The 225206-nt window shown below is 71.3% G+C and carries 206 protein-coding genes, 7 tRNA genes and 4 pseudogenes (1 of these 217 running past the window's edge); 67 read left to right on the top strand and 150 right to left on the bottom strand.

Annotated elements, in window-relative coordinates; translation table 11 throughout:
• The 4 genes from ABTX60_RS06875 to ABTX60_RS06860 all read right to left on the bottom strand — a co-directional run.
• Positions 1-912 carry the 5' portion of a conjugal transfer protein gene (locus ABTX60_RS06875; protein WP_352095997.1) on the bottom strand. It extends 357 nt beyond the left edge of the window, so the window shows 912 of its 1269 coding nt (coding positions 1-912); it begins with the start codon at positions 910-912; the stop codon falls past the left edge of the window.
• Between the two features lie 104 nt (positions 913-1016).
• Positions 1017-1460 carry a hypothetical protein gene (locus tag ABTX60_RS06870; RefSeq protein WP_352095996.1) on the bottom strand — a complete coding sequence of 148 codons (444 nt, stop codon included), beginning with the start codon at positions 1458-1460 and terminating at the stop codon, positions 1017-1019.
• 47 nt (positions 1461-1507) lie between these two features.
• Positions 1508-1741 (bottom strand): hypothetical protein, encoded by a 234-nt coding sequence (locus ABTX60_RS06865; RefSeq protein ID WP_352095995.1) that lies wholly within the window; start codon positions 1739-1741, stop codon positions 1508-1510.
• On the bottom strand, positions 1738-1935 hold the full coding sequence (locus ABTX60_RS06860; protein ID WP_352095994.1) for a hypothetical protein: 198 nt from the start codon (positions 1933-1935) through the stop codon (positions 1738-1740). The genes ABTX60_RS06865 and ABTX60_RS06860 overlap by 4 nt, the downstream gene beginning before the upstream one ends.
• A 389-nt stretch (positions 1936-2324) precedes the next feature.
• Here ABTX60_RS06860 and ABTX60_RS06855 point away from each other — a divergent pair, with 389 nt between their 5' ends.
• Complete coding sequence (locus ABTX60_RS06855) at positions 2325-2651, top strand: hypothetical protein (RefSeq protein ID WP_352095993.1); 327 nt, start codon at positions 2325-2327, stop codon at positions 2649-2651.
• Between the two features lie 230 nt (positions 2652-2881).
• Positions 2882-3421: a hypothetical protein gene (locus ABTX60_RS06850; RefSeq protein ID WP_352095992.1), complete on the top strand. Its 540-nt coding sequence runs from the start codon at positions 2882-2884 to the stop codon at positions 3419-3421.
• Positions 3422-3511: 90 nt separating this feature from the next.
• Here the strand turns inward: ABTX60_RS06850 and ABTX60_RS06845 are convergent, their stop codons facing one another.
• From ABTX60_RS06845 to ABTX60_RS06800, 10 genes are read right to left on the bottom strand one after another with little or no spacing between them, the layout of a single operon-like run.
• Complete coding sequence (locus ABTX60_RS06845) at positions 3512-3697, bottom strand: hypothetical protein (RefSeq protein WP_352095991.1); 186 nt, start codon at positions 3695-3697, stop codon at positions 3512-3514.
• Complete coding sequence (locus tag ABTX60_RS06840; protein ID WP_352095990.1) at positions 3694-4077, bottom strand: hypothetical protein; 384 nt, start codon at positions 4075-4077, stop codon at positions 3694-3696. The genes ABTX60_RS06845 and ABTX60_RS06840 overlap by 4 nt, the downstream gene beginning before the upstream one ends.
• Positions 4074-4310 (bottom strand): hypothetical protein, encoded by a 237-nt coding sequence (locus ABTX60_RS06835; protein ID WP_352095989.1) that lies wholly within the window; start codon positions 4308-4310, stop codon positions 4074-4076. Before ABTX60_RS06835 ends, ABTX60_RS06840 begins: the two co-directional genes overlap by 4 nt.
• Positions 4311-4319: 9 nt before the next feature.
• Entirely contained in the window at positions 4320-4730 is a 411-nt protein-coding gene (locus ABTX60_RS06830; RefSeq protein WP_352095988.1) for a hypothetical protein, read from the bottom strand.
• On the bottom strand, positions 4727-5065 hold the full coding sequence (locus tag ABTX60_RS06825; protein ID WP_352095987.1) for a hypothetical protein: 339 nt from the start codon (positions 5063-5065) through the stop codon (positions 4727-4729). Before ABTX60_RS06825 ends, ABTX60_RS06830 begins: the two co-directional genes overlap by 4 nt.
• Positions 5050-5355, bottom strand: coding sequence for a hypothetical protein (locus tag ABTX60_RS06820; RefSeq protein ID WP_352095986.1), 306 nt, complete (start codon positions 5353-5355; stop codon positions 5050-5052). Before ABTX60_RS06820 ends, ABTX60_RS06825 begins: the two co-directional genes overlap by 16 nt.
• Positions 5352-5525 (bottom strand): hypothetical protein, encoded by a 174-nt coding sequence (locus ABTX60_RS06815; RefSeq protein ID WP_352095985.1) that lies wholly within the window; start codon positions 5523-5525, stop codon positions 5352-5354. Before ABTX60_RS06815 ends, ABTX60_RS06820 begins: the two co-directional genes overlap by 4 nt.
• Positions 5526-5541: 16 nt before the next feature.
• Complete coding sequence (locus ABTX60_RS06810; protein WP_352095984.1) at positions 5542-6678, bottom strand: hypothetical protein; 1137 nt, start codon at positions 6676-6678, stop codon at positions 5542-5544.
• A gap of 23 nt (positions 6679-6701) precedes the next feature.
• Positions 6702-8027, bottom strand: a complete 1326-nt coding sequence (locus ABTX60_RS06805; protein ID WP_352095983.1) for a hypothetical protein — start codon at positions 8025-8027, stop codon at positions 6702-6704.
• Positions 8028-8065: 38 nt separating this feature from the next.
• Positions 8066-8662 (bottom strand): GIY-YIG nuclease family protein, encoded by a 597-nt coding sequence (locus ABTX60_RS06800; RefSeq protein ID WP_352095982.1) that lies wholly within the window; start codon positions 8660-8662, stop codon positions 8066-8068.
• Between the two features lie 66 nt (positions 8663-8728).
• Here ABTX60_RS06800 and ABTX60_RS06795 point away from each other — a divergent pair, with 66 nt between their 5' ends.
• Positions 8729-8926 (top strand): type II toxin-antitoxin system prevent-host-death family antitoxin, encoded by a 198-nt coding sequence (locus tag ABTX60_RS06795; RefSeq protein WP_352095981.1) that lies wholly within the window; start codon positions 8729-8731, stop codon positions 8924-8926.
• 29 nt (positions 8927-8955) lie between these two features.
• On the opposite strand, the gene ABTX60_RS06790 is transcribed toward ABTX60_RS06795, so the two are convergent.
• The 15 genes from ABTX60_RS06790 to ABTX60_RS06720 all read right to left on the bottom strand — a co-directional run bounded on the left by ABTX60_RS06790 (position 8956) and on the right by ABTX60_RS06720 (position 16300).
• Positions 8956-9183, bottom strand: coding sequence for a hypothetical protein (locus tag ABTX60_RS06790; RefSeq protein ID WP_352095980.1), 228 nt, complete (start codon positions 9181-9183; stop codon positions 8956-8958).
• 181 nt (positions 9184-9364) lie between these two features.
• Positions 9365-9961 (bottom strand): hypothetical protein, encoded by a 597-nt coding sequence (locus tag ABTX60_RS06785; RefSeq protein WP_352095979.1) that lies wholly within the window; start codon positions 9959-9961, stop codon positions 9365-9367.
• On the bottom strand, positions 9958-10260 hold the full coding sequence (locus ABTX60_RS06780; protein ID WP_352095978.1) for a hypothetical protein: 303 nt from the start codon (positions 10258-10260) through the stop codon (positions 9958-9960). Before ABTX60_RS06780 ends, ABTX60_RS06785 begins: the two co-directional genes overlap by 4 nt.
• Positions 10260-10589, bottom strand: a complete 330-nt coding sequence (locus ABTX60_RS06775; RefSeq protein WP_352095977.1) for a helix-turn-helix domain-containing protein — start codon at positions 10587-10589, stop codon at positions 10260-10262. Before ABTX60_RS06775 ends, ABTX60_RS06780 begins: the two co-directional genes overlap by 1 nt.
• A 67-nt stretch (positions 10590-10656) precedes the next feature.
• Positions 10657-10791 carry a hypothetical protein gene (locus tag ABTX60_RS06770; RefSeq protein ID WP_352095976.1) on the bottom strand — a complete coding sequence of 45 codons (135 nt, stop codon included), beginning with the start codon at positions 10789-10791 and terminating at the stop codon, positions 10657-10659.
• An 80-nt stretch (positions 10792-10871) separates the two neighbouring features.
• Positions 10872-11222, bottom strand: coding sequence for a WhiB family transcriptional regulator (locus ABTX60_RS06765; protein ID WP_352095975.1), 351 nt, complete (start codon positions 11220-11222; stop codon positions 10872-10874).
• Positions 11222-11461 carry a hypothetical protein gene (locus tag ABTX60_RS06760; protein ID WP_352095974.1) on the bottom strand — a complete coding sequence of 80 codons (240 nt, stop codon included), beginning with the start codon at positions 11459-11461 and terminating at the stop codon, positions 11222-11224. The genes ABTX60_RS06765 and ABTX60_RS06760 overlap by 1 nt, the downstream gene beginning before the upstream one ends.
• Positions 11458-11670, bottom strand: a complete 213-nt coding sequence (locus ABTX60_RS06755) for a hypothetical protein (protein WP_352095973.1) — start codon at positions 11668-11670, stop codon at positions 11458-11460. Before ABTX60_RS06755 ends, ABTX60_RS06760 begins: the two co-directional genes overlap by 4 nt.
• Positions 11667-12113, bottom strand: coding sequence for a hypothetical protein (locus ABTX60_RS06750; RefSeq protein WP_352095972.1), 447 nt, complete (start codon positions 12111-12113; stop codon positions 11667-11669). Before ABTX60_RS06750 ends, ABTX60_RS06755 begins: the two co-directional genes overlap by 4 nt.
• Positions 12110-12667 carry a Holliday junction endonuclease gene (locus ABTX60_RS06745; RefSeq protein WP_352095971.1) on the bottom strand — a complete coding sequence of 186 codons (558 nt, stop codon included), beginning with the start codon at positions 12665-12667 and terminating at the stop codon, positions 12110-12112. The genes ABTX60_RS06750 and ABTX60_RS06745 overlap by 4 nt, the downstream gene beginning before the upstream one ends.
• On the bottom strand, positions 12664-12999 hold the full coding sequence (locus ABTX60_RS06740) for a hypothetical protein (RefSeq protein ID WP_352095970.1): 336 nt from the start codon (positions 12997-12999) through the stop codon (positions 12664-12666). Before ABTX60_RS06740 ends, ABTX60_RS06745 begins: the two co-directional genes overlap by 4 nt.
• Positions 12996-13613 carry a hypothetical protein gene (locus tag ABTX60_RS06735; protein WP_352095969.1) on the bottom strand — a complete coding sequence of 206 codons (618 nt, stop codon included), beginning with the start codon at positions 13611-13613 and terminating at the stop codon, positions 12996-12998. The genes ABTX60_RS06740 and ABTX60_RS06735 overlap by 4 nt, the downstream gene beginning before the upstream one ends.
• 265 nt (positions 13614-13878) lie before the next feature.
• Positions 13879-14823: a recombinase RecT gene (locus ABTX60_RS06730; protein ID WP_352095967.1), complete on the bottom strand. Its 945-nt coding sequence runs from the start codon at positions 14821-14823 to the stop codon at positions 13879-13881.
• Positions 14823-15923: a YqaJ viral recombinase family nuclease gene (locus ABTX60_RS06725; protein ID WP_352095966.1), complete on the bottom strand. Its 1101-nt coding sequence runs from the start codon at positions 15921-15923 to the stop codon at positions 14823-14825. The genes ABTX60_RS06730 and ABTX60_RS06725 overlap by 1 nt, the downstream gene beginning before the upstream one ends.
• 83 nt (positions 15924-16006) lie before the next feature.
• A complete protein-coding gene (locus tag ABTX60_RS06720; RefSeq protein WP_352095965.1) occupies positions 16007-16300 on the bottom strand; it encodes a helix-turn-helix domain-containing protein in 294 nt (97 codons plus the stop codon).
• A gap of 309 nt (positions 16301-16609) precedes the next feature.
• Between ABTX60_RS06720 and ABTX60_RS06715 the strand changes: the two genes are divergently transcribed.
• Together ABTX60_RS06715 and ABTX60_RS06710 are read left to right on the top strand one after the other, a co-directional pair.
• Positions 16610-16909: a hypothetical protein gene (locus ABTX60_RS06715; RefSeq protein WP_352095964.1), complete on the top strand. Its 300-nt coding sequence runs from the start codon at positions 16610-16612 to the stop codon at positions 16907-16909.
• A gap of 837 nt (positions 16910-17746) precedes the next feature.
• On the top strand, positions 17747-18769 hold the full coding sequence (locus ABTX60_RS06710) for a hypothetical protein (protein WP_352095963.1): 1023 nt from the start codon (positions 17747-17749) through the stop codon (positions 18767-18769).
• A gap of 179 nt (positions 18770-18948) precedes the next feature.
• Here ABTX60_RS06710 and ABTX60_RS06705 read toward each other — a convergent pair.
• From ABTX60_RS06705 to ABTX60_RS06695, 3 genes are all read right to left on the bottom strand, one after another.
• Positions 18949-19025, bottom strand: a tRNA-Ile gene (locus tag ABTX60_RS06705).
• Positions 19026-19216: 191 nt separating this feature from the next.
• Positions 19217-19289, bottom strand: a tRNA-Asn gene (locus ABTX60_RS06700).
• A gap of 5 nt (positions 19290-19294) precedes the next feature.
• Positions 19295-19367, bottom strand: a tRNA-Asn gene (locus tag ABTX60_RS06695).
• Positions 19368-19526: 159 nt separating this feature from the next.
• Between ABTX60_RS06695 and ABTX60_RS06690 the strand changes: the two genes are divergently transcribed.
• The 4 genes from ABTX60_RS06690 to ABTX60_RS06675 all read left to right on the top strand — a co-directional run bounded on the left by ABTX60_RS06690 (position 19527) and on the right by ABTX60_RS06675 (position 25201).
• Positions 19527-19832: a YtxH domain-containing protein gene (locus ABTX60_RS06690; protein WP_104780832.1), complete on the top strand. Its 306-nt coding sequence runs from the start codon at positions 19527-19529 to the stop codon at positions 19830-19832.
• Positions 19833-19979: 147 nt separating this feature from the next.
• Positions 19980-21428 carry a xylulokinase gene (locus tag ABTX60_RS06685; RefSeq protein ID WP_352095962.1) on the top strand — a complete coding sequence of 483 codons (1449 nt, stop codon included), beginning with the start codon at positions 19980-19982 and terminating at the stop codon, positions 21426-21428.
• Between the two features lie 111 nt (positions 21429-21539).
• Entirely contained in the window at positions 21540-23273 is a 1734-nt protein-coding gene (locus ABTX60_RS06680) for an ABC transporter ATP-binding protein (protein ID WP_352095961.1), read from the top strand.
• Positions 23273-25201: an ABC transporter ATP-binding protein gene (locus tag ABTX60_RS06675; RefSeq protein WP_352095960.1), complete on the top strand. Its 1929-nt coding sequence runs from the start codon at positions 23273-23275 to the stop codon at positions 25199-25201. The genes ABTX60_RS06680 and ABTX60_RS06675 overlap by 1 nt, the downstream gene beginning before the upstream one ends.
• A 156-nt stretch (positions 25202-25357) precedes the next feature.
• Here ABTX60_RS06675 and ABTX60_RS06670 read toward each other — a convergent pair whose 3' ends face one another.
• Positions 25358-26662: an RNA polymerase sigma factor gene (locus ABTX60_RS06670; RefSeq protein WP_352095959.1), complete on the bottom strand. Its 1305-nt coding sequence runs from the start codon at positions 26660-26662 to the stop codon at positions 25358-25360.
• 139 nt (positions 26663-26801) lie between these two features.
• On the opposite strand from ABTX60_RS06670, the gene ABTX60_RS06665 reads away from it, so the two are divergent.
• Both ABTX60_RS06665 and ABTX60_RS06660 read left to right on the top strand, forming a co-directional pair.
• On the top strand, positions 26802-27419 hold the full coding sequence (locus tag ABTX60_RS06665) for a hypothetical protein (protein ID WP_352095958.1): 618 nt from the start codon (positions 26802-26804) through the stop codon (positions 27417-27419).
• Positions 27416-28411, top strand: a complete 996-nt coding sequence (locus tag ABTX60_RS06660) for a nucleotidyl transferase AbiEii/AbiGii toxin family protein (protein WP_352095957.1) — start codon at positions 27416-27418, stop codon at positions 28409-28411. Before ABTX60_RS06665 ends, ABTX60_RS06660 begins: the two co-directional genes overlap by 4 nt.
• A gap of 6 nt (positions 28412-28417) precedes the next feature.
• Here the strand turns inward: ABTX60_RS06660 and dnaG are convergent, their stop codons facing one another.
• The 4 genes from dnaG to ABTX60_RS06640 all read right to left on the bottom strand — a co-directional run bounded on the left by dnaG (position 28418) and on the right by ABTX60_RS06640 (position 33947).
• Complete coding sequence (gene dnaG, locus ABTX60_RS06655) at positions 28418-30337, bottom strand: DNA primase (protein ID WP_352095956.1); 1920 nt, start codon at positions 30335-30337, stop codon at positions 28418-28420.
• Positions 30338-30384: 47 nt separating this feature from the next.
• The gene (locus tag ABTX60_RS06650) at positions 30385-31650 is read right to left on the bottom strand and encodes an NAD(P)/FAD-dependent oxidoreductase (protein ID WP_352095955.1); all 1266 of its coding nucleotides are present in this window, start codon (positions 31648-31650) and stop codon (positions 30385-30387) included.
• A gap of 134 nt (positions 31651-31784) precedes the next feature.
• The gene (locus ABTX60_RS06645) at positions 31785-33062 is read right to left on the bottom strand and encodes a deoxyguanosinetriphosphate triphosphohydrolase (protein WP_352095954.1); all 1278 of its coding nucleotides are present in this window, start codon (positions 33060-33062) and stop codon (positions 31785-31787) included.
• Positions 33063-33179: 117 nt separating this feature from the next.
• Positions 33180-33947, bottom strand: a complete 768-nt coding sequence (locus tag ABTX60_RS06640) for a sirohydrochlorin chelatase (RefSeq protein ID WP_352095953.1) — start codon at positions 33945-33947, stop codon at positions 33180-33182.
• Between the two features lie 214 nt (positions 33948-34161).
• Between ABTX60_RS06640 and ABTX60_RS06635 the strand changes: the two genes are divergently transcribed.
• On the top strand, positions 34162-34860 hold the full coding sequence (locus tag ABTX60_RS06635) for a SanA/YdcF family protein (RefSeq protein WP_352095952.1): 699 nt from the start codon (positions 34162-34164) through the stop codon (positions 34858-34860).
• Positions 34861-34923: 63 nt separating this feature from the next.
• On the opposite strand, the gene ABTX60_RS06630 is transcribed toward ABTX60_RS06635, so the two are convergent.
• From ABTX60_RS06630 to ABTX60_RS06620, 3 genes are read right to left on the bottom strand one after another with little or no spacing between them, the layout of a single operon-like run.
• Entirely contained in the window at positions 34924-35691 is a 768-nt protein-coding gene (locus ABTX60_RS06630) for an enoyl-CoA hydratase-related protein (RefSeq protein ID WP_352096170.1), read from the bottom strand.
• 33 nt (positions 35692-35724) lie between these two features.
• A complete protein-coding gene (locus ABTX60_RS06625; protein WP_352095951.1) occupies positions 35725-36981 on the bottom strand; it encodes an FNR domain-containing protein in 1257 nt (418 codons plus the stop codon).
• Entirely contained in the window at positions 36978-38498 is a 1521-nt protein-coding gene (locus ABTX60_RS06620; protein ID WP_352095950.1) for an amino acid adenylation domain-containing protein, read from the bottom strand. Before ABTX60_RS06620 ends, ABTX60_RS06625 begins: the two co-directional genes overlap by 4 nt.
• Positions 38499-38891: 393 nt before the next feature.
• On the opposite strand from ABTX60_RS06620, the gene ABTX60_RS06615 reads away from it, so the two are divergent.
• Complete coding sequence (locus ABTX60_RS06615) at positions 38892-41015, top strand: molybdopterin oxidoreductase family protein (RefSeq protein WP_352095949.1); 2124 nt, start codon at positions 38892-38894, stop codon at positions 41013-41015.
• Positions 41016-41018: 3 nt separating this feature from the next.
• On the opposite strand, the gene ABTX60_RS06610 is transcribed toward ABTX60_RS06615, so the two are convergent.
• Positions 41019-42665, bottom strand: a complete 1647-nt coding sequence (locus ABTX60_RS06610; RefSeq protein WP_352095948.1) for a M4 family metallopeptidase — start codon at positions 42663-42665, stop codon at positions 41019-41021.
• Between the two features lie 139 nt (positions 42666-42804).
• Between ABTX60_RS06610 and ABTX60_RS06605 the strand changes: the two genes are divergently transcribed.
• Positions 42805-43221 (top strand): gamma-glutamylcyclotransferase family protein, encoded by a 417-nt coding sequence (locus ABTX60_RS06605; protein ID WP_352095947.1) that lies wholly within the window; start codon positions 42805-42807, stop codon positions 43219-43221.
• Between the two features lie 31 nt (positions 43222-43252).
• Here the strand turns inward: ABTX60_RS06605 and ABTX60_RS06600 are convergent, their stop codons facing one another.
• On the bottom strand, positions 43253-43861 hold the full coding sequence (locus ABTX60_RS06600; protein ID WP_352095946.1) for an NADPH-dependent FMN reductase: 609 nt from the start codon (positions 43859-43861) through the stop codon (positions 43253-43255).
• Positions 43862-44128: 267 nt separating this feature from the next.
• On the opposite strand from ABTX60_RS06600, the gene ABTX60_RS06595 reads away from it, so the two are divergent.
• Positions 44129-44650: a GVDTG sorting domain-containing protein gene (locus ABTX60_RS06595; protein WP_352095945.1), complete on the top strand. Its 522-nt coding sequence runs from the start codon at positions 44129-44131 to the stop codon at positions 44648-44650.
• Between the two features lie 112 nt (positions 44651-44762).
• Positions 44763-45422 carry a class F sortase gene (locus ABTX60_RS06590; RefSeq protein ID WP_352095944.1) on the top strand — a complete coding sequence of 220 codons (660 nt, stop codon included), beginning with the start codon at positions 44763-44765 and terminating at the stop codon, positions 45420-45422.
• On the opposite strand, the gene ABTX60_RS06585 is transcribed toward ABTX60_RS06590, so the two are convergent.
• Positions 45360-45698 carry a winged helix-turn-helix transcriptional regulator gene (locus tag ABTX60_RS06585; protein WP_352096169.1) on the bottom strand — a complete coding sequence of 113 codons (339 nt, stop codon included), beginning with the start codon at positions 45696-45698 and terminating at the stop codon, positions 45360-45362. The genes ABTX60_RS06590 and ABTX60_RS06585 overlap by 63 nt on opposite strands.
• A 159-nt stretch (positions 45699-45857) precedes the next feature.
• Between ABTX60_RS06585 and ABTX60_RS06580 the strand changes: the two genes are divergently transcribed.
• Entirely contained in the window at positions 45858-46751 is an 894-nt protein-coding gene (locus tag ABTX60_RS06580; protein ID WP_352095943.1) for an NAD(P)-dependent oxidoreductase, read from the top strand.
• Here the strand turns inward: ABTX60_RS06580 and ABTX60_RS06575 are convergent.
• Complete coding sequence (locus tag ABTX60_RS06575) at positions 46748-47530, bottom strand: sulfite exporter TauE/SafE family protein (RefSeq protein ID WP_352095942.1); 783 nt, start codon at positions 47528-47530, stop codon at positions 46748-46750. The two genes, ABTX60_RS06580 and ABTX60_RS06575, sit on opposite strands and share 4 nt — an antisense overlap.
• A 173-nt stretch (positions 47531-47703) precedes the next feature.
• On the opposite strand from ABTX60_RS06575, the gene ABTX60_RS06570 reads away from it, so the two are divergent.
• From ABTX60_RS06570 to ABTX60_RS06550, 5 genes are all read left to right on the top strand, one after another.
• Entirely contained in the window at positions 47704-48921 is a 1218-nt protein-coding gene (locus ABTX60_RS06570; protein ID WP_352095941.1) for an NAD(P)/FAD-dependent oxidoreductase, read from the top strand.
• Positions 48921-51530, top strand: a complete 2610-nt coding sequence (gene nirB / locus ABTX60_RS06565) for a nitrite reductase large subunit NirB (RefSeq protein WP_352095940.1) — start codon at positions 48921-48923, stop codon at positions 51528-51530. The genes ABTX60_RS06570 and nirB overlap by 1 nt, the downstream gene beginning before the upstream one ends.
• A complete protein-coding gene (gene nirD / locus ABTX60_RS06560; protein WP_352095939.1) occupies positions 51527-51877 on the top strand; it encodes a nitrite reductase small subunit NirD in 351 nt (116 codons plus the stop codon). Before nirB ends, nirD begins: the two co-directional genes overlap by 4 nt.
• 45 nt (positions 51878-51922) lie before the next feature.
• Positions 51923-52507, top strand: coding sequence for a TetR/AcrR family transcriptional regulator (locus ABTX60_RS06555; RefSeq protein WP_352095938.1), 585 nt, complete (start codon positions 51923-51925; stop codon positions 52505-52507).
• Between the two features lie 78 nt (positions 52508-52585).
• Positions 52586-53353, top strand: a complete 768-nt coding sequence (locus ABTX60_RS06550; RefSeq protein WP_352095937.1) for an SDR family NAD(P)-dependent oxidoreductase — start codon at positions 52586-52588, stop codon at positions 53351-53353.
• 6 nt (positions 53354-53359) lie between these two features.
• On the opposite strand, the gene ABTX60_RS06545 is transcribed toward ABTX60_RS06550, so the two are convergent.
• Positions 53360-54574 (bottom strand): helix-turn-helix domain-containing protein, encoded by a 1215-nt coding sequence (locus ABTX60_RS06545; RefSeq protein ID WP_352095936.1) that lies wholly within the window; start codon positions 54572-54574, stop codon positions 53360-53362.
• Positions 54575-54806: 232 nt separating this feature from the next.
• Between ABTX60_RS06545 and ABTX60_RS06540 the strand changes: the two genes are divergently transcribed.
• On the top strand, positions 54807-55235 hold the full coding sequence (locus ABTX60_RS06540) for a peptidase inhibitor family I36 protein (protein WP_352095935.1): 429 nt from the start codon (positions 54807-54809) through the stop codon (positions 55233-55235).
• 81 nt (positions 55236-55316) lie between these two features.
• Here the strand turns inward: ABTX60_RS06540 and ABTX60_RS06535 are convergent, their stop codons facing one another.
• Together ABTX60_RS06535 and ABTX60_RS06530 are read right to left on the bottom strand one after the other, a co-directional pair.
• Complete coding sequence (locus tag ABTX60_RS06535) at positions 55317-57035, bottom strand: SulP family inorganic anion transporter (RefSeq protein WP_352095934.1); 1719 nt, start codon at positions 57033-57035, stop codon at positions 55317-55319.
• Between the two features lie 410 nt (positions 57036-57445).
• A complete protein-coding gene (locus ABTX60_RS06530) occupies positions 57446-58051 on the bottom strand; it encodes a carbonic anhydrase (protein ID WP_352095933.1) in 606 nt (201 codons plus the stop codon).
• A 217-nt stretch (positions 58052-58268) separates the two neighbouring features.
• Between ABTX60_RS06530 and ABTX60_RS06525 the strand changes: the two genes are divergently transcribed.
• From ABTX60_RS06525 to ABTX60_RS06510, 4 genes are all read left to right on the top strand, one after another.
• On the top strand, positions 58269-59105 hold the full coding sequence (locus ABTX60_RS06525) for a response regulator transcription factor (protein ID WP_352095932.1): 837 nt from the start codon (positions 58269-58271) through the stop codon (positions 59103-59105).
• Entirely contained in the window at positions 59102-60589 is a 1488-nt protein-coding gene (locus ABTX60_RS06520; protein WP_352095931.1) for a sensor histidine kinase, read from the top strand. Before ABTX60_RS06525 ends, ABTX60_RS06520 begins: the two co-directional genes overlap by 4 nt.
• Positions 60590-60753: 164 nt before the next feature.
• Entirely contained in the window at positions 60754-61911 is a 1158-nt protein-coding gene (locus ABTX60_RS06515) for an alkaline phosphatase PhoX (protein ID WP_352095930.1), read from the top strand.
• Positions 61912-62026: 115 nt separating this feature from the next.
• A complete protein-coding gene (locus tag ABTX60_RS06510) occupies positions 62027-62545 on the top strand; it encodes an NUDIX hydrolase (RefSeq protein WP_352095929.1) in 519 nt (172 codons plus the stop codon).
• A 136-nt stretch (positions 62546-62681) separates the two neighbouring features.
• Here ABTX60_RS06510 and ppdK read toward each other — a convergent pair whose 3' ends face one another.
• Together ppdK and ABTX60_RS06500 are read right to left on the bottom strand one after the other, a co-directional pair.
• A complete protein-coding gene (ppdK, locus tag ABTX60_RS06505) occupies positions 62682-65429 on the bottom strand; it encodes a pyruvate, phosphate dikinase (RefSeq protein WP_502992285.1) in 2748 nt (915 codons plus the stop codon).
• Between the two features lie 406 nt (positions 65430-65835).
• The gene (locus ABTX60_RS06500; protein WP_352095928.1) at positions 65836-67062 is read right to left on the bottom strand and encodes an ROK family transcriptional regulator; all 1227 of its coding nucleotides are present in this window, start codon (positions 67060-67062) and stop codon (positions 65836-65838) included.
• 121 nt (positions 67063-67183) lie between these two features.
• Here ABTX60_RS06500 and ABTX60_RS06495 point away from each other — a divergent pair, with 121 nt between their 5' ends.
• From ABTX60_RS06495 to ABTX60_RS06485, 3 genes are all read left to right on the top strand, one after another.
• The gene (locus ABTX60_RS06495) at positions 67184-68596 is read left to right on the top strand and encodes an MGH1-like glycoside hydrolase domain-containing protein (protein ID WP_352096167.1); all 1413 of its coding nucleotides are present in this window, start codon (positions 67184-67186) and stop codon (positions 68594-68596) included.
• A complete protein-coding gene (locus tag ABTX60_RS06490; RefSeq protein WP_352095927.1) occupies positions 68593-70530 on the top strand; it encodes an amylo-alpha-1,6-glucosidase in 1938 nt (645 codons plus the stop codon). The genes ABTX60_RS06495 and ABTX60_RS06490 overlap by 4 nt, the downstream gene beginning before the upstream one ends.
• 516 nt (positions 70531-71046) lie before the next feature.
• On the top strand, positions 71047-72756 hold the full coding sequence (locus tag ABTX60_RS06485) for a sulfatase-like hydrolase/transferase (RefSeq protein ID WP_502992289.1): 1710 nt from the start codon (positions 71047-71049) through the stop codon (positions 72754-72756).
• Here ABTX60_RS06485 and dusB read toward each other — a convergent pair whose 3' ends face one another.
• A complete protein-coding gene (dusB, locus tag ABTX60_RS06480) occupies positions 72757-73890 on the bottom strand; it encodes a tRNA dihydrouridine synthase DusB (RefSeq protein WP_352095926.1) in 1134 nt (377 codons plus the stop codon). It abuts the gene before it with no gap.
• A 78-nt stretch (positions 73891-73968) separates the two neighbouring features.
• Between dusB and ABTX60_RS06475 the strand changes: the two genes are divergently transcribed.
• Positions 73969-75414, top strand: coding sequence for an MFS transporter (locus ABTX60_RS06475; RefSeq protein WP_352095925.1), 1446 nt, complete (start codon positions 73969-73971; stop codon positions 75412-75414).
• A gap of 121 nt (positions 75415-75535) precedes the next feature.
• On the opposite strand, the pseudogene ABTX60_RS06470 reads toward ABTX60_RS06475, so the two are convergent.
• A pseudogene (locus ABTX60_RS06470) lies at positions 75536-76009 on the bottom strand (MmyB family transcriptional regulator); the annotation flags it as partial.
• A 108-nt stretch (positions 76010-76117) separates the two neighbouring features.
• Here ABTX60_RS06470 and ABTX60_RS06465 point away from each other — a divergent pair.
• Positions 76118-76324, top strand: coding sequence for a hypothetical protein (locus ABTX60_RS06465; RefSeq protein ID WP_352095924.1), 207 nt, complete (start codon positions 76118-76120; stop codon positions 76322-76324).
• 44 nt (positions 76325-76368) lie between these two features.
• Here ABTX60_RS06465 and ABTX60_RS06460 read toward each other — a convergent pair whose 3' ends face one another.
• The 3 genes from ABTX60_RS06460 to ABTX60_RS06450 form a co-directional block, all read right to left on the bottom strand.
• Positions 76369-76962, bottom strand: a complete 594-nt coding sequence (locus ABTX60_RS06460; RefSeq protein ID WP_351632135.1) for a TetR/AcrR family transcriptional regulator — start codon at positions 76960-76962, stop codon at positions 76369-76371.
• A 25-nt stretch (positions 76963-76987) separates the two neighbouring features.
• Positions 76988-77986 (bottom strand): aldo/keto reductase, encoded by a 999-nt coding sequence (locus ABTX60_RS06455; RefSeq protein WP_502992288.1) that lies wholly within the window; start codon positions 77984-77986, stop codon positions 76988-76990.
• A 184-nt stretch (positions 77987-78170) separates the two neighbouring features.
• A complete protein-coding gene (locus ABTX60_RS06450; RefSeq protein WP_352095922.1) occupies positions 78171-79553 on the bottom strand; it encodes a glycine--tRNA ligase in 1383 nt (460 codons plus the stop codon).
• 171 nt (positions 79554-79724) lie between these two features.
• Between ABTX60_RS06450 and ABTX60_RS06445 the strand changes: the two genes are divergently transcribed.
• Genes ABTX60_RS06445 through ABTX60_RS06430 form a run of 4 tightly spaced genes read left to right on the top strand, consistent with a single transcriptional unit; the run spans position 79725 to position 82852 of the window.
• On the top strand, positions 79725-80684 hold the full coding sequence (locus tag ABTX60_RS06445) for a metal ABC transporter substrate-binding protein (RefSeq protein WP_352095921.1): 960 nt from the start codon (positions 79725-79727) through the stop codon (positions 80682-80684).
• Positions 80685-80704: 20 nt separating this feature from the next.
• Positions 80705-81472: a metal ABC transporter ATP-binding protein gene (locus ABTX60_RS06440; protein ID WP_352095920.1), complete on the top strand. Its 768-nt coding sequence runs from the start codon at positions 80705-80707 to the stop codon at positions 81470-81472.
• Positions 81472-82374 carry a metal ABC transporter permease gene (locus ABTX60_RS06435; protein ID WP_352095919.1) on the top strand — a complete coding sequence of 301 codons (903 nt, stop codon included), beginning with the start codon at positions 81472-81474 and terminating at the stop codon, positions 82372-82374. The genes ABTX60_RS06440 and ABTX60_RS06435 overlap by 1 nt, the downstream gene beginning before the upstream one ends.
• Positions 82375-82432: 58 nt before the next feature.
• Complete coding sequence (locus ABTX60_RS06430) at positions 82433-82852, top strand: Fur family transcriptional regulator (protein ID WP_352095918.1); 420 nt, start codon at positions 82433-82435, stop codon at positions 82850-82852.
• A 101-nt stretch (positions 82853-82953) separates the two neighbouring features.
• Here the strand turns inward: ABTX60_RS06430 and ABTX60_RS06425 are convergent, their stop codons facing one another.
• Genes ABTX60_RS06425 through ABTX60_RS06410 form a run of 4 tightly spaced genes read right to left on the bottom strand, consistent with a single transcriptional unit; the run spans position 82954 to position 85334 of the window.
• A complete protein-coding gene (locus ABTX60_RS06425; protein WP_352095917.1) occupies positions 82954-83412 on the bottom strand; it encodes an MFS transporter in 459 nt (152 codons plus the stop codon).
• Between the two features lie 48 nt (positions 83413-83460).
• A complete protein-coding gene (locus ABTX60_RS06420) occupies positions 83461-84294 on the bottom strand; it encodes an isoprenyl transferase (RefSeq protein WP_352095916.1) in 834 nt (277 codons plus the stop codon).
• Between the two features lie 51 nt (positions 84295-84345).
• Positions 84346-85092: a DNA repair protein RecO gene (gene recO / locus ABTX60_RS06415; protein WP_003990109.1), complete on the bottom strand. Its 747-nt coding sequence runs from the start codon at positions 85090-85092 to the stop codon at positions 84346-84348.
• A 26-nt stretch (positions 85093-85118) separates the two neighbouring features.
• Positions 85119-85334, bottom strand: a complete 216-nt coding sequence (locus tag ABTX60_RS06410; RefSeq protein WP_030836519.1) for a hypothetical protein — start codon at positions 85332-85334, stop codon at positions 85119-85121.
• 400 nt (positions 85335-85734) lie between these two features.
• Between ABTX60_RS06410 and ABTX60_RS06400 the strand changes: the two genes are divergently transcribed.
• The gene (locus ABTX60_RS06400; RefSeq protein ID WP_352096165.1) at positions 85735-86217 is read left to right on the top strand and encodes a GNAT family N-acetyltransferase; all 483 of its coding nucleotides are present in this window, start codon (positions 85735-85737) and stop codon (positions 86215-86217) included.
• Here the strand turns inward: ABTX60_RS06400 and ABTX60_RS06395 are convergent.
• Positions 86160-86378: pseudogene (locus ABTX60_RS06395) on the bottom strand (nuclear transport factor 2 family protein); the annotation flags it as partial. The gene ABTX60_RS06400 and the pseudogene ABTX60_RS06395 overlap by 58 nt on opposite strands.
• A 118-nt stretch (positions 86379-86496) precedes the next feature.
• On the opposite strand from ABTX60_RS06395, the gene ABTX60_RS06390 reads away from it, so the two are divergent.
• Both ABTX60_RS06390 and ABTX60_RS06385 read left to right on the top strand, forming a co-directional pair.
• Positions 86497-87009, top strand: a complete 513-nt coding sequence (locus ABTX60_RS06390) for a cupin domain-containing protein (protein WP_352095914.1) — start codon at positions 86497-86499, stop codon at positions 87007-87009.
• 76 nt (positions 87010-87085) lie between these two features.
• Complete coding sequence (locus tag ABTX60_RS06385) at positions 87086-88561, top strand: alpha/beta hydrolase (RefSeq protein ID WP_352095913.1); 1476 nt, start codon at positions 87086-87088, stop codon at positions 88559-88561.
• 41 nt (positions 88562-88602) lie between these two features.
• Here ABTX60_RS06385 and ABTX60_RS06380 read toward each other — a convergent pair.
• Together ABTX60_RS06380 and ABTX60_RS06375 are read right to left on the bottom strand one after the other, a co-directional pair.
• A pseudogene (locus tag ABTX60_RS06380) lies at positions 88603-89210 on the bottom strand (abortive phage infection protein); the annotation flags it as partial.
• 137 nt (positions 89211-89347) lie between these two features.
• Entirely contained in the window at positions 89348-89785 is a 438-nt protein-coding gene (locus tag ABTX60_RS06375; RefSeq protein ID WP_352095912.1) for a phosphatase domain-containing protein, read from the bottom strand.
• Between the two features lie 263 nt (positions 89786-90048).
• Here ABTX60_RS06375 and ABTX60_RS06370 point away from each other — a divergent pair, with 263 nt between their 5' ends.
• Genes ABTX60_RS06370 through ABTX60_RS06350 form a run of 5 tightly spaced genes read left to right on the top strand, consistent with a single transcriptional unit; the run spans position 90049 to position 96559 of the window.
• A complete protein-coding gene (locus ABTX60_RS06370) occupies positions 90049-91677 on the top strand; it encodes an ABC transporter substrate-binding protein (protein WP_352095911.1) in 1629 nt (542 codons plus the stop codon).
• A gap of 4 nt (positions 91678-91681) precedes the next feature.
• Positions 91682-92644 carry an ABC transporter permease gene (locus ABTX60_RS06365; RefSeq protein ID WP_352095910.1) on the top strand — a complete coding sequence of 321 codons (963 nt, stop codon included), beginning with the start codon at positions 91682-91684 and terminating at the stop codon, positions 92642-92644.
• Positions 92641-94614: a dipeptide/oligopeptide/nickel ABC transporter permease/ATP-binding protein gene (locus ABTX60_RS06360; RefSeq protein ID WP_352095909.1), complete on the top strand. Its 1974-nt coding sequence runs from the start codon at positions 92641-92643 to the stop codon at positions 94612-94614. Before ABTX60_RS06365 ends, ABTX60_RS06360 begins: the two co-directional genes overlap by 4 nt.
• Positions 94611-95630, top strand: coding sequence for an oligopeptide/dipeptide ABC transporter ATP-binding protein (locus ABTX60_RS06355; protein ID WP_352095908.1), 1020 nt, complete (start codon positions 94611-94613; stop codon positions 95628-95630). The genes ABTX60_RS06360 and ABTX60_RS06355 overlap by 4 nt, the downstream gene beginning before the upstream one ends.
• On the top strand, positions 95627-96559 hold the full coding sequence (locus ABTX60_RS06350) for a dihydrodipicolinate synthase family protein (RefSeq protein ID WP_352095907.1): 933 nt from the start codon (positions 95627-95629) through the stop codon (positions 96557-96559). Before ABTX60_RS06355 ends, ABTX60_RS06350 begins: the two co-directional genes overlap by 4 nt.
• Before the next feature lie 15 nt (positions 96560-96574).
• Here the strand turns inward: ABTX60_RS06350 and ABTX60_RS06345 are convergent, their stop codons facing one another.
• The 5 genes from ABTX60_RS06345 to leuA form a co-directional block, all read right to left on the bottom strand.
• Positions 96575-97237, bottom strand: coding sequence for a response regulator transcription factor (locus ABTX60_RS06345; protein ID WP_352095906.1), 663 nt, complete (start codon positions 97235-97237; stop codon positions 96575-96577).
• Complete coding sequence (locus tag ABTX60_RS06340) at positions 97234-98475, bottom strand: sensor histidine kinase (protein ID WP_502992284.1); 1242 nt, start codon at positions 98473-98475, stop codon at positions 97234-97236. The genes ABTX60_RS06345 and ABTX60_RS06340 overlap by 4 nt, the downstream gene beginning before the upstream one ends.
• 45 nt (positions 98476-98520) lie before the next feature.
• On the bottom strand, positions 98521-100614 hold the full coding sequence (locus ABTX60_RS06335; protein WP_352095905.1) for an MMPL family transporter: 2094 nt from the start codon (positions 100612-100614) through the stop codon (positions 98521-98523).
• A gap of 166 nt (positions 100615-100780) precedes the next feature.
• Positions 100781-101476 carry a TerB family tellurite resistance protein gene (locus ABTX60_RS06330; RefSeq protein WP_352095904.1) on the bottom strand — a complete coding sequence of 232 codons (696 nt, stop codon included), beginning with the start codon at positions 101474-101476 and terminating at the stop codon, positions 100781-100783.
• A 211-nt stretch (positions 101477-101687) separates the two neighbouring features.
• Positions 101688-103409, bottom strand: a complete 1722-nt coding sequence (gene leuA, locus ABTX60_RS06325) for a 2-isopropylmalate synthase (protein ID WP_352095903.1) — start codon at positions 103407-103409, stop codon at positions 101688-101690.
• Positions 103410-103743: 334 nt separating this feature from the next.
• On the opposite strand from leuA, the gene ABTX60_RS06320 reads away from it, so the two are divergent.
• The 3 genes from ABTX60_RS06320 (at position 103744) to ABTX60_RS06310 (ending at position 106499) form a co-directional block, all read left to right on the top strand.
• The gene (locus ABTX60_RS06320) at positions 103744-104805 is read left to right on the top strand and encodes a M4 family metallopeptidase (RefSeq protein WP_352095902.1); all 1062 of its coding nucleotides are present in this window, start codon (positions 103744-103746) and stop codon (positions 104803-104805) included.
• A gap of 20 nt (positions 104806-104825) precedes the next feature.
• Positions 104826-105092, top strand: a complete 267-nt coding sequence (locus ABTX60_RS06315) for a protealysin inhibitor emfourin (protein ID WP_352095901.1) — start codon at positions 104826-104828, stop codon at positions 105090-105092.
• A 72-nt stretch (positions 105093-105164) separates the two neighbouring features.
• Positions 105165-106499: a GH1 family beta-glucosidase gene (locus ABTX60_RS06310; RefSeq protein ID WP_502992283.1), complete on the top strand. Its 1335-nt coding sequence runs from the start codon at positions 105165-105167 to the stop codon at positions 106497-106499.
• On the opposite strand, the gene ABTX60_RS06305 is transcribed toward ABTX60_RS06310, so the two are convergent.
• From ABTX60_RS06305 to ABTX60_RS06295, 3 genes are read right to left on the bottom strand one after another with little or no spacing between them, the layout of a single operon-like run.
• The gene (locus ABTX60_RS06305) at positions 106489-107301 is read right to left on the bottom strand and encodes an SAM-dependent methyltransferase (protein ID WP_352095899.1); all 813 of its coding nucleotides are present in this window, start codon (positions 107299-107301) and stop codon (positions 106489-106491) included. The genes ABTX60_RS06310 and ABTX60_RS06305 overlap by 11 nt on opposite strands.
• A 50-nt stretch (positions 107302-107351) precedes the next feature.
• Positions 107352-107603: a DUF397 domain-containing protein gene (locus ABTX60_RS06300; RefSeq protein WP_352095898.1), complete on the bottom strand. Its 252-nt coding sequence runs from the start codon at positions 107601-107603 to the stop codon at positions 107352-107354.
• Positions 107600-108442 carry a Sco1979 family transcriptional regulator gene (locus ABTX60_RS06295; RefSeq protein ID WP_502992287.1) on the bottom strand — a complete coding sequence of 281 codons (843 nt, stop codon included), beginning with the start codon at positions 108440-108442 and terminating at the stop codon, positions 107600-107602. Before ABTX60_RS06295 ends, ABTX60_RS06300 begins: the two co-directional genes overlap by 4 nt.
• A gap of 151 nt (positions 108443-108593) precedes the next feature.
• On the opposite strand from ABTX60_RS06295, the gene ABTX60_RS06290 reads away from it, so the two are divergent.
• Entirely contained in the window at positions 108594-109040 is a 447-nt protein-coding gene (locus ABTX60_RS06290; RefSeq protein WP_352095897.1) for an ATP-binding protein, read from the top strand.
• A 53-nt stretch (positions 109041-109093) separates the two neighbouring features.
• Here the strand turns inward: ABTX60_RS06290 and era are convergent, their stop codons facing one another.
• Positions 109094-110056, bottom strand: coding sequence for a GTPase Era (gene era, locus ABTX60_RS06285; RefSeq protein WP_352095896.1), 963 nt, complete (start codon positions 110054-110056; stop codon positions 109094-109096).
• Positions 110057-110229: 173 nt separating this feature from the next.
• Between era and ABTX60_RS06280 the strand changes: the two genes are divergently transcribed.
• The gene (locus ABTX60_RS06280; RefSeq protein ID WP_352095895.1) at positions 110230-111540 is read left to right on the top strand and encodes an ammonium transporter; all 1311 of its coding nucleotides are present in this window, start codon (positions 110230-110232) and stop codon (positions 111538-111540) included.
• Positions 111537-111875: a P-II family nitrogen regulator gene (locus ABTX60_RS06275; protein WP_053669183.1), complete on the top strand. Its 339-nt coding sequence runs from the start codon at positions 111537-111539 to the stop codon at positions 111873-111875. Before ABTX60_RS06280 ends, ABTX60_RS06275 begins: the two co-directional genes overlap by 4 nt.
• A gap of 25 nt (positions 111876-111900) precedes the next feature.
• Here the strand turns inward: ABTX60_RS06275 and ABTX60_RS06270 are convergent, their stop codons facing one another.
• From ABTX60_RS06270 to ABTX60_RS06235, 8 genes are all read right to left on the bottom strand, one after another.
• The gene (locus tag ABTX60_RS06270) at positions 111901-112377 is read right to left on the bottom strand and encodes a hypothetical protein (RefSeq protein WP_352095894.1); all 477 of its coding nucleotides are present in this window, start codon (positions 112375-112377) and stop codon (positions 111901-111903) included.
• Positions 112378-112560: 183 nt separating this feature from the next.
• Positions 112561-112914: a cytidine deaminase-like protein gene (locus tag ABTX60_RS06265; RefSeq protein ID WP_352095893.1), complete on the bottom strand. Its 354-nt coding sequence runs from the start codon at positions 112912-112914 to the stop codon at positions 112561-112563.
• Between the two features lie 20 nt (positions 112915-112934).
• On the bottom strand, positions 112935-113294 hold the full coding sequence (locus tag ABTX60_RS06260) for an MmcQ/YjbR family DNA-binding protein (RefSeq protein WP_352095892.1): 360 nt from the start codon (positions 113292-113294) through the stop codon (positions 112935-112937).
• Positions 113291-114598: a hemolysin family protein gene (locus ABTX60_RS06255; RefSeq protein WP_352095891.1), complete on the bottom strand. Its 1308-nt coding sequence runs from the start codon at positions 114596-114598 to the stop codon at positions 113291-113293. Before ABTX60_RS06255 ends, ABTX60_RS06260 begins: the two co-directional genes overlap by 4 nt.
• 9 nt (positions 114599-114607) lie before the next feature.
• A complete protein-coding gene (ybeY, locus tag ABTX60_RS06250; protein WP_352095890.1) occupies positions 114608-115105 on the bottom strand; it encodes an rRNA maturation RNase YbeY in 498 nt (165 codons plus the stop codon).
• Between the two features lie 14 nt (positions 115106-115119).
• Positions 115120-116187 carry a PhoH family protein gene (locus ABTX60_RS06245; protein ID WP_352095889.1) on the bottom strand — a complete coding sequence of 356 codons (1068 nt, stop codon included), beginning with the start codon at positions 116185-116187 and terminating at the stop codon, positions 115120-115122.
• 246 nt (positions 116188-116433) lie between these two features.
• Positions 116434-117570 (bottom strand): carbohydrate kinase family protein, encoded by a 1137-nt coding sequence (locus tag ABTX60_RS06240; protein ID WP_352095888.1) that lies wholly within the window; start codon positions 117568-117570, stop codon positions 116434-116436.
• Positions 117571-117707: 137 nt separating this feature from the next.
• Positions 117708-118997 (bottom strand): glucarate dehydratase family protein, encoded by a 1290-nt coding sequence (locus ABTX60_RS06235; protein ID WP_352095887.1) that lies wholly within the window; start codon positions 118995-118997, stop codon positions 117708-117710.
• A gap of 95 nt (positions 118998-119092) precedes the next feature.
• Here ABTX60_RS06235 and ABTX60_RS06230 point away from each other — a divergent pair, with 95 nt between their 5' ends.
• Positions 119093-119875: an IclR family transcriptional regulator gene (locus ABTX60_RS06230; RefSeq protein WP_352095886.1), complete on the top strand. Its 783-nt coding sequence runs from the start codon at positions 119093-119095 to the stop codon at positions 119873-119875.
• Positions 119876-120100: 225 nt separating this feature from the next.
• Positions 120101-121417: an MFS transporter gene (locus ABTX60_RS06225; RefSeq protein ID WP_352095885.1), complete on the top strand. Its 1317-nt coding sequence runs from the start codon at positions 120101-120103 to the stop codon at positions 121415-121417.
• A gap of 10 nt (positions 121418-121427) precedes the next feature.
• On the opposite strand, the gene ABTX60_RS06220 is transcribed toward ABTX60_RS06225, so the two are convergent.
• The 10 genes from ABTX60_RS06220 to hrcA form a co-directional block, all read right to left on the bottom strand.
• The gene (locus tag ABTX60_RS06220) at positions 121428-122420 is read right to left on the bottom strand and encodes an adenosine deaminase (RefSeq protein WP_352095884.1); all 993 of its coding nucleotides are present in this window, start codon (positions 122418-122420) and stop codon (positions 121428-121430) included.
• 20 nt (positions 122421-122440) lie between these two features.
• On the bottom strand, positions 122441-123382 hold the full coding sequence (locus tag ABTX60_RS06215) for a ribonuclease Z (protein ID WP_352095883.1): 942 nt from the start codon (positions 123380-123382) through the stop codon (positions 122441-122443).
• 6 nt (positions 123383-123388) lie between these two features.
• Entirely contained in the window at positions 123389-123742 is a 354-nt protein-coding gene (locus tag ABTX60_RS06210; RefSeq protein ID WP_352095882.1) for a histidine triad nucleotide-binding protein, read from the bottom strand.
• Between the two features lie 99 nt (positions 123743-123841).
• Entirely contained in the window at positions 123842-127033 is a 3192-nt protein-coding gene (locus ABTX60_RS06205; protein WP_352095881.1) for a S41 family peptidase, read from the bottom strand.
• 45 nt (positions 127034-127078) lie between these two features.
• Complete coding sequence (locus ABTX60_RS06200) at positions 127079-127624, bottom strand: hypothetical protein (RefSeq protein WP_352095880.1); 546 nt, start codon at positions 127622-127624, stop codon at positions 127079-127081.
• A gap of 49 nt (positions 127625-127673) precedes the next feature.
• Positions 127674-128066, bottom strand: a complete 393-nt coding sequence (locus ABTX60_RS06195; RefSeq protein ID WP_352095879.1) for a VOC family protein — start codon at positions 128064-128066, stop codon at positions 127674-127676.
• A 14-nt stretch (positions 128067-128080) separates the two neighbouring features.
• Positions 128081-128821: a 16S rRNA (uracil(1498)-N(3))-methyltransferase gene (locus ABTX60_RS06190; RefSeq protein WP_352095878.1), complete on the bottom strand. Its 741-nt coding sequence runs from the start codon at positions 128819-128821 to the stop codon at positions 128081-128083.
• Positions 128818-129891: a nitronate monooxygenase gene (locus ABTX60_RS06185; protein WP_352095877.1), complete on the bottom strand. Its 1074-nt coding sequence runs from the start codon at positions 129889-129891 to the stop codon at positions 128818-128820. The genes ABTX60_RS06190 and ABTX60_RS06185 overlap by 4 nt, the downstream gene beginning before the upstream one ends.
• A 215-nt stretch (positions 129892-130106) precedes the next feature.
• Positions 130107-131243: a molecular chaperone DnaJ gene (gene dnaJ / locus ABTX60_RS06180; protein WP_142164010.1), complete on the bottom strand. Its 1137-nt coding sequence runs from the start codon at positions 131241-131243 to the stop codon at positions 130107-130109.
• Complete coding sequence (gene hrcA / locus ABTX60_RS06175; protein WP_033306349.1) at positions 131243-132259, bottom strand: heat-inducible transcriptional repressor HrcA; 1017 nt, start codon at positions 132257-132259, stop codon at positions 131243-131245. Before hrcA ends, dnaJ begins: the two co-directional genes overlap by 1 nt.
• A 170-nt stretch (positions 132260-132429) precedes the next feature.
• Here hrcA and ABTX60_RS06170 point away from each other — a divergent pair, with 170 nt between their 5' ends.
• Complete coding sequence (locus ABTX60_RS06170) at positions 132430-133161, top strand: MBL fold metallo-hydrolase (protein ID WP_352095876.1); 732 nt, start codon at positions 132430-132432, stop codon at positions 133159-133161.
• Positions 133162-133192: 31 nt separating this feature from the next.
• Positions 133193-133996: a DUF3097 domain-containing protein gene (locus ABTX60_RS06165; protein WP_352095875.1), complete on the top strand. Its 804-nt coding sequence runs from the start codon at positions 133193-133195 to the stop codon at positions 133994-133996.
• 121 nt (positions 133997-134117) lie between these two features.
• Here ABTX60_RS06165 and hemW read toward each other — a convergent pair whose 3' ends face one another.
• A complete protein-coding gene (gene hemW, locus ABTX60_RS06160; RefSeq protein WP_352095874.1) occupies positions 134118-135350 on the bottom strand; it encodes a radical SAM family heme chaperone HemW in 1233 nt (410 codons plus the stop codon).
• A gap of 27 nt (positions 135351-135377) precedes the next feature.
• A complete protein-coding gene (locus ABTX60_RS06155) occupies positions 135378-137810 on the bottom strand; it encodes a SpoIIE family protein phosphatase (protein WP_502992282.1) in 2433 nt (810 codons plus the stop codon).
• 192 nt (positions 137811-138002) lie between these two features.
• Between ABTX60_RS06155 and ABTX60_RS06150 the strand changes: the two are divergent.
• Positions 138003-141987 (top strand): annotated as a pseudogene (locus ABTX60_RS06150) (HAMP domain-containing protein).
• Positions 141984-142454, top strand: a complete 471-nt coding sequence (locus ABTX60_RS06145) for a response regulator (protein WP_352095873.1) — start codon at positions 141984-141986, stop codon at positions 142452-142454. The pseudogene ABTX60_RS06150 and the gene ABTX60_RS06145 overlap by 4 nt, the downstream one beginning before the upstream one ends.
• Positions 142455-142519: 65 nt before the next feature.
• Here ABTX60_RS06145 and ABTX60_RS06140 read toward each other — a convergent pair whose 3' ends face one another.
• On the bottom strand, positions 142520-144391 hold the full coding sequence (locus tag ABTX60_RS06140; RefSeq protein WP_352095872.1) for an AMP-dependent synthetase/ligase: 1872 nt from the start codon (positions 144389-144391) through the stop codon (positions 142520-142522).
• A 247-nt stretch (positions 144392-144638) separates the two neighbouring features.
• On the bottom strand, positions 144639-146507 hold the full coding sequence (gene lepA, locus ABTX60_RS06135; protein ID WP_352095871.1) for a translation elongation factor 4: 1869 nt from the start codon (positions 146505-146507) through the stop codon (positions 144639-144641).
• A 240-nt stretch (positions 146508-146747) separates the two neighbouring features.
• Between lepA and rpsT the strand changes: the two genes are divergently transcribed.
• Positions 146748-147014, top strand: a complete 267-nt coding sequence (gene rpsT, locus ABTX60_RS06130; protein WP_053669127.1) for a 30S ribosomal protein S20 — start codon at positions 146748-146750, stop codon at positions 147012-147014.
• Between the two features lie 219 nt (positions 147015-147233).
• Here the strand turns inward: rpsT and ABTX60_RS06125 are convergent, their stop codons facing one another.
• Entirely contained in the window at positions 147234-147629 is a 396-nt protein-coding gene (locus ABTX60_RS06125) for a nuclear transport factor 2 family protein (RefSeq protein ID WP_352095870.1), read from the bottom strand.
• Between the two features lie 100 nt (positions 147630-147729).
• Between ABTX60_RS06125 and ABTX60_RS06120 the strand changes: the two genes are divergently transcribed.
• Positions 147730-148155: a VOC family protein gene (locus ABTX60_RS06120; protein WP_352095869.1), complete on the top strand. Its 426-nt coding sequence runs from the start codon at positions 147730-147732 to the stop codon at positions 148153-148155.
• 267 nt (positions 148156-148422) lie between these two features.
• On the opposite strand, the gene holA is transcribed toward ABTX60_RS06120, so the two are convergent.
• The 9 genes from holA to leuS form a co-directional block, all read right to left on the bottom strand.
• Positions 148423-149412 carry a DNA polymerase III subunit delta gene (gene holA / locus ABTX60_RS06115; RefSeq protein WP_352095868.1) on the bottom strand — a complete coding sequence of 330 codons (990 nt, stop codon included), beginning with the start codon at positions 149410-149412 and terminating at the stop codon, positions 148423-148425.
• 52 nt (positions 149413-149464) lie between these two features.
• Entirely contained in the window at positions 149465-149710 is a 246-nt protein-coding gene (locus tag ABTX60_RS06110; RefSeq protein WP_248500542.1) for a hypothetical protein, read from the bottom strand.
• A 38-nt stretch (positions 149711-149748) separates the two neighbouring features.
• Complete coding sequence (locus ABTX60_RS06105; protein ID WP_352095867.1) at positions 149749-150630, bottom strand: YceI family protein; 882 nt, start codon at positions 150628-150630, stop codon at positions 149749-149751.
• Positions 150631-150803: 173 nt separating this feature from the next.
• Positions 150804-151634 (bottom strand): arylamine N-acetyltransferase family protein, encoded by an 831-nt coding sequence (locus ABTX60_RS06100; protein WP_352095866.1) that lies wholly within the window; start codon positions 151632-151634, stop codon positions 150804-150806.
• A 4-nt stretch (positions 151635-151638) separates the two neighbouring features.
• Positions 151639-154245: a ComEC/Rec2 family competence protein gene (locus ABTX60_RS06095; RefSeq protein WP_352095865.1), complete on the bottom strand. Its 2607-nt coding sequence runs from the start codon at positions 154243-154245 to the stop codon at positions 151639-151641.
• Complete coding sequence (locus ABTX60_RS06090) at positions 154242-155399, bottom strand: ComEA family DNA-binding protein (RefSeq protein ID WP_352095864.1); 1158 nt, start codon at positions 155397-155399, stop codon at positions 154242-154244. Before ABTX60_RS06090 ends, ABTX60_RS06095 begins: the two co-directional genes overlap by 4 nt.
• A 119-nt stretch (positions 155400-155518) precedes the next feature.
• Positions 155519-156364, bottom strand: coding sequence for a DegV family protein (locus ABTX60_RS06085; RefSeq protein ID WP_352095863.1), 846 nt, complete (start codon positions 156362-156364; stop codon positions 155519-155521).
• A gap of 72 nt (positions 156365-156436) precedes the next feature.
• Positions 156437-157225, bottom strand: coding sequence for a hypothetical protein (locus tag ABTX60_RS06080; protein ID WP_352095862.1), 789 nt, complete (start codon positions 157223-157225; stop codon positions 156437-156439).
• Positions 157226-157452: 227 nt separating this feature from the next.
• Positions 157453-160332 (bottom strand): leucine--tRNA ligase, encoded by a 2880-nt coding sequence (leuS, locus tag ABTX60_RS06075; RefSeq protein ID WP_352095861.1) that lies wholly within the window; start codon positions 160330-160332, stop codon positions 157453-157455.
• Positions 160333-160801: 469 nt separating this feature from the next.
• Here leuS and ABTX60_RS06070 point away from each other — a divergent pair, with 469 nt between their 5' ends.
• Together ABTX60_RS06070 and ABTX60_RS06065 are read left to right on the top strand one after the other, a co-directional pair.
• Entirely contained in the window at positions 160802-162067 is a 1266-nt protein-coding gene (locus ABTX60_RS06070) for a ferric reductase-like transmembrane domain-containing protein (RefSeq protein ID WP_352095860.1), read from the top strand.
• Positions 162064-163674 (top strand): NADH-ubiquinone oxidoreductase-F iron-sulfur binding region domain-containing protein, encoded by a 1611-nt coding sequence (locus ABTX60_RS06065; RefSeq protein WP_352095859.1) that lies wholly within the window; start codon positions 162064-162066, stop codon positions 163672-163674. The genes ABTX60_RS06070 and ABTX60_RS06065 overlap by 4 nt, the downstream gene beginning before the upstream one ends.
• 124 nt (positions 163675-163798) lie before the next feature.
• Here the strand turns inward: ABTX60_RS06065 and ABTX60_RS06060 are convergent.
• The 10 genes from ABTX60_RS06060 to ABTX60_RS06015 all read right to left on the bottom strand — a co-directional run bounded on the left by ABTX60_RS06060 (position 163799) and on the right by ABTX60_RS06015 (position 169036).
• A tRNA-Ala gene (locus tag ABTX60_RS06060) sits at positions 163799-163871 on the bottom strand.
• A 122-nt stretch (positions 163872-163993) separates the two neighbouring features.
• Positions 163994-164227: a hypothetical protein gene (locus ABTX60_RS06055; protein ID WP_019523121.1), complete on the bottom strand. Its 234-nt coding sequence runs from the start codon at positions 164225-164227 to the stop codon at positions 163994-163996.
• A gap of 3 nt (positions 164228-164230) precedes the next feature.
• Complete coding sequence (locus ABTX60_RS06050) at positions 164231-164404, bottom strand: hypothetical protein (RefSeq protein WP_352095858.1); 174 nt, start codon at positions 164402-164404, stop codon at positions 164231-164233.
• 200 nt (positions 164405-164604) lie between these two features.
• Positions 164605-164677, bottom strand: a tRNA-Ala gene (locus ABTX60_RS06045).
• A 97-nt stretch (positions 164678-164774) separates the two neighbouring features.
• Positions 164775-165443, bottom strand: a complete 669-nt coding sequence (locus ABTX60_RS06040; RefSeq protein WP_352095857.1) for a histidine phosphatase family protein — start codon at positions 165441-165443, stop codon at positions 164775-164777.
• Positions 165440-165886, bottom strand: a complete 447-nt coding sequence (gene rsfS / locus ABTX60_RS06035) for a ribosome silencing factor (protein WP_352095856.1) — start codon at positions 165884-165886, stop codon at positions 165440-165442. The genes ABTX60_RS06040 and rsfS overlap by 4 nt, the downstream gene beginning before the upstream one ends.
• A gap of 105 nt (positions 165887-165991) precedes the next feature.
• Positions 165992-167713, bottom strand: coding sequence for an LCP family protein (locus tag ABTX60_RS06030; RefSeq protein WP_352095855.1), 1722 nt, complete (start codon positions 167711-167713; stop codon positions 165992-165994).
• A gap of 16 nt (positions 167714-167729) precedes the next feature.
• Positions 167730-168464: a nicotinate-nucleotide adenylyltransferase gene (gene nadD, locus ABTX60_RS06025; protein WP_352095854.1), complete on the bottom strand. Its 735-nt coding sequence runs from the start codon at positions 168462-168464 to the stop codon at positions 167730-167732.
• Between the two features lie 85 nt (positions 168465-168549).
• Positions 168550-168714 carry a hypothetical protein gene (locus ABTX60_RS06020; RefSeq protein ID WP_003990192.1) on the bottom strand — a complete coding sequence of 55 codons (165 nt, stop codon included), beginning with the start codon at positions 168712-168714 and terminating at the stop codon, positions 168550-168552.
• 163 nt (positions 168715-168877) lie between these two features.
• Positions 168878-169036 carry a hypothetical protein gene (locus ABTX60_RS06015; protein ID WP_352095853.1) on the bottom strand — a complete coding sequence of 53 codons (159 nt, stop codon included), beginning with the start codon at positions 169034-169036 and terminating at the stop codon, positions 168878-168880.
• A gap of 124 nt (positions 169037-169160) precedes the next feature.
• Here ABTX60_RS06015 and ABTX60_RS06010 point away from each other — a divergent pair, with 124 nt between their 5' ends.
• Positions 169161-170300 carry a M48 family metalloprotease gene (locus ABTX60_RS06010; protein ID WP_352096161.1) on the top strand — a complete coding sequence of 380 codons (1140 nt, stop codon included), beginning with the start codon at positions 169161-169163 and terminating at the stop codon, positions 170298-170300.
• A 173-nt stretch (positions 170301-170473) separates the two neighbouring features.
• On the opposite strand, the gene ABTX60_RS06005 is transcribed toward ABTX60_RS06010, so the two are convergent.
• The 5 genes from ABTX60_RS06005 to proB all read right to left on the bottom strand — a co-directional run bounded on the left by ABTX60_RS06005 (position 170474) and on the right by proB (position 175462).
• Positions 170474-171544, bottom strand: coding sequence for an SCO2583 family membrane protein (locus ABTX60_RS06005; RefSeq protein ID WP_352095852.1), 1071 nt, complete (start codon positions 171542-171544; stop codon positions 170474-170476).
• Positions 171545-171633: 89 nt separating this feature from the next.
• Positions 171634-172209: an SCO2584 family spore wall biosynthesis protein gene (locus tag ABTX60_RS06000; protein ID WP_502992281.1), complete on the bottom strand. Its 576-nt coding sequence runs from the start codon at positions 172207-172209 to the stop codon at positions 171634-171636.
• Between the two features lie 194 nt (positions 172210-172403).
• The gene (locus ABTX60_RS05995) at positions 172404-173690 is read right to left on the bottom strand and encodes a glutamate-5-semialdehyde dehydrogenase (RefSeq protein ID WP_352095850.1); all 1287 of its coding nucleotides are present in this window, start codon (positions 173688-173690) and stop codon (positions 172404-172406) included.
• A 72-nt stretch (positions 173691-173762) separates the two neighbouring features.
• A complete protein-coding gene (locus tag ABTX60_RS05990) occupies positions 173763-174221 on the bottom strand; it encodes a DUF8830 family protein (RefSeq protein ID WP_352096160.1) in 459 nt (152 codons plus the stop codon).
• Positions 174222-174355: 134 nt separating this feature from the next.
• The gene (gene proB, locus ABTX60_RS05985; RefSeq protein WP_352096159.1) at positions 174356-175462 is read right to left on the bottom strand and encodes a glutamate 5-kinase; all 1107 of its coding nucleotides are present in this window, start codon (positions 175460-175462) and stop codon (positions 174356-174358) included.
• Positions 175463-175830: 368 nt separating this feature from the next.
• On the opposite strand from proB, the gene ABTX60_RS05980 reads away from it, so the two are divergent.
• Positions 175831-177864 (top strand): CDP-glycerol glycerophosphotransferase family protein, encoded by a 2034-nt coding sequence (locus ABTX60_RS05980; protein WP_352095849.1) that lies wholly within the window; start codon positions 175831-175833, stop codon positions 177862-177864.
• A 133-nt stretch (positions 177865-177997) separates the two neighbouring features.
• On the opposite strand, the gene ABTX60_RS05975 is transcribed toward ABTX60_RS05980, so the two are convergent.
• From ABTX60_RS05975 to ABTX60_RS05915, 13 genes are all read right to left on the bottom strand, one after another.
• A complete protein-coding gene (locus ABTX60_RS05975) occupies positions 177998-179200 on the bottom strand; it encodes a glycosyltransferase family 2 protein (protein WP_502992280.1) in 1203 nt (400 codons plus the stop codon).
• A gap of 208 nt (positions 179201-179408) precedes the next feature.
• Positions 179409-181487: a CDP-glycerol glycerophosphotransferase family protein gene (locus tag ABTX60_RS05970; protein WP_352096158.1), complete on the bottom strand. Its 2079-nt coding sequence runs from the start codon at positions 181485-181487 to the stop codon at positions 179409-179411.
• A 204-nt stretch (positions 181488-181691) separates the two neighbouring features.
• Positions 181692-183188, bottom strand: a complete 1497-nt coding sequence (locus ABTX60_RS05965) for a bifunctional cytidylyltransferase/SDR family oxidoreductase (RefSeq protein ID WP_189588927.1) — start codon at positions 183186-183188, stop codon at positions 181692-181694.
• 570 nt (positions 183189-183758) lie between these two features.
• Positions 183759-185309, bottom strand: coding sequence for an alkaline phosphatase D family protein (locus ABTX60_RS05960; RefSeq protein ID WP_352095847.1), 1551 nt, complete (start codon positions 185307-185309; stop codon positions 183759-183761).
• Positions 185310-185477: 168 nt separating this feature from the next.
• Positions 185478-186983 carry an FG-GAP-like repeat-containing protein gene (locus ABTX60_RS05955; RefSeq protein ID WP_352095846.1) on the bottom strand — a complete coding sequence of 502 codons (1506 nt, stop codon included), beginning with the start codon at positions 186981-186983 and terminating at the stop codon, positions 185478-185480.
• A gap of 175 nt (positions 186984-187158) precedes the next feature.
• Positions 187159-188595, bottom strand: a complete 1437-nt coding sequence (gene obgE, locus ABTX60_RS05950; RefSeq protein WP_352095845.1) for a GTPase ObgE — start codon at positions 188593-188595, stop codon at positions 187159-187161.
• 124 nt (positions 188596-188719) lie between these two features.
• A complete protein-coding gene (gene rpmA, locus ABTX60_RS05945; protein WP_031130899.1) occupies positions 188720-188974 on the bottom strand; it encodes a 50S ribosomal protein L27 in 255 nt (84 codons plus the stop codon).
• A 14-nt stretch (positions 188975-188988) separates the two neighbouring features.
• On the bottom strand, positions 188989-189309 hold the full coding sequence (rplU, locus tag ABTX60_RS05940) for a 50S ribosomal protein L21 (RefSeq protein WP_030836278.1): 321 nt from the start codon (positions 189307-189309) through the stop codon (positions 188989-188991).
• Positions 189310-189576: 267 nt separating this feature from the next.
• Complete coding sequence (locus ABTX60_RS05935) at positions 189577-193812, bottom strand: Rne/Rng family ribonuclease (protein WP_352095844.1); 4236 nt, start codon at positions 193810-193812, stop codon at positions 189577-189579.
• Between the two features lie 260 nt (positions 193813-194072).
• Positions 194073-194855: a TIGR03936 family radical SAM-associated protein gene (locus ABTX60_RS05930; protein ID WP_352095843.1), complete on the bottom strand. Its 783-nt coding sequence runs from the start codon at positions 194853-194855 to the stop codon at positions 194073-194075.
• 48 nt (positions 194856-194903) lie between these two features.
• Positions 194904-196133, bottom strand: a complete 1230-nt coding sequence (locus ABTX60_RS05925; RefSeq protein ID WP_352095842.1) for a hypothetical protein — start codon at positions 196131-196133, stop codon at positions 194904-194906.
• Positions 196134-196270: 137 nt separating this feature from the next.
• Positions 196271-196501: a helix-turn-helix domain-containing protein gene (locus ABTX60_RS05920; RefSeq protein ID WP_352095841.1), complete on the bottom strand. Its 231-nt coding sequence runs from the start codon at positions 196499-196501 to the stop codon at positions 196271-196273.
• Entirely contained in the window at positions 196501-196998 is a 498-nt protein-coding gene (locus ABTX60_RS05915; protein ID WP_352095840.1) for a DUF2975 domain-containing protein, read from the bottom strand. Before ABTX60_RS05915 ends, ABTX60_RS05920 begins: the two co-directional genes overlap by 1 nt.
• A gap of 138 nt (positions 196999-197136) precedes the next feature.
• Between ABTX60_RS05915 and ABTX60_RS05910 the strand changes: the two genes are divergently transcribed.
• Together ABTX60_RS05910 and ABTX60_RS05905 are read left to right on the top strand one after the other, a co-directional pair.
• Positions 197137-197856 (top strand): GAF and ANTAR domain-containing protein, encoded by a 720-nt coding sequence (locus tag ABTX60_RS05910; protein ID WP_352095839.1) that lies wholly within the window; start codon positions 197137-197139, stop codon positions 197854-197856.
• A 454-nt stretch (positions 197857-198310) separates the two neighbouring features.
• The gene (locus ABTX60_RS05905; RefSeq protein WP_352095838.1) at positions 198311-199168 is read left to right on the top strand and encodes a helix-turn-helix domain-containing protein; all 858 of its coding nucleotides are present in this window, start codon (positions 198311-198313) and stop codon (positions 199166-199168) included.
• On the opposite strand, the gene ABTX60_RS05900 is transcribed toward ABTX60_RS05905, so the two are convergent.
• On the bottom strand, positions 199165-199347 hold the full coding sequence (locus ABTX60_RS05900) for a DUF397 domain-containing protein (RefSeq protein ID WP_352095837.1): 183 nt from the start codon (positions 199345-199347) through the stop codon (positions 199165-199167). The genes ABTX60_RS05905 and ABTX60_RS05900 overlap by 4 nt on opposite strands.
• Before the next feature lie 394 nt (positions 199348-199741).
• On the opposite strand from ABTX60_RS05900, the gene ABTX60_RS05895 reads away from it, so the two are divergent.
• Complete coding sequence (locus ABTX60_RS05895; protein WP_352095836.1) at positions 199742-199954, top strand: hypothetical protein; 213 nt, start codon at positions 199742-199744, stop codon at positions 199952-199954.
• A gap of 61 nt (positions 199955-200015) precedes the next feature.
• Here the strand turns inward: ABTX60_RS05895 and ABTX60_RS05890 are convergent, their stop codons facing one another.
• The 12 genes from ABTX60_RS05890 to ABTX60_RS05835 all read right to left on the bottom strand — a co-directional run bounded on the left by ABTX60_RS05890 (position 200016) and on the right by ABTX60_RS05835 (position 216072).
• Positions 200016-201980 (bottom strand): TIGR03960 family B12-binding radical SAM protein, encoded by a 1965-nt coding sequence (locus ABTX60_RS05890; protein ID WP_352095835.1) that lies wholly within the window; start codon positions 201978-201980, stop codon positions 200016-200018.
• Positions 201981-202067: 87 nt separating this feature from the next.
• Positions 202068-203573: a CYTH and CHAD domain-containing protein gene (locus ABTX60_RS05885; protein ID WP_352095834.1), complete on the bottom strand. Its 1506-nt coding sequence runs from the start codon at positions 203571-203573 to the stop codon at positions 202068-202070.
• 67 nt (positions 203574-203640) lie between these two features.
• Positions 203641-204249, bottom strand: coding sequence for a hypothetical protein (locus ABTX60_RS05880; protein ID WP_352095833.1), 609 nt, complete (start codon positions 204247-204249; stop codon positions 203641-203643).
• 20 nt (positions 204250-204269) lie between these two features.
• Positions 204270-205472 (bottom strand): rod shape-determining protein RodA, encoded by a 1203-nt coding sequence (gene rodA, locus ABTX60_RS05875; protein WP_352095832.1) that lies wholly within the window; start codon positions 205470-205472, stop codon positions 204270-204272.
• On the bottom strand, positions 205469-207712 hold the full coding sequence (gene mrdA, locus ABTX60_RS05870; protein WP_352095831.1) for a penicillin-binding protein 2: 2244 nt from the start codon (positions 207710-207712) through the stop codon (positions 205469-205471). The genes rodA and mrdA overlap by 4 nt, the downstream gene beginning before the upstream one ends.
• A gap of 115 nt (positions 207713-207827) precedes the next feature.
• Positions 207828-208499 (bottom strand): rod shape-determining protein MreD, encoded by a 672-nt coding sequence (mreD, locus tag ABTX60_RS05865; protein ID WP_352095830.1) that lies wholly within the window; start codon positions 208497-208499, stop codon positions 207828-207830.
• Between the two features lie 13 nt (positions 208500-208512).
• Positions 208513-209460 (bottom strand): rod shape-determining protein MreC, encoded by a 948-nt coding sequence (mreC, locus tag ABTX60_RS05860; protein ID WP_352095829.1) that lies wholly within the window; start codon positions 209458-209460, stop codon positions 208513-208515.
• Positions 209461-209604: 144 nt separating this feature from the next.
• Positions 209605-210624 carry a rod shape-determining protein gene (locus ABTX60_RS05855; protein WP_004001297.1) on the bottom strand — a complete coding sequence of 340 codons (1020 nt, stop codon included), beginning with the start codon at positions 210622-210624 and terminating at the stop codon, positions 209605-209607.
• A gap of 274 nt (positions 210625-210898) precedes the next feature.
• Positions 210899-211312, bottom strand: coding sequence for a nucleoside-diphosphate kinase (gene ndk, locus ABTX60_RS05850; RefSeq protein WP_352095828.1), 414 nt, complete (start codon positions 211310-211312; stop codon positions 210899-210901).
• A 65-nt stretch (positions 211313-211377) separates the two neighbouring features.
• On the bottom strand, positions 211378-211734 hold the full coding sequence (locus ABTX60_RS05845; RefSeq protein ID WP_352095827.1) for a DUF4233 domain-containing protein: 357 nt from the start codon (positions 211732-211734) through the stop codon (positions 211378-211380).
• Positions 211735-211739: 5 nt separating this feature from the next.
• A complete protein-coding gene (folC, locus tag ABTX60_RS05840; protein ID WP_352095826.1) occupies positions 211740-213263 on the bottom strand; it encodes a bifunctional tetrahydrofolate synthase/dihydrofolate synthase in 1524 nt (507 codons plus the stop codon).
• A 184-nt stretch (positions 213264-213447) separates the two neighbouring features.
• Positions 213448-216072, bottom strand: coding sequence for a valine--tRNA ligase (locus ABTX60_RS05835; RefSeq protein ID WP_352095825.1), 2625 nt, complete (start codon positions 216070-216072; stop codon positions 213448-213450).
• A gap of 138 nt (positions 216073-216210) precedes the next feature.
• Between ABTX60_RS05835 and ABTX60_RS05830 the strand changes: the two genes are divergently transcribed.
• Positions 216211-217179 (top strand): hypothetical protein, encoded by a 969-nt coding sequence (locus ABTX60_RS05830; RefSeq protein ID WP_352095824.1) that lies wholly within the window; start codon positions 216211-216213, stop codon positions 217177-217179.
• Positions 217180-217245: 66 nt separating this feature from the next.
• Here the strand turns inward: ABTX60_RS05830 and clpX are convergent, their stop codons facing one another.
• The 5 genes from clpX to ABTX60_RS05805 form a co-directional block, all read right to left on the bottom strand.
• The gene (gene clpX, locus ABTX60_RS05825) at positions 217246-218532 is read right to left on the bottom strand and encodes an ATP-dependent Clp protease ATP-binding subunit ClpX (protein ID WP_031114127.1); all 1287 of its coding nucleotides are present in this window, start codon (positions 218530-218532) and stop codon (positions 217246-217248) included.
• A gap of 181 nt (positions 218533-218713) precedes the next feature.
• Positions 218714-219421, bottom strand: a complete 708-nt coding sequence (locus ABTX60_RS05820; RefSeq protein ID WP_352095823.1) for an ATP-dependent Clp protease proteolytic subunit — start codon at positions 219419-219421, stop codon at positions 218714-218716.
• Positions 219422-219530: 109 nt separating this feature from the next.
• Positions 219531-220136 (bottom strand): ATP-dependent Clp protease proteolytic subunit, encoded by a 606-nt coding sequence (locus ABTX60_RS05815; protein WP_167526581.1) that lies wholly within the window; start codon positions 220134-220136, stop codon positions 219531-219533.
• 334 nt (positions 220137-220470) lie between these two features.
• Entirely contained in the window at positions 220471-221859 is a 1389-nt protein-coding gene (gene tig / locus ABTX60_RS05810; protein WP_352095822.1) for a trigger factor, read from the bottom strand.
• 194 nt (positions 221860-222053) lie between these two features.
• Positions 222054-222130 (bottom strand) — tRNA-Pro (locus tag ABTX60_RS05805).
• Between the two features lie 164 nt (positions 222131-222294).
• Between ABTX60_RS05805 and ABTX60_RS05800 the strand changes: the two genes are divergently transcribed.
• Positions 222295-222368 (top strand) — tRNA-Gly (locus tag ABTX60_RS05800).
• A 157-nt stretch (positions 222369-222525) separates the two neighbouring features.
• Here the strand turns inward: ABTX60_RS05800 and ABTX60_RS05795 are convergent.
• A complete protein-coding gene (locus ABTX60_RS05795; RefSeq protein ID WP_352095821.1) occupies positions 222526-223170 on the bottom strand; it encodes a LysE family translocator in 645 nt (214 codons plus the stop codon).
• 209 nt (positions 223171-223379) lie between these two features.
• A complete protein-coding gene (locus ABTX60_RS05790; RefSeq protein WP_352095820.1) occupies positions 223380-224975 on the bottom strand; it encodes an outer membrane protein assembly factor BamB family protein in 1596 nt (531 codons plus the stop codon).
• Positions 224976-225206: the final 231 nt, after the last annotated feature.

The raw sequence follows: 225206 nt of genomic DNA, 5'->3' as shown, positions 1-225206 counted from the left end.
GGCGCCTCCGGCCGACCGCTCCCCAGAGGGCGGGGGCTTCGTCAGCGACAGGCCCGCCGGGTTCGTCGTCTCGCCGCGCTGCTGCTCGGGCTCGGGCTCACGCTCGTGTTCAGGCTCAGGCTCAGGCGCGGGCTCAGGCTCAGGCTCACGCGTGGGCTCAGGCTCACGTGTGGGCTCAGGCACGGGCTCAGGCTCAGGCTCAGGCTCATGAACGGGCGCGGGCTCAGCCGCGGGTGGCAGTGCGGGGAGCGACGAGCCACCGGCGAGCATGTCGCCGAGCGCCAGGCCCGCGCCCTCGGTGAGCTTGACCCGCTGCACGCCGATCAGTTCGACGCCGAGCTCGACGTCGCCCTCGCCCGCACGGCGCAGCAGCCCCCAGGCTGCGAGCGCCGACCAGCGCCGCACCCACACCCACGGGTGCGGGTCGGGGCCATTTGAGCGCGCACGGTGGTAGGCGATCCGCCGCAGGGTCTGTGCGTTGCGGCGCTGCGCTTCGACGTCGACGTTCGTCCGGTAGACGACGAGCCGCCGGGTGACCAGGCCGAGGCCTTCTGCCGCCACGCACATGGCCATCGGGGTGATGCCGTAGACGACGGCCTCGGTGAGGCTGTCGGCCAGGATCACTCCGGTGACCGATGCGGCAGCGGGCATCGCCCACAGACCGGCTCGGACAGGCCAGGGCGCGGCCTGTCCGAACATGGTGAGCAGCAGCATGACGAGCGCGAGGACGAGCGTCGCACCTTCGCCGGCCGCGACGACGCCGAACGCCGTCGCCTGCCGGTCGGGGCCGAACTCGCTCAGGACGTTCGTGAACGTGCCCCATCCGCCGAGTCCGCCGAAGCCCACCATGGGCACGGTCGCGGCGATCAGGACGGCGCGCTGCCCTCCGGTGAGCTTGCGCGTCTCGGTCATGGGTCTGCCCTTCTCGGTTCGTGTGGGTCATGGGGCCGGGCCTGGCGTCGGCGGAGGTGCCCTGGCGCGTCCGGCCGGTCGGCGGAATCGCATCGGGGCTTCCCCTACCGCTCGGTCTGGACGGGCAGCACCGTTACTTGCCACGGGATGTCGGCCTCGGGCGGCAGCGGCGTACCAGGGGCGACCGACGTCCACCCGCCGGGAGACGCACCGTCGGCGGCAGCTGCGGCCTGCGCAGCCTTCCGCGTTGCGTGGGCGCTGACGAGCGCTCCGCGCCGGAAGAGGACGGCGACCTCGTGTCGGTCGGCCGTCTCACTGCGGGCCGTGCGCAAGAGCTTGCGCAGGACGATCCGGTCCTCGTTGTCCAGGTGCGTCTGTGTGCGCAGCACGGCCAGTTCACCGTGAGCGCGGGCCAGATCGGTGCGGAGCTTTTCCACTTCCGTGTCGGCAGCGGACGCGTCCTGCATGCGCCGGTCGGCCTCTGCGCGTGCGGCGTCGACGTCGGCCTGGAGCGTCTTCAGGGCGGCGGTTCGGATGATGCGGAACATCAGAAGCCTTTCCGCCGGGCCCCGCTGGTGGCGGGGCCCGGCCGGTCTCAGCGACGGCGCCAGCCGCGCTTCTCCTCGAACGCGAACTTCGTGCCGTCGCCCCCGCGGTTCCTCACCACGGATTCGCGGTGCCCGCGACGACGGGCGGCGGCCTGGTCGGCCTCGCGAGCGCGCTTCCGCTCGTTCTTCTCGCGGGCCTTGGTCGAGGCACTCGCCGGGAGCGGCCGGGTGTACGTCGGGCCGCCGGTCAGCGCTTCGCGGATGCGGCTGAGGGCGCTCATGCGGTCCGCCTCCCGCCACAGCTCTCGGCGCTCGCCTTCGCGTGGAACTTCGCCGACTCGCTCTGTCCGAGGGCCTCTTCGGCTCGGGCGGCCTGGTCCTGCGGTGTGCCCTGGTCCCGCTGGCAGGCGGTCACCGTCGCCGGCTGGGCGACGGTCTGGTTCGGCGTCTTGGTGCTGATCCGGCGGGCGGTCATCGGCGTCCGCCGGAGTTGTTCTGGGCGGGGATGCCGCGGGTCTGCTCCGACGCCGGTTCCTTCCGGCCGCGAAGCACCACGGACTGGTAGGCCGATCCGGCACTGCTGCCGGACTGTCCCGACCCGCTTCCGCTGGCCCTGCTCGTCTGCTCATCCGCGCAGTCCGGGCGATTACCCGGGCGCGCGTTAGTACCCTGTGGCATGCGTCAGCTCCATCTGACGTGGCCCCCGGTCGGCGTTTCTGAGGCCCCGACCGGGGGCCGACTTGTAGGCGCGAGACCGGTGGGAGTGGCCCCGCAGACACAAACCCTAGGGCTTGGCTTTGAGGAGGGCAAGCCCTAGGGTTTGTATCGCGGGGTCACGCCCTGGCAGCAGGAAGGAGCAGGGCGTTGACCGACGAGCCAAGGGAGGTGCCCGAACAGGTGACGAAACTGCGTGACGCGATCAAGGCGTTCGCGAAGATGGAAGACGACGCCGAATGCACAGCGGCCGTCTCGGAGGCCTTGCGCCTCTGGCCGGACTTGGGTGCCGAGCTGCGACAGCTGCGAGAGGTTCGAGTCAACGCCCTTCGCGATAAGCACCGGAAGACGTGGCCGGAGATCGCGGCGATCATCGGCAAGGTCACGCCGGAGCGCGCCCAGCAGATCAGCAAGGGTCTGAGCGGGGCGCAGCGAAAGAAGAACAAGGCGGCGCAGGAGCAGGCCGCCGAGGAGTAGGCCGGCCGAGCGCCGCGGAGCGGCGGGAGCGGGTGCAGCGATTCCTTCGAGAATGACTCTTTGGCCAACCGTGCCGGTCCGGACGATCGCCGCACGGCTGGCGTTATCCAGGACCTCCTGCGCGGTCACAGCGGGGCCTGGAAGGATCGGCCGCGCGCCCAGAAGAAGACCGAGGGCGATGCCCCGCGTGACCGAGCCGTTTAGTCATCGTTTACCGGAGAGTGAACTCCATGAAGAAGATCCGCCTGTCCGTGGCCGCTGCCGCTGTGGTCCTGGCGACTGGTGTCCTCGCTGCGTGCGGTGGCGCTGAGGACTCGCCGAAGTCGACGAGCGGCAACGGCTCGAAGGCGTCTGCGACGGCTGAGGGGAGCCAGTCGGACCCGGCGACGGCGCGGGAGGTGCTGGAGGACCTGTCGGGCCGGGTGTCTGCGGCGAAGCTGAACACGGTCGTCACGGCTGAGAACGACCCGAACAAGCTGCTCGGGCGGCCGCAGCAGTACACGTCGAAGGTCACGTTCACGGACTCGCGGATCGCGGCGGCCGACGTGGAGGGCCTGGACAAGGACGACTCGCTGCGCGGTGGGGCGGTCGAGGTGTTCGGGTCGGAGGGGGACGCGAAGGCGCGCTCCGAGTACATCCAGTCGGTGACGAAGAAGCTGCCGTCGTTGGCCGAGTACCACTACCAGGACGGGCCGGTGCTGGTGCGGGTCTCGCACTACCTGACGCCGAAGCAGGCGGCGGACTACAAGGCGGCTCTGGGGAGTCGGTGACCCTTCGCATGGGTGGGCGGGCAGTAGGCTGATATCGCGCGTCCACGCACCAGAGCCCCCGGCCGTCTCACGCCGGGGGTTTTGCGTTGCTCAGTCGGGGGCGGGCGGGTCATCGTCCGGCCGGGTCTCGCGCTCGAGGATGTCGAACGCCTCGGCGATGGCTACGCCGAGGAGATGTCGGGGCACGGTCGCCCGGTACTCGATGCGGACACCCTCCCGGGGCGGAGGGTCTTCGTCGGGGTTCGGCCGGGCAGGCTGGCTGGGGCGGTCGCTCATGGGGCGGCTTCCTCTCCGGCGCGGGCTGCGCCGCAGCATGCGCAGTGGCCGGTCGCTTCGGTCGCTGGTGCCGCGGGGGCGTCGGGGTCGTCGACCGTTTTGATCGTGACCCGCTGCACGAGCTGGAATTCGCTGTTGGGGTGCTCTCTACGGCGGCGCCGGTACAGCTCGATGGCGCGGTCTCTCTCGGTGAGATCGCGGAGGAGCGTGCCCCAGCGGCCGTTCACCCGGCCTTCGACCTGCCACCGTCTGGCCGGTGGTGCCGCCTCCGGGCCGGTGATGCCGAGCCGTTCGGCTCGGGCGCGGAGCCGGTCCAGCTCGTCGTAGAGGGCGTCGAGCTGGGAGCTGGTGAGGTCGCCCAGGCGGATGCGGGCGCTCATCGGATTCCCTTCGGGGCGGGCCCGTACGGGCTGGCCCAGGCCGGCCGGTCCCGGCGGGGCGGGCACGAGGTGCGCAGTCGTTCCGCGAGCGGGACCAGGTGGCGGGCAGCCTCGATCAGGTGCCGGGCGAGGGTGACGAGCTGCTCGCGCATGCGGCTGAACCAGGCGCTGACGCCGTCGAGCACGTCGCGGCACAGGCGGGCCTGCTCGGGGGTCAGAAGGGTGATGCGCATGGGCTGCTCCTACGAGTGGGATGTCGTTGGCATGGGCCGGGTGGTCACGAACGGCACGCAGTCGAGGTGGCCGTCACCGGCGGGCTTCACGCACAGCCAGTCCCCGGTGGGGCCGAAGCAGGGCGGCCCGCCGTGAGTGGGGCCGACGGCCACGGCGTGGCCGTGCCGGAGGCCGGCCGCGAAACCCTCGGCGGCAGCCCGGCCCGCCCGCTTACGTGCGGCGCGGCGTCCGGCTGCCCGTTCCCGCTTCGACGCCCACGCGAGGACGGCACTGACGTACAGGAACGCCAGCACGGGCAGCAGGTAGCCGTCGTCGAGGCCGAAGGTCACGGTGGACCAGGCGGCGACGGCAATGCCCGCGATGGCGGAGCAGAGTGCGCCCGTGGCGAGGGCGCGGGAGTAGCGGTAGTGACTGTTCACAGGTCTATCCGGATCTCCTGCGGCGGGACACCGGCGGCCAGTTCCCGGTGAAGGATCTGGACGCGGGCGGTGGCCAGGTCGTCGCGGATGCTGAGGGCTCGGCGGGTCGGGGCCGGCAGAGCGTCCCAGCAGTCCCAGCACAGGTACTGGCCGGTCCTGCGCTGAGCGTTGCAGTCGGGGCTGGGGCAGTTCAGTGCGCTCACGGGACTACGTTCTCTGTGCGTGCGGAGTCGGAGGACGGCGGCTCGGGCGGACCAGGCAGCCGCGACGGCCACCGCCGCGGCGAGCAGGGTGATCACCCGGATGACGATCTCGACGGTCACTGCCTGGCCCATCCGCCCACGGCGTTCTGGACGCTGTTGATCAGCCACACCAGGGCGACCTGTTCGGCGGCCTGCGGGGACCATTCACGCCGCACCAGGTCGGCGCGGATGCCGTCGGCGTGGTCGAAGATCGGCCCCATCAGCTCGGAGAACGCCATCAGGCTGCTGGTGAGCTGGTTGCGGGTGCGGTCGATCTCCTCGCGGCTGATCTCCTTCGGCTTGTCCTCGCCGGCGGGCTCGTCGGACTGGTGGCCCGTCATGAGGCCGAGGAGGCGGTCGAATCCGTTGGGGCGTTCGGTCATCGGGGGTTCCTCCGGGGGTGTTCGGGGTGGCGGGCCCAGATGCGGGCCACGGCGTTCCACTGGCGGATGCGGTGCCACGTCGGGCGGGGCGCGTAGTTGAAGGCGAAGACCTCCATGCGGCGCCAGGTGCGGGCGTGCCGCCGCCGCTTCAGGCGGCGGCGGACACGCATCGGGAGCAGGTGCACGTCACTTGCCGGCCGGGTGCAGGGCGGCAGCCTTGTCCGGCCAGTGCGGCTCGGGTTCGACGACCGAGGCCAAGTTGTCGGCGCAGTCGGCGCACCTGCGGTACTTCACCCACATGCCTTGGTCGTTGCGGTGCTCGCCGGTGACCTCCCAGGAGACGTGCGCGCAGTCGGGTTCGAGGGCGTCCAGGGCGGCCTTCTGCCCGGCGGGGCACATCTCGGCCAGGCGCATGTTGGTGTGGCAGATGCCGCACCGCTCGGCGTGCTCGCTGGTCGCCTTGAAGGTGGCGGCCACGGCCTCCAGCAGCGGCATTGAACGGCGCGCGGCCGGGGTCGGCTTGGGCTCGTCGACCCGGGGGGCGGTCAGCTCGTCCCGCACCCGGCGGCAGTGCTCCTCGGTCGCGTTGTCCACGACCAGGCGGTGCTCCTGCCAGTCGTACAGGGTCGCGAAGACGCCGTTCCGGCCGATGACGTACCGCTCGCCCTGGAACTGGTCACAGGTGCACTCGCCGAGGCTGCACCGGCCCTTGCCGTTGTGCCAGTTGAAGGTGTGTCGGCAGTCGAAGCACTTGCTGGCGAGGGACACGGGGTCGGGGTTCGGCGGGATCGGCGGCAGCCGGTACTCGGTGACCGGGCGGCCTTCCAGCCGCTCCGTGAGGGCGTCGATCCGGGCCAGCAGCTCGCCGTTCCGCTCGGGCAGCTTCCGGGCCTCCTCGATGGCCGACTCCCACGAGCGGTGGGAGACCTGCGCCGCTTCGTTGGCGACCTGCACGTACTCGTGGACCCGCTTGTTCTCGCGTTCCAGGTGGAAGATCAGCCCCTCACGCTCGTGCGGCTCCCTGCGCTTGGCGCGGCGCTTGGCCGAGGCGAGCGCGAGGTTCAGCCGGCCAGCCCGCGCGATGAGGTCCACGAGCTGCCAGGAGGCGCCGAGGCACCCGGCGACAACGAGCTCCACGGACGCGTCGCTCGGGAATTCGATGACGGCACCGCCGGCTTCGGTGAGGCTGGAGTCGCCACTGTCGTTGCCCACGCCCCAGACAGCGTCACCGTGACGGAGCAGCCCGAGCGGGTTCTCCTCGTCGCCGATCCAGCCGAACTCTTCGAGCGCCTCAACGACGTCGAGCCGCGGGTTCCAAGTCACTTCGGTTTCTCCTTCGTGGTGGATCAGAACGGCGGGGGGCCGTCGTGCTGGGTGGTCTGGGGGTTGGCGGCGCGCTGCTCCCGCCGCCGGGCGGCTTCGGCGTAGAGGGCTTCCGTCTCCGCGCGGGCGGCGTCCTCGGCGGCCCAACGGGCCTTGAGCGCCGCGAGAGCCTCGACGGGTGCCTGGCGGCACCTGCGGCACATCCCGTCCTCGAGGACGTCTCCGACGAGCGGGCGACCGCAGTCGACGCACTCGGGGCGCGGGGCGGCAGCGCCACCGGCCCGACGCGGGTCCTCGCCGCGGTTGTAGGCCGCGCGCCGATTCGCCCGCCGCTCCACGCACGCCCGGCACTCGGCGCCCGTGTCGACCATGACGCCGTCCTCGCACGACGGGTCCGGGCAATACGGCGTCGGGCCGAGCAGCGCCATGGCGGCGCCGATCGGGTTGCGGATCTGGCCGTCGTGGAACGCAGGCTCGAAGCCCCAGCCGACCCACCGGCGTTCGATCCGCCCGGCGATCTGCTCAGGCGTACGGGCGTCCAGGGCGGCGAGCACCGCGCGGTGGTTGTTGCCGGGGATGCGCTGGCCGGGAAGCTGCGCCAGCAGCGGGCGGGGCAGCGCCGCCTCCACCGCACGCAGGGCCGTGCGCTGTTCCTTGGTCAGGCGCAGCTTCCTGCTCGGCGCGGCAGAGCCGCCGTTCGCTCGCGCGCTACTACCTGCACCAGTCCTACGGACGTCAGCGGCGCTACGCGCCGAAGGCGCATCTTCTTGGTTCTTCTGGTTCTGGTTGAGGTGGTTATTAGTTACCACCCCCTCGGCGGGGTGTACGTCCTCCCCATCAGCGGGTGGGACGTACACCCCGTCAGCGGGTGGGACGTACACCCCCTTGAGAGGGGGTACCTCGTCACCCGCTATCTCTTCAGAGCCCCTGGCGCGGTCCGCCATGGTCGTCTTGCCCGGCTTGCCTGCACGGTTGGCGTCGTACCAGTCGCTCGTCTGGAGCGGGCCGGTGAAGCCAGCGGGCGGGTGCACCTTGAGCGTGACGATGTACCGGCGGCCCTTGCCGCCCGTCTTGGTCACGGTCTCCACGGAGATAGCGCCGCCGTGCTCCAGCTCGCGCATGTACGGCGTGACCTTGTCGCCCCGCGACAGACCCATCATCTTCGCCAGCTCGTCGAGGGTCGGCCACACCACTAGGTCGCCCCGACCTCGGTCGACGTGCGCGTTGTAGAGGTCGTAGAGCCGGTTCGCGGGGGTGGAGAACCCGAACGTCACCCAGTGCGGCTTCATGCCGTACGGGGGCAGCTCGGAACGAACCGCCTGCGGGATGCCAGGCGCCCATTCGTCCATTGGTGACCTCCTCTCTGGTCCGGGGGTTGCGGGAACGGCTACGCCTCGTCGGCGAAACGGGCGGGAGGCGGCGGCTCAGGCCGCGGGAACCGCGCGGGCGACGCGAGGAGTTCCGCGAGCTCGGCGAGGAAGACCGGTGACGCATCGCGGAAGAGGAGTGCGGCGGCCTCCTCGGCTGGGCCGTCAACGTGGAGCCGGACGTACGCTGGGCCCCGCCTGTCCCGCTTGTTGCATCGCGGCTGCTCGTGCCGGATGGCGGCACGCTCGGCCGCCTGGACGGACAGATAGCTCGGGTAGACCGAGACCGCGATGAATTCGGCCATGGGCCACCACTCGGCGCCCTTGCGGTGCGCTTCGAGGCGCGTCGCGTTCGTCGAGGTGATGCCGAAGTAGAGAGGGCGCCGGCCAGCGTCGTAGAAGCGGTAGAGGAACGGCCACTCCGTGCCCGTGAACCTGTCGGGCCGCCGCTCTCCCTCCTTCAGGAGGTCCGCTTTGGGCGCCTCGCGGTCGAGCCTCCGGAGCGGCAGGTGTGCGGGCTTTCCGCCCTGGATGCAGTTCCAAGGGTCCACCCACTCGCCCGCTTCGGGAGGGGAATCGGCATGCGCCGAGCACGGCGCGATCTTGGTCTTGATCACAGATCCAGTGTAGCCACTTGTGTACACATGAGGCCACAAGAGGTCAGCGGTGGGTACCATGTGGCCATGCCGGAGGAAACGAGCACTGAGATGGGCATCCGCGAACTGCGGTCCTCCCTCAGCGAAGTCATGAACGCGACCGCCGTACGAGGCCAGATCACCTACGTGACCAGCCATGGCCGCCGAGTGGCGGCGATCGTCCCGGTTCCCGATGCGGAAGCGATCGAAGCCCGGCGAGAGCCAGAGGGAACGCCCCCCGCCTGACCCGCAGCCAGGCACATGCGACCGCCGCATCACAGGTCACCCCGCAGCCACGTCAGCAGGTCCTCGTCCGACCCGTGCGTGAACGCCTGGTCGAAGTCGATGAACCCGCCCCGCTCTTCGGTGACCGTCGCTGACTCGTGACAGCGTCCGCACAGGTTCCGCACCAGCCCGTCTCGCGTCGACTTGTGCGGGAACAGGTGCTTCCTGGTGCGGCACAGCTGGCAGTCGCCGAGCGGCGGGGTCGTCGCCGGCGTCATCGCGGGCCCCCCTTCCGTACCCACGACGGGACCGGCCGCAGGGGCGCCCTGTGGCGGCCGTGAGCAGCCCACTGGAGGGCCCAGACGACCGCGCGGTGGGTCATGGAGGCCAGGACCGGCGGGTGCCCGAGGAGGCCCGTCGAGAGGGATAGGACGACGAACAGGTACAGGCCGACGAGCCTCATGCGGCGGCCCCTGCGTACGGCGGGAAACCGGGCTCTGGCGGGGCGATGGTCGTCTCGGCGAGGATGAGCTGCGTGCCGCGATTCAGCGGCTGCGGGTTGGGCAGCGGGGCGGGGCTGGGCCACGTGTAGCGGTCGACGGGCAGGCAGTCGCCCAGGGCGTAGGTGTGGTGGTCGGGGAGGCCTTTGAGGGGCCACTGGTCGGTGTCCGATCGGTGCCGCCACCAGGGGACGAGGGTGTACCACCAGGTGCCGGGCCCGGCTTCGGCCCAGGTCTCGACTGCGGCGCCGGTGCGGCGCCTCTGCCAGATGCCCTGTGCGATGGCGCCGATGCCGCGGTGCTGCTGGTGCTCCTCGGTGGCGACCAGGGCGCCGATGTGGCGCCGCCGCATGTAGTCCAGGCAGACACCCACCTCCGGGGATCGTGTGAACGACGGCAGGCACTCCTCGATGCCGATGCCGACCAGAACCGGCTCGTCCAGGCGGTACGTCATGGCCCACTGGTGGTCCGGGTGGCCGTCCGCGCGCAGCGGGGTGACCCGCACAACGGTCACGGCGGTGTGCTGGGCGCCGGTGATCTCCTCGTCGCCGTTCACTGGTCACGCTCCCGCGCGGGCGCGTCGTCGAGGCGGATGATGCCGAGGCAGCGGGTCATCGGCTCGTCGTCCTGCCGCCCCGTGCAGGTGGCCACGTGGGGCTTGTGGAGCTTCTCCCAGGGGGCGATGGGCAGTTCGGTCGTCGGGCGGCGTGAGAGCGATGTTCCGCGCCCGTCCCGGTAGACGGCCGTGTTGCCGTCCGGGTGCGGCTCGGCGTCGACCGCGAGGCGCTTCCCGCCCTCGGTGATGGTCCACCGGATCGGGGCACCGCATGCCTGGCAGTGCGCGGGGCTGGGCATCAGGCCACCGCCTTGCGGGGCCGTCCCTGCGGGTCGCGCAGTTCGACGCCGGCCGCGTGGAGACGCGTCCGTATGAACCCGTAGCTGTAGCCGGTGCGCTGCTGGATGGCGCGGATGCTCATGCCGTTCCCGAACTGGCCGCCGCGGTACAGGCCGGCGAGGTACTCGGCGACCGGATCGGCCTCCAGGGGACGGCCGCCGCTGGGGCGGAGCTTCACCCCGGCGGCCAGCAACTGCCGCCGGGCAGTCGAATAGCTGCGGCCGATCTCGTCGGCGACGCTGCGGATACCCAGGCCCTCGTCGTAGAGGGCCGCGACGTCCACGGACACGGGCGAACCTTTCTGCACGGGTGGATCGGGGCCGGGGCCGTCGTGACGGTCCCGGCGAGAGAAGAGGTCAGGCCCAGAGGACGAGGGCCACGGCCAGACCGAGCACGGGCGCCCACGGGCCGACGACCGGTATGAACGCGGTCCCAGCCCAGGTGACGACGCCGGCCGACAGGCCGAGCATGAACTTGCGGAACGCCTTCACAGGCCCGCCTTTCACGTGCGTAGAAACAGCGGTCAGTCGTCGCAGCCGTCCCAGTCGTCGGCGTGGCCGTGACCGTGTAGTCATCCGGTGCCGGTCGCCGCCGCCGGGGCATGGCTGCCTTCCTGCTTGCGGGCGTTGCGGCGGCGGCGTCTCTGCTGCCGCCGCTTCAACGCCCTCCGCTCGTCCTTGTCCAAGCCGCCCCAGACGCCGCTCGGTTCCGAGCGGGCGAGCGCCGCATCAAGGCACGTCTTGATCACCGGGCAGCGCTGGCACACGGCCTTCGCGGTCATGGCGATGAGGGGCACCTCGGACCGGGGGAAGTCCTCGGGGAAGAAGATCGAGGTGTCTTCCTCCGCGCGGCACGCAGCCCCGTCGACCCAGTGGAAGGGTCGGGCGAGCGTGTCGGGCGCGTGACGGCTTGGACGAGGCATCAGCGGCCGTCCTCCCCGACCGGCTGCACGCCTTGCTGGGCCGAGAGCGTGCCCGGGGCGCGGGCGGGCGCGGCTACCTGGGCGGACTGATCGGACCGTGCCGGGCGCGGACGGCGGTGCTTACCCGTCGGCCGCAGCTCCAGCCACAGCCGCGCGGCCACGCACGGGGCCAGGACCAGCAGCCACCACCAGTTGAGGTTCTCGGCGATCCAGATCAGAACGTCCAGGGGCAGGCTCATGCGCCGGCCTCCCGCCAGTTCATGACGGTCTTCTCCGTGACGCCGAGGAGCTTGGCGACGCTGCGCGCCGAGCCCTTCGCGTGCCGCGCCGCGTACCGCACCTCTTCCGGCTGCAACTTCTCGTGCGGCAACGTCCCCTTCAGGACCCGCTCAACGGCCACCACATCGACGCCCCGGTCCCAGGTGTCGAACTCGCGCAGGCTGTTCACTCCGCCTCACCGGCCTTCAGCGCCTCGCGGATCAGCCGGTCCTGCTGGTGCTCACCGGCGACGCAGCCCGGGATCTCACACGACTGCGACACCTTGCCCTGCGGCTCACGGCCGTGGTGCAGCCGGAACGCCACCCGGTACGCCGTCTGGATGCTCGTCCGGTGCCGCACCACAGATGTCCCGCACTTCTCCCGCGTGCCGGTCCACCTCCGATGACCGCCCTCGACGGGCTCGGACTGGGCGGTGAACGCCTCCAGCCACGAGCCGTAGATCGGGCGCCGACCGCGCACGTAGGAGGGCAACCCGACCCGCTTACGCACCTCATCGACCCGCCGGTCATCGACACCGAGCGCCAGGCCCACGGCCCGGTTCGACACGTCCTCCTCCGCGAGCAGCGCGCGAAGTATCTGCTCGTCACTGACCTCGACGATCGTTTCCGTCATCGCTGCACCTCCGGCCATGTGGCCTTCTTCAAGGCGGCCCGCTGCACAGGGGGCAGGGACAACTCCGGGCAGCCGAGCCAGTCCAGGCCGGCCCAGCGCAGCCACGCGGCGTCGCACTGGTTGTCGTCCTCGAACTCCAGACCGGCCCGCTTGTACGCGGCCAGTGCCATCGGCACCTTGTCGCCCGAGCCCTTGCCGGTCGCGTAGAACTTCAGCGACGCAGCCACGACGAGGGCGTACGGGATGCCCTGCTTGTTCAGCAGGTTCCGGACCACGCCGTGAACCATGGCGATCGGCTTCGCCGCGTGACTGTTCTGCGGGATGTCCTCCATCACCACCAGATCGACCGCGGGGCCGAGGTTGAGGTGCTCGCCGCCGACGGCGATCTGCACGGCCTCTTCGATCTGCGTCAGCCGGTGATCGCCGTCCTTCTGCTTCGTCTTCACCGTGCTGGTCGACCCGTCGCGGTAGGCGATGCCCGTGCCCGTGACGGACAGGTCGAGGCCGACCACGGTGAACTTCCGCTGCTGGTCGCTCACGTTGGGGGCGCTCACTGGGTGCCTCCTTGGGTGCCGTCGAGCCACTCGGCGGGGATGGGCGGGGCCAGCTGGAGTTCGGGCCACTCCAACCGCTCGCCGTTGGTGTCCTCGTTGCCGGGCGGGTTGTCGAGGTCGAGCCGTGAGGTGAAGTGCACGCCGGCGAGGTCGGCGGCCTTCTTGCCGGACGCGGCGACGAACGGGGCCGCGCCGGTGAGGAACGCCCGCCGCGGTGACCAGCCGAGGACGGTCACCCACACGTGCGCGGTGTCCTCGTCGCAGCAGTCGAGGCGGCCGCCCTCCTCGACGGCGATGACCGACACGACGGTCGGCAGCCACTTCTTCGTCATCGGGCACCGCCCTTGGCGACCCACAGCGGGCGCACCGCCGCCACGTACTGCTCGGTGATCGGGGCGGGCACCTGGGTACGGGTAAGCACCAGGTCGTCCGGGTCGGTCGCGCGGAGGTTGACCTTCGCCTCCAGGTAGCGGCCCGGCAGCTCGTCCAGCTTCAATTCGGCCGCCTGGGCGAGCTGGTCGGCGAGCACGGTCACTTCCCGTTCCATGTGCCAGCCGAGGACCACGACCTTCGCCGTCCGCGTCTCCTGGTCGACCGAGTTCACGTGGACCGCGCTGGTGTAGCGGGGCTCGTAGAGAGCCGCCAGGTAGCGACGGCCGAGCAGCGTGATCCGCCACAGCCCCTCCGCCGGCTCCCCGTCGACGTAGCGGCGGGCGCGCAGGCCGCGCAGCTCGTCGGTGGGGTCCTGGAACGCCTCGTGGCCGGCGAGGGCACGGAGCACGTGCTCCGCGCGCTTCGGCAGCGGGTGTTGCGTCGCGTGCTTCACCACGCGGATCTGCGCGAGCCGCCACGCGTGGGTGCCGCGCGTCGTCTCCGCCGAGCAGGGGCACGCCGAAACGGAGGCGACCGTCGCCGAGTCCTGCACGTGGCCGTGGCACTGCATCACGCTGTTCCGACCCCTCTCGCACAGGCGGGCCGAGCAGCACGGGCAGTGGAGGCAAGGAGGAGGGGCCGGGCGCACGTACTCGGGCCCGAACGGCTCCTGGTAGGCGAGTGTCATGAGTCCTGTCCTGGGGTCTCGTGTCCGCAGTGGAAGTCGGCGAGAGCGGCGCTGCCGTGCGCCCTCTGGGCGGGCGGCGCCGGTGCCGGGGGGCCGGGGGCCGGGCCCGCGAACAGTTCGCGGGCCCGACTCCGGAAGGCGGCCAGCACGGCTAGCGCCTCTTGTTCCTGTCGCGGTTGCGGTGCCTGGGCTTCGCCCGGCCTCGGGGCTTCTTCACCGCGAGGCGGGGCGCCGGGACGTCCTGCGACGCCTCGGCCGCCTGCGCGGCCTGCCGCGCCTCCGCCTCCAGCGCGGCCGTTTCCGGGTGGATCGCCGCGAGGATCTGCGGCTTGCCGTCCTCGGCGGCCTGCTCAACCTCGATCAGCGCCCGCAGCTCAGCCGACTTCGGCACGAGCTTCGCCATGCGCCGGATCGCGCTCTTCAGGTGCATGTCGGGGAACCGGGTGTGCCACAGCGAGTCCTTCTTGCCGTTCGCCTCCGCACGCTGGTAGGCCCGGCTGAACTCGTCGCGGATCTCCTCCGCTTCCTCGACGGTGACGATGGCGACCGCCGACCGGGCACCGCCCTCCAGCCACGCGAACGCGTACGCGAACAGCACCGGCCGGTCCTTCTTCGACGCCAGCAGGTTCGGCTTGTGCACGAAGTCCTCACCGACCCGGGCCGTGGGCACGAAGTCCCACTCGTCACCCTCGTAGACCAGGCCGGCCACCACCGACCGCACCAGGCCCGACCGGTACATCAGCTCGATGTAGCCGTGGTAGGTGGCGATGAACGTCGCGATCCGGTCGTCAGCGGTGATGACGGCCTGGTGGCCGTCCGGGATCAGCCCGAACCGGGCGCACGTGATGACGCTCTGGAGGACGCTCGCCGGGGTGCACTTGCGCAGCTTCGGCAGGACCGGCCGCAGCGCCGCGAGGAACAGGTCCACGCTGACGTGCTTCGGCAACGCCGCCTCGATGTCGGCCCGGAACTGCTCGACGTCGTGGTCCCGACCGGCGGGCGTCTCATCCTCGGCACGGTCATGCCGAATGTCCTCGGTGCTGGCGACGGTCGCGGTCCGCTGCTGGACGCGTTCCTTCAGGGTGGTCAGGGCCATCACAGCTCCTTCTTGGGCACGCGCAGCACCCGGGCGCAGCAGTCGGCGTACTCGGTCGGGTACTTCTCCTTGATCAGGTCCAGGTCGAGGACCTCTTTCGTCGTCCGGCACAGCGAGGCGATCACCGGGTAGTGCTCCTCGAACCGCTTGGGCGAGAACGTGCCGTTGGCGACGTACGACCAGGCCTTCTTGCCCTCGACCTCCGCGACGCTGGCCTTGCCGCCGCAGAGCAGGCGCATCTCGTTCTCGACCGCGGTCTTCTGCTCGCCCAGCTCCTCGATCTGGGCGATCAGCGCCGCGCGCCGCTTGCGGAGCTTCTCCGCCTTCGTGCGGGACACCTCGACGACATCGGTCGGCTTGACCCGCCACAGCTGGCCGAGGAGTTCCTTCGTGGCCTCCAGCCCGTCAGCGGGCGGCGGGTAGCCCCGGATGACGTGCCGCTCGAACCACTTCCCGCAGACGTCGATGAGGGTCTCGACCAGCTCCTGGTCCCGCTCGATGCGGTGGAACCTGAGCGTGTTCCCGCCGACGAGTGCGACGGCCCAGCCGTACGACCAGCCGCCGACCGCCATGTTCCAGTGGACCTGGAGGGCGGGCGCGTCGGGCACGCCGTCCTCCCAGTCGCCCAGCTGGTAGGCGCTGCGGTTCTTCAGCTCGACCGGGGCGTCGACCGCCCCGGTCTCCGGGTCGAGCGCGTACCGGTCGACGTTCGATCGCATCCACGGCCGGTCGATGTTCGCGAGCGTTCCCGGGGTCGGCACGGCCGGGATGCCGGTTCGCTTCGTGAACATGTACGAGATGAAGTCCTCGATCTCCTGACCGACTTCGGCGTACTCACTCAGCTGGGCGTCCATCGGCACGGAACGGCCGTGCTTCTCCTCGAACACGTGGCGGGCGCCCGCGTACTTGTTGAGGCCGAGGATCTTCGCGACCTCTGACCCGCCGATGCCGCCGCGGCGGACCTCGTCCCACCGGGCCTTGTACTCGGGGTCGTCCAGGTCACCGGCGGGCAGGATCAGCCGCGCAGTCGGCGCCCCGTATGCCAGGACATCCGGCGGGGTCCCCTGCTGGGCCCACGGTTGGGTAGCCTGTTCAGGCAACGTTCCTTCTCCTTTGGATCGTGCGAGGAATTGAGGCCGTCGAGCCGTGCAGGGCTCGGCGGCCTCGTCGTATGCGGGGGTCGTCACGACGCCTGCCGCGCCATGGCCGCAGGCGGCTCGTCGTCGAGGCGGGTCACGCCGTTGCTGGGTTGCAGGTCCGACACTGCGCAGCCCAGGACGCGCGCCATCGCGCGGAGCTTGTCGGGGGTCGCGTTACGACGACCGGCCTCGATGTCGCAGAGCAGCTGGAAGCTGAATTCGCAGCTCGCTGCCAGCTCCTTTTGGGTCAGTCCCGCGTTCTCGCGTGCGCGCGTCACCGCCTCGGGCGAGTGGTGAAAAGGCGCGCCTTTTCGGCGTCGCATGCTCGGCTTGGTCATGTACGCAGTCTATGCGTAGTGACGCGTAGTGTGAACATTGCGCGCGCAGTTTGCATTGAGTGTGACCTCTGTCACAGCAGGGTGTACTAGCGGGCCCGATCCTGTAGCGAAGTAGTGCGTAGTTATGCGAAGCTGCGTCCTATGGACGCGCAGACACCACAGCCCCCTCCGGAGGCTGTCCTCATCAAGGAGGCTCTCCGCCGAGCCCGCCTATCCGGGCGGGAAGCGGCGCGAAGAGCGGGGAAAAGCGAGACCCGGTGGCGGCAAATCGTCAACGGCTACCAGGACGTCGGAGGGGTGCGCATCCCAGTGATCGCGCCCGACGAAACACTCGTCGACATGGCGCAAGTCGTCGGCGTGACCTCGGACCAGCTCCGCGAGGCCGGCCGCGAAACCGCCGCCGACCTCCTCGATGAACTCGCAGCACCGCCGACGCATGCGAGCACATCGGGAGAGCCAGCGAGCAATCCTCAGGTCGAGGCCATCGCCGCACTTCTGGCAACCCTCCCCCCGGAGGCGCAGGACGAGGTGCTGCGACGCATTGGCCGCGCCACCCCGCCCCCCGCACAGGAGGAGGCGCCCGCTCGACGGCACCGCCGGGCTGGCTGACGACACCGCAGCCGCGTCAAGAACTGGCACCGAATGCCCACCAGGCCGCAACTGGGGGGGCATGCACGGCTGACACACCCAGATTCAGCCCCCTCGGCGCGGCGGCCCTCGCGATCGTCCAGCGAGACTCGCCCCACAGAGCACAGCTCCGCGCCGAGGCCGCACCCCGGAAAGCTGGCACGCGCCCCAGCAGCGCAGCCCGCTCGCGTCGACGAGGGCAGCGCTCCCGACCCCGCGCTGCGGATCGGTAACGGCGCCACCGCCTCGCCGATTACGGCACCCTCCACCGCGCCGCCATCGCCCCTCGAAGGCCCGCGGTGCACGCCGGCCTGCCTCCGCCCCCGACAGCCCCGGCGCTGACCGCCATCACAGGCCCAGCCGCAACGCCCCGCCGCACGGGAGTTCCTCGCCGGGTACAACCGAGATTCCGGCCGAATGGGTCGTCACCTCCCGTAAGGGAGACGCGGACCGCTACACCATCAGCGCCAACCTCCGCTACAGGAACGCCGGTTCGGGTGCCCCAGGCGATGAACTTGCGGCGGTAGCGGGGGTGAACAGAGGGCTGCGACCAACGCCCCGTTCACGCAGACCTACCGCTCTTCGACGACCTGCTCGCTTGCATCCACTGCAACTAACCGGTCGCTTGGTGGGTTTTCGACCGGGAATCCCTGACGCAATCTTCAGTAATACCGTCGGTAACCCCCCATTGCTGGGCGGCAGTCGATCAACTTCTGTCACTTTGCGCTCACGGACGGTTGACGAACAGGCTTTCTAGCCTGAAAGAATCTTGGCCGGATCGGCTCATCTGAGCATGTGTCAGCTGCATGGGGGTCTGGCGTGGACGACGCCGTCATAGCAATCATTTTGGTCCTCGTGGCCATGGCGATCGGGGCCGTCCTGCTCGCCGTGGCCCTTCTCCACCGACAAGGGAAGAAGAACCGTGCGGAGATCGCAAAGCTTCACGCCGAGGTGACAGCCGCCAAGATCGCCGCCCTGACCTCTTCAGCGCTCCCCCCTGCCTCCACCACATCAGCGCCCCCGCCGCTTGCAGCCGTTGCCGACCCGGACGACGAGTGGCCCGATGGCGAGCAGCCGGATGACCAACCAGTCCGCCGCAGGCGGCACCTGTCCCTCTATCTGGGCGGCGGCATCGCCGCCTTTTTTCTCCCCCTCATAGAAAGCGCTCGCCGTGCACACAGGACAGTAGCGCTCGCGGCGACAGCCGCCGTCGCAACTGTGGGCGGAGCCGCCTACATCACTCCGTTCGAGATGACACCGCCTCGCGCCGACTCGAAGCACCCTGCGGTGACGTCTCCTGCCCCCGCCCCGTTCGGCAGCGAACTCACGCCTGCACGGAGCAGTGACGGGGCGAGCGACACCGTTGAGAACGTCGGCACACTCGGGGGCGCAATGCCGGAGTCGACAGCGAGTAGCCCACCCCCCGACCGTGCAGCGGCCGACGAGACCAGCCGGCCCGCAGAGCAACCGTCGGCGAGTGGTTCCCCGGAGCCCAATCCCACGGGGCAGCCGACCACTCCCCCGGCGACGCCAGGCAAGACCACACCGGGACAAGCCGACAGGCCCGGCAACGGCAACGGCAACGCGAAGCGTCACGGGCACGGGGAGCGTCACGGGCACAGCCTCCGCCAGGGCGACGAGAGGAGCCCCGGGCACGACAGGGCGAAGGGCCGCGGTCAGGACGATGAGAAGTACCGCGGGAACGACAAGGGGAAGAACCGCGGCCAAGACGAGCGGAAGGCCCGGGGTCGCGGCCCAGCAAATACCTATGGCGGCCAGGACGACTGGGGGAGCCGGGCACGGCCCGGCGGTGACTGCCACGACGCCGGCATGTGCCCGTGACCGGCGAGCGCTGAAACGACGAGAGGCCCCCTCGGGGGCCTCTTTTCGCTTCTCGGTGCCGTTCTGCACTTCGGGCGAGCAGCGGGCGAGCAAGCGATCTTGGGTGGGGCTGCAACCCGCTCGCCCGGACGCAGGGCCCAAGGTTGATGCAGGTCAACCGGTTCTGCGCGGGTAGCGCATGGTGGGGCGGGTGGGACTCGAACCCACGGCCGACGGATTATGAGTCCGCTGCTCTAACCGGCTGAGCTACCGCCCCATAGCGGCGTGTCGCGTACATGTGTGCGCGCCGTCTGCCGCAGCATAGCCGCTCATACGATCTCCTGCTTCGGCTGGGCGGCTTCGCACGGCCTGCGTGACCTTGAGGACTGCGCCGGGTGCCGCGCGGTTCCCGGGACAGCGGAACGGACATGAAAAAGGACCCCTGCGAGGGGTCCCTTTTCCGACCTGCTCCCCCGACTGGACTCGAACCAGTAACCTGCCGGTTAACAGCCGGCTGCTCTGCCAATTGAGCTACGGAGGACCGAGCTCCCCGGACTGGACTCGAACCAGTAACCTGCCGGTTAACAGCCGGCTGCTCTGCCAATTGAGCTACCGAGGAAGGTCTCGTTTGCATCGAACGCACCTACCTGGGTATCCGCCAGGGGGCGCGCGTTCGCTGCGACACATACATTAGCGCAAGCAGGGGGGTGCTTCGCCAATCGGTACTCCCCGGCGTCGACGCCGCACCGGAAACCTATGCAAGAGAAGGGTGGCCGCCATGCGTTACCGGCTCACGTTCGTCGCGGGAGTCGTCCTGGGTTACGTGCTGGGCACGAGGGCCGGACGCGAGCGCTACGAGCAGTTGAAGAAATCAGCCCGGCAGTTCGCGCAGAACCCCGCCGTGCGCAACACCGCGGAGACGGCGGCCCATCAGGGCCGCGAGTTCGCGGGCAAGGCGTACCACGTGGTGAGCGACAAGGTCGGCGACCGGGTCCCCGACTCGGTGGCGGACCGCGTCCGCCACCTCCGCGACCGAGCCACCCACAACGGCGGCGAGGACGACTGGGGCACGAGCAACACGTGATCTCTTGATGCCGAGCATGTCAGCGCCCCGAGAGGGGCGCGGGGAACGGCGCGATCAACCACGACGGAGCCCGCACCCGAAACCCGGCGACACCCCCCGCGGCGCCCACGGCCCAACCTCAGCGGCGCGTGCGGCAGAATTTTGGCCATGGGGATAGTCGCCGGGTTGGACAGTTCACCCGATTTCACTCGTATCGTCGTCTGTGACACGGACTCCGGAGCCGTGCTCAGGCAGGGATATGCGCCGCATCCGGTGGAGAGCCCCGAGGGCGGCGGCCGGCCGTCGGACGTCGACCCGCAGGCCTGGCTGCTCTCGCTGGGCGAGGCCGCGGGCGGCGGGCTGCTGGAGGGCGTGCAGGCGATCGGCGTCTCCGCGCAGCAGAACGCCGTCGTGCCGCTGGACGCGCAGGGCAACACCGTGCGGCCGGCGATGGTCGGCGGCGACAAGCGGACACAGGTCGCCGCGGCCGATCTGATCGACGCGCTCGGCGGGCGCGAGGCGTGGGCACAGGCGGTGGGCTGTGTGCCGCAGGCCGCCCAGCCGATCACCAAGCTGCGCTGGCTGGCCCGGACCGAGCCGGAGAACGCGCAGCGCACCGCGATCCTCCTGCAGGCGCACGACTGGCTGGTGTGGCAGCTGCTGGGCCGGCCGGTCCGGAGAACCACCGACCGGGGCGGGGCGTCCGGCACCGGCTACTGGTCGGCGGCGACCGGCGGCTACCGGCCCGACCTCGTGGAGCTGGCGCTCGGGCACCAGGTGATGCTGCCGGAGGTGATCGGTCCGGCGGACGCGGCCGGTACGACACCGGAGGGGCTGCTGATCTCCGTGGGGACCGGCGAGACCATGGCGGCGGCGTTCGGTCTCGGCATCGGCCTCGGCGACGCGGTCGTGTCGCTCGGCGCGTCCGGGTCGGTGATGGCCGTGCACCCCGAGGCACTGGTCGACGGGTCCGGCATGATCACCGCGCTCGCGGACGCGACCGGCATGCACCTGCCCGTCGTCACCACGCTGAACGCCGTGCGGACGCTGCGCGGGGCCGCCGAGCTGCTGGGGCTGCCGGATCTGGAGAGCCTGTCCGACCTGGCGATGAAGTCGACGCCGGGGTCGCACGGGCTGGTCCTGCTGCCCTACCTGGAGGGCGAGCGGACACCGAACCTCCCCCACACCGCCGGGACCCTGGCCGGGCTCAGGCGCGAGTCGATGAAGGCGGAGCACCTGGCGCGGGCGGCGTTCGAGGGGATGCTGTGCGGGCTCGCGGACGCGCTGGACGTGCTGCGCGGCCGGGGTGTGGAGGTGCGGCGGGTGTTCCTGCTCGGGCCGGCCGCCGAACTGCCCGCCGTGCAGGCGGCGGCACCGGCGCTGTTCGGGACGCAGGTCGTTGTGCCGCAGCCCGCCGACTACGCGGCGATCGGCGCCGCCCGCCAGGCGGCCTGGGCGCTGGGCGCCTCGCAGGGCACGCTCGACATGCGCAACCCGCCGGCCTGGCAGGGCCCGGTGGCCCAGGTACTGGAGCCCGGGGACGAGCTGGCCGTGGGGCAGGCGGTGCGGCAGCAGTTCGTGGCGGTGCGCGAGCAGACACATCCCGGAGCCCTCTGAAGGGTTTGACCGCCTGTTGGGTTAATTCGGTTGAGGTAACGCGGGTGGAGTGTTCGACGATAGGGGCCAGGGGCAACCACTCGCCCCGTCGTCCACTCCGAGAGAAGCAGCGTGCTCATACGACTCCTGCGGACCTATCTCAGGCCCTACAAGAGACCCATCGCTCTCCTGGTGCTGCTGCAGTTCCTGCAGACCTGCGCCACGCTCTACCTGCCCACGCTGAACGCGGACATCATCGACCAGGGTGTCGTGAACGGCGACACGGGCTACATCCTGGGCTACGGCGGCCTGATGATCGGCATCTCGCTGGTCCAGGTCGTGTGCAACATCGGCGCCGTGTACTACGGGGCCCGTACGGCCTCGGCGCTGGGGCGGGACCTGCGGGCGACCGTGTTCGACCGGGTGCAGTCGTTCTCCGCGCGTGAGGTGGGTCACTTCGGCGCGCCGTCGCTGATCACCCGGACGACGAACGACGTGCAGCAGGTGCAGATGCTGGCGCTGATGACGTTCACGCTGCTGGTGTCGGCGCCGATCATGTGTGTGGGCGGCATCGTGCTGGCACTCGGTCTCGACGTACCGCTGTCCGGGGTGCTGGTGGCGGTCGTGCCGGTGCTGGGCATCTGCGTGACGCTGATCGTGCGCCGGCTGCGGCCGCTGTTCCGGGCGATGCAGACGCGGCTGGACTCGGTGAACCAGGTGCTGCGCGAGCAGATCACCGGCAACCGTGTGATCCGGGCCTTCGTGCGGGACGAATACGAGCAGCAGCGCTTCCGCAAGGCCAACACCGATCTCACCGACTTCGCGCTCGGCACCGGCAACCTGCTCGCGCTGATGTTCCCGATCGTCATGACGGTGGTCAACCTGTCGTCGATCGCCGTGGTGTGGTTCGGAGCGCACCGGATCGACAGCGGCGGGATGCAGATCGGCGACCTGACGGCGTTCCTGGCCTATCTGATGCAGATCGTCATGGCCGTGATGATGGCCACCTTCATGTTCATGATGGTGCCGCGCGCCGAGGTGTGCGCCGAGCGCATCAGCGAGGTGCTGGACACCTCCTCCAGCGTGGTGCCGCCGTCGGCGCCGGTGCGGGAGCTGCGCCGGCACGGGCATCTGGAGATCCGCGGGGCGGGCTTCCGCTATCCGGGCGCCGAGGAGCCGGTGCTGCGGGCGGTGGACCTCGTGGCCCGGCCGGGCGAGACGACCGCCGTCATCGGCTCGACCGGCAGCGGCAAGTCCACCCTGCTCGGGCTGGTGCCGCGACTGTTCGACGCGACCGAGGGGCAGGTGCTCGTCGACGGGGTCGAGGTGGCGGAGATCGACCCGCAGCTGCTCGCGAAGACCGTCGGGATGGTGCCGCAGAAGCCGTATCTGTTCGCGGGGACGGTGGCGACCAACCTGCGCTACGGCAATCCGGACGCCACCGACGAGGAGCTGTGGCACGCACTGGAGGTGGCGCAGGCCAAGGACTTCGTGGAGCGGCTGGAGCACGGTCTCGACTCGCCGATCTCGCAGGGCGGGACGAACGTCTCCGGTGGTCAGCGCCAGCGGCTCGCGATCGCCCGGACGCTGGTGCAGCGGCCCGAGATCTACCTCTTCGACGACTCCTTCTCCGCGCTCGACTACGCCACGGACGCCGCGCTGCGGGCCGCACTCACGCAGGAGACCGCCGAGGCGACCGTGGTGATCGTCGCGCAGCGGGTGGCGACCATCCGGGACGCCGACCGGATCGTCGTCCTCGACGAGGGCCGGGTCGTCGGCACCGGCCGGCACCACGAGCTGATGGCGGACAACGAGACCTACCGGGAGATCGTGCTCTCCCAGCTCACGGAAGCGGAGGCTGCCTGATGGCGGGGCCCATGGGGCGGATGATGGCCGGGGGCGGCCCCGACCAGCGCTCGCTCGACTTCAAGGGGTCGGGCAAACGGCTCGTCGCGCGGTTCCGGCCGGAGCGGGTCACCATCTACGTGCTGCTGCTGTGCGTGGTGCTCAGCGTCGGCCTGAACGTCGTCGGGCCGAAGATCCTCGGCAAGGCGACCGACCTGGTCTTCGCGGGCATCGTCGGGCGGGGCATGCCGGAGGGGGCGAGCAAGGAGCAGGTCCTCGACTCCATGCGGCAGCGCGGGGACGGAGACGCCGCCGACATGCTGCGCAGCACCGACTTCACCCCGGGCGAGGGCATCGACTTCACGGCCGTCGGGCATGTGCTGCTGCTCGCACTGGGCGTGTTCACGGTGGCCGGGCTGCTGATGGCGGTGGCGACGCGGCTGGTGAACCGGGCCGTGAACCGGACCATGTTCCGGATGCGGGAGGACGTGCAGACGAAGCTGTCGCGGCTGCCGCTTTCGTACTTCGACCAGCGCCAGCGCGGTGAGGTGCTGTCCCGCGCGACGAACGACATCGACAACATCGGGCAGACCCTCCAGCAGTCGATGGGGCAGCTCATCAACTCGGTGCTGACCATCATCGGCGTGCTCGCGATGATGTTCTACGTCTCCTGGATCCTGGCGCTGGTCGCGCTGGTGACCGTGCCGCTGTCGTTCGTCGTGGCCACGCGCGTGGGCAAGCGGTCGCAGCCGCACTTCGTGCAGCAGTGGCGCTCGACGGGCAAGCTCAACGCGCACATCGAGGAGATGTACACCGGGCACGCCCTGGTGAAGGTGTTCGGGCGGCAGGAGGAGTCGGCGCAGCAGTTCGCCGAGCAGAACGACGCGCTGTACGAGGCGGGGTTCAAGGCGCAGTTCAACAGCGGGGTCATGCAGCCGCTGATGATGTTCGTGTCGAACCTCAACTACGTGCTGGTGGCGGTGGTCGGCGGACTGCGGGTCGCCTCCGGCTCGCTGTCGATCGGTGACGTGCAGGCGTTCATCCAGTACTCGCGGCAGTTCTCCATGCCGCTGACGCAGGTCGCGTCCATGGCGAACCTGGTGCAGTCGGGTGTCGCGTCGGCGGAGCGGGTCTTCGAACTGCTCGACGCGGAGGAGCAGGAGGCGGACCCGGTGCCGGGTGTGCGCCCCGAGGAGCTGCGCGGGCAGGTGGCGCTGGAGCACGTGTCGTTCCGCTACGACCCCGACAAGCCGCTCATCGAGGACCTGTCGCTGAAGGTCGAGCCCGGGCACACGGTCGCCATCGTCGGCCCGACCGGCGCCGGCAAGACGACGCTGGTGAATCTGCTGATGCGGTTCTACGACGTCACCGGCGGGCGCATCACCCTCGACGGGGTCGACATCGCGCGGATGTCCCGGGACGAACTGCGGGCCGGTATCGGCATGGTGCTGCAGGACACCTGGCTGTTCGGCGGCACGATCGCGGAGAACATCGCGTACGGCGCCTCCCGGGAGGTCACCCGCGGGGAGATCGAGGAGGCGGCCCGGGCGGCGCACGCGGACCGGTTCGTCCGGACGCTGCCGGACGGGTACGACACCGTGATCGACGACGAGGGCACCGGGGTCAGTGCCGGTGAGAAGCAGCTGATCACCATCGCCCGGGCGTTCCTGTCCGACCCGGTGATCCTGGTGCTGGACGAGGCGACGAGCTCGGTCGACACGCGTACCGAGGTGCTCATTCAGAAGGCCATGGCGAAACTGGCGCACGGGCGTACGTCGTTCGTCATCGCCCACCGGCTGTCGACGATCCGGGACGCGGACACGATCCTGGTGATGGAGAACGGGTCGATCGTCGAGCAGGGCACGCACGAGGAGCTGCTCGCGGCGGGTGGTGCCTATGCGCGGCTGTACAAGGCGCAGTTCGCGCAGGCGGTGGCCGAGGTGGACTGAGTCGCGTCCGGGGGTGCCGAGTGGTGTCGTGGGGCGGCTGCGGGCCCGTCGTGGCTGGTCGCGCAGTTCCCCGCGCCCCTTGGGGACGTGCAGTCGGCGCCCCGTCAGGGGCGCGGGGAACTGCGCGAACCGCCCCCACCGGACCCGCGCTCGGCATCAGTCCAGATAGCCCCTCAGCTGGTCCGCAAAGGCGTGGTCCCTCAGCTTGTTGAGGGTCTTCGACTCGATCTGCCTTATGCGCTCCCTGGTCACACCGAAGATCCTGCCTATCTCCTCCAGCGTGCGGGGGCGACCGTCCGCCAGCCCGTAGCGGAGTTGGACCACCTTCCGCTCCCGCTCCCCCAGGGTCGACAGAACCGCCTCCAGGTGCTCCCTGAGCAGCAGGAACGCCGCCGACTCCACCGGTGACGCCGCGTCGCCGTCCTCGATGAGGTCGCCGAGGGCGACGTCGTCCTCCTCGCCGACGGGCGCGTGCAGCGACACCGGCTCCTGGGCGAGGCGCAGGACCTCGCTGACCCGCTCCGGCTGCAGGTCCAGGTGAGCCGCGACCTCCTCGGGCGTCGGCTCGTAGCCCCGCTCCTGGAGCATGCGGCGCTGGACGCGGACGACCCGGTTGATGAGCTCCACGACGTGGACCGGGACCCGTATCGTGCGGGCCTGGTCGGCCAGGGCGCGGGACATGGCCTGGCGGATCCACCACGTGGCGTACGTGGAGAACTTGTAGCCGCGGGCGTAGTCGAACTTCTCGACCGCCCTGATCAGGCCGAGGTTGCCCTCCTGGACGAGGTCGAGCATCGTCAGGCCGCGGCCGACGTAGCGCTTGGCGACCGAGACGACCAGGCGCAGGTTCGCCTCGATCAGGCGGCGCTTGGCCATGCGGCCCATGACGACGAGCCGGTCCAGGTCGAGGGCGAGCTGGCTGTCCAGGTCGGGGGTGAGCCGCAGCTTCTCCTCCGCGAACAGGCCGGCCTCCACGCGGCGGGCGAGTTCGACCTCCTCGGCGGCGGTGAGCAGGGGGATGCGGCCGATCTCCCGCAGGTACTGGCGGAACAGGTCCGAGGAAGGGCTGCCGGACTCGGCGCGGGCCGGGGTCGGTACGACGACTTCGGCAGGCTCGGCCGCCTCGACGGCCTCGGCGGGCGGCTCCTCCGGCTCCTCCGGCTCCGGATCCGACTCGGGGTGGTGCACGGCGCGGCTCTGCGCCGGGACCCCTGACAGGGCGTCGGCCTCCGCGTCCGGCGCGGCACCGTCGGCGCCGGGGGCGGCACCGGCGTCGGTCTGGGCGAGGGTCTGGGTCTGCACGGGGGCGACCTCCAGGATGATCGCTGCCAAGGAGTACGGCAGCGGTACTTCGGGGGCGGAGTCGGCCTCGCCGCTTTCCGTCCCGCACGCGATGAGCGGAACCGCGGGGGTCTGGGACCCGTGGGTGACGGATCGGCCGCGCTCCGAGGACTCAGGCACCGGAACCCAGTGTGGGGTAAGACACATCGTCGCCACGAGGGGCGTGCGATGACTTTTTGTTTCCGGTCCGTGACCACGCGATCGCGCCTCGTGGGAAACCCGGATGCCTCGCGCGCCACTGGTCTGCGACGATCACCCGATGTCCGCTTCCCTGTACGAGTCGCATGTGACGGTCCGCTCCGCCGGCCCCGACGAGCTCGCCCGGCTGCGCCGCTGGGCGGCGGCGGGCGGGTTCAAGCTCACGCACATCGTGCTGGCCAGGGGCCGGATGCGCGACCAGCCGATGCTCACCCTGTCCGGTTCGCCGTCGTACGCCTGCGAATCGGCGCGCGTGCGGGACGTGGCCGCGCGTCTGCGGGCGGACGGTTTCGATCCGGTGCGCGTGAAGGTCGAGTCGTCGCCCTGGGCGCCGGAGGTGCCGCGCCGGCCATGCGACGACGGGCGCTACTTCGAGCACCATGTGAAGCTGCGGCTCACCGCGGGCGCGGACCTGGCTTCTCTCGCGGCGCGCGTGGTGCCGCACGGCGCCCATCTGTCGTGGAACGCCCGGCGGGTGCGGGGCGAGCACCACGAGCGGTTCGTGACCCAGCGCTGCCACGCGGTGGACGCCGAGGGCGCGGGCCGGGCCCTGGAGCGGCTGCTGACCGAGCTGCGCGGCTGTGAAGTGCTGGGCGTGGAGCGGGAGTTCGTGCTGCACGACAGTGATGTGTCGGTGGACGACGGATGGCTCGGTGAGCCGGTGGGGGTATCGGAATGAAACAGTCGTGGGAGGGCTTCGGATGGGCGAGCACGGAGATTCCCCGGGAGCCGCTGGACGACGCCACCCGCAGGGCGGAACACCTTCCGAGGACGCTGCGTCCGGTGCCGGGGGACGACGTGGTGCAGCGCCCGGTGTTCGAGCCGGCACTGAAGCACCTCCACAACGCCTACCGCGCCACCGACCCGAGCTTCGCCGACCCGGAGCGGGGCGAGGCCTGGCGGGCGGCCCGCCGGCGGGCGCTGCACTTGGTGCTGGCCGCGATCAGCGGCTCGGAGTGGGTGGACTCACTGGTGCTGCGGGGCAGCGTGCTGATGTCGGCGTGGTTCGGGGAGGCCGCGCGCGAGCCCGGTGACCTGGACTTCGTCGTCGTGCCGCACACCTGGCGGATGGAGGACGGCCGGACGGACCGGATGCTGTCCGGGATCGCGGCGGCGGCGCAGGAGCTGGCCGAGGTGCGGGGGCCGGAGGTCGGGATCTCGGCGCGCGGCGCGGTGGTCGAGGACATCTGGACCTACGACCGCGTGCCCGGCCGGCGCATGGTGCTCCCCTGGGGCGCGCCCGGCCTGCCCGGCGGCCACGTCCAGCTGGACTTCGTCTTCAACGAGCGGCTGCCCGAGGAACCCGAGCCGGTCGAGCTGCCGGGCGGTGCGCTCGTCCAGGCGGCGACGCCGCAGCTGTCGCTGGCGTGGAAGCTGATGTGGGTGATCAACGACGCGCACGTCCAGGGCAAGGACCTGTACGACGCGGTCCTGCTGGCCGAGCGGTACCCGCTGCGCCGCGAGCTGCTGCACGACGTGTTCCGGCTGTCGGGCGAGTGGCCCTATCCCTACCAGGAGGAGATCCTGCTGGAGCACGTGGTGCAGGCGGTCGGGTACGTGGAGTGGAACCACTTCGTCACCGAGTACCCGCGGTTCAGGGACGAGGAGGGGGAGTTCGCCGAGCGGCTGGTGCGCGCGGTCACGCCGGCCTTCGAGGGGGCCGGGAGCTGACCCGGGTCAGAGCGCGGCGGCGCCGTGTTGCCGGAGGGTCTGGTCGTACTGCTGGAGGACCCACAGTTCGTTCTGCACGGCGGCGAGCTCGGCCGGGTCGCCGTGGGTTCCCAGGCGGGTGAGCCGGCTCGTGATGTCGCGGATGCGGCGCTCCACGGCCCGGCGGCGGACCGTCACCAACTGGGCTCCCGCGTACACCTCGTCGGCCCCCTTCACGCCCTTGTGCAGCAAGATCGCCTCGACGGCGAGCTCCGTCACCATCGCGCGGACCGCGTCGTCCGGGGCGGCCTCGCGAACCCTGACCAGGTAGTCCTGGGGGTCTGCGACGCCCTGTTCGGCGCCGCCCGCGTCCTGGATGGCCAGGCGGACGGCGGCGTAGGGCGGGGCGGTGAACTCGTCCACCCCGTACGCGTCGAAGGCCGGGGAGACCAGCTCGGGGCGCTGCAGGGCGAGTTTGAGAAGCTCCCGCTCGGTGGCGAAGACGGGGTTGCGGAGGTTCAGGGCGGGGCCGCGGGGGGCGGCGGGCCCGGGCGGGCCGGCGTACTGCTGACCCTGGTGGTGCCGCTCCGGGGCCGGGCCCTTGCCGCCGCGGTCGCGGGCCCAGCGGGCCAGCTGGGCCACGCGCTTGACCACGAACTGGGTGTCGAGGATGCCGAGCATGCCGGCGAGCTGGACGGCGACCTCGTGCTGGGCGCCGCTGTTCTTGATGCGGGCGACGATCGGGGCGGCCTCGTCCAGCGCGGAGGCGCGGCCCGCCGGGGTGTCGAGGTCGTAGCGGCTCACGATCTGGCGCAGCGCGAACTCGAAGAGGGGGGTGCGGGGCTCGACGAGGTCGGCGACGGCCTCGTCGCCCTTGACCAGGCGCAGGTCGCAGGGGTCCATGCCGTCCGGGGCGATGGCGATGTACGTCTCGGCGGCGAACTTCTGGTCGTCCTCGAAGGCACGCAGGGCGGCCTTCTGGCCGGCGGCGTCGCCGTCGAAGGTGAAGATGACCCGGGCCGAGCCGTTGTCCATGAGCAGCCGGCGGAGGATCTTGATGTGCTCGCCGCCGAAGGCGGTGCCGCAGGTGGCGATGGCGGTCGTCACACCGGCGAGGTGGCAGGCCATGACGTCGGTGTAGCCCTCGACGACGACCGCGCGGGACGCCTTGGCGATGTCCTTCTTCGCCAGGTCGATGCCGTAGAGGACCTGGGACTTCTTGTAGATCGCCGTGTCGGGCGTGTTCAGGTACTTCGGGCCGTTGTCCGCCTCGTAGAGCTTGCGGGCGCCGAAGCCGACGACGTCGCCGCCGATGTCGCGGATGGGCCACATCAGGCGTCCGCGGAAGCGGTCGATGGGGCCGCGGCGGCCCTCCTGGGAGAGGCCGGAGAGGATCAGCTCCTTGTCGGTGAAGCCCTTGCCGCGCAGGAAGCGCGTGAGGTGGTCCCAGCCCTGGGGGCTGTAGCCGACGGAGAAGTGCTGGGCGGCGGCCTGGTCGAAGCCGCGATCGGCGAGGAACTGGCGGCCGGCGTCGGCCTCCGGGCTGGTGGCGAGCTGTTCCACGTACCAGTCGGCGGCGATCTTGTGGGCCTCCACCAGGCGGATCCGCTCGCCGCGCTGGTGGGAGGGGTTGTAGCCGCCCTCCTCGTAGCGCAGGGTGATGCCCGCCTGGCCGGCCAGGCGTTCGACCGCCTCCGAGAAGGAGAGGTGGTCGATCTTCATCACGAACGTGATGGTGTCGCCGCCCTCCTGGCAGCCGAAGCAGTGGAAGAACCCCTTGCTCGGGCTGACCTGGAAGGACGGGGACTTCTCGTCGTGGAACGGGCACAGACCCTTGAGGTTCCCACCGCCCGCGTTGCGCAGCTGGAGGTACTCGGACACCACGGCGTCGATCGGGACCGCGTCCCGTACCGCCTTCACGTCCTCGTCGTTGATCCGTCCTGCCACGCGTGAAGTCTACGGTGGCGGACCGACACCCCTGACAGCCCCGGCGGCTATGAGGCGAGGCTGTCCAGCGGCACGTGCGGGTCCGCCAGGGACTCCGTGTTCACCCTCGCCTTGGAGCGGATCAGGCGCTGGATCTTGTCCGTGACGTCCCACACGTTCACGTTCATCCCGGCCAGCACCCGGCCGTCCTTCACCCAGAACGCGATGAACTCGCGCTTGCCGGCGTCCCCGCGGATCACCACCTGGTCGTAAGAGCCCGCGGGCGCCCAGCCGGAGTACTCCATCCCCAGGTCGTACTGGTCGGAGAAGAAGTAGGGCACCCGGTCGTACGTCACTTCCCTGCCCAGCATGGAGCGCGCGGCCGCCGGGCCGCCGTTGAGCGCGTTGGCCCAGTGCTCCACCCGCAGGCTCGTGGCGAACAGGGCGTGGTGGAAGGAGGCCGCGTCGCCGGCCGCGTAGATGTCGGGGTCGGAGGTGCGCAGCCGCTCGTCGACCACGATGCCGCCGCCCCGCGCCCGGTCGGCGATCTCCAGCCCGGCCGCCTCCGCGAGAGCGACCCGGGGGGCCGCGCCGATCGCCGCCAGCACGTCGTGCGCCGGGTGCTCCTCGCCGTCGTCGGTGCGGGCCGCGAGGACCATGCCGTCCTGGCCGACGATCTCCGTCAGCCGCCGGCCGAAGTGGAAACGCACCCCGTGCTCGCGGTGCAGCTCGGCGAAGAGCCCCCCGAGCTCCGGTCCCAGCACGCCGTGCAGCGGGGTCGGCCCGTGCTCGACGACCGTGACCTCGGCGCCGTACTCGCGGGCCGCCGCCGCGACCTCCAGGCCGATCCAGCCGGCACCGGCGATGACAAGGTGTCCGTTGTCCCGGCCGAGGTTGGTCAGGACCTGTTTGAGGCGCTCGGAGTGGGCGAGGCGGCGCAGATGGTGCACGCCGGCCAGGTCCGTGCCCGGGACGTCCAGGCGGCGGGGCTCGGCGCCGGTCGCCAGGAGCAGCTTGTCGTAGCGGACGACGGTGCCGTCCTCGCCGAAGCGGACCGTCTTGGCCGTGCGGTCGATCGCGTCGACGGTCTGGCCGAGGTGGAGCTCGATGTCGTGGGCCGCGTACCAGGCCGGTTCGTGCACGAAGACGCTGTCCCGTTCCTCCTTGCCGAGGAGGTAGCCCTTGGACAGGGGCGGACGCTCGTAGGGGTGGTCGCGTTCGTCGCAGATCAGTATCACGCGGCCGGTGAAGCCCTCCGCCCGGAGCGTCTCGGCCGCCTTCGCGCCGGCCAGGCCGCCTCCGACGATGACGAATGTCTGATCCGCGTCGACCACTTGGTGCCTCCTCGTCAGGGTGTCGCCACTTGCGAGCGTCCCGCACGGAGCGTGATGCGGGAAGAGGGAGTGACCCGATCAGGCCACGGAGGGTCACATTCGGGGATGCTCGCGTCCCGCCCGTCGCGTCAGTCTCATCCCTGCCCCGTCAGACGGGCGTGAAGCGAACGGGCGGAGGTGTCGGTGAGGGAGGCGATCTGGTCGACGATCACCCGCTTGCGCGCCCGGTCGCCCTCCGCCCGGTCGAACAGAGCGCGGAACTGCGGGTCCAGCCCGTCCGGGGCGCGGGCGGTGAGCGCCTCGGCCAGTTCGGCGACGACGATCCGCTGGTCGGCGCGCAGCCGCTCCTGCTCGGCGCGCTGCATGACGTACAGGTCGGCGACGGCCTTGAGGACGGCGCACTCCATCCGGGTCTCGCGCGGGACGACGAGCTCGGCGGCGTACCGGGTGAGCCGTCCGGCGCCGTACGCCGTGCGGGTGGCGGTCTCGGCGGCCAGGCAGAAGCGGCCGATGAGCTGGCTGGTGGCGTCCTTCAGGCGGGCCTGGGCGACGGCGGTGCCGTCGTAGCCGTGCGGCCACCACTCCTGGGCGAGGAGCCGGTCCAGGGCCTCGGCCAGCTCGGCGGGGTCGGTGCCGGCGGGGACGTACCGGCCGAGGGCGACCTGGAAGACGTCCCGGCGTTCGGGGTCGGCGTGCAGGCAGTTCGGGTCGATGTGGCCGGCGTGCAGGCCGTCCTCCACGTCGTGCACCGAGTAGGCCACGTCGTCGGACCAGTCCATGACCTGCGCCTCGAAGCAGGTGCGGGTGCCGGGGGCGTCCTTGCGGAGCCAGTCGAAGACGGGGCGGTCGTCCTCGTAGACGCCGAACTTGTTCGAGGCCGGGTCGGTGGGGTGGGCCCCGCGGGGCCAGGGGTACTTGGTGGCGGCGTCGAGGGCGGCGCGGGTCAGGTTGAGGCCGACGGAGCGCTCCGGGGTGAACCGTTTGGGCTCGATCCGGGTGAGGAGCCTGAGGGACTGGGCGTTGCCCTCGAAGCCTCCGCAGTCCGACGCGAACTCGTTGAGGGCCTGTTCGCCGTTGTGGCCGAAGGGCGGGTGACCCAGGTCGTGGGAGAGGCAGGCGGCTTCCACGAGGTCGGGGTCGCAGCCGAGGGCCGCGCCGAGTTCGCGGCCGACCTGGGCGCACTCGAGGGAGTGGGTGAGGCGGGTGCGGGGGCTGGCGTCCCAGGCGGGGCCCAGGGTGCCGGGCGTCACCACTTGGGTTTTGCCGGCGAGGCGTCGTAGGGCGGCGGAGTGGAGGACCCTGGCCCTGTCGCGTTGGAAGGCTGTGCGGCCGGGGCGTTTGTCTGGTTCGGGGGCCCAGCGGTCGACTGACGTCGGGTCGTAGGCCGTGGTGTCTGGTGCAGTGCCGTCCATGTGACGACAGTAAGCGCGTCTGCGTGTGCCGGGCTCTGATCTCGGGCGGGTGCGGGTTGTTTCGGGCTGGTCGCGCAGTTCCCCGCGCCCCTTGGGGGCATGTTCCCGCCGGCGATTTCAGGCCGAGGCCAGTACCGGTTCGGCCGCCGCCCTCAGTGCTTCGTCGTAGCGGTGGAGGAGGAGCTGGGCCATGGCGGGGTGGGTGCCGAGGGGGGACGCCGCTATCCACGGGGCCGCCTGGGCGCACTCCGTCGCGAAGCGGCCCGGGGCCGTGAAATAGGAAGCCAGGGCTATGTGGCGGCGGCCCCTTGCCAGGAGGGTGCGGACCGCGGTCTGGACCGTGGGGGTGGCGGCCGAGGCGTAGGCCGGGATGACCGGGACGCCGAGGCGGGTCGCCAGGAGGTGGGCCGTGCGGCCCGTGTCCGTCCTCGCGTCCGGGTCGCGTGAGCCCGCTGCGGCGAGGACGACCGCGCTGGTGCGGTGGGGGGTCCCGCCCCAGCCGGCTTCCGTGAGGCGGGCCTGGAGGGCGTCGACCAGGAGCGGGTGGGGACCCAGAGGGGCGGCCAGGTGGGTGCGGGCCCGGGAGGCGGCGGCCATCTCGGGGATGTCCTGTTTGACGTGGTAGCCGCGGCTGAGGAGGAGGGGGACGAGGACCGCCTCCGCGTCCCCGAGGGCCGCGAGGGTGTCGGGGAGCAGGGGGGCGTTGAGTTCGATGTGGCCCAGGTGCACGGGCACGTCGGGGCGCAGGGCGCGGACCCGGTCGAGGAGTGCGCTCACGGTGCTCAGCGCGCGGGGGTCGCGGCTGCCGTGGGCCACGACCACGAGGGCGGGCGGGGCCGGGCGGCGCGTGGCGGGCGGCGGGACGAGGCTGAGCTGACTGGGCATGCACCGATGGTGGCGGCGGCGCGTTGCCTTCCCGTTGCATGGGCGTCACGGGTGTTTTCCAGCGGTTCACCATGCGGGACATGATTGTGTGAGGTGCCCTGACCTGCGGTTTCCGTGAATGGAGTGAAGCTGATCACGCGGCTGCGGATGAACCGGGCGGCCCAGGAGGACGTCCCTGACTGTCGAGGGGCCGACCTGGGGAGGGACCCGTCCGATGCCTCGTGTGACGTTCCGAAGACCGCGGCTGCCGCGTACCCGGCGGGGGCAGCGGCGGCTGGTGCAGGCCGTGATGGCCGGGTGTGTGCTGGCGCTGCTTCCGGCGACCTGGATGTACGCCGTGGCGGGTGACCGGCTGCGTACGGTGGCGGATGTGCCGCGTAGCGATGTGGCGGTGGTGTTCGGTGCCGGGCTGTGGGCGGGCGAGCCCTCGCCGTATCTCGCGCACCGGCTCGACGCCGCCGCGAAGCTGTACCGGGAGGGGCGCGTCGAGGTGGTGCTCGTCACCGGGGACAACAGCCGGGAGGACTACGACGAGCCGGACGCGATGCGCGCGTACCTGACGCGGCACGGGGTGCCCGACGGGCGGATCGTCAGCGACTACGCGGGGTTCGACACCTGGGACTCCTGCGTGCGCGCGAAGAAGATCTTCGGGGTGGACCATGCCGTGCTGATCAGTCAGGGCTTCCACATCCGGCGGGCGGTGGCGCTGTGCGAGGCGGCGGGGGTCTCCTCGTACGGGGTCGGGGTGGACGCCGTACACGACGCGACCTGGTACTACGGGGGCACCCGGGAGATCTTCGCCGCGGGCAAGGCGGCGCTGGACGCGGTGTTCCGTCCGGATCCGCGGTTCCTCGGGCCACGGGAGCCGGGTGTGGAGCGGGCGCTGGCGACGGCCGGAGATCCTCGCGGGTGACGCGGCCGGGGGCGGGCGCCCCCGGCCGGTCGGTGGGTGTCAGGGTCCGTGTCGGGGTCCGCGTCAGTGTCCGTGGAAGCGCGGGGGGCGCTTCTCCAGGAACGCCGTCATGCCCTCCTTCTGGTCGTGGGTGGCGAACAAGGCGTGGAAGGCGCGGCGTTCGAAGCGGATTCCGTCGCGCAGACCGGTTTCGAGGGCCCGGTCGACGCACTCGCGGGCCGCCCTGACCGCCGCGCCGCCGTACGAGGCGATCGCCGCCGCCGCTTCGAGGGCCTCGGGCAGGACGCGGTCGTCCGGGACCACGCGGGAGACGAGACCGCAGCGTCCAGCCTCCCGCGCGTCCATGGTGCGGCCGGTGAGGACCAGGTCCATGGCCGTGGCCCTGCCGACGAGCCGGGTCAGCCGCTGGGTGCCGCCGATGCCGGGGATCACGCCGAGCTTGATCTCGGGCTGGCCGAAGACCGCCGACTCCCCCGCGACGACCAGGTCGCACATCATCGCGAGCTCGCAACCACCGCCGAGAGCATGTCCGTTGACAGCGGCGATCTTCGGGGTGCGGAGGTCGGCGAAGTCCTCCCATGCGGCGAAGTAGTCCTCGGCGGCCATGTCGACGGCCGACCTCCCCGCCATCTCCCTGATGTCGGCGCCCGCCGCGAAGACCGTGTCCGAGCCGGTGACGACGAAGCAGCCGGTATCCGGGTCCGAGTCCAACGGCCGTAGGAGGTCGAGGAGTTCGGCGAGGAGCTCACTGCTGAGCGCGTTGCGGACATGCGGGCGGTGCAGGCGCACGGTCACCACACGGCCGTGCCGTTCGACCTTCAGATGGTTCATCATCCGTCTCCTTCCGGGAGATCACATGTGCGGTCACGAGTCCCAGATCGCGCCGTACGCCGGGATGCCCCGCCGTTCCAGGCCGTGGACCACCTGCCAGGTCAGCTTCTTGTTGGAGATGCAGATGACCGCCTCGGCGCCGAAGTCCCGGCAGGCCTCGTGGGCGAGGCGCACCATGTCGGGCTTGCCGTGCCGGGAGGTGTCCCAGATCCGGGCGTCCGGCTGGACGGCGAGGATCTCGTCGACCAGGGCGTCGCCGTAGGTCGCGCGGGGGTCGCGGGTCGCCCAGACCAGCCGGGAGGGCACCTGGGCGGCGAGCAGGTGGGGCAGGCAGGGGCCGATGCCGCTGCCGGTGGCGACGTAGACGACCTTGGTGAACAGGACCTCGATGTTGGCGACGCCGGCCGTGGTGATGCCCTTGACCCACACCTGCCGGGGCAGGTCGTCGATGAAGGAGCCGGTCCAGTCGCCGGCCCGGGAGATCGTGAGCCGGAAGCCGGACTCGCCGGGAGCGGGAACGTTGGCGAAGGAGTGCCATTCCTTCAGCGGGCTGCGGCTGATCGCGGTGGAGGAGCCCGCGAAGGGGGTCTCGCCGTGGTCGAAGCGGGCCAGCACGACGTGCGAGGAGGGGCGTTCGAGGTGAACGTCCACCTTGCGCAGCCGCAGCCAGGGCAGGGCGACGCTGAAGGTGACCACCGCGAGTACGCCGACCTGCCACGGGCCGGGTGCGGACAGCAGTGTGTGCGTCCAGAACAGGGCCAGGGCCGCCCAGCCGCCGAAGCGGTGGATCTTCTCGAAGTGGTCGTGCCGGCGGGAACGGAAGGGCGGCAGGGCGGTGGTGACGACGAGCGTGAGAAGGGCGATGAGGGTCCAGCCGACGGTCCTGGCGGGGCCGTCGGGTGCCGTGATCGTCGCGGCCAGGAACCAGGCCGTGCCCGCCAGCGCCCCGCCGACGTGCAGTCCGCCGAAGTGGTACACCTTGCCGAGCGTCCAGCGGACCCGCAGCGGCCAGGTGGTCGGCGCCGAAGTCGCCAGCCGGAAGAAGAGGTTGACGACGTACTGCTGGCGTACGACGACGGCGAGGGCGAGGTTGGCGAGGGCCGCGTGCCCGAGGGTGGGGGCGGACAAGGGCCAACCGATCCACCCGAAGGCCGTGTTGGCCAGGAGCACCAGGGCCGCCAGCCGGTTGTAGTGCATCAGGCGGGGGTGCTTGAGCAGCCGGCGGGGGCCGGGCAGGAGCGGCGGGAGTTCGCCGGTGGCCTGCTGGTCGCGGGGCGGGGACGTGGTCATCGCGCCACCGCCACGCGCTCCTCGATCATGTGCAGCAGCGCCTGTTTGTCGACCTTGCCGCGGTCGGTCTCGGGGAGGAGGGCCAGCGGCAGGATCCGCTCCGGGACGCAGTAGTAGGGCAGGGCGTCCGCGACGGCGCGGCGGGCGGCTTCCGGGTCGACGTCCGCGGGGCAGACGAAGGAGACCAGGGTGCGGGCGTCGCGTTTCAGGGTGACGGCCCGGGTGCAGCCGGCCGCGGACTCCAGGACCGAGGAGACGGAGTCCAGTTCGACGCGGAAGCCGCGCACCTTGACCTGGTCGTCGGTCCGGCCGAGGTGCTCCAGCTCGCCGTCGGGGGTCCAGCGGCCGAGGTCACGGGTGCGGAACATGCGCCGGCCGCCGCCGAGGAAGGGGTCGGGGGCGTAGCGCTCGGCGTTGAGGGCGTCGTCGCCGAGGTAGCCGGCGGACACGCAGTCGCCGCCGGCCCACATCTCGCCGGGCTCCCCGACCGGCACGGGACGGCGGTCGGCGTCGAGGACGTAGACGGTGTTGTTGGGGGTGGGGCGGCCGATGGTGAGCAGCGGGGCGGACGGGGCGTGGCGGCTCATCGTGTTGACGATCGTCGTCTCGGTCGGGCCGCAGCCGTTGAAGAAGGCGGCCCGGCGGGCCCAGCGGTCGGCCAGCGGGCGCGGGCAGGGCTCCCCCGCGACGGCGACCGTGCGCACCCGGGGGCAGGCGTCCGGGTCGAGGCCGGACAGCACGGTCGGGGTCGCGATCAGCACGTCGGCGGTGCGGGCCGCGGCGGCGATGTCCTTGCCGCGGATGACGAGGGTCCCGCCGTGGGTGAGGCAGCCGAGGATCTCCCAGGCGGCCATGTCGAAGGCGATGTTGAGGAGCTGGGCGACCCGGTCGCCGGGCCGGACACCGAGGTAGCCCGGGGCGGTGAGCAGGAGGTTGGCGACGTTGCGGTGGGTGACCTTCACGCCGTTGGGGCGGCCGGTGGTGCCGGAGGTGAACAGGACGTAGGCGCCGTCGTCGCCGGTGACGGGGGCGCGCGGGGCCGGGGCGTACGGCAGGGGCTCGTCGAGCGGGAGCAGCAGATGGCCGTCGGGCAGGGGCACGCGATGGGCGTGTCCGGCGACCGCGAGGACGACCCGGGTCCGGGCGGTGCGGATGACGTGGGCGAGCTGGGCGGGAGGTGCGAGGCCGATGTCCTGCGGGACGTAGGCGGCGCCGGCCTTCAGGATGCCGAGCAGGCCGACCAGCATCGGGATCGAGCGGCGGACGAACAGGCCGACGTGGTCGCCGGGGCGGACGCCCTCGCGGACCAGGCGGGCGGCGAGGGCGTCGGCGTACCGGTCGAGTTCGCCGTAGGTGATGCGGGCGCCCTGGTGTTCGGCGGCGACGGCGTGCGGGGTGGCCGTGGCGTGCCGGGTGACGGCGTGGTGCAGGAGCGGGTCGGGGACGGGGACGGTGGGGCCTCGGCCGTACTGCCGGAAGAGGTGCTGGTCGCGGGGGGTCAAGTGGCGCAGAGGCATGATCGGGTGGCCTCCTGGCTGTTTCGAGGTCGGATTGCCACCCGCGGGCCGGCCGCGGGTGGATGCAGCCGTGAGCGGCGGGCATGCCCGGGTGTCGAACGCCGTGCGGAGTCGTGCGAGCGCTGCGCGTAGCGAGAGCGTAGTGCGGCTGATTCAACTCTCAACAAGGCCGGATCGGCCAAGAAAGGAACGCAATGAGCCACATGTGCCGTTTTTCGTCCCATGGGCAACGTCCGTGCCGGTCGGCGACGACGTGAAGGAGGCCGGGCCTGTGCTTCACCAGGCCAGGGGCTCCTGCCTCACGCGGACGTGGCGAGGGCGGGGAGGTTGCCGTCCCGGCCGCGTAACAGGGAACCGTCCCGGGCGTAACACGGCCGACGCACGCTGAATGGCATGCAGAACACCGCGACGCCCACGCACTGCCCGTACTGCGCCCTGCAGTGCGGGATGAACCTGACACCCGCACCGGACGGGACCGTCGAGGTGAGCGAGCGCGCGGACTTCCCGGTGAACCGGGGCGCCCTGTGCGGCAAGGGGCGTACGGCGGCGGCGGTGCTCGCCCGGAACGTGCGTCTGACCTCCCCCTTGGTGCGCGACGAGGGCGGCACGCTGGTGCCCGCCTCCTGGGACGAGGCACTGGACCGGATCGCCGCGGGGCTGGGCCGCACACGCGCGGAGCACGGGCCGGACGCGGTCGGGGTGTTCGGCGGGGGCGGACTGACCAACGAGAAGGCGTACACGCTCGGCAAGTTCGCGCGGGTCGTGCTCGGCACCTCACAGATCGACTACAACGGGCGTTTTTGCATGTCGTCGGCGGCGGCCGCCGGCATCAAGGCGTTCGGGCTCGACCGCGGGCTGCCCTTCCCGCTGGAGGACATCCCGAAGTCCGGCTGCGTGATCCTCGTCGGGTCGAACCTCGCGGAGACCATGCCGCCGTCGCTGCGGTTCTTCACCGAGTTGAAGGAGAACGGCGGCACACTGATCGTCATCGACCCGCGCCGCACGAAGACCGCCGAGCAGGCGGACCTGCACCTGGCGCCCCGGCCGGGCACGGACCTGGCCCTCGCCCTGGGCCTGCTGCACCTGGTGATCGCCGAGGGCCGGGTCGACGAGGAGTACGTCGGGGAACGCACGGCCGGCTGGGAGGACGCCCGGGCCGCCGCGATGGCGCACTGGCCGGAGTACGTGGAGCGGATCACGGGGGTGTCCGTTCCTCAACTCCGCGAAGTCGTACGGCTGTTCTGCGAGCCGGAGTCGGCGATGGTGCTCACCGCCCGGGGGCCCGAGCAGCAGTCCAAGGGCACCGACACGGTGGGCGCGTGGATCAACCTGTGCCTGGCGACCGGCCGGGCGGGCCGCCCGCGGTCCGGGTACGGCTGCCTGACCGGCCAGGGCAACGGGCAGGGCGGGCGTGAACACGGCCAGAAGGCCGACCAGTTGCCGGGCTACCGCAAGCTCGACGACCCGGCGGCCCGGGCGCATGTCGCCGAGGTGTGGGGCGTCGACCCGGACAGCCTGCCCGGGCCGGGGCGCAGCGCGTACGAGCTGCTGGACGCGCTGGGCACCGACATCAGGTCGCTGCTGCTGATGGCGTCCAATCCGGTGGTGTCGGCGCCGCGTGCCGCGCACATCGAGGAGCGCATCAGGTCGCTGGACTTCCTCGCGGTCTGCGATGTGGTGCTGTCGGAGACGGCGGAACTCGCGGACGTGGTCCTGCCGGTCACCCAGTGGGCCGAGGAGACGGGCACGACGACGAACCTGGAGGGCAGGGTGCTGCTGCGGCGCCGGGCGATCACCCCGCCCGAGGGCATCCGCAGCGACCTGGAGGTGCTGCACGAACTCGCCGCCCGCCTGGGCGTGGAGAAGGGCTTCCCGACCGACCCGGAGGAGGTTTTCGAGGAGCTGCGCCGGGCGTCGGCGGGCGGGGCGGCGGACTACTCGGGGATCACGTACCGGAGGCTGGCGGAGGAGAACGGGGTGTTCTGGCCCTGCCCGGCGGAGCCGTCCGACGCGGGCGTGGAAGGCCTTGCCGGCGGGGAGGCACCGGCCGCGCACCCCGGCACGCCCCGCCTCTTCCTCGACCGCTTCGCCACGCCGGACGGCCGGGCCCGCTTCGTCCCCGTCTCGCACCGGGCGACCGCCGAGGAGCCCGACGACGAATACCCCGTGCTGCTGACCACCGGGCGGGTCGTGGCGCAGTACCAGTCCGGGGCGCAGACCCGGCGCGTGGCGGAGCTGAACGCCGCCGCGCCCGGGCCGTTCGTGGAGCTGCACCCGCGGCTGGCGGCCCGGCTCGGAGCCGCCGAGGGGGACCCGGTGGCCGTCGTGTCGCGGCGGGGCCGGGCGGTGGCGCCCGCGCGGATCACGCACGCCATCCGGCCCGACACCGTCTTCATGCCCTTCCACTGGCCGGGCGAGGGCCGCGCCAACACCCTGACCAACCCCGCGCTCGACCCGACCTCCCGGATGCCGGAGTTCAAGGCGTGCGCGGTGCGGCTGGAGGCCGTCGAGCGGTAGGGATCAGCTCACGGCGACGGCCTTCCAGGCCGCCGCGACCGCCTTCTGCTCGGTGCTGTCGGCGCCGTAGAGGTCCTCGGCCGCGCTGAGGGTCGCCGTGCGGGCGTCCGCGTAGTCCGTCGAGGACGTCATGTAGACCGTCAGGGCGCGGTACCAGATCTTGCCCAGGGCGGCCCGGCCGACGCCGTTCACCGTGGAGCCGTCGCAGGTCGGGGAGTTGTAGGCGACACCGCCCAGGGTCTTGGCGCCGCTGCCCTCCGCGAGCAGGTAGGCGAAGTGGTTGCCGACGCCCGAGGAGTAGTGCACGTCGAGGTCACCGAGCTTCGCGTTCCAGCAGTCCGCCGACTTGCCGTCCTTGGACGGCTTGTCCATGTAGCGCAGGGCCTCGCGGCCGAGGCCGGAGCGCACGACCTTCTCCCCGATGAGCCAGTCGCCCCGGTCCTCGGCGTTCTCCGCGTGGAACTCCACCAGCGTGCCGAAGATGTCCGACGTGGCCTCGTTCAGGCCGCCGGACTCGCCCGAGTACGTCAGCGCCGCCGTCTTCGACGTCACGCCGTGCGACATCTCGTGCCCGGCGACGTCCAGCGACACCAGCGGGCCCATCAGCTTGCCGTCGCCGTCGCCGTAGGTCATGCAGAAGCAGTTGTCGTCCCAGAAGGCGTTGTTGTAGTCCTTGCCGTAGTGGACACGGTTGAAGGAGCCCTTGCCGTCTCCGGCGATGCCGTCGCGGCCGTGGACCTTCTTGTAGTAGTCCCAGGTGACGTCGGTGCCGTACTGGGCGTCCACCGCGACCGTGGACCGGTCGGCGGTCGCGCCCGTCCCCCACTGGTTGTCGGCGTCCGTGAAGAGCGTGGCGGGGGCGCGGGTCAGGCAGACGGTCAGTAGGCACTTGTCCGTCTTGTTCTCGGCGTCGCCGGTGTAGGTTCCGCCCCGCGTGGCGTCCTTCAGCTGGTACGACGAGCCGGACGCGGTCGTCTCCAGCGGGACCGTGCCGCCGTAGAGGGACTTGCCGTCGCCCGACGCCGACTCCATGGAGTCCCAGGCGTCGATCCGGTCGCCGGTCGTCGCGTCGGTCAGCACCGTGCGCCCGACCGGGTTGCCGAGTTCGTCGTGCGCCACCGCGTCGGTCTGCCAGGCCAGCTTCGGAGCGCCGTGCAGGGCGTCGACGACCAGCCGGGGCTTGGCGGTGAGCTTCTTCAGGGTCTCGCCGAGGTGCGCGGCGCGCAGCAGGTTCGCCGCGAGGTCGGCGGCCTTGGGGGCACTCACCTTCGGGGTGACGCTCGCCAGGGAGAGCGCGGACTTCGTCGCGCGGCTCGTGCCGTGGTAGCTGCCGTCCGGGTTCAGGTGGAGCACGAAGTCGCCGCCGAGCACCGGGAGCCGGTGGTAGGTGCGGTCGTAGCGCACGTGCCGGGTGCCGTCCGTGTCGACGACGACGTCCCGGACCTTCGTCTCCTGGGCCGGGGTGAGGCCCAGGGCTCCGGCCCGGTCCGCGAGCACCGCCTCCGCGTCCTCGATGGCGCCCGACCTGGTCGGCTGGTCGGCCGCGCCGGCGACCGGGGAGAGAACGGCGGCCAGCAGGGCGGTGCTGCCGGTGACGGCCACACCGGCGAGGGTGAGACGGGAACCGCGGACATGACGTATCCGACTCATCGGTCTCCTCATACGGGCGCACCCGGTCGCGTGGGGTCGACCGGGGGCGGCGTTGATGTTGACCGCGAGTTAAGGCGTCACGGACCTGGCATGTCCATAGCCCCGCTGTGGAGGTGTGTGAGGGTGCAGAATCGTTCCTGTGACCCTGCCTTTCTTCGTCTACGGCACCCTCCGTCCGGGGGAGGTCAACCACGGCCTCTTCCTGCGCGGCCGCACCCGCTCCGAGGAGCCGGGCAGGCTCGCGGACGCGGTGCTCTACGAGGGGCCGGGCTATCCGTACGCGGTCGAGGAGCCGGGGGGCGGCACGGTGAGCGGCGAGCTGGTCACCGCGCTGCCCGAGGCGTACGCGGGCCTGCTCGCGGAGCTGGACCGGCTGGAGGAGTACATGCCGGGGGATCCGCGCAGTCTGTACGAGCGCGTCGAGCGGAAGGTCGCGCGGGAGGCCGACGGGGCAGCCGTCAGGGCCTGGGTGTACGTGGCCGCGCCCGCCGTCGCCGCGCGGCTGCGCACCCGGGGGCGGGCGATCGCGGGCGGGAACTGGCGGGCGCGGGTGTGAGAGGTGAGGTGAGAGGAGTCCTGCGCCGGGCTCAGCTCCCGTACGGCCACCTCCTCCGGGCCTCCCGCAACGCACGCCCCCACCAGACCAGTTGATCCAGCATGGTCTTCGCCGCCGCGTCCGGGCCGGACGGGTCGCGCAGGGTACCCCGGTCGTCGAAGGCGGCGCCGGCGTTGTGGAAGGAGACGGTGTCGCGGACCGTCACGGCGTGCAGCTCCGCGAAGACCTGACGGAGGTGCTCCGCGGCACGCAGACCGCCGGACAGGCCACCGTAGGAGACGAGACCGACGGGCTTGGCCTGCCATTCCGTGAAGTGCCAGTCGACGAGGTTCTTCAGACCCGCCGGGAAGGAGTGGTTGTACTCGGGGGTGAGGACCACGAAGGCGTCCGCGCGGGCCAGCTTCGGGGTGACGCCGGACAGCGCGGCGGTCGCCTCGGGGGTCGGTTCGAGGGACATGGGCAACGCGGCCTCGGCGACGTCCACGACCTCGGCGACCAGGTCGTCCCGGTCCCGGATGCGGGCGAGGAGCCAGTCGGCGACGACGGGGCCGAAGCGGCCGTGGCGGTTGCTGCCCACGACCAGGGTCAGGCGGAGCGGGTCGGTCGTGGCAGCGGCTGGGTCGGTGGCGGTTGGATTCATGCGCCCCAGCCTCGTACCTCAACCATTCTTGAGGTCAAGCGCCGACGCGTACATCCGGGTCACCCGTTCACACGCGCACCCCGGGCATTTCCGCGCCCCGCCCGCCGAACGCCCGTGACCTGCCGAAACGGCCGTGACAAGCAGCCGGTTCACCGGCCCCTGACACCCATTCACCCCAATTCTGACGCTCCCTCAGCAAGCGCGGTCGTCCCGCTGCCCGTTACCTCGAAGGGCAGGCGCACGACCGAACCGCTCGAGGGAGCACCGATGCGACGTACCGCCCGGCCGCTGACCGCCACCGCGTTCGCCCTCGCCGCCGCGGCCCTCGCCTCCGCCCCCGCCCACGGCGCGTCCACCGGCGACCTGGAGGTGTCCCCGGCGTCGGTCGTGCCCGGGGGGCAGGTCACGGTGCGCACGGCGGCCTGCGGCGACGGCGGCTCCGCGACGGGTGACGCCAGCGCGGTCGGGGCGGGTCCCCTCAGCCTGGCACCGGACGCGCACGGGCAGGACGTGACCGGGCGGTTCGGGGTGCCGTCCGGTGCGCAGCCGGGTACGTACGAGATCACCGCGACCTGCGGCGGCAGCGGCCGGCGGGTCACCGGGGACGTGGTGGTCACGCTGACGTCGGTGCGCGGGCAGGTGCATCCCCGGGGGAGTGTCAAGACGGGGGTCGGCGGCGCTCTTGGCCCCGATCCCGTGCAGACCGCGGCCGGTGTGGCGGCTCTCGCCGTCGCCGCCGCGGGCGGTACCTGGCTCCTGCATCGCCGGGCGAGAGGCGACGGGATCTGACGGACACCCTCCGCTGTCCGTCGCCGGTACCGCATGTCCCCTCCCCCTCCGGGTCCGACGCCCCTCGCGGCCCGGAGGGGGGTACGGGGCCGGAGCTCAGAAAGGGGCGGGTATGCGCAGGGTCTCCGGGTTCGGCGGCGGCGTCCGCAATCCCGCGAACGCGGCCATGGCGGCCGTCACGGTGTTCGCCCTGTGCTCAGGGGTGTGGCTGCTGCGCAACGGCGCCGAGACGCACGCCCCGCCGCAGCCGTCCGCCGCGCAGGGCCGGGCCGGGCTGGGCGGCAGGGCCGGTGAACGGCCGGCCGTGCCCGCGCTGCCGCCCTCTCCACCCGACCGGATCCGCATCCCCGCGATCCGGGTCGACGCGCCGCTGACCGGGCTGGGCCTGACGGAGACCGGGAGCCTCGACGTGCCGCCCGCCGCGGACGAGAACCTCGCCGGGTGGTACGAGGCCGGCGCCACCCCCGGCGAGCGGGGCACCGCGATCGTCGCCGGACACGTGGACAACGCCGACGGCCCCGCCGTCTTCTACGACCTCGGCGCCCTGGCCGGGGGCAGCACGATCGAGGTGGACCGGCGGGACGGCGGCGTCGCGGTGTTCACCGTGGACGCCGTGGAGGTGTACGCCGCGAAGGACTTCCCCGACGAGAAGGTCTACGGCGCGGCCCGCCGTCCCGAACTGCGGGTCATCACCTGCGGCGGTGGGTACTCACGCGGCACCGGGTACCAGGGGAACGTCGTCGTCTTCGCGCACCTGACCGGCAGCCGGTGACGCCCCCAGGACGTTCGCCCTGCCCCAGGCGCCCAGCGGTGCCAGCGCCTCGTTCAAGGAGACGCCCCGGGCCGTCAGCGAGTACTCCACCCGCGGCGGCACCTCGTCGTACGCCTCGCGGTGCACGAGCCCGTCGCTCTCCATCTCCCGCAGGTGCGAGGCGAGCACCTTCTCGGTGACGCCGGGCAGTTCGCGGCGCAGCTCCCCGAAGCGGCACGGCCGCTCGTGCAGCGCCCAGAGGATCAGCACCTTCCACTTGCCACCGATCACGTCCATCGCCGCGTCGATCCCGCACACGTACGCCCCCGGCCGCCGTCCGGTCGTCCCCACGCCCCGCCCCTTCCACTTCGACTGCCTGCACCCTTCCCCCGGGGTAACCACCCACTACGAAGTACGTACTTGAGCGGGCGCCCCCCTGCGACGAGCCTAAACGCCATGACCGACACCGCAGTTGTTCCCCGTACCCCTCTCACTCTTCTCGGCACCGGGGCCATGGGCACCGCCCTCGCCCGGGCCTGGCTGGCCGCCGGGCACGAGGTGACCGTCTGGAACCGCACCCCCGCCCGTGCCGAGCCCCTCGCCGCCGAGGGCGCCACGGTCGCCGTGAGCGCCGCCGAGGCCGTGGCGGCGAACCGCCTGGTGATCGTCTGCCTGCTGGACGACGCCTCCGTGGGCGAGGCCCTCGACCAGACCGACCTCACCGGGCGGGACCTGGTGAACCTGACGACCGGCACCCCGGGAGACGGCCGGACGCGCGCCGCCTGGGCCGAGGCACGCGGCGCCCGGTTCCTGGACGGCGGGATCATGGCCGTACCGCCGATGATCGGGATCGCGGACTCCGGCGGTTACGTCTTCTACAGCGGCTCACCGGAGCTGTTCGAGGAGCACCGCGCCACCCTCTCCGTCCCCGCCGGCACCCGTTACGTCGGGGCCGACCCGGGCTTCGCGGCGCTGCACGACGTGGCGTTGCTGAGCGCGATGAGCGGCATGTTCGCGGGCATCGCCCACGCCTTCGCGCTGATCCGCCCGGAGGACATCGCGCCGAAGGACTTCGCACCGCTGCTCGCGGAGTGGCTGACGGCGATGGCCCCGGCCGTGCACCAGAGTGCCGAGCGGTTGCAGACGGGCGACTACACCAAGGGCGTCGTCTCCAACCTCGCGATGCAGGTGGCGGGCAACGCCACCCTGCTGCGCACGGCCGAGGAACAACGGGTCGGCCCGGAGCTGCTGACGCCGTACATGGAGCTCATGGAGCGCAGGCTCGCGCAGGGGCACGGGGAGGAGGACGGGACAGGGATGATCGAGCTGCTGGACCTGCGAGCGCGCTAGGCGATCCACTGCTCGTACGCCAGGTTCCCCACCAGGGCGAAGACGACCGTCAGCAGCACGACGCGGACGAAGCCGCTGCCCTGCTTCAGGGCGGTGTGGGCGCCGAGGGTGCCGCCCGCCAGGTTGAAGACGGCCATCAGGGCGGCCAGTTGCCACAGCACGGCGCCCTGCCAGGCGAAGGTGGCCAGCGCCCCCGCGTTGGTGCAGCAGTTGACGATCTTCGCGGTGGCGGAGGCCGTGACGAGGTCGAGGTGGAGGATCGCGGTGAGCGCGAGGACCAGGAACGTGCCGGTGCCGGGGCCGATCAGACCGTCGTAGAAGCCGATGCCGAGGCCCGCGAGGCCGATCGCGGCGAGGATGCGGCGGCGGGTGGCCGGGCCGGTCGCGGGGGCCGTGCCGAAGGCGGGCCGCAGGATCACGAAGGCGGCGACCCCGAGCAGCACCACCATGATCACCGGCTTGAGGACGTCGGTGCTCATCCCGGCCGCGAAGAAGGCCCCGGCCGAGGATCCGGCGAGAGCTGCCAGGCCGATGCGGACGGCGGTACGGACGTCCACGGGAGCCTTGCGGGCGTACGTCACGGCCGCGCCCGTGGTGCCGACGATGGCGACGGCCTTGTTCGTGCCCAGCGCGTGCGCGGCGGGGGTGTTCGCGGGCAGTCCGAGCAGCAGCACCGGCAGCAGCAGGAGGCCGCCCCCACCGACCACGGCGTCGATCCACCCGGCGGCGAGGGCCGCGACGCAGAGCAGGACGATCATGGTCAGCGATATGTCGGGCATGATCGCGAGCCTATGCGAGGGTGGTGCGAGACCGGTGCGACGGCCCTCACAGTCGGCCGTCGTCGCAGTTCAGGAACCCTCACACCCGCCGGCGCCGCCCGCTGAGGGCAGCGTTCCCCGCGGGAAACAGAGGTGATGCCACCGGGTAACACCGGCACCGCACGCTCGAGTGCATGACCTCGAATGAGCGTGTGGTGGTGATCGGCACCGGCCTCGCGGGCGTACGGCTCGCCCGGCGGCTCGGTGAGCTCGGCACGCCCGCGCTGCTGATCGGCGAGGAGGAGCACCGGCCCTACAACCGGGTCCTGCTCGCCGAGGTGCTGGCCGGACGCTACAACCCCGAGGTGATCGCCCTGCCGGCGCCGGCCCGGATCGTGCGCGGCCGGGTCGTCGGCGTCGACCGCGCGCAGCGCACCGTCGCCTGCGCGGACGGGACGGTGATCGCATACGACCGGCTCGTTCTCGCGACCGGTTCCAATCCCGTACTGCCGCCGCTGCGGGGGCTGTTCACCGAGAACCACGAACTGCCCGAGGGTGTGCACGCCTTCCGGACCATGGACGACTGCCTGGGGCTGTCGAAGGCGGTCCGGCCGGGCGCGCGGGCCGTCGTCGTCGGCGGCGGTCTCCTCGGCGTGTCGGCGGCCCGGGCCCTCGCCCTGCGCGGCGCCCAGGTCGTACTCGCCCAGCAGTCCGAGCGGCTGATGGAGCGCCAGCTGGACCCGGCCGCCTCGAAGCTCGTCAAGCGGCATCTGACCGACCTGGGCGTCGAGGTGCACACCGAGTGCCGGGTGCGGGACGTGCGCTGCGTCGGCGGCGCGGTCCGCTCGGTGGAGATGGCCGACGGATACGCGCTCGACGCGGACCTGGTGGTCGTCGCCTGCGGTGTCCGCCCCCGGGTCGGTCTCGCGCAGGCCGCCGGACTCGACGTCCGCAAGGGCGTCGTCGTCGACGACGAGCTGCGCACCTCCGACCCTTACATCCACGCCGTCGGCGACTGCGCCCAGCACGCCGACGTGCTCTACGGGCTCGCCACTCCCGCGCTCGAACAGGCAGACGCCCTGGCCGAGTTGCTGGCCGGGGACACGAGCGCCCGGTACACCGGCACGCGCTCGCTGACCCGGCTCACCCTCACGGGGCACGACAGTCCCTTCGACCTCGCCGCGTTCGGCGAGACCGAGGCGCTCCCGGGCGACGACGTCGTCCAGCTCGCCGACGCCACCCGCGGCACCTACCGCAAGGTCGTCGTCCGCGACGACCGCCTGGTCGGCGGGGTCCTCGTCGGCGAACTCGGCACCGTCGGCGCGCTCGCCCGCGCCTGGGAGGGAGCAGAGCCGCTCCCCTCCGACGGCGGCCCCCTGCTCCACCTGCTCACCAACGATGGAGGCTCCTGATGACGGCCACCCAGGGGACGCCCCCCACGATCGTGCTCGTCGGCCACGGCATGGTCGGCCAGCGCTTCCTCGAAGCGCTCGCCGAGCGCGGCCTGACCGCCACGCACCGCGTGGTCGTACTCTGCGAGGAGCCGCGTCCGGCCTACGACCGCGTCGCCCTCACCTCGTACTTCTCGGGGAAGACGCCCGAGGACCTCTCCATGACCGACATGGAGTTCATCGCCACGCACGGCATCGAGCTGTACGTCGGCGACCCGGCCGAGACCGTCGACCGTGAGGCGAAGAGGGTCACGGCCCGCTCGGGCCAGGTCTTCGACTACGACACCCTCGTCCTCGCCACCGGCTCCTTCCCCTTCGTCCCGCCGGTCCCGAACAAGGACGCCGAGGGCTGTTTCGTCTACCGCACGATCGAGGACCTCCTCGCGATCGAGGAGTACGCCAAGTCCAAGGCGACGGTCGGCGCGGTGGTCGGCGGCGGCCTGCTCGGACTGGAAGCGGCCGGCGCGCTGAAGGGCCTCGGACTCACCTCCCACATCGTGGAGTTCGCGCCCCGGCTGATGCCCGTCCAGGTGGACGACGGCGGCGGTGCCGCGCTGCTGCGCACCATCGAGGAGATGGGTCTGAGCGTCCACACGGGCGTCGGCACGCAGGAGATCGTGGTCGGCGAGGACGGCGCCGTCACCGGCATGAAGCTCTCCGACGGCTCCGAACTGGCCACCGACATGGTGGTGTTCTCCGCCGGTGTGCGCCCCCGCGACCAGCTGGCCCGCGACTGCGGACTGACGGTCGGCGAGCGCGGCGGCATCACGGTCGACGAGCAGTGCCGTACGGTCGCCGACCCGCACGTCTTCGCCATCGGCGAGTGCGCGCTGGCCTCCGACGGCCGGGTGTACGGCCTGGTGGCCCCGGGCTACGAGCAGGCCGAGACGGCGGCGGCGACGATCGCCTCGGACGAGGCGTCCTTCACCGGTGCCGACCTCTCCACCAAGCTGAAGCTGCTCGGCGTGGACGTGGCGTCCTTCGGCGACGCGCACGGCACCGCCGAGGACTGCCTGGACGTCGTCTACTCCGACTCCCGCGCCGGCCTGTACAAGAAGCTGGTCATCGGCCGCGACGGCACGCTGCTCGGCGGCATCCTGGTCGGCGACGCGGACGCCTACGGCACGCTGAAGGCCTTCACCGGTTCGGTCCCGCCGGTCTCGCCCGAGTCGCTGGTGCTGCCGGCCGGTGCCGGGGAGTCCGTCCAGCTCGGCCCGTCGGCGCTGCCGGACGACGCGATCGTCTGCTCCTGCCACAACGTCTCCAAGGGCACGATCCGCGGCGCGGTCACCGACCACCAGTGCACGACCGTGCCCGAGGTGAAGAAGTGCACCAAGGCCGGCACCGGCTGCGGCTCCTGCGTGAAGGTCCTCGGCCAGCTCGTCAACGCCGAACTCGAGGCGAACGGCGTCGAGGTCGACAAGGGCCTGTGCGGCTGCTTCGCGCAGACCCGCGAGGAGCTCTACGAGATCGTCCTCGCCCTGCGCATCAACAGCTACCAGGACCTGCTGGACCGCCACGGCCGCGAGGAGGCCCGGGGCGGTGACGGCTGCGAGGTGTGCAAGCCGGCCGTCGGTTCGATCATCGCCTCCCTCGCCCCGACGATCGGCGCGAGCGGCTACGTCCTGGACGGCGAGCAGGCGTCCCTGCAGGACACCAACGACCACTTCCTCGCCAACCTGCAGAAGAACGGCTCCTACTCGGTCGTGCCGCGGATCCCCGGCGGCGAGATCGCCCCGGAGAAGCTGATCGTGATCGGCGAGATCGCCCGCGACTTCGGCCTCTACACGAAGATCACCGGTGGTCAGCGGATCGACATGTTCGGTGCGCGCGTCGAGCAACTGCCCGTCATCTGGGCCCGGCTGGTGGACGCCGGTTTCGAGTCCGGCCACGCCTACGGCAAGTCGCTGCGCACGGTGAAGTCGTGCGTCGGCCAGACCTGGTGCCGCTACGGCGTCCAGGACTCCGTGAAGATGGCGATCGACCTGGAGCTGCGCTACCGGGGGCTCCGGTCGCCGCACAAGCTCAAGTCGGCGGTCTCCGGCTGCCAGCGCGAGTGCGCCGAGGCCCAGTCGAAGGACTTCGGCGTGATCGCCACCGCCAACGGCTGGAACCTGTACGTCGGCGGCAACGGCGGCGCCACGCCCCGCCACGCGGACCTGCTCGCGCAGGACCTGTCGGACGCCGAACTGGTGCGGCTGATCGACCGGTTCCTGATGTTCTACATCCGTACGGCCGACCGTCTGGAGCGCACGTCGACCTGGCTGGAGCGGATCCCGGGCGGCCTCGACCACGTGAAGGACGTCGTCGTCCACGACTCGCTCGGCATCTGCGACGAGCTGGAGCAGCTGATGCGGGCGCATGTCGCGCACTACCGCGACGAGTGGGCCGAGACCATCAACGACCCCGAGAAGCTCGCCCGGTTCGTGTCCTTCGTGAACGCGCCGGACACCCCGGACCCCGTCGTCGCCTTCGTGCCCGAGCGCGACCAGATGAAGCCCGACCTGCCGCTGCTGTCCATCGGCATGCGACCCGCCGCTGACGTACTGGAAGGAAGCGCCCAGCGATGACCCTGGCACTCGAGACCACCGACCTCACGATCGAAATCGCCCTGGACGACGACTGGTTCGCGGTCTGCGACCTGAGCGCGCTGCTCCCGGGCCGCGGGGTTGCCGCACTGCTGCCGGACGGCCGGCAGGCCGCGGTCTTCCGCGACCGCTCCGGTGAGCTGTTCGCCATCGACAACCGTGACCCCTTCACCGGCGCGGCCGTCCTCTCCCGGGGCCTCACCGGTACCCACCAGGGCCGCCCCTTCGTCGCCTCGCCCCTGCTGAAGCAGCGCTTCGACCTGACGTCCGGCCAGTGCCTGGACGACGAGACGGTCCGGGTGACGGCGTACAAGGTGCGGACCTCGTAGAACCTTTCTTGACCGATCATTCTCGATGAACCTAGGCTGCGGTACGTGGCCAGGACCAAGGAGTTCGATCCGGACGCCGCGCTCCAGGCAGCTCTCGAGCTGTTCTGGCGGCGCGGCTACGAGGCGACGTCGATGTCCGACCTCGTCGCGCACCTCGGCGTGGGGCGCGCCAGCATCTACGCGACCTTCGGCAGCAAGCACGAGCTGTACCTGAAGGCACTGGACCGCTATCAGCAGTCCTGCGATCCGCAACTGCTGGGCGAGCTGTCGCTGCCGGGGCCGGCGCTGCCCGCCGTACGGGCGGTGGTGCGCCGCTTCGCCGCCGAGTCCACGGCCGACGACCGTCGGCTGACCGGGTGTTTCGTCGTCAACACGGCCGCCGAACTGGCCCCGCACGACAGCGCCGCGTGCCGCCGCGTGCAGCACAGCTGGGACCAGCTGGAGACCCTGTTGCGGTCGGCCTTGGTTCGCGCGCAGGCCCAGGGCGAACTGGGAGAGGACCGCGACCCGCGCACCCTCGCCCGCATGCTGCTGGTCCTGATGCAGGGACTGCGGGTCGTCGGCAAGGCGTCGGCCGACCCGGGCCGGGTGCGGGACGCCGCGGAGCAGGCCCTGGCCCTGCTCGACTGAGAACGGGCACCCCGAGGGGTGCCTCTTTTCATGCCCGAATACTGAACCGATCAGTCAAGAAACTCGGCAGGAGAGATCATGGGGAACCGTTTCACCGGCAGGACCGCCCTCGTCACCGGCGCGGGCTCCGGCATCGGACGGGCCACCGCCCTCGCGTTCGCGGCGGAGGGCGCGCACGTCGTCGTCGCGGGACGGCGCCGGGAACCGCTGGAGAAGACCGTGACGCTGATCGAGGAGTCGGGCGGCAAGGGTCTGTCCGTCACCGCCGACGTCACCCGGGCCTCCGACCTGCGGGACCTGGTCGACGCCGCCGTGGAGCACTTCGGCTCGCTCGATGTCGCGGTGAACAACGCGGGAGTCCTGGAGGCCGGCGGGCAGCCCGCCGCGGACGTCCCGGAGAACGCCTGGCGGCGGATGCTCGACATCAACGTCACCGGCGTGCTGCTCGCCCTCCAGGCCGAGGTGCGCCAGATGCGCACCCAGCCGGCCGGCGGCGCCATCGTCAACGTCGCCTCCCGCATCGGCGTCCACGGCCGCATCCCGGGTATGACCGCCTACGGCGCCACGAAGGCGGCCGTGTCCGTCCTCACGCGCGGCGCCGCCCTGGACCACATCGCCGAGGGCGTCCGCATCAACGCCGTCTCACCCGGCGCCAGCGCGACCGCCATGTCCTTCAAGCCGGGCGAGACGGAGGCCGACCGCGCGGAGCGCATGCGGACCGCGGTACCGGTCGGCCGTGTCTCGACGGTCGAGGAGATCGCCGCCGCCGTGCTGTACCTGGCCTCGGACGACGCGGCGTCGGTCGTGGGCACCGACCTGGTGGTGGACGGCGGTTCCACGGCCTGAGCCGGTTCAGCGCGGTGGTCGTGCCGTCGTGGACGAATGCCGGGGGGCCGGGGAGCGGGAGGCGCCGGCGGCGCGTTCGCAGTGGGGCCAGTCGCCGAAGTCGTGGTCCCGGCTCCACAGTTTCCGTGCCGCCCGGATGTTCCACTCCGGGTCCAGGGCCTCGCGCGGTGTGCCGCCCAGCTCGCGCAGGCGGGCGTCGGAGATCTGGAACACGCCCCAGTTCCGGGTGCCGTTGGTGTTGGGAAGGATGTGCAGCGGGTCGAGGAAGGACTGGCAGTCGGCGATGGCCACCGCCTTGTCGGGCGACTCGGGGAACACCTCGCGGACCCGCTCGCGCACCTTCTCCGGTGACCACACGCTCATCCGCACGTGAGAGGTGTAGAGCGCCTTCTTGGTGGGGTCCCCGACGACTCCGTTGGGCTGGAGTCCGGCGAGCACCTGGAACGCCGTGACCCGGCGCAGGGTCTGCGGCCCGAAGTCCCCGTCCACGCCGATGTCCGCGCCCTTGGCGTGCAGCAGACGCTGCACCTCCCGCACGCACTCGTCGTGCTCGCCCATCGCGATCACCGGCGGGCAGCCGGCCGAGAACAACGGCCGGTCCTCGCCGGTGCCGCGTCCGCCGCCGGAGGAGGAGCGGCCGTTCGTCAGGACCCAGGCGGAGACGCTGAGGGCGGCGACGATCACGGCGGTAACGACGGAGGTGCGCAGCCGGTGCCGGCGTGACCGTCCGGCGGGCCCCCGGCTCGGCTCGGTGCCCGGCTGACCGGTCCGGCCGGGGGCCGGGGGCGGGTCGTCGGCCCGGTCGGGAGCCGAGGACGGAGCGTCGGCCCGGTCGGGAGCCAAGGGCGGAGCGTCGGCCCGGTGGAGAGCGGGGTTCGAGGCGTCGGGTTGGTCCGGGTTCGAGGCGTCGAGTTGGTCGGGGGCCGAGCCTTCGGGTTGGTCGGGGGCCGAGGCCGGGGTGTCCGCGGTGGCCCGCGCCGCGTCCGCCAGGGCCCACAGGCGGTGCAGGGTGCGCAGTTCGTCCGGGGTCGCGCCGCACACCGTGGCCAGCCGGTGGACGCTTCCGTAGTCCTGCGGCACCGAAGTGCCCCGGCAGTACCGGTGCAACGACGAACCGGACAGTCCGGACTTCCTGGCGAGGGCCTCGTAACTCAGCCCGGACCGGCTCTTGAGCGAACGCAACAGCGCGGCGAACCGCTCCGTTTCAGGGCATGCGGACAACGCCTCTCCCCCCTCGGAATCCCCAACGGACGCTGGTCGGGCGTCTCGTGCCGACACTGTGCCACCAAAGACGTCCCATGGCCGTCCCAACGGTTCCGGAACGCGCCAGGCAGGCGGTGGGACGCCGTCCCGGCATCCCAACCCGCCCCGCCGTCCTTGCCCGGCCCGGTCACGCCTTGCCAGCGTCGGGCCGTCCGCAGCACCGTCCCCCGACTCCGAGGAGACCAGGCTCATGCGCCTTTCCGCACTCCGGCACACCCGTAGGAACCCGCTGCTCGCGGTTCTCGCCGTCAGCGCCGCGGCCGTCACCGCCCTGGCCGTGCCGAGCTCCGCGTCGGCGGCCCCGGCCTCGCCCGCCGCGGTGGACTGCGCGTCCGGCCACGTCTGTTTCTGGACCGGCGCCAACTTCACCGGCAGCAAGTGCTCGTGGGACGCGGCCGACCCCGACTGGCAGAGCGGTGCCGTCCGCTGTTCCTGGGCCGCCACGACCAACGTGAAGTCCGTGTGGAACGCCGGCACCAGCAGCTCCAGCGGCGTCGCGTACTACCGGGGCGCCGACTACTCCAACCGCGTCGGCTGCACCCGCCAGCAGCACGGCGGCAACCTGGCCGGTACGTACAAGGTCCGCTCCCACAAGTGGATCTCGGGCAGCTGCGGCTGAACCGGTTCCACGCAGGAACGCGGTGGCGTGCACGCCCGGTCGGGTGTGCACGCCACCGCGGCATGTCCCGCAGCGGCCGGGTCAGCCCACCAGGGGCGAGCGCGACTGCTCCTCCGGCAGGGGCCTGGTGTCGAGGTAGAACCACTCGGCATCGGCGGTCGGCCAGGGCGACGGTTCGGCCGTCTCCTCCTGCCTGGTGGGCCAGAGCGACGGTTCGGCCGTCTCCTCCTGTGTGGTGGGAACCGGGCGCCTGGGCAGCGGCGCCGTCGCCGGAGCCTCGGAGGCGGGCGTCGTGGAACCGGCCGGTTTCGCCTCCCCCGGCATCAGCAGCTCCACCCTCAGCCCCAGCCCCCGCTGCTGGGCGGTGAACTCCTCGACCTGGTTGCGGCAGGCGTGGTCCAGGTGGGTCACACCGGTCAGGTCGAGACGGATCCGCGGCTTCCCGGACGCGGCGGCCGCCTCCAGCGCGTCGATCACCTTCGGCAGCCGCAGGAACGTGGCGTTGCCCGCCATGACGACCTTCGCCGTGTCCTGCTCGACATGCTGGCGGACCACCGTCTGCGACATGCGCAGCGCGGCCAGCACGATCCCCGCGGCGAGACCGAACAGCACGCCCTCCAGCAGGGCCGTCGCCACGATGACCAGCATGGTCAGTGTCATCACCGCGAACTCGCCCCGGTCCTGCCGCCACATCTTCGGGAACTCGGCGGGCCCGAACAGCTTCCAGCCGCTGTGCACGAGGACACCGGCCAGCACGGAGATCGGGATCAGCGCGAGCACCTGCGGCAGCAGCAGCGCGAACGCGAGCAGCCACAGGCCGTGCAGGGTGCGGGAGAGCCGGGTCTTGGCCCCGGCCTGGACGTTGGCCGAGCTGCGCGCCACCACGGCGGTGATGGGGAGCGCGCCGAGGAGGCCCGCGACGGTGTTGCCGGCGCCCTGGGCGATCAGCTCGGTGTTGTAGCGGGTGCGCGGGCCGCTGTGCATGCGGTCCACGGCGGCGGCCGTGAACAGGCTCTCCGCGGACGCGATCACCGTGAAGGTGAGGATGGCGGTGATGATCGTCCCGTCGGCGAGCCCCGCGAACTGCCCGGCACCCGGCACCCGCACCGAGTCGAGCAGGTTGCCCACCTGGAGCGTCTTCACGTCCACGCCGGGCAGGGCGGCGACGACCATGCCGATGCCCACGGCGACCAGGGCGGCGGGGATCTTCCCGGCCGGACCCGGCACCTTCTTCCACACGAAGCTGAGCACGACCGTGGCGACACCGAGCAGTGTCGCGATCATCGCCTGCGGGTCGGTCAGGACACCGGCCAGCAGACCGGGGATCCCGGCCATGTTCTCGATCGGGGTGCCGGGGGCCTTGGCGTCGGCCATCGGGTAGGCCTGGCTGAACATCAGCGGTACGCCGATGCCGGCGAGCATGCCCTGGACCACGGCGACGGAGATCGCCTGGAACATCCGGCCGAGGCGTACCAGCCCCAGGACGATCTGGAGGATGCCGGCGAACAGCACGATCACGCCGAGCATGGCCACGCCGACCTCGGCGACGGTCTCCGCGACCAGAGCGGCGAGCCCCGCGGCCGGGCCGCTGACCTGGAGCGTGCTGCCCTTGACCGCACCAACGACCAGGCCGCCGATCACCCCGGAGATGATCCCGAGTTCGGCGGGCACGCCGGAGGCGACGGCGACACCGATGCACAACGGCAGGGCGACGAGGAAGACGACGAGGGAGGCCGTGATGTCGGTGACGAGGTCCCCCCTCGCTCCCCCCTTGCCGCCACCGCCCTTGGCACCACTCATGAGCCCCCGGATCAGGCCGTCGACCGCACCGACGCCCCCGCGGCCCGGAGCGGAGGCCTCGGTGATGTCCGCTCCGGGCGCGGTCCCCCAGCCATCCGGCTCGCCGGCCCCATCTCCCCCGGGACCTGCCCAGGCCTCACCCGGCGCACCCCCCGGTGTCCCATCCCTGGCCCCACCGACCGTCGACCAGCCCCCTGCGTCCCCCGCCGGGCCCGCGTCCGGCCGGCCCCCGACGTGCCCGGCGAGGCCTCCCCCCGGCCAACCCCCCGTGGCCCCCACGGAACCGGTCCCCCACTCGGCGTCGCCCCCCGGCGGCGGCCCGCCCCCCTGTCGGCCGCCGTCGCCGCCCGACGCCCCGTACCGCCCGCCCCCCGGGCCTCCCCAGGTCCGCCCCCGCGCATGCGCCCCGCTCACGCGGCGTGCACCCGGAAGTCGCCGTCGTCGCCGAGTTCGTACACGAACCCGGTGTCGATCTCGTAGTACCAGCCGTGCAGCCGGAGCCGGCCCGAGTCGAGGCGTTGCCGCACCACGGGGTAACTCCGCAGTGCCGCCAGCTGGTTGACGACGTTGCCCTGGGAGACCTCCGGCAGGGACGGGTCGTCGGGCGCGGACCGCAGTACGGAGGTCAGCTCGGGCCGGGCGATGCGCAGCCAGGCGTCCACGCCGGGCAGTGCCGACAGGTCGTCGCCGGACTTCAGGGCTCCCATCGCACCGCAGTGTGAGTGACCGCACACCACGATGTCCTGAACCCCGAGCACCTCCAGTGCGTACTCGATGGTGGCCGCCTCGCCACAGGCCCCGGGCCGTCCGTAGGGCGGCACGATGTTTCCCGCGTTCCGAAGCTCGAATATCTCCCCGGGCCGTGCGCCCGTGATCAGCGCGGGGATGACCCGCGAGTCCGAGCAGGTAATGAACAACGCCTCCGGATATTGCCCTTCAGCCAGTTTCCGAAATTCACCGCTGTCGAAATCTACACGCGTCCTGAACGCACGGGCACGGTCCAGCAAAGCCTTCAACGCACTCTCCTGAGCTGGGTGTTCATCCGATGCACCCCACCGTAGACCGCCGACCTACAGAGGAAGGTTAAGCAAAGTACAGAGCGCGGCCAGCAATTGAACATTCTTTGCCCTCATTCCCAGATACGGCGTCTTCTTGTAGCGTGTGAACTCCGCGGCAGGGAATGCTAATTGGCGCTGCCCGGATTAATGCCCGTTTCACGGAGAGACAGGACGTATGGGCCTACGAGTGCTGCTCATCGAAGACGACGAGACGATCGCCGAGCCGCTCGCCGAAGGGCTCGGCCACTTCGGGCTGACGGTCGACCACGTCGCCACCGGGACGGACGGCCTGAGAGGCCCGTACAACGACGTCGTCCTGCTCGACCTGGGGCTGCCGGACATGGACGGCATCGACGTCTGCCGCGGCATCCGGCAGGTCTCGGACGTACCCATCGTCATCCTCAGTGCACGCGGCGAGGAGGCCGACCGCGTCCTGGGTCTGGAGCTGGGCGCCGACGACTACCTGGCGAAACCTTTCAGCGTGCGCGAACTGGTCGCCCGGGTCCGTGCCGTGACCCGCCGCACACAACGCACCCACCAGGCGTTCCCCGAGGCCACCGGTCTCACTCCGGGCACGCGGGGCACCCCCGAGCCGCCGCCGTACGAGCCGGCTCCGGCCCCCGCCCACGAACCGGCCCCGGCGCTGTCCTACGAACCCCCCGCGACCACCTCGTACGACCCCGCTCCCGACCCGCCGCACGACCCGGGCCCGCTGGTCGTGGACCGCCGTACCCGCCAGGTCTGGGTCGGTGACGTTCCCGTCCCGCTCACGCCGAAGGAGTTCGATCTGCTGGCGCTGCTCAGCGAGGACCCGGGCGCGGTCTACTCACGGCAGCAGATCCTCGACCGCGTCTGGGACCCGCACTACGACGGCCCGACCAAGACCCTGGACGTCCACGTGGCGGCGCTGCGCCGCAAGTTGGGGCACCCGGCGTGGATCAGGACGCTGCGGGGCGTCGGTTTCCGGCTGTCGGTGCACACGGGGCCGACCGCGCAGGTGGCCTCTCCGTGACCCGCCGGCTGCTGCTCAGCTATCTCAGCCTCGCGGCACTGGTGCTGCTCTGCCTGGAGATCCCGCTGGGCTTCGTCTACTCGCGCGGTGAGCGGGAGCGGGTCGTCAACGCGGCGAAGGACGAGGCCGAGTCGGTCTCCGCGTACGCCGCGCTGTCCCTCGCCGCGGGGCGGGCCGAACGGGACCTGCCCGCACGGGTGGCGCACTGCGCGGAGCGCATCGGCGGGAAGGTGGTGATCGTCGACGCCTCGGGCGTACCGCTCGCCACCTCGCACCCGGTGGACGCCGGGGTCTCCGGCGACCTGGCCGCACGGCCGGGCATCGCGGCCGCGCTGCGGGGCACGTCGACGGTGGACGTCCGGACCTCCACGATCGGCGGGGTCGAGTATCTGTCCGTGGCGGCGCCGGTCGGCCAGGAGGCGCGGCCGGTCGGCGCGGTGTGGCTGACGGTGCCCACCCGGACGGTGCACGAGCGGGTCCACCATGTGTGGCTGCTGCTGGTGCTGGGTGGGCTGGCCGTGCTGACGGCGGTCGCCGTGGTCGGCTTCGCCTTCGCCCGCTGGGCGGGCCGCCCGATCCGCGAACTGGAGCAGGCCACGCACGACTTGGCCGAGGGCGGCCGCTTCGCACCGGTGACGATCACGAAGGGGCCGCCGGAAGTCCGCTCGCTGGCCGCCGCGTTCAACCACACCGCCGCCCGGTTCGCCCATCTGCTGGCGTCCCAGCGGGCGTTCGCCGGCGAGGCCTCGCACCAGCTGAAGACACCGCTGGCGGCGCTGCGGCTGCGCCTGGAGAACCTGGAGCCGGACATCGCCGCCCGGGGCCGGGGCAGCCTCACCGCCGCCGTCACGGAGACGGACCGGCTGGCCCGGATGGTCGGGCACCTGCTGGCCATGGCCCGGCTTGAGGAGCACGCCGCCATTCCCGCCACCGTCGACCTGGGCACGGTCTGCGCGGAGCGGCACCGGACGTGGCAGCCCCTGTTCGCGCGGGAGGGCGTCTCCCTCGTGCTCTTCGCGGGGAGCGTGGGCCCGGTGCTCGCGGTGCCTGGGGCCGTCGAGCAGATCATGGACAACCTGCTGTCCAACGCCCTGCGGGCGTCCCCGGCGGGCAGCACCGTCACGATCGAGCTGCGGCTGCAGGCTCCGCCGCGGCGGGCGTTGCGCGACAGCAGGCCCCGCTGGGTCGACCTGCACGTCACCGACGAGGGCCCGGGCATGACGGAGGAGCAGCGGACCCGCGCCTTCGACCGTTTCTGGCGCGCCCCGGGCGCCCCCAAGGGCGGTACGGGTCTGGGGCTCGCCCTGGTGCAGCGCCTCACTCATGCCAGCGGCGGCGAGGCGGCCCTGCGCGCGGCGGCGACCGGCGGCCTGGACGTGGTGATCCGGCTGCCGTCCGCACGGCCGACGGGCGAGGCCGGTCCCGGGCCGGGCGGCGACCGCCCGAGGAGGCCGAAAAGGGAGGCGCCGGCCCTGCCTGCGTAAGGCCGGTACCGCGCGGGCACAGGCGGCACACGGCATGCCGCCCTACGGCCACGAGTTGGCCATGCCCCGTCAACCCCGTCCCCTTAACGTCCTTTCCGCCTCCCCCCACGCACGACCCTGCCGTCGACCGGCGGCGGGGCGGTACGGCACCTCTTGGAGTGAGAGTGGAACGTCGTAGCCTCCTGCGTGCGGCCGTCCTCGGCGGTACATCCGCCGCGCTGGGCGGAACCCTGTGGCGCGGCGCCGCGTACGCGGCCCCGGCCCAGCCCGGCACCGGACCCTACGGGTCGCTGGGCTCCCCGGACGCCAACGGCATCCGACTCCCCAGCGGCTTCACGAGCCGCGTGATCGCCCGGTCCGGCCAACGCGTCGGCAGCACCTCCTACACCTGGCACAACGCCCCGGACGGCGGCGCCTGTTACGCCGACGGCACGGGCTGGATCTACGTCTCCAACTCCGAGATCAACCCCTCGGGCGGCGCGAGCGCGGTGAAGTTCTCGTCAACGGGCGCGATCACCGGCGCGTACCGGATCCTCTCGAACACCCGCCAGAACTGCGCGGGCGGCAAGACTCCGTGGAACACCTGGCTGTCCTGCGAGGAGGTGTCCCTCGGCTACGTCTACGAGACCGACCCGTGGGGCACGAACGCGGCGGCGCAGCGCGCGGCGATGGGCCGTTTCAAGCACGAGGCGGCGGCCGCCGACCCGGTGCGCAAGGTGATCTACCTGACCGAGGACGAGACCGACGGCCGGTTCTACCGCTTCGTTCCGACCACGTGGGGCAACCTGTCGTCCGGCAAACTCCAGGTGATGGTCGCGGGCAGCGCCACGAGCGGCTCCTTCACCTGGGCCGACATCCCCGACCCGGACGGCTCCCCCACGGCCACCCGCTCCCAGGTGGCCGGCTCGAAGTCCTTCAACGGCGGCGAGGGCTGCCACTACGCGAACGACACGGTCTGGTTCACCACCAAGGGCGACAACCGCGTCTGGCAGCTCAACCTCCTGACCAGCACGTACGAGCTGGCCTACGACGACTCCCTCGTCAACGGCACGGCCCCGCTCACCGGCGTCGACAACATCACCGGCACCTCCTCCGGCGACCTCTTCGTCGCCGAGGACGGCGGCAACATGGAGATCTGCGTCATCACACCGGACGATGTCGTCGCCTCGTTCCTGCGCGTCGAGGGCCAGTCGAGCTCGGAGATCACGGGCCCGGCCTTCTCCCCCGACGGCACGCGCCTGTACTTCTCCAGCCAGCGCGGCACCAGCGGCAGCTCCTCGGGCGGCATCACATACGAGGTGACGGGCCCGTTCCGCTCGTGACGGGGGCCGCGTGCGACACCTGAACCGGGCCCGCCGGTGACCATCGGCGGGTCCGGCCGTTCCACCGGTTGGGCAGTTCGCAGCGGGCTGTCCAGCCGACGGAAGGAACACCACCGTGGACACGACCGTGCCCGTCCCGAACGCGCCGGGTGTGCTGCCCCGTGCCGAGTGGGTCAAGACACTGCCGCAGACCATCGTCGCGTCCTGCGTCCTGCTGCTCGACGCCGAGGACCGGATCCTGCTGCTGCGCTACGCCGGGGGCCTGCCCGCCGAGGGGCTCTGGGGGCTGCCGGGCGGGATGCTCGACCACGGTGAGGACCCCCTCGGGGCCGCACGCCGGGAGCTGCACGAGGAGACCGGCATCACCCTGGAAGAGGACCCGCGGTTCCTCGGGTACGACCACCGAGCCGATGTGCTGGAGACGGGACCGGTGATCGACTTCTACTTCCACGGTGGCCGGCTCCCGGCCGGGCAGCCCGTCCGGCGCAGCTCGGAGCATGACCACCACGGCTTCTTCGCCCTCGACGAGCTGGAATCCACCCCGCTGGCGACGGGGCTGCCCACCCTCACCGCGCTGCTGGACGCGGCCCGGACCGGCACCGTCGTCTGCCTGCGGGAAGGGCTCCCCGGGTAAGCGGGGACGCCGAAGGGGCGGCACCTCCGCACAGGTGCCGCCCCTTCGTCTCGTGCACCGGAGCCGCCGCGATCGGTGAGGGTCGGGGACCGCCGACGGCTCCGGATTCCTGCGTGGCCCCGCACGGGCCACGGGTCTAGCGGTGGTCGCTGCCCTGGGACTGGACCGCCGCCCGGCCCGCCTCCAGGCGGGCCACCGGGATGCGGAACGGCGAGCAGGAGACGTAGTCGAGTCCGACCTCGTGGAAGAAGTGGACCGACTCCGGGTCGCCGCCGTGCTCGCCGCAGACGCCGAGCTTGAGGTCGGGGCGGGTCTCGCGGCCGGCCTTGGCGGCCAGCTTCACCAGCGAGCCGACACCGTCCTTGTCGATCGTCTCGAACGGCGAGACCCCGAAGATGCCCTTCTCCAGGTACGCCGTGAAGAAGGAAGCCTCCACGTCGTCCCGGCTGAAGCCCCACACCGTCTGGGTCAGGTCGTTCGTGCCGAAGGAGAAGAACTGCGCGGCCTCGGCGATCTGACCGGCGGTCAGCGCGGCGCGCGGCAGCTCGATCATCGTGCCGATGGACAGCTTCAGCTGCGTACCCGAGGCCGCCTCGACCTCGGCGATGACCGCGTCGGCCTCCTCGCGCACGATCTCCAGCTCCTGGACCGTGCCCACGAGCGGGATCATGATCTCGGCGCGCGGGTCGCCCTTGGCGGCCTTGCGCTCGGCCGCGGCCTCGGCGATGGCCCGGACCTGCATGGTGAACAGGCCGGGGATGACCAGGCCGAGACGCACACCGCGCAGACCCAGCATCGGGTTCTGCTCGTGCAGGCGGTGCACGGCCTGGAGCAGGCGCAGTTCGTTCTCGTGCGGCTCCTGGCGGGACTCCGCCAGCGCCACGCGGACCGAGAGTTCCGTGATGTCGGGCAGGAACTCGTGCAGCGGCGGGTCCAGGAGGCGGATGGTGACCGGGAGGCCGTCCATCGACTCGAAGAGCTGGACGAAGTCCTGCTTCTGGAGCGGCAGCAGCTGCTTGAGGGACTCCTCGCGCTCGGTGTCCGTGTCGGCCAGGATCAGCCGCTCCACGAGCTCGCGCCGGTCACCGAGGAACATGTGCTCGGTGCGGCACAGGCCGATGCCCTGGGCGCCGAAGCGGCGGGCGCGCAGCGCGTCCTCGGCGTTGTCGGCGTTGGCGCGCACCCGCAGGCGGCGCTTGCGGTCGGCGAAGGCCATCATGCGGTGGACGGCCTCGACGAGCTCGTCGGCGTCGTCGGCGCCCGGGTGCATACGGCCCTCGAAGTACTCCACGACCGGCGACGGCACGACGGGTACCTCACCGAGGTAGACCTTGCCGGAGGAGCCGTCGATGGAGACGACGTCGCCCTCCTCGACGACGTGGCCGCCCGGTACGGTCATCCGGCGGCGCTTGGTGTCGACCTCCAGCTCCTCGGCGCCGCAGACACAGGTCTTGCCCATGCCGCGCGCGACGACGGCCGCGTGGGAGGTCTTGCCGCCGCGGGAGGTCAGGATGCCCTCGGCGGCGATCATGCCGTCCAGGTCGTCGGGGTTGGTCTCGCGGCGGATCAGGATGACCTTCTCGCCGGAGCGGGACCACTTGACGGCCGTGTAGGAGTCGAAGACGGCCTTGCCGACGGCCGCGCCCGGGGAGGCGGCGATGCCGCGGCCGACCTGCGAGACCTTCGCGTCCTCGTCGAAGCGCGGGAACATCAGCTGCGCGAGCTGGGCGCCGTTGACGCGGGTGAGCGCCTCGGCCTCGTCGATCAGGCCCTGGTCGACCAGCTGGGTCGCGATGCGGAAGGCGGCGCCCGCGGTGCGCTTGCCGACGCGGGTCTGGAGCATCCACAGCACACCGCGCTCGATGGTGAACTCGATGTCGCAGAGATCCTTGTAGTGGTTCTCCAGCGTCTCCATGATCTGCATCAGCTGGTCGTACGACTTCTTGTCGATCTGCTCCAGCTCCGCGAGCGGCACGGTGTTGCGGATGCCCGCGACGACGTCCTCGCCCTGGGCGTTCTGGAGGTAGTCGCCGTAGACGCCCTGGTGGCCGGAGGCGGGGTCGCGGGTGAAGGCGACGCCGGTGCCGGAGTCGGGGCCGAGGTTGCCGAAGACCATGGAACAGACGTTGACCGCGGTGCCGAGGTCGCCGGGGATGCGCTCCTGGCGGCGGTAGAGCTTGGCCCGGTCGGTGTTCCAGGAGTCGAAGACCGCGTGGATGGCGAGGTCCATCTGCTCGCGCGGGTTCTGCGGGAAGTCCCGGCCGGCCTCGGTCTTGACGATCTTCTTGAACTTGGTGACGAGCTTCTTGAGGTCGGCGGCCTCCAGCTCGGTGTCGACCGTGACCTTCTTGGCCGCCTTGGCCGCGTCCAGCGCGTCCTCGAACAGCTCGCCGTCGACGCCCAGGACGGTCTTGCCGAACATCTGGATGAGGCGGCGGTAGGAGTCCCAGGCGAACCGGTCGTCGCCGGCCTGCTTGGCGAGGCCCTGGACCGACTTGTCCGAGAGGCCGATGTTGAGGACGGTGTCCATCATGCCGGGCATGGAGAACTTGGCTCCCGAGCGCACCGACACCAGCAGCGGGTCGTCGGCCTGGCCGAGCTTCTTGCCCATGCGGGCCTCGAGGGCGTCGAGGTGGGCGCTCACCTCGTCACGCAGTGCCGCCGGTTCCTCGCCGCTGTCCAGGTAGACCTTGCAGGCCTCGGTGGTGATGGTGAAGCCGGGCGGGACGGGGAGGCCCAGGTTCGTCATCTCGGCGAGGTTCGCGCCCTTGCCACCGAGGAGGTCCTTGAGGTCCTTGTTGCCCTCGGTGAAGTCGTAGACGAACTTCACGCCCTCAACGCTCGCGGCCTGCTCGGCTACCGGGAGATCTTTGTTTTCCGACACGGGTCTCGACTCCTCGAGGACGCGGTGGCTGCCCTGACGGGCAGGAACATACCCAGATCAAAGGCGTCTGGGTACGTCCACTTGTGCGTCATGCGCCTGTAACCACTCGTCCGCCAGCGGATTGAAAGTCAAGGCTGAGCAAGCGATCGCAGCCGCATGTTTTCACTTCTTGAACGCAAGAGCCTCCCTGAATCCCATTGAGCGCTCATGTGAGCGGAGTTTCCGCACATTTGATTTCGCTCGATGAACGATCAAAGGGTGGCACTCAGTGCCACCCTTTGGAGAAGTGCAGTCGCCCAAGATCCGCTCATCTGAGCGCAACCCTTATCAGGGGTGGCGAGAATCACGCTGCCACAGGCGCCGGGATTTCACCATGCGGACGTCGCCCGGGACCGTAACGCGGCCGTCACACCCCGAGCGCGCGCAGCCGCTCCTCGGCCCGTTCGGGCGCGTAGAGGTGCTCCACCACCATCGCACCGGCTCCCACCAGCGCGGCCCGCTCGCCCAGCCGTGCGGTCACGACCTCCAGGTGTGCGGTGGAGCGGGGCAGCGCCCGCTGGTACAGCAGTTCGCGCACGCCTGTCAGGAAGGCGGTTCCGGCCAGATCCCCGGCGATCATCAGGACACCGGGGTTGAGCAGCGTCACGACGGTCGCGAGAACGTCCCCGACCCGGCGCCCGGCCTCCCGGGCGAGCCCGACCGCCTCCGGATGCCCGGCCGCCAGCAGATCCCGTACGTCCGAGCCGGAGGCCGCCGGCACCCCGGCCTCCGCCAGGCGCCGGGCCACGGCGCCGCCGCTCGCGACGGCGGCCAGGCAGCCGTAGGAACCGCACCGGCACAGCGCCCCGGCGCCCTCCGGCACCCGGATGTGCCCGATGTCGCCGGCGCCGCCGTCGATGCCCCGGAACACCGAGCCGTCCACCACGACCCCCGCGCCGATGCCGGTGGAGACCTTGACCAGCACGAAGGCGGAGCAGCCGGGGTAGGCGGTGCGCTGTTCGCCGTACGCCATGAGGTTGGCGTCGTTGTCCACCAGCACGGGCACTCCGGCGGCGCCCGCGTGCTCGGTGAGCGCCCGGGTCAGGCGGCCCCGTATGTCGTAACCGTCCCAGCCGGGCATGATCGGCGGCTGGACGACGCGGCCGGTCTCGGTGTCGACCGGGCCGGGCACCGCGAGGCCGACCCCGCAGACCGCCTCCACCTCGTGCCCGGTCTTCTCCAGCAGCTCGGCGAACCAGCGGCCGAGTTCGCCGAGCACGGCGTCCGGCCCGTCCTCGACGACCAGGATGCCGGAATGCTCGGCGAGGATCTCGCCGCTCAGCGACAGGACCGCCGCCCGGGCGTGCCGGGTGTCGAGGTCGGCGGCCAGGACCACCGCGTGCTCGTCGTCGAACTCCAGGGTGATGGAGGGCCTCCCGCCGAGCGGTGACTCCACCGGCCCCCCGGCGCCCTCGCGCAGCCAGCCCGCGCGGAAGAGCCGCTCCAGCCGCTGCCCGACGGTGGCCCTGGACAGTCCGGTCGCCTGCTGCAGCGCACCCCGGGTCACGGCGCGGCGACTGCGCACCAGTTCGAGCAGATCGCCGGCGCTCGCCTGGCCCGCGCCTCGTCCGGTTCTCCCGGGCTGTCCGGTCATGTACACCCCCTTGTGTTTCCCAACCCTGCATTACATATTGGGTTTTGCGTGTTAAATAGACGTAACCCTACGGTAGCCCCTGCCGATCCTGGCCAGGAGTACGTCTTTGGGAGAGCCCCGAGTGGACCGCATCGCCCAGCTCACCACGCGTCCCGCGGGGCGCCAGATCGCATACGACCCGGCCGCCGCGCCGCCGTCCCTGCACGTCAGGGCCGCACAGGTGCTGGAGGACAACTGGACGGGCAGGTCCACCGTGCCCTCGCGCGGCCTGTATCCGCACCAGTGGTCGTGGGACTCGGCGTTCATCGCGATCGGCCTCAGGCACCTCTCGCCCTTACGGGCCCAGACGGAACTGGAGACGCTGCTGGCGGCCCAGTGGGCGGACGGGCGCATCCCGCACATCGTCTTCAACCCCTCCGTCCCCCTCGACGCGTACTTCCCGAGCCCCGACTTCTGGCGTTCGTCGACCGCCGGGCGCACCGCCGGCGCCCCGCGCACCGTACAGACCTCCGGGATCGTGCAACCGCCCGTCCACGCCCTGGCCGCGTGGCTGGTGCACCTCGCCGACCCGGGCCTGTCCAGGGCGCGCGGCTTCCTCACCCGGGCGTACCCCCGGCTGGCCGCCTGGCACGACTACCTCCTGCACCGTCGCGACCTCGGCGGGGACGGGCTGGTGTCCGTCGTGCACCCCTGGGAACAGGGTATGGACAACAGCCCCTGCTGGGACCGCCCGTTGTCCCGCGTCACCCCCGCCTCGGCCCGCTCCTTCCGCCGCGCCGACCTCGACCACGGCGCCCCCGAGGACCGGCCGACGGATCTGGACTACGGGCGGTACGTGCGGCTGGCCACCGACTACCGGGACGGCGGATACGCCGACGGAGCCGGTGCCTTCGCCGTCGAGGACCCGGCGTTCAACGCGCTGCTCATCGCCTCCGAGTACGCCTTGGCCCGGATCGCGCGGGAGCTGGGCGCGGCGGAGGCGTCCCGGGCGAGCCGCGCCGAGCGGCTCACCGCCACGCTCGTGGAGCGGCTGTTCGATCCGCCGGCAGGGATGTTCCTGTGCCGGGACGTGCGCGCCGGGGAGCTGATTCCCGAGCGCGGTGTCTCCGGGCTCGTCCCCCTGCTGCTCCCCGCCCTGCCGCGCGACCTCGCGGCCACCCTGGTGCGCACGGCCTGCGGCCCGCACTTCGGCCTCGGCGGCACGACCCGCCTGGTCCCGAGCTACGACCTGCTCGGGACGGCCTTCGACCCGCATCGCTACTGGCGCGGCCCCGCCTGGTTCAACACCAACTGGCTGCTGGAGCGCGGGCTGCGGCTGCACGGCGAGCGCGGCCGGGCCGACGCCCTGCGCAAGGGCATGCTGCACACCGCCGGCGCCTCCGGCTTCGCGGAGTACGTCGACCCGTACACGGCACAGGCCTGCGGCGTCACCGGTTTCGGCTGGACCGCCGCGCTCACGCTCGACCTGCTGCACGACCGGCCCGCACGGGGCGGGAACGGCCTCACGGCGATCAAGGGAGAGGACCGGGCATGACGGACCGGCATCATCTGCTCGTGCACGGCCGGACGTTCGCCGCCGTCGGCGACCGCGGCGACATCAGCGGCTACCGGGGCGGCAGCGCCCCGGACGGCATGTTCGTACGGGACGCCCGGCATCTGAGCCGGTGGCAGCTCACCGTCGACGGGGCGGTGCCCGACACGCTGACCCCGGTGGCCGACGGGGACACCGCGCGCTGTGTGCTCGTCCCGCGCGGCGGCCGGGACGAACCGCCCGCGTACACGCTCTTCCGCGAACAGGCCGTCGGAGACTCCTCGTTCGTGGAGTCGCTGCGCGTCACCAGCAACCGCCCGGTGCCCACGACGGTCCGCCTCGCGGTCACCGCCGACGCCGACTTCACCGACCAGTTCGAGCTGCGCTCCGACCACCGCACCTACACGAAGCCCGGCGCCGTCCGCTCCCGGCACGTGCTCGCACACGGCGTGGAGTTCGTCTACCGGCGCGGCGAATGGCGTTCCGTCACGACCGTGACGGCCGACCCGCGGCCGGACGTCGTGGAGGAGACCGGCACCGGCGCCCGCCGCCTGGCATGGACCCTGGACCTCGAACCGCACGGCACGGCCGAGCTGACCCTGCGGGTCATGGCCCGCCCGCACGGCGACCGGCGCGCCCTGCGCGTCCCCTGCTCCCCCGCCGCCGCCCAGGATCAACTGCGCGCCCGGGAGGACGAGTTCGTCCGGGACGTGGCTTTCCCGGCCGGCTGGCCCGGGCTGGCCGCCGCCTGCACCCGGGGTCTCGCCGACCTCGCGGCCCTCCAGGTCCCGGCCACCGGCCCGGACGGCGAGGACCTGCGCGTCCCGGCCGCCGGCGCCCCCTGGTTCCTGACCCTGCTGGGCCGGGACGCCCTGCTGACCTCGCTGTTCGCCCTGCCCTACCGGCCGGCTCTGGCCGCCGCCACGCTGCCCGCGCTCGCCGCGACCCAGGCCACCGGAACCGGCGCCGACGAGATCGCCCAGCCCGGCAAGATCGTGCACGAGGTGCGGCACGGCGAACTGGCCCACTTCGGCCAGGTCCCCTACGGCCGCTACTACGGCTCGGTCGACGCCACGCCGCTCTTCCTCGTCCTGCTCGGCGCGTACACCGAGCAGACCGGCGACACCGGCCCGGCCCGCCGTCTCGAACCCCACGCCCGGGCCGCGATCACCTGGATGCTCGACCACGGCGGCCTGACCTCGCGCGGCTACCTCGTCTACCGCGCCGACCAGGGCGGCCTCGCCAACCAGAACTGGAAGGACTCCCCCGGCGCCATCTGCTCCGCCGAAGGCACCCGCCCGCACGGGCCGGTGACGGCGGCGGGCGCCCAGGGCTACGCCTACGACGCCCTGCGCCGCACGGCGGGCCTCGCCCGCACGGTGTGGCGGGACGCCACGTACGCGCATCTGCTGGAGCAGGCGGCCGGCGACCTTCGCGACCGTTTCCAGAAGGACTTCTGGATGCCGGAGCACTCCTTCCCGGCCCTCGCGCTCGACGGCCGGGGCGAACAGGTCGACGCGCTGGCCTCCGACGCCGGGCACCTGCTGTGGTCGGGGCTGCTGGACAAGGAGTACGGCGAACTCGTCGGCCGGCGGCTCCTCGAGGCGGACTTCTTCTCCGGCTGGGGCGTGCGCACCCTGGCCGCCGGGCAGCCGGCGTACCACCCGCTCTCCTACCACCGCGGCTCGGTCTGGCCGCACGACAACGCGCTGATCGCCCTGGGGCTGGCCCGCTACGGGCTGCACGACGAGGCCCGCGCGATCGCCCGAGGCCTGGTCGACGCGGCGGGCGCGACCGGCCACCGGCTCCCGGAGGTCCTCGCGGGCTACGGCCGCGACACCCACCCGGAACCGGTGCCGTACCCGCACGCGTGCGTACGTGAATCCCGTTCGGCGTCGGCCCCGTTGGCGCTGCTCACGGCGGTCGGGGTGGTCTAGGGCCTGTCGTTTGGATCAGCCCGCAGACGCGGGGCCTGGCACGCGCATCTGCCGCGTTGTCGTCGGTTGCCGACGCTCCGCGTCGACGCCCTCCTCCGCCTTGCAGCTGCACGCACCAGGCCCCGCTCACCGGCATGGACAAGAACCGCCGATCTCCTGCGACCTGATCCAAACAACAGACCCTGGGGCCCGGTTGGCCCCCCCGTTTGCCGGGTGTTTGCCGAGCGCCGGCCCGGCGGGCTGAACACACCTGGTGGACGCACCGTACGGAACGGTGGCGGACCCGTACCCCCACCCGGGTCCGCCGCCTCACCGGTTCCGTACGGGAAGGACCTCCGGGTGCCTGTCTTCACACGCTTCAGCAAGTCGTCGCAGTCGGGCGACGGCGTACCCGAGGTCGGGACCGGGACGGAGGGCGGGGAACAGGGGGAAGGCGAGAGAGAGGAGAGGGCAGAGGCAGTGGCCGATCCCGCTCCGGCGGCTTCCCGAGCCGGCTTCGGGCACCGGCTGACCGGCCTGCGCACCCGGCTCACCCGGGCCGCCGCTCCCGGACGCCGGCCGGGCCGCATCCGCACCTGGCGCACCCGCCACCACCGGGCCGCCCGCGCCGTCCGCCTGGCCACCACCGTGCTCGCCGCCGTCCTGGTCCTGGGCGCCCTGCTCCTGCCCAACACGCTCCCCGCCCTGAGGGCGGCCGGCTTCGCGCGGATCCCGGCGGAGGCGGTTCTCGGGGCCGTCTTCGTCCTGGCGCTGCCGCGCCGCCCCCGGCTGGTGGCGTCGGTGCTGTACGGGCTCGGCCTCACCGCCCTGACCACGGTGAACCTGCTCGACATGGGGTTCAACGAGTACCTGGGCCGGGGCTTCAACGCGGCGCTCGACTGGGACCTGCTGCCCGACGCGCAGGCGTACGTCGAAGACACGCTGGGCGGGGGCGTCGCGACCGCCGCCGCCCTCGGCGCGGTGGTGCTCGTGCTGCTCGTGGCGGCCGTCATGGTCGCGGCGTCGCTCCGGCTCGCCGACGTGCTGGCACGCCACCGGCTGCGGGCGTCCAAAGGCGCCCTGGTCGCCGGCACCGTCTGGGTCGCCTGCTCCGCCCTGGGCCTGACGCTGTTCGGCGGGCCGATCGCCTCCGAGCGCGGCGCCGGGGCCCTCAAGGTGCACGCACAGCGGACGGTGGAGTCACTGCGGGACGAGGCGGCGTTCGTGCGGCAGTCCAAGGCGGACACCTTCGGCAACACTCCGCCCGGCGAGCTGCTGCCCGATCTGCGCGGCAAGGACGTGATCTTCACGTTCATCGAGAGCTACGGCCGCAGCGCCATCGAGGACCCGATCACGGCCCCCGGCGTCGACCGCACCCTGGACGCCGGCACCGAGGCCCTGAAGAAGGCCGGCTACGACGCCCGCAGCGGCTGGCTGACCTCGGCGACGTACGGCGGCAGCAGCTGGCTCGGCCACTCCACGACCATGTCCGGCCTCTGGATCGACAACCAGCGGCGCTACCGCACGGTCAGCGCAGGCGACCACCTCACCCTCACCAAGGCGTTCCAGAAGACCGGCGCCTGGGACACCGTGGGCGTCATGCCGGGTGTGCAGAAGGGCTGGCCGGAGGAGAAGTGGTACGGCCTCGACAAGCTCTACGACGCCTTCGACCTGGGGTACCGGGGCCCGAAGTTCAGCTGGTCGACGATGCCCGACCAGTACGCGCTGGAGGCGTTCCAGCGGCAGGTGCACGGAAAGAAGCGCGACAAGCCACTGATGTCGTTCGTCATCCTGACCTCCAGCCATCAGCCCTGGGCGCCCCTCCCGAAGACGGTCGGCTGGGACGAACTCGGCGACGGCTCCGTCTTCGACGCGATCCAGAAGGCGGGCAACAAGGCGTCGGACATCATCACCGACACCACCAGGTCCCGACAGGAGTACGGCAAGTCCATCCAGTACTCGGTCACCAGCCTCACCCAGTGGCTTCGGCGCTACGGCACCGACGACACCGTCCTGGTCTTCCTCGGCGACCACCAGCCCATCGCCCGGGTCAGCGGGAACCACGCAAGCCGGGACGTGCCGGTGACGATCGTCGCGAAGGACCCGAAGGTCCTGGACAAGGTCGCCGGCTGGAAATGGACGGACGGCCTCAAGCCGGACCGCGACGCGCCCGTGTGGAAGATGAGCTCCTTCCGCGACCGCTTCCTGAAGGCGTTCGGCTCCACACCGCGCCCCTCCAAGGGTTGATCAGCCGCCCGAGGTGTCGAGCTCGGCGTCCTCGCCGACCCCGGCGCAGTCGTAGGGGTCCTTCAGCCAGCCGTCGGGCAGCACCACCCGATTGTTGCCGGACGTACGGCCCCGGGGCCCGTCGGCACCGGCGGGCCAGGGCTGGTCGAGGTCCAGCTCGTCCAGGCCGGAGCGCAACTCCTCCAGGGACGAGGTGATCGCGAGGCGCTTGCGCATCTCGGAGCCGACCGCGAAGCCCTTGAGGTACCAGGCGACGTGCTTGCGGAAGTCGATCACGCCCCGGGCCTCGTCGCCGATCCACTCGCCGAGCAGGGTGGCGTGCCGGACCATGACGTCGGCGACCTCGCGCAGGGCGGGGCGGGCGATGTCCTCGGTGCGGCCCTCGAAGGCGGCGACCAGGTCCGCGAACAGCCACGGCCGTCCCAGGCAGCCGCGGCCCACGACCACGCCGTCGCAGCCGGTCTCGCGCACCATCCGCAGAGCGTCCTCGGCGGACCAGATGTCGCCGTTGCCGAGCACCGGGATCTCCGGCACGTGCTCCTTCAGCCGGGCGATGGCGTCCCAGTCGGCGGTGCCGCCGTAGTGCTGGGCGGCGGTGCGGCCGTGCAGGGCGATGGCGGTGACGCCCTCCTCCACGGCGATCCGGCCGGCGTCGAGGAAGGTGATGTGGTCGTCGTCGATGCCCTTGCGCATCTTCATCGTCACGGGCAGGTCGCCGGCGCCGCTGACGGCCTCGCGCAGGATGGCGCGCAGCAGGTTCCGCTTGTAGGGCAGCGCGGAGCCGCCGCCCTTGCGGGTGACCTTCGGCACCGGACAGCCGAAGTTCAGGTCGATGTGGTCGGCGAGGCCCTCCTCCGCGATCATGCGGACGGCCTTGCCGACGGTCGCGGGGTCCACCCCGTACAGCTGGATCGAGCGCGGCGTCTCCGTCGCGTCGAAGTGGATCAGCTGCATGGTCTTCTCGTTGCGTTCGACCAGCGCCCGGGTGGTGATCATCTCGCTGACGAACAGGCCCTTGCCGCCGCTGAACTCTCTGCACAGGGTGCGGAAGGGCGCGTTGGTGATCCCGGCCATGGGGGCCAGGACGACAGGGGGCCGGACGGTGTGCGGGCCGATCTGGAGGGGCGTGGACATGCCTCCATTGTGCCGTGCAATGAGCCGGTAAAATTCATTAGTTAGCCACACTATCGAAATCGGCGTACGATGAGCCGCATGCCCGAGCTCAGCCCCCGCCGCCGCATGCTGGTGCTCGCGATCTGCTGCATGAGCCTGCTGATCGTGAGCCTCGACAACACGGTCCTGAACGTGGCCCTGCCCTCCATGCAGCAGGACCTGCACGCCAGTACGTCGGGTCTGCAGTGGACGATCGACGCGTACACGCTGGTCCTCGCCTCGCTGCTGATGCTCGCGGGCTCCACGGCCGACCGGGTCGGCCGCAAGCGGGTCTTCATGGCCGGTCTGGTCGTTTTCACGATCGGCTCCGTGCTGTGTTCGCTCGCGCCGAACCTGGAGGCGCTGGTCGCGTTCCGCATGGTGCAGGCGGTGGGCGGCTCGATGCTGAACCCGGTCGCCATGTCGATCATCACCAACACCTTCACCGAGCCGCGCGAACGGGCCCGGGCGATCGGCGTCTGGGGCGCGGTCGTCGGCATATCGATGGCCGCGGGCCCCCTGGTCGGGGGGCTCCTCGTCGACTCCGTCGGCTGGCGCTCCATCTTCTGGATCAACCTGCCGGTGGGCCTGGCGGCCCTGCTGCTCACCCTGCGCTTCGTGCCCGAGTCCCGCGCCCCTCGCGCCCGCCGCCCCGACCCCGTCGGGCAGGTGCTGGTGATCGCGCTGTTCGGCTCGCTGACGTACGCGATCATCGAGGCGCCGAGCACGCCCTTCCGGTCCCTCGCGCCCCTGGCCGTCGTCGCCCTGGCCGCCCTCGCCGGACTGCTCCTCTACGAGCCGCGCCGCAAGGAACCGCTGATCGACCTGCGCTTCTTCCGCTCGGCGCCGTTCAGCGGGGCGACGGTCATCGCGATCAGCGCGTTCGCCGCGCTCGGCGGCTTCCTGTTCCTGTCGACGCTGTACCTGCAGAACGTGCGGGGGCTGACCGCCCTGGAGGCGGGCCTGTGGATGCTGCCGATGGCCGTCCCGACCTTCCTGTGCGCGCCGCTGTCGGGCCGCCTGGTGGGAACGCGCGGCCCCCGCCTGCCCCTGCTGATCGCGGGCTTCGCGATGACGACGAGCGGTGTCCTGTTCGCCGCGTTCGAGGCGGAGACCTCGAACGTCACGCTCTTCGCCGGCTACGTCCTGTTCGGCGTCGGCTTCGGGTTCGTCAACGCGCCCATCACCAACACGGCGGTCTCCGGCATGCCCCGCGCGCAGGCGGGCGTCGCGGCGGCCGTCGCCTCCACGAGCCGCCAGCTCGGGCAGACGCTGGGGGTGGCCGTGGTGGGCGCGGTGCTCGCCTCGGGCGTCGGCGCGTCCTCGTACCGGGACACGTTCGTGTCCGCGGCGCGGCCCGGGTGGTGGATCCTCGCGGTGTGCGGCTTCGCGGTGCTGGCACTGGGAGCGGTGACGAACGGACGGTGGGCCCGGGGCACGGCCGACCGGGCCGCCGCGAGGCTGGAGTCGGCGGACGTGCGGGACGCGGCCGGGGTCGGTGTATGAGCCGACGCATCTCCCACGGCCGCTCGACGATCCGGTCGTCCGGGCATGAACGCCTTCAAGCAGTCCACAACGTCCGGGCACGGCCGCGTCGTACGGACGACGGCCGGCCGCGGACCAGCGATCACCCGCCGGCGTGAACGGCCTGCCGTGCCACGGCGATCGCCTGCAGCTCCTCCAGCCGCTCGCGTGACTCCGCGTCCGCCGGGACGTAGGTGACGATCCGCGGACCCGCGCCCGGCGTCAGCCACAGGTCCGTGTGGTCGACGGTGATACGGCCGACGTGGCGGTTGCGGAACTCCTTGCGTTTGGTGCGGTGGGCGACCACCTCGTGACGGTCCCAGGCCCTGCGGAACTCGGGGGACTCCGTGTGCAGCCGGTTCAGCAGCGTCTTCCAAGCCGGTTCGGCGAGATGGCCGGCCATCGTCGCGCGGAAGCGGGCCGCCATGAGGCGCTGGGTCTCCTCCAGGTGCACGATCGAGGACTGCCACTCGGGGTGGGTGTAGGAGAGGAGGATGCAGTTGCGGTCCTCGGGCGGGACCGTGTCCAGGTCGCACAGCAGCAGCCCGTACGTGCGGTTGTGGGCGAGGATGTCGCTCACAGCCTGATAACCGTCTTCCGGGGAAACCCTGTTGATGCCGGTCTTGCTGCACACTCCTTGCTGCGAGCAGTCCGGGACGGCGGATTTCTCGACGCGGGAGGCGACATGACACAGATCGACACGAGCAAGGTCAGCCGGTGGGACCAGCACGGCCGGGAGCACGTGGTGCGGGTGCACCGGACGGGTGTGCAGCGCACGATCAGATGCGACACCTGCGGGTGGCACAGAGGCGCCCAGTTCCTGCCCTGGCTGAAGGCGGAGGAACATCTGCTGGAGGCCCACCAGGCCACCGTGGATCCGACGGCGGCATAGAGGCCGGGGCGGCGGGCCGGCCGGGGCCGCTGACGTGCCGGGAACTACGGCGCTCGCCGCAGCCCCTGCACCAGCAGGTCGACGACCGCCGCGAAGTCGGCCTCGGTGCCCGGCTCCTCCCACTCCCGCGCGTAACAGGGGTCGTGGAAGCGGCCCGTGGCCTGGAAGACCGCGCGGGCGGAGGCCTCCGGGTCGGTGGCGGCGAAATCGCCGGTCTCGACGCCGGCCTGGATGATGCGGGTCAGCTGCGTCTCCAGGTCGGTGATGTGCTCGCCCACCGCCGTGCCGTTCTCATCGGTGAGGACCATGTACGTGGCGAACAGCTCCGGGTCCTCGCCCGCCTTGCGGCGCTTGGCGGCGAACAGCGCGGCGAGCCAGTCCCGCAGCCGGTCCTCCGGAACACGGTCCGCGGCGACGATCCCCGACAGCTGCCCGGAGGTGCGGTCCAGCCAGCGCTTGGTGACCGCCTCGCGCAGGGCCGCCTTCGTCCGGAAGTGGCGGTAGACGCTGCCGTGGCTGACACCGAGCGCGCGCGCCACGTCCACCACGGTGGCCTTGGCCGGGCCGTGACGGCGCAGCACCTCCTCGGTGGCCTCGAGGATGCGCTCGGCGGTCAGAGTCTCGCTGGTCGGTGCCATGCCCTGACCGTACCCGGAGCCCGGTTCAGCCCTCGAGGTGTGCCATCTGGGCCGCCGGGTAGCGGTCGCCCGCGGCTGCACCGGCCGGTACGGCCTCCTCGATCGCGGCCAGGTCGGCCGGCTCCAGCGTCACGTCCAGCGCGCCCAGCGCCTCCGTGAGCCGGTCGCGGCGGCGGGCCCCGACCAGGGGCACGATGTCCTCACCGCGGGAGAGCACCCAGGCGATCGCGATCTGCGCGACGCTGACGCCCTTCTGCTCGGCGATCTTCCGCAGGGCCTCGACGAGGTCCAGGTTGTGCCGGAGGTTGTCGCCCTGGAAGCGCGGCGACATCGCCCGGAAGTCGCCCGCGCCGAGCTGCCGGTCAGCGGTGAAGTGGCCGGAGATCAGGCCGCGGGAGAGCACGCCGTACGCCGTGATGCCGATCCCCAGCTCCCGGACGGTGGGCAGGACCTCGTCCTCGATGCCGCGGGATATGAGGGAGTACTCGATCTGGAGGTCGGACACGGGCGCGGTGGCCGCCGCACGGCGGATCGTCCCGGCGCCGACCTCGCTGAGGCCGATGTGCCGCACATAGCCCTTCTCGACGAGTTCCCCTATCGCGCCCACCGTCTCCTCGATCGGCACGTCCGGGTCGAGGCGGGCGATGCGGTAGACGTCGATGTGGTCGACGCCGAGCCGCTGGAGGGAGTAGGCGGCGAAGCTCTTCACGGCGGAGGGACGGCCGTCGTAGCCGAGCCAGCTGCCGTCCGGGCCGCGCAGCGCGCCGAACTTCACGCTGACCTGGGCCTGTTCGCGCCGGGCCGCGGGGGCGGTGCGCAGGGCCTCGCCGATCAGCATCTCGTTGTGACCCATGGCGTAGAAGTCGCCGGTGTCGAGCAGGGTGACGCCCGCTTCGAGCGCCGCGTGGATCGTCGCGATGGACTCGGTCCGGTCCGCCTCGCCGTACAGGGCGGACATGCCCATGCAGCCGAGGCCGAGGGCGGAGACCTGGGGGCCCGTGGTTCCGAGGGGTCGGTTGCGCATCGTCATGCCCTCCACCATGCCATGACAGCTGACAGATTTCAATATCTGTCAGCTGTCACTTGTCAGCGAGACTGCTGCGTCACCCGAGGGAGCACGCCAGCCGGACCCCTGAAGCCGCCGGAACGCACCGATGCCGGGCCCCTCCGAGGAGGAACCCGGCACCGCGACGCGAGAAAAAAAGCGATCAGCAGCCGATCAGGCGGGCCGCCAGGTAGCCCTCGATCTGGTCGAGGGAGACGCGCTCCTGCTTCATCGAGTCGCGCTCGCGGACGGTGACCGCGTTGTCGTCGAGCGTGTCGAAGTCGACGGTCACGCAGAACGGCGTGCCGATCTCGTCCTGACGGCGGTAGCGGCGGCCGATGGCGCCGGCGTCGTCGAACTCGATGTTCCAGTTCTGCCGGAGCGCCTGGGCGAGACCCTTGGCCTTCGGGGACAGCTCCGGGTTGCGGGACAGCGGCAGCACCGCGACCTTCACCGGGGCGAGGCGCGGGTCGAGGCGCAGCACGGTGCGCTTCTCCATCTTGCCCTTGGCGTTGGGGGCCTCGTCCTCGATGTAGGCGTCCAGGAGGAATGCCAGCATCGCGCGGCCGACACCGGCCGCGGGCTCGATGACGTACGGAGTCCAGCGCTCGCCGGCCTCCTGGTCGAAGTAGGTGAGGTCCTGGCCGGAGGCCTTGGAGTGGGCGCCGAGGTCGTAGTCGGTGCGGTTGGCCACACCCTCGAGCTCGCCCCACTCACTGCCGCCGAAGGAGAACCGGTACTCGATGTCGGCGGTGCGCTTGGAGTAGTGGGAGAGCTTCTCCTTCGGGTGCTCGTACCACCGCATGTTCTCCTCGCGCAGGCCGAGACCGGTGTACCAGTTCCAGCGCTGCTCCATCCAGTACTCCTGCCACTTCTCGTCCTCGCCCGGCTTGACGAAGAACTCCATCTCCATCTGCTCGAACTCGCGGGTGCGGAAGATGAAGTTGCCGGGCGTGATCTCGTTGCGGAAGGACTTGCCCATCTGGGCGATGCCGAACGGCGGCTTGCGGCGCGAGGTGGTCTGCACCTGCGAGAAGTTGGTGAAGATGCCCTGGGCGGTCTCGGGACGCAGGTAGGCGACGGAGCCGGAGTCCTGCGTCGGGCCGAGGTGGGTGGACAGCAGGCCCGAGAACTGCTTGGGCTCGGTGAACTGGCCCTTGTTGCCGCAGTTGGGGCAGTTGAGGTCGGCCAGGCCGTTCTCCGGGGCGCGGCCCTTCTTCTCCTCGTAGGCCTCCTCCAGGTGGTCCGCGCGGAACCGCTTGTGGCAGGAGGTGCATTCGGTCAGCGGGTCCGTGAAGGTGGCGACGTGACCGGAGGCGACCCAGACCTCGGGGGCCAGGATCACGGACGAGTCGATGCCCACGACGTCCTCGCGCGACGTCACCATGTAGCGCCACCACTGGCGCTTGAGGTTCTCCTTGAGCTCGACACCCAGGGGGCCGTAGTCCCAAGCGGCGCGCTGACCGCCGTAGATCTCACTACAGGGGAATACGAAGCCACGGCGCTTGCTCAGGCTGACGATGGTGTCGATCTTGTCGGCGGCCACGGTGCTCTCTTCATTACGACGACGGGCGACGAAGCGAGTTGCTTCCAGCGAATGTCTCAGGTTACCGGCGGGGACGCCCCCTCAATCAAATCGCGCCCCCTGCGGCGGCCTCAAGGCCCTGCTCAGGCGGTTTGTTGACAACGGTTTCCATATTTGTTGAAAATGAGTGTCATGAACGTACGACGACGCCTCATACCCGCCGCCGCGGCCGCCTCTCTCGGCCTCGGCGCCCTGACCGCCTGCTCCAGCGACAGCGCGGCGACGGGGAACACGGACAAGTTCGATGTCGTCGCGTCGTTCTACCCCATGGCGTATCTCGCCCAGCAGATCGGCGGCGACCACGCCAACGTCACCAGTCTGACCGAGCCGGGCCAGGAGCCGCACGACCTGGAGATCAGCACCAAGCAGCGCGCGCAGCTGGAGGAGGCCGACGCGGCGCTCTACCTGAAGGGCCTCCAGCCCGCCGTCGACGAGGCCGTCGGCCAGACCGGCATCAAGACCAAGATCGACGCGGCCACGCTGACCCACCTCGAGGACCACGGCACCGGCGGCCACAGCCACGAGGGCGAGGAAGGACACTCCGAGGAAGGCCACTCCGAGGAGGAGCACGGCCGCGACCCGCACGTCTGGCTCGACCCGGTGAAGTACGCCGAGATCGCCCAGGGCGTCGGCAAGGCCTTCGAGAAGGCCGACCCGGACCACGCGGCCGACTACAAGAAGAACACCGAGGCCCTGGTCACGAAGCTGAACGGGCTCAACAGCGACTTCGAGAACGGCCTGAAGGACACCAAGACCAAGGTCTTCTTCACCAACCACGCCGCCTTCGGCTACCTCGCCGAGCGCTACGGTCTCACCCAGGAGGCCATCTCCGGCATCGACCCCGAGAGCGAGCCCAGCGGCGCCCGGGTCCGGGAGCTCCAGCAGGAGGCGAAGGCCGACGGCGTCACCACCGTCTTCTACGAGACACTGGTCTCCGACAAGACCGCGAAGACCCTCGCCCGCGACGCGAACCTGAAGACCGACGTCCTCGACCCGCTCGAGGGCATCACCGACAAGTCCCGCGGTGACGACTACGTCCAGGTCATGGAATCCAACCTCAAGGCCCTGCAGAAGGCCCTGGGAGCCAAGTGATCGACCCATCGGAGGACGGCATGACCGAGCCCGTCGTATCCCTGCGCGGCGTTCGCGCGGACCTGGGCTCGCGCCCCGTGCTGCGCGGCATCGACCTCACCGTGCACCGCGGCGAGGTCGTCGCGCTGCTCGGCGCGAACGGCTCGGGCAAGTCGACGGCCGTGCGCAGCGTCATCGGCCAGGTGCAGACCGGTGCCGGTGAGATCGAGCTGTTCGGCACGGACCGCAGGCGGTTCCGCGACTGGCACCGCGTGGGCTACGTCCCGCAGCGCACCACGGCCGCCGGCGGCGTGCCCGCCACGGTGACCGAGGTGGTCTCCTCCGGCCGCCTGTCCCGGGCCCGCTTCGGCGTACTGCGCAAGGCCGACCACGCGGCCGTACGAAGCGCCCTGGAGCTCGTCGGCATGGCCGACCGGGCCAAGGACTCGGTCGACGCCCTCTCCGGCGGCCAGCACCAGCGCGTGCTGATCGCCCGCGCGCTCGCCTCCGAACCCGAACTGCTGATCATGGACGAGCCGATGGCCGGTGTCGACCTGGCCAGCCAGGAGGTCCTCGCGCACACGCTCACCGAGCAGGTCTCCCAGGGCGCGACCGTGCTGCTCGTGCTGCACGAACTGGGCCCCCTGGAGCCGCTGATCGACCGGGCGGTCGTGCTGCGCGACGGCTGCGTCGTCCACGACGGGCCGCCCCCGAAGGCCGTCGGCCAGCACGCGCTGCCCGGCCACGACCACGTACACCCGCACGCACCAGCGGGCGCCGAACCGATCCGCACGGGACTGCTGAGCTGATGGACTTCCTCGACTACGCCTTCATGCAGCGAGCCCTGCTCGCCGCCGTCCTGGTCGGCATCACCGCCCCCGCGGTCGGCATCTACCTGGTGCAGCGCCGTCAGGCCCTGATGGGCGACGGCATCGGCCACGTGGCGATGACCGGCGTCGGCCTCGGCTTCCTGCTGACCTGGTCCCCGGTGTGGATGGCGACCCTCGTCTCCGTCCTCGGCGCGGTCCTCATGGAGCTGATCCGCTGGTACGGCAAGACCCGCGGCGACATCGCCCTCGCGATGCTGTTCTACGGCGGCATGGCCGGCGGTGTGATGTTCATCAACCTCGCGCCGACGGGCTCCAACGCCAACCTGACCTCGTACCTGTTCGGCTCCCTGTCGACGGTGTCCCAGTCGGACGTCACGGCGATCTGCGTCCTGGCCGGCTTCGTCGTCCTGGTCACCCTCGGCCTGCGGCGGCAGCTGTTCGCGGTCAGCCAGGACGAGGAGTTCGCCCGGGTGACGGGGCTGCCGGTGCGCGTGCTGAACCTGCTGACGGCGGTCACGGCGGCCGTCACGGTGACGGTGGCGATGCGGGTGGTCGGGCTGCTCCTGGTCAGCGCGCTGATGGTGGTGCCCGTCGCGGCCGCCCAGCAGATCACCCGCAGCTTCGCCGCCACCTTCGTGATCGCCGTGGCCATCGGCGTGAGCGTGACGATCGGCGGCACCGTCACGTCGTACTACCAGGACGTGCCGCCCGGCGCGACGATCGTGCTGCTGACCATCGGCGCGTTCATCGCCCTGACGGCGCTCGCGGCCCCGCTGGCACGCCGCCGCGCCCGCGCCCGGGCGGCCGCGGACGGCGCCACCGACCCCGGGGACTGCACGATCCCGGGCAGCCGCCGGGCGGCCGACGAAGTCGGCGTCTGACCGCCCCCACCCCGGGCTGGCACAATGGCCCGGGCAAGGCAGACGTGAGGAGGCAACGGTGACGACCGCTGGACCGTCCGTGAAGGGCCGCGCCACCAAGCAGCGGGCCGCTGTGTCGGCGGCCCTGCAGGAGGTCGACGAGTTCCGCAGCGCGCAGGAACTGCACGACATGCTCAAGCACAAGGGCGACTCGGTCGGGCTCACCACGGTCTACCGCACCCTGCAGTCCCTCGCGGACGCCGGTGAGGTCGACGTCCTGCGCACGGCCGACGGTGAGTCGGTGTACCGGCGTTGCTCCACCGACGACCATCACCACCACCTCGTGTGCCGCGGTTGCGGCAAGGCCGTGGAGGTGGAGGGGCCGGCGGTTGAGAAGTGGGCCGAGTCCATCGCCGCGGAGCACGGGTATGTGAACGTGGCTCATACGGTGGAGATCTTCGGGACCTGTGCCGACTGTGCGGCTGCCTCCGGCGGTTGAGCCGTCCCCGCCGTTGGGGTGAGTACGCGTTGCGGGGTGCGGGTGCGTGGGGTTGTTCGCGCACTTCCCCGCGCCCCTGAGGTCGGAAGGCTCCTGGCCTGCTACGCGCCACGGGCGCTCAGCCTGCGCCGGACCAGCAGCGACAGGGCGGAGGCGGCCAGGATCACGGCGCCGCCGGCCCGCAGGATGAGGTCGTGGGCGCGTTCCGGGCCGGTCTCGGGGGTGAGCGAGGTGATGGCCGCCGCCACGGCCGCGGGGCCGATGGCGCCGAGCGTGACGAGGGCGGTGAGGACGACGCCCGAGGCCTCTCCGGCGCGGGCGGGCGAGACGACCTGCCGGGTGGCCACACTGGCGAAGGTCCAGCCCAGGCCGAGCCCGAGCGCGCACCAGGTGAAGACGGGCAGGTAGACCCACCAGGACCAGGCCCAGCTCAGTCCGATCATCCCGGTGCCCGCTACGGCCCCGGCCGGCGCCATGACGCTGGTGGCGCGCATCCGGCCGGACAGCCGGGGGTCCGGCGAGGTGCGCCGACGGCGGTGGAACCCATGCCACCAGCACACCGCCGCCACGGTCCGGCGGCCACCGGAAGGGCCGCCGTCCCGTGCTCGCTACGGCTGCTCGCCCTCCATGGCCAGCAGCTCCTCGTTGGGGATCGCCCCGCCGAAGCGGCGGTCCCGCGAGGCGAACTCCAGGCAGGCCCGCCACAGGTCACGCCGGTCGAAGTCCGGCCACAGCACGTCCTGGAAGACCATCTCGGCGTAGGCGCTCTGCCAGATCAGGTAGTTGGAGGTGCGCTGCTCGCCGCTGGGCCGCAGGAACAGGTCCACGTCCGGCATGTCCGGGTAGTACATGTACTTCGCGAAGGTCTTCTCGTTGACCTTCGAGGGATCGAGCCTGCCGGCCTTCACATCCGCCGCCAGCGCCTGCGCCGCGTCGGCGATCTCGGCCCGGCCGCCGTAGTTCATGCAGAAGTACAGCGTGAGCTTGTCGTTGTCCTTGGTCTGCTCCTGGGCGATCTGGAGCTCCTTGGCGACGGACCGCCACAGTTTCGGCATCCGTCCGACCCAGCGCACCCGGATGCCCAGCGCGTCGAGCTGGTCCCGGGTCTTGCGGATGAAGTCCCGGTTGAAGTTCATCAGGAAGCGCACCTCGTCCGGCGAACGCTTCCAGTTCTCGGTGGAGAAGGCGTAGAGGGAGATCGCGCCGACGCCCATCTCGATGGCGCCCTGGAGCACGTCCAGCACGCGCTCGGCGCCGACCTTGTGCCCCTCGGTACGCGGCAGGCCCCGGTCCTTGGCCCAGCGGCCGTTGCCGTCCATGACGATCGCCACATGCTGCGGTACGAACTCCCCGGGGACCTTCGGGGGCCGCGCGCCGGACGGGTGCGGCTCCGGCGTCCTGTACTCCCGGCGCTGGCGCCCCAGGATCCCGCGTACGGCCATGTGTTTCTCGTCTCCTCGTGCTCGCTTGCTTCTGTGCTGCTCTGTTGTGCGCTACTTCTCGACGTAGCGCAGGGAGCGCAGCCCGCGCTCCATGTGCCAGTGCAGATACGCGGACACCAGCCCGCTGCCCTCCCGGACGTAGCGCGCCTCGCACGCGTCCGCGGTCTCCCAGTCTCCCGTCAGCAGGGCACCGAGGAGCTCCAGGGCCTGGGGAGAGGGTACGACGCTGCCGGGGACACGGCAGTCCACGCAGACGGAACCGCCCGAGGCGACCGAGAAGAACCGGTTGGGTCCGGGCATCCCGCACTTCGCGCAGTCGGTGAAGCTCGGGGCGTACCCGTTGACGGCGAGGGAGCGGAGCAGGAAGGCGTCGAGCACGAGATGGGGTGCGTGCTCCCCCCGGGCGAGGGTCCGCAGTCCACCGACCAGCAGCAGGTACTGCTGTACGGCCGGTTCCCCCTCGTGGTCGGTGAACCGCTCGGCGGTCTCCAGCATGACCGTCCCGGCCGTGTACCGGGCGTAGTCGCTGACGATGCCGCCGCCGTACGGCGCGATGGTCTCGCTCTGGGTGCACAGCGGCAGCCCCCGTCCGACCAGCTCGCTCCCCTTGGCGAAGAACTGCACGTCGACGTGGGAGAACGGCTCGAGACGCGCACCGAACTTCGACTTCGTCCGGCGCACGCCCCGGGCCACCGCGCGTACCCGTCCGTGACCGCGTGTGAGCAGCGTGATGATCCGGTCCGCCTCACCCAGCTTCTGGGTGCGCAGCACGATGCCGTCGTCGCGGAACAGACTCATGGAGCCATTCTGGCAGGGCCGTCACGTCAAGGGACCTCGCCCCTGCTGCGGGCGTTGGCGTACGCGGTCGCCGCGCGCAGCCGCTCGGCCGGGGTGGCGTGCCGGACGGCTCCGGGGTCGGCGTCCCACTCCCTGCCGCCCCCGTACGGCCTCAGCTGCACGTAGGGCCCCTCATGCCCCATCACGATGCCGATGCGGCCGCTGCGGGTGTCCACGACATACGCGCCGACGGGAGGCTTCATCGCGGCACCGCCGCGAGCCGCCGGGCGTCGTCCGGGGAAGTCCGGCCCGACACGACGAGCGGGCAGGGCGCTTTCCGCGCGAGACCCACCGGGTCAAGTCCCAGTGAGAGCCGGATAATTCCGGCCTTGGCGAGTTCTGCCCGCAATTCTTTCACCGCGTCCTCCGCTTCTCCGGCGCAGAGCGCCGAGTGTCGTGCCTCCACCGTGCTCCCCTCCCCTGCGGGTTTTCACTCTTCGCGTCTCTCTGGTGACGCTCGGCGACTACACTCCGGAGGGGTCTGTGTTCTACAACTGCCATGCAACGCAGAGGGGTTCGGCACGAGGCGCTGCAAAACGGGGGTCTTTTCGAAAGAATCCAGTCGTGAGAGCGACGGAAAGGCATCCGGAGCCGGAATGGGGCATGCGTCCCGCGCGGCCGGCGGACGTCGAGGCGATAGCGGAACTACGGGCCGTGGTGATGCGCCCGGACCTGGAGCGGCTGGGCCGCTACGACGAACGCCGGGTCAGGCAGCGCCTGCGGGAGGGCTTCTCCCCCCGGCACACGTCGATCATCACGTCGGCGGGCGCTTTCGCGGGCAGCGTCACCCTGCGTCCGTCCGAGAACGGCCACTGGCTGGAGCACTTCTACCTCACCCCGGCCCTCCAGGGCCGCGGCCTGGGCTCGGCGGTCCTGCGCACCCTGCTGACCACCACGGACGCCTCCGGCGACCTCGTCCGCCTGAACGTCCTCCAGGGCAGCCCGGCCCGCCACCTCTACGAACGCCACGGCTTCGCGGTGGAGACACAGGACCCGATCGACGTCTTCATGCTGCGCCGCCCCCCGACTCACCTCGCAGACCCGGGTTCGGCGCAGGCCGCGGCGATGACCGAGGAGTCCCGGTAGAACGGGCGGACCTCGGTGATCCGCCCGTCCTTGACCGTGATCGTCTGCAGGACAGGGAAGCGGAGCTCACGACCGGTCGCACGAGCCCGGGCGCGAACCCGGGTGAGCACGACAGCGGTCTCGCCGGTAGCGAGGAACTCCTGCTCCACCATGTCGAAGGCCGGCAGTGTCCGCGGCTCGCCCTAGGTCCAACGTCCCGATGTCCTGCGCTCCGAGTCCGATGCCCGGCGGGCCCCCGGCGTGGAAGAGTCCCCGGCACCACCTCGCGAAGGGACTCCCATGTCGTACCCGGAACCCCGTTATCTCGGTGAGAACGGGGAGATCAACGCCGTCTTCAGGTCCACCGGCACCCCGCCCGACATCGTCTCCCCGGGCGGCACCCGCACCCACTACCTCGCCGGCCATGCCTCGACGGGGGGCGAATTCGGGCTGTACAAGGTGGACATGGGGCCGAAGGCGCCGGGGGCGAAGACGCACTTCCATCGCTCCATCTCCGAGTCCTTCTATGTGTTGTCCGGCGAGATCCGGCTCTTCGACGGCGAACGCTGGATGACCGGGCGGCAGGGGGACTTCCTGTACGTGCCCGTCGGCGGGCTGCACGCGTTCCGGAACGACAGCGACGACCCCGTGTCGATGCTGATGCTGTTCTCCCCGGGCGCTCCTCGCGAGGAGTATTTCGAGCGGGTCGCGGAGTTCGCGCAGCGCGGCGGCGAGGAACTGCGTGAGTTCCAGGTGCGGCACGACAGCTACTTCGTCCACGGACCGGGGACAGACGGAATCCGCGAGACGTGACCTGGGGTAATCCCCCGTGCACATCGGGCAGTTACCCGGATGTGACCTTCTGTGCGAGTCGGCCAGGCTGCTGAGCATGAAGCGGATCACGAAATACGCGGCACTGGTTGCCGCCGCCGGTGCGGTGCTGGGGCTTGCCGGGCCTGGTGGGGCGTCCCCCGCCACACCCGGCCCGCTCAAGTGGACCAAGTGCGCCGCCCCCGGTCTCGACCCCAGACAGCAGTGCGCCACGCTCGCCGTCCCCATGGACTACTCCGACCCGGGCAGTCCGAAGATCCGGATCGCCGTCTCCAGGATCCCCAGTGAGAAGCCGTCAGCGCGGCGGGGCGCGCTGCTGCTCATCCCGGGCGGCCCCGGCGGCGACAGTCTCGCCGCCCCTTCCGGCAAGGGGCAGAAGCTGCCGCAAAGGGTGCGCGACGCCTACGATCTCGTCGGGTTCGCGCCACGCGGCATGGCTCCCTCGACCGCCGTGGACTGCGCCATCGACCCCGCGGACCTCGGCATGACCAAGCGTCTGCCCTGGCCCGCCCCGGACGGCTCCGTCGGCGAGAACATGGCCACCGCCCGGCGTACGGCGAAGGCGTGTGTCCGCAACGGCGGTGACCTGATCCGGCACATCAGCACCGCCAACGAGGCCCGCGACCTGGATCGTCTCCGGGCCGCTCTCGGCGAGGAGAAGATCTCCGCGTGGGGTGTGTCGTACGGCACCTACGTCGGCGCCGTCTACGGCCAGCTGTTCCCGCACCGCACCGACCGCATCGTGCTGGACAGCAACGACGACCCCGACCCCACCCGGGTGACCCGCAACTGGCTCGCCGCCTACGAGGTCGGGGTCGAGGACAACTTCCCCGAGTTCGCCAAGTGGGCGTCCCGGCCCGGCAATCCGTACCGGATCGCCCGTACGCCCGCCGAGGTACGGTCCGGCTTCCTGCGGCTCGCCGCCCGGCTGGACCGCGACCCCCTGCCCTGGCCCGGCGCCAACCCCCCGCGGCTGGACGGCAACGCGCTCCGTCAGACCATGCTGTCCAGCCTCTACGACCCCGACGACTACCCGGTCCTGGCCAAGGCCGTCCGGGCCGCCCGCGAGGGCACCGTGCCGCCCGTGCCCGAGGCCCCGCCCGAGTCGGTCCTGCAGAACGTCACCGCGGTCGGCGTCGGCACCATCTGCAACGACGTCGACTGGCCCGGCTCGGCCGCCGCGTACCAGAAGGACGTCGACAGGAGCCGGGCCGCGTACCCGCTGACCGCGGGCATGCCGCGCGGGCCGATGGTGTGCGCCGCCTGGCCGTACGCGCCGAAGGAGCCGGCCGTGCGGGTCACCGGCCGCGGCCCCTCCAACATCCTCCTCGTGCAGAACGAGCGGGACGTCGCCACCCCGCTCGCGGGGGCCCGGAAGCTGCGCCGTGCCCTCGGCGAGCGGGCCGTCATGGTCACCGTGAACTCCACGGGCCATGACGCCTATCTGGCCAACGGCAACGCCTGCGGCGACCGGACCGTCTCCCGTTTCCTGGCCACCGGCGCACGGCCCGCCTCCGACCTCTACTGCGAGTGACGGGTGCGGTGGCCCGCCGCCCCGTACCGGCGGGCCACCGCAAACTCGAAGGTCATCGCCGCGTACAGGCCCATCGACTCGAAGACGTCCAGCAACCCGCCCACGCAGCCGGCCTGGACGCGCTCGCTGCGGACCGGGTCACCCTTGATCTCTCCGGGGGTTCCTTGTCGTGGTCGACGATGTCCCAGCCCATGCCGCCGGTCTCGGGCGCGCCGGCGTAGGCGCACGTGCCGAACTCGGTGATGGCCAGCGGCTTGCCCCAGCGCAGGTACCGCTTCAGCTCCCGGACGTGGTCGGACTGCTTCTCGAAGTACGAGTAGTAGTCGATGCCGACGAACCGGCCGGTCTCGGCGAGGTGCTCCAGGATGTCCCGCTGCGGGGCGTCCTCCAGGGTCGGTTGCGTGCAGTCCGCGTCGTCCCGGACGACCCGGATGTCGTGGCGCATCCGCCGGGCGCTCCACGCGGTCCCGGGGGTCTCCCCCGCCCCGACCGTGTAGACGACGCCCCGCCGCCGCAGTCCCCGGTCGCGCGAGGCGTCCGCGGCCCGGGCCTGTCCCGCCGTCCCGGCGATCCCCACGGCCGCCGCTCCGGCCAGGAACCGCGCCCGGTTGATCCCCTTCGCCTTCTTGTTCCCCTTGGTCTCGTCCATGCCGCTCACTGTGCCGAAGGGGCACCGGGGTCCGCTGTCCGCCGCCGGTCCACGGCAGCGCGACCAAGGTGTGAGGTGCCGTGCCGAAGGAGGGGTTCACCCTCGTCGCACCCGCGCACGAGCCGCCGCGCAGAGGTTCACCCCTCGCCGAACCCGCGCACGTACCGCCGCTGCCAAGGCGTCTCCACGGCATGCCGGTCGTAGTGCCGCCGGACGTACCCCACCGCCTCCGCCCCCGGCACCCCGTCCAGCACCGCCAGGCAGGCCAGGGCCGTGCCGGTGCGGCCGCGGCCGCCTCCGCAGGCGAGCTCCACCCGCTCCCCGGCGGCCCGTTCCCACACATCGGCCAGCACCGCTCGGGCGGCCGCCCGGTCCTTGGGGAGACGGAAGTCGGGCCAGCGGATCCAGCCCGACTCCCAGGGGACCTCGGGCGGGCGCCGGCCGAGCAGGTAGACGCCGTAGGAGGGGAGGGGCGCGCCGCCGTCCAGGGGGTGGCGCAGGCCTCGGCCCCGTACCAGCCGGCCGGACGGCAGCCTGAGGACGCCGGCGTCACTCTCGCTCCACAGCTCGGTCATGCCCCTCATCATGGTCCGCTCCCACCCGCCAGGGGGCGGATTCGTGGACTGGAGACGGACGGTATGACGTCCCGCCTCCGGCCACTTACCCGGTGATGGAGCAGGTTTGATGCCCCGTCGGCTAGGCCGGTCCGGCGGTGCGCCATTCGTGTGCGAGCCCTTGACCACCCCCACGCCCCCTCCTATGGTCGCGCTGACCGCAGGACGTAGGACGTCGTATCTCCACTGCCAGTCCCCTCCCCCCAGACCTCGCTGGAGGACCCGTGCGCGACGTGACCCCCGACGTGCCGGCGCCGCACCGCCGGACGTTCTTGAAGTACACGGGCGCGCTGGGCGCGGCCGCCGCCGTCTCCGCGTCGCTGTCGGCCTGCTCGTCGGGTCCGGAGTCCACCAATGACACCGGCAGCGGAGGCGGCCGGGACCGGACGCTCACCGCGGTGATCGGCTACGGCAACGACGGCAGCTGGGATCCCACCCAGACGGCGTCCGCGTTCTGCATGGCCGCCAACCACCACATCTACGAGGGGCTGCTGGACACGGACCCGATCTCCCGCGAGCCGTACGCCGCGCTGGCGACCGAGGTGCCGAAGGACCCGGACGGCACGTCGTGGAGGTTCACGCTGCGGGCGGGGGCGACGTTCCACGACGGCAAGCCCGTCACCGCCGACGATGTCGTCTTCGTCTTCGAGCGGATCCTCGACCCGGACACCCAGACCCTCGCCAAGGGCTTCTTCGCGAGCTGGCTGAGGGAGGTCCGGAAGATCGACGCGCGGAACGTGGAGCTCGTGCTGAAGTTCCCGTTCCCCGAAGGGCTTTCGCGGCTGACCCTCGCCAAGATCATGCCCAGGCACGTGTTCTCCCGGCCCGGGGCCTGGGAGGACGCCATCAAGGGCAAGGCCGTCGGCTCGGGGCCGTACCGGCAGACCGCGCACCATCCGAAGTCGAACACGACCTTCGAGGCGTTCGACGGCTACAACGGCCCCCGCAAGCCCGCCTTCCGGAAGATGAACTGGCTGACGATCGTGGACGCGGCTCCCCGCGTCGCGAAGATCTCGGGGTCGAGCGCCGGCGCGCAGATCGCGGACAACATCCCGTACGCCGACATCGGGCAGTTGGAGAGCGGCGGGATGACGGTCGCCGGCGGGGCCGGGATGAACAACCTGTTCCTGATGTTCAACACCCGGCACAAGCCGTTCGACGACGTGCGGGTGCGCCAGGCCCTGCACTACGCCATCGACACCGAGAAGATGGTGGAGGTCGCGCTCAAGGGCCACGGCAAGCCCTCCAGTTCCTTCCTCGACGAGTCCAACCCGTCCTACCGCCGGGCGAAGACCGTCTACGACCACGACCCCGACAAGGCGAAGGCTCTCCTGAAGGAGGCCGGGGTCAAGAGGCTGAGCATCGAGATCCTGGCGGTGAACGTCAGCTGGATCGTCGACTGCCTGCCGACGATCAAGTCGTCCTGGGACGCGATCGGCGTGAAGACGGCCCTGTCCCCGCAGGAGACCACCGCCGTGTTCACGAAGCTGGACCAGAAGCGGGACTACCAGGTCGTGGCCGCCGCCTCGAACCCCAACCAGTTCGGCCTCGACGCCGACCTGATCATGCACTACAACTACGGCCCCGAGAACCTCTGGATGCAGTACACCCGCTGGGCCACCGACCCTGTCGCCAGGCAGCTCTTCAAGGACATGGACCGGGCCACCCGGGAGCCCGACCCGGCGAAGAAGAAGTCGATCGTCCAGGACTACATCGACGTCGTCGCCGAGCAGGCCGTGCTCTACCCGGTGGTCCACAACGAGCTGATGACGGCCTGGAACCCGGCGCGGCTCAGCGGGATAAGGGCCCAGCCCTACCCGGGCATCAACCTCCTCCGGGCCAGGTGGGCCTAGCGCCATGACGGCCGTCCTGCGGATCCTGCTGCGCCGTCTCGCCCTTCTCGTGCCACTGATGCTCGGCATCGTGCTGTTCGTGTTCCTGGTGATGCGGTTCTCGGACGTCGACCCGGCCTCCGCGTTCTTCCAGGGCGCCAACCCGACACCGGCGCAACTGCACGACTTCCGTGCGGAACACGGCCTGCTCGACCCGCTGCCGGTGCGCTACGCCGATTTCGTCGCCGACCTGCTGCACGGCGACCTGGGCACCAGCGCGCTGACCCGGGCGCCGGTGATCGACCAGGTGACGACCGCGCTGCCGCTCACCCTGCAACTGACCTTCCTGGGGCTGGGCATCGCGGTCGTGGTGGCCCTGCTCGGCGGTGTGACAGCGGCGATCCACCGGGACCGGCTGCCCGACCAGCTGATCCGGGTCGTGTCGCTGACCGGCGTCGCCGCCCCCGGCTTCTGGCTGGCGCTGCTGATGATCCAGTATCTGGCGGTCGACCTCGGCTGGTTCCCGACCGGCGGTTACATCAACCCGGCCGACTCCTTCACCGGCTGGCTGAGGACGATGACACTCCCCGCGCTCGCCCTCTCCCTCCCGGTGGCGGCGCAGCTGACCCGGATCGTGCGGACGGCCGTCGTGGAGGAGCTCGACAAGGACTACGTGCGGACGGCGATCGGGAGCGGTCTGCCGCCTCGGGTGGTGGTGGGGCGGAACGTCCTCAGAAACGCCCTGATCAATCCCCTCACCGTGCTCGGCCTGCGCGTCGGCTACCTCCTCGGCGGCGCGGTCGTCATCGAGACGATCTTCTCGCTGCCGGGCATGGGCAAGCTGATGATCGACGCCGTGAGGAACGGCGATCCGGCCGTCGTCCAGGGCGTCGTCCTGACCACCGCGGCCGGGTTCGTCGTCGTGAACCTCGTCATCGACGTCCTCTACCTGCTGGTCAACCCGCGACTGAGGGACGCCACCCCATGATGACCCGCACGAGTCTCACCGCGGCGCTGTCCCGGCCGGGCGTCCGACTGCGCGGCCTGCGCCGGCTGCCGTTGCTGTCGAAGGCCGCCGTCTGCTTCCTGACGGTCGTCGTCCTGCTGGCGTTGCTCGCGCCGCTCCTCGCCCCGCACGACCCGCTCGACCAGCAGCCACCGGCCGACGGCACCGGGCACCCCTCCGCCGGGCACTGGATGGGCCAGGACCACCTCGGCCGGGACATCCTCAGCCGGCTGATGTACGGGGCGCGCTGGTCGCTCGCGATCGGGCTCGGCGCGACCGGGCTCGCCCTGGTGGCCGGTGCGCTGCTCGGGGCGGTCGCGGCGACCTCGCGCAAGGCGGTCGACGAGACGCTGATGCGCTGCCTGGACGTCGTGATGGCGTTTCCGGGCATCGCGCTGGCCGCCGTGCTGGTGACGGTGTTCGGCGGTGGCATCACGGTGCTGATCTGCGCGATCGCGTTCCTGTTCACACCGCCGGTGGCGCGGGTGGTGCGGGCGAACGTCCTCGACCAGTACGGCGAGGACTATGTGACGGCGGAGCGGGTGATCGGCGCGCGGACGCCGTACATCGTGCTGCGGCACGTGGCGGTCAACTGTGCCGCGCCGGTCCTGGTGTTCTGCACGGTCCAGGTGGCCGAGGCGATCGTGTTCGAGGCGTCGCTGTCGTTCATCGGGGCGGGCGTACGGCCGCCGGACCCCTCCTGGGGCAGTGTCATCGCGGACGGCAAGAACATGGTGCTGACCGGCGGCTGGTGGGCGACGGTGTTCCCCGGGCTGCTGATGCTGGTCACGGTGCTGTCGCTGAACATCCTGTCCGAAGGGGTGTCGGACGCCTGGGCGGCCCCGTCGGCACGGGAGGTGGACGTACCGGACGACGACCGGCTTGAGGAGCCGGAGCCCGGCGGCGGGGAGGTCGTGCCGCTGCCCGGTCTGCCGGAGGCCGCGCGCCGGTTGCGGGCCCGGGCGCGCCGAGTACCCCGGGACGGGCAGCCGGTGCTCGCGGTGGAGAACCTCGTCATCGGCTTCGACCGACGGCACGGCGGCGTCGACATCGTCGACGGCATCAGCTTCGAGGTGCATCCCGGGGAGGTGCTCGGGCTGGTCGGCGAGTCGGGCTGCGGCAAGTCGCTCACCGCCCTGGCGATCATGGGCCTGGAGCCGAAGGGGGCCCGGGTCGGCGGCCGGGTCCGTTTCCGGCAGCGGGACCTGCTCACCGAGCCGATGCGCGTCCGCCGCAGGCTCCTCGGCCACGAGATGGCGATGATCTACCAGGACGCGCTGTCGTCGCTGAACCCGGCGATGACGATCCGCGCGCAGCTGGGGCAGGTCGTGCGGCGCGGCGGGCACCGCGGTCCCGCCGAGCTGCTGACGATGGTCGGCCTCGACCCCGGGCGGACCCTGCGCAGCTACCCGCACGAGCTGTCCGGCGGGCAGCGCCAGCGCGTCCTGATCGCCATGGCCCTGTCCCGCGACCCGCAGCTGATCGTCGCCGACGAGCCGACGACCGCCCTGGACGTGACCGTGCAGGCGCAGGTCGTGGAGCTGCTGCTGCGGCTGCGCGAGGAGCTCGGCTTCGCGCTGATCCTCGTCTCGCACGACCTGGCGCTGGTCGCGGACGTCACAGACCGGGTGGTGGTGATGTACGGCGGGCAGATCGTGGAGACGGGCGTGACCGCCGACCTGGTGGAGGCACCGGCGCACCACTACACGCGCGGCCTGCTCGGCAGTGTGCTGTCGCTGGAGTCGGCGCGGGAGCGGATGACGCAGATCAGGGGCGTCGTGCCGTCCCCGGCGGACTTCCCCGCGGGGTGCCGCTTCGCCGACCGGTGCCCGCGCGCGAGCGAGGTCTGCCGTACGACGGCTCCGGTCCTGGCCGGTCCTCCCGAGCACACGGCGGCCTGTCATCACCCGGCCATAGCGCTTTCGGCCACCGAGAGCGAGGCGGTGTCATGAGCGCCCTGGTGGAGCTGGCCGACACGCACGTCGTCCACAGGGCCCGCAGCGGTGGCCTGTTCACCCGGGACCGGGTGTACGCGCTGACCGGCGTCGATCTGGCCGTCGCGCCCGGCGAGACCGTCGGTGTGGTCGGCGAGTCCGGCTGCGGGAAGTCGACGCTGGCGAAGGTGCTGGTCGGGGTGCAGCCGCCGACCCGGGGCACGGTGTCGTTCCGGGGTCGGGACCTGTGGGCGATGCCGGCCGCCGAGCGCCGTCGGGCCGTCGGCCGCAGCACCGGCATGATCTTCCAGGATCCGTCGACGGCCCTGAACCGCCGCCTGACCGTCCGGCAGATCCTGCGGGACCCGCTCGACGTGCACGAGCGGGGCACGAGAAGCCAACGTGACGATCGGGTCCGCGAGTTGATGTCCCTCGTGGGTCTTCCCCCGGCCCTCGCCGCCGCCGTGCCGGCCCAGCTGTCGGGCGGGCAGCGCCAGCGCGTGGCGATCGCCCGGGCGCTCGCCCTGGACCCGGACCTGGTCGTGGCCGACGAGCCGACGAGCGCCCTGGACGTGTCGGTCCGGGCCCAGATCCTCAATCTCCTGCTCGACCTGAAGGAACGCCTGGGCCTGGCCCTGGTGTTCGTCTCCCACGACATCCAGACGGTACGGCGGATGAGCGACCGTGTGATCACCATGTACCTGGGCCGGATCGTGGAGGAGTCCCCGGCCGCCCTGGTCACCGACCGGGCCCGGCATCCGTACACCCGCGCCCTGTTCTCCGCCACGCCCGGCCTGCTCCACCCGATCGACCCGATCCCGCTGGCCGGTCCGGTGCCGTCGGCGACCCGCCCGCCGAGCGGCTGCCCCTTCCGCACGCGCTGCTGGAAGGCGGACGGGGCCTGTGCGGAGCAGATGCCGGGCTTCTCGGCCGCGTCGGCGCCCGCGCACCGCTACCGCTGCCACCATCCTGTCCGGGAGGACGAGTCGACCCGCGACCTCGTCCACCGGCGTGCCCCGATGGAGGCTCCATGACTCTCGCCCCGCTGACCGGTGTCATCCCGCCCGTCTGCACGCCGCTGACACCGGACGGCGAGGTGGACGTCCCCTCGCTGCTCTCGCTCGTCGACCATCTGGTGGCCGGCGGGGTGCACGGACTGTTCGTGCTCGGCTCGACCTCGGAGGCGGCGTTCCTGCCGGACCGGCAGCGCAGGCTGGTCGTAGAGTCGGTCGCCGGTCATGTGGGCGGCCGGCTCCCGGTGCTCGCCGGGGCGATCGACATGACGACACCCCGGGTCCTGGACCACGTCGCGTCGGTGACGGCGGCGGGCGCCGACGCGGTCGTCGTCACGGCCCCCTTCTACACCCGCACCCATCCCGCGGAGATCGCCCGCCACTTCCGCGCGGTCGCCGCCGCGAGCCCGGTCCCGGTCATCGCCTACGACCTTCCCGTCGCCGTCCACACGAAGCTGCCGGCCGACGTGGTGCTGGAACTCGCCGCCGACGGGGTCGTGGCCGGGCTGAAGGACTCCAGCGGTGACCTGGCCGCCTTCCGCCAGGTGGTGACCGGCGCCCGGGAACGCGGGGGCGTCACCGGCTTCAGCGTGCTGACCGGGTCCGAGCTGATCGTCGACGCGGCCCTCGCGATCGGGGCGGACGGCACGGTGCCGGGCCTCGGCAACGTCGACCCGCACGGCTATGTCCGCCTGGAGAGGCTGTGCCGCGCCGGGGACTGGGACGGGGCCCGTGCCGAACAGGAGCGCCTGTGCGCCCTGTTCGGCATGGTGACCGTCGGAGATCCGGCCCGTATGGGTCCGAACTCCTCGGCGATCGGGGCCTTCAAGGCGGCGCTGCACCTGCGCGGCGTCATCGCCTGCCCGGCGACGGCACAGCCGCAGATCCCGCTGTCCCCGGACGAGGTGGCGCAGGTCGGGAAGTACCTGGCGGCGGCCGGACTGCTCTAGAAGAGGACCGGTCCGTCAGACGCCGCCCGGCGTCACCATCCCCGACTCGTACGCGACGATGACCAGCTGGGCCCTGTCCCGTGCCGCCAGCTTGCCCATGATGCGGCTGACATGCGTCTTCGCGGTGAGCGGGCTCAGGCCCAGCGCGTCGCCGATCTCCGTGTTGGTGAGCCCGCGCGCGACCAGCGCGAGCACCTCCCGCTCCCGCCCGGACAGGCACTCGGGCCCGCCCGTCTCCGGTGCGCAGGGGCTGCGCAGGAACCGCTCGATCAGCCGTGCCGTGGGGCCGGGCGACAGCAGGGCCTCGCCGGCCGCGACCGTGCGGACGGCGTCGAGGAGTTCGGCCGGCCTGGTGTCCTTCACCAGGAACCCCGAGGCGCCGGCCCGCAGCGCCTCGACGATGTTCTCGTCGGTGTCGTAGGTGGTGAGTACGAGCACCCGTACGTCCGCGAGGTCCTCGTCGGCCGCGATGAGCCGGGTCGCCTCGATGCCGTCCAGGTCGGGCATGCGGATGTCCATCACCACGAGGTCGGGGCGTGCGCCGCGGGCCAGCTCGACGGCCTGCCGGCCGGTGGCGGCCTGGCCGACGACCTCCATGTCCCCGGCCGACTCCACGAGCATCGCGAACGCCTCACGCACCAGGGTCTGGTCGTCCGCGAGCAGCACCCGTATCGTCATCCGGCTCTCTCCCCCGTCGTGGTCAGCGGCAGGACCGCCCGCACCTCGAATCCGCCCCCGGTGCCCGGTCCGGCGTCGAGTGTGCCACCGACGCTGCGGGCCCGCTCCCGCATCCCGACGAGCCCGAAGCCAGGGGTGCCGCCCGGGGCCGGTCCGGTGCCGTCGTCGCGGACCGAAAGGTGCAGGGCGCCCTGCCGTTCGTCCAGTTCGACGTGGACGGCCGGTTCGGGCCCCGCGTGCCGTACGGCGTTCGTGAGTGCCTCCTGCACGATGCGGTAAGCGGCGGCGCCCACGGCGGGCGGTGCCTGCCGTACGCGTACGGTCTGCTCGACGCGGGCTCCGGCCAGCCGCGCCGCCTCCGCCAGATCGGGCAGCCCGTCGAGGCCGGGCAGCGGGCCGCGCGTGTCCGGGGGGCCGTGCTCGCGCAGCACCTCCAGGGTCGTACGGAGTTCGCCGCGAGCGCTGCGGCAGGTCTCGGCGATGTCGTCGAGGGCCTTGGCCACCGTCTCCCGGTCGAGTCGCTCCGGGTCGGCGGACAGCACATGGGCGGCGACGGAGGTCTGCACGCCGATCAGGGTGATGCTGTGGGCGAGCAGGTCGTGCAGGTCCCGTGCGATCCGCAGCCGCTCCTCGGCGACCCGCCGCCGGGCCTCCTCCTCCCGGGTCCGTTCGGCCCGTTCGGCCCGGTCCACGATCGAGGCGACGTACTGGCGGTAGAACCGCACGTCGACGCCGCAGAACAGCACGGCGACGACCCAGCCGGACGCCTTCAGCAGTCCCAGCGCCTCCTGCGCGCTGATGGTGAGCAGCACGCCCACCGCCATGGTGATGACGCCGATGCCGACCAGGACGGTGCGCAGCGGCCGGCCGGTGACGGCGACGGTGTACAGGGCGACGTAGGCGGCCTGGGTGGCCGCGGTGTGCGGGTAGTCGAGGAAGTGGTAGGGGAACACGCAGGTGATCACGGCGACCAGGACGAGCACCGGACGGCGGCGGCGCCACACCAGTGGCACGTGGGAGACGAGCAGCAGGGCCCAGCCGAGCGCGTCGGGCCTGCGGCCGTCGTCGACGAACAGCGCGAACGCTGCGGCGACAACGGCCACCGAGACGGCGAGCAGCGCGTCGTTGCGCAGTGCGTGCGGGGCGGTCAGGGGGTCGCGGTTGATCGCGGCCATGATCCGCTCGGCGGACCGCGACCAGGTCGCCTGCGGAGTGGTGGGTGCCTGCACGGGCATCATCCTCGGCCAGGAAGGCGCCCCTCCGGGAGGGAGGGGCGCCGTAGGTCAGCGGACGTCGGCCGCCACGGCCTCGCGCTCCTTAGGCGGAACGGTCCGCTCCGGCACACGCGAGAGCCTCCCCGGCCACCACACCCACCGCCCCAGCAGCACACTCACCGTGGTCACCAGGTACGTCCGCACCAGGAACGTATCCAGCAACACCCCCACAGCGATGACGAACCCGAGCTCCACCAGCCCGACCATCGGCAGCGTCGTCAGCACCGCGAACGTCGCCGCCAGCACCACCCCCGCCGAGGCGATGACCCCACCGGTCGTCCGCAGCGCGGTGAGCGCCGCCGCCTCCGGCTCCGCCCCGCGCACGGACTCCTCCCGCATGCGGTGCATCAGGAAGATGCCGTAGTCGACACCGAGGGCGACCAGGAACACGAAGGACAGCAGCCCGAGCCCCGGATCGGTTCCGGCGAACCCGAACACCGGCTCGAACATCAGCCCGCCGATGCCGAGCGCGGCGCCCCAGACCGCGACCACCGCCGCCAGCAGCAACAGCGGCGCGACGAGGCTGCGCAACAACCCGAACAGGATGACGAACACGGCGGCCAGCACCAGCGGCACGATCACCTTCCGGTCCCGCGACTCGCTGTCGGCCAGGTCGATCTGCTGGGCACTGGGCCCGCCGACATAGGCACCCATGGGGTCGAGTCCGGCCCGCAGCGCCTCGATGGTCCGGGTCTCGGCCGGGGTCTCGGGGGCGGCGGCGGTGAAGACGGCGATCTCGGTCCAGCCCGAGCCGCTGCGCCCCGGCGCCACCTCGGCGACGCCCTCGGTCGCACGGGCCCGGTCGGCGGCCGCCCCGGCCCGCTTCTCGGGCGCGATGACCGTCACGGGCCGGCTGCTGCGCTCGGGATACTCCTGGGCGAGGGTCCGCATCGCCGTGATGGACTCGGGCCGTTCGGTGAAGGAGTCCTCCTGCTTCAGGCTGCCGGACAGGTTGAGCGTGCCGAGCGCCAGCGCGCCGAGCAGCGCGGCCCCGCCGACGAGCACGGTGGCGGGGCGCCGCGTCGCCGAGGTGCCCATCGCGGCGAACAGCGAGCGCCGGGCCTTCGGCTCGCTGCCGAACGCGGGGACCAGCGGCCAGAAGACCCGCCGTCCGAGCAGCACCAGAACCGCCGGCAGCAGGGTCGTCATGGCGACCAGCGCGGCGAGCACCCCGACCATGCCGACCGGTCCCATGCCGCGGCTGCTGTTGAGGTCCGCGGCGAGCAGGCACAGCAGCCCGGCCGCGACGGTCCCCGAGGAGGCCAGCACGGCCGGTCCGCAGCCGCGCAGGGCGGTGCGCATGGCGTCGTAGGGCCGCTCGTGGCGCCGCAGTTCCTCGCGGTAGCGGGAGACGATCAGCAGCGCGTAGTCGGTGCCGGCGCCGAGGACCAGTACGGTCATCACACCGCCGCTCTGTCCGGTGACGGTGACGTCGAACAGTTCGTGCAGCCCGTACCCGGCGGCCATCGCCACGGCGGCGGCGACGCCCGCCACGGCGAGCGGCACCAGCCACAGGAACGGGCTGCGGTAGATGAGGACGAGCAGCACGGTGACGACGCCGAGCGTGGCGAGCAGCAGCGTGGCGTCGAGCGTGCCGAACACCTTGTTCATGTCGGTGTTCAGCGCGCCGGGTCCGCCGACCTCGACGCTCAGTCCGCCGCCGCCCTCGGCGATGTCCCGCACCCCGTCGACGAAGGCGTCCCGGGCCTCCTCGTCGTGGCCGGGCTGTGTGCTGGAGACCGGGTACATCAGGGTGGAGCCGTCCTTCGACGGGACGCCCCGGGGCTCCCCCGCCAGGTCGTAGGCACCGCTCACCTCGGTGATCTGCTCGTCGGCGGTGCGCCGGTCGGCGTCGGTCAGCCCGCCGCCGCGATGGTAGACGAGCACCAGGTCGGTCGACTCACCGCCCGGCAGCTCGTCCTGGATCCTCGCCACCTGGGTCGAGTCGGCGCTGTCGGGCAGGTAGTCGACCGCGCGGTTCTGCTGGATGTCGGCGAACTCGCCCGCGAGCGGCCCGACCAGCACGAGCGCGGCGAGCCACAGCCCCACCACCGCCCACGGCACGGCCCGTTTCCGCCCGCTGCGCGTCCTTACGGCCCCCATGGGTCCGGCTCCCTCCGGTCGGGTGTCTGGATCGGTCTCCAGACTCCCGCCGGGCGGGGGCCGGTTCGTCGGGCGTGGGGGCGAGTTGGGGGCTACTGCCGGGGGCGGTCCCGGCCCGGCGTTACTCCCCGGGGAGTAACGGGAGGTGTGCCCTGGTGCCGCGGCACTAGGAAGGCGTGCGCGCCGCCGCGAGGAGGCGGGTCACGTCGTCGGAGCAGATGGTGAGCGCCGCTCCGACCGTCGCCAGCACGTCCCGCTCGGCCGTGGTGTACGGGCCGTCCGCCAGGGCGATGCGGGCGCCCTGCAGCAGGATCGATTCGCGGCCGACCGCGGCGAGGTGCGGGGTGAGCGGGTCCAGCGCCTCATGGAGCTCTATGGCCAGCCCGGCGCCGCAGGGTTCGCCGGCGATCCGGCCGGTGTCGGCCTCCAGCGCCTCGACGAGGGCGGCCAGCTGCTCCTCCGTGCAGTCGTCGAAACCGGCGGCACGGACGGCGAGGACGGCGGCCTCCAGTGCCGTACGGGACCCGGCGCCGCCCGCGGCCAGCACCGCGAGGGCGACGGTGTGCACGGCGTCGCGGAGCATCGCGGAGAAGCGCGTGGTGGTCGGATGGTCGAGGATGTCGGTACCGAAGTGACGGCGGCAGGCCGCGCACTCCACGACCGGGCCGGTCTCGCCGCGTGGCAGCACGGGCACGCCGAGCAGGGTGAAACGACGTTGCCCGGTCAGCCGCTGGTAGTTGCGGTCGCCACCGCATCCGGGGCAGAAGAACTCCCCGTCACCGGCGGCCGTCCACGCGGTTCGGGTGCCCAGGATGCGCGAAAGCCTTGCGGCATGGCCGTTTCGTCCCCGTCCTGGCAGCACGTCGCACCTCCGTCACGCCGCACGGCAACGTCGCCGCGCTTGCGTGATGTTAGCCACATGAGAGACGAGGAGTCAGCACCCCGGAGGAGACCTTTCCGTGACCTCCACAGCAAATGGCCGGTATGCGACGGGGCTCCGCCCGCCGGACATCGGCGGACGGAGCCCCTGCGGCGTCCATGAGCGGCCTGGTGCCGCGGACCCGTACGGCCGATCAGCGAGCCGCGCGGTTGACGGCCGAGACGACGGCCTTCAGCGAGGCCCGCGTCGTGTTGGCGTCGATTCCGATGCCCCACAGGACCTTGCCGTCGATCGCGCACTCGATGTAGGAGGCGGCCTGCGCGGAAGCACCCTCGCTCATCGTGTGCTCCTGGTAGTCCAGCAGGCGTACGTCGATGCCGACGGACTGCAGGGCGTCGAAGAAGGCCGAGATCGGACCGTTGCCCGTACCGGTCAGGACGGTGTCCTCGCCGTCGACGGTGGCCTCCACCTTCAGCGTGTCCACACCGTCGGTGTCGGTCGTCGACTGGCCGTTGCGCACCTGGATCCGGCCCCAGGGGTTCTCGGGGTTCGGCAGGTACTCGTCCTGGAAGACCGCCCAGATGTCCTTCGGCGTGACCTCGCCGCCCTCGGCGTCCGTCTTGGCCTGGATGACCTTGGAGAACTCGACCTGCATACGGCGCGGCAGGTCCAGGCTGTGGTCGTTCTTCAGGACGTAGGCGATACCGCCCTTGCCGGACTGCGAGTTGACGCGGATGACCGCCTCGTAGGAGCGGCCGACGTCCTTGGGGTCGATCGGCAGGTAGGGAACGGCCCACTCGATGTCGTCGACGGTGACGCCCTTGGCGGCCGCGTCGGCCTCCATCGCGTCGAAGCCCTTCTTGATGGCGTCCTGGTGGGAGCCGGAGAAGGACGTGTAGACCAGGTCGCCCACGTACGGGTGGCGCGGGTGGACCTCCATCTGGTTGCAGTACTCCCACGTGCGACGGATCTCGTCGATGTCGGAGAAGTCGATCTGCGGGTCGACGCCCTGCGAGAACAGGTTCATGCCGAGGGTGACCAGGTCGACGTTGCCGGTGCGCTCACCCTGGCCGAACAGACAGCCCTCGACGCGGTCGGCGCCGGCCATCAGCGCCAGCTCGGCGGCGGCGACGGCGGTGCCGCGGTCGTTGTGGGGGTGGATCGACAGGCAGACGTGCTCGCGGCGGGACAGGTTGCGGCCCATCCACTCGAAGCGGTCGGCGTGCGTGGAAGGCGTGGAGCGCTCCACGGTGGCCGGCAGGTTCAGGATGATCTCGCGGCCCGGGCCGGGCTGCCAGACGTCCATGACCGCCTCGCAGACATCCAGCGCGAAGTCCAGCTCGGTGTCGGTGAAGATCTCGGGGCTGTACTGGTAGCCGAACTCGGTCTCCGGGTCCAGCAGCTTCTCCGCGTACTCCATGACCAGGCGGGTGCCGTCGACGGCGATCTGCTTGATGTCGTCCTTGGAGCCGCGGAAGACGACCCGGCGGAAGACGGGGGCCGTGGCGTTGTACAGGTGGACGGTGGCCCGCTTGGCACCCTTCAGGGATTCCACCGTGCGCTCGATCAGGTCCTCGCGGGCCTGGGTCAGTACGGAGATGGTGACGTCGTCGGGGATGGCCCCGGGCTCCTCGATGATGGAGCGCACGAAGTCGAAGTCGGTCTGGCCGGAGGCCGGGAAGCCGACCTCGATCTCCTTGTAGCCCATCGTGACCAGCAGGTCGAACATGGCGCGCTTGCGGGCGGGCGACATGGGGTCGATCAGGGCCTGGTTGCCGTCGCGCAGGTCGGTGGAGAGCCAGCGGGGGGCGGTGGTGATGCGCTGCTCCGGCCAGGTGCGGTCCGGGATGTCGACCTGCTCGTAGCGGCCGTACTTGTGGATCGGCATGGAACTGGGCTGCTGGCGGTTCGCCATGATGCGGGGGCTCCTCAGAGGGTGTCCGGAAGGACGGCCGACGACGCAGCACCAAGCTCCGCGGGGAGGGAGTCGGCCTCGACTACAGGCCCTCGCCGCGGCAGCTAAGGAGAAGCAGCCCGAAACGCATGATGCGCAGCATGCTAGCCGAGCCACTCCCCGGCGCGTGGGGTCGTATCAGTATGCGGGACCGGACGCCCAAACGGGACAAAAAGTGCGCTATGCCACTTCGCCATAGCACTCACCACGGAGCGTGAGGGTCGTTGTCCCGGTATTTCACCAATCATGGTGGCGACTAGTGACAGTCTCGTCACTCAGTGCAAGGGTGCCGGGCATGACGACTCACGGGGGCTTCGAGCCCGTCTTCTGCACCATCGTTCCGCCCCACGTCCTCGACCGGCTCGCCCAGGCCGAGGACCCCGCGCTCGCCGGGCCCGCCCGCCGCACCCTGCAGCGCGACGCCTTCGAGCGCACCCAGCGCCGCCTCACCACGGTCATCGGCGCGAGCGCCGTCGCCGCGGTCGCCGACGGCCAACCGCAGCGCACGATCCACGACGCCCGGCACGGCACCGACCTGCCCGGCCACAAGGTCCGCGGCGAGGGCGACAAGCCCGGCAAGGACGCCACCGTCAACCGCGCCTACGCGGGTCTGGGCGCCACCTTCGAGCTGTTCCTCCAGGCGTACCGGCGCGATTCGATCGACGGGAACGGCCTCCCGCTGAACGCGACGGTGCACTACGACCGCGACTACAACAACGCGTTCTGGAACGGCGAGCAGATGGTCTTCGGCGACGGGGACGGCGAGATCTTCCTCGACTTCACCATCCCGATCGACGTCATCGGCCACGAACTCGCGCACGGCGTCACGCAGTACACGGCCAACCTCACCTACTTCGGCCAGCCCGGCGCGCTCAACGAGTCCCTCTCGGACGTCTTCGGCGCCCTGATCAAGCAGTACACGCTCGGCCAGACCGCCGCCGAGGCCGACTGGCTGATCGGCGCGGGCCTGCTCGCCCCGCGGGTGACGGGCACGGCGCTGCGCTCCATGAAGGCGCCGGGAACGGCGTACGACGACGACGTCCTCGGCAAGGACCCGCAGCCGGCGACGATGGACGACTTCGTGCGCACCGGCCGCGACAACGGTGGTGTCCACATCAACTCCGGCATTCCGAACCACGCCTTCTACCTCGCGGCCACGGCCCTCGGCGGGCACGCCTGGGAGCGGGCCGGGCAGGTCTGGTACGACGTGCTGACCGGCGGCGAACTGCGGCAGGACGCGATGTTCGTCGACTTCGCGACGCTCACCGTCAAGGCCGCCCGGGAGCGCTTCGGCGACGGGGAGGAGCTGGACGCCGTCTCGAAGGGCTGGGAGCAGGTCGGGGTGCGGACCCTGTAGTTCCGTACTAGACAGGTCCCATGCGGATTCAGGTGAGGCGCACGGGCGGGTTCGCCGGCATCGAGCGGTACGCCGAGGTGGACACCTCGGACCGGCCCGATGCCCCGGACTGGCACGCCCTGGCCGATCAGGCCCTGGCCGCCGGCCGGAGCACACCGCCGGTCGGGGTCCCGGACGGGTTCGTCTACCAGCTCACGGTGGACGGGAAGACCGTGTACTGCGCGGACCCCCGGCTGACGGACGAGCAGCGCAGGCTGATCTCGCGGGTGCTGAAGGAGGGGGCGTGACCAGGAGCCTGACAGCGGGGGCGTAACGGCTCCTTTCCGCGCGGGCGTTGACTTCCGTTACCGCCGGTACGGATGATCCAGCGCATGGCGACTGACGCAGGCAACCCGATCCCCCGCTTCCCGGCCGGCTTCCTCTGGGGCGTGTCCACCTCCGCGCACCAGATCGAGGGCGGTGTGACCGAGCGTGAGCCGTCCGTGTGGGACGTGTTCACGGCCGAGCCGGGACGGGTGAAGGACAGCTCGACGGCGGCGGTGGCCTGTGACCACGTCCACCGGCACCCCGAGGACGTGACACTCCTGGCCGGCCTGGGCGTCAACGCCTACCGCTTCTCGATCTCGTGGCCGCGCGTGCGCTCCGGGAAGGGCCTGGACTTCTACGACCGGCTGGTCGACGACCTGTGCGCGGCGGGCGTGCGCCCGGTGCCGACACTGTTCCACTGGGATCTGCCGGCGGACCTGGACTGGCTGGAGCGGGACACGGCCGAGCGCTTCGCCGAGTACGTGGCCCAGGTCGCGGGCCGTCTCGGCGACCGCGTGACGAAGTGGATCACCCTGAACGAGCCCGCCGAGCACACCCTGCTGGGCCACGCCCTGGGCGTGCACGCGCCGGGGAAGCGACTGCTGTTCGACGCGCTGCCGGCCGCCCACCACCAGCTGCTCGGCCACGGCCTGGCCGTCCGGGCCCTGCGTGCCTCGGGCGCCACCGACATCGGCGTCGCCAACTCGCACGGCCCGACCTGGGCGGCGTCGACCGAGGCGCCGGACGTGGAGGCCGCCGACTTCTACGACCTGCTGCTGAACCGCCTGTTCGCGGACCCGCTGCTGCTGGGCCGCTACCCGGACGGCATCGGCGAACTGATGCCGGGCGACGTCGAGGCGGACCTGAAGGTGATCGCCGAGCCGCTCGACTGGTACGGGATCAACTACTACGCCCCCACCCGGGTCGGTGCCCCGCAGGGCGCGGAGATCGAGTTCGGCGGCATCACCATGCCCGCCGAACTGCCCTTCTCCGTCCGGGAGATCGAGGGGTACCCGGTCACCGACTTCGGCTGGCCGGTCGCCCCCGAGGGACTCACCGAAGTCCTCACCAGCTTCCGCGACCGCTACGGCGACCGGCTCCCGCCCGTCGTCATCACCGAGAACGGCTGCGCGTACCCGGGCGTCGACGACCAGGACCGCATCGCCTACCTGGACGGCCACGTCCGGGCCCTGCACCGGGCGGTGGAGGCGGGCGTCGACGTGTGCGGCTACTTCGTGTGGTCCCTGCTCGACAACTTCGAGTGGGCGGAGGGCTACGCACGCCGCTTCGGCCTGGTCCACGTCGACTTCGACACCCTGGAGCGGACCCCGAAGGCCTCGTACGACTGGTACCGGGAGCTGCTGCGGTCGCAGCGGCCTACGGCTTGATGCCCACCCCGGTCCACAGGCTGACCTCGGCGTCCGTCGGGGCGTCACCGCCGGTGGCGTCGGGCCGCCAGCGGTGGCCCACGCTGACACCCGGCTCCAGCAGGTCCAGACCCTCGAAGAAACGGGCGACCTCCGCCTGCGAGCGGAACTGCACCGGGGTACCGGCGGAGGTGTAGATGTCGGTGACCTTCTGCCAGGTCGCCGGGTCGAAGTCGGGCGTGCAGTGGCTCAGCGCCAGGGCGCTGCCCGACGGCAGCACGTCCAGCAGGCGGCGCACGATGCCGTAGGGGTCCTGGGCGTCGGTCACGAAGTGCATCAGGGCGTTGAGGGACAGCGCGACCGGGCGGTCCAGGTCCAGGATCTCGGCCAGCTCGGGCGCGTTCAGCAGGGACTGCGGGTCGTTGACGTCCGCCTCTATGTAAGTGGTGCGGCCCTCGGAGGTGCTGCGCATCAGACGCTCGGCGTACTTGAGGACGAGCGGGTCGTTGTCGGCGTAGACCACCCGGGCGTCGGGCACCACGGACTGGGCGACCTGGTGCAGGTTGGGCTCGGTGGGGATGCCGGTGCCGATGTCCAGCCACTGGCGGATGCCGTGCTCACGGGCGAGGACGCGGGTGGCGCGGTGCATGAAGGCCCGGTTCTCGCGGGCGCACACGAAGATGGCGGGGTAGGCCTCGGCGACCCGCTCCGCCGCCAGCTTGTCGACCTCGAAGTGGTCCTTGCCGCCCAGGTAGTAGTCGTACATGCGGGCGGAGTGCGGCCTGCTGGTGTCGATGTCCCGCGCGGTGTGCGAGGTGCTCATGCGGTGCCTCTCAGTGGGGGGTGGTGGTGCGAGCCCGGCTCGGTGGGGTTTCAGCGGGCCGTGAGATGGTCGGCGAGGCCCTGCTTGACCCCCGCGACGAACGCGGTGATCTCCTCGGGCGTGCAGATCAGCGCGGGACCGGCGGGATCAGCCGACTGGCGCACCGCCACGCGGCCGTCGGCGAGCTGCTTCGTCTCCACGCACTGGCCCCCGTTGGGCCCGCTCCACGGACGTTCCCAGCCCTGCTCGCCGAGGTCCGAGGCGGGCATGCCGTTGTAGACGGCGCCCTCGGTGACGGTCATGAGTACTCCTTCCGCATGCGGTTCAGCAACGCCTTGCTCTCCGCCGACGAGGTCTTCAGCGACAGCCGGTTGTGCGCCTCCAAGTGGGCTACCACATCCGTGCGCTGGTCGAGATAGACGGAGGCGGAGAGGATCTCGCTGTAGACGATGTCGGGCAGCTCCCGCTCCTCGAACCGGAAATAGGTGAAGGGCGCGCACGCCCCGACGTGGGCGCCCGCGTCGAACGGCACGATGTCGACGCTGAGGTGCTCCAGCTCGGACGCCTCCAGGAGCCGGTCGATCTGCTCCCGCATCACCTCGGGGCCTCCCACCACCCGGTGCAGCACGGCCTCCTCCATCACCACCCACAGCGTGGGCGCGTCCTGCCTGGTGAGCAGGCTCTGGCGGCGCAGCCGCAGCTCCACACGCCGGTCGAGGCCGTCCTCGCCGTCGTTGGGGAAGCCGCCGCGCAGCACGGCACGCGCGTACCCGGGCGTCTGGAGCAGGCCGGTGACGTACTGCGGCTCATAGGTGCGCAGCGTTCTGGCGCCCGTCTCCAGGCTCACGTAGGCCGTGAACCAGGACGGCATCACATCGCGGTAGGGGTGCCACCAGCCGGGCTCGTTGGCCCGCTCGGCCAGGCCGGTGAACTCCTCGATCTCCTGGCCGCCGGCTCCGTAGGTCTCCAGGAGCTTCTCGACGTAGAGGATCTTCAGGCCGACCTCGGCCTTCTCCAGACGGCGGATGGTCAGCGGCGGTTCACGCCGTGCCTCCTGAGGGATCATCACGGCTGCCGACTCCGTGAGGACTTGAACGTCCCACCGGACCGTTCCGCCCGGGCGATACCGTCGTTCTGAAATTATCAGGCAGATGGTTGCAGTGTGAACTGCTTCACGAGCATAGTTACTTGTGTGACCAGGGTTCCGGAAGCAGCAACTCCCCCCACCGGGCCGTCCGTTGTCCGCTCGCCCCTTCCTTGACTGCGCCCACCCCCCACGGAAGGCGATCGCCGTGTCCCCCCACACGACATCCACTCCCCGATTCCTGGACGCGGTGCGCCCGGACCGCACCGACTGGCTGGAGCTGCCCCCACAGCGGACCAGCGTCAGAGCCGCCCGCGACGCCATGCGCGCCCGGCTGGCCGCGTGGCAGGTGCCCGACGAGGCGTGCGCGAACGCCGTGCTGCTCGTGTCCGAGCTGGTGACCAATGCCGTGCTGCACACGCTCAGCGAGCGGATCCTGTGCGGCGTCCAGCTGATGACGCACGCGCGCTTCCGGCTGGAGGTCCACGACGGCGACCTCACGGGCCGCGGCATCCCCGACCGCTGCCCGGGCCCCGACGACGAGGGCGGCCGCGGCCTGCTGCTCGTACGCGAGATAGCCGACAGCTGGGGCATCGCCCGCTCGACCCTCACCGGCGGCAACGCGGTGTGGGCGAGCCTGGGGACGGCTTCGTAACGCGGTGCGGGGACGTCACGGGGCCAAGGCTCGCGCAATGGCCTCGCGGGACGTCAGAACCCCAGCTTCCGCAACTGCCGGGGATCCCGCTGCCAGTCCTTCGCGACCTTCACGTGCAGGTCCAGGAAGACCGGTGTGCCGAGCAGCGCCTCGATCTGCTTGCGGGACTTGATGCCGACCTCCTTCAGGCGCTTGCCCTTGGGGCCGATGACGATGCCCTTCTGGCTGGGGCGCTCGATGTAGACGAAGGCGTGGATGTCGAGGAGGGGCTTGTCGGCGGGGCGGTCTTCCCGGGGGAGCATCTCCTCGACGACGACGGCGATGGAATGCGGCAGCTCGTCGCGGACGCCCTCCAGCGCGGCCTCGCGGATCAGCTCCGCGATCATGACCTGCTCGGGCTCGTCGGTGAGCTCCCCGTCGGGGTAGAGCGCCGGGCCCTCCGGCAGGAGCGGGACGATCAGGTCGGCCAGCAGGCCCACCTGCTGGTCGCCGACCGCCGACACGGGCACGATCTCCGCCCACTCGAAGCCCAGCTCCTTGCCGAGCTGGTCGATCGCGATGAGCTGCTCGGCGAGCGTCTTGCCGTCCACCAGGTCGGTCTTCGTGACGATCGCGATCTTCGGCGTCTTCTTGATGGACGCCAGTTCCTTCGCGATGAAACGGTCACCCGGACCGAGCTTCTCGTTCGCGGGCAGACAGAAGCCGATCACGTCGACCTCGGCCCACGTCGTGCGCACCACGTCGTTGAGCCGCTCCCCCAGCAGCGTGCGCGGCTTGTGCAGCCCCGGGGTGTCGACCAGGATCAGCTGGGCGTCGGGACGGTGCACGATGCCCCGCACGGTGTGCCGGGTCGTCTGCGGCTGGTCCGCCGTGATCGCCACCTTCTGGCCGACCAGAGCGTTCGTGAGGGTGGACTTGCCCGCGTTGGGGCGGCCCACGAAGCAGGCGAAGCCGGCGCGGTGGACGGTCTCGCCCGACTCTTCGGATGACTGCATGCGAACGCTCATGCCGCCCATTCTCCCTGATCCACGAAGCCCCTTCGCACAGCGGTCCGCGCGCCCCCGGCGCGGTGAGCTTCTCGAAACCCTCACGCAACGAAACACCGTGGAAACACACCCGTGCACAGCCCGAAACGCACGACGTCGACTCTCTGACGAGCCCCCGGAGCCCCCACCCCGTTGGAGACACCGTGCCTCTGGCCGCCGCAAGCGCCGACACCGGCGACACCGCCTGGCTGCTCGCCGCCACCGCCCTCGTCCTGCTGATGACCCCGGGCCTGGCCCTCTTCTACGGCGGCATGGTCCGCACGAAGAGCGTGCTCAACATGCTGATGATGAGCTTCGTGTCGATCGCCCTGGTGACGGTGGTGTGGCTGGCGGCCGGCTACTCCCTCACCTTCGGCGAGGACGCCGCCGGCGGCCTCATCGGCGGGCTGGAGCACGCAGGGATGAGCGGCCTGGGCCCGGACAGCGTCCAGGGCACGGTCCCCACCCTGCTTTTCGCCACCTTCCAGCTCACCTTCGCGATCATCACGGCCGCGCTGGTCAGCGGCGCCGTGGCCGACCGCGCCAAGTTCGGCGCGTGGCTGGTCTTCGTGCCGGTGTGGGCGCTGCTCGTATACGTTCCGGTCGCGCACTGGGTGTGGGGCCCGGGCGGCTGGATCCTGGAGAAGCTGGGCGCCCTGGACTTCGCCGGCGGGCTGCCCGTGGAGATCGTCTCCGGCGCCTCGGGGCTGGCGCTGTGCCTGGTCCTGGGCCCGCGCATGGGCTTCAAGAAGGAGGCCATGCGCCCGCACAACCTGCCCATGGTGGTGCTGGGTGCCGGTCTGCTGTGGTTCGGCTGGTTCGGCTTCAACGCCGGCTCCGCGCTCGGTGCCAACGGGCTCGCGGCCGCCGTGTTCCTCAACACCCTCGCCGCGGGCTGCACCGGCCTGCTCGGCTGGCTCTTCGTGGAGCAGAAGCGCGACGGCCACCCCACGACCCTGGGCGCCGCGTCCGGCGCGGTCGCGGGCCTGGTCGCCATCACCCCGTCCTGCGGGTCCGTCTCGCTGCTCGGCGCGCTGGTCGTGGGCCTCGCGGCCGGTGTCGTCTGCTCGTACGCCGTGAGCTGGAAGTTCAAGCTGAGCTACGACGACTCCCTGGACGTCGTCGGCGTCCACCTGGTCGGCGGTGTCATCGGCACGCTCCTCATCGGCGTCTTCGCCGAGGAGTCGATGACCGGCGGCGCCGAGGGCCTGCTCTACGGCGGCGGCCTCGGCCAGCTCGGCAAGCAGCTGGTGGCCGTGGTCGTGGTGGCGCTTTACGCGTTCGGCGTGACGTACGGGATCGGGCGGCTGATCGACGTCACGATGGGCTTCCGCGCGAGCGAGGAGCAGGAGCAGACCGGTCTGGACCTTACGGTGCACGCCGAGACGGCCTACGATCACGGGGTCCTGGGCCACGGCGCCCCGGTCTCCTCCTCCGTCGTCTCCCCCGCCCAGAAGGTCACCCCCCAGGCATGAAGCTCATCACCGCGATCGTCAAGCCGTACCGTCTCGACGAGGTCAAGAACGCCCTGCAGGAACTCGGCGTGCACGGGCTGACCGTGAGCGAGGCCAGTGGCTACGGCCGGCAGCGCGGCCACACCGAGGTGTACCGCGGTGCCGAGTACCAGGTCGACCTCGTGCCCAAGGTCCGGATCGAGGTCGTCGTCGAGGACGCGGACGCGGAGGCGGTCATCGACGCGGTCGTGAAGGCCGCGCACACCGGCAAGATCGGCGACGGCAAGGTGTGGGCGCTGCCCGTCGACACCGTCGTGCGGGTGCGGACGGGCGAGCGCGGCCCCGACGCGCTCTGACGCCGGGGCCGCACCGCCTTCGTTCTCAGTCGAACACGAACGGGCCCGGCGACTGCGGCCCGGCCGCCGTGCAGGTGATGGTGATGCCGAAGACGGTCATCTTCAGCGAGCCGCCGAAGGCCTCCAGGCTGTCGCCGGAGGCCACGGTGCCGGTGAGGGGACCGACTTCGACCGGGGCCCCGGCGGCTATCGCCGGGTTCTCCGTGCCGGTGAAGTCGACGGTGCCGCCGCCGCTCTTCACCAGGGTGAGGGTGGACGAGATCGAGTCCTCTCCCAGCGCGATGGGCGCCGTGATCGCGGAGGACTTGACCGTGAGGGTGGCGGCGGTGCCGTCCTGCGTGGCCGTGAGGGTGGCCTCGCCACTGCCGAAGGCGCCGCAGTCCGCGCTGATCGTCGCCGTCTGGGGGGTGACGGCGAGGGCCGCGGGGGCGAAGGCGAGTCCGGTGACCGCGAGGGCCCCGGCCGCCAGTGCCGCACCTGCTCCGATTCGCTTGCATCTCATGGGATTCCGGCTCCCTTTCCATGTGGGGGGACCGCTCGGCAGGTGAGTGCGGGCACGCTGCGCGAGAGCCGAACCTGACGGTCCGTCGGAACTTACGGTTCCATTGATGCGCGTGGGGCAGGGGGCGGCAAGGTTGAAAACTGGCCTAATTACCGGTGGTTACAGCGAAGTTCGGCCAACACATCAGCCAGCGGTCACGGTGGCCCTGACCGTCCCGTCGGGCCCGGCCACCAACACCGGCGTCTGCGCACTGCCGAGATCCCGCACCGCCGCCCGGTCCTGTTCGGACGCGGTCTCCGCCTCGGTCACGACCGCCGCCGCCTCCAGGGACGTCGCGCCCGAGGCCACCGCCATCGCCACCGCAGTCTGCAGGGCACTGAGCTTCAGGGAGTCGAGGGCCACGGTGCCCGCGACATAGGTACGTCCGGTCTCGTCCCGTACGGCCGCCCCCTCGGGCACGCCGTTGCGGGCCCGCGCGGAACGGGCCAGGGTGACGATCTTGCGGTCCTCGGGGTCGAGCGCGCTGCTGTCGGTCATGATCCGAGCATACGGAAGCCTCAGGAGCGGTCGAGGCGCAGGCGATCCGCTCGGGGCAGACCCGCGACGACCAGGTCGTACGAGTCCTCGATGAGCTCCCTGACGAGCTGGTCCGGGAGCCCCCCGTCCACCGTCACCGTGTTCCAGTGGCGTTTGTTCATGTGCCAGCCGGGGACGATCAGCCCCTCGTACTCGCCGCGGAGGCGGACCGCCTCGTCCGGGTCGCACTTGAGATTGGCCTTCAGGGGCCGCGCGTCGAGGTACGACAGCGCGAAGAGCTTCCCCCGCACCTTGAAGACCGAGATCTCCGGGCTGAACGGAAAGTCCTCCACCGCCGCGTTGAAGGACAGGCAGAACGCGCGCAGCTCCTGCGGGGTCATTCCGGCTTCTCCTCCCGTGAGGGCGGCTCCGCCGGGCCCAGCGGCTCCGCCAGCACCGTCACGATCTTGTTCCGGCGGCCGGCCGCGGCCTCCGCGGTCAGGCGCAGCTCCCGGCCGTCGGGCAGGTCGACGACGGACGAGGCACCGGCGATGGGCACCCGGCCCAGCGCCTTGGCCAGCAGCCCGCCGACTGTCTCGACGTCCTCGTCGTCGAACTCCTCCAGGCCGTACAGCTCGCCCAGATCGCCGATGTCGAGGCGGGCCGTGACGCGGAAGCGGTCGTCGCCGAGCTCCTCGACGGGCGGCAGTTCACGGTCGTACTCGTCGGTGATCTCGCCGACGATCTCCTCGAGGATGTCCTCGATGGTGACGATGCCGGCCGTGCCGCCGTACTCGTCGATGACGACCGCGACGTGGTTGCGTTCCTTCTGCATCTCGCGCAGCAGGTCGCCGGCGTTCTTGGTGTCGGGCACGAAGAACGCCGGGCGCATCGCCGTGGACACCTGCTCGGACTCGGCGTCGCGGCTGATGTGCGTCTTGCGGACCAGGTCCTTGAGATACACGATGCCGACGATGTCGTCCTCGCTCTCCCCGGTGACCGGGATGCGCGAGAAGCCGGAGCGCAGGGCGAGGGTGAGGGCCTGGCGGATGGTCTTGAAGCGCTCGATCACCACCAGGTCCGTCCGCGGGACCATGACCTCGCGGACGAGGGTGTCGCCCAGCTCGAAGACGGAGTGCACCATGCGGCGCTCCTCGTCCTCGATGAGGGACTCCTTCTCGGCGAGGTCGACCAGGGCACGCAGCTCCGCCTCGGAGGCGAAGGGGCCGCGGCGGAAGCCCTTGCCGGGGGTGAGCGCGTTGCCGATGAGGATCAGCAGCGACGGGATCGGGCCCATGATCCGGGCCAGGGGCACCAGGACGTACGCCGAGACCGTCGCGGTGTTCAGCGGGTGCTGGCGGCCGATGGTGCGCGGGGACACGCCGACGGCGACGTACGACACGAGCACCATGACCGCGATGGCGACCAGCAGTGCCTCGGTCGTGCCGTCGAACTCCTTCAGGCAGCCGTAGGTGATCAGCGCGGCGGCGGCCATCTCGCAGGCGACGCGGACCAGCAGCGCCACGTTGAGGTAGCGGGTCGGGTCGGCGGCGACCTGGGACAGCTTGGCGCTGCCGCGGCGGCCGGAGCGCACGGCCTCCTCGGCGCGGAAGCTGGAGACGCGTGCGAGGCCCGCCTCCGCACAGGCGGCGAGCCAGGCCACGACGACCAGGGCGATGGCGCCCAGGGCGAGTTGAGGACTCATCGGCGAGCGCTACGAGACCGTCGGCGCCGGGGACGGGCCGGTCAGGCCCCGCTCCGCGCGCCAGCCGTCCACGATGGCCGCCTGGAGGCCGAACATCTCGGCCTTCTCGTCCGGCTCCTCGTGGTCGTAGCCCAGCAGGTGCAGCACGCCGTGCACGGTGAGCAGTTGGAGCTCCTCGTCCATGGAGTGCTGCGTCTCCGCTTCCTTGCCCTGCCTCAGCGCGACCTCGGGACACAGCACGATGTCGCCGAGGAGTCCCTGCGGCGGCTCGTCGTCGTCCTTGGAGGGCGGGCGCAGCTCGTCCATGGGAAAGGACATGACATCCGTCGGACCGGGGAGGTCCATCCACTGGATGTGGAGCTGCTCCATGGCGTCGGCGTCCACGACGATCACCGAGAGCTCGGAGAGCGGGTGGATGCGCATCCGAGCGAGCGCGTAGCGGGCGATGTCGAGGATCGCCTGCTCGTCGACCTCGGTGCCGGACTCGTTGTTGACGTCGATCGACATGGTGCTGTGTGTGTCTACTTCCCCTTGTGCCCGGACTTGCCCCGGCTCTTGTGCGTGCCGTTCTGGGTGCCGTGCGTGGTGTCGTACTTCTCGTACGCGTCGACGATACGGCCCACCAGCTTGTGCCGGACCACGTCCTGCGACGACAGCCGGGAGAAGTGGACGTCGTCCACGCCGTCCAGGATGTCCTGCACCTGCCGCAGACCGCTCTTCGTCCCGTCCGGCAGGTCGACCTGCGTCACGTCACCCGTGATCACGATCTTCGACTCGAAGCCGAGGCGGGTGAGGAACATCTTCATCTGTTCGGGGCTGGTGTTCTGGGCCTCGTCCAGGATGATGAAGGCGTCGTTGAGCGTGCGGCCGCGCATGTAGGCGAGCGGCGCGACCTCGATGGTGCCCGCGGCCATCAGGCGCGGGATCGAGTCCGGGTCGAGCATGTCGTGCAGCGCGTCGTAGAGCGGGCGCAGGTACGGGTCGATCTTCTCGTAGAGCGTGCCCGGGAGGAAACCGAGCCGCTCGCCGGCCTCGACCGCCGGGCGGGTCAGGATGATGCGGTTGACCTGCTTGGACTGCAGGGCCTGTACGGCCTTGGCCATGGCCAGGTACGTCTTGCCGGTGCCCGCGGGGCCGATGCCGAAGACGATGGTGTGCTTGTCGATGGCGTCGACGTAGCGCTTCTGGTTGAGCGTCTTGGGACGGATCGTGCGGCCGCGGGAGGACAGGATGTTCTGCGTGAGCACCTCGGCGGGGGTCTCCTGGCCGTCGCTCTCGCCGTTGTCGCTCGCCTTCAGCATGGCGATCGAGCGTTCCACTGCGTCCTCCGTCATCGGCTGCCCGGTGCGGAGCACCAGCATCATCTCGTCGAACACGCGCGAAATGAGGGCGACGTCCTTCTGGTCGCCTACCGCGCTGATCTCGTTGCCCCGGACGTGGATGTCGGCCGCCGGGAAGGCCTTCTCGATCACGCGCAGGAGGGAGTCGCCGGACCCCAGAACGGTCACCATGGGGTGCTGGGCGGGGACGGTGAGCCGTGCTCTCGCCTGGTCCTGCGCGGGGGTGTGAGCTGTCGGTGATTGAGTCATGGGCCGGCGCTGAAGGCCTGCGGTTCCTCCTCGTCACGGCCGCACAGCTGAGGGCGGCCTCGCGATTCCCAGGGTACGACGGGGGAGTGACAACGCCGTAGGGGTTTTGGGGGCGGGGCCGGAAAGACGAGGCGACGGCGGCTCTCGACCGAGCGCTTCGGAGGCGAGGGCACTTCCTGGCCGACAGGTACGGGCGGCGGGTGGCCGGGGGTCCAGGGGGCGGAGCCCCCTGGCGGGCCATGAGGGTCACGCCGAGCGCCGGAAGCCGATCGTGGGGACGGCACGCCGCAACGGCCAGGGCCTGACCAGTTCCTCCGACACCAGCCCCGCCAGGAACCCGTACCTCTCCAGCGCCACCGGCGACTGCCCCTCGACCGACTGCACCTTCCGCCACCACGCCGCGATCTCCGACCACCCCGGCGCCGACAGCGACCCCCCGAACTCCTGCACCGACAGTGCCGCCGTCAACCCGGCGAAGGCCAGCCGGTCGGCGAGCGGCCAGTCCGCCAGCGTGCCGGCCACGAACCCGGCGACGAACACGTCTCCGGCACCGGTCGGATCGAGCGCCTCGACGGCGATGGCCGGCACCTCCGCCGTCTCCCCCGTGCGCCGGTCCACCGCGTACGCCCCGTCGGCGCCGAGGGTCACCACGGCGACCGGCACGTGCTCGGTCAGGGCATGGGCGGCGTCCCGGGGGCAGTCCGCGCCCGTGTACCGCATGGCCTCCTGCGCGTTCGGCAGGAACGCCTCGCAGTGCCGCAGGTCGGGCAGGCCCGCCAGGTCCCACGCCCCGGTGTCGTCCCAGCCGACGTCACCGAACACGCGGGTGCCGTTGCTCGCGGCCTGGGCGATCCAGGGCGCGCTCACGCCGGGCGCGAGGGAGGCGACGGCGGCACGCGCGCGGGGCGGGCACGCGGGGGCGGGCTCCTCGGGGGGTGGTTCGTGACCATGGGAGACCATCGTGCGCTCGCCCTCGTAGGCCATGGAGACGGTCACCGGGGAGTGCCAGCCGGGCACCCTGCGCGACGGGGAGAGGTCGATGCCCTCGCCGTGTTCCAGGGCGTCCCAGCAGTAGTCGCCGTAGTGGTCGTCGCCGAAGGCCGCCGCGAGGGACGTACGCAGGCCGAGGCGGGCCAGGGCGGTCGCCATGTTGGCGACGCCGCCGGGGCTCGATCCCATCCCGCGCGCCCAGGACTCCGTCCCGCGCACGGGGGCGGAGTCGAGGCCGGTGAAGATGATGTCCAGGAAGACGGTGCCGGTGAGGTAGACGTCCCAGGGCGGGTCGTCCGGTGTGCGCAGGGGGGCGAGGGGGTCGACCTGGCTTGGGCGGTGCGATGCCTTTCCGGCCGGGCCTTTTCCGGCCGGGGCGGTGGACGCGGTCACGATGCGCTCCCTGACGTGGTGCGGATCAGGCCAGTCTGCACCACATCGCCGACGACGTGACGCCGATCACCCCGGGCCCACCCGTCCCCGGGGCTCGCGCAGGGCCTCCCGTCCCCCCGCCGCGGCGCCGACAGGCCCTACCAGCGGGGCATCACGGGGGTCACCCAGTCCGGGTCGGTGATCCGCATCGCCGCCGCGTCGTCGCGATCCCGCAGGGCACCGTCGTCGTCCAGCCACCGCCGGTGCAGCGCGGCGAGCCGCTCGTGGTCGAGCTCCACGCCGAGGCCGGGCGCGTCGGACACGGCGACCCTGCCGCCCTCGAAGGCGAGCCGCTCGGTGAGGACGTCCTCGGACTGCCAGGGGTAGTGGGAGTCGCAGGCGTGGTGGAGGTTCGGGACGGTGGCCGCCACGTGGGTCATCGCGGCGAGCGAGATGCCGAGGTGGGTGTTGGAGTGCATCGACACTCCGACCCCGAAGGTGCGGCAGACGGCGGCGAGCTGCTGGGTGTTGCGCAGTCCGCCCCAGTAGTGGTGGTCGGAGAGGACCACCTGGACGGCGCCCCGGGTGAAGGCCTCCTTGATCTCGGCGAACGTCGTCACGCACATGTTGGTGGCGAGCGGCACTCCGGTGCGCTCGGCGACCTCGGCCATGGCGGGTGTGCCGAGCGCCGGGTCCTCCAGGTACTCGAGGACGTCCCCGAGCTCCCGGGCCACCGTCACGGACGTCTCCACGGACCAGGCGCCGTTCGGGTCGAGCCGCAGCGGGTGCCCGGGAAAGGCCTCGGCGAGGGCCTTGATCGCCGCGATCTCCTCGCCGGGCGGGAAGACGCCGCCCTTGAGCTTGAAGGAGGTGAAGCCGTAGCGCTCCGTGAAGCGGCGGGCCTGCTCCACCACGCCCGCCGGGTCGAGGGCGGCGCCCCAGTCGTCCTTCTCGGCCGCCACACCCTCCGGGTGGCCGGCCCACTTGTAGAACAGGTAGGCGCTGTACTCGACGGCGTCGCGCACCTTGCCGCCGAGCAGCGCGTGCAGGGGCAGCCCGAGCGCCTTGCCGAGGGCGTCCAGGCAGGCGACCTCGAAGCCGGAGACGACGGACAGCCGCAGCTTGTCGGCGGTCTGGACGCCGCGCAGCCCGCCGACGTCGACGGCGTTCTCGACGCGGGAGTCGTCCACCGCGACTTGGTCCGCGACCGTGAACAGGCCGTTCAGGTCGCTGACCTGGCGTCCCTTCAGCCGCTCGGCGAACGGCCGGGCCAGTTCCAGGTACTTGGCGTCGCCATAGGTCTCCCCCACGCCGGTGATCCCGTCGGCGGTGACGACCTCGACGATCAGCCGGGGAGTGTACGGCTGGTGCACGCCCTGGGTGTTCAGCAGCGGCGGGTCGGCGACCAGGATCGGCGTGAGCCGTACGTCGGTGATGGTGAGGTCCACGGAGCCGTCTCCTCATGTAGATGTGATCCACGTATGAGAATGCGGGTCGCATAGGGGAACGTCAACCGTCCGGGCGGCCCGATTACCATCGGCGCATGTCAGAGACAGGGGGCGTCCGCGAGGTGAAGTCCGCGGCGCGCACGGTCGAGCTGCTGGAACTCCTCGCCGCGCGCGGCGACCGTCCGGCCCGGCTCCAGGAGCTGGCCGGCGAACTCGGCGTGCCGCGCAGCTCGATGTACGCGCTGCTGCAGACCCTGATCTCGCGCGGCTGGGTCCGCACCGACATCACCGGCTCCCTGTACGGCATCGGCATCCACGCCCTGCTCACCGGCACGAGCTACCTGGACTCCGACCCCCGGGTCCGGGCCGTACGGCCGTACCTCGACGAGGCGTCCGAGGCGCTCGGCGAGACCATCCACATGGGCCGGCTGGACGGCCGGGACGTGGCGTACCTGGCGACGCGGGAGTCGCACGAGTACCTGCGCACGATCAGCCGGGTGGGACGGCGCCTGCCCGCGCACGCCGGAGCCCTCGGCAAGGCGCTGCTGGCGGAACGCCCGGACGGGGAGCTGCCCGAGGGCCCGTACGAGGCGCTCACCCCGAACTCGCACACAAGCAGGGGATCCCTGGCGGCCGACCTCGCGCGGATCCGGTCACGCGGCTGGTCCGTGGACCGTGAGGAGGGCGTGCCCGGCATCGTCGGCTTCGGATTCGCCCTGCGCTACGACACCCCGGCACAGGACGCGATCAGCTGCTCGGTGCCGGTCGCCCGGCTCACACCCGAGCACGAGGAGCGGATCGTCGCCGTGATGCGGGAGGTCCGGGCGAAGGCCGAGGTGGCCGTTCCGGCGGGACCCGGAGCGGTGCACTGGCGTTAGCCGGAGCGCCCACGAGCGTCGGCGAAAGCACGCTCGACGCCCGGCAAAAGCCACGCGTCTACCCGGGCTTCACCACCCCAAACGCAACGTGCTCCAGATCACACCCCCCGGGCTCCCGTGGGTGACTACGTGCTTGATACAAATTGCTCGCGCGTTCCTGTCCGTCGACGGTCGTCGCCCAATCCCCCCTTTTCCCCGCTCCTTTCGCATGCCCTGGGAACGCCCGTGTTCGCCCCCCGCACCACTCCCTGGCCCCTCGTCGCCCTTTTCACGGCCGGGTACCTCGCTCCGTACTTGCTGCCCACCACCGTCGGCAGACTCGATTCGGACCTTCCGCTCTCCGCCACCCAGGCCGGTGCCGTCGGCAGCGCCCTGCTCCTGAGTTCGGCCGCCGCCGGATTCGCCCTGGCCTCCCGGGTCGAGCGGGTCGGAGCCCGCACCCTCGCCCGGCTCGGCCTCGCCCTGGCCCTGCTCGGCTACGGCGCCGCCGCCCTGACCACCGCGATTCCCGCCGTCGTCGCCGGCGCGATCGTCGGCGGGTTCGGCTCCGGCACGGCCACCACCGTCGCCGCGACCCTCATCGCCGGTCAGCGGGATCCGCACCGGGCCTCCACGGCCGGGCTGCTCAGCGTCTCCGCGCTCGCGGGCGCCGTCTATCTGACGGTGCCGCACCTCGGCCCCGGCCACGGTCTGCCGCTGGCCGCGATCGCCCTGACGGCCCTGGCGGTCTGGCCGCTCACCGGCCGGCTGCCCGTCGGCACGCCCGTCGCGCCCGCCACCCGGCACGACAACGCCCGGCTGCCACACGCCCGTTCGGGGCTGCTCCTGGCGGGTGCGATGGTGTGCTGGTCGCTCGCCCAGAACTCCCTGTGGGGCGTCAGCGGCCGGATCGGCCTCGAACAGGTGCACCTCGGCGAGGCGACCGTCGGCGTGGTCTTCGCCCTCGGGCTGGGCGCGGGCCTGGCCGGAGTCCTCGCGGCGGGCGCCCTCGGGGCCCGCCTCGGACGCGCGATACCCATCGGCGGCGGCACCGTCCTCATCGCCGCCTGCATCACGCTCAGCGCCTCCGCGACCGACCTGGGGAGCTTCGCGGCCGGCGAGATCGCCTGGAACACGCTCTACCCGGTGGTGCTGTCGTACCTCATCGGCCTCGCCGCCTCGCTCGACCCGCGCGGCCGCTGGGCTGTGCTGGTCGGCTCGGCGTCCTCACTGGGCACCGCCGCGGGGCCGCTGACCGGCAGTGTGCTGTCGGCGCAGGCCGGATTCCCGGTCATGGGCGCGGTCCTCGGCGCGGGACTGCTGGTGATCGCCCTGCCGATGACCGCCGTCGCCCTGCACACCGGCGGACGTCCGATGCTGCCCGGCACGATCCGCCGCCGCGGCGGGCATCCTGCCGCCCTGGTAGCCGCCGCCCCGGGTGCCCACACCGGCGCTGTTCCCGAGATCGGTGCCCCGGAACAGCCGGTGATCGAGATCGAGGTGGAGACCCCGGCCGTCCCCGCCCAGCGTGCCTACGACAAGGCGGGGTCGGAGCTCTTCTGACCTGCTCGGACTATCCGAAGGTGTAGGACTCCACCTCGGCGAGATACCGCGCCCGCAGCTCCTCGTCGTCCTCCAGGAAGGAGGCGAGGAAGGAGTTGCGGGCGAGCTCGCGCAGCCGCTCCTCGGTGAGCCCGAGGGTGGCGCGCACTGCGTCGAAGTTGTCGCCGGCGTAGCCGCCGAAGTAGGCCGGGTCGTCGGAGTTGACCGTGCACATGAGGCCCGCGTCGAGCATGGCGGGCAGCGGGTGGTCGGCGAGGGTGTCGACCGTGCGCAGCCGGACGTTGGACAGCGGGCACAGTGTCAGCGGCACCCGGTCGCGCACCAGCCGCTCCACCAGCGCCGGGTCCTCCACGCAGCGCAGCCCGTGGTCGACGCGCTCCACGCCGAGGATGTCCAGCGCCTCGGTGATGTACTCCGGCGGGCCCTCCTCGCCGGCGTGGGCGACGCGCCGCAGACCGAGCGCGGCGGCGGCCTCGTAGACCTCGCGGAACTTCACCGGAGGGTGTCCGACCTCGGCGGAGTCCAGGCCGACGCCGGTGATCCGGTCCAGGTACGGCTTCGCCGCGTCCAGCGTGGCCAGGGCCGATTCGGCGGACTCGTCGCGCAGGAAGCACAGGATCAGGCGGGTCGAGACACCGTGATTGGCCTCGCTGTTCCCGAGCGCCCGCCACAGCCCCTCGACGACCGTGCCGATCTCCAGGCCGCGGCTGGTGTGGGCCTGCGGGTCGAAGAAGATCTCCGCGTGCCGCACGCCCTGCGCGGCGGCCCGGGCGAGATAGGCGTTCGCCAGGTCCTCGAAGTCCCGCTCGGTGCGCAGGACGGCCATGAGCTCGTAGTACAGGTTCAGGAAGGACTGCAGGTCCTCGAACCGGTAGGCCTCGCGCAGCTCGTCCGTGTCGGCGTAGGGCAGCGTGACGCCGTTGCGCGCGGCGAGCTCGAAGGCGAGCTCCGGTTCCAGGGTGCCTTCGATGTGAAGGTGCAGTTCGGCTTTGGGGAGGGACATCAACTCATCGTACGGCCGTTTCACCGACGCTTCGGAACCGGCACCCTGAGTAGATCGTGGGCCACGGTCAGCTCACCGTCGTACCCGGCGGCCCGGGCCTGCCGCTCGAACTCTCCCCCACTCTCGGCTTCGCTCGAGCGGGAGGGGCCCCCACGATCCGTATAGCGCTGGCTGAAGTGGGTCAGCACGAGGTGCCGCACCCCGCCGTCCCGGGCCACCCGCGCCGCCTGACCTGCCGTCAGGTGCCCGTGTTCCACGGCGAGTTCCTCGTCCTCGTCGAGGAACGTCGACTCGATGACGAGCATGTCGCAGCCCTCGGCGAGCGCGTGCACGCCGTCGCAGAGCCGGGTGTCCATGACGAACGCGAACCGCTGCCCGCGCCGCACCTCGCTCACGTCCTCCAGTGAGACCCCGCCGAGCGCGCCTTCGCGCTGGAGCCGGCCCACGTCCGGCCCCTTGATGCCGTGCGCGGCGAGCCGCTCGGGCAGCATGCGGCGGCCGTCGGGCTCGACGATCCGGTAGCCGTACGACTCCACGGGGTGGGACAGCTTCCGGGCCTGGAGCGTGTAGCCGTCCGTACGGGCGAGGGGCCCGTCCGCGGCGACCGGGGCCTCGGTGATGCCGACGGTCTCGCGGTAGGCGGTGGCGTACCGGAGCCGGTCGAAGAAGCGCTGCCCGGAGCGGGGGTAGTGGGCGGTGATCTCGTGCGGGACCTTGTCGAGGTTGATCCGCTGGATCACCCCGGCGAGGCCGAGGGAGTGGTCGCCGTGGAAGTGCGTGACGCAGATCCGGTTCAGGTCGTGCGCGGCGACCCCGGCGCGCAGCATCTGGCGCTGCGTGCCCTCGCCGGGGTCGAACAGGATGCCCTCGCCGTCCCAGCGCAGCAGGTAGCCGTTGTGGTTGCGGTGCCGGGTCGGGACCTGGCTGGCGGTGCCGAGGACCACGAGTTCACGTACGGACAAGGCGGACTACCCGGGGGGCCATTCGAGGCCGCGGCCGCCGAGCACGTGGCCGTGCACGTGCCAGACCGTCTGGCCGGCGCCGCTGCCCGTGTTGAAGACGAGGCGGTAGCTGTCGAGCTTCTCCTCGTCGGCGACGGCCTGGGCCTCGCGGAGCACGTCCGCGGTGAGGGCCGGGTCGGCGGCGGCGAGGGCGGCGGCGTTCTCGTGGTGCGCCTTGGGGATGATCAGGACGTGGGTGGGGGCCTGGGGGTTGATGTCGCGGAACGCGATGGTCGTCTCCGTCTGGCGGACGATCGTCGCCGGGATGGTGCCTGCGACGATCTTGCAGAACAGGCAGTCTTCCTGGGGTTCCCCTGCCATTTTCCCTCCGGGGGTTGGCCGAATGTAGGTCCGACTCGGGCATCGTATCGTCGTCTTGCGCAGGTGCGTTGTGGCTGGTCGCGCAGTCCCCCGCGCCCCTTAGGCGGGCAGGCCTGGAGGCATTTTGGCGGGTGCCGTCTCCAGGCTCTCCAGTGCCAGTCGGATGGCCTCGTCCAGTTGGGTGTCCCGGCCCGCCGCGTAGTCCTGGGGGCGCTGCACGACCTCCACATCCGGGTCGACGCCGTGGTTCTCCACTCCCCACTCGTAGCCCTCCAGCCAGAACGCGTACTTGGGCTGGGTGACCAGAGTGCCGTCGACCAGGCGGTAGCGGCTGTCGATGCCGATGACGCCGCCCCAGGTGCGGGTGCCGACGACCGGGCCGAGGCCCAGGGCCTTGATGGCCGCGTTGACGATGTCGCCGTCGGAGCCGGAGAACTCGTTGGCGACGGCCACGACGGGGCCGCGCGGGGCGTCCTCCGGGTAGCTGTAGGGGCGCATGCCGCGCGGGACGGCCCAGCCGACGATGCGGCGGGCCAGCTTCTCGACGACCAGTTGGGAGGTGTGGCCGCCCCGGTTCTCGCGGACGTCGACGACCAGGCCCTCGCGGGCGACCTCGACGCGCAGGTCGCGGTGGATCTGGGCCCAGCCGGGGGCCTGCATGTCGGGAACGTGGAGGTAGCCGAGGCGGCCGCCGGACTTCTCGTGGACGTAGGCGCGGCGGTCGGCGACCCAGGCGTGGTAGCGCAGGGGTTCTTCGTCGGCGACCGGGACGACGACGGCGTGCCGGGGGTCGCCGCCGCCCGACGGGGAGATGGTCAGCTCCACCGGCTTGTTCGCCGTGCCGATCAGCAGCGGGCCGGGGCCGAGAACGGGGTCGACCGGTTGTCCCGCGACCGCGACTATGGCGTCCCCGGGCCGTACCGCGACGCCCGGTGCGGCCAGCGGGCTGCGGGCGTCCGGGTCGGAGGTCTCGGAGGGCAGGATGCGGTCGACCCGCCAACTGCCGTCCTCGTGGCGGGAGATGTCCGCCCCGAGCAGGCCTTGGCGGGGGCCGCCGCCATGTCCGCCGCGCGGGATGACGTAGGCGTGCGAGGTGCCGAGCTCGCCCTGGACCTCCCACAGCAGATCGACCAGGTCGTCGTGGGTGGCGAGCCGCTCCACGACCGGGCGGTAGCGGTCGAGGACGCCGTCCCAGTCGACGCCGCTCATGTCCGGCCGCCAGAAGTGGTCCCGCATGATGCGGCCGTTCTCGTCGAACATCTGGCGCCACTCGGCCGCCGGGTCGACGATCTGGCGCACGCGGCCCAGGTCGATGGTGATGTTGGAGTCGCTGTCGTCGTCGCCGGAGGCGCGCCGGTCGCTGGGGACGACCTTCAGCCGCCCGTCCGTCCACAGCAGCACCCGCTTGCCGTCACCGCTGACCGCGAAGTGGTCGGCGTCCACGGCGAGATGTTCCAGGCGCTGCTGGGCGAGGTCGTAGCGCTCCAGCTCGGACTTGGGATCGGGGTCGTCCGGAGTGGCCCGGGAAGCGCCGAGCACCCCGGCGACCGGATGGCGCAGCCACAGGACGCCGTCCTTGGCGGCGCGCAGGTCGGTGTAGCGGGCGGCCTCGACCGGGAAGGGCACGATGCGGTCGGCGAGACCTTCGAGGTCGATGCGGGTGGTGGGGGTGCCCTCGCTGTCGGGGGTCTCCTCCCGGTCGGGCGTCTCGAAGGACCGGCCGTGCCGCTGCGGCCCGAACGGGGAGGGCGTGGTGGCCGCGAGGGTGATCAGATGCGGCCGGGCGCCCACCACGAAGGACAGGTCGAAGACGTGCTCGTCGTAGACCGGGTCGAAGGAGCGGGTCGACAGGAACGCGAGGTGCTTGCCGTCCAGGGTGAACGCGGGCGCGTAGTCCTGGAACCGCAGTGGGGTGGCCTCGGTGACCGACAGGTCGGTGGTGTTGGCGAGTTTCAGCTGGCACAGCGGCCGGGGGCCGGGGTGGGACCAGGCCAGCCAGGACGAGTCGGGCGAGAACACCAGGCCCGACACGTCGCCGTCCTCGCTGCGGTCGATCTCCCGCACCTCGCCCGTCTCCCGCTCCACCAGCAGCAGGCGCCCGTCGTGGCAGGACACGGCGGCACGGCTGCCGTCGGGCGCCATGGCGAGGTCCAGCACCCGGCCGAGCTGCCCGGCGGCGATCCGGCGGGGGGTCGCCCCGGGGGCGAGTCCGGTGGCCGGCGCGAACTCCAGGGCGTCGTCGCCCTCGGCGTCCGTCACCCACACCACCCACTGCTCGCCGTCCGCGCGGAACGTCCGGGGCAGCCGGGCCCGTACGCCCGGTGTCGCGGCCAGCGCGCGGGCCGGGCCGGAGCGGTGGGTGACCCAGTGCACGGAGCCGCGTACGGCGACGGCGCTGCCGCGTGCGGTGTGGTCCGGGGACGCCGAGCCGAACCACCGGGAGGCGTTCACCGGGAACGGCTGGAGATCGGTGCGCTGTCCGCCCAGCCGCACCTCCAGCCGCCGGGGCTCGGCGCCCTCCAGGTCGTCCAGCACCCACAGTTCACCGGCGCAGGAGTAGACGACCCGGGTTCCGTCGCTCGCGGCGTGCCGGGCGTAGAAGCCGTCGAGAGGGGTGTGCCGGCGCAGGTCGGAGCCGTCGGCGAGGGAGGAGTAGAGCGCTCCGGTGCCCTCGTGGTCGGAGAGGAAACCGATCCGGTCCCCGACCCACAGCGGGTACTCGATGTTGCCGTCGATGTCCTCGTGCAGCCGCACGAACTCCCCGCTGTCCTCGGGGTCGATCCACAGCTTGCCCGCCGTGCCGCCGCGGTACCGCTTCCACCAGGCCGCCTCACGGCCCATGGGGGCGGACAGCAGCACCGTGTGCGGGCCGTGCGCGACGTCGCCGACGGGGCCGTACGGCAGGGTGGTGGCCGGGCCGCCGTCGAGCGGGACGGCGCGCGCCCAGGTGCGGCGCAGGCTCGCCTGGCCCTGGGTGCTGATCGCCAGGACCTCGCCGTCCGAGGTCCAGCCCCGCACCTGTGTCTTGAGACTCCCCCAGTACGTCAGCCGCCTGGCCGGACCGCCGTCGACCGCGGCGATGAACACCTCGGGGGCGCCGTCACGGGTGGAGGTCCAGGCGACGGTGGTGCCGTCGGGCGAGATGCGGGGCTGGGTCACCGGCATGTTGTCGGCGCTGACCCGCCAGGCCCGGCCGCCGTCGAGTGGAGCGAGCCACACGTCGTCCTCGGCGGTGAAGGCGACCAGGTCGCCGCGCACATGGGGGAACCGGAGGTAAGCAGGCGATGTCACCCGATCACCCTATGCAGGGACGACGCCGCGCGGACAGGGTTCCGATCACTTGCCCTCGACAGGGCGGCAGTCCGGATACCGCTCGCACCAGATGGTCTGGGTGACGGTCACGGTGACCGTCGGCCCGGGCTGCCCGTTCGGGGGGCCGCCGACGGGCGGCGGGCTGGTGGAGTCGCAGTCGCCGAGGCCGTCGACCTCGAACCACACCTTGCCGTCCACCTTGGCGGTGATGTTCCCGCGTACGCAGGCGCCGTTCACCGCGTGGGTGACCTTGCCGTCGACGGTGATGTCCTTGCCGTCGTCGGTCTCGCCCTCGCAGTCGACGGTCGCGACGGTCCGCTCACGCGCCGAGGGTGACGACTTCCCGCCGTTCTCCCCGTAGGAGGCGGTGCACGTGAGCCACCGTACGTCCGCCTTCTGCCGGTTGAGCTCTTTGGTCACGGTCTGGTCGGTGGTGTACGCGACGGACGCGGCGCTGACACTGCCGGGCTCGCAGGCGACGGCGCCGCCCACGGCCACGACGGCGAACGTCGCCGCGACCGCAACCCGCCGGCCGCGCGGCCCCGGCCGTTTCCTTCTCGAAGCCCCCATGGAAGGGAGCCTGCCACTGCCGGAGGCCGCGCGGTAGGGCGCAAAGGCGTCAGCCGCGCAGCAGCAGCCACTCCTGAAGCTCCACCAAGTTGCCCTCGGGGTCCTTGAGATGGGCCACCCGCATGCGGTCCGTCATGGGCGCCGGGCCGCGCAGCACCGTGGCGCCGCGCATCGTGATCTCCTCGCAGTACGCGTCCAGCCCGTCCACCCGCAGCACGACCAGGGAGCGGTGGCCGGCCGCCGTGTCACCCAGTTCGCCGAGCACCTCGGCCATCATCGACCGGTCCTGGAGGGCGATTCCCGCGGAACCGACCGCGGGGCTGAACTTCTCGTACGGCCCGTCCGCAGCCCCCGACTGCGGCTTGAGGCCGAGGACTTCGCCGTAGAAGCGGTAACAGGCGGAGAAATCGGTCACGAGCAGACGGACCTGTGCGAGTTCCACGGTGCCTCCAGAGGTCAGGACCAGCGTCCGGTGCGTGCCAGGAGCACGGCCGCGGCGGCCGTCCCGGCAGTCGATGTGCGCAGCACACTGCGCCCGAGGCGGTACGCCTGCGCCCCCGCCTCCTCGAACTGCGCCAGCTCCTCCGGCGCCACGCCCCCCTCGGGCCCCACGACCAGCACGATCTCGCCGGTGGCCGGCAGTTCGGCCGTGGCCAGGGGCGTGTCCCCGCTCTCGTGCAGCACGGCGGCGAAGTCCGCTCCGGCCAGCAGGGAGCCGACCTGCTTGGTCGTGGCAGCCTCCGCGACCTCCGGGAAGCGCACCCGGCGGGACTGTTTGCCGGCCTCCCGGGCCGTGGCCCGCCATTTGCCCAGGGCCTTCGCTCCGCGGTCGCCCTTCCACTGCGTGATGCAGCGCGCCGCCGCCCACGGCACGATCGCGTCGACGCCGACCTCGGTCATCGTCTCGACGGCGAGTTCCCCCCGGTCGCCCTTGGGCAGCGCCTGGACGACGGTGACCCGGGGCTCCTCGGCGGGCTCCTCGTGCACCGAGTCCAGCTGGAGGATCAGCCGGTCCTTGCCCTCGGTGTCGAGCACGACGCAGTCCGCCCAGCGGCCGGACCCGTCCGTGAGGACGACGTCCTCACCGGCGCGCAGCCGCTTCACGGAGACGGCGTGCCGTCCTTCCGGCCCGTCGAGGACGTACCGGCCGCCACCGCCCGCGTCGAAGTGCTCGACCACGAACACCGGCGCGGTCACAGCACGCCCCCACCGGTCAACGAGGCACGGGCGCCGGCCAGTTCACCGGCCAGCACCTCCACCAGCCGCCCGGCGGGCAGCTCCCGCGCCATCCGGTGCCCCTGCCCGGCCCACAGCGCCATGCCCTGCGCGTCCCCGGCCTTGGCGGCGGCCTTGCGCAGCGGCGAGGTGAGGTGGTGGATCTCGGGGTAGGCGGCGGGCGCGTACGGGCCGTGCTCGCGCAGGAACCGGTTGACGAGCCCGCGTGCCGGGCGGCCGGAGAAGGCCCGGGTCAACTCCGTGCGCACGAAGAGGGGGTTGGTCAGCGCCTGCTTGTGCAGGGCGTTCGCCCCCGACTCGTGCGTGGCGAGGAAGGCGGTGCCCAGCTGGGCCGCGCTCGCGCCCGCGGCGAGGACACCGGCGATCTGGCTGCCGCGCATGATGCCGCCGGCGGCGATGATCGGGATGCTCACGGCCTCACGGACCTGCGCGATCAGCGACAGCAGGCCGATGCCGGAACGGTCGGTCTCGGGGATGTCCCGGTGGGTGCCCTGGTGGCCGCCGGCCTCGACGCCCTGGGCGATGACCCCGTCCGCACCCGCCCGTTCGACGGCCCGGGCCTCGTCGGGGGTGGTCGCGGCGGCCAGGACGAAGGTGCCGACGCGGTGCAGGGCGTCGACGACCTCGCGGCTCGGGACGCCGAAGTGGAAGGACACCACCGGCACGGGGTTGTCGCGCAGCACCACGAGCTTGGCCTCGAAGCCGTCATCGCGTCCGCTGTCCGGGTCGCCGAGCTCGGCCTCGTACCAGGTGGCCTCGCCGGCGAGCTGGTGGGCGTAGACGTCGACGGCGGCGGGGTCGGCGTACTCCGGCTGCGGCATGAAGACGTTGACGCCGAAGGGCCTGCTCGTGAGGCTCCGGAGCTGCTTGATCTCCTGGTACATCCCGTCGGGGGTCTTGTACCCGGCGGCGAGGAACCCGAGCCCGCCCGCCTCGCACACGGCGGCGGCGAGCTGCGGCACGGAGACGCCACCCGCCATGGGGGCCTGCACGATCGGGTGGGGGAAGAGATCGGTCAGTGCGGAGGACATGACCGCATGTTGTCACGTCCTCCGCACCACTCCGAAACCGGCCTGCCCACTGGCATAGACCAGAGGAACAGGCACCTCCCATGGCCGGAGGCTCCCCCGGTCAGCGCCCGTTGAACGCGTCCTTCAACCGCGAGAACAACCCCTGCTGGCCCGGCTGACTGTGCCTGCCCGGGGGACGACCCCCGGACCCCCGGCAGGCAGCCGGACCAGCCGTGTCAGCGCCCGTTGAAGGCATCCTTCAGCCGCGAGAACAACCCCTGCTGCCCCGGCTGGAACTGCCCCGTGGGGCGTTCCTCGCCGCGGAGTTTGGAGAGCTCGCGCAGCAGGCGCTCCTGCTCGGGGTCGAGCTTGGTCGGGGTCTGGACCTCGACGTGGACGATGAGGTCGCCGCGACCGCCGCCGCGCAGGTGCGTGACGCCCCGGCCGTGCAGCGGGATCGACTGGCCGGACTGGGTGCCCGGGCGGATGTCGACCTCCTCCATGCCGTCGAGCGTCTCCAGCGGCACCTTCGTGCCGAGGGACGCCGCCGTCATGGGGATCGTCACCGTGCAGTGCAGGTCGTCGCCGCGCCGCTGGAACGTGCTGTGCGGCAGCTCGTGGATCTCGACGTAGAGGTCACCGGCCGGGCCGCCGCCGGGACCGACCTCGCCCTCGCCGGCGAGCTGGATCCGCGTGCCGTTGTCCACACCGGCCGGGATCTTGACCGTGAGCGTCCGGCGGGACCGGACGCGGCCGTCGCCGGCGCACTCCGGGCACGGCGTCGGGACGACCGTGCCGAAGCCCTGGCACTGCGGGCACGGGCGGGACGTCATGACCTGGCCCAGGAAGGACCGGGTCACCTGCGAGACCTCACCGCGGCCGCGGCACATGTCACACGTCTGGGCGGAGGTGCCCGGGGCCGCGCCCTCACCACTGCAGGTGTTGCAGACGACGGCCGTGTCGACCTGGATGTCCTTGGTCGTGCCGAAGGCCGCCTCGTCGAGCTCGACCTCGATACGGATCATCGCGTCCTGGCCGCGGCGGGTGCGCGAGCGCGGTCCGCGCTGCGACGCCGTGCCGAAGAACGCGTCCATGATGTCCGAGAAGTTGCCGAAGCCACCGGCTCCGAAGCCGCCCGCACCGCCGCCTCCGGCCTGCGAGAGCGGGTCGCCGCCGAGGTCGTAGACCTGCTTCTTCTGCGGGTCCGACAGCACCTCGTAAGCGGCGTTGATCTCCTTGAACCGCTCCTGGGTCTTCGGATCGGGGTTGACGTCCGGGTGCAGCTCGCGCGCGAGCCGCCGGAAGGCCTTCTTGATCTCTTCCTGCGACGCGTCGCGGCGCACGCCGAGTACGGCGTAGTAGTCCGTGGCCACTACGACTCCGCCAGGATCTGTCCGACGTACCGTGCCACTGCGCGTACCGCTCCCATCGTTCCCGGGTAGTCCATGCGGGTCGGTCCGACCACGCCGAGCTTGGCGACTGCCTCGCCGCCCGAACCGTAGCCGACCGACACGACGGACGTGGAGTTGAGTCCTTCGTGGGCGTTCTCGTGACCGATCCGTACGGTCACGCCCGGATCCTTGGCCTCGCCGAGCAGCTTGAGGAGCACGACCTGCTCCTCAAGCGCCTCCAGCACCGGCCGGATCGTGAGAGGGAAGTCATGCCCGAAGCGGGTCAGATTGGCGGTGCCGCCGATCATCAGCCGCTCCTCGTTCTCCTCGACGAGCGTCTCCAGAAGTGTGGAGAGCACCGTAGAGACCGTACCCCGGTCCTCGTGCTCGAACGCCTCCGGGAGATCCTCCACCAGACTCGGCACATCCGCGAAACGCCGGTTCGCCACGCGGCTGTTGAGCCGCGCGCGCAGATCCGCGAGTGAGGCGTCGCCGAAGGGCGCCGGGCAGTCGACCACCCGCTGCTCGACCCGCCCGGTGTCCGTGATCAGCACGAGCATCACGCGCGCGGGCGCCAGGGAGAGCAACTCCACGTGCCGCACGGTCGAGCGGGTCAGCGACGGGTACTGCACGACGGCGACCTGACGCGTGAGCTGCGCGAGCAGCCGCACCGTGCGCGCCACGACGTCGTCGAGGTCGACGGCACCCTCGAGGAAGTTCTGGATCGCGCGCCGCTCGGGCGCGGTCATCGGCTTGACGCCGGCGAGCTTGTCGACGAACAGTCGGTAGCCCTTGTCGGTGGGGATGCGCCCGGCGCTGGTGTGCGGCTGGGCGATGTACCCCTCGTCCTCGAGGGCCGCCATGTCGTTGCGGACGGTGGCCGGGGAGACGCCGAGGCTGTGCCGCTCGGTGAGGGCCTTGGAGCCCACCGGCTCCTCGGTGCCGACGTAGTCCTGGACGATGGCGCGCAGCACCTGCAGCCTGCGTTCACTGAGCATCGCGCACACCTCCAGAAGTCTCCGCCTGCTTGCCCTGCCGGTCCGGCCTGGCACTCTGCGCGTGCGAGTGCCAGCATCCCCGGCCCAGTGTACGGCGGTGGGGTACACCCCCGGCAAGGCTGGTCGTGCGACGCCGTGCCCCGAGCGGGGCGCACCGCTAGCGTCGCCGTATGACGGTGACTTGGGAAGACCTCGGATGGGAGCGCGTGGCCGCCGGTGTGGGGCGGTGCCGGCTGCCGGTGTGGGACTGCACGACGGGGCTGGTCGCCGGCGAGGGGGCGGTCCTCATGATCGACGCGGGGTCGAGCCTCGCCGAGGGCGCGAAACTGGCCGCGCAGGCGCGGGCGCTCACAGGCCACCGTGTGACACATATCGCGCTGACCCACCCGCACTTCGACCATGTCTTCGGCGCAGCGGCACTCCCGGACGCCGAGGTGTTCGGCGCGGTGGGCGTGGACGCGGTGCTGTCACGGGTGCGGGACCGCGAGGAGCTGCGGGAGGACGCGGTGCGCCAGGGCCTGGCGGCGCCCACGGCCGAGGAGGCGGCGGAGCGGCTGGTCCCGCCCGGCCACCTGGTCTCCGGTGAGTGGACGCTCGACCTGGGCGGCGGCCGGCAGGTGCTGCTGGCGAACGTCGGGCCGGGGCACACCGCGCACGACCTGGCGGTGCTGGTGCCCGGTGATCCGGAGGTGGTGTTCTGCGGCGACCTGGTCGAGGAGTCGGGCGAGCCGCAGGCGGGCCCCGACGCGGTGCCCTCGCACTGGCCTGCCGCCCTGGACCGGCTGCTCGACCTGGGCGGCGAGGACGCGGTGTACGTGCCCGGTCACGGAGCGGTGGTGGACGCGGCGTTCGTGCGGGCGCAACGGGACGCGCTGGCGGCGCGTTTCGGCGTGTCGCGGTGATCGCCGTCCGCCTTCTCCTATCGTCATCCGAATGCGCCAGTACTCCGCCGACCTGACCCCGCCGTGGAAGAAGCCGAAGCCGGTGCCCGAGGTGGCGGCGGAGCCGGGCCTGGTGGTGGAGGAGCCGGGGACCGGTTTCTGCGGCGCGGTGATCGGCTGCGAGGCGGGCACGGTCACGCTGGAGGACCGCTTCGGCAAGCACCGGGTGTTCCCGATGGAGCCGCGCGGCTTCCTGCTGGAGGGCAGGGTGGTGACCCTCGTCCGGCCCGCGCCCGGCGGCCCGGCGCGTCCCACCCGCACGGCCTCGGGGTCGGTCGCCGTCCCCGGCGCACGCGCCCGTGTGGCCCGGGCCGGCCGCATCTACGTCGAGGGCCGCCACGACGCCGAGCTGGTCGAGAAGGTGTGGGGCGACGACCTGCGCATCGAGGGCGTGGTCGTGGAGTACCTGGAGGGCGTCGACGACCTGCCGTCGATCGTCTCCGAGTTCGCCCCCGGGCCGGACGCGCGCCTGGGCGTCCTGGTGGACCACCTCGTACCGGGCTCGAAGGAGTGGCGCATCGCACAGTCGGTGACGAGCGAGCACGCCCTGGTCGTGGGCCACCCCTACATCGACATCTGGGAGGCGGTGAAGCCGCAGTCGCTGGGCATCGCCGCCTGGCCCCGGGTCCCGCGCGGTCAGGACTGGAAGACGGGCGTGTGCCGGGCCCTGGGCTGGCCGGAGAACACAGGCGCCGCATGGCAGCGGATCCTGTCGGGCGTCCACTCGTACAAGGACCTGGAGCCGGAGCTGCTGGGCCGGGTGGAGGAACTGATCGACTTCGTGACGGCGCCGTAGCCGGTCTCAGCTGCTCTTAGCTACGGGCAATCGTGCCGCTGGGGCGGCACGGGTGGGCGCAGCCGCACCCCGCTACGCCGGGCTGCGGAACCCCCCGCGCCCGGCACCGACGCCGAGCACCTCAGTCCACGAGATCGCGCACAACCCCGTCCGCCAGCAACCGCCCGCGCAAGGTCAGCACAGCCCGCCCCTCCGCATACGGCTCTTTCTGAAGCAACCCTTCGGACAAGGCCCGCCGAGACGCCGCAAGCCCCTCCTCCCGCAGCAGCGACAACGGCACACCCTCCTTGAGCCGCAGCTCCAGCAGAATCCGCTCGACCCGCCGGTCCTCCTCCGAGAGCACCTCACGCCCGGCCCCCGGCGACCGCCCCGCCGCCAGCGCGGCCGCGTACGCCCCCGGATGCTTCACGTTCCACCACCGCACCCCGCCCACATGGCTGTGCGCACCGGGCCCGGCCCCCCACCAGTCGGCCCCCCGCCAGTACAGCTCGTTGTGCAGGCACCGCCCGGCCTGAGAGGTCGCCCAGTTCGACACCTCGTACCACTCGAAGCCCGCGCCGGAGAGCACCTCGTCCGCGATCAGGTACCGGTCGGCGTGGACGTCGTCGTCGGTCATCGGCACCTCGCCCCGGCGGATACGACGGGCCAGCTGCGTGCCCTCCTCGACGATCAGGGCGTACGCGCTGACATGGTCCGGCCCGGCGCCCAGCACCGCGTCCAGCGAGGCCCGCCAGTCGTCGTCGGACTCCCCGGGAGTGCCGTAGATCAGGTCGAGGTTGACGTGCTCGAACCCGGCCGCCCGGGCCTCCGCCACACAGGCCTCGGGCCGCCCCGGCGTGTGCGTACGGTCCAGCACCTTCAGCACGTGCTGCCGCGCGCTCTGCATCCCGAAGGAGATCCGGTTGAAGCCCCCTTCGCGCAGGGCGGCCAGGTACGCGGGGTCGACCGACTCCGGGTTCGCCTCGGTCGTGACCTCGGCGTCCTCCGCCAGCCCGAACTCGTCCCGCACGGCCTTCAGCATCCGTACGAGATCACCGGCGTCCAGCAACGTGGGCGTGCCGCCGCCCACGAACACCGTCCGCACCGGCCGCGGATCGTCCCCCAGCACCTTGCGCGCCAGCCGGATCTCGTCGGCCAGCGTCTCGGCATAGTTGTCGCGGGACGCCAGCACGCCGCCGCTGCCGCGCAGCTCGGTCGCGGTGTACGTGTTGAAGTCGCAGTAGCCGCAGCGGGTGGCGCAGTACGGGACGTGCAGGTAGAACCCGAGCGGACGGTCGGCGGCCCCGGCGAGGGCGGACGCGGGCAGCGCGCCGTCGTCGGGGACGGGCTCGCCGTCGGGAAGTGCGGAAGGCATGCCCTCCATTGTCCAGCACCCGGGCGGTCAGTCCGCCTGGAGCACCAGCAGCGCCAGATCGTCCGCCGGGGGCCGGGCCCCGAATTCGTGCACGAGCCGTCTGATCCGCTCGGCTATGAGCTCCGCGTCCAGGCCGGCGCACCCGGCCAGCGCCGCCGCGAGTCCGTCCCCGTCGTCGAACTGGCGGGAGCCCGAGCGGCGCTCGGTCACTCCGTCGGTGACGCAGAGCAGGGTGTCGCCGGACCGCAGCTCGAAGGTGTCGCTGGTGTAGGTGGCGTCCTCGACGACGCCGAGGAGGGTCTGGGGCTGCGCGGTCGTGTGCACCTCGCCGCCCGCCCCCAGCAGCAGGGGCAGCGGGTGCCCGGCGGAGGCCACGGTGCAGCGGACACCACCGTCGAAGGGGACGAGCTCGCCGTAGAGCAGCGACAGGAAGCGGGTCTGGGGACCGTCGCCGGGCTGGGTCGGTCGCGCGCCCGCGGCGACCAGCGCCCGGGCGGCCGCGTCGGCGGCCTCCGTGGCGTCGTCCAGCAGGAGCTGGTTGAGGCGGTCGAGGACGTCGGCGACCCGGTAGCCCTCGCGGGCCAGCAGCCGCAGCCAGGGCCGGGCCAGCCCGATCACGACGGCCGCCTCGGGGCCCTTGCCCTGGACGTCGCCGACGGCGAAGCACCAGCGGCCGTCGCCGGCCGGGAACAGGTCGTAGAAGTCACCGCTGGGGCCGCCCTTGTCGCACGGCTCGTAGACGAGGGCGCTGCGCACGCCGGGGATCTCGGCCACGGCGCCGGGCAGCAGCCCGCGCTGGAGCACGGCGCTGATGGTGGCCTGCCGGGCGTACTGGCGGGCGGCGCCGATGGCGAGGGCCACCCGGCGGCTGAGGTCCTCGACGAGGCCGGTGATCTCGTCGGGGAAGCCGGCCGGTCCGGACCGCCCGATGACGAGGGTGCCCAGCGGGCGTCCCCCTGCGACCAGCCGGTACGCGAGGGCCGAGCCGGGCTCGCCGTCCCCGAGCGCCTCGCCGGGCCAGGGACAGTCGACGGGCCCGGACCCGCCCTGGTCCCGGCCGCGCTCGAACGGGGACGCGCCCAACGGGTCGAACGGCTGCGGCGGGTCTTTCTCCAGGGCGCGGCGCAGCTCCTCGATGCGGTTCTCGCTGCCGTGCCAGACCCGGGCGAGGCGTGGTCCGCCCAGGCCGGCTCCACCGCTCCAGCCGCCGGCGGTGGCCTCGTCCTCCAGCCATACCGCGCACCAGTCGGCCAGCCGGGGCACGATCAGCTGTCCGGCGAGGGCCGCGACGAGGTCCTCGTCGAGCTGTCCGGCGAGCAGGTCGGAGGCCTCGGCGAGGAAGGACAGGGCGCCGCGGCCGAGCCAGGCGCCGTCGGGCCCGTTCAGTCCGTCGCGGTTCTCGTGCCGGTCCCGCCAGTCCCGGAGGTCGTTCCAGTCACGCAGGTCACGGGACTCCCGTGAGCCGGGCCGGGGCTGGGCCTCCCCGTCGTGGCCCGGGTGCTCCCGGTCCTGGCGCGAGTTCCCCGTCTCTTGTCCGTCTCGTGGGCCCCACAGTGCTCCGCCGTCCCGCGCATCCCATGGCTCTCCGCCGCCTTTTGTGCCCCACGGCTCGCCAACGCCCCGTGAATCCCACGGCTCTCGGTACGCACGCATGTCCCACCCGTCTCCGCCGCCCCTGGACCACGGGGCCTCCTCCACCTCCTCACCCGGGCGTGGTTCGGGTGCCGGGATCTCCGCCATCCGCAGGCCGCGCGCCGGCGCGTGCTCCCCGGCGTACGCCTCGATCTGCGTGCCCGCCGCGCAGCCGCCGACGGGCAGCCGGGCCCACACGGTCTTGCGGCCCGTGCGGTACGTGACGCCCCACGCCTCGCAGAGCGCGCCGACGAGCCGCAGTCCGCGCCCGTACTCGGGGATGTCGTGCGGGGTCTCCGGCTCGCCGCCGCGCGGGGCACGGGAGGGGTGGTGGTCGGAGACCTCGACGACGACCGCGGCCGTGTCCGGGGTGCCGCCCTCGACGCCTTCCAGCCGGAACTCCGTCTCGACGTCGGTGCCGGCGTGCACGACGGCGTTGGTGACGAGTTCGCTGACGACGAGCGTGGCGTCGTCGGCGAGGCGCTCGGTGAGGTGCTCGGCGCCGGGCAGTCCGAGCCCGGTCCACTCGGCGAGAGCCTCGCGCACCAGGGCGCGGGCGGCGCCCGGGGCGAGAGAGGTGCCGGACAGGGTCGTGTGCGCCCGCGCGCGCTCCGGTGCGGGCACCCCTGCGGCCGTCTCGGGCGCCGCGCATGCGGGCGCGCGTGTGTCGGAGGCGAGCGCCCCGGCGGTCGGTGCCATCACCTCCGCGGACGGTGCGGGCTCCTCGGGAACGGGCCCTTCCTGGACGGGCACGGGCGTCTCCCAAGCGGCTCCAGGCGCTTCTGAGGCACGGGAGGCGGTCTCCCGTTGCGTCGGAATGGCCCCCATGGACAGCTCCCCGGGCAGTTCGTACGAATACGCCACAGTCGATGCCGACAGAGTGACAGACTGACCACGCCCATAAGCGCCGAGTTACCGAAGTGGGCCGCCATGAGTGAGAACCGTGCTACTCCTGTGGTCGAAGACCGGTACGAAGACGGTCAGATTCGTGCATCCGATCTGCGCCCCCTGCTCGCCGCCATGACCGCGGCACGCGACGGCGACTTCGCCAAGGTGCCGGAATCAGGCCACGGGATGGTGGCCGAACTGACCGCCGTCTACAACCAGATCATGGACCGCAGCGTCCACTTCACCTTCGAGGTGCAGCGCGTCCGACGGGAACTGGTGCGGCACGGCCGGCTCGACGAGCGGCTCTCGGCCAGCCCCGGCCAGGGCTTGTGGACGTCCCGCGTCAACGACGTGAACCAGTTGCTCGACGCCCTGGTCGCCCCGGCGGCGAACGCCACACGTGTGCTGGACGCGGTGGCCGGCGGCGATCTGACCCAGCGGGTCGATCTGCACGACGGGACCCGGCAGTTGCGCGGCGATCTGCGGCACCTGGGCCGGGCCGTGAACAAGATGGTGGACCAGCTGTCGCTGTTCACCGAGGTGACGCGGGTGGCCCGCGAGGTGGGCACCGAGGGGCGGCTCGGCGGACGGGCCAAGGTGCAGGGCCTGTCGGGCAGCTGGCGGGACGTGACGGAGGCCGTCAACACGATGGCGTCCCGGCTGACGGCCCAGGTCCGGGACATCGCGGCGGTGACGACCGCGGTGGCCCGCGGCGACCTGACCCGCACGGTCACCGTGGAGGCGACCGGCGAGCTGCTGGAGCTCAAGCTGACCGTCAACACGATGGTCGACCAGCTCTCCGCCTTCGCCGACGAGGTCACCCGCGTCGCCCGCGAGGTCGGCACCGAGGGCCGGCTGGGCGGCCGGGCACAGGTGCGGGGCGTGTCCGGGGTGTGGAAGGACCTCACCGACAACGTCAACTTCATGGCGTCGAACCTGACTTCCCAGGTCCGCAACATCGCCCAGGTGACGACAGCGGTGGCCAACGGCGACCTGTCCCAGAAGATCACGGTCGACGCGCAGGGCGAGATCCTGGAGCTGAAGTCGACCATCAACACGATGGTCGACCAGCTCTCCGCCTTCGCCGACGAGGTCACCCGCGTGGCCCGCGAGGTCGGCACCGAGGGCAACCTCGGCGGCCGGGCACAGGTGCGGGGCGTCTCCGGCGTCTGGAAGGACCTCACCGACAACGTCAACTTCATGGCGGACAACCTCACCTCGCAGGTCCGCAACATCGCCCTCGTCTCCACCGCCGTCGCACAGGGCGACCTCGGCAAGAAGATCACGGTGGAGGCCAAGGGCGAGATCCTGGAGCTGAAGTCCACGATCAACACGATGGTCGACCAGCTCTCCGCCTTCGCCGACGAGGTCACCCGCGTCGCCCGCGAGGTCGGCACCGAGGGCCGGCTGGGCGGCCGGGCACAGGTGCGGGGCGTCTCCGGCGTCTGGAAGGACCTCACCGACAACGTCAACTTCATGGCGCTGAACCTGACTTCCCAGGTCCGCAACATCGCCCAGGTGACGACGGCCGTCGCCAACGGCGACCTGTCGAAGAAGATCACGGTCGACGCCCGCGGCGAGATCCTCGAGCTGAAGGACACCGTCAACACGATGGTGGAGCAACTGCGCGCCTTCGCCGACGAGGTGACACGGGTGGCCCGCGAGGTCGGCACCGACGGGCGGCTCGGCGGCCGGGCCCAGGTGCTGGGCGTCTCCGGCGTCTGGCGGGACCTGACGGACAACGTCAACTACATGGCCGACAACCTCACCTCCCAGGTGCGCAACATCGCCCAGGTCGCGACGGCCGTGGCGCAGGGCGACCTGTCCCGGAAGATCGACGTGGACGCGCGCGGCGAGATCCTTGAGCTGAAGACCACCATCAACACCATGGTCGACACGCTGTCCTCCTTCTCCTCGGAGGTCACGCGGGTCGCCCGCGAGGTCGGCTCCGAGGGCCAACTGGGCGGCCAGGCCCGGGTCGAGGGCGTCTACGGCACCTGGAAGCGCCTGACGACCAACGTCAACGAACTCGCCTCCAACCTCACCACCCAGGTCCGCGCCATCGCCGAGGTCGCCTCCGCTGTGGCCCAGGGCGACATGTCCCGCTCGATCACGGTGGAGACGCAGGGCGAGGTCGCCGAGCTCAAGGACAACATCAACCTGATGGTGGCCAACCTGCGCGAGACGACGCGCGCGAAGGACTGGCTGGAGTCCAATCTGGCCCGGCTCGCCGCCCTGATGCAGGGCCACCGGGACCTGATGGAGGTCGCCGATCTGATACTGCGCGAGCTGACCCCGCTGGTGAACGCCCAGTACGGCGCGTTCTACCTGGCCGATCCGGAAGAGGCCGGAGCGACGGTCCCCACCAAGGGGCTCGCCTTCATCGCCGGGTACGGCGCCGCCCAGGACGCGACGGTCGAGACCGGCGGCCTGCCGGTGCACGGCCTGGTCGCGCAGGCGGCCCGGGAGAAGAAGCGCATCCTGGTGGAGGGCGCTCCACCCGACTACATCAAGATCAACAGCGGTCTGGGCGAAGCGGCCCCGACCACGATCGTCATCATCCCGATCCTGTTCGAGGACAAGCTCCTGGGCGTCATCGAGCTCGCCTCGTTCTCCCGCTTCTCCGACGTCCACCTGGCGTTCTTCGACCAGTTCGTCAACACCATCGGCGTCGCCATCAACACGATCATCGCCAATTCCCGCACGGAGTCCCTGCTCGGTGAGTCCCAGCGCCTGGCCATGCAGCTGCAGGAGCGCTCGGACGAACTCCAGAAGCAGCAGGGCGAACTGCAGCGCTCCACGCCGCGCTGGAGGAGAAGGCCGCCCTGCTGGCCACGTCCTCCCAGTACAAGTCGGAGTTCCTGGCCAACATGTCACACGAGCTGCGTACGCCGCTGAACTCACTGCTGATCCTGGCCCGGCTGCTCTCCGACAACCCCGACGGCCGTCTCTCCGACCAGGAGGTGCAGTTCGCCACGACCATCCACCGCTCGGGCTCGGACCTCCTGCAGCTGATCAACGACATCCTGGACCTGTCGAAGATCGAGGCCGGCCGGATGGACGTACGCCCCAAGCGGCTCCCGCTCATCAAGCTGCTCGACTACGTCCACGCCACCTTCCGGCCCCTCACCTCGACCGGGGGCTCGCCTTCGAGGTCGCGGTCGGCGAGGCCGTACCGCGCGAGATGTACTCGGACGAGCAGCGGCTCCAGCAGATCCTGCGCAACCTCCTCTCCAACGCGATCAAGTTCACCGCGTCCGGCAAGGTTGAGCTGCGGGTGGACCGGGTGCAGGACGCCGAGCACCGCTGGGTCCGGGACACCGACGACGTCATCGCGTTCGCGGTGTCCGACACCGGCATCGGGATCGCGCCGGAGAAACTCCCGGTGATCTTCGAGGCGTTCGCGCAGGCCGACGGCACCACCAACCGCAAGTACGGCGGGACCGGCCTCGGCCTGTCCATCAGCCGGGAGATCGCGGGCCTGCTGGGCGGCCGGATCGTCGCCGAGAGCGAACCCGGGCACGGCTCCACGTTCACCCTCTACGTGCCGGTCGTCAGCCCCGGCCACACCGCGCCCGCACCGGCGCCCGAGGACCGCGCCGGCCTCCCACTGCCCCTCCAGCCGGCCGCCGGGACCTTCCCGGTCGCGCACGACACGGACGAAGCCTGGCCGTCGCCGACGAAGCTGGAGGCGTGGACGTCCGGCCGGCCGGGCCGGATCCTCGCCGGGCGGCGGGTGCTGATCGTCGACGACGACATCCGCAACGTCTTCGCCCTCACCCACGTCCTGGGCCGGGTCGGCATGAGCGTGCTCTACGCCGAGAACGGCCGCGAGGGCATCGAGACGCTGGAGCGCAGCGCCGACGTCGAACTGGTCCTGATGGACATCATGATGCCGGAGATGGACGGCTACGAGACCATCTCCGCGATCCGCCGCACACCCCGCTGGTCGGGCCTGCCGATCGTGGCCCTGACCGCCAAGGCGATGCCCGGCGACCGGGAGAAGTCCATCGCCCGCGGCGCCAACGACTACGTACCCAAGCCGGTGGACATCGACGGCCTGCTGACGGTCGTGTGCGAACTACTGGACCCCGAGGGCACGGAAGAAGAGGCATGAGCGGCACGCCCACCCACCCCGAACGCGCCGGAATCCTCCTGGTCGACGACATGGAGGACAACCTGACCGCCCTGGAGGCCGTCCTCGCCTCCCTCAACGAGCCACTGCTGCGCGCCCGTTCGGGAGAGGAGGCGATGAAGGCCCTGCTGCGCCGGCCGATCGCCCTGGTCCTGCTCGACATCCGCATGCCCGGCATGGACGGCTTCGAGACGGCCGCCCACATCAAACGCCTCGACCAGCCCCGGGACGTCCCGATCATCTTCCTCACCGGCGCGGACGACGACGCGGGCTACGCCTTCCGCGGCTACGCGACCGGCGCCGCGGACTACGTGACCAAGCCGTTCGACCCGTGGGTGCTCAGGGCAAAGGTCAGCGTCTTCCTGGATCTCTACCGAAAAGGCAGAGAGGTGGAACGCCTGAGGACGGAGATCCAGGACTTGAAACGCAGGGTGGGAGAAGTCACCTAGGGGCGCGGGGAACTGCGCGAGCGACCACAACGAACCCGCAGCCGCTCGATCAGCCCCGCCACCCCCTACGCCTCGCGAGACCCGTCGTACATCTCCTCGATCAGATGCTTGTACTCCCGCTCCACGACAGGCCGCTTCAGCTTCAGACTCGGCGTGATCTCACCATGCTCGACATCGAGATCCCGCGGCAGCAGCCGGAACTTCTTGATCGTCTGCCACCGCTGAAGCCCCTCGTTGAGCTGCTTCACATACCCGTCGACCATCTCCACCGTGACCGGCGAGGAAACGATCTCCGCGTACGACTTGCCCTCCAGCCCGTTGTCCTTGGCCCAGTCGGTGATGGCGAGCTCGTCGAGCGCGATGAGAGCCGTGCAGAAGTTCCGGTCGGCCCCGTGCACCAGGATGTTGGACACGTACGGGCACACCGCCTTGAACTGCCCCTCGACCTCCGCCGGGGCGATGTACTTGCCGCCCGAGGTCTTGATGAGGTCCTTCTTGCGGTCGGTGATCCGCAGGTACCCGTCGGGCGACAGCTCCCCGATGTCCCCGGTGTGGAACCAGCCGTCCGGCTCCAGCACCTCGGCGGTCTTCTCGGACAGCTTGTGGTAGCCCTCCATGATGCCCGGCCCGCGCAGCAGGATCTCCCCGTCGTCGGCGATCCGCACCTCCGTGCCGGGCAGCGGCTTGCCGACCGTGCCGGTGCGGTAGGCCTCGCCCGGGTTCACGAAGGACGCCGCCGAGGACTCGGTCAGGCCGTAGCCCTCCAGGATGTGGATGCCGGCGCCGGAGAAGAAGTACCCGATCTCGGGTGCCAGCGCCGCCGAACCGGAGACGCACGCCCGCAGGTTGCCGCCGAACGCCTCCTTGATCTTGGCGAACACCAGTGCGTCGGCGACCTTGTGCTTCGCGCCGAGACCGAACGGCACGGACGCGGTGCCGGTGCGCCGGAAGTTGTCCTGGGAGACCTTGGCGTACTCGCGGGCCACCTCGGCCGCCCACTGGAAGATCTTGTACTTGGCGCCACCGCCCGCGCGGGCCTTCGCGGCCACGCCGTTGTAGACCTTCTCGAAGATGCGCGGCACGGCCGCCATGTAGGTCGGCTGCACCACCGGCAGGTTCTCGATGATCTTGTCGACCCGGCCGTCCACGGCGGTGACGTGCCCGACCTCGATCTGCCCGGAGGTCAGTACCTTGCCGAAGACGTGCGCGAGGGGCAGCCAGAGGTACTGCACGTCCTCGCCGCTGACCAGCCCGGTCGCGGCGATCGCCTTCGCCATGTACGACCAGTTGTCGTGCGGCAGGCGCACCCCCTTGGGGCGGCCGGTGGTGCCGGAGGTGTAGATGAGGGTGGCCAGCTGGTCCTTGGCGATCGCGCCGACCCGCTCCTTGATCAGGTCGGGGTCCTTCTCCAGCCGGGCCGCGCCGCGCTTCTCCAGCTCGTCCAGGGTGAGGATCCAGTCGGCGGTCTCGACACCGGCCCCGTCGATCACCACGACATGCGTCAGCTCGGGCAGCTCGGCGCGCTTCTCCTTGGCCTTGGCCAGCTGCTCGGCGTTCTCCGCGATCAGCACCCGGCTCTCGGAGTCCGACAGGATGTACGCGGACTCGTCGGCGTTGGTCTGCGGGTACACCGTGGTGGTGGCCGCGCCGGCGCACATGATGCCGAGGTCGGCGAGGATCCACTCGATCCGGGTGCCGGCGGCGAGGGCGACGCGCTGCTCGGGCTGCACGCCCAGCTCGATGAGGCCCGCCGCGATGGCGTAGACCCGCTCGGCGGACTGCGCCCAGGTCAGTGACTTCCAGTCGTCCGGCCCCTGGCTCGCCGACGGGACCGGATACCGATAGGCCTCGGCGTCCGGCGTGGCCGCCACGCGCTCCAGGAAGAGGCCCGCCACGGACGGCGGACGGTTCTCGATCAGGGTCTGTGTGTCGCTCACGACATCCTCCGGGCCCGCGACGTGCGGCTGGCTCAGGTGCGGCTGGGTTCACTCGCGAGCCCTTGTTTAACTCGCGAGTAACTATCGAGCAGGGATCAGAGTAAAGGGCGACCGGCCCCCGCGTAAGGGTCCGGGGCCTGTCACTTCGTACACAGAGCTACCCCGCGAACGCACAGGGCCCGCCGCACTTTCGCACGGCGAGCCCCTGTTCAACCCGGATTGCGGTGTAACCCGCGGTAATCCGTGATTACTTCTTGCCCTTGCCCGACCCCGCGCTGTCATCACTGGACAGGACCGCGATGAAGGCCTCCTGCGGAACCTCTACGGAACCCACCATCTTCATTCGCTTCTTGCCCTCCTTCTGCTTCTCCAGCAGCTTGCGCTTACGCGAGATGTCACCGCCGTAGCACTTGGCGAGGACGTCCTTGCGGATGGCGCGGATGGTCTCGCGGGCGATGACCCGGGAGCCGATGGCGGCCTGGATGGGCACCTCGAAGGCCTGCCGCGGGATGAGCTCGCGCAGCTTGGCGACGAGCCGCACACCGTACGCGTACGCGGCGTCCTTGTGAGTGATGGCCGAGAAGGCGTCCACCTTGTCGCCGTGCAGCAGGATGTCGACCTTGACCAGGCTGGAGGTCTGCTCGCCGGTGGGCTCGTAGTCGAGCGAGGCGTAGCCGCGGGTCTTGGACTTCAGCTGGTCGAAGAAGTCGAAGACGATCTCGGCGAGCGGCAGGGTGTAGCGGATCTCCACCCGGTCCTCGGAGAGGTAGTCCATGCCGAGCAGGGTGCCGCGCCGGGTCTGGCACAGCTCCATGATCGAACCGATGAACTCGCTGGGCGCGAGGATGGTCGCCCGCACGACCGGCTCGTAGACCTCCGAGATCTTGCCCTCGGGGAACTCGCTGGGGTTGGTGACGGTGTGCTCGGTGCCGTCCTCCATGAGGACGCGGTAGACCACGTTCGGCGCGGTGGCGATCAGGTCGAGGCCGAACTCGCGCTCCAGCCGCTCCCGGATCACGTCCAGGTGCAGCAGGCCGAGGAAGCCGACACGGAAACCGAAGCCGAGGGCGGCGGAGGTCTCCGGCTCGTAGACCAGCGCGGCGTCGTTGAGCTGGAGCTTGTCGAGCGCCTCGCGCAGCTCGGGGTAGTCCGAGCCGTCCAGCGGATACAGGCCCGAGAAGACCATGGGCTTGGGGTCCTTGTAGCCGCCGAGCGCCTCCTCGGCCCCCTTGTGCTGGCTGGTGACCGTGTCACCGACCTTGGACTGACGGACGTCCTTCACACCGGTGATGAGGTAGCCCACCTCACCCACGCCGAGGCCGTCGGCCGACAGCATCTCCGGCGAGTTGGTGCCGATCTCCAGCAGCTCGTGCGTGGCGTTGGTGGACATCATCCGGATGCGCTCGCGCTTGTTGAGCTGACCGTCGATGACACGGACGTACGTCACGACACCGCGGTAGGAGTCGTACACCGAGTCGAAGATCATCGCGCGGGCGGGCGCGTCCGCGACACCGACCGGCGGGGGGATCTCGGCGACGACCTTGTCGAGCAGCGCCTCGACGCCCAGGCCCGTCTTGGCGGACACCTTGAGCACGTCGTCAGGGTCGCACCCGACCAGGTTGGCGAGCTCCTCGGAGAACTTCTCGGGCTGCGCGGCCGGCAGGTCGATCTTGTTCAGCACAGGGATGATCTTGAGGTCGTTCTCCATCGCCAGGTACAGGTTGGCGAGGGTCTGCGCCTCGATGCCCTGGGCGGCGTCGACCAGGAGGACGGTGCCCTCGCAGGCGGCGAGCGACCGCGAGACCTCATAGGTGAAGTCGACGTGCCCCGGGGTGTCGATCATGTTGAGGATGTGCGTGTCGTTCTTGTCGTGGGTGGGAGCCCACGGCAGACGCACCGCCTGCGACTTGATCGTGATGCCACGCTCGCGCTCGATGTCCATGCGGTCGAGGTACTGGGCGCGCATCTGCCGCTGCTCGACCACTCCGGTCAGCTGGAGCATCCGGTCGGCGAGCGTGGACTTGCCGTGGTCGATGTGCGCGATGATGCAGAAGTTGCGGATCAGAGCCGGGTCGGTACGGCTCGGCTCGGGCACGTGGCTGGGGATCGCGGGCACGCAGGGTCCTGATTCTTGAGGCGTCCGCAGTGTCTGCGGTCTCGGGTCGGATCGATACGTAGCCTCCATGGTCCCACGGGTGGGGACCATGGACGGGTTTGGGCCGCGGAAGGGGCCGCTGGTAGCCTGGGTGGCTGTGCCTCATGCCCTCTCGCAGGAGGCACGACCCAAGAAATCACCCGGTGCGGGAATCGTGCGGTGTCCGTGCGGCCTCGTGCCAGAACCTGAGAAGGCTCATTCGTGGCGAACATCAAGTCCCAGATCAAGCGGATCAAGACCAACGAGAAGGCGCGGCTGCGCAACAAGGCCGTCAAGTCCTCCCTCAAGACCGCGATCCGCAAGGCCCGTGAGGCTGCTGCCGCGGGTGACGTCGAGAAGGCCACCGAGTACCAGCGCGTCGCCGCGCGTCAGCTCGACAAGGCCGTCTCCAAGGGCGTCATCCACAAGAACCAGGCCGCCAACAAGAAGTCGGCGCTTGCTTCGAAGGTCGACGCGCTCAAGGGCTGACATCTGATGTGACGCCGGAGGGAATCGAGCGGGCCCTCTCTCATCCGCTCCCGTCCGGCACCCCCGGATCCGCGCGCGGCCTGCGTTCGCCACGCGGGCGCGGATCCAGCAGCTCGTACCGAAGGCCCCGCCTTCCGCCCTTCCCCAGGGCGGCCGGCGGGGCCTTCGGCATGTCTCCCTACCGGCGGTGCACCGGCGACACCTGCCCTGTCCGTGGTCCTACGACCAGAACTCGTTGTTCTTGTCGATGTCCTCCACGCATTCGTCGAGGTCGGTGACCTTGTCCCCGACGATCCGGAAGACGATGCAGCCGGTGTCGTCGAGGCTCTTGCCGTTGCGCTCGGCCGTGAAGCGGGTCATGCCCACCGCGTGACCACGGCCGTCGACGGCGATGCCGATCAGTTCGGCGCGCATCGTCCCGTTCGTCTCCGCGCCGAGCCGTTCGTACATCTCGATGATCGAGTCCAGCCCTTTGAAGTCACCCGACAGCGGGTGTTCTCCGGGCACGTGGTGGGTGGCGTCCCCCGCGATCAATCCGCGCAGAGTGTCCATGTCACCGCGTGAGAAGGCCTCGAATCCCTTGCGGACCAGCACTGCGTGCGGGTGTTCAGCCATGACCCTCGCCACCTCTCCGTCTTTGGGCGACGTACGGCTGGTACACCCGATTCTCCTCTTCGGCAGGAAGGGGGCGACTCGATCACGGCACAGTGGAGAGATGGACGCACACGACACCGAGGCACCGGTCCTGGTCCGCGCGGCGACCAGGCTCCCCGCCCAGGACCTGGAGCGGGCGCGGCGCTTCTACTCGGAGAAACTGGGTCTGGATCCCGTGGACGAACGCCCCGGCGGGCTGCTCTACCGGTGCGGCGGCGCGGAGTTCGTCCTGTTCCGCTCGACGGGAGCCTCCCCCGGCACCTTCACGCAGATGGCGTTGGAGGTCGAGGACCTCGATGCGGCGGTCGCCGAGCTGAAGCGCCGCGGGGTGGTCTTCGAGGAGGTCGACGCCCCGGGCTTCCGCACGCGGGGCGGAATCGCCGAGATCGAGGGGAACTACCCGAGCAAGGGCGCGCGGGGCGAACGCGGCGCCTGGTTCCATGACAGCGAGGGGAATCTGCTGGGGATGGGGGAGCCGGTCTTCTGAACGACTGATGTTCCCGGGCCGGGCGGTCGGGCATCGACGCCAGGTCGGCGAGCCGGGAGCCGCGAGCTCACCGGGGAGAACCGGGAGCGCCGGCGCCTGCGGCGCCACGGCCCGGAAGCCGGACGCCCACCCCACGTCGGGGCCGGGGCCGGGCGCGCGAGAGCCCGGGGGGCCGGACACCACGCCACTTCCTGAGCCCTGGCCCGGCCAGGCGCGCGAGAGCCCGGGAGCCGACGCGAACGCCACCTCCTGGAGCCCTGGCCGGGGCTAGGCCCGGCCCCTGGAGCGAGCCGCCCGGGCGATGGTGACGACGGCCTTCTCCAGGGCGTACTCGGGGTCGTCGCCCCCGCCCTTCACCCCCGCGTCCGCCTCGGCCACGGCCCGCAGCGCGACCGACACCCCGTCCGGGGTCCAGCCCCGCATCTGCTGCCGCACCCGGTCGATCTTCCACGGCGGCATGCCCAGCTCCCGCGCGAGGTCCGCCGGCCGGCCCCCGCGCGCGGAGGACAGCTTCCCGATCGCCCGGACACCCTGGGCGAGCGCGCTCGTGATGAGCACCGGCGCGACCCCGGTCGCCAGCGACCAGCGCAACGCCTCCAGGGCCTCCGCGGCGCGCCCCTCGACCGCCCGGTCGGCGACCGTGAAGCTCGACGCCTCGGCCCGCCCGGTGTAGTACCGCCCGACGACCGCCTCGTCGATCGTCCCCTCGACGTCCGCGACCAGTTGCGACACCGCCGAGGCCAGCTCCCGCAGATCGCTGCCGATCGCGTCGACGAGTGCCTGGCACGCCTCCGGCGTGGCGGACCTCCCCGTCGTCCTGAACTCGCCCCGCACGAACGCCAGCCGGTCCGCCGGCTTCGTCATCTTCGGGCAGGACACCTCGCGGGCCCCCGCCTTGCGCGCCGCGTCGAGCAGCCCCTTGCCCTTCGCCCCGCCGGCATGCAGCAGCACGAGGGTGATTTCCTCGGCCGGTGCCACGAGGTACGCCTTCACGTCCTTGATCGTGTCGGCCGACAGATCCTGCGCGTTGCGGACGACCACCACTTTGCGCTCCGCGAAGAGCGAGGGGCTCGTCAGCTCGGCGAGCGTGCCGGGCTGCAACTGGTCCGGGGCCAGGTCCCGGACGTCCGTGTCGGCGTCGGCGGCCTTCGCGGCGGCCACCACCTCCTGCACGGCACGGTCGAGGAGCAGCTCCTCCTGGCCCACGGCGAGCGTCACCGGGGCGAGGGGATCGTCATTCGCAGTCTTCCTGGCCATCGCCCCAAGCATCCCACGCGCCACTGACAGCGGCCCCCGGCGGACCGGACGCCTACGGTTCCTCCCGCCAGCCCTCCCACTCGCCGGCCAGCCGGTCCAGCTCCCCGGGATCCAGCCGCTCGTCCTCGTCCCGCAGGACGACCAGCCACTGCGCGTCCTCGGCGTCGTCCTCACCGGCCAGCGCGTCCCGCACCAGCTGCGGCTCCTCGACGACCCCGAACCGCTCTCGCAGGGCCTCCACCACCTCTTCCGCGGCATCACGGTCGGGCAGCACCAGCACATGTCGCACGTCACTCACGCCGGACATTGTCCGACACCGCCTCGTGGCCGGGCCGCTCAGCCCTTGCGGACGATCTGCACATCGAGATCGACCCTGATGCTCGGCCCCACCACCGCGATGCCGCGCGCCAGCATGGTCTGCCAGCTCACCGTGAAGTCGTCCCGGTGCAGTTCGGTGGTGGCCCGGCAGGCCGCCCGCACCTCGCCCTCCATGCCGTTGCCCAGGCCCAGGTACTCCGTGTCCAGCGTGACCGTCCGCGTCACGCCGTGCAGCGACAGCGCCCCCGTCACGGCCCACCGGTTCCCGCCCTTGTGCACGAACCGGTCGCTGTAGAACTCCAGCGTCGGGAACCTCTCGACGTCCAGGAAGTCCGCCGAGCGCAGATGGTCGTCACGCATCCTCATGTTGGTGTCGATGGACGCCGCGTCGATCACCACGTGCATCGCCGACCGCTCCAGCGGATCGGCGACCCGTATCACCCCCGCGAACGACTTGAACTGCCCGTGGATGCGGGCCAGTCCGATGTGGCGCGCGGTGAAGGCGATCGAGGAGTGCGCCGACTCGACCTCCCAGTCACCGGCGTCGGGAAGCTCCGGCGGCCGGGCGACCTGCAGCGTCACGTCCCCGAGCGACGCGAGCGCGTTCTCGCCGACCTGCGTCGTCGCCCGGTAGGGCGTGTACCCCTCGGCCGACACCGCGAGCCGGTACTCCCCCGCGGGCACCGTCGTCACGAACGACCCGTACGGATCCGCCCCGCCGCTGACGACCGGCCGCCCCACGGCGTCCGTCACCGCGAACTCCGCGTGCCGGACCGGCTCGTTGACCGGGTCCAGCACCCGGCAGGCCAGCACCCCCGCGCTCGGCGGTGTCGGCACCGCCGCCAGGGGACTCGTCCGGTGCACCCGGTCGGTGCGGCTTGCCCGCCAGCGGCCGATCATCCACGGCTCCTCTGAGTGACTCGAAATCGCCTGTTGATCACTGTTGATCACACGTGCCGAAGATGCATTCGACCACCCATGAGGCTTTCGAGGCAACACGGGACCACATCACGGGAATCCAGCAGATGTGCTGGTACTACGCCTGAGTAGCCCCGTGTGGCCGCAATTGGCCCCTAAGAGGGATTTCGCGACACCGGCACCCCGTCGAGCTCGATCCCGAACCGCTCCCGGTACACCCCGAGCACCTCCTCGTCCGTCTCCAGCTCCCTCTCCTCCCGCGTGCCGTCGGCCGCCGTCACGGTGATCCGGCGCCCGCTGAGCGTGATCCGCCCTCCTTCCTCCGTCACCCGCGAACACACCAGCGACCGCGTGAAGTGCGACACCGGCGACGTGCTGTGCCACCACGCCCCGGCCACGAAGTCGCCGAGCGCCCGCGGCCGCACCTCCAGGCGGTACTGCGCTCTGCCGTCCCGGAACACGTCCAGGTCCGCCGCCTCCACGGTGCCGAGCCCACCGCGCACCCCGGCCGCGTCCGGCCCCGCCTCGACGATCCGGAACGTGCCTGCCGGATCCTCCTGCTCCCCCCGCTCCCCGAAGGCCAGCGGAAGGTGGCTGTGCGACCCGAACCCGACATCGGCCAGCCAGTCGCCCCCGTCCACCGTCCGTACCCTCAGCGCGAGATGGTCGTACGGGATCCCGAGCCGCCCCCCGTCCCCGTACACCCGCGCCGCCAGCAGCGCCACGTCGTAGCCCAGTGCCGTGAGCAACGCCCCGAAGGAGCCGTTGAGTTCGTAGCAGAAACCGCCCCGCCGCGCGCCCACCACCTTGTCCAGCAGCCGTTTCTCCTCCAGCATGATCTCCTCGCCCAGATGGACCGAGAGGTTCTCGAACGGCACGGTCTGCAGGTGCCGCAGGTGCAGTTCGCGCAGCGCGTCGACGGTGGGCCACGCCGGGTGCTCGACTCCGAGTCGGCGGAGATAGGCATCAACCTGTGGTGAGTTCATGCCTTCAGTCTCGCGCCACCCCCAGCTCACCACCCTCTCCCGTGATCGCGAGCGCGCCGTCCCGGTCGGTCCGCAGCACCGCCGCGCCCCCGGCGCGCAGCGCCGCCACCGTGCCCGGCGCCGGGTGCCCGTACGAGTTGTCCTCGCCGCAGGAGATGAGGGCCAGCCGCGGGGCCGCCCGGCGTATGAGGCCCGGGTCCTGGTAGGCCGAGCCGTGGTGGGCGACCTTCAGCACGTCCACGCCCTCGATCGCCTCGGCCGCCGGCGAGCGCGCCAGTGCCCTCTGTGCCGGGGGTTCCAGGTCCCCGAGGAGGAGCAGGCGCAGTCCGGCCGAGCGGACCAGCAGGGCGACGCTGGCGTCGTTCGGCCCCTCCGGCACCGGGTGGGCCGGAAGCACCCCCGCAAGCGCCCCTGGAAGCGCCCCCGGCTGCGAGTCCGGCGGTGGGCTCGGGGGCGGCCAGACCACCTGCCAGGACAACTCCCCCGTGCGCCGCTGCTCCCCGACCGCCGCCCGTGTCACGGGAATCCGCCGCGCCTCAGCCAGCCTCCGTACGAACGCGGCCTGGTCCGCGGGCTCCTCCAGCCCCGTGGTCTCGATCGCGCCCACCGCCCGTCCACGCAGCACCCCGGGCAGGCCCGCCACGTGATCGGCGTGGAAGTGGGTGAGCACGACGAGCGGGATCCTGCTGATGCCCAGTGAGCGCAGACACTGGTCGACGAGCTGCGGATCGGGCCCCGCGTCCACCACCACCCCGGCCCCCTCGCCCGCCGCGAGCACCAAGGCGTCACCCTGCCCCACGTCACACATCACCAGCCGCCAGCCCGGCGGCGGCCAGCCCGTGACCACCCGGGTCAGCGGTGGCGGCTGCACCACCACCAGAAGCAGCAGCACTCCGCAGGCCCCGCACCACCAGGGGTGCCCGAGCAGCCGCCGGCCGACGAGCACCAGGGCCACGGTCACGGCCAGGAGCAGCGCCGCGCCCGCCCAGCTGCCCGGCCAGTCCACTCCCCCACCAGGCAGTGCCGCCCCGGCCCGGGCGATCCCCGCGATCCACTCGGCGGGCCAGTGCGCGCACCACGCCAGGGCTTTGGCCAACGGCATCGCCATCGGCGCCGTCGCCAGTGCCGCGAACCCCAGCACGGTCGCCGGCGCGATCGCGAACTCCGCGAGCAGATTGCACGGCACCGCCACCAGACTCACCCGGGCCGACAGCACGGCGACGACGGGCGCGCACAGGGCCTGCGCGGCTGCGGCGGCTCCCAGGGCCTCAGCCCACCTCGGCGGCACCCCGCGGCGCCGCAGCCCGGCACTCCAGCGCGGCGCGAGCGTGAGCAGGGCACCGGTCGCGACGACGGACAGCAGGAACCCGTAACTCCGCGCCAGCCACGGGTCGTACAGCACCAGCAGCAGAACCGCCGTCGCCAGGGCCGGGATCATCGACCTCCGTCGACCGGTCGCCAGGGCGAGCAGGGCCACGGCTCCGCAGGCCGCGGCCCGCACCACGCTCGGATCCGGTCTGCACACGACGACGAACCCGAGCGAGAGCACACCGCCGAGCACGGCCGTGCCGCGCAGCGAGATACCGAGCCGGGGTGCGATCCCCCGCCGCTCGGCGTGCTGCACCAGGCCCGGCGGCCCGAGCAGCAGCGCGAGGAGAATCGTGAAGTTGGCCCCCGAGACGGCCAGGGTGTGCGTGAGATCGGTCTCCTTGAACGCCTCCTCCAGCTCGGGGGTGATCCTCGACGTGTCCCCGACCACCAGGCCCGGCAACAGCGCCCGGGCGTCCGCGGGCAGCCCGTCGGTCGCCTCCCTCAGCCCGGCGCGCAACCGCCCGGCGAGCCGCTGCGGTCCGGAGGGCCCACCCACCACATGTGGTTCGCCCTGGTCCCGCACGCGCAGCACTGCCGCGACCCGGTCGCCGCCCGTCATCGCGGGCGCCAGCCGCGCACCGACCCGCAGCCGGGTCGACGGCAGCAGCCCGAGCCAGGGCGACCGCCCCCGCCCGCCGGCCACCCGACCCGGTGGGGCCGGGCCCGCGTTCACGATCATCAGCACCGGTGTCCGTGTGGTCACCACCGTGCCGCCCGCCTCGTGGACGCGCAGCACGTGGGCGTCGATCAGCACGGCCGTCGGAGCCACGTGATCGCCGCTGACCCTGGGCCGGGTGAGCCGGGGGTCGGACGTGAGCTCGACCTCGGCGGTCACCGTCGCGTACTCCCGCGCCAGACCGGGCACGGGCCCCCGGCGCAGATCCGCCCCGTGCAGCCCGGCCGAGGCGGCGGCCCCGGCGACACACAGCAACAGACCGGCGAGCGTGGCGCGCGGCCATGACGCGGCCCGATGCCACCGGGCCGAGGGCAGCAGCCCGACGGCCACCAGGCAGCCGATCACGATGCCGAGCACCCACTGGGGCGAGGCGTCCAGCATCAGCGCCGCCGTGCCCCAGGCCGCGAGGGCGGGCGGCACGAGCCGCAGGTCCGTCGGGCCCTCCTGGCGCGGACGGGCCGTGCCGAGGCGCGTGCCGGAGGACGCGTGCACGGGCGACCGGGCGGGGCGGATCCCGGACGCGGCCTCGTCCTGCCGTGCCGGCGGGCCGGCGAGGCTCCTCATGGCCGTACGAGGTCGCGCAGGTCGGCGAAGCGACGGTCGCCGATGCCGTTCACCTCGCGCAGCTCGTCAACGGAACGGAAACCGCCGTGCTGGGTGCGGTAGTCGATGATGTGCTGCGCCAGCACCGGGCCGACCCCCGGCAGGGTGTCGAGCTGGTCCGCGGTGGCCGTGTTGAGGGAGACCGGGGCCGCCGGTGCGGCCGCCCCACCCGCAGCGGCCCCGCCCGCGCCACCGGCCGGGCCACCGGGAGGCGTACCGCCCACCCCCGGTCCGCCCGCGGGAGGCGGTCCCCCGACGATCACCTGCTCGCCGTCCACGAGGAACCGGGCCCGGTTGAGCCCGTCGGTGTTCGTGCCCGGCTTCACCCCGCCCGCCGCGTGCAGCGCGTCCGCCACCCGCGAGCCGGGCGGCAGCCGGTGGATTCCCGGCTCCCGGACCTTGCCGCCGACGTCCACGACGATCTCGCCCGCCCCCGCTTTCACGGACGCGGACGATGCCTCGGAGGAGGCACCGGAGGTAGCACCGGCAGCACCCGGGTCCCGCTTCTGTCCGCCCGGTCCGCTCTCCTGCCGCTCGCCGTACGGCACGGCCGCCCGCACCACCTCCGGCGGCCGCACGGACTGCGTCCGTCCCGTCCAGAAGTGCTGCACGGCGAATGCCGCCGCGACGACGAGCACCACCGTCAGCGCCAGCACACTCCGCCGCTCCAGGCCGCACCTGGACTGCACCCACAGCGGCATGCGCTCCCGCAGGGCCAGGCCGGCCCGCTCCCGCCAGGCTCCCTCCACGGCCCCGCCGTCCCCACCCGCCGGCTCAAGAGGGACGCCCACAGGCTGCGTGAAGGTCTCCCGGGCATCGAGCCGCCGCCGGCTCTCTTCATCACCGGCGAAACCCGGCGGCCCCTGCCCCGACTCCCGGTGCCCCCGGGGCCGTTCGACCGGCTCGGTCCGTCCCGGATGCCCCACCGGCCCGGTGCGGTCGCCGAACAACACTCCTGCGCGCCGCCGGAGTTCCTCCGCCGAGGCATGACGCTGCCCGGCCCGCCCGCGCGCGGCCGGCGGGCGTCGGTGCGGACGGGCGCGCCCGTCGGACCCCGGCCCACGGCCGGGCCCGCTGGTCGCGGTCGCTGTGCGTGAACGTGATCGAAGTGCCATGTGACGAGGATCGGCCACCTCGCCCCGCCCGCGATGATCTTGGTCGATTACCGGGGACAAGGCCCCGGTTGTGGACAACTCCGTCACTCACACGGGCGACCGGAGTCCCACAGCAACGTTCACCGGGGCGAAACCACGACCCCCAGCAGCCCGGGCCCCGTGTGCGCCCCGATCACCGCCCCGACCTCGCTGACATGCAGATCGGCCAGCCCGGACACCCGTGTCCGCAACCGGTCGGCGAGGGCCGACGCGCGGTCCGGAGCGGCGAGATGATGGACGGCGACATCAACTGCGGCGTCGCCCGCCCGGTCGGCGGCGATCTCCTCGAGGCGGGCGATCGCCTTCGACGCGGTCCGCACCTTCTCCAAGGGTTCGATACGGCCGTCGGCCAGTTGCAGCAGCGGCTTCACCGCGAGCGCCGAGCCCAGCAGCGCCTGCGCGGCACCGATACGGCCGCCGCGCCGCAGGTAGTCGAGGGTGTCGACGTAGAAGTAGGCCGAGCTGCCCGCCGCTCTCTTCTCCGCTGCCGCGACGGCCTCGTCGACGGTCCCGCCCGACTCCGCGGTCTCCGCCGCGGAGAGCGCGCAGAAGCCGAGCGCCATCGCGATCATGCCGGTGTCCACCACCCGCACGGGCACCGGCGCCTGCCGTGCGGCCACGACGGCCGCGTCGTAGGTGCCGGACAGCTCGGCGGAGAGGTGGAGGGAGACGATGCCGGTGGCGCCGGACTCGGCGACCTTGCGGTACGTCTCCTCGAAGACGGCGGGGCTGGGCCGCGAGGTCGTCACCGGGCGCCGCTTCTGCAAAGCCTGGGCAAGGGCGCGGGTCGAGATCTCGGTGCCCTCCTCCAGCGCCCGGTCGCCGAGGACGACCGTCAGGGGCACCGCCGTGATGCCGTGACGCTCCATCGTCCGGGTCGGCAGGTAGGCCGTTGAATCGGTGACGATCGCGACATGGCGGGACATGAGCTGGAGGTTACCTGCCGTAGCGCTCGTGTGGCAGCCCGGGCCCCGCACCCTGCGGCGCGAGTGGCCGGTTCAAGTGGTGCTCTCGGGACGGGGCTTCTTCTGCCAGGGGTGGGTCAGGCGGGGTCCCGGCGGCGTGATGGCGGGCCGAGCCGGTTCCTGTGCCTCGCTCGGCTGCGCGCCGCCCGGCCAGGTCTGCCCGGCCGTGCAGGCGTCGGCGTCGGGCGCCTCGGGCCACGGCGGCGCCGCAGGCCGGCGCGTGGACGCTGACCGCGCCGAGGACGAGGGCTGCTGCGAGGACGCGGCCTGTGGCTCCGGCCCCGTCCAGTGCCGCAGCGCGCCGGACTCCAGGTCGATCTGGGCGCTGAGCGTGTCCAGATCGTCGTCGGCGAAGCGGCGGGCCCGGTCGCGGGCCGCCCAGCGCAGCGAGTCCGCCGAGTGCGTGATGCGTTCGGTGCGCTCGCGCAGCCCGGGCAGCCGCTCGGTGAGCGCCGCACGGTCCGGCTCGGACTCCAGGCGCTTGAGCTCGCCGTCCAGCTCGTGTCCGAGCGCGCTGAGCCGTTCGAAGAGGCCCACGGACTCCTTCAGGGACTCGTCCTCGGCGACGGCCGCGTGCAAGGCGTCCTGGGTGGCGCGCATCGAGGTGCGCAGCTTCAGCCGGAGCTGGGCGAGTTCGCCCGCGGCTCCGGGCTGGGCGAAGGACTTGGCGCGCAGTGTGTGGTCCTCGACCGTGCGGCGGGCCTGCGTGATGCCGCGGTCCACGCCGCGCTTGGCGGCGCCGACCGCCTTCACGGTGGCGTACGCCCCGAGCCCGAGAAAGAGCACGAAGAGCAGGGCGAAGACTGCGATCACTGCTTCCACAAGGGCTCCTCCTCAGGACGTCACGGCGCCTCGCGTCGCTCTTCCACGGTAAACGCAACGGGCAGGTCCGGAGTTCCAGAAAAACCCCGAACCTGCCCGTAGGGGACCACCCCGAGAGGGGCCTGCCGTGGTGAGGCCACCTTGAGCGGGCCTGCCGTGATGGGGGCCACCTTGAGAGGGGCCCTGTCGTGGAGACCCCTCCGGCAGCGGTCCGTACGTCCTGGCGGCTACGCCGGGACGATGTTCACCAGCTTCGGCGCGCGCACGATCACCTTCCGGATCCCGGCACCGCCCAGCGCGGCGACGACCTTCTCGTCCGCCAGCGCGACCTTCTCCAGTTCGTCGTCGGAGATCGACGGCGCGACCTCCAGCCGCGCCTTGACCTTGCCCTTGATCTGCACGACACAGGTCACGGTCTCGTCGACCACGTAGGCCGGGTCGGCCACCGGGAAGTCCCGGTGCACCACCGAGTCCGTGTGCCCCAGCCTGCGCCACAGCTCCTCGGCGATGTGCGGAGCCAGCGGCGCGACCATCAGCACCAGCGACTCGGCTACCGTGCGCGGCACGGCGCCGCCCGCCTTGGTCAGGTGGTTGTTCAGCTCGGTGACCTTGGCGATGGCGGTGTTGAACCGCATGCCCTCCAGGTCGCCGCGGACCCCGTCGATCGCCTTGTGCAGGGCGCGCAGCGTCTCTTCGTCGGGCTCGGCGTCGACGACGGTGACCTCGCCGGTCGCCTCGTCGACGATGTTGCGCCACAGCCGCTGCAGCAGCCGGAACTGGCCGACCACCGCGCGCGTGTCCCAGGGACGGGAGACGTCCAGCGGGCCCATGGCCATCTCGTACAGGCGCAGCGTGTCGGCTCCGTACTCGGCGCAGATCTCGTCCGGAGTGACCGCGTTCTTCAGGGACTTGCCCATCTTGCCCAGCAGCCGGGAGACCTTCTCGCCCTGGTACCAGTAGGCGCCGTCGCGCTCCTCCACCTCGGCGGCCGGCACGGCGATGCCGCGGCTGTCGCGGTAGACGTAGGCCTGGATCATGCCCTGGTTGAACAGCTTGTGGAACGGCTCGGCCGACGAGACGTGCCCCAGGTCGTACAGGACCTTGGACCAGAAGCGCGCGTACAGCAGGTGCAGCACGGCGTGCTCGGCACCGCCGACGTACAGGTCGACACCGCCGTGCGGCTGGCCCTCGCGCGGGCCCATCCAGTACTGCTCGATCTCCGGGTCGACCAGCTTCTGGTCGTTGTGCGGGTCCAGGTAGCGCAGCTCGTACCAGCAGGAACCGGCCCAGTTGGGCATGGTGTTGGTCTCGCGCCGGTACGGGCGCGGGCCGCGGCCGTCGCCCAGGTCCAGGGTGACGTTCACCCAGTCCTCGTTGCGCGACAGCGGCGTCTCCGGCTGGGTGTCGGCGTCGTCCGGGTCGAAGGTGCGCGGCGAGTAGTCCTCGACCTCGGGCAGTTCCAGGGGCAGCATCGACTCGGGCAGCGCGTGGGCGATGCCGTCCTCGTCGTAGACGATCGGGAAGGGCTCGCCCCAGTAGCGCTGACGGCTGAACAGCCAGTCGCGCAGCCGGAAGTTGACGGTGCCCTCGCCGACACCCTTGTTTTCCAGCCATTCGGTGATGCGCGCCTTGGCCTCGGCGACGCCCAGGCCGTCCAGGGCGACCTCGTCGTTCGAGGAGTTGATGATCTTCGCGTCGTACGACGAGAAGGCGTTCTCCCAGGTCGAGGTGTCCGTGCCGCGGCCGTCGGTCGGCTCGACGATGCAGTGGATCGGCAGCTCGAAGGCGCGCGCGAACTCGAAGTCGCGCTGGTCGCCGGCCGGCACGGCCATGATCGCGCCGGTGCCGTAGCCCATCAGCACGTAGTCGGCGATGAAGACCGGGACCTGCTCGCCGTTGACCGGGTTGGTCGCGTAGGCGCCGATGAAGACGCCGGTCTTGTCCTTGGCCTCGGCCTGCCGCTCGACGTCGGACTTCGAGGCGGCCTGGGCGCGGTAGGCGGCGACGGCCTCACCGGGGGTGGCGTGGCCGCCGGTCCACACCTCGTGGGTGCCCTCCGGCCAGGCGGCCGGTGTGAACTTCTCGACCAGCGGGTGCTCGGGCGCCAGCACCATGTAGGTGGCGCCGAACAGGGTGTCGGGGCGGGTGGTGAAGACGGTGATGCGCTCGCCGTCGATGGGGAAGTCGACGCGGGCACCCTCGGAGCGGCCGATCCAGTTGCGCTGCTGCAGCTTGATGGCCTCGGGCCAGTCCAGCGCGTCCAGGTCCTCCAGCAGCCGGTCGGCGTAGGCCGTGATGCGCATGTTCCACTGGCGCAGCTTGGCCTTGAAGACGGGGAAGTTGCCGCGCTCGGAGCGGCCCTCGGCGGTGACCTCCTCGTTGGCCAGCACGGTGCCCAGCCCGGGGCACCAGTTGACCGGCGCGTCGGAGGCGTAGGCCAGCCGGAACTCGCCCAGGACGTCGGCCCTCTCGGCGGCGCTCAGCTCGCTCCACGCGCGCGTGTGCCCCGGTACGGGCCGCTCACCGGACTCGAACGCGGCGACCAGCTCGGCGATCGGGCGGGCCCGGCGGGCGTCGTGGTCGTACCAGGAGTTGAAGATCTGCAGGAAGATCCACTGGGTCCACTTGTAGTAGTCCGGGTCGATCGTGGCGAACGACCGGCGCTTGTCGTGGCCCAGACCCAACCGGCGCAGCTGGGACTTCATGTTCTCCATGTTGGCCTCGGTGGACACGCGCGGGTGCGTGCCGGTCTGCACCGCGTACTGCTCGGCGGGCAGGCCGAAGGCGTCGAAGCCCAGGGTGTGCAGGACGTTGTGGCCGGTCATCCGCTGGAAGCGCGCGAAGACGTCCGTGGCGATGTACCCCAGGGGGTGCCCGACGTGCAGGCCCGCACCGGAGGGGTACGGGAACATGTCCATGATGAACTTCTTGGGGCGGGCGACGATCTCCTGGTCACCGGCCAGGTCACCCTTGGGGTTGGGCGCGGCGTAGGTGCCGTCGGCGTCCCAGAAGTCCTGCCAGCGTGCTTCGATCTCGGCAGCCATGGCGGCCGTGTAGCGGTGCGGCGCCGCCACCTCGGAGGTGGCGGCGGGGTTCGTCTCGCTCATGATCCTCAAAGCTCCATCGATCGTCTCTGCCTGCGGCTGTCTGGTTCGAGAAACGAAAAATCCCCTCACACAGGAGGGGACGCCGCGCCGATGCCGGCCACTCGACTTCTCCGGTGGCCGGAACTGATCAGCGCGGCCCGCTAAGCAGAAGGCGTACGGCACGCATGGCGCTAGGGTACCGCAGGCTCTCAGCGCACGGGGACGCGCTTGGGAGGGGGCGCACCGCACCCTAAAAGCTGAACCATGGTCAATAGTTACTTCGCGTAACAGCTGCTAAGGGACATCACCGCAGCCATATTGTCCTTTGATAACAACGCAATAACTCAAACCTCGTACTGATCGGTATGACTCCGCTTAGAGTTCGGCAGCGGGACCGCTGCTTTCCCGAACCGCTCGGAGTTGCCCCCATGAACCCTCATCGCAGTAACACCTCCCTACCCCCGGCCACCGGGACGTGGGGAGGCCGGTCGTGAACCCCTACGACTCCACGGCAGACGACTCGTTCGCCGAGTTCCTCAACTTCGGTGCGGGCGTGCTGTCCCTCGTGTCTCTGACGTGCTCGGTGATCTGGGGGCTGGTCGCCCAGGACCGGGTCCTCCTCGACGCCCGCCGCCGCATCCTGGCGCAGGCCGTGCACCGGACCACGGCCGTCGCCTCGATCGTCTTCCTGCTGGTGCACATCGGGGTGAAGCTGGCCCTGGCCCACACGTCGTGGGTCGCCGCGGTGATCCCCTTCGGGCTGCTGTTCACCGACGACGAGCTGGTCGGGGGCAGGTCGTTCCTGATCGGCCTGGGCACCCTGGCGGGCATGCTCATGATCTTCGTGGGCATCACCGGCGTCTTGCGCAACCGCTTCGCGTCCCCCGCCCCCGTCGCGGCCCGCTGGCGGGCCATGCACATGCTGGCCTACCCGGCCTGGTGCGCCGCCCTGGTCCACGGACTCTACGCGGGTCGCGCGGCCAAGCCGATCTTCCTCATCCTGTACTGCCTGTCCCTGGTCGGCGTGGCCGGAGCGCTCGCCCTGCGCGCGGCTCCGCGCCAGGTCAAGCGCAAGGTCGCCGACAAGATCGCCTCGATGATCGGCCCCGGCGAGGGCCAGGGCCGCAGGGACCTGGAGGAGAGCCGGGCCCGGGCCGCCGGCGGCTTCGCGTTCCCCGACCAGGGGGGCCGGGGCGCGTCCGCGCGTGCCGCGGCGTCCCCGTCGGGGCCGCTGTACGAGAAGGCGGAACGCCCCGCGGCCAAGGAGCCGGCGAACGGCTTCGCCGCCGCCTACCGCGCCGTCTCGGGCCCTCCCCAGGGCCAGCAGGCCTTCGCGCCCGGGCCGACCACCAGCATGCAGCTGCCACTGGACATGCAGCCCACCGAGACCATCCCGACCGTGGACGGCCCCTCCAGCACCTCGGGCAACTGGCCCATCCCGTCCCCGCCGCCGGTCGGTGAGGCCCCGCCGTCCGCCTATGACCCGCTTCAGGACACGGGCTTCAACATCCCGCCCTACGACCCCCTTCAGAACACCGGACAAAGCATCCCGGCCTACGGCAATCCAGGCTCCGCCGGTTACGGATCGAGTGACGTGTACGACACGGGTGAGACGAACGCCGCCTTCGACACGTACTACCCGAACGACACGTACAACAGCGGTCCCGCCACTGACACAAATCCCGGTGCGTCCTACGACTTCGACGCACCGGGATCGGGCGAACCTTGGAACACGCCTTCCGGAGGCTTTAAGTGAACGAGGCCCTGCCCGACGTACCCGAAGTCCGCGTGGTCGGTCTTCCCCAGCTCACGTCGGGCTTCGACCTTGTCGATCGGCTCGATCTGCCCATGCACCTCAAGGTGCACGGGCCGCTCGAGCCGATGGGCGGCGAGCAGCTCGCGCAGCTCGCCGAACGCATCAACCTGAAGGGCCGCGGCGGCGCGGGCTTCCCCTTCCACAAGAAGCTGCGCTCGGTCGCCGAAGCGGCGATCAAGCGCGGCGTCCGGCCGGTCGTCGTCGTGAACGGAAGCGAGGACGAGCCGGCCTGCCGCAAGGACACGGTGTTGATCAACCGTGCCCCGCATCTCATCCTGGACGGCGCCCTGCTGTGCGCCGAGGCCCTGGGTGCCCGCACGCTCGTGGTGGGGGTCACCCGTGAGTCGACGCAGCGCTCCATGGAGGCCGCGCTGGCCGAACGCGGCCTCAGCAACGGCCGCAGGTCGGCCCTGCGCGCCCGTGTGCAGCGCAACCCGGTCCGCATGGTCACCGGTGCCGCCGCGTCCCTGATCCGCTCGATCGACGGCGGCCCGGCCGTGCCGCCCGGCCGCAAGGTCAGCGCCTCGCAGAACGGCGTCGGCGGCGCACCCACCCTGCTCTCCAACGCCGAGACGTTCGCCCAGCTGGCGATCGCCGCCCGCATCGGCCCCGAGCGCTACGGCAACACCGGTCTGTACGACGAGCCGGGCACCGTCATGCTCACGGTCTCCGGTGCGGTCGCCCGCCCCATGGTGATCGAGGTCCCGACGGGCGTGCCGCTGCGCTACGTCCTGCAGCTCGCCGGCGCGCCGCCGGTGCCGCAGGGCGTGCTCACCGGCGGCTACCACGGCAAGTGGATCGACGCGGCGACGGTCAACGAGGCGGTCGTCTCCCGCAACTCACTGGACGCGGTGGGCGGCGCGCTCGGCGCCGGCGCGATTCTGCCGATCACTCAGGACACCTGCCCGCTGGGCGAGTCGCTGCGGGTGGCGCAGTGGCTGGCCGAGGAGAGCGCGGGCCAGTGCGGCCCCTGCTACCTCGGCCTGCCGGCCGCCGCGCGCGGCCTGGAGGACATCCTCAACGGCGGCGGGCCGGCCGCCCTGGAGGCCCTCAAGCAGGTCGCCAAGAACGTGAAGCGGCGCGGCGCGTGCTCGCACCCGGACGGCTCCGCGATGTTCATCGAGTCGACCATCAAGGCCTTCACCGACGACCTGGCCGCCCACGTCCTCGGCAACGGCTGCGGACGGCCCGTGGAGGGCGTTCTGCCGCTCTTCGAGGGGGGCAGGGCCCCCACGGGCATCCCAGGCGGCGGCGAGTCCGAGGAGAACGGCCCCAGCCGCCAGAAGATCTATGTGGACTGGACGCTGTGCCGGGGCCACGGCCTGTGCGCGGACATCCTCCCCGAGGTGTTCCAGCTGGGCGCGGACGGCTTCCCGACCGTGGCGCAGGCTCAGGTACCGCGGTACGCCGAGGCCAAGGCTCTACGCGCGGTGCGCCGCTGCCCGGCGCTGGCGCTGCGCATCGAGGAGTCGGGCGCACCGGGCGCGCCGTCCCGCAACCTCCCGGTCCTCTCCCAGGGCCGCGGCCGCCGCGCTCTCGGCCGCTGAGCGGACGCGACGGCGGGTTTCCCTCCAGGGGAGCCCGCCGTTCGCACAGGTACGACGGGCACCACGAACAGGTACGACAAGAAGGCGGGCCATCCGATCGGATGGCCCGCCTTCTCATCTGCTGTGGAGCTAAGGAGAATTGAACTCCTGACCTCCTGCATGCCATGCAGGCGCTCTACCAACTGAGCTATAGCCCCTTGTTGTGTTCCGCCCGGTTTCCCTGGCGGCGACGCCAACATTACTGGTCCTGCCGGCCCAACACCAAATCGGTTTCACCTTGCCCGATATGACCGTTATGTCGACCCGGAGGTTTCGAACGTCAGGCCGTGACGAACGAATAGAACCGCTTGAGCGTGCAGTGCTCCTCCAGGAGCCGGCCGTAGATCGGCTCGCCCTCCAACTCACGGTACGTCTCGATCGGGTCGCCTTTTATGATCAGCGCCCGCGCGCATTCCTCGCACCAGTACTGGTAGTCGGGATTCAGCGGTTCCATGTCGCGGACGATCGGAGTCCCGCTGCCGCACCAGTCGCACTTCCGCCTGTGTGCACCCATCGATCAGCTCCAGCTGTGGCCGCAGGCCGTGCACACGTAGGAGATCCCGCCGTTGTCGCCGAGCATCTGGGCCACGTGCGCGGAACCGCAGGAAGGGCAGCTGAGTCGGGTGGACATCTCCCGTGTGAACGCCGCTTCGAGGAGGTGGTCGACCTCCTCGAGGATGCTCGCAGGCATCGCTACTCCTCCCGTCGGGCCGCGCCCCCTTCCGGCCGTTTGATTCTGCCACGGCCGGACCAATACGGTCAGCGACGCCTCAGTACCAGTCCGGACACGCCACCCGGCGGGGCCGTAGAGGTATACGCCTCAGCGAGCCCGAGTGACTCAAGCCGGAGCACGAAAAATCCCGCCCCCACACCGGGAACGGGATCTTGTCGTGGAGCTAAGGAGAATTGAACTCCTGACCTCCTGCATGCCATGCAGGCGCTCTACCAACTGAGCTATAGCCCCTCGCGCCACGTGGCCGAGCCACATGGTGTCTCGCCCCGCTGGCGGGGCGAACAAGAAGAACTTTAGCCTGCGACCTGCCGGAAAGTGAAATCCGGGGTCAGTCGTCGTCGCCGAGCACCGGTTCCGGCAGGGTGCCGGCGTTGTGCTCCAGCAGGCGCCAGCCGCGGGCGCCTTCGCCGAGCACGGACCAGCAGCAGTTGGAGAGTCCGCCGAGACTCTCCCAGTTGCGGGGGTCGAGACCCAGCAGGCGGCCGATGGTGGTGCGGATCGTGCCGCCGTGGCTGACCACGACGAGCGTGCCGCCCTCGGGAAGCTTCTCGGCGTGCCGGAGCACCACCGGGGCCGCCCGGTCGGCGACCTCGGTCTCGAGTTCGCCGCCACCACGGCGCACCGGCTCGCCGCGCTTCCACGCGGCGTACTCCTCGCCGTACCGGGCGATGATCTCGTCGTGCGTCAGGCCCTGCCAGACGCCCGCGTAGGTCTCCCGCAGCCCCTCGTCGTGGGTGACATCGAGGCCGGTGAGCGTGGCGAGCTCGGCGGCCGTGGCCGCTGCGCGGCGCAGGTCGGAGGCGACCATGGCGTCCGGCTTCAGGGAGGCGAGCAGGCGGGCGGCGCGGCGGGCCTGGGCGACGCCGGTCTCGGTCAGCTCGACGTCCGTGCTGCCCTGGAAGCGGCGCTCCACGTTCCACGAGGTCTGGCCGTGCCGCCAGAGGATGACGCGACGGCCACGGCCCTTTCCGGCGGACGCCTCAGCGGAGGAGGTCACCGCCACTCACCGTCCAGTTCCGCCTCCTCCTCGGCCGCCCGCAGCTTGGCGTGCTCCTCGGCCTTGCCACGGGTGGCCTTGGCCTCCTCGGGCAGGTCGAGCTCGGGGCAGTCCTTCCACAGCCGCTCGAGGGCGTAGAAGACGCGCTCCTCGCTGTGCTGGACGTGGACGACGATGTCGACGTAGTCGAGCAGCACCCAGCGGGCCTCCCGGTCGCCCTCGCGGCGCACCGGCTTCGCGTCGAGTTCCTTCGAGAGGCGTTCCTCGATGGCGTCGACGATCGCCTTGACCTGGCGGTCGTTGGGCGCGGAGGCCAGCAGGAAGGCGTCCGTGATGGACAGCACATCACTGACGTCGTAGGCGACGATGTCGTGGGCCAGCTTGTCTGCGGCCGCCTGGGCGGCGGTGTTGATCAGCTCGTGAGAGCGGTCGGTCACGGTCACTGCAAGGCTTTCGGTCGGCGGACACTTGACACCAAGGGTCTCACGGACCGCCGCGGGCCCCCCACGCGATCGTCGGCGATCACATGGGGAGCGCGCTCCCGCCGCCTAGCCGGCGGACGGCTTGTAGTCCTGGCCGAGGACCACGGAGACGTCGGCACTCGCGGAGACCTTGCCCTTGGCGACGGAGCCCGCGGGCAGGCCCAGGGTCTTGGCGACCTCGGCGGCGTTCGCCTTGTCGGCGGCGTCGGCGTACACGACCTGGGAAGTGGCCCGGGCGGTGCCGGTGCCGCTCTCCAGGAAGGTGAAGCCGCCGTTGAGGAGCACGACGCGGGCCTTCTCGGTGTTGTCCTCGACGCCGGTGGCGTTCTGGACGGAGACGCTGACGGCGGCGTCCTTGTCGGGGCTTTTGGCGGTGCCGCCGAGGACGTTCTTGACGACTCCCGCGCTCGCCTGGGCGCTGAGCGTGCCGTCGTTGCGGACGGGCAGCAGATCGGTCTTGACGTCGCCGCCCTTGGCGAGGTCGGAGAGCCCGGCGAGGAAGGTGCCGAGGTCCTTGTCGGTGAGGGACGGGTCGAGGATCTGGGCGAGGGTCTGGATGGTGGTCGTGGCGGCCTGCGGGTCGGAGGACATCTTGCGCAGCACGCCCTGCATGACCTGTCCGAAACGCTCCAGCTGGGCGTTCTGGGCCTCGCCGGGAGCGCGGTAGGTGGCGTAGGCGACCGCCATCTTGCCGCTGAGGGTCTGGTCCTGGCCCTTGTTGACCAGGGGGGCTTCGCCCTTCTTCTTGGCGGCGGGGTCGGGCACCTCGGCGTCGGTGTCGACGTCGATGTTGCCGACGAGGTCGACGAGGTTCTGCAGGTAGGGGGTGTCCAGTCGCCAGGTGCCCTCGATGTCGGTGCCGAGGACGGTGTCGAGCGCGTCGCGGGTGCCGTCGGAGCCGTCGTCCTCGACCGACTTGGCGAGCGTCGTCGTGGTGCCGTCGTCGCTGGTCAGGGCGAGGGAGTTGGGCAGCAGGACGGTCGTGCCCCGCTCGGTGGTGGTGTTGTCGACGAGGAGGGCCGTGGAGGTGCCGCCACCTTTGGTGTCGTGCAGGTGGACGACGATCACGTCGCGCTTCTGGGCGCCCGCGGCCGTCGCGGTGCCCGTCTTGGAGTCCTCGGACGACAGGCCGGGCAGCTTCCCCGCGTACCAGAGCCAGCCGACGCCGCCGGCCGCGACGAGCGCGAGGACGACCGCCAGGGCGACGATCCGGCTGCGGGCCCGGCGCCGGGCCTCCTCGCGGCGTTCGGTGCGGTTCTCGGTGAACTTCAGCCAGTCGATGACGTCTTCGGAGTTGGCGTCCGGTTCCTCGACGAAGGCGAACTGCTCGGTGTGGTACTCCCGCTGCGGCTCTTCGGGAGTCTCCTGGTCGTGGACCGGGCCGGCCTGCTGCGGGATGTGGGCGGTCTGCTGGGCCTGCTGTTCCGCGACGCGGGGCTGCCGGCCGGTGGCGCCGGCGGCGGTGGCCTGGCCGTAGGGGTCGTACGGGGCGCCCTGCGCGGGTCCGCCCTGCTGCGAGGCGGTGCCGTACGGGTCGTAGGAGCCGTAGTCGGCGGCGGGCTCGCCCGTGCCGTAGCCGTACGCCGACGGGGGCTGCTGCGCCGCCTGCGCGTACGGGTCGTAGCCGTAGCCCTGCTGGTGCTGCTGGTGCTGCTGGGCGTACGGGTCGTGCGTCTGCTGCTGTGCCTGGACCTGCCGGTAGACCGGCCGGCCGTACTCGTCGTAACCGACGAGCTCGTACTGGTCGGCGCCGTGGTCCGCGGCCCCCGCGTCGTATCGGTCGTTCACCGGTGCCCCTCTCGGCTCACTCGCCGCGGTACAGCTCGCGCTTGTCGATATAGCGCACGACGCCGTCCGGCACCAGGTACCAGATCGGATCGCCCTTGGCGACTCTCGCGCGGCAGTCGGTGGAGGAGATGGCCAGGGCGGGAACCTCCACCAGCGAGACACCGCCCTCCGGGAGTCCGGAGTCGTCCAGGTGGTGGCCCGGCCGGGTGGCCCCGATGAAGTGCGCCAGGGAGAACAGTTCCTCGCTGTCGCGCCAGGTGAGGATCTGGGCGAGCGCGTCGGCGCCGGTGATGAAGAACAGGTCCGTGTCGGGGTTGAGCGCGCGCAGGTCGCGCAGGGTGTCCACGGTGTAGGTGGGGCCGCCGCGGTCGATGTCGATGCGGCTGACGGAGAACTGCGGGTTCTCGGCGGTCGCGATGACCGTCATCAGGTAGCGGTCCTCGGCCGGGGAGACGCTGCGGTGGCTCTTCTGCCAGGGCTGGCCGGTCGGGACGAAGACCACCTCGTCGAGGTGGAACGCCGCGGCGACCTCGCTGGCCGCCACCAGGTGCCCGTGGTGGATCGGGTCGAAGGTGCCGCCCATGACGCCGAGCCGGCGCTTGCCCCGCTGTGAAAGCCCCTCACCGGTGCGGGGGGCCGTCACGGAGGCACGGCGGGGCTCCGAGTGTCGCTCGGTGCCGCTCGCCGTCTCCTGTGCCGGGTCGTGCGGCGTCTTGTTCGCCGGACCGGTAGGCATGTCCTGCTCTCCCATGCGTGCAGACCCTACCGGCCCTGCCTGAGGGCTCCGGCCGCCCCCGTGGTCCCCCGGGCACCCCCGGCGGGATGCCCCGCCGGTCTCAGCGGTCGCGGTTGAAGCGGGTGGTGATCCACAGCAGGAGCAGCAGGATGAAGAGTGCGCCACCGCCGGTGAGGTAGGGGCTGAGGCTCTCGTGGTTTCCGCCGTGCTCCTCGCCCTCGGCGGCGAGGGTGACCAACTGGGCAGCGGTGCTGTGGAAGCTCATCTTCGGCAGGACCTATCGCGTGTGGGCGGGTTAAAGACGTCGGCTCATCGTAAGCGGGCGCCCCTCGCGCGATCACCCCGACTCCGCCTGTGCGCGCCCAGGGCGCACGCGCGTGCCGCCGCCGGGCCGGTCCCGGGGCCCGGCGGGGAACCTTCGCGTGGTCTCAGTCGTCCTTGCGTCTGTAGCCACGCAACAGGAACCACGCGGTCAGCGCACAGCCCAGGATCATCACGATCAGCACGATCCGCAGCACCCCGGGCCCTTGCCCCTCGGCGGCGCTCGCGGCCTCGGCGAACCAGGCGGTGGCGGGGTGGTGCTGCATGGCGGTGGTCTCCTTCGCTGTACTGCCCGACCACCGTAACTCCGCCTAGGCTGGGCCCTGCCTCGGGGAAGCAAAAGGCCGCACAAAGGGCCGCAAAGGTCACACCAGACGCATGGGGGAAGACATGTCCGACGGCCACGAGCACCACGGGCACGAGCGCGTGCCGAGCAGGCAGCGCAGGCGCTTCCCCGGGATCTCCTCGCGTACGTACGAGCACCCGGCCGACCGTTCCGCCCTGGTGGCCCTGCGCAAGCTGAGCGGTTTCGACACGGTGTTCAAGGCGCTCAGCGGTCTGCTGCCCGAGCGCAGTCTGCGGCTGCTGTTCCTGTCCGACTCGGTGCGCGTCTCGGACCAGCAGTTCGCCCACCTGAACGTGATGCTGCGGGACGCCTGCTACATCCTGGACCTGGAGAAGGTCCCGCCGATGTACGTGAACCAGGACCCGCAGCCGAACGCGATGTGCATCGGCCTGGACGAGCCGATCATCGTCGTCACGACCGGACTCGTCGAGCTGCTCGACGAGGAGGAGATGCGGGCGGTCGTCGGGCACGAGGTGGGGCACGCGCTGTCCGGGCACTCCGTCTACCGGACGATCCTGCTGTTCCTGACGAGCCTCGCCGTCCGGGTCGCCTGGATCCCCCTGGGCAATCTCGCGATCATGGCGATCGTGACCGGGCTGCGGGAGTGGTTCCGCAAGTCGGAGCTGTCCGCGGACCGCGCGGGGCTGCTGGTCGGGCAGGACCTGCAGGCCTCGATGCGGGGTCTGATGAAGATCGCGGGCGGCAACCACCTGCACGAGATGAACGTGGACGCGTTCCTGGCCCAGGCCGAGGAGTACGAGGCCGGGGGCGACCTGCGCGACTCCGTGCTGAAGATCCTGAACGTGCTGCCCCGCTCCCACCCCTTCACCACCGTGCGGGCGGCCGAGCTGAAGAAGTGGGCGGAGTCACGGGACTACCAGCGGATCATGGACGGCCACTACGCGCGGCGTGACGAGGACAAGGACACCTCGGTCCGGGACTCCTGGCGGGACTCGGCGAACCACTACACCTCCCACGTGAAGAGCTCCAAGGACCCGCTGATGAAGCTGGTCACGGACCTCGCGGGCGGCGCCGGCGACCTGGGCGACCGGGTCCGCCGCGGCTTCAACGGCTTCACGACCGCGCCCCCGAAGCCGCCTCAGGGGCCGGAGACGGATCCGTCGAACCCGTCGGACCCGTCGGCCCCTTCGGGTGACGACCGCCCGCCGCGCGACGAGAGCTAGCCGCCACAGGGCCGCCCGACGGTCCCCCGCGGCCCGCTCGTACTCGTCTCCGGGCCTACCGGCTCCGCGGCCCGCTCGTATCCGTCCTCCGCGCCTGCCGGGCCCCGGCTCTCCGGGGCCCCTCTCGGCGCCCCTCCGCCGTGGACGCCTCTACACGGCCATCCCGGGTCTCCCTACGCCTTCGGCTGCGCGCTCGTCGCCAGGGTGCCGCACAGGGCCGTCGCGCCGCCCGTGGCGTAGGGGTCGGTGCCCGCGGGGCCGCCCTCCTTGGCCGTCTGGCCGGCCAGGAGGGGCCGGAGGTGGTTCGTGGAGTCCTCGGCGCAGGAGAGGGGACCGGCCTGGACATAGGAGACAAGAAGCTGGGCCTGGTGCAGCCGCAGGTCGTCGCGGTCGAAGCGGAAGTGCAGCTCGCGCCGGAGCGTGAACAGGGACACCTCGTCCTTGTCACCGCCCCCGGCCGCCCGCAGCGCGTACACGGACGTGTGGTCGGCGGTGACCTCCAGCGTCGACGCGTCGGTCTCGGCGGCCTGCAGCGTGCCCTGGACCCTGACCTTCCGGTCGGCGAGCTCGGCACGCGAGGGGTCGAAGCGCACCAGCCAGCCGGTGGGCGCGTGGCGTCCGTCGGCGGTGGGGCGGGCGAAGCTCTGGTCGAACTGGTCCAGCTGGTCGGGATCGAGCAGCACGCGCACGGCGCGGACCTCACCGCCCGTGAGGACCTCGGGGTCCAGGGCCGAGCGGACGATGTAGTCCTTGGCGGTGGTCAGGGCGCTCACGACCTGGCTGTCCGAGAAGTGCGCGGTACGCCGCGAGGCGGGCAGGGGCACCCCCTCCGCGCCGGTCCGGAACTGCGCGGCGGGGCTGTGCTCGTACAGGTAGCCCGGGTCGGCCTGACCGGGCACCTTGCCCTCGGGGGCGAGCGGGATGACGGTCATCCGCAGGGGCTCGACGGGCTCCCGGGCGGCCGGGGTCTGGTACGGGTGCCGTACGCCCATGTAGATCGCCGTGCCGAAGGCGACCGCGATCAGCAGGACGAGCACCAGGGCCTGCCGGGACAGACCCCGGCGCAGCGGGGGGCGGCGCCGGACCGCGGGAGCGTGGTCGGCGATGCGCTCCTGTGCGGAGAACTCCTGGAGGCGGGCAGCACGGACGAACGACTCGTCGAACACGACGGATCGGTACTCGTCCTCTCCACCTCCGGGGGCGCCCTCCGGAGTCCCCTCAGGTGGGTTTCCAGGCCCGCCCATATCTTCAGGGTAGGTCGCCGGAAGCTCGGGTAAACGCCCGGTTGCTCCACAAGTTCTGACAGGTTCTCACCAAGACGGGCGGGTTCCGGTCAGGGGCTGCGAGGGATCACCGAGATGGCCGGCGGGGAGTGTTCGGCGGACGCCGAGGGGGTCACTGCGCCGCCCTGTTCCACCCCGGTCGAGGCGGGCGGCGGCGCGGGCTCCTCGCGGTTGGAGGACGCACCCCGGTAGACCGCCGTGAAGGCCAGGGCGACCATGCCGACGCCCATGACGAGGGCGAGCAGCCAGGCCACGGGGCGGTGCCAGCGCACCTGTCTGGAGTACGGCCCGGTGCTGCCGTAGTGGTCCTCGAGGAGGTCGGGGTCGTCGAGCTCGTGGAGGCCGGGATCATGACCGAAGACGCCCCGCCCGCCCGGGCCGTACCCGTCGTCGTAACGCTCGCCTCTGGTGTGGGCGCGGCGCGCCTCGGCCTCGGAGGCCTCGGCTCTCGCCTGTGCGGCGGCCAGAAGGCGCTCCACCGCGGTCGGCTCGTGCACCACGGCCGCGCGTACGAAGGCCTCGTCGAAGACCACGGAGGCGAACTCTTCGTCCGACACCCCGCGGTCGTGGTCGTCGTCGGGCTCCCGGCCGTCCGGAAACGGCGTGCCCCCCACGTCCTCCGGCACGGATCCAGAGTAGACCTGGGGGGTCAATTTGGGCAGACGGTATGGAAATTCATCCGCCGGTCGAGACGGCTTCCACGGGGCGCCGGACGGCGCACGCCTGCCCGGCACTCCTCCCGTACGCGTCTGCGCCGCCCGGGTGACCCCGCACGGTCATGCGGTGGCGCGCATACCCGTACTCACGCGGTGCGCACGGCTCAGCGCCGTACGTGCCCGTCCCCGGTGACGATGTACTTCGTGCTGGTCAGCTCCGGCAGGCCCATGGGGCCACGGGAGTGCAGCTTCTGGGTGGAGATGCCGATCTCGGCGCCGAAGCCGAACTGGCCGCCGTCGGTGAAGCGGGTGGAGGCGTTCACGGCGACGGTGGTGGAGTCGACCAGCTGGGTGAAGCGGCGGGCGGCCTGCTGGGAGGTCGTGACGATGGCCTCGGTGTGGCCGGAGGTCCACAGCCGGATGTGCTCGACGGCCTTGTCCAGCGAGTCCACGACCGCGGCGGCGATGTCGTAGGACAGGTACTCGGTCTCCCAGTCCTCGGCGGTCGCCTCGACGACGGTGGCCTTGGAGTCCTTGGCGTGGGCCTGCACGCGCTCGTCGGCGTGCACGGTCACCCCGGCCTCCGCGAGGGCGTCCAGAGCGCGGGGCAGGAACTCCGCGGCGATGTCCTGGTGGACCAGGAGGGTCTCGGCGGCGTTGCAGACGCCGACCCGGTGGGCCTTGGAGTTGATCAGGATGTCGACGGCCATGTCGAGGTCGGCCTGGGCGTCGACGTAGACGTGGCAGTTGCCGGTGCCGGTCTCGATGACCGGGACGACGGACTCCTTCACGACCGTGTTGATCAGCGAGGCGCCGCCGCGCGGGATGAGGACGTCGACCAGGCCGCGGGCGCGCATCAGCTCGCGCACGCTGTCACGGCTCTCGCCGGGGACGAGCTGGACGGCGTCGGCGGGCAGTCCGGCCCCGCCCACGGCGTCGCGCAGGACGCGCACGAGGGCGGTGTTGGACCGGTACGCCGAGGAGGAGCCGCGCAGCAGGACCGCGTTGCCGGACTTCAGGCAGAGGGCGGCGGCGTCGACGGTGACGTTCGGCCGGCCCTCGTAGATGATCCCGACGACGCCGAGCGGCACGCGGACCTGGCGCAGATCGATGCCGTTGGGCAGCGTGGAGCCGCGCACGACCTCACCGACCGGGTCGGGCAGCGCGGCCACGTCGCGCACGTCGGAGGCGATGGCGCGGATCCGCTCGGGGGTGAGCGTGAGCCGGTCGATCATGCCCTCGCTGATGCCGGCCTCGCGGGCCCTGGCGACGTCCTCGGCGTTGGCCTCGACGATCTCGCTCGCACGGACCTCCAGTGCGTCCGCGATGGCGAGCAGCGCGTCGTCCTTCTCGGCCCGGGGCAGCGGCGCGAGGCTCGCGGCGGCGGCCTTGGCCCGGTAGGCGGCCTCGGTGACCGGGGACATGGAGTCGTACGGAGAGAGGGTGGTCATGAGGGAAGGGTAGTGCGCCGGGCGGCTCGGTTCATCGTTCGTTCCACAGCGCGAGACACTTCATGGAACGGGTCAAAACGGGTGGACGCCGACCGGGGACGCCGGCGGCGGACCGTACCCCTCGGCGATGCGCTGGTGGTAGGTCGCGCGGTCGATGACCTCGAGGCCGACGATCTCCCAGGGCGGCAGCCCGGCGGTCTGCCGGTGCTCGCCCCACAGGCGCAGGGCGACGGCGGCCGCGTCGTGCAGGTCGCGGGCCTCCTCCCAGTAGCGGATCTCCGCGTGGTCGACCGCGTACCGGCTGGTCAGGAAGAAGGGATGGTCGTGCGCGAGCTGCTCCAGGGCGCGCCGGACCTCGGGGAGCGGGGCCTCCTTGCCGGAGACGCTGAGGGTGACGTGCCACAGGCGGGGGATGTCCACGGGTTCCTCGCCCTCGAACCGGTCCCCGGCCGCCACGCTGGTCAGGGCGCGCTCCTCGCCGGCCGCGCGGGAGCCGGCACCACCGCGGGACGCCTGAGTCCCCGGGCGCACTCGTCTCACGACGGCCTCCTTTGCACAGTTGCGCTGCTGCGGAACAGTTCCCCGAGACAAAGTTGAGCAGGCCGCAAGGGATCGCGTGGCGGTTTTGCGGAACGTCCACCACCGGGGGCGGACGTTTCGACACATTAGGGGTGCAGGACCACCAGGTCGTCCCTGTGTACGACCTCGCGTTCGTACGCCGGTCCGAGTTCGCGGGCCAGCTCCCGGGTGGAACGGCCGATCAGCCGGGGGATCTCCTTGGCGTCGAAGTTGACGAGCCCCCGGGCGACCGCGTGCCCCGCGCCGTCCCGCAGCTCGACGGGGTCACCGGCGCTGAAGTCGCCCTCGACCGAGGCGATACCGGCCGGCAGCAGCGACTTGCGGCGGTCCACGACGGCCTGCACGGCGCCGTCGTCCAGGGTCAGCGCGCCCTGCGGGGCGGAGGCGTGCTGAAGCCACAGCAGCCGGTCGGCGGAGCGCTTGCCGGTGGGATGGAAGAAGGTCCCGGTGTCCTGGCCGGTCAGCGCGTCGGCCGCGTGGATGGCGCTGGTGAGGACGACGGGCACCCCGGCGGCGGCCGCGATCCGGGCGGCCTCGACCTTCGTGACCATGCCTCCGGTGCCGACGCCGGCCTTGCCGGTGCTGCCGATCTCGACGTCCGCGAGGTCGGAGGGGTCGCGCACCTCGCCGATGCGGGAGGTGCCGGGCCTCGCGGGGTCCCCGTCGTAGACGCCGTCCACGTCGGACAGCAGGACCAGCAGGTCGGCGTGGACGAGGTGGGCGACCAGGGCGGCGAGACGGTCGTTGTCGCCGAAGCGGATCTCGTCGGTGGCGACGGTGTCGTTCTCGTTGACGATCGGGAAGGCGCCCATCGCGAGCAGCTTGTCGAGGGTGCGCGAGGCGTTGCGGTGGTGCGAGCGGCGGCTCATGTCGTCGGAGGTCAGCAGGACCTGTCCGACGCGGACGCCGTAGCGGGCGAAGGAGGCGGTGTAGCGGGCGACCAGCAGGCCCTGGCCGACGCTGGCGGCGGCCTGCTGCCGGGCGAGGTCCTTGGGGCGGCGGCGCAGGCCGAGCGGGGCGAGGCCGGCGGCGATGGCGCCCGAGGACACCAGGACGATCTCGCGCTCCCCGCCGCTGCGGACCTTGGCGAGCACGTCGACCAGCGCGTCCACGCGGTCCGCGTCCAGGCCGCCCGAGGCGGTGGTCAGCGAGGAGGACCCGACCTTGACGACGATCCTGCGGGCCTCGCCCACGGCCTGCCTTGCCCCTGCCACGTCGCCGTCCGTCCCCTCGCGTCGATTCGCTCCCTCACCAGGAAATCTACGGGACGCCCGGACCGGATGCGGCGGCGGTCCACGCTACGGACGGTGCCGGCCGCGTCACGGGAGCGCGGCCGCCCTCCTGCACTCGAACCACCCGTCCGGAAACCGACTTTCCGCCCCTTACCTCACGTCTCTTCGCACCGCCCGCGACAGGAGGGCGATCTTCCGCTACGGTCCGACGACACGCCGGACGGTAACCGCCCCCACGCCCCGACGACACGCGCGTGTCGTCGACAGGCCGCCGCGCGTTAACCCGGACGGCCGACCTGCGCCGACCCGACGCTCCTGGAGTGACCGCAGTGCCCGTACCTCTCCCCCGTCAGCAGACCCTCCTCAAGGGGCTGGTCACCCTCGTCCTGGCCGCCGCGTTCGCCGCACAGGCGGTCGCGGCGCTGCTGCCGGACGTCCCGCTGCTGCTCGCCGCGACGGTCGTCTCCCTGGCCACCGAAGTCGTCCTGTACCGGTGGCAGCGCGGGGTGCTGTCGCTGTTCGCCAAGTCGCACGCGGACATCACCGTGCGCCAGGTCGTACGGGACCTGCTGCTGGTGGTGGCCCTGCTGCGGCTGGGCGAGCAGGACCGGGAGACGGTGTACGCGCCGCTGGTGGCCGGGCTGCTCGTCTGCTACGTGCTGCACTGCGCGATCCAGGCGGTCTCCGTGCTGGTGCGCCGCAGCCGCACCCTGCCGGTGCTGACCCGGAACATCGACGCCTCGGCGCTGCGGCTGTCCCCGGCCCCGTCCGTGCTGCTGCGCCGCCCCGGCCACCGGCTGCTGGTGTTCGGCCTGCCGGCGACGGCCGGGCTGCTGGCCAGCGCGCCGGGCGACCGTCCGGTGTACGCGGCGGCGGGCATCGCGCTCTCCCTCGCCCTCGGACTGACCGGCCTCGGCGCGCTGCTGCTCCGGCTGCTGCCGGGCCGTCGCCCGGCGGGCGAGCAGGAGGTGCTCGAGTGGCTCGACGCGTGGCTGGCCGCGTACCGGCCGACCGCCGGCCTGTACTTCTCCGGCGGCGCCGCCTCGGCCTACCAGGCGAACATGTGGCTGGAGCCGCTCGCCGGCATCGAGGGCAGGCCGGTCATCATCCTGCGCGAGCGGTTCATGGTGCAGAAGATCGCGGCGACGGATATCCCGATCGTGTGCCTGCCGAAGGTGTCGACGCTGATGCGCCTGGAGCACTCCACGCTCCAGGTCCTCATCCACCCGTCGAACTCCGGCAAGACCTCCCAGGTGCTGCGCATCCCCACGATCAGGCACACCTTCGTCAACCACGGCGAGAGCGACAAGCTGTCCTCGTGCAACCCCTACGCGAAGGCGTACGACGAGGTGTGGGTGGCCGGGCCCGCCGCGCGCGAGCGGTACGCGCTGGCCGAGGTCGGGGTCGAGGACAAGGACGTGGTGGAGACGGGCCGCCCGCAGCTGGACGGCATACTGCCCTACGCGGGCCCGCCGGCCGGGCCCTGGACGACCGTGCTGTACGCGCCGACCTGGGAGGGCTGGGACGGCAACCCCGGCAACACGTCGGTGATCGCGGCCGGGGAGAACCTGGTGCGGGCGCTGCTCGCGGACCCGGGCGTGCGGCTGCTGTACAAGCCGCATCCGCTGACGGGCTCGGTGGACCCGCGCGCGGGCGCGGCCGATCTGCGGATCCGGGAGCTGATCCGGGCGGCCAACCGGGAGCGGGCGGTCAGCCGCCCCTCCGACGGTACGGAGCTCGCCCGCCGCACCGCCGAGCTGGACAGGCTCACCACGTCGGTCTTCCGGTCCGGGGCCGACACCGTGGAGCGGATGCTGGTGCAGTCGGCGCCGGAGCCGGGCCGCGCGGAGGCGGTGGCACGGGCGACGGCCGCGTGGCAGGAGGCGTACTGGGCCTCACTGCCGGCGGGTGAGCACCAGATCGTCACGGACGCCCGGCCGACGCTGTACTCCTGCTTCAACGTGTCCGACCTGCTGATCAGCGATGTGTCCAGCGTGATCAGCGACTTCCTGGCGAGCGAGAAGCCGTACGCGGTGGCCAACACCAGTGGGCTGTCCGAGGAGGCTTTCCGTACGGCGTTCCCGACGGTGGTGGCGGCGACGGTGCTGACGCCGGACGCCGCCGGGGTGCCGGGCCTGCTGGAGACGGTCCGGCACCCGGAGCACGACGAGCTGGCCGAGGCGCGAGCCGAGTTGAAGCTGCGTCTGCTGGGCCCGGCGGAGCCGACGTCGCAGGAGCGCTTCAACGAGGCCGTCCGGGCGTTGAGCGCGGAGGCCCGGGAGCACCGGGCACGGGTGACGGAGCGGCTGGCCGCGGTGCCGGGCCAGCGCACCGAGACCGCGCTCCCGGCCGCACCGCGCTGAGCGACGGCACACGCGCTCGGGTCAGACGCGGCGCCTGACACGACGCCGGCCGCGGTCACGCCGCGTGCCGCACGGCCCCGGACGTCGGCCGCGGTCGCCCTGGTCGCCGCTGCACCCCGGGCGTCAGCCGCGGTCACGCCGCGTGTCGCAGTTCCCGGGACGTCAGCACCCGGCGGACCTTGCGCACCGCCCGGCGCATGAACGTGTCGACGCCGCCCTCGCGGTACCCCGGGAAGGCGCGGGCCTCCCGGGGCTCGGCGAGGTAGACCGAGTCGGGGACTCCGGCGGCGCGGTCCCGGAAGTGCGGGTAGGCCAGGTACACACGGCGGCCCTTCCTCTCCAGGAGGGCCGCCGCCTGCTTCTTGCTCTTGACGAACTTCACGACCTCCAGCAGCAGTTCGGGACGCTGCTCGGCGACCAGGTACAGCCGGAGCCGCTCGTGGACCTTGAGGCGCTGGGCGACGCCCTCGGTCCAGTAGGCGTCCATCAGCGGCTTGGCGAGCTCGAACTTGCGCCGGCGTATCTCCTCGCTGTCCGTCAGGTACTTGGGCCCGAACTGCGGCAGCAGCGTGACGAGGAAGGGCCGGACCATCAGCTGGTCACGCCGGCCGCCCGCGGGGACGAGCTCGGCGATGAGGTCCATCAGGGCCCGCGCGGAGTCGAAGCGCAGCGTGTAACTGCCGCTCTTGGTCACGTGCTTGCCGTCGTCACGGCCCACCAGGTAGTAACAGGTGTGGTCGGCGACGACGGAGACGCCGTCCGCCCGCAGGTACGCCTCCATGGTGAACAGCGCGTCCTCGCCCGTGAACAGCGACTCGTCGAAGCGCATGCCGTGCCGGTCGAGCAGCGCGCGGCGGAACAGCTTCTGGGCGCTGAGCGTGAACTTGATGTTGGAGGAGAAGACGTCCGTCCGCTCCACCGTCCTGCCCCACATGGACTTCGGTGCCGTGCGGTTGACGCCCTCGACCTTGCCGAGCACCACGTCCGTGCCGGCCCGGTCGGCCATGGCGACCATCCGCTCCAGGGCCTCGGGACCCAGCCGGTCGTCGGCGTCGAGGAAGAACACGAAGCGCCCGGTGGCCTTCCCCAGGCCGACGTTGCGCGGGCCGCTGGGACCGCCGGAGTTCTCCTGCCGGATCACCAGCACGTGCATGGGAGCCCGCTCGGCGAACTCCTCGAGGTACTCCCCCGTTCCGTCCGTCGAGCCGTCGTCCACCGCGATGACCTCGACGCGCGTCGGATCGATGGTCTGTGCCTCGACGGACGAGAGGCACTCGATCAGATACGGCATCGCTTCGTACGCACCGATGATCACACTCACATCAGGCTGCGTCACGGTCACGTTTCCCCCTAGTCAATGGGATATTCCCCCCGTATCGCCTCATTCGCTACTTGGTAGACGGGTGATCGACGCAAGCGGTTGCCTCGCACACAGGTGTTAGTGGGACACGTCACACAGTGCGTCGACAGGTTGCGGAAAAGAGAAAGAGTTCGGCCTCGAGGACATCTCCTCGGGGCCGAACTCTTCAGTCAGCGGCGGCAGTTCAGGCCGTGCCGACCCCGTCCGTGTCACCGGCGGCGGACACCCGCTGCCCGGGCACGGCGTTCGCCAGCTCGGTCTCGACGCCGGCCGCCGCCAGTCGGGACGACTGGCCGACGTTGCGCGTCTCGGCCTTGAGGGCGAGGTTCGCGACGGCGGTGTTGAACTGCTCCAGCGAGGTCGGCTCGTCCGGGCCCAGCAGGTACTGCTTGAGCTCGTTGCGGTCCTCGGCCAGCGGGTCGGCCTCCGGGGCGCGGACCGCGCCGAGCAGCTCACCCAGCTCGGCTGCGCTGTTGGACAGGATCACCGCGGCACGCACCGCCGTGTTGTTCCGCTTGAACTCCTCGACCCCCACCTCGGCGGAGTCCGTGACGGCGTACGGCTTGCCGCTCGCGATGAAGTCGGAGACCACGCTGGAGATGTCGGAGACCATCGCGTCGGAGACGTTGAAGCAGTCGTACAGGCGGGGCTCGGCGCCCGTGATGACGCGGTGCTCCCAGGACGGGAAGGAACGCCAGTAGGCGTCGTTCCACTCGGCGCGCAGCCGGGCGACCTCCTCGTGCCGGGCGACGTCGACCAGCCCGTCACGCGTGGCCACGGCCTCGTCGCCACGGTCGCCGCCGGAGCCGGACAGCTGCGCGAGCCGGGCCTGGATCCGGCCCAGCTCGGCCTTGGCCTGGGCCTGGGCGGCGGTGTCGGCGATGAACCGGCTGTTGATGGCGCGCTCGGCGGCGGCCTTCTGCACCAGGGCGGTGATCCGCCGGTGCGCGGCACCGGCCTCCTTGCTGACGTTGCCGGTGAAGGGGTGCGGCTTGTACAGGACGCGGACCGGCGGGTCGGCCTGCACGAGCTGCTGCACGATGTTCTCGCCGGCGAGCACGACCGAGGTGTTGCCCGGGTTGCCGTCCCAGCCCTCCCAGGTGGGGGCGTACAGCACCGTGGGGATGCGGCCCTCGGGCACGCCCTGCCAGGTCTGGATCGGGGCGAGCTGCGGGCGGCCGACCTCGACGATGTCGTCGTCGCGGACGCCGACGTCGGCGATGGCGTAGCGGTCGCGGCCCGCGCGGCCGGCCGTCCACACCTCGTCGTAGACCTTGCTGTACGGGTTGACGCTGGCGAGCTTGTCGCTGTCGCCGTGGCCGATGAAGACGTGCTTGATGGTGGGCACGCGCAGCATGTGGATGTTCTTGCCGACGTTGGCCGCGTAGAGCGCGACGCGCACCGTGGACAGGTCCATGTTCATCAGGTGCACCCCTCCGGGCACGCAGATGACGGGGACCGTGGTGGGCGCCAGACTGTTCAGGATGGCCCGCTCACGCAGGATGATCAGCGGCTTGGACTCCAGCTTCTCCATGGTGTCGAGCCACATGTTGACCTGGTAGGCGGAGTCCTTGGAACCGGAGAAGTACAGGACCGTCTCCGGCTTGTACTCGGCCAGCCAGTCGTCGACGGCGGCCAGGACCGTCTCGGCCTTCGGCGGGATCTTCCGGCCGCGCACGAACGGCACCAGCGCCAGCACGTACAGGGTGGCCACGGCCACCGTGATGCCGATGCCGATGAAGCCGACCAGGGACGACTTCACCTGGGCGGCGAGCAGGATGCCGACGACCGCCGCGAGGTCGAGGTGGAGCATCTTCTCGGCGGAGCGGTGCAGCAGCTTGCGCGGCGGGGCGTCCGGGATGCGGATGCGGGAGGCCAGGTCGACGTTGCGGGTGGCGACCGGCATGCGGCGGCGGTTGCGGATCAGCTGGACCAGCGCGCCGTGCGGGGCCTGCAGGCCGTAGAAGGCGATGAAGCAGGCGATCGCCCCGTAGTAGATCAGGTTGTCCGCGAGGGACAGCCGGGCCAGCAGCAGGACGAGCAGCAGCTGCCGTATCAGGAAGCGGATGGACAGGCCGGCCCGCACCTTGCCGAGGCGGTTGATCAGGTAGCTGCCCTTGCGGTGCAGATAGTGGTCCGCCAGGTACGTCACGGCGGCCGCTGCCGCGAAGGCTGGGACGCTCGGGACGAGCGCGGCCAGCATGAGGGCGGGGAAGCCCGCCACCATGAGGACCGCCGCGGCCAGCTGGGCCGCGCTGCCCACCCGGGCGACGCGAATAGCGGTGGATATCACGGAGAAACCTGCTCTTGGGAGGGGTGTGCCGGTCTTGGTTCGAGAATGCGGCTGGTCTGTGAATATTCGCGAGATGGTATGGATTCAGGCCCCTGCGAAACCTCCTGTACACGGAAACCCGTTAACAGGAGGGCGCAGAGGCCTGAATTACCGAAGTCTATTTGGCGCCAATTATTACACGCCGTCCTGCCGGTCCAGCACCGTGGCCAGGGCCTGCTCGAAGCCGGAGGCCCGGGCCGCGCCGGCCGTCGGGTCCTGCTGGCGGACGTCGATGACGTGGCCGGTGAGCTCGGAGAGCAGCACGTCGAGGGAGGTGCGGGCCACGGCCTCGGAGGACAGCAGGGACCCGGAGGGCTCCTGGCCGAAGGCCTTGGTGCGCATGGGGGTGGCGGTGCGCTCGGGGTTGATGCAGTTGACGCGGACGCCGTCGCCGGCCCACTCGTCGGACAGCGCCTGGGTGAGGTTCACCATCGCGGCCTTGGTGGAGGAGTACAGGCTGTACTCGGCACGGCCCCGGGTGTAGCTGCTGGAGGTGTAGAGCAGCAACTGGCCCTTGGTTTCGGAGAGGTACTTGTACGACGACCGGGCGATCTGCACCGGGGCCAGGTAGTTGACCTTCAGCGCCTCCTCGATGGTGGCGTTGTCGGTCTCGGCGAGCTTGCCTATGCGCAGCACGCCGGCGGTGTTGACCACGTAGTCGATGCGGCCGGTCTCGGCGTACGCCTTGGACAGGGCGTCGTCGACCTCCTCCGGGTTCTCCACGTGGGTGCCGGTGGTGGAGCGGCCCAGCGCGTAGACCTTGGCGCCGTAGGACTCGGCGAGCTCGGCGATGTCCTTGCCGATGCCGTAGCTGCCGCCGAAGACGACCATCGTCTTGCCGGTGAGCAGCTCGCGGTAGGCCTCCTCGGAGACCTGCTCGGGCGCGGCCGTGGAGGCCAGCTGGAACAGCTTGTCGGCGATGAAGACGTCGACGGGCTGGGTGACCTTCATGTTGTACTCGTCACCCGCGACGACGTGGATCGGCACGTCCGGCAGGTACTTGAGCACGACGGAGCAGTCGTCGGTGGCCTGGAAGTTGGGGTCTCCGGCGGCGACCTCGTAGGCCCGCTTGATCGTGGACAGCTTGAACGCCTGCGGCGTCTGGCCGCGGCGCAGCCTGGAGCGGTCCGGGATCTCGGTGATGAACTCGCCGTCCTCGCCGTGCGTGCGCGTGACGATGATGGTGTCCGCGGACGGGATGGCCACGTCGACGGCCTGGTAGCGCTCCAGCGCCACGACGCAGTCGTCGATGACGCGCTGCGAGAGCAGGGGGCGCACGGCGTCGTGGAAGAGGACGTTGGCGTCCTCGCCCTCGGCCAGGCCCTCGCCCAGCGCGGCGATGGCGCGCTCGGTGGTCTCGTTCCGCGTGGAGCCGCCCTCGATGACCTTCGAGACCTTCTTGAATCCGGCCTTCGCGACGATCTTCTCGATGTCGGGCACGTAACCCGGCGCCATCAGCACGATGATGTCGTCGATCGAGTCGGTGTTCTCGAAGGTGGTCAGCGTGTGCTCGATGACTGCCTTGCCGGCGATCTTCAGCAGCTGCTTGGGGATCGACAGACCCACGCGCTGACCGGTGCCACCGGCCAGGATCACTGCGGTGGTACGGGGCTTGGCTATGTGCTGGGACACAGGTGACCTACCTTGGGGCGACAGGGAACTCGGAAATGGTCCCACTTGTGGTTACCGCGATGCAAGGTGAGCGCACTCCACCGCATATGTGCGCGCCACCTCTCATTCACCTGACGACACTGGTGATTGCGGACGGTTGCGCGAGCCCCGGGAAATTACGCTGTGAGTAACCGCACAGAGGCTCGGCGACCGCGGAGCCGCACGGGACAGCGGTGACCGGGGGACCTTCACGGGTTCCTCGGACGATGTCCAGTGCACGGTACGCGCTTTGGGGGCGCCCCGCGTACCGCGCCCGCCGCCCGCGGGGCCGGGCAGGAGGTCCCGGTACGCGGAATCTCCACTTCCCGGTGCACACGGCGGCACTGTTCTACAGGACGTCCGGTCCTGAATACGGCTCTCCCGGCAGCTCATTGCCATGGAATTCCCGGTTGCGATTCCGCAGCATTGGGGTCTCGGCGAGAGCAATACGCCGCAAATCCGGGGCGGACTTCTCACCCGGCCCACCCACCCCGTACGGCGAAGAGCCCGGGACTCCGAGGAGTACCGGGCTCACGCGGCGCGCAGGCCGGGTCAGACGACCTCGACGCCGGGCCGGCCCGCCTCGACCCTCAGCCGGGCCAACGTGCTCGGGGTCGCCGTGGGCCGGCGCACCGTGTCGACCACCCTGACCTGGGCGTCGATGCCGTCGCGGCGGACGTCGAAGAGGTGGTAGCCGCGGTGCGCGTCCAGCAGTTTCCAGTGCGGGTTGTCCGGGCGCCGCGGGTCCCACTCCTTGCGGAAGGCCTCCTGGTCCTGGTCACCGTTGCTGGAAACGGAGGTGCCGACGAACTCGGCGCCGACGACCTCCGAGTCCGGGTCGGCGTAGTCCTCCTTGAGGTCGCTGATCATCGTCAGGTGCCGGTCCCCGGAGAGCACCACGGGGTTGCGGACCTGCCGGAACTCCTCCAGGAACGCGTTGCGTTCGGCCTGGTAGCCGTCCCAGGCGTCGTAGAACCAGAGCTTGCCCTCGCCCACCTTGAGGTCCGTCTCGGCCATCATGATCTGGGAGGCGATGAGGTTCCAGCGGGCGGGCGAGTCCTGCAGCCCGTTCAGCAGCCACTGCTTCTGCCGCGCGCCGAGCATGGTCAGCGAGGGGTCCTCGGCGCCGGCCTGGCTGGTGGCCTGGTCGCTGCGGTACTGGCGGGTGTCCAGGACGTTGAGCCGGGCCAGCCGGCCGAACTCCAGGCGGCGGTACATCCGGATGTGCGGTCCGTCCGGGACGGCGGTGGCACGGACCGGCATGTGCTCGTAGAACGCCTGGTACGCCGCGGTCAGCCGGGCCACGAACGCGTCGTGCGGCTGCTTGTCCGGATCCTGCGGGATCTCACCGGCGAAGTCGTTGTCCACCTCGTGGTCGTCGAAGGTCACCACGAAGGGCGCGCTCGCGTGCATCGCCGCGAGGTCCGGGTCGGTGCGGTACTGGGCGTACCGGTTGCGGTACTGGACGAGGCTGAAGGGCTCACCGGTGCCCTCGTGCCGCCGTACGCCGGTCGCCGAGGGCGTGGACTCGTAGATGTAGTCGCCGACGAACACCACGACGTCCGGGTCCTGTTCGAGCATGTCCGCGTATGGCGTGAAGTAGCCGTGCTGCCAGTTCTGGCAGGAGGCGAGGGCCATGCGCAGGGAGCCACCGGAGCTGTGGGGGTGGGGCGCGGTGCGCGTGCGGCCCACGGGCGAGAGCTGCCCGTCGGCGCGGAAGCGGTACCAGTACGTACGGTCCGCGCGCAGCCCGCGTACGTCCACGTGAACGCTGTGCCCGTACTCGGGCCGGGCCTGGGCGGTGCCCCGTCGTACGGGCTTTCTGAACCGGGGGTCCTCCGCCAGCTGCCACTCCACCGGCACCGCCCGGTCGGGCATGCCCCCGCCGTTCAGCGGGTCCGGGGCGAGCCTGGTCCACAGCACGATGCCGTCCGGGAGCGGGTCGCCCGAGGAGACGCCGAGGCTGAACACACCGTCCGGCAGCGGCGTCTCCGCCGCGCGGGCGGCGGCCGGGAGCCACAGCTGGGCGGAGGCCGCGGCACCGAGCACGGCGGCACCTGCGGTCAGAAAGCGGCGTCGGTCGGGGGATACTGCTCCGGTCATCGGCTGACTCCCTTACCTCGCTGGCCACATGGACACGGGGAAGCTTCACGCTCGCGGGCGGTCCGCCCGCTGAACGCCGGGGTTCGCGTACATGACAACTAAGCAGACAAAGAGAGACTCGCCGCCAGCATCGGAACAAGCCGTTGCCGGGGCGAGTCTGACAGGCGATCAGCCGGAGAAACCGGAGCCGAGCCGGGCGTCCGTGGCGGAAGTGCCCAGGAGCGTGTTGCCGAAGGTGGTGGTGCCGTTCGGGCTCACCACGGTCGACGGCCCGGACCTGAAGTACCAGACCGACCCGGCGTTCTGGTTCTCCCCCGGTGCGCCGGCCGCCAGGTCGGCCAGTCCGTCGTGGTCGGCGTCGGCGAGGTGCACTGCCGCGCCGAAGGCGTCACCCTGCTCGGCGGCGCCCGGCACGTTGGGCGTGTCCTGCGTGACCACCTGCGCGCCGCTGCCGGTGAGGCCCTGCGCGCCGCCGCGCAGGACGACGACCGCACCCGCGTTGGCCAGGCCGCCCAGGTCCTCGCCGGGAAGGCCGGTCGCCACGTCCGGGTATCCGTCGCCGTTGACGTCGGCGATCCGAACGTCGGTCCCGAAGCCGTCGCCCCGCTCGGCGCTGCCCGGCACGCCGGGGCTGTCCTGGTTCAGGAACGTGGCCGCGGCGCCGTCGGGCCCGTCCGGGGTGCCGGGTATCAAGGTGACCCGGCCGCCCTTGGCGAGGGGGGTGTCGAGGTCGCTGTCGTACCCGTCGACGGCCCGGCCGACCACGATGTCGTCGACACCGTCCTGGTCGACGTCCCCGATGTCGAGGTTCTCACCGCCCTGGAGCCGGTAGCCGTTGCCGCCCTTCACGGTGGTGTACGGCGCGAGTCCCTGCCGGGAGCCCGTCCAGTACACGACCCGCCGGGCGTCGTACTCGTCGCCGTCGTTCTCGGTGGCGGCGACGTCCGTGACGCCGTCGCCGTTGACGTCACCGGCGGCCAGGTCGAGGACGCGGCTGTCGAACTCGTCCTTGACGAGCTGTTCGCCGTGGGACGTGGAGCCGTCCCGGGCGAACGGGCCGTTCAGCACCCGCAGATCATGCTGCATCTCCACGGTCACCAGGTCCTCGGCACCGTCGCCGTCGACATCCCCGACGGTGAGCCGTCCCTGGGCGCCGAGCTGGTCGTATGCCTTCCCCGTGGCCGGCGCGGCACCTCCGGACAGGCCCTTCTGACCACCCCACAGGACCTCGATGAGCCCGGAGTCGACACCGCCGTCGGCCGTGTCCTCGCGGCCCGCGCCGACGACCAGGTCCGCGTACCCGTCGTCGTCGAGGTCGGCGGTGGTGAGCGCGCTGCCGAACGCGTCGCCGGTCTCGGCACTGCCGGGCACCCCGGGGGTGTTCTGGCTGACCACCTGCCTCGTCGAGGTTTTCAGCCCGTTCGCCGAGCCGTAGACCACGGCGACGTAGCCGGCGCCCTTGTGTCCGCCGACGGTGGCGGACGGGGCGGCCACCGCGAGGTCGGGGTAGCCGTCGCCGTTGAAGTCGTCGTGCAGTCTCGACGCGGTGGAGGGGGCGTCGGCGGCGACGGCGGCGTGTGCCGCCGCCAGGCCGGTGACAGCGGTCGCGACGGCAATCGCCGTCGCGACCGCGAGCCCTCGGCCGATCCTGCGCTTGCTGATGGACTGGGCCACGTCAACTCCGTGCTTCTTCTGAGGCAGTTGCTGTACGGCAGGGAACAACACCCGTACCCGCACTGCTCAGTACGACTCACCGGAGATCAACTTGGTTGCATCAGAGACGCTGCAAACTTCCTGACCGTCAGCCGGCGCACCGCGGTCCGTACCCGGCAGCACGGACCCGGCCGGCTCAGAACGGCTCGAAGTCGTCGAACTCCTGCTGCGCCTCGTCCCGCTCGGCCTGCCGGTCCTTGCGGCGCTGCGCGGCCGGCCGCTCACCCTCGAGGCGGTGGTCCTCACCGCGCCGGCCGAGCATCTCGGCCCCGGCCGTCACGGACGGCTCCCAGTCGAAGACGACCGCGTTGTCCTCGGGGCCGATGGCCACGCCGTCGCCACCTCGGGCACCCGCCTTCATCAGCTCCGCTTCGACACCGAGCCGGTTGAGCCGGTCGGCGAGGTACCCGACGGCCTCGTCGTTGTTGAAGTCGGTCTGGCGCACCCAGCGTTCGGGCTTCTCGCCGCGCACCCGGAACAGGCCGTCGGCCTCGCGCGTCACGGTGAAGCCGGTGTCGTCCACGGCCTTGGGCCGGATCACGATCCGGGTGGCCTCTTCCTTCGGCTTCGCGGCCCGCGCCTTCGCCACGACCTCCGCCAGCGCGTACGACAGCTCCTTCAGGCCCATGTGCGCCACGGCCGACACCTCGAACACGCGGTAGCCGCGCGCCTCCAGGTCGGGGCGCACCATCTCGGCCAGGTCCTTGCCGTCCGGTACGTCGATCTTGTTCAGGACGACGATCCGCGGCCGCTTGTCCAGCCCGCCGTACTGCCGCAGCTCCTCCTCGATGATGTCGAGGTCGGAGACGGGGTCACGCTCGGACTCCAGCGTCGCGGTGTCCAGCACGTGCACGAGCACGCTGCACCGCTCCACGTGCCGCAGGAACTCCAGGCCCAGGCCCTTGCCCTGGCTGGCCCCGGGGATCAGCCCGGGCACGTCGGCGATCGTGTAGACCGTCGAACCGGCCGTGACGACACCGAGGTTGGGCACGAGGGTGGTGAAGGGGTAGTCGGCGATCTTCGGCTTGGCGGCGCTCAGCACCGAGATCAGCGACGACTTGCCCGCGCTCGGATAGCCGACGAGGGCCACGTCGGCGACGGTCTTCAGCTCCAGGACGACGTCCCGCAGGTCCCCCGGCTCGCCGAGCAGCGCGAACCCGGGCGCCTTGCGCCGCGCGGAGGCCAGCGCCGCGTTGCCGAGCCCGCCCCGGCCGCCCTGCGCGGCGACGTACGACGTGCCGTGCCCGACCAGGTCGGCGAGGACGTTGCCCGCCTTGTCCAGCACCACCGTGCCGTCCGGCACCGGCAGGACGAGGTCCTGACCGTCCTTGCCGGAACGGTTGCCGCCCTCGCCGGGCTTGCCGTTGGTGGCCTTGCGGTGCGGGGAGTGGTGGTAGTCGAGCAGCGTGGTGATCGACTGGTCGACGGTGAGGATCACGTCCCCGCCGCGCCCGCCGTTGCCGCCGTCCGGCCCGCCCAGCGGCTTGAACTTCTCACGGTGGACGGAGGCACAGCCGTGGCCTCCGCTACCCGCGGCGACGTGCAGCTCGACGCGGTCCACGAAGGTGGTCATGGTGTGTGCCTCCAGGTGCGTACGTATGTGTACGAGGTTCTACGGGGTTGTTCTCTGCGTAACACGCGAAAGGCGGACCCGCTTCCCGTGAGGGAAGTGAGGTCCGCCTCGCGAAAGTTTCCGATCAGGCGACCGGAACGATGTTCACGACCTTGCGGCCACGGTGGGTGCCGAACTGCACCGAACCGGCGGCCAGAGCGAACAGCGTGTCGTCGCCGCCACGGCCCACGCCGGAGCCCGGGTGGAAGTGGGTGCCACGCTGACGGACCAGGATCTCACCCGCGTTGACGACCTGACCGCCGAAGCGCTTCACGCCGAGCCGCTGGGCATTGGAGTCGCGACCGTTCCGGGTGGACGATGCGCCCTTCTTGTGTGCCATTTCTCCTCAGTCCCTTACTTCGCAGCCGTGGGGATCTCAGTGACCTTGATCGCCGTGTACTGCTGGCGGTGGCCCTGGCGACGGCGGTAACCGGTCTTGTTCTTGTAGCGCAGAATGTCGATCTTCTGGCCCTTGTGGTGGTCCACGACCTCGGCCTGGACCTTGATGCCGGCCAGCACCCACGGGTCGCTGGTCACGGCGTCGCCGTCGACAACGAGCAGGGTCGAGAGCTCGACCGAGTCGCCAACCTTGGCAGTGGAAATCTTGTCAACCTCAACGATGTCGCCGACAGCAACCTTGTGCTGGCGACCACCGCTGCGCACGATGGCGTACACGCGGAACTCACTCTCTCGCTCGGGAAACGGCACCCCCGCAGGCCAGCCGCCCGACTCAGCGAGCAGCCTCTCCTGACGCCCGGCGCCCGGAGGATGAAGGTTTACGGGGATGTGACGCGTCAGTCGACACGCCGACGGTCAAGGTTACGGGGCCGCGGCCGAAAGGGTCAAACCGAGCCGGGCCCGCCACCTGTGCGACCGGTCACGCCGGTCGCGTTCCCGGGGCGTACGCGGGATTCGCGCACGCCCCGGGAACGTCGAGGCCGGTCAGCCCTCGTCGGTGGAGGCCGAGACGGAGGACCCGGCGGACGCCGACTGCTCCGCCGCCACGGTCTTCTTCGACGCGGTCTTCTTGGCGGCGGTCTTGGTGGTCTTCGCCGCCTTCTTGGCCGTCGTCTTCTTGGCCGCGGTCTTCTTGGCCGCCGTCTTCTTGGTGGTGGCGGCCTTCTTCGCCGTGGCCTTCTTGGCCGTCTTGCGGGCCGTCTTCTTGGCGGGGGCCGACTCCTCGGCGGCCTCCTCCGTGACGGCGCCGTCGGACGCGGGCACCTCGACAGCGGCCTCGGACCCGGGCGTCCCCACGGCCTCCTCGGAGGCAGTCTCCTCGGACGCGGCCGACGGGACGACCACGACGGCCGTCTCCTCGGACGCCGTGGACGCCGTGGGCTTGCGCACGGCACGACGCCGCGGACGGGCCGGGGCAGCGCTCTCGGCGGGCACCTCGGCGACCGGCTCGGCGGCCTCGGACGGTGCGGCCTGCTCGGGCGCCTCGGCGGCCTCGGCCACCGGGGCGGTCTCGGCGACGGTCACCACGGTCGCCTCGGACCCCGCCGGGGAACCGGCCGGAGCGGACACCTTGCGGGTGGCCCGACGCCGGGTACGTCCCCTGGGCGCGGCTTCCTCGGCCGGAGCGGCCTCGGATGCCTGAGCCTCCTGAGAGGCCTGACCGGCCGACGGGGCCTGCGCGGTCTCGACCACCGGGTCCTCCACGGCCATCGGCTCGGCCTGCGCCTCGGCGGCCGGCTCCGGCTGCACGGGACGGGCGACCTCCTGCTCGGCGGTCACGTCCTGCGCCGTCGGGACCTCGGCCTCGGCCTGCTCGGCCCTGCCCCGGCCACGCCGGGTCCTGTCCCTGCCCTGTTCGGCCTTCGGCTCGCCGGCCTCCCCGCGCGGGGAGCCCGCCGGAGCCGACGCCCGCCGGCTCGCCCGGCGACGCGACCGCCCACGGCCGGCCGCGGCCTCCGCCTCGGCGGCGCTGCTGTACAGCTCCTCGTCGGGCTCGAAAACCGGCTCGGGCAGCGCGACCGGCTCGGCGGCCTCGGCTCCGACCTCCGCCTCGGTCTCCGCCTCCTGCTCGGCGGTCTCGGCGGTGTCGAGGGCCGCCTCGTGCACGTGCGGCTGCTCGGCGGCACCGGCCCGGGCGCGCTTCTTGCGCTTGCCGCCGCCCCCGGGGGCCGTCGGCTGCTCCATGTGCACGATGACACCGCGTCCGTTGCAGTGGACGCAGGTCTCGGAGAAGGACTCCAGCAGCCCCTGCCCGACCCGCTTGCGGGTCATCTGCACGAGGCCCAGCGAGGTCACTTCCGCGACCTGGTGCTTCGTACGGTCTCGGCCCAGGCACTCCAGCAGGCGCCGCAGCACCAGGTCCCGGTTGGACTCCAGCACCATGTCGATGAAGTCGATGACGATGATGCCGCCGAGGTCGCGCAGCCGCAGCTGACGCACGATCTCCTCGGCCGCCTCCAGGTTGTTCCTGGTGACGGTCTCCTCGAGGTTGCCGCCCTGGCCGGTGAACTTGCCGGTGTTGACGTCGACGACGACCATCGCCTCGGTCCGGTCGATCACCAGCGAACCGCCGCTGGGCAGCCAGACCTTGCGGTCCAGGGCCTTGGCGAGCTGCTCGTCGATCCGGTACGTGGCGAAGACGTCGACCTCGGAGGTCCACTTCGACAGCCGCTCGGCGAGGTCCGGGGCGACGTGCGAGACGTAGCCGTGGATGGTCGACCAGGCCTCGTCACCGCTGACGACGACCTTGGAGAAGTCCTCGTTGAAGATGTCGCGCACGACCCGGACGGTCATGTCCGGCTCGCCGTACAGCAGCGTCGGCGCGTTGCCGTTCTTGGCCTTCTTCTGGATGTCCTCCCACTGCTGCTGCAGCCGCTCGACGTCCCGGCGCAGCTCGTCCTCGCTCGCGCCCTCGGCGGCGGTGCGCACGATGACGCCCGCGTCCTCGGGGACGATCTTCTTGAGGATGGTCTTCAGCCGGGCCCGCTCGGTGTCGGGCAGCTTGCGGCTGATGCCGGTCATGGAGCCCTCGGGCACGTACACGAGGTAGCGGCCCGGGAGGGAGACCTGGCTGGTGAGGCGGGCGCCCTTGTGGCCGATCGGGTCCTTCGTCACCTGGACGAGCACGGACTGGCCGGACTTCAGGGCGGACTCGATGCGGCGCGGCCCGTGGGCCATGCCCAGCGCCTCGAAGTTGACCTCACCGGCGTACAGGACGGCGTTGCGGCCCTTGCCGATGTCGATGAAGGCGGCCTCCATCGACGGCAGCACGTTCTGCACCTTGCCGAGGTAGACGTTGCCGACGTACGAGGTCGCCTGCTCCTTGTTGACGTAGTGCTCGACGAGCACGTCGTCCTCGAGGACGCCGATCTGCGTGCGGTCGCCGTGCTGGCGCACGACCATCACGCGCTCGACGGCCTCGCGGCGGGCCAGGAACTCGGCCTCGGTGATGATCGGGACGCGCCGGCGGCCCTGCTCGCGGCCTTCGCGGCGGCGCTGCTTCTTGGCCTCCAGACGGGTCGAGCCCTTGATGGACTGCACCTCGTCGGACGGCTCGGCCTTGGGACGGGGCTCACGGACCTTGACGACCGTGCGCTCGGGGTCGTCGTCGGAGGCCTCGGAGTCGGTGCCCGAGTCCCCGGCACGGCGGCGACGCCGACGGCGCCGGCGGCTGCTGCTGGAGCCGCCGCCGGACTCGTCGCGGTCGGTGGCCTCGTCGGAGTCCTCGTCGTCCTCCTCGGCGCTGTCCTCGGCGTCCTGACCGTCGGCGGTCTGCTCGGACTCGGCGTCCGAGCCCTCCTGGTCGCCGTCGACGGACTCGCCACGCCGGCGGCGGCGACCGCCCCGGCGACGGCGGCGGCGCGAGCCGCTGCCCTCGGACTCGTCCTGCTCGTCACCGTCGGCCTGGTCCTCGGCGGACTCGTCGGCCTCCTCCGCCTCCTCGGCGGTGGTGTCGGCAGCGGCGGCGGTCTCGGGGGCCTGGGCCTCCGGCTCGTCGGCGGCACCGCGGCGACGGCGGCGGCGACGCGAGCCGCCGCTCTGCTCCTCGCGCTGGGCCTCGGCCGGCGCGGACTCCTCGGGCTCCTCGGCCTCCTGGGGCTCCTCGACCCCGGCCGCCTCGGCGGCGGCAGCGGCAGCGGCCCGCTCCGGCGTCTGGAACTGGGGCTCGGTGAAGACGGGCGCCTGGAACAGCGCGACGGCGGGCCGCCTCGGACGCGAGGACGACTCGCTCTCGCCGTCGGCCGCGTCCGCGGACGCGCGGGCGGCGGCCTTCGAGGCCCTCCCGCCCTTCGCGGGCTGGGCGGGCTCGGCGAAGCCGCTGGCGGCCCGGCGCACGACCCGGCGGCGACGACGCGGACCGGTCTCTTCGGCCGAGTCGGCCGACTCGGCCGCGGTTTCGGCGGTGGCCTCGGCAGCGCGGGCGGGCTCGGCGGCAGCGGGCTCGGCTGCGGTGGCCTCGGGCGCTCGGGGGGGCTCGGCGGCGGGGTTCTCGGTCACGGGCGCCTTCGCCTCCTCGGCGTTCCCTTCCACCGCGTCCGCGGCGGAAGGCGCCCCGGCGGGCGCGGACGCCCGCCGCGAGGCACGCCGGCGAGTCCGACGCGGAGCAGCCTCTTCAGCGGTCTCGGCACCTTCGGCGCCGCCGTCGGTCACGACCGCCGGTTGCGCGGCCTCGGCCTCGGCCGGTGCCGCGGTCGTGACGGCCGTCTCCGCCGCCTCCGCAGGAGTGGCGGCGGGCGAGGTCACGGTGCGGGTGGCACGACGCCGGGCGCGCTTGGGGGCGGCGTCCCCGGACACCTCGGCGGGCACGGCAGGGGCGGCGGCCTCGGCCGGCTCGGCGGCGGGGGTGCCGGCGGTCACCGGGACCACGGTCTCGGCGGCCTCCGCGGCTTCCGGAGCACCGGCAGGTGCCGAGGCACGGCGCACGGCGCGACGCCGCTTGGGCGGGGCGGCCGTGGCAGCCTCGTCGCTCTCGACGGCCTCGGGAGCCTTGTCCGCCTCGGCAGCGGCTTCGCCGACCTCGTCCTCTACGACGTCGGCGGCGAGGTCCTCGGCCTCGGCGGCCGGTATGGCCGGAGCGACGGTCTCCACCGGCGCGTCGGAGGAGGCACCGGTGGGCGGGCCCGCCGGGCGGGACGCGGCACGGCGCCGCCGGCGGGGCGGCAGGGTGTCGCTGGGGGTGTTCTGTTCGGAACCCTCGATGGGTTCGGTCGGTTCGAGCATGCGGGCTTGTCTCCCGTCAGGCTCCCGGGCGCCGCGCCTGGCCCGGCGATGCCGGTGACGTCCGCGGCGCGCGCTGTGCGCGTTCGCCGCCGTCCGGGGCGCGGGCGCCGCACGGGAGCTCTCTGTGTCCTGTCTCGCCGGTTCCGTACGCCGAATGCGTACGGCCTGGCGAAAGTCTTCTGGTCGGTGCGCTGCCCGACCCAGGTGGCTCCCGAGTCCGAGGGCGGCGCTACGACGTCCGTCCCTACGCGGAACCTTCCTTACGCCGGCGCCGTCGCGGCGGCAGTCGGTTCGGCCGTTGAGTGGGCCTCGACTGCCTCGCGGTCGGGCGCGAGCGGGTCGGTCACCGTGCCGGTCTCTGCATCGAACAGCCCCTGCGCCAGCCTGGTCACCGCTGCGGGGACCGGCGGCGCCAGGTCGGCCACGGCGCGGAGACCGGACAGGACGTCGTCGGGTCGTACGGCAGGCGTCACGTGCCGAACAACCAGCCGCAGTATCGCACAGGGCTGGTCGGTCGGCCTATCAGCCTGCGAACTGTGTGTTTCCGTGAGGTCGCGGACCTCGAGGCTCGCCACGGCGGCCCGGGCGTCGAACGTACGGACGCCGTTCTTGGCGAGGCGCTGGACCTCGACGGTCTCGGCCGCGTTGAAGGCGTCCGCCGCCCGGCGGGCCTCCTCCGGCGGCAGTCCGTCCAGCCGGAGCTCCCACACGGAAGCCGTCAGCCGGTCGGCGAGTCCCGAGGTGCGGGCCTCGACCGCCTCGGTGATGTCGAGCCCGGTGGGCAGCGACTCGTCGAGAAGGGCCCTGAGCTGCTCCGGGTCGCGGGGCGCGGTGAGGGCGATCTCCAGGTACTCCGCTTCACTGCCCGTGCCGGTGGGTGCGGCATTGGCGTATGACACCTTCGGGTGCGGTGTGAAGCCCGCCGAGTAGGCCATCGGCACCTCGGCACGGCGCAACGCACGCTCGAAGGCGCGCTGGAAGTCACGGTGGCTGGTGAACCGGAGGCGGCCGCGCTTGGTGTAGCGCAGTCGAATGCGCTGCACCGCGGGTGCGGGCGGCGGGCCTTCGGGCTGTCGCTTGCCCAGTGTCGTTCAGTCCTTCGTGAGAGCGGTCGTACTGCTACCAAGAGTACGTGCCTCGCGTCCCGAAGGTTCCCCGCGGTCGGCGAGCCGCGGCCGGCGCGGCTCGCCGAAGAGCATCCGCCGGAAGTCGGCGCGGGCCTGGCGTACGGACTCCCGGGCGGCGGCCACTGCCTGCCGGGTGGCTCGCCGCACACTGCGGGCGGCCTCTGCGGCGGGCCGCAGGACGGTGTCCCGGACGACGTGCCCGACGGGCGTCAGCACGCTGCGGTACACCCACCGCACCGGCTCGACGAAGATCCACCGGAAGAGTTTGCCGAGGAACCGCCCGACGGTGAGCGAGATGTGCCCTGCGATGCGCCAGGCGTGGCCGAGGGCGTCCCACACCTCCCGCCCGATGACGGCGAGGACGCGTCCGACCGGCGCGAGGACCCATCGCCACAGGGCGAGCGCGGGCAGGACGAGCAGGATGCGGGCGATCCAGTAGAGGGCCATGCCGATGCCGGTGAGTGCGGTGCTCACCAGCCACACCAGCCCCTTGACGCACCGGACGACCGCGCGGCCGACGGGCGCGAGCACCCAGGTGTACAGCCACACGGCCGGTACGACGACGAGGTACTTCGCGAGCCAGGACACCACCGTCCAGACGCCGATGCCGAGCGCGGCGAGCACGGCGCCGAGCCCCTTCAGGACCCACATCACCGCGTGCCCGACGGGCGTGAGCAGGGACGCGTACACCCAGCCGAACGCGGCTCCCGCCCCTCGCGCGACCCAACCGACCGCGGCCCCGAAACCCCGGGCGACCCATGCGATCGCGTGCCCGACCGGGGTCAGCACGGAGCGGTAGAACCACACCAGCGGCACGACGAGGAGGACCTTGCCGAGCCATCCGAGGGCCTGGCCCACCGGGACGACGACATAGCGCCACAGTCCGACGAACGGCCAGACGAACACCGCGCGCCCGAGCCACAACAGCGCCCGCCCGAGCGGCCGGAGCAGCGCGTCGTTCAGGAACCGCCCGGTGACGACGAGCGCGTCCCACAGCATCCGCACGGGGACGACCAGCACGAGCACGATGATCCGTACCGGGATCCGGATGGCGACGGCGAGGCAGCCCTCGGGGGCCTGCGGCTCGCGCGGGGCGGGCGGCTGCGGCTCGCGCCGTATGGGCGGCTCGGCCGGCCGCTTGTGCAGGTCGACCCGCGCCTCGGAACCCTCGCGGGGATGCTTCTCCAGATCCATACCGTCGTAGACGCTCTCAGTGCCCCGTCCGGATCCAGCACCGCACAGTCCCGCCCCGTTCTCCCGCGATTCCTCCACTCGGCCGCAAGATCATACGGCTCGGGGGCGGGTGACCTGCGCCGGCAACAGCCGGGCGCTCAGGGCACCGTCGGGTCCGGCGCTCCGTCCGTCTCCCAGCGCAGCAGATCCCCCGGCTGGCACTCCAGCACCTCGCACAGTGCGGCGAGGGTGGAGAAGCGGACCGCCTTGGCGCGGCCGTTCTTGAGGACCGCCAGGTTGGCGGGGGTGATGCCGACGCGTTCCGCCAGTTCCCCCACGGACATCTTGCGTTTGGCCAGCATCACGTCGATGTCGACGGCGATCGGCATCAGATGACCTCTTCCAGCTCTGCCTGCATCTGGGCCGCCTCGATGTCGCGTGCGACGGCCTGCGCGAGCAGCATCCGCAGTACGAGCACGACCAGCGCCACGCCGAGCACGGCCACCACGACCCCGCACAGCAGAAGGACCACCCCGGGAGCGACGGCCTCGCCCGGCGCGAGCACGACCGCGAGCGCGAAGACCAGCAGGGCGGCCGCCACGAACGCGCCGATCACGACGTGCACATAGCGGAAGGCGGCAGTGGAGAACACCGTCCCTCGGCGCACCATCGTCACCAGCCGCCACACGCAGACCACGACGACCTGGGCCGTCACGATACCCAGAACCGTGATCACGAGGACCGGGGTGCGCAGGTACGCGTACTCGGCCCTCAGTCCGTTCATGTCCACGGCCAGCAGCGGCACCATCACCGCCTGCACGAACAGCGACCCCGCCAGCAGCACCACGAGCACCCCACGCAAAGCCGCCACGGCCAGCTTCCCCATTGCCACCCCTTCGATCGTCCTGCGATGGAAATCTATCGAGATTCGATAGATTACGCAAGGGGCTGTGCCGGTACGCCGCGGCGACGTCGCGCGGACTGCCGGTGTGTGCGACACGTGACACCGTGGCAGGAGGTATGCATGCCCGGCACCGAACCGAGGAGGACGACAGTGGACTGGCGCGTGTTCGCACGGGAGATGGCCTCCATGGCGCGCGACCTGCTCGCCCAGGAGACGGTCGGCGCCACGCTCGAGCACATCACCAGAGCGGCCACCGAGCGCGTGTCGGGGTGCGACGCCGCCGGCATCCTCCTTCTGCACGGCAAGACCGTGGAGACGCTGGCCCCCACCGACGACATGGTTGTCGAGAGCGACCGGCTGCAGGAGCGCCTCGCGGAAGGCCCCTGCTTCGACGCGGCCCGGACCAGCACCGGGGAGCGCGTCTTCCGCATCGCCGACTTCACCGCCGAGCAGGAGCGCTGGCCCGCATACGCCGGACGGGCCCGCGAACTGGGCGTGGGCAGCATGATGGGCTTCCTGCTGTACACCGAGGACGAGGATCTGGGCGCGCTCAATCTCTACTCGCACCTGCCGGGGTCCTTCACCGACGACAGCGAGACCGCCGGCTGGCTGCTGGCCTCGCACGCGGCGGTGGCCTTCTCCAGCGCCCGCAGCCACGCCCAGATGGAGCAGGCACTGGCCACGCGCCACGCCATCGGTGAGGCCATGGGCATCCTCATGGGCAGCCACAGCCTCACCGAGGAGCAGGCGTTCGACGTACTGCGCCGCTACTCGCAGGAGAAGAACGTCAAGCTCCGCGAGGTCGCCCGGCGGGTCTGCACAGAGGGCCGCCTGGACTGACGGCTCCCCCAGCACACATTCCGAACTGGGGGAACCTGGTCGGGTCGATCCCCCGGGGGAGCGTCACCAACTCGACCTCCTCTGCGGGTCCCCCTCAGAGCGGCCCTCTCACCTCCCATGTCCTCCGGACTGAGGCGGGACGCGAGCTTCGTGTTCTCTGTTGCCCCCTTCTCCGGATGAGCCATGAGGGCGGATCCTGCAATTCCTGAGGGCCGCCGAACAGAAGTAACCCATGAGAGTGAATGCATCGATTGCGCGTCCGGGTAAACCGCGTCGATGTTTCATTCTTTCCCACTCTTCCCGTGCATCTCTTCAGAGTTGTCGGCCTCTGCGCGGAGCCGTGAGGCATAGTGACACGTGGCAAAAATCCGCGTAGCCTTGCGAAACTGGTCGTCCTGAACACGGTCGGAGTGCCTGGCGGCGGTACGACTTGTGGCACCAGAAGGAGCTTTTCATGCCCGATGCCGACCCGATGTTCTACCGACACCTTCTGAGCTCTCAGCTGCAGGAGGCGCGCAAAAAGGCGGGGTATTCGCAGCCTGATGTTGCGCGAGAGACCGGATGGTCCCTGTCGAAAGTCATGCGCCTGGAGTCGGGCAGGGTGAAGATCTCCATGACCGACCTCAAGGCACTGATCAACTTCTACGATCTGGACCCCGAAAACCGGGTGAAATTGCTTCGGGCCGGCGAGGAGGCGCGCCGACAGCCCTGGTGGTACGAGTACCGCTCCCTGCTGTCGGAAGGCTTTCAGTCCTACCTGGGCTACGAAGCGTCCGCATCCGTGATCCGCAACTTCGAGGCGCTGTTCGTCCCCGGTCTGCTGCAGACCGAGGAATACGCACGCGTCGCCCTCCAGCAGTCCGTGGTCCCGGAGAAGGAGGAACTGCTCGACCTCCGCATCAAACGCCAGGAACGCATGCTGAGCGAATCGTCGAGCACCGAGCTGCGCTTCCTGATCGACGAGGCCGCGCTCCGACGCGTGGTGGGCAGCAGCGAGTTGATGGAGGCCCAGATCCGGCATCTGCGACAGGTGAGCGCACTCGATCACGTGAGCGTCGGGGTGGTTCCCTTCAGCAGTGGGCTGTATCCCCTGCTGCGTTCACCGTATGTCATCTTCGAGTTCGCGAAGGCCGATCAGGAACGGGTGGTGTATCTCGAGAACCCCGACGGAAGTGTCATCCTCAACAACAAGGCGATCGTCGGCGTGCAACGGAGCGTGGAGAACTATCTCGAAGCCTTTTGGGAAATCGAGAACCGTTACGCCCAGCCCATCACCGAGTGGAGTGAGAATCTCCCTCAGATCGCGGCCTAGCGAGAGGAAAGGGAATCCAGAAAAACGGTCCACGCTGCGGACGCGACCGTCATACAGGGCCCATCGGACACTTTCGAATCCCTGACCATGACGGGACGACCCAACGCGACTTCAACGCAGTTCTCGCCGACACTGGCGGAACTCTTCCGCCACTCCGATATCGGATCCGGAAGGGTCACGACTCCCCAATCCCGCGCTTAAGCAACCATGGCACAGTCAGGCCTCTGGCCGTCAGTATGACGGCAGGAGCCATGACTGCCAAGGCCGCCGAATACCGGTGATCTCGACACCCGAGAAGGGGACGGTCATGGGAAGTTGACCAAGCACATGAGTCCCCGCGAAGCGGCAAGCTTATTTCCGGCCAAGAATGCGGGGAGATTTTCACAGCGAGAAGGGGAGCGCTCGGTCAGCCGGCAAGCATCGTCCGAGTACTCCCCCACCGCGAAGCGTCCTCGTCCACTCGATTCAACCAGGAAGCCTCATGGCAGATAGTAACGCGAGTCGTGTCACCGGCCAGCGCCACGGCCGGGCCTTCCCCGTCGGCCCCATAGCGAGCCCTGGGGGAGGCACGTCATGACCCAGGCGCCGCCTCCTCCTGCCGGAGGCCTGTCGCAGCGAGCCCTGCTCATCATCATCGCCTTACTGATCGGCCTTCTCACCGGCCTCGCAGCGGGCGTACTGGCCGTTCTGCTCCACGCGACGATCCTCGACGCGGCGAAATGGGCAGGCGGCACCTTCATCGCCATCACGATGCTGCTGTTCAAGATCCGCGAACTCTTGCGGTGACGTGCCCCACCTGCTGTCGGCCACTCACGAGGGACCGACAGCAGGACCGGACGGCTCCCCCTCAGTGCGCGTGCCCGCCGGGAGCCGGTGCCGCGTTCTTGACCGTCAGAGGCAGCAACTTCTTGCCCGTCGGGCCGATCTGGATGCTCGTGTCCATCTGCGGACACACCCCGCAGTCGAAGCACGGCGTCCACCGGCAGTCGTCGACCTCGGTCTCGTCGAGGGCGTCCTGCCAGTCCTCCCAGAGCCAGTCCTTGTCCAGGCCGGAGTCGAGGTGGTCCCAGGGGAGGACCTCCTCGTAGGTGCGCTCGCGGGTGGTGTACCAGTCGACGTCGACGCCGAAGGGGGCCAGTGCCTTGTCGGCGCAACTCATCCAGCGATCGTACGAGAAGTGCTCGCGCCAGCCGTCGAAGCGGCCGCCGTCCTCGTAGACGGCGCGGATGACCGCGCCGATGCGGCGGTCGCCGCGCGAGAGGAGGCCCTCGACGATGCCGGGCTTGCCGTCGTGGTAGCGGAAGCCGATCGAGCGGCCGTACTTCTTGTCGCCGCGGATCTTGTCCCGCAGCTTCTGCAGCCGGGCGTCCGTCTCCTCCGCGGAGAGCTGCGGGGCCCACTGGAACGGCGTGTGCGGCTTGGGGACGAAGCCGCCGATCGACACCGTGCAGCGGATGTCGTTGGAGCGGGAGACCTCGCGGCCCTTGGCGATGACCTTCGTCGCCATGTCGGCGATCTGCAGGACGTCGTCGTCGGTCTCCGTCGGCAGGCCGCACATGAAGTACAGCTTTACCTGGCGCCAGCCGTTTCCGTACGCCGTCGAGACCGTGCGGATCAGGTCGTCCTCGGAGACCATCTTGTTGATGACCTTGCGGATGCGTTCCGAGCCGCCCTCAGGGGCGAAGGTGAGGCCGGAGCGGCGGCCGTTCCTGGTCAGCTCGTTCGCCAGGTCGATGTTGAAGGCGTCCACGCGGGTGGACGGCAGCGACAGGCCGATCTTGTCGTCCTCGTAGCGGTCGGCGAGGCCCTTGGCGATGTCGCCGATCTCCGTGTGGTCGGCGGAGGACAGCGACAGCAGGCCGACCTCCTCGAAGCCCGTCGCCTTCAGGCCCTGCTCGACCATGTCGCCGATGCCCGTGATGGAGCGCTCGCGCACCGGGCGCGTGATCATGCCGGCCTGGCAGAAGCGGCAGCCGCGGGTGCAGCCGCGGAAGATCTCCACCGACATGCGCTCGTGGACCGTCTCGGCCAGCGGGACGAGCGGCTGCTTGGGGTACGGCCACTCGTCGAGATCCATGACGGTGTGCTTGGAGACCCGCCACGGGACACCGCTGCGCTGGGGCACGACACGGGCGATCCGGCCGTCCGGCAGGTACTCGACGTCGTAGAAGCCGGGCACATACACCCCGCCCGTCTTAGCCAGGCGGAAGAGGAGTTCCTCGCGGCCACCGGGGCGGCCCTCGGCCTTCCAGGCGCGGACGATCGCGGTGATCTCCAGGACCGCCTGCTCGCCGTCGCCGATCACCGCACAGTCGATGAAGTCGGCGATGGGCTCGGGGTTGAACGCCGCGTGGCCACCGGCCAGGACGATCGGGTCGTCGACGGTCCGGTCCCTGGCCTCCAGGGGGATGCCGGCCAGGTCGAGGGCTGCCAGCATGTTCGTGTAGCCCAGCTCCGTGGAGAAGGACAGGCCGAACACGTCGAAGGCCTTCACCGGCCGGTGGCTGTCGACGGTGAACTGCGGGACGTGGTGCTCCCGCATGAGCTCCTCGAGGTCCGGCCACACGCTGTACGTGCGCTCGGCGAGGACGCCCTGCTGCTCGTTGAGCACCTCGTAGAGGATCATGACGCCCTGGTTGGGCAGACCGACCTCGTAGGCGTCCGGGTACATGAGCGCCCAGCGGACGTCACAGGAGTCCCATTCCTTGACCGTGGAGTTGAGTTCTCCGCCGACGTACTGGATCGGCTTCTGCACATGCGGGAGCAGAGCTTCGAGCTGCGGGAAGACCGACGCAGCGACTTCGGCAGGCATGTCGCGCACCTTCGTGGGCTGGACTGAACTGACAGGGGTGACCATCCAGACTAACGCGGTCGCGGGGTGCCTCCGTACGCCGGAAGATCAGAGGTCCGCCGCAGGGCCCTCGATCCCGGCCCAGAACCCGGGCAGTTCCGCCTCCACGCGCAGCGCTCGCTGCTCCTCGCGCTCGTGGAGGAGGCCGTAGGTGAAGGCGCTCTCCCCCGCGGCGTGGGCGACCGCCGACAGCTCGCGCAGGGCGTTTCTGGCCATGACGCTGTCCTGGTGCTCGCCGAGCAGGTTCTGCAGTGCCTTCATGGACTTGACCATGGTTCTGGCCGGCTTGCCCAGGACGGGTTCGGCCGCCTCCGCCGCGTAGCGGGTGCGCTTGGTCTTCTTGCGGGCATCGTGCAGCACGACGTCCCGGTCGCTGCCGGGCTCCAGGTCCCCCGCCCGCTCGATCAGCTTCGACACCTTGAGGAAGTCCTTGCGCACGGCCTTGGCGATCGGCTTGCGGGGTTTCCTGTCGGCCGCTTTCAGCAGGGGCGGGTCGGCGATCAGGGCGTCCAGGGTGTCGAGCAGGTTCAGGTAGCGGTGGGAGTCCAGGACACCGAGGAGGCGGCCGCGGGCGCTGCCGTGCTCGGCGCTCGACCAGGAGTGCAGGCGCTTCGCGACCGGGCCGCGGACCAGGCCCCCGGGAATCTCGTCGAGGGCCGACGTCAGCCGCTCGGTCAGCACCTCGCGGTCCCGGTCCAGGCCCAGCTCGCCGGCGAGCCACTTGAGCTCGTCGGCGACGGGACCGGTGACGGCCCGGTCGAGGATCCCGCCGAACGACTTGAACGTGCTGCGCAGCCGTCGGGTGGCCACCCGCATGCTGTGCACGGAGTCCTCGGCGTCCCGGCGGACGGCGGGATCGAGCTCGACGATCGCGTCCCGTTGGGTGCGCACGTAGGCGAGCACATGGTCTCCGGCGGTCACCGGCTTCCGGGCGGACGCCGACGTGCGCCGCTTCCCCGGCGCGGTCTCCTCGAGGGCGCGGGCCAGCTTCGACGACGACGCCGACGGCCGCACGCCCGCCTTGCGCAGCCGCTTCTCCACCTTGTCGAGCAGGGCCGGGTCTCCCCCGTCGGCGAGCTCCACCTCGATCTCGGTCCACCGCGCTTCGCCGCCGCGCCCCGTGAGCCGCTCGGCGTGCACGGTATCGACGCTCACCTCGGCGAGCAGCCGGCCGTCGGCGTCGAGCAGGTGCCGTACGTCGCGCTCGGAGCGCAGCCGGACCACCGGAAGCAGCTCGCTGTCGCGCACCCGGGAGCGGATCAGCGCGGCGAGATCCTCGGGGAGGGTGTCGGTGAGCGGGGCGCGGATCTCGTCGCGGACGTCGGGAGCGACCGGGAACTTGAGGTGCCAGCCGGCGTCGGAACCGCCGGTGCGACGGCGCAGGGTGACGGACGACGCGGCGAGGCGTTCGTCCGCGGTGTCGTGGTAGGTGGCGTCGAGGTGGGCAACGCCCTTGTCGACCACGGCTGCGACCCCGGTGATGCCGGTCAGGTCGGGAAGCCCGCTCTCGTCGGATTCGTACTTGCGCTCGATCTCGCGTTTCGTCTCCGCCATGCAACAAATCTAGTCGCTGAGCGGCCGGGACAGCAGTGGTGGGCGCGCTCCGAGCGCGCCGTCACGTTCAGGTCGTCAGCAGGGCCCGCATCTCCTCGCCGTCCGGGAACGGCGCGTCCTTCGCCGTCCGGGAGACGAGGTACACGTGGGCGTCCTCGAACTGGTGGTACGACAGCGGCTCCGGGCCCTGTCCGACGATGAGGACGTTGTGCTCCAGGCGCCAGCTGACGTACCGGGTGTCGTACCGGGGCTGGCGGATGTCGTGGTTCGGCAGCCCCAGCCGGTCGGTGAAGCGCTGCACGACGGCGGCGAAATGGGCGTCGAACTCGGGTCGCCAGGCGCCCTCCTCGCTGGTCCAGCCGGGCAGGGGGCCCCAGCAGTCCTCGTCGAGCAGGCCGCCGTCGACCGAGTAGAGGTAGGCGAAGGGGAGGTGGAGCGAGCCGTCGCCGTCACAGGTGACGAAGTGTCCCTGCGGGGTGACGTGGGTGGCGTCGGGGATGTCTGGTGCGTCCTCGTACGCCGGGCCCCGCACCGCCTGCGACCAGTCGGGCCAGCCGGCCTCCCGCATTCGCGCCTCGATGGCGTCGTCGTCGGTCAGATCCAGTTCGGCCAACGCGAGGAGCTGGTTCACCAGTTCCTCGGTCACCGGGCACCGGGCCACGTACTCCCCGGACATTCCGCTCCCCTCCCGGAACGCTAGGCCGACATCGGCCGCTGCACCCGGATCGACTGCAACAACCCCACCGCTATCCACACGGCGAACATCGACGATCCTCCGTACGACACGAACGGCAGCGGCAGGCCCGTGACGGGCATGATGCCGAGCGTCATGCCGACGTTCTCGAACGTCTGGAAGGCGAACCAGGCCACGATGCCCGCGGCCACGATCGTGCCGTACAGGTCCGTGGTCTCCCGGGCGATACGGCAGGCCCGCCACAGGACGATGCCGAGGAGCACGATGATCAGGCCGCCGCCGAGGAAGCCCAGCTCCTCCCCCGCCACGGTGAAGACGAAGTCCGTCTGCTGTTCGGGCACGAACTGGCCGGTGGTCTGCGAGCCGTGGAAGAGGCCGGAGCCGGTCAGGCCTCCCGAACCGATGGCGATGCGGGCCTGGTTGGTGTTGTAACCGACACCGGCCGGGTCGAGCTCGGGGTTGGCGAAGGCGGCGAAGCGGTTGATCTGGTACTCGTCGAGGATCCCGATCTGCCAGACGGTGATCGCGCCGAGGGTGCCCGCGCCGAGCAGGCCGAACACCCACCGGTTGGACGCCCCGGAGGCCAGCAGCACGCCGAGCACGATGATCACCATCACCATGACCGACCCGAGGTCGGGCATGAGCATCACGATCAGCATCGGCACGGCGGCCAGGCCGAGCGCCTGCACGACCGTGCGGTGGTCGGGGTACTGCTTGTCGCCGGCGTCGACCCGGGCCGCCAGCAGCATCGCCATGCCCAGGATGATCGTGACCTTCACGAACTCCGAGGGCTGCAGCGAGAAGCCGCCGGGCAGCTGGATCCAGGAGTGGGCGCCGTTGATCGTGGAGCCGAGCGGGGTCAGCACCAGCAGGATCAGCAGCACCGAGAAGCCGTACAGGACCGGCACGGCGGTGCGCAGGCCGCGGTGGCCGAGCCAGATCGTGGCGGCCATCAGGGCCAGGCCGATGCCGGTGTTGAGCAGGTGCCGGACGAGGAAGAAGTACGGGTCGCCCTGGTTGAGTTCGGTGCGGTTGCGGGTCGCCGAGTAGACGAGGAGCGTACCGAGCAGCGACAGGGCCAGCGCCGACAGCAGGATCGGCCAGTCGAGGCGCCGCGCCACCGAGTCGCGGGCCAGCAGCCGCGTCCAGCCGGAGCGCTCGGGCCCGTAACCGGAGACCTGAAAGCTGTTCACACCGCCGGTCATGCCGGCCACCTCCGGCTTCCCCGGCGGCGCCGCCGCCTTCGGGTGTCACGGTTCTCCGGCGTCGGCGGGGCCGCCGTCGCCGGCTGGAGCGGGTCGGGGGCGTTCGGGTCCTTCTTGTCCGCCTTCTGGTCCTTGGCCGGGTCCTTGGAGACCTTCGGCGAGGCGATGGTGCCGTCCGTCTTGACCTTCGGCAGGGCCTTCTGCGGCGTGGGCAGCAGCGCCTTCTTCGCGTCGATGTCGCCGTCCTCGGAGACGCCGTACAGCGCGTTGTAGATGTTGCGGACGGCGGGGCCCGAGGCTCCGGATCCCGTGCCACCCTGGGAGATCGTCATGACGATCGAGTAGTCCTTGGTGTACGTGGCGAACCAGGAGGTCGTCTGCTTGCCGTAGACCTCCGCCGTACCCGTCTTGGCGTGCATCGGGATCTTGTCCTGCGGCCAGCCGCCGAACCTCCAGGCGGCCGTACCGCGGGTGGCGACTCCCGCGAGGGCTTCGTCTATCTCGTCGCGCGTCTTCTGCGTCATCGGCAGCCTGCCGTGCGACTTGGGCTTGATCGGCGTGATGGTCTTGCCGTCGGCGCTGATGACGGCCTTGCCGACGGAGGGGTTGTAGAGGGTTCCGCCGTTGGAGATGGCCGAGTAGATGGTGGCCATCTGGATGGGCGTGACGAGCGTGTCGCCCTGGCCGATGGAGTAGTTGACGGAGTCACCGGCGCGCATGCGGTTGCCTTCGAGGCAGTTCTCGTAGGCGATCTTCTCGGCGTAGCTGCCGTTTCGCTTGCCGGTGCGGCACCAGGCGTCCTTGTTGGCCTTCCAGTAGCTCAGCTTCCACTGGCGGTCAGGGACGCGGCCGGTGACCTCGTTGGGCAGGTCGATGCCGGTTTCCTTGCCGAGGCCGAACTGGTGGGCCGTCTTGTAGAACCAGTCGTTGGGGTGCTTCTTCGGCTTGGTGCCGCCGTCGCGCTTCCACTCCTCGTGGGAGAGCCGGTAGAAGACCGTGTCGCAGGAGACCTCCAGGGCGCGGCCGAGGCTGATCGGGCCGTACCCCTTGGACTCGAAGTTCTTGAAGACCTGGCCGCCGAGCGAGTACGAGCTGGAGCACTCGTACGGGCCGTCGAAGGAGTAGCCCGCGTTGATAGCGGCGGCCGTGGGGACGACCTTGAAGATCGAGCCGGGCGCCGACTGGCCCTGGATGGCGCGGTTGAGCAGCGGGTAGTTGGAGCTCTTGCCGGTGAGCCGCGCGTAGTCCTTGGCCGAAATGCCGCCCACCCAGGCGTTGGGGTCGTAGTTGGGGTTGGAGGCCATGGCGACGACACGGCCGGTCTTGGCCTCCATGACGACCACGGCGCCGGAGTCGGCCTTGTAGTTCGTGCCCGTGTTGCGGTCGTGCTGCTTGCGGGCCTCCTTCATGGCCTCGTTCAGCTGGTACTCGGCGATCCGCTGGACCCGGGAGTCGATGCTGGTGACGAGGTTGTCGCCGGGGTGGGCCGGGTCGGCCTCGGCCTGGCCGATGACCCGGCCGAGGTTGTCGACCTCGTAGCGGGTGACGCCTGCCTTGCCGCGCAGTGCCTTGTCGTACTGGCGCTCCAGGCCCGAGCGGCCGACCTGGTCGGAGCGCAGGTAGGGCGAGTTGGTGTTCTGCGCCTTCTTGATCTCCTCGTCGGTGACCGGCGAGAGGTAGCCGAGGACCTGGGCGGTGTTGGCCTTGCCGGGGCTCGGGTAGCGGCGCACGGCCTCCGGTTCGGCGGTGATGCCGGGGAAGTCCTCGGCGCGCTCACGGATCTGCAGGGCCTGCTTGGCGGTGGCCTCGTCGGTGATGGGGATGGGCTGGTAGGGCGAGCCGTTCCAGCAGGGCTGGGGCGTCTTGGAGTCGCACAGCCGGACCTTCATCTGGACGTCCTCGGGCGTCATGCCCAGGACCCCGGCGAGCTTGGTGAGGACTTCCTTGCCGTCGTCCTTCATCTTCAGCAGGTCGGTGCGGGAGGCGGAGACCACCAGCCGCGTCTCGTTGTCCGCGATCGCCACGCCCCGCGCGTCCAGGATGGAGCCGCGGACGGCCGGCTGGACGACCTGCTGGACGTGGTTGCCCGACGCCTCCTTGGCGTAGGCGGCGCCCTCACGGATCTGGAGATACCAGAGGCGTCCGCCGAGGGTGAGCAGGAGGGAGAGGACGAGGACCTGGATGACGACGAGCCGGATCTGGACCCGTGAGTTCCTGCCGGTCTCGGGAATGTTGGTCACTGCGGCTGCCTCCCCCTCTCGGTGCGCGTACGGATGTGCGGGTACGAGTGATGAACGCCCGCCCACGAACCGGCGTTCCTACTGGACCGACCCGTTCGGGTGAACTTCGCTGCGTTCACAGCCGCTTGACCCCCTTGATGCGCCCGGCGCGGGCCATCCGTGCCCGGGCGGCCTTCACGCGCAGCCCGTTGCGCTGGCCGCCGATCTTCAGGCCGGTGCCGCCGGAGAGCCAGCCGGAGGAGATGTCCGTGGCCTTGGCGGCCGAGCTGGACTCGGCGAGCGGATCATTGTCCGCGCGCCGGGCCAGGGCCATGATCCCCGGCACGACGAACGGGGCGAGCAGCAGGTCGTACAGGGCGGCGGTGAACAGCAGGCTGCCGAGGCCCACGTGGCGGGCCGCGGTGTCGCCGACCAGGGCGCCGACCCCGGCGTAGAGCAGGGTGGAGCCGACCGCGGCGGCCACCACCACGACCATGGGGCCGGTGGCGGACTTCAGCTGCCCCGTCTCGGGTTTCACCAGGCCCGCGAGGTAGCCGATGACGCACAGCACGAGGGCGTAGCGCCCGGCGGCGTGGTCGGCGGGCGGGGCCAGGTCGGCGAGGAGACCCGCGCCGAAGCCGACGAGGGCGCCGCCCACGTGCCCGTACACCAGCGCGAGGCCGAGCACGGTGAGCAGCAGCAGGTCGGGCACGGCGCCCGGCAGCTGGAGCCGGGCGAGGACGCTCACCTGGATCACCAGGGCGACGACGACCAGGGCGGAGGAGAGCAGGATCCGGTTGACGCGCATGGGGTGACAGCTCCTACTGCTCTTGCTGGTTCTGGCCGTCCACGGGGGCCTCGGGGGACGGCGTCACGGTCACCGTCACCGTCGGCCTGGGGGTCGGCTTGGGCTTGGGCGGGAGCACCGTGTCACGCGGGTCCTTCTTCGGGGCCTCCACGACGACACCGACGATGTCGAGCTTGGTGAAACTGGCGTACGGCGTGACGTACAGCGTGCGGGTCAGGCCGCCGCCGGAGGGGTCCACGCGGGACACCACGCCGACGGGCACGCCGGGCACGAACGGCCGGTCGGCCTGCGAGCCGAAGGTGACCAGGCGGTCGCCCTTCTTCACCTCGGCCTTGCCGTTGAGGAGTTCGACGCGCAGCGGGCGGTCGCCCTGCCCGGAGGCGAAGCCGAGCTCGTCGCCGGACTCCATGCGGGTGCCGACGGTGAAGTCGGGGTCGCTGGCCAGCAGGACCGTCGCGGTGTTGGGGCCGACGGTGGTGACCCGGCCGACCAGCCCCTCCCCGTTCAGGACGGTCATGTCGCGCTTGATGCCGTCCTTGGCGCCGACGTCGACGGTGATGGTCCAGGAGAAGCCCTGCGCGGCGCCGATGGCGATGACCTGGGCGCCCTTGATGCCGTACTGGCCCTGACCGGCGATCTTCAGCATCTTGTCGAGCTGCTTGAGGCGGCTGCGGCTGCGGTCGTCGCTGCCGAGCCGGGCCTTCAGGGCCGCGTTCTCCTCTTCCAGCACGGCGAGCCGGTCGTGCCGGTCACCGGAGTCGCGTATGGCGGAGACCGCGTTGCCGACCGGGTCGACCGCGGCCGAGACGCCGCTCTCGATCGGGCCGAAGACCGTCGCCGCACCCTGCCGGGCACCGTCGACGGGCGAGTCCTCCCCACCGCGGATGTCCACCGTGATCAACGCGAACGCGACGGCGATCAGCAGCACCAGGAGCAGCCGGCTCTCTCGTGTGTCCCTCACGTGCGGCGGCCGTGCCCTTCCTCATAGGAATTCGGGAAGCCCCAGGGAAACCCGAGGGGCTGCTTTGTGGGAGCTTATGCATCAATATCAACGATCCGCCGCACGAGAGGAGATCGTCCCGTACGGCGGAATCGAAGAGTTATGTCATCTGCGCGGCTGGGCGTCCAGCACCTGCTGGAGCGCCTCGAACTCCTCGACGCACTTCCCGGATCCGAGCGCCACACTGTCCAGCGGGTCCTCGGCGATGTGGATCGGCATACCGGTCTCCCGGCGCAGCCGCTCGTCGAGGCCACGCAGCAGCGCTCCGCCACCGGTCAGAACGATTCCTCGGTCCATGATGTCGCCGGACAGCTCCGGCGGGCACTTGTCGAGGGTCGTCTTGACCGCGTCGACGATCGCGTTGACCGGCTCCTCGATCGCCTTGCGGACTTCGGCCGCGGAGATGACCACGGTCTTCGGCAGTCCCGAGACGAGGTCCCGGCCACGGATTTCGGTGTGCTCGTCGGAATCCAGGTCGTACGCCGAACCGATCGTGATCTTGATCTGCTCGGCCGTGCGCTCACCCAGCAGGAGGGAGTACTCCTTCTTGATGTGCTGGATGATCGCGTTGTCCAGTTCGTCGCCCGCGACACGGATGGACTGGGCGGTGACGATGCCGCCGAGGGAGATGACCGCGACCTCCGTGGTGCCGCCGCCGATGTCGACCACCATGTTGCCCGTGGCCTCGTGGACCGGCAGGCCGGAGCCGATGGCCGCGGCCATGGGCTCCTCGATGATGTGCACCTGGCGGGCGCCGGCTTGGGACGACGCCTCGATGACGGCGCGGCGCTCGACGCCCGTGATGCCCGAGGGCACACAGACGACGACCCGCGGACGAGCCAGATACCGCCGCTTGTGGATCTTCAGGATGAAGTAGCGGAGCATCCGCTCGGTGATCTCGAAGTCGGCGATCACGCCGTCCTTCAGCGGACGAACGGCAACGATGTTGCCGGGCGTGCGCCCGATCATCTTCTTCGCTTCGGCACCGACCGCGAGGATGCCACCGGTATTGGTGTTGATCGCGACGACGGACGGCTCGTTGAGTACGATCCCGCGACCCCTGACGTACACCAGCGTGTTGGCGGTCCCGAGGTCGACAGCCATGTCACGGCCGATGAACGACATTGAGTTCCCCATCAGGATTCGTCTGGCCTTCCCAGGAGCTTTTGAGGGCTTTTCAGGTAGGCAAAGGTGGGTGCTGTGACGTGAAGGCTTCCATCGTAGACGCGCCTTCGCGAACACTGCGGGAGGGTCTCCGCCATTGTCAGCAGATGCCGGCCGCATTCGCTTCTGGAGACGGGCGTTCGGGGCCCGTCGTTCCCTCGATCGCCACGCATATGCCGCAAAGCCCGGGGGCTCGCCCCCAGACTCTGCCGTATGTGCTGGTGAGGTGCGGGCGCTACGACCGGCCGGGGAAGAAAATCTTCACCTCGCGCTCGGCGGACTCCTCGGAGTCGGAGGCGTGGATCAGGTTCTCCCGGACGATGACGCCGTAGTCACCGCGGATGGAGCCGGGGGCGGCTGCGATCGGGTCGGTCGGGCCGGCGAGCGCGCGCAGCCCCTCGATGACCCGCTCACCCTCGACGATCAGCGCCACGACCGGACCGGACGCCATGAACTCCACCAGCGGCTCGTAGAAGGGCTTGCCCTTGTGCTCGCCGTAATGCTGTTCCAGCGTGTCCTGGTCCAGGGTGCGCAGCTCCAGCGCGGTGATCTGCCAGCCCGCCTTGCGCTCGATGCGGCTGATGATCTCGCCGGTCAGGCCACGACGGACGGCGTCGGGCTTGAGGAGGACGAGGGTGCGCTGGCTCACGACGGGCTCCTTAGAGGTGAAGGTCTTGCGGTGGGACGAGATTACCCGGCGTGTCGGGGCGCCTGTTACGCAGCGTCAGGTGTGGACGAGCTCGCCTGGGCCGCGAATCTCGCCTTCGCCTCGTCGACCTTCCGCCCGTAGTGGACGGACGCCCACCACAGGGCCGCGAAGATCGCGCCCAGGAAGTACATGATCGGCACGATGAACCCCGACGCGATGAGCGCGATCTGCAGTGCCCAGCCGAGACCCACACCGCCCGGGCGCGTCACCAGACCGCACAGCACCAGGCACAGGAACATCGCGATGCCGCTGACCGTCCACACGGTCGCCATGGACAGGTCGGGGTCCTTCATGGCGACCAGACCGGCGAACCCGATGACGAAGAACTCGCCGATCAGCGTCGAAGAACAGAGCGTGCGCACGGGACTCAGCCCCTCCCCAGGAGCAGTCGGGCCTCGCCGACGGTGATGACGGAACCGGTGACGAGCACACCGCCGCCGGAGAACTCGCCCTCCTCCTCGGCCAGCGTGATGGCGGCCTCCAGGGCGTCCGGCAGCCGCGGCTCGACCTGGACGCGCTCCTCGCCGAACACCTCCACGGCGAGACCGGCGAGTTCGTCGGCGTCCATCGCGCGGTGGCTGGAGTTCTGCGTGACCACGACTTCGGCGAACACCGGCTCGAAGGCCTCCAGCAGCTCCCGCACGTTCTTGTCGCCGCTCGCGCCGACCACCCCGATGAGGCGGCTGAACTGGAACGCCTCCCCGATCGCCGCGGCCGCCGCCCGGGCACCCGCCGGGTTGTGCGCGGCGTCCAGCACGACCGTCGGCGAACGGCGCACGACCTCCAGCCGGCCCGGCGACGCCACGGCGGCGAAGGCCTTGCGGACCGTGTCCAGGTCCAGCGCGTCGGCCCGCTGCGCGCCGACACCGAAGAACGCCTCGACGGCGGCGAGCGCGACGGCCGCGTTGTGCGCCTGGTGAGCGCCGTGCAGCGGCAGGTACACCTCGGGGTACTCGCCGCCGAGCCCGCGCAGCGTCGCCAGCTGGCCGCCGACGGCCACCTGCCGCTCGACGACGCCGAACTCAAGCCCCTCCCGGGCCACGGTCGCGTCCACCTCGACGGCCTTCTTCAGCAGCACCTGCGCCGCGTCGACCGGCTGCTGCGCCATGATGACCGTCGCACCCTGCTTGATGATGCCGGCCTTCTCCGTGGCGATCTCGGCGTGCGTGGTGCCGAGCCGGTCCGTGTGGTCGAGGTCTATGGGCGTGACCACGGCGACGTCCCCGTCGATCACGTTCGTGGCGTCCCAGGAGCCGCCCATGCCGACCTCGACGACGGCCACGTCCACGGGGGCGTCGGCGAACGCCGCGTACGCCATGCCCGTGAGCACCTCGAAGAACGACAGCCGGTACTCCTGCGCGGCGTCGACCATCTCCACGTACGGCTTGATGTCCTGGTACGTCTCGATGAACCGCTCGGCGGAGATCGGGGCGCCGTCGAGGCTGATGCGCTCGGTGATCGACTGCACGTGCGGCGAGGTGTAGCGGCCGGTGCGCAGCTCGAAGGCGCCGAGCAGGGCCTCGATCATGCGGGCCGTGGAGGTCTTGCCGTTCGTCCCCGTGATGTGGATCGACGGGTACGACCGCTGCGGCTCCCCCAGGACGTCCATCAGCGCGGCGATACGGCTGACGGAGGGCTCCAGCTTGGTCTCGCCCCACCGGGTGGCGAGCTCGGTCTCGACCTCGCGCAGGGCCTTGTCGACCTCGGGGTCGGCGGGGCGCGTCGGGATGTCGGCGTCGGGCGGGCCGCCCTGGGTGCGCAGGGTTCGGCTGCCGGCTTCGATGACCGCGAGGTCGGGGTCGCGGGTGGTTTCCTCCGCGATGATCTCGTCGAAGCTGTCGAGGGGGTCGGGCTGGTCGTCGGCGTTGTGGTCTGGAGGGAGCTCGCTCACGGGGCCCAGTCTACGGAGACCGACCGACATTGTTCGCGGTGGCTTGTGTCCCTGGGCGGCCGCGGGTCCGTGGGGGTCGCTTGCGCAGTTCCCCGCGCCCCTGAACAGCAGGGACATGCCCCTGAGGCATGCGTGAGGCCCCCGGGCCCTACAGCTCCGGGGGCCTCACACACCGTATGAACCCTCAGCCCTGCGGCAGCCTCTCCAGCTGGGCCTGGATGCGGGCGATGTCCTCCTCCGCCTTGGCGAGGCGGGTGCGGATCTTGTCCACGACGTGGTCGGGGGCCTTCGCCAGGAACGCCTCGTTGCCGAGCTTGGCGTTCGCCTGGGCCTTCTCCTTCTCGGCCGCCGCGAGGTCCTTGGCCAGGCGCTTGCGCTCGGCCGCGACGTCGATCGTGCCGGAGAGGTCGAGCGCGACCTCCGCGCCGGCGACCGGGAGGGTCGCCGTGGCGGTGAAGGCATCACCCTCCGGCTGGAGGCGGAGCAGCTGGCGGATGGCGGCCTCGTGGGGCGCGAACCGCGTGCCGTCCAGGGTGAGGCGCGCCGGGACTCGCTGGCCGGGCTGGAGGCCCTGGTCGGCACGGAAGCGGCGGACCTCGGTGATGACCGACTGGAGGGACTCGATCTCACGCTCGGCGTCGGCGTCCCGGAAGCCACTGTCCTTCGGCCAGTCTGCGATGACGACCGACTCGCCGCCGGTGAGCGTGGTCCAGAGGGTCTCGGTGACGAACGGGACCACCGGGTGCAGCAGTTTCAGCGTGACGTCGAGGACCTCGCCGAGGACCCGCTTGGAGACCTCGGCCGGCTCGCCGCCCGCCTGGAACGTCGTCTTGGACAGCTCGACGTACCAGTCGAAGACCTCGTCCCACGCGAAGTGGAACAGCGTGTCGGACAGCTTGGCGAACTGGTAGTCCTCGTAGAACGCGTCGACCTCGGCGACCACCGAGTTGAGGCGGGAGAGGATCCAGCGGTCGGTCGAGGACAGCTTCGAGGCGTCGGGCAGCGGGCCCTCGATCGTCGCGCCGTTCATCATCGCGAAGCGCGTCGCGTTCCAGATCTTGTTGGCGAAGTTGCGGGAGCCCTGGACCCAGTCCTCGCCGATCGGGACGTCGACGCCCGGGTTGGCGCCACGGGCGAGGGTGAACCTCAGCGCGTCGGAGCCGTACTTGTCCATCCAGTCCAGCGGGTTGACCGCGTTGCCGAAGGACTTCGACATCTTCTTGCCGAACTGGTCGCGGACCATGCCGTGCAGGGCGATGGTGTGGAACGGCGGGGTGCCGTCCATCGCGTACAGGCCGAACATCATCATCCGGGCGACCCAGAAGAAGAGGATGTCGTAGCCGGTGACCAGGACCGAGTTCGGGTAGAACTTCGCGAGCGACTCGGTCTGTTCGGGCCAGCCGAGCGTGGAGAACGGCCACAGGCCGGAGGAGAACCAGGTGTCGAGGACGTCGGTGTCCTGACGCCAGCCCTCGCCGCTCGGCGGCTCCTCGTCGGGTCCGACGCAGACGATCTCGCCGTTCGGGCCGTACCAGACCGGGATGCGGTGGCCCCACCACAACTGCCGCGAGATGCACCAGTCGTGGAGGTTGTCGACCCAGTCGAAGTAGCGCTTCTCCATCTCCTGCGGATGGATCTTGACCTTGCCCTCGCGGACCGCGTCAGCGGCGGCCTTCGCGAGCGGGCCGACCTTGACCCACCACTGCATGGACAGCCGCGGCTCGATGGTGGTCTTGCAGCGCGAGCAATGGCCGACGGAGTGGACGTACGGCCGCTTCTCCGCGACGATCCGGCCCTCGGCGCGCAGCGCGGCGACGATCGCCGAGCGGGCCTCCAGCCGGTCCAGGCCCTGGAAGGGACCGTGGGCGGTGATCACGGCGTGCTCGTCCATGATCGTCAGGGCCGGGAGCTCGTGGCGCTGGCCGATCTCGAAGTCGTTCGGGTCGTGTGCCGGGGTGACCTTGACGGCACCCGTGCCGAACTCGGGGTCGACGTGCTCGTCCGCGACGACCGGGATGGAGCGGTCGGTCAGCGGCAGCTTGATGAGCTTGCCGACCAGGTGCTTGTAACGCTCGTCCTCGGGGTGGACGGCGACGGCCGTGTCACCGAGCATCGTCTCGGCGCGGGTGGTGGCGACGACGATGGTGTCGTCCCCGTCGCCGTACTTCATGGAGACGAGCTCGCCGTCGTCGTCCTGGTACTCGACCTCGATGTCCGAGATGGCCGTCAGACAGCGGGGGCACCAGTTGATGATGCGCTCGGCGCGGTAGATCAGCTCGTCGTCGTAGAGCCGCTTGAAGATGGTCTGGACGGCCTGGGACAGGCCCTCGTCCATGGTGAAGCGCTCGCGGGACCAGGCGACACCGTCGCCCAACCGGCGCATCTGGCCGCTGATCTGCCCACCGGACTCGCCCTTCCACTGCCAGACGCGCTCGACGAACGCCTCACGGCCCAGGTCGTGGCGGGACTTGCCTTCCTTCCCGAGCTCCCTCTCGACGACGTTCTGCGTGGCGATGCCGGCGTGGTCCATGCCGGGCTGCCACAGCGTCTCGTAGCCCTGCATCCGCTTGCGGCGAGTGAGAGCGTCGATGAGCGTGTGCTCGAAGGCGTGCCCCAGGTGGAGCGAGCCCGTGACGTTCGGCGGCGGGATGACGATGGTGTACGGCGGCTTGTCGCTCTTCTCGTCCGCCTCGAAGTAACCCCGCTCTACCCAGCGCTCGTACAGCGGCCCCTCTACGTCGGCCGGCGCGTACTGGGTCGGCAGGTCGGTGCTGGGCGCTGGTGGCTGCTGCTGAGCGTTCTCGGTCACGGGGGTCAGTTTAGAGGTGTCACCGACCGGTCCCGAAACGCGTTTCGTTTGTAACGGTGGGGGCCCCGATGCCATGCACACGGCGGGTCTGCGCCAGGATGTCCGGAACACATAAGCATCTGGAGGGGAACCCAGAACATGAGCTACAACCAGCCGGGCCCGTACGGCGGGCAGCCCCAGCAGCCCGGTCCGTACGGCCAGCCCGGCCCGTACGGCCAGCCGCCGCAGGCGCCCCAGCCCGGCTACGGCTACCCCCAGCAGGCCCCTCCGCCCCAGCCCGGCTACGGCTACCCGCAGCAGCCCCCGCAGGGCGTCCCGCCCCAGCAGGCCCCCTACGGCCAGCAGCCCCCGTACGGCCAGCAGCCGCAGCCGCCCTACGGCCAGGCCCCGTACGGCGTCCCCCAGCCCCCCGCTCCCGGTGGCGGCAAGAAGAAGACCGGCCTGATCATCGGCGCTGTCGCGGTCGTCGCGGCGATCGGCGTGGGTGCCTACTTCGTGATCGGCGCAGGCGGCGGCGCGGGCGCGCTGGAGGACGACGGGCCGCACAAGCTGGCTACGCCGGCGAAGGTGATGAGCGAGTACAACCGCATCACCAAGGACGGGGCGACCGCCGGCGACGACTCCACCAAGGAGCTGGAGAAGAGCGGCGTCAAGGACGGCAAGTCCGTGCTGGCCACCTACTCGACCGTGGATCCCACCAAGTACGACCCCACGGACCCGTCCTCGGCCGCCGAGATGGCCACGGCCAAGAGCGTCAACTTCTTCGGTGTCTACGGCGAGGTCTCCGACCCGGAGGCGTCCCTGGACACGTTCTTCGCCAACTTCAAGAAGTCGGCCGAGAAGGACTCCTCCAGCAGCAGCGGCAGCAAGACCGAGCTGCTCGGGGAGCCGGAGGAGGCGGACCTCGACGGTGCGGTCATGAAGTGCCAGGCGCTCAAGGGCCAGAACGTCATGACCAAGAAGGAGCAGACCAACTGGTTCTGCGCCTGGGCCGACTACAGCACCATCGCCGTGGTCTCGTCGGGCACCGCAGCCGGGGACACGTCCAAGGACACCGCCATCGACATCACCACCAAGATCCGCCCGGAGATCCGCGTCAAGGCCTGACGACGCCCCCGGAAGCAAAGGGAAGGGCCCCGGTCATCGACCGGGGCCCTTCCTTTTACGCCTGTGTCACGCCGTCTTCTGCTCCCCCGGCCCCCGCCCCCGCGCATCCCGCGGGATCAGGGTCGGGTTGACGTTCGACTGGACGACGTCCGCCGTGATGACGACCCGGGCCACGTCCTTGCGGGACGGGACCTCGTACATCACGCCCTGGAGGACTTCCTCCATGATGGCGCGCAGGCCGCGCGCGCCGGTCTGGCGGAGGATGGCCTGGTCGGCGATCGCCTCGAGGGCCTCGCGCTCGAAGTCCAGCTCCACGCCGTCGAGTTCGAAGAGGCGCTGGTACTGCTTGACGAGCGCGTTGCGCGGCTCGACGAGGATCTGGAGCAGCGCCTCGCGGTCGAGGTTGTGGACCGAGGTGATGACCGGGAGACGGCCGATGAACTCGGGGATCATGCCGAACTTGACCAGGTCCTCCGGCATGACCTCCTGGAACTGGTCCTTGGACTCCATCTCGCGCTTGGAGCGGATCTGCGCGCCGAAGCCGATGCCCTTGGCACCCGCCCGGGCCTCGATGATCTTCTCCAGGCCGGCGAAGGCCCCGCCCACGATGAACAGCACGTTCGTCGTGTCGATCTGGATGAACTCCTGGTGGGGGTGCTTGCGGCCGCCCTGCGGCGGGACCGAGGCGGTGGTGCCCTCCAGGATCTTCAGCAGGGCCTGCTGGACACCCTCGCCCGAGACGTCGCGCGTGATGGAGGGGTTTTCACTCTTCCTCGCGACCTTGTCGATCTCGTCGATGTAGATGATCCCGGTCTCGGCCTTCTTGACGTCGTAGTCGGCCGCCTGGATGAGCTTGAGCAGGATGTTCTCGACGTCCTCGCCGACGTAACCGGCCTCCGTGAGGGCCGTGGCGTCGGCGATCGCGAAGGGGACGTTCAGCATGCGCGCGAGGGTCTGCGCGAGGAGGGTCTTGCCGGAGCCCGTGGGGCCGAGGAGCAGAATGTTGGACTTCGCCAACTCGATGGCGTCGTCCCTGCCGTTCGCCCCGCCGTTCTCGCCGGCCTGGACGCGCTTGTAGTGGTTGTACACCGCTACGGAGAGGGCCTTCTTGGCGGCCTCCTGGCCGACCACGTAGCCCTCGAGGAACTCGTAGATCTCGCGCGGCTTCGGGAGTTCCTCCCAGCGGACCTCACTGGTCTCCGCGAGTTCTTCCTCGATGATCTCGTTGCAGAGGTCGATGCACTCGTCGCAGATGTACACACCGGGCCCTGCGATGAGCTTCTTGACCTGCTTCTGGCTCTTGCCGCAGAACGAGCACTTGAGCAGATCGCCGCCGTCACCGATGCGTGCCACGGTGTGCTTCCCCTTCGCCTGGGAGACTCCTGGACGTCAACGTCCAGCGGACTCCTGGTGCTGCCTTATGTCCGACGGTACCTTGCCGGGCCCCCCGTTCGGGCCCCCCTTGGCACGGTTCGCTTTGACGTGAACCGAGCCAAACCATGCCAAGGGGCGGCAGACGTTACAGCCTCTCGCCTCAACGCAGGCTCGAGTTGTCCATCTTCCGGGTGGTGATGATCTGGTCGACCAGGCCGTAGCTCAGCGCGTCCTCGGCCGTGAGGATCTTGTCGCGCTCGATGTCCTCGCGGATCTTCTCGACCGGCGTGGTGGAGTGCTTGGCCAGCATCTCCTCCAGCTGCGAGCGCATCCGGAGGATCTCGTTCGCGGCGATCTCCAGGTCGGAGACCTGGCCGCGGCCGGTCTCGCTGTACGGCTGGTGGATCAGCACGCGCGCGTTCGGCAGGGCCATGCGCTTGCCCGGCGTACCGGCGGCCAGCAGGACGGCGGCGGCGGAGGCGGCCTGGCCCATGCAGACCGTCTGGATGTCGGGCTTCACGTACTGCATCGTGTCGTAGATCGCCGTGAGCGCCGTGAAGGAGCCGCCGGGGCTGTTGATGTAGACCGAGATGTCACGGTCGGGGTCCATCGACTCCAGGCACAGCAGCTGCGCCATGACGTCGTTGGCGGAGGCGTCGTCGATCTGGACGCCGAGGAAGATCACACGCTCCTCGAAGAGCTTCGCGTACGGGTCGTACTCGCGAATGCCCTGGGAGGTGCGCTCGACGAAGCGCGGGATGACGTAGCGGGACTCGGCCTGCGGGCCGGTGTAGCGGCCCTGCGAGGCGCTCATGTCCTGCACGGCGTGCGTACGGTCGTAGATCCCGCTGCCGGGGAACTGGTTCACGGTGTCTCCTGAAAAGGGCTGAGGCGGTCGGCTGGGGCTGTCTGGGGTCGCTGGGGCCCGGGAGGGCTCCGTGGGCCTCACGGGGCGCCACAGGCCCCGTGGGGACCGCTCAGGCCCCGGTGCCGCCGCCGCCCGGCATACCGGCGGCCGTGGGAATCACGTCGTCGATGAGGCCGTACTGCTTGGCCTCGAAGGCGTCGAACCAGCGGTCGCGGTCCGAGTCGCGGGTGATCTGCTCGACCGACTGCCCCGTGTGCTGGGACGTGAGCTCGGCCATGCGCTTCTTGGTGTGCAGCAGCCGCTCGGCGTGGATCTTGATGTCGGAGGCCGAGCCGGCGAGGCCGGCGGAGGGCTGGTGGATCAGGATCTCGGCGTTCGGCAGCGCGAAGCGCTTGCCGGGGGTGCCGGCGCTGAGCAGGAACTGACCCATCGAGGCCGCGAGGCCCATGGCGATGGTGACCACGTCGTTCTTGATGAACTGCATGGTGTCGTAGATCGCCATGCCGGCCGTGATGGAACCGCCGGGGCTGTTGATGTACAGGTAGATGTCCTTGTCCGGGTCGGCGGCAAGGAGCAGCAGCTGCGCGGTGATCTTGTTCGCGATGTCGTCGTCGACCGGCTGGCCGAGGAAGATGATCCGCTCGTTGAGCAGCCGGTTGTAGACCTGGTCGCCGAGGCCGCCACCGATAGAGGGCTCGCCGGCGGCTGAGGGCATCAGATTCGTCACGTATCCACCTGCTCGTCTTACGACGGCGCCGGGCCGTCTCACGTTTCCCTAGGGGCTAGGAGCCGTTCGGGGACTCCACTGCCCTCGTATTCATGGACCCTAACGCGCGGGTCCTCTCCGGGAATCCCGGAGAGGAGAGTGTTCGCCGGGGGCGTAGCGCTGCGCGGCTCCGGCGGGCTGGTTCCGTCCAAGGGCGGCCGCGGGCGCGTCGTGGTTGCTCGCGCGGTTCCCCGCGCCCCTGAGGTGCGCTGCCCCCCACGGGTGACAAGAAGGCCCTGGGGCACGCCCCAGGGCCTTCTCACGAACTCACCGCGACCGGGACTCAGCCCTCGGTCTTCTCCTCGGCGGACTCGGCCGGGGTCTCCTCGGCGGAGGCCTCGGCGGACTCGGTCTCGTCCTCTTCGTCGTCGAGGTCGATGATCTCGCCGTTGGTGTCCTTGACCGTGGCCTTCTCGACCACGACGGCCAGGGCCTTGCCGCGGGCGACCTCGCCGACCAGGAGCGGAACCTGGCCGCCCTCGACGACCGCCTGGGCGAACTGGTCGGGGGACATGCCGGAGGAGGCCGCACGGCGCATGAGGTGCTCGGTGAGCTCCTCCTGGTTGACGTTCAGCTTCTCCTGCTTGACGAGCTCGTCGAGCACGAACTGGGTCTTGATGCCCTTGACCGCGGCCTCGCGGGTCTCGGTCTCGAACTCCTCCTCGCTCTTGCCCTGGATCTCCAGGTACTTCGCGAGGTCGAGGCCCATCTGGCCGAGCTGGTGGTGCTCGAGGTTGTGCTTGCGGGTGTTGACCTCGTCCTCGAGCAGCTTCTCGGGGACGGGGACCTCGACCAGCTCGAGCAGCTTCTCCAGCACGCGCTCCTGGGCCTGCGTGGCCTGGTCGTACTGCTTCATGTTCTCGAGGCGCTTGCGGCTGTCCGCGCGCAGCTCCTCGATGGTGTCGAACTCGGAGGCGAGCTGCGCGAACTCGTCGTCCAGCTCGGGCAGTTCACGCTTGGCGACCTGGGTGACCTTGACGGTGACCTCGGCCTCCTTGCCGGCGGCGGAGCCGCCCTTGAGCTCGGAGGTGAAGGTGGCCTCGCCACCGGCCTCCAGGCCCTTCACGGCGTCGTCGATGCCGTCCAGCAGCTCGCCGGAGCCGATGGTGTAGGAGACGCCGTCGGCGACCCCGTCCTCGAGGACCTCGCCGTCGACCTTGGCCTGCAGGTCGATCGTGAGGACGTCGCCGTCCTCGGCGGCACGCTCGACCGGGGCGGTGGAGGCGAAGCGCTCGCGCAGCTCCTCGACGGCCTTGTCGACGTCCTCGTCGGTTACCTCGACCGCGTCGACCTCGACCTCGATGCCGGAGAAGTCCGGGATCTCGATGGAGGGGCGGATGTCGACCTCGGCGGTGAAGTTCAGCGTCTCGCCGTCCTTCAGCTCCGTGATGTCGACCTCGGGCTGGCCCAGCACGCTGAGCTCGGCCTCGTTGACCGCGTCGGTGTAGAACTTCGGAAGCGCGTCGTTGACCGCCTCCTCCAGCACCGCACCGCGGCCGAACCGCTGGTCGATGACCCGGGCCGGGACCTTGCCCTTGCGGAAGCCCTTCACCGTGACCTGCTGGTTGATCTTCTTGTACGCCGCGTCGAGGCTGTCCTTGAGCTCCTCGAAGGGCACCTCGACAGTCAGCCGAACCCGGGTCGGGTTCAGGGTCTCCACGGCGCTCTTCACGGTTCGGTCTCCTTGTGGCTGACTTCTAGGTTTCTGCCGGGGCCAGAACGGCCCGGCGGATTTCGCCGCCCGGAGGACTTCAGACGCTGAGACACACGGGCGTGCAGCTTGCATAGTAACGGCAGCGACTACACCGCCCAAAAGGCGATCACATGAGTGATCGGATGGGCGATCACGCGAGGTGATCGGATGGCTGGTCGGGGTGGCGGGATTTGAACCCACGGCCTTCCGCTCCCAAAGCGGACGCGCTACCAAGCTGCGCCACACCCCGTCTGGTGCGACACGTAGGGTACATGCCGCACGGCGGTGCGGCCGCCGCATTTCCACAGGGTGTGTGCCGCGCCGTCTCCGGCGCGAATGCGGTGTGCGACAGAGGGGGCCGACCCGCTACGATGCCTTCAGTGCCGCGGTCACCCGACCTGCGGCGCGTGCTGTGCGGGCGTAGCTCAATGGTAGAGCCCTAGTCTTCCAAACTAGCTACGCGGGTTCGATTCCCGTCGCCCGCTCCAGATGGCTCAGGGCCAGGCCGGAGGATCATTCCTCGACCTGGCCCTGAGTGTTTCCGGGGGCCGCGTTCAGTCCGGCGTGTCCCCCGCGTGTCCGCCACGCGCCTCTCCGGCTCCTGGGCGAGTGTTCTGCACCCACAGGCGCCACTGAATGCCTGGCTCAGGTGCTGGCGGGAGCGCGGGACAGGGCGGTACGCAGCGCGAAGGCGCCGAGCAGGCCGCCCGCCGTGAAGCGCTGGGCGGTCATGGCGCGGGGCCGGGTGGCCAGAAACCCCGACACCCGCGCCGCGCCCAGCATGATCAGAGCGTTCACGGAGAGCCCCACGACGATCTGCACACCACCGAGCTGGAGCAGTTGCCCCCAGGCCGGACCTGCCTGCGGGTCCATGAACTGGGGCAGCAGGGCGGCGTACATCAGAGCGATCTTGGGGTTGAGCAGGTTGGTCAGCAACCCCATCGAGAACAGGCGGGCGTCGGACACCGGAGGAAGATCCTGGACCGGGGCGAACGGCGAGCTGCCGCCGGGCTTGACCATGCCCCAGGCGAGGTAGGCCAGGTAGGCGGCCCCGGCGAGCTTGACCACCGTGAACGCCACCGGCACGGCGGCGAACAACGCGGACAGGCCCGCGGCCGCGGCCAACAGGTAGCACACGAATCCGGCGGCGGTTCCACTGAGGCTGACCAGGCCCGCTCTGCGGCCCTGGGTGATCGCACGGGAGGCGAGGTGGATCATGTTCGGCCCCGGAGTCAGGGCCATGCCCAGCTCGACCAGGGCCACTCCTCCGACTGCGGTCAGAGTGATCACCGTCGACCTCCACGTGGTTCGTCGGGCATCGGATACGGAGTGGGTCGCCGAATGGAACGGATGGCTGCGACGCATCGGCAGGACCCGTCTCACCTGCAGCAGAATACGATCTTGCCGCCGGGTGTCCTCATGCGCCCCAGCCGGCGGGGAGTCTCGGCAAGCCTCCCGAGAGCGCCCGGGTCCGTCCCCGAGTGTTTCCCGCGCCGGTGTCAGAGGTCCCGGACGTCAACGGTGTAGACGGAGCGGATGCCGTACGGGACGTACAGGGCGTCGCCGACGAGCAGGGGCGGTGCTCCGGACGTGACGAGCATGCTGTCCACCCGGCCGCCGTCGTCGCGGCCGTCCCGGGTGTCCTCGACCTTGCCGCTGCGTGCGTTCAGCGCTGCCAGGCGGCCGCTGGGCGACGCGAAGTACACGTGGGTGGCCGAGGCGGTCGGCGGCCCCTGCCGCTCCAGGGTGGAGTTGGATTCCCACAGGGTGCGCCCGGTGAGCGGCGCGACGGCGTGGACGCCGCCGCTGCTGCTCGTGAAGTAGACGGTGCCGCGGGCCAGGTACGCCCTCGCCCCCACGGGCCGGGGCTTCGCCAGGCGGCGCACGGTGAGCTCGTGCGAGGCGACGTCGATCAGGGTGAGGACGCGGGCCGTGGAGTAGCCGTCCGCGAGCACCAGGCGGCCCGCGTGCCGGCCGAGCAGTTGCAGAGCGCCCTCGGCTTCGACGGTCCAGCGGGTCTTTCCGGTGGCCGGGTCGATCTGCGACACGGTGGTCCCGGCGGCTTTCTCTCCGTCCGCCCTGGTCGTGCAGAGCAGGTAGGCGCGGTCGCCCGTCGCGTCCAGCACGCAGTCGCCGCGGGTCTGCGGCTCCGGCTGCCGCCAGCGGACCTTGCCCGTCTCCGCGTCCAGCAGGGCGTACTGGTCGCCCTGCGGCCCGTAGAAGGTGATGACGCCCTCGGGCACAGCCGTGGCGGCGCCCTGGGGCTCCTCGGGGACTCTCGCCATCTCGCCGCTGCCGGTCGGCGTCCGCCAGAGCTCCTTGCCGGTGTCTGCGGCCAGGGCACGGACCGTGTAGCTGGACCCCACGCCGCTCGTGCCTTCCGCGTCCTCCGCCCCGTAGGCGTAGACACGGCCGTCGCCGGTGCCGATGAGTGCGCCCTCGTCGCCGGAGGCGCCGTCGGGTGTGGGGGCGACGGGCCGGCTCCAGGTGTTGCGGCCGTCGGCGAGGCCGAAGCGGGTCGCCATGAGGTCGGAGCCGGCGCAGACGAGGGAGGCGTCGACGACGGAGCAGCCCTTGAAGGAGGTGTCGGTGGCGTTCAGGCCGCCCTCGCTGCCTGTGGGGGCCTTCGCGGTGGCGACCCACGGCTTCCAGCCCTCGGGGAGGTCGGCCGTCTTGGCGGTGGACGAGGGTGGGCGGTCGTGGTCGCGGATCAGGGTGAGGGTGGTGGTGACGATCGCGGCGAGTGCGAGGGCCGCGGCGGCCGAGATCAGCAGCAGTCCGTGCCGGCGGCGGCTGCGGGTGCGCCGGGGCCCGGGCCGTGCTGTCCCGGCCGGGTCGAGTGGCGGCCGGGGCTGTGCCGTCGGGGTTCTGTCGGGCCGGGGGCGCCCCGGGCCGCCGCGCCGCGTCTTGCCCCGCCCGGCGGTGTGCGTCCCGTCGTGCGCTTCGCCGTCCGGCCTTCCCTGCGCCACAACGACCGCTTCGCCGTCCGGCCTTCCGTGCGCCACGACGACCGCTTCGTCGTCCAGTCCTCCGTGCGCCACGACGACCGCTTCGCCGTCCGGCCCTTCGCCCGCTACGACGCCTCCTACGCCCACCCGCCCTCCGTGGGCTGCCTCGTCCGCCCCATCGTCCGCCTCGGCGGGCAGGGCGTGGGGCGTTGCGCTGCGGCCGGTGCGGGCCGCTTCGGGCCAGGCGGTGCCGGCCGGCTCGGTGGGCCGTGGGGCCCGCCCCCCGCGCCCCGCGGGGGGGGGGCCGGGCGCCCGGCGCCGGGGCGGGGCCACCCGGGCGGGGGGTGGGAAAACCGGGGGGGGGGGGAGGAGAGTTTT

The organism is Streptomyces sp. NPDC126510, assembly GCF_040302345.1.
Lineage (GTDB): Bacteria > Actinomycetota > Actinomycetes > Streptomycetales > Streptomycetaceae > Streptomyces.
The sequence above is the reverse complement of the archived record's forward strand: the minus strand, read 5'-3'. Positions and strand labels throughout refer to the sequence as shown.

Excerpts from the sequence above, each read along its gene's own strand:
- ABTX60_RS06870 (WP_352095996.1), bottom strand. The coding sequence starts at position 1,460 with ATGTTCCGCATCATCCGAACCGCCGCCCTGAAGACGCTCCAGGCCGAC.
- ABTX60_RS06865 (WP_352095995.1), bottom strand. The coding sequence starts at position 1,741 with ATGAGCGCCCTCAGCCGCATCCGCGAAGCGCTGACCGGCGGCCCGACG.
- ABTX60_RS06860 (WP_352095994.1), bottom strand. The coding sequence starts at position 1,935 with ATGACCGCCCGCCGGATCAGCACCAAGACGCCGAACCAGACCGTCGCC.
- ABTX60_RS06850 (WP_352095992.1), top strand. The coding sequence starts at position 2,882 with ATGAAGAAGATCCGCCTGTCCGTGGCCGCTGCCGCTGTGGTCCTGGCG.
- ABTX60_RS06845 (WP_352095991.1), bottom strand. The coding sequence starts at position 3,697 with ATGAGCGACCGCCCCAGCCAGCCTGCCCGGCCGAACCCCGACGAAGAC.
- ABTX60_RS06840 (WP_352095990.1), bottom strand. The coding sequence starts at position 4,077 with ATGAGCGCCCGCATCCGCCTGGGCGACCTCACCAGCTCCCAGCTCGAC.
- ABTX60_RS06835 (WP_352095989.1), bottom strand. The coding sequence starts at position 4,310 with ATGCGCATCACCCTTCTGACCCCCGAGCAGGCCCGCCTGTGCCGCGAC.
- ABTX60_RS06825 (WP_352095987.1), bottom strand. The coding sequence starts at position 5,065 with ATGGGCCAGGCAGTGACCGTCGAGATCGTCATCCGGGTGATCACCCTG.
- ABTX60_RS06820 (WP_352095986.1), bottom strand. The coding sequence starts at position 5,355 with ATGACCGAACGCCCCAACGGATTCGACCGCCTCCTCGGCCTCATGACG.
- ABTX60_RS06815 (WP_352095985.1), bottom strand. The coding sequence starts at position 5,525 with ATGCGTGTCCGCCGCCGCCTGAAGCGGCGGCGGCACGCCCGCACCTGG.
- ABTX60_RS06805 (WP_352095983.1), bottom strand. The coding sequence starts at position 8,027 with ATGGACGAATGGGCGCCTGGCATCCCGCAGGCGGTTCGTTCCGAGCTG.
- ABTX60_RS06795 (WP_352095981.1), top strand. The coding sequence starts at position 8,729 with ATGCCGGAGGAAACGAGCACTGAGATGGGCATCCGCGAACTGCGGTCC.
- ABTX60_RS06790 (WP_352095980.1), bottom strand. The coding sequence starts at position 9,183 with ATGACGCCGGCGACGACCCCGCCGCTCGGCGACTGCCAGCTGTGCCGC.
- ABTX60_RS06780 (WP_352095978.1), bottom strand. The coding sequence starts at position 10,260 with ATGCCCAGCCCCGCGCACTGCCAGGCATGCGGTGCCCCGATCCGGTGG.
- ABTX60_RS06765 (WP_352095975.1), bottom strand. The coding sequence starts at position 11,222 with ATGCCTCGTCCAAGCCGTCACGCGCCCGACACGCTCGCCCGACCCTTC.
- ABTX60_RS06760 (WP_352095974.1), bottom strand. The coding sequence starts at position 11,461 with ATGAGCCTGCCCCTGGACGTTCTGATCTGGATCGCCGAGAACCTCAAC.
- ABTX60_RS06750 (WP_352095972.1), bottom strand. The coding sequence starts at position 12,113 with ATGACGGAAACGATCGTCGAGGTCAGTGACGAGCAGATACTTCGCGCG.
- ABTX60_RS06740 (WP_352095970.1), bottom strand. The coding sequence starts at position 12,999 with ATGACGAAGAAGTGGCTGCCGACCGTCGTGTCGGTCATCGCCGTCGAG.
- ABTX60_RS06730 (WP_352095967.1), bottom strand. The coding sequence starts at position 14,823 with ATGGCCCTGACCACCCTGAAGGAACGCGTCCAGCAGCGGACCGCGACC.
- ABTX60_RS06720 (WP_352095965.1), bottom strand. The coding sequence starts at position 16,300 with ATGACCAAGCCGAGCATGCGACGCCGAAAAGGCGCGCCTTTTCACCAC.
- ABTX60_RS06690 (WP_104780832.1), top strand. The coding sequence starts at position 19,527 with ATGCGTTACCGGCTCACGTTCGTCGCGGGAGTCGTCCTGGGTTACGTG.
- ABTX60_RS06685 (WP_352095962.1), top strand. The coding sequence starts at position 19,980 with ATGGGGATAGTCGCCGGGTTGGACAGTTCACCCGATTTCACTCGTATC.
- ABTX60_RS06675 (WP_352095960.1), top strand. The coding sequence starts at position 23,273 with ATGGCGGGGCCCATGGGGCGGATGATGGCCGGGGGCGGCCCCGACCAG.
- ABTX60_RS06665 (WP_352095958.1), top strand. The coding sequence starts at position 26,802 with ATGTCCGCTTCCCTGTACGAGTCGCATGTGACGGTCCGCTCCGCCGGC.
- ABTX60_RS06660 (WP_352095957.1), top strand. The coding sequence starts at position 27,416 with ATGAAACAGTCGTGGGAGGGCTTCGGATGGGCGAGCACGGAGATTCCC.
- ABTX60_RS06645 (WP_352095954.1), bottom strand. The coding sequence starts at position 33,062 with ATGGACGGCACTGCACCAGACACCACGGCCTACGACCCGACGTCAGTC.
- ABTX60_RS06640 (WP_352095953.1), bottom strand. The coding sequence starts at position 33,947 with ATGCCCAGTCAGCTCAGCCTCGTCCCGCCGCCCGCCACGCGCCGCCCG.
- ABTX60_RS06635 (WP_352095952.1), top strand. The coding sequence starts at position 34,162 with ATGCCTCGTGTGACGTTCCGAAGACCGCGGCTGCCGCGTACCCGGCGG.
- ABTX60_RS06630 (WP_352096170.1), bottom strand. The coding sequence starts at position 35,691 with ATGAACCATCTGAAGGTCGAACGGCACGGCCGTGTGGTGACCGTGCGC.
- ABTX60_RS06625 (WP_352095951.1), bottom strand. The coding sequence starts at position 36,981 with ATGACCACGTCCCCGCCCCGCGACCAGCAGGCCACCGGCGAACTCCCG.
- ABTX60_RS06620 (WP_352095950.1), bottom strand. The coding sequence starts at position 38,498 with ATGCCTCTGCGCCACTTGACCCCCCGCGACCAGCACCTCTTCCGGCAG.
- ABTX60_RS06615 (WP_352095949.1), top strand. The coding sequence starts at position 38,892 with ATGCAGAACACCGCGACGCCCACGCACTGCCCGTACTGCGCCCTGCAG.
- ABTX60_RS06610 (WP_352095948.1), bottom strand. The coding sequence starts at position 42,665 with ATGAGTCGGATACGTCATGTCCGCGGTTCCCGTCTCACCCTCGCCGGT.
- ABTX60_RS06600 (WP_352095946.1), bottom strand. The coding sequence starts at position 43,861 with ATGAATCCAACCGCCACCGACCCAGCCGCTGCCACGACCGACCCGCTC.
- ABTX60_RS06595 (WP_352095945.1), top strand. The coding sequence starts at position 44,129 with ATGCGACGTACCGCCCGGCCGCTGACCGCCACCGCGTTCGCCCTCGCC.
- ABTX60_RS06590 (WP_352095944.1), top strand. The coding sequence starts at position 44,763 with ATGCGCAGGGTCTCCGGGTTCGGCGGCGGCGTCCGCAATCCCGCGAAC.
- ABTX60_RS06585 (WP_352096169.1), bottom strand. The coding sequence starts at position 45,698 with ATGGACGTGATCGGTGGCAAGTGGAAGGTGCTGATCCTCTGGGCGCTG.
- ABTX60_RS06580 (WP_352095943.1), top strand. The coding sequence starts at position 45,858 with ATGACCGACACCGCAGTTGTTCCCCGTACCCCTCTCACTCTTCTCGGC.
- ABTX60_RS06575 (WP_352095942.1), bottom strand. The coding sequence starts at position 47,530 with ATGCCCGACATATCGCTGACCATGATCGTCCTGCTCTGCGTCGCGGCC.
- ABTX60_RS06570 (WP_352095941.1), top strand. The coding sequence starts at position 47,704 with ATGACCTCGAATGAGCGTGTGGTGGTGATCGGCACCGGCCTCGCGGGC.
- nirB (WP_352095940.1), top strand. The coding sequence starts at position 48,921 with ATGACGGCCACCCAGGGGACGCCCCCCACGATCGTGCTCGTCGGCCAC.
- nirD (WP_352095939.1), top strand. The coding sequence starts at position 51,527 with ATGACCCTGGCACTCGAGACCACCGACCTCACGATCGAAATCGCCCTG.
- ABTX60_RS06550 (WP_352095937.1), top strand. The coding sequence starts at position 52,586 with ATGGGGAACCGTTTCACCGGCAGGACCGCCCTCGTCACCGGCGCGGGC.
- ABTX60_RS06540 (WP_352095935.1), top strand. The coding sequence starts at position 54,807 with ATGCGCCTTTCCGCACTCCGGCACACCCGTAGGAACCCGCTGCTCGCG.
- ABTX60_RS06535 (WP_352095934.1), bottom strand. The coding sequence starts at position 57,035 with ATGAGTGGTGCCAAGGGCGGTGGCGGCAAGGGGGGAGCGAGGGGGGAC.
- ABTX60_RS06525 (WP_352095932.1), top strand. The coding sequence starts at position 58,269 with ATGGGCCTACGAGTGCTGCTCATCGAAGACGACGAGACGATCGCCGAG.
- ABTX60_RS06500 (WP_352095928.1), bottom strand. The coding sequence starts at position 67,062 with ATGACCGGACAGCCCGGGAGAACCGGACGAGGCGCGGGCCAGGCGAGC.
- ABTX60_RS06490 (WP_352095927.1), top strand. The coding sequence starts at position 68,593 with ATGACGGACCGGCATCATCTGCTCGTGCACGGCCGGACGTTCGCCGCC.
- dusB (WP_352095926.1), bottom strand. The coding sequence starts at position 73,890 with ATGTCCACGCCCCTCCAGATCGGCCCGCACACCGTCCGGCCCCCTGTC.
- ABTX60_RS06475 (WP_352095925.1), top strand. The coding sequence starts at position 73,969 with ATGCCCGAGCTCAGCCCCCGCCGCCGCATGCTGGTGCTCGCGATCTGC.
- ABTX60_RS06465 (WP_352095924.1), top strand. The coding sequence starts at position 76,118 with ATGACACAGATCGACACGAGCAAGGTCAGCCGGTGGGACCAGCACGGC.
- ABTX60_RS06460 (WP_351632135.1), bottom strand. The coding sequence starts at position 76,962 with ATGGCACCGACCAGCGAGACTCTGACCGCCGAGCGCATCCTCGAGGCC.
- ABTX60_RS06455 (WP_502992288.1), bottom strand. The coding sequence starts at position 77,986 with ATGCGCAACCGACCCCTCGGAACCACGGGCCCCCAGGTCTCCGCCCTC.
- ABTX60_RS06445 (WP_352095921.1), top strand. The coding sequence starts at position 79,725 with ATGAACGTACGACGACGCCTCATACCCGCCGCCGCGGCCGCCTCTCTC.
- ABTX60_RS06440 (WP_352095920.1), top strand. The coding sequence starts at position 80,705 with ATGACCGAGCCCGTCGTATCCCTGCGCGGCGTTCGCGCGGACCTGGGC.
- ABTX60_RS06435 (WP_352095919.1), top strand. The coding sequence starts at position 81,472 with ATGGACTTCCTCGACTACGCCTTCATGCAGCGAGCCCTGCTCGCCGCC.
- ABTX60_RS06420 (WP_352095916.1), bottom strand. The coding sequence starts at position 84,294 with ATGGCCGTACGCGGGATCCTGGGGCGCCAGCGCCGGGAGTACAGGACG.
- recO (WP_003990109.1), bottom strand. The coding sequence starts at position 85,092 with ATGAGTCTGTTCCGCGACGACGGCATCGTGCTGCGCACCCAGAAGCTG.
- ABTX60_RS06410 (WP_030836519.1), bottom strand. The coding sequence starts at position 85,334 with ATGAAGCCTCCCGTCGGCGCGTATGTCGTGGACACCCGCAGCGGCCGC.
- ABTX60_RS06400 (WP_352096165.1), top strand. The coding sequence starts at position 85,735 with ATGCGTCCCGCGCGGCCGGCGGACGTCGAGGCGATAGCGGAACTACGG.
- ABTX60_RS06390 (WP_352095914.1), top strand. The coding sequence starts at position 86,497 with ATGTCGTACCCGGAACCCCGTTATCTCGGTGAGAACGGGGAGATCAAC.
- ABTX60_RS06385 (WP_352095913.1), top strand. The coding sequence starts at position 87,086 with ATGAAGCGGATCACGAAATACGCGGCACTGGTTGCCGCCGCCGGTGCG.
- ABTX60_RS06375 (WP_352095912.1), bottom strand. The coding sequence starts at position 89,785 with ATGACCGAGCTGTGGAGCGAGAGTGACGCCGGCGTCCTCAGGCTGCCG.
- ABTX60_RS06365 (WP_352095910.1), top strand. The coding sequence starts at position 91,682 with ATGACGGCCGTCCTGCGGATCCTGCTGCGCCGTCTCGCCCTTCTCGTG.
- ABTX60_RS06360 (WP_352095909.1), top strand. The coding sequence starts at position 92,641 with ATGATGACCCGCACGAGTCTCACCGCGGCGCTGTCCCGGCCGGGCGTC.
- ABTX60_RS06355 (WP_352095908.1), top strand. The coding sequence starts at position 94,611 with ATGAGCGCCCTGGTGGAGCTGGCCGACACGCACGTCGTCCACAGGGCC.
- ABTX60_RS06350 (WP_352095907.1), top strand. The coding sequence starts at position 95,627 with ATGACTCTCGCCCCGCTGACCGGTGTCATCCCGCCCGTCTGCACGCCG.
- ABTX60_RS06345 (WP_352095906.1), bottom strand. The coding sequence starts at position 97,237 with ATGACGATACGGGTGCTGCTCGCGGACGACCAGACCCTGGTGCGTGAG.
- ABTX60_RS06340 (WP_502992284.1), bottom strand. The coding sequence starts at position 98,475 with ATGATGCCCGTGCAGGCACCCACCACTCCGCAGGCGACCTGGTCGCGG.
- ABTX60_RS06335 (WP_352095905.1), bottom strand. The coding sequence starts at position 100,614 with ATGGGGGCCGTAAGGACGCGCAGCGGGCGGAAACGGGCCGTGCCGTGG.
- leuA (WP_352095903.1), bottom strand. The coding sequence starts at position 103,409 with ATGGCGAACCGCCAGCAGCCCAGTTCCATGCCGATCCACAAGTACGGC.
- ABTX60_RS06320 (WP_352095902.1), top strand. The coding sequence starts at position 103,744 with ATGACGACTCACGGGGGCTTCGAGCCCGTCTTCTGCACCATCGTTCCG.
- ABTX60_RS06315 (WP_352095901.1), top strand. The coding sequence starts at position 104,826 with ATGCGGATTCAGGTGAGGCGCACGGGCGGGTTCGCCGGCATCGAGCGG.
- ABTX60_RS06310 (WP_502992283.1), top strand. The coding sequence starts at position 105,165 with ATGATCCAGCGCATGGCGACTGACGCAGGCAACCCGATCCCCCGCTTC.
- ABTX60_RS06305 (WP_352095899.1), bottom strand. The coding sequence starts at position 107,301 with ATGAGCACCTCGCACACCGCGCGGGACATCGACACCAGCAGGCCGCAC.
- ABTX60_RS06300 (WP_352095898.1), bottom strand. The coding sequence starts at position 107,603 with ATGACCGTCACCGAGGGCGCCGTCTACAACGGCATGCCCGCCTCGGAC.
- era (WP_352095896.1), bottom strand. The coding sequence starts at position 110,056 with ATGGGCGGCATGAGCGTTCGCATGCAGTCATCCGAAGAGTCGGGCGAG.
- ABTX60_RS06275 (WP_053669183.1), top strand. The coding sequence starts at position 111,537 with ATGAAGCTCATCACCGCGATCGTCAAGCCGTACCGTCTCGACGAGGTC.
- ABTX60_RS06270 (WP_352095894.1), bottom strand. The coding sequence starts at position 112,377 with ATGAGATGCAAGCGAATCGGAGCAGGTGCGGCACTGGCGGCCGGGGCC.
- ABTX60_RS06265 (WP_352095893.1), bottom strand. The coding sequence starts at position 112,914 with ATGACCGACAGCAGCGCGCTCGACCCCGAGGACCGCAAGATCGTCACC.
- ABTX60_RS06260 (WP_352095892.1), bottom strand. The coding sequence starts at position 113,294 with ATGACCCCGCAGGAGCTGCGCGCGTTCTGCCTGTCCTTCAACGCGGCG.
- ABTX60_RS06255 (WP_352095891.1), bottom strand. The coding sequence starts at position 114,598 with ATGAGTCCTCAACTCGCCCTGGGCGCCATCGCCCTGGTCGTCGTGGCC.
- ybeY (WP_352095890.1), bottom strand. The coding sequence starts at position 115,105 with ATGTCGATCGACGTCAACAACGAGTCCGGCACCGAGGTCGACGAGCAG.
- ABTX60_RS06245 (WP_352095889.1), bottom strand. The coding sequence starts at position 116,187 with ATGACTCAATCACCGACAGCTCACACCCCCGCGCAGGACCAGGCGAGA.
- ABTX60_RS06230 (WP_352095886.1), top strand. The coding sequence starts at position 119,093 with ATGTCAGAGACAGGGGGCGTCCGCGAGGTGAAGTCCGCGGCGCGCACG.
- ABTX60_RS06220 (WP_352095884.1), bottom strand. The coding sequence starts at position 122,420 with ATGTCCCTCCCCAAAGCCGAACTGCACCTTCACATCGAAGGCACCCTG.
- ABTX60_RS06210 (WP_352095882.1), bottom strand. The coding sequence starts at position 123,742 with ATGGCAGGGGAACCCCAGGAAGACTGCCTGTTCTGCAAGATCGTCGCA.
- ABTX60_RS06200 (WP_352095880.1), bottom strand. The coding sequence starts at position 127,624 with ATGGGGGCTTCGAGAAGGAAACGGCCGGGGCCGCGCGGCCGGCGGGTT.
- ABTX60_RS06185 (WP_352095877.1), bottom strand. The coding sequence starts at position 129,891 with ATGTCCTCCGCACTGACCGATCTCTTCCCCCACCCGATCGTGCAGGCC.
- hrcA (WP_033306349.1), bottom strand. The coding sequence starts at position 132,259 with ATGCTCAGTGAACGCAGGCTGCAGGTGCTGCGCGCCATCGTCCAGGAC.
- ABTX60_RS06170 (WP_352095876.1), top strand. The coding sequence starts at position 132,430 with ATGACGGTGACTTGGGAAGACCTCGGATGGGAGCGCGTGGCCGCCGGT.
- ABTX60_RS06165 (WP_352095875.1), top strand. The coding sequence starts at position 133,193 with ATGCGCCAGTACTCCGCCGACCTGACCCCGCCGTGGAAGAAGCCGAAG.
- hemW (WP_352095874.1), bottom strand. The coding sequence starts at position 135,350 with ATGCCTTCCGCACTTCCCGACGGCGAGCCCGTCCCCGACGACGGCGCG.
- ABTX60_RS06155 (WP_502992282.1), bottom strand. The coding sequence starts at position 137,810 with ATGGGGGCCATTCCGACGCAACGGGAGACCGCCTCCCGTGCCTCAGAA.
- ABTX60_RS06145 (WP_352095873.1), top strand. The coding sequence starts at position 141,984 with ATGAGCGGCACGCCCACCCACCCCGAACGCGCCGGAATCCTCCTGGTC.
- ABTX60_RS06125 (WP_352095870.1), bottom strand. The coding sequence starts at position 147,629 with ATGGCTGAACACCCGCACGCAGTGCTGGTCCGCAAGGGATTCGAGGCC.
- ABTX60_RS06120 (WP_352095869.1), top strand. The coding sequence starts at position 147,730 with ATGGACGCACACGACACCGAGGCACCGGTCCTGGTCCGCGCGGCGACC.
- holA (WP_352095868.1), bottom strand. The coding sequence starts at position 149,412 with ATGGCCAGGAAGACTGCGAATGACGATCCCCTCGCCCCGGTGACGCTC.
- ABTX60_RS06105 (WP_352095867.1), bottom strand. The coding sequence starts at position 150,630 with ATGATCGGCCGCTGGCGGGCAAGCCGCACCGACCGGGTGCACCGGACG.
- ABTX60_RS06100 (WP_352095866.1), bottom strand. The coding sequence starts at position 151,634 with ATGAACTCACCACAGGTTGATGCCTATCTCCGCCGACTCGGAGTCGAG.
- ABTX60_RS06095 (WP_352095865.1), bottom strand. The coding sequence starts at position 154,245 with ATGAGGAGCCTCGCCGGCCCGCCGGCACGGCAGGACGAGGCCGCGTCC.
- ABTX60_RS06090 (WP_352095864.1), bottom strand. The coding sequence starts at position 155,399 with ATGGCACTTCGATCACGTTCACGCACAGCGACCGCGACCAGCGGGCCC.
- ABTX60_RS06085 (WP_352095863.1), bottom strand. The coding sequence starts at position 156,364 with ATGTCCCGCCATGTCGCGATCGTCACCGATTCAACGGCCTACCTGCCG.
- leuS (WP_352095861.1), bottom strand. The coding sequence starts at position 160,332 with ATGAGCGAGACGAACCCCGCCGCCACCTCCGAGGTGGCGGCGCCGCAC.
- ABTX60_RS06055 (WP_019523121.1), bottom strand. The coding sequence starts at position 164,227 with ATGGGTGCACACAGGCGGAAGTGCGACTGGTGCGGCAGCGGGACTCCG.
- ABTX60_RS06050 (WP_352095858.1), bottom strand. The coding sequence starts at position 164,404 with ATGCCTGCGAGCATCCTCGAGGAGGTCGACCACCTCCTCGAAGCGGCG.
- nadD (WP_352095854.1), bottom strand. The coding sequence starts at position 168,464 with ATGGGAGAGCAGGACATGCCTACCGGTCCGGCGAACAAGACGCCGCAC.
- ABTX60_RS06020 (WP_003990192.1), bottom strand. The coding sequence starts at position 168,714 with ATGAGCTTCCACAGCACCGCTGCCCAGTTGGTCACCCTCGCCGCCGAG.
- ABTX60_RS06015 (WP_352095853.1), bottom strand. The coding sequence starts at position 169,036 with ATGCAGCACCACCCCGCCACCGCCTGGTTCGCCGAGGCCGCGAGCGCC.
- ABTX60_RS06010 (WP_352096161.1), top strand. The coding sequence starts at position 169,161 with ATGTCCGACGGCCACGAGCACCACGGGCACGAGCGCGTGCCGAGCAGG.
- ABTX60_RS06005 (WP_352095852.1), bottom strand. The coding sequence starts at position 171,544 with ATGGGCGGGCCTGGAAACCCACCTGAGGGGACTCCGGAGGGCGCCCCC.
- ABTX60_RS05995 (WP_352095850.1), bottom strand. The coding sequence starts at position 173,690 with ATGACCACCCTCTCTCCGTACGACTCCATGTCCCCGGTCACCGAGGCC.
- ABTX60_RS05960 (WP_352095847.1), bottom strand. The coding sequence starts at position 185,309 with ATGACCGGAGCAGTATCCCCCGACCGACGCCGCTTTCTGACCGCAGGT.
- obgE (WP_352095845.1), bottom strand. The coding sequence starts at position 188,595 with ATGACCACCTTCGTGGACCGCGTCGAGCTGCACGTCGCCGCGGGTAGC.
- rpmA (WP_031130899.1), bottom strand. The coding sequence starts at position 188,974 with ATGGCACACAAGAAGGGCGCATCGTCCACCCGGAACGGTCGCGACTCC.
- ABTX60_RS05935 (WP_352095844.1), bottom strand. The coding sequence starts at position 193,812 with ATGCTCGAACCGACCGAACCCATCGAGGGTTCCGAACAGAACACCCCC.
- ABTX60_RS05925 (WP_352095842.1), bottom strand. The coding sequence starts at position 196,133 with ATGGATCTGGAGAAGCATCCCCGCGAGGGTTCCGAGGCGCGGGTCGAC.
- ABTX60_RS05920 (WP_352095841.1), bottom strand. The coding sequence starts at position 196,501 with ATGCCGATCGCCGTCGACATCGACGTGATGCTGGCCAAACGCAAGATG.
- ABTX60_RS05915 (WP_352095840.1), bottom strand. The coding sequence starts at position 196,998 with ATGGGGAAGCTGGCCGTGGCGGCTTTGCGTGGGGTGCTCGTGGTGCTG.
- ABTX60_RS05910 (WP_352095839.1), top strand. The coding sequence starts at position 197,137 with ATGCCCGGCACCGAACCGAGGAGGACGACAGTGGACTGGCGCGTGTTC.
- ABTX60_RS05905 (WP_352095838.1), top strand. The coding sequence starts at position 198,311 with ATGCCCGATGCCGACCCGATGTTCTACCGACACCTTCTGAGCTCTCAG.
- ABTX60_RS05895 (WP_352095836.1), top strand. The coding sequence starts at position 199,742 with ATGACCCAGGCGCCGCCTCCTCCTGCCGGAGGCCTGTCGCAGCGAGCC.
- ABTX60_RS05890 (WP_352095835.1), bottom strand. The coding sequence starts at position 201,980 with ATGCCTGCCGAAGTCGCTGCGTCGGTCTTCCCGCAGCTCGAAGCTCTG.
- ABTX60_RS05885 (WP_352095834.1), bottom strand. The coding sequence starts at position 203,573 with ATGGCGGAGACGAAACGCGAGATCGAGCGCAAGTACGAATCCGACGAG.
- ABTX60_RS05880 (WP_352095833.1), bottom strand. The coding sequence starts at position 204,249 with ATGTCCGGGGAGTACGTGGCCCGGTGCCCGGTGACCGAGGAACTGGTG.
- rodA (WP_352095832.1), bottom strand. The coding sequence starts at position 205,472 with ATGACCGGCGGTGTGAACAGCTTTCAGGTCTCCGGTTACGGGCCCGAG.
- mreD (WP_352095830.1), bottom strand. The coding sequence starts at position 208,499 with ATGCGCGTCAACCGGATCCTGCTCTCCTCCGCCCTGGTCGTCGTCGCC.
- ABTX60_RS05855 (WP_004001297.1), bottom strand. The coding sequence starts at position 210,624 with ATGTCGTTCATCGGCCGTGACATGGCTGTCGACCTCGGGACCGCCAAC.
- ABTX60_RS05830 (WP_352095824.1), top strand. The coding sequence starts at position 216,211 with ATGAGCTACAACCAGCCGGGCCCGTACGGCGGGCAGCCCCAGCAGCCC.
- ABTX60_RS05815 (WP_167526581.1), bottom strand. The coding sequence starts at position 220,136 with ATGCCCTCAGCCGCCGGCGAGCCCTCTATCGGTGGCGGCCTCGGCGAC.